This window comes from Hyphomonas sp. (assembly GCF_041398385.1).
Taxonomy (GTDB): domain Bacteria; phylum Pseudomonadota; class Alphaproteobacteria; order Caulobacterales; family Hyphomonadaceae; genus Hyphomonas.
Genome location: NZ_JAWKUW010000001.1, coordinates 1 through 225,858, shown reverse-complemented (window position 1 = coordinate 225,858; position 225,858 = coordinate 1). Strand labels below are relative to the sequence as shown.

Here is a 225,858-nt window from a genome sequence, read left to right as displayed (position 1 = left end):
TCAGATGGGCCATTCCGGCGCAAAAGAAAACCCCCGGAGCCGCGAAGGCGCCGGGGGCGGAAAGTCTGAGAGATAGAGACGAGGCTTACTGGTAGACCCCGCCGATACACTTACCGACATCCGAGAGCGCATGCTCGCCGATGCAGAAAGGAACTTCGTACTGCTGGTTCGCCGCCGCAACACATTGTTGCAGATTGAGGTTCGCCATGTTCAGGCAGCCCTTGGTTTCCCGCTCGCTCATGGCAGTGGAAATCTGGTTGGGCGTGGCGGCTTCGGAGCCGAGAACACGGTAGGCGGCGAGGGTGGCGATCTGGTCGGCAATCGGTTCCTTGCCGAATTTCACGCGCTTGCGGTTCAGGTTGAGGCCCGAGGTCATGGCGGCCGGGAAGCGCACGGCGCTGGCGGCAGTCGAGACGTTATCCCACAGGGACGGGGCGCCATTGGTACCGGCCTGGGCCAGCACGGTGTCGATGTCAGGGGCGTTGAAGGCGTTGATCAATGGTGCGGTCGCCGGAATGCCGGACGCCTGCGAGCTGTTCAGCTGGGTTGCCTTGACGCGGGAGTTGCCGATCTTGGCCTTGGCCCAGCCGGCGGCCTGGAGGGTGTAGGCCTGTTCTTTGACATAGGCCGCAGCGCTGTTGAGGCGGCGGCTGTCGGCTTCGGTCGCGGCGAGCGCTGCGGAAACGGCATTGTCGCCGCCGTCCAGCTTGCGGGCGTAGCGCGCATCCATGGCCATGCCGCTCATCAGGGCGTCACGGCCGTAGAAGCTTTCGATATCGCGCACGGCGGCGCGGTATTCGGGATCCTGGGAGGCGATCAGCGCGGAATAGGAAATCCACCCTTTCGACAGCTGGTCCGGATTGTGCCCGCCGAGCGAGGTCAGCGCGTGATCGATGTCACCTGCGGAGCTCAACGGCTTGGTCTTCACGTCCGTCACTTCGGACTGGTAGGTGGCATAAACGGCCGCAGAGTTGGAAATCGTATCCCCGCTCTGTGCCCAGGCTCCGGCTGCCATACCCGCAGCAGCCACGATTGCCCCGATCATTCTGATGGACTTCATGCTCGCTCATCCCTCCTCACGCGACACGCGATACTTTGTGCCTGAACTTCCCGACTTGGGGAACCTCAGCTTGCCCGCTTCTTGCATTACAAATACAGCAAGGGTCAGCCGACCCCCGAAGAATGCCTAAGGAATCTCACCGGGTTATTAAGATGTTCCCCGAAAAGCAGCGGCAGAGATTACGTTTTGTCCACCTTGGCTGGCTGGGGATGGTGGCTGCGGCTGGGCTCGGAACTCTCCTGTCACGAGAATCCATGCCGGCTTCGTTCGCCTGGTTGGGGTTGGCCGCCGTGCCGGGGCTTGCGGGCTTCCTGCTGCTGGGCCGCGATCGCCAGCTGAACCGATTTGCTCCATCTTTTCTGGTCATTACGTGGACTGTGTTCGCCACTTTTGCCCTCGCGCTGAGTGGCGCGGCGATCTCTCCTCTGACCGTCCTTCTGGTGATTGCCCCCCTCGTTGCGCTCAATCTGGGCCAGCTGGCCATGGCGGCCGAAGGGGCGGTGTTCGGGGCCTGTGCCTATTTCGCGTCATTGGTGCTGGTGAAGTTCGGATTTCTCCCGGCAGGAGAATCCTTTGCAGGCTTTGACACGGTGTCGCAGCTTCTCGCTTTTGCGGCCCTCGTCCTGTGCGGCCTGCTCGTCTGGTTCATGGTTCGCGAGAACCGGCGGGTCGAGATGCAGGCCGATGCGACCGCGAGGCCGATGGTTTCCGAACCGCCACGGCCGGTGGTGCCGGTGCCGCCGACCTCCGGCGTCCTGCTTCTGGACGTGACGCTGGATGGCCTCGTGCGCAGCTTCTCCGGTGACCGGATGGGCCTGACGCGCCTTGGCGCCGGCACGCTGATCCGGGACGTGTTCTCAGACGCGTTCACGCCCGCGCTGATGCAGGACCGGTCCCGGCCGACGCGTGGCGACATCGCGCTCAGCAATGGCCACCCGGTCTGCTACTCGATCACGCCTTATGCGGGCGGCACCTATATCCTCCTTTCTGACCGGAGCGGCATGGTCGAACGCGACGCCGAAGCCGCGGCGGTGCTCGAGGAGTCCCGCCAGCAGCTGAAACAGCGCACCGCCTTCTTTGCCTCCCTCGGCCACGACCTGAAGACGCCCCTTAACGCCATCATCGGCTATGCCGACATGATGCGCCACGGCGTCCGCGGCCCGATGCCGGAGCCGTACAGGGACTACCCTGAGATCATCCACGAAAGCGGCCAGGAATTGCTGCTGATGGTCGACGACATGCTGGACCTCGCCAAGGCCGATGCCGACCGCCAGCGGCTGGAGCCGGAGCCGGTCGACCTGGCCGCGTCAGCCCAGTCTGTCATCCGCCAGCTGGAAAACCAGGCCGAGCGGGCTGGCGTGAAGCTGCGCCTGAAAGCCGGCGGAGAGGTCTGGGCCGAAGCCGACGCCCGTGCGGTCCGCCAGATCTGGCAGAACCTCGTCTCCAACGCGATCAAGTATTCCGAGCGCGGCGGCACCGTGGTGCTCGATGCCGCTGAGGAGGCGAGCGCCGCTGTGCTCAGCGTCACCGACAAGGGGGCCGGCATGAGCGAAGACGATCTGCGCGCCGCGCTGGAGCCGTTCGGCCAGGGCGGCAACGCCCGTGGCGTGCCGGGCACGGGCCTTGGCCTTGCCGTCGTGCGCCGCTTTGCCGAACTGCATGGCGGTCAGGTCACGATCGAGTCGAAGCTGGGCAAGGGCACCTGCGTCACCGTCAGCCTGCCGCTGGCCGATGCCGACGACATTGCCCCGCTGGAAGACGCCGCGCAGTAAGCGCGCGACGCGTCAGTCGTCTTTCTGGATTCGAGAGCGCGTCAGCAGCAACAGGCCCGCAAAGGCCGCAATGCCGATCAGGAACAGGGCGAGGGATGTTCCGAGATATACCGTGTCGCCGGGCTGCGCGGCGTGCTGCATCAGGCCGGCAAGGCCACCTGAAAAGGCGATGGCTGGGGCCATATAGACAAGGTCGATGCCTTTCATGTTGCCTCCCGCGCGGTGCATGGTTCACAAGGCGTTAAGCCCGCCCCGGAAACTGCAAGCGCCATGCCGGTGGGCGCGGAAGGAGACCCGATGATGACACCCCGCTTGCCGACACGGCTCTGGGTCGAGGCGCTGGTCCACCGTGCACAGGTGGCGGGCGCCGCGGGCTTTATCGTCCAGCATGGCGACGATGCGCGCGGCGACGTGCTGCTCAAGGTCGCGCGGCTCGACGGTACGGCGGCGGTCTACACGCCGACCATGAACATGGACGGCGAGCGCATCTTCCTGAACCTGCGTGTGCAGGGCATCGGGCCGGACGAGAAAGACGTGGACCGCTATGTCACCCGTGCCCGCCAGCGCGACAGCGACCTCTGGATCGTCGAGATCGAAGACCGCCACGGCCGCCATTTTCTCACCGAGGATGTGGATGAAGGCCTGTAGGTTTCAGGCAGGCGTGTGAAATCCCTGCAAAACATTATCGCCCGGTAAGCCAGCGTTAACCCTCCGCGGGCAGCTTCGAATCACGAATCATGAACGAGGCTGTGCGGGGCCATGCTGTTTTTGTTGAATGACCAGATCGCAGACGTTGCGATCCCTGAGATCCACCTGTCGAAGCGCTGGAAAGTGCTGGGCTGCGGCGACCCGTCGGCCATGCGCGCCCGCGAGGCGCTGGACTTCGTCGCTCGCGTCGTGGCCGAGCACGTCAAGGAAGACGTGAAGCTGGAAGAGTGCCTGGTCGAAGACCTCGCCGCCCTGATCATCGCCAAGACGGGCGCCAATGCGGCCCTGTTCCCGGTGACCGACGGGCGCGTCGGCGAAGCGCGCCTCACCATCCTGCCGGAAACCATCCTTGCCAGCCTGCGCGAGAAGCACGTCCAGGGCGGCCAGGCCCCGGATCTGAAAGACATCTGGCCGCTGGCGGCCTGACCTGCCGGGCCTGACACCGGGCCTTCTATCCGCGGTCCAAATCGGCTAGGGGCTCGGCCGAACACGAAACGAGCCTATTCAAGATGTCCCATGCCGCAGAAGCCGCCCGCCGGCGGACCTTCGCCATCATTTCGCACCCTGACGCCGGCAAGACGACGCTGACGGAAAACCTGCTGCTGGCCGGCGGGGCCATCCGTGCGGCCGGCGAGGTGGCCGCGCGCGGCGAAGCCCGGCGCACGACCTCCGACTGGATGAAGATCGAGCGGGACCGCGGCATCTCGGTTTCGGCCTCGGTCATGACGTTCGAGTTCGACAATCTCGTCTTCAACCTGCTCGACACGCCGGGTCACGAAGACTTCTCCGAAGACACCTACCGCACGCTGACCGCGGCCGACTGCGCGGTCATGGTTCTGGACGCCGCAAAAGGCATCGAACCGCAAACGCTGAAACTGTTTGAAGTTTGTCGCCTGCGTGACATCCCGATCGTCACCTTTATCAACAAGATGGACCGCGAGGCGCTGGAGCCCATCGCCCTGCTGGACGAGGTGCAGGACCGCCTGCAGCTGGATACCGCGCCGCTCTACTGGCCCGCCGCCAGCGGCCAGCGCTTCTCCGGGATGGTGGACCTGACCCATAACCAGTTCATCCAGTTCGTGCGCCGCCCCGGCGAGCCAGTGAAGATCGGCGACGCCCCGCGCATCGCAGCGGATGAAGCAACGCTGAAAGCCAGCCTCGACGAGAGCGTCTTCGCCGAATTCGCCGAGGGCAGGGACATGGCCACGGGCCTCCTGCCGGAGTTCGACAGGGACGCCTTCCTTGGCGGGCACATGACGCCGGTCGTGTTCGGCTCGGCGCTGCGCCACTTCGGCGTCGCGGAACTGCTCCGTACCCTGCATGACTTTGCGCCGCCGCCGCGCGACCAGAAGGCCGAGAAGAAGGGCGAGCCCGTCACCATCCACGCCGGCGACAATGCGGTGTCCGGCTTCGTCTTCAAGATCCAGGCGAACATGGACCCGAACCACCGTGACCGTGTGGCCTTCCTGCGCCTCTGCTCCGGCGAGTTTCGGCGCGGCATGCGCCTGAAGACCGCCGGCGGCAAGCAGCTGAACATTCACAACCCGATGATGTTCCTGGCGCAGGACCGCGAGATTGCGGAGACCGCCTATGCGGGTGACGTGATCGGCGTGCCGAACCACGGCCAGCTGCGCGTCGGCGACAGCCTGTCTGAGAATGGCGACATCAAATTTGCCGGCATCCCGAACTTTGCGCCGGAACTGTTGCGCCGGGCCCGCGTGAAAGACCCGATGAAGGCGAAGCACCTGCGCAAGGCGCTCGAAAGCCTCGCGGAAGAGGGCGTGACCCAGCTGTTCAAGCCGGTCATCGGTTCCGACATGATCGTCGGCGCCGTCGGCCAGCTGCAGTTCGAAGTGATGATCGAGCGGGTGGCGGCGGAATACAATCTCGAAGTCGTGTTCGAACCGGCGCCTTACAACGTCGCGCGCTGGCTCTCCTGCGACGATCCGAAAGTGCTGGAAGCCTTCCTCGACAAGAACAAGTCCGCGTCAGGCACGGACCTCGACGATGCGCCGGTCTATCTCGCCAAGAATACGTGGGATGTCGGCTACGCCCAGGAAAAGAACCCGGACATCCGTTTCACCGCGACGAAAGAACGGGCGCTTTAGTTGCCGCTGCTGGTGCCGGGCTTGGTTGCCGGGTAGCGCGGCGTCGCGCCGGAGCGGACAACGGTCCGCGTATAGGTCCGCGTCACGACCGGTGCAGGATCGTAGGACACGACCGGCTGAGCCCCAAGCGGCGGCAGCGGTGCACTGTCCGGGCCGCCATCCAGATCGCCCGACGGCAGGACGATCCGGGTCGCATATTTGTTCTCATGGCGCGCGGAAATGCCGGACGTCGCCAGCATGTTGCGCTCGACCCGGCCACCGCCGCGCTTCAGTTCACAGCGTGCCGCCGCTTCACCGGAGACTTCGACGAAGCTCCACGCAAAGCATTGTCCGTCTGCGGCGCAGCTCGACTGGCAGGCGCTGGCCGATCCGGTGCGAAGGACCGAATAAGTGGCCCCGAAGCGGTAGATGCCTTGCTCCTGGCCCGGAACGGCAGGGCGCTCGACCGGCTTTTCCGGCTTCGCGCTCGGGCTGTCGGCAAGTGCCGGGGCGGCGATAAGGGCGAGGGCGGCAAAGGCGGCAAGGCGCATGTCGGCAGTCTCCGGAATCTGGCGGAAACCATAGGCAGCGCCCGTTAACGAAGCGTTTGCCTAGGTGGCGAGCGCGTCGCGCTTTTCCTCGATTTCCAGCCATTCCATTTCGGCCGCGTCGAGTGCCTCGCGGGCGGCGCCGATGCGTTCGGATTTCTTCTGGAACCCCGCCGCATCGCGCGCATAGAGGCCGGGGTCGGAAAGTTCCGTCTCCAGCGCCACGATTTCGGCCTGCAGTTTCGGGATCAGGGCGTCCAGTTCCTTCTGGCGGTGCTCGTCCTTGAACGAAAGCTTGGTCTGCACCTTCGGCCGCGGCGCATCCTTCTTCGGCTCGGCCTTCTCCGCCTTCGGAGCATCGCCGGATTTCCGGCGCAGGCCCTTCAGCTGTTCCTGCGCGTCGCTCCAGCCGCCGGCCGTCTGGATCCACTGGCCATCGCCGATGGGGCAGAGACAACTCGTCACCGTCGCATCGAGGAAGGCACGGTCATGGCTGACCAAGATCAGCGTGCCCTCATAGGCGAGCAGCATGTCCTCCAGCAGTTCCAGCGTCTGCATGTCGAGGTCGTTGGTCGGCTCGTCCATCACCAGCAGGTTTGACGTCTGCGCGAGGCCGATGGCGAGCGCGAGACGGTTGCGCTCCCCGCCCGACAGCGCGCCGACCGGCTGGCGCAACTGTTCCGGCTTGAACAGGAAATCCTTTGCATAGGCCGCGACATGCCGCTGGCGCCCCTGCACCATGATCGAATCCCCGCCCATCGGGGCCAGCGCTTCCCAGATCGTGTCCTTCGGATTGAGGCTCTGGCGCGTCTGGTCCTGATAGGTCACCTGCAGCGTCTTCGAATGCTTCACGCTGCCGGCATCCGGTTCGATCTGTCCAAGGAGCAGTTTTACCAGCGTCGTCTTGCCCGCGCCATTCGGCCCGATAATGCCGATCCGGTCGCCGCGCAGGATGCGGAGCGACAGGTCTTTCACCAGCACCAGCGGCCCGTCAGGGCCGTCATAGGTCTTGGTCAGGCCGAACGTCTCGACCACTTTCTTGCTCATCGAGTCTCCGGCATCGACACTGAGGTCGGCCGTGTTCTTGCGGTCGTTGAGGGCAGAGCGCATCTGCTGGTGCTGCACGCGCATGTCTTTCAGGCGCGCAAGCCGCCCCTGGTTGCGCTTGCGCCGCGCCGTCACGCCGCGGGCCAGCCAGTGCTGTTCGTCCTTGAGCTGAGTTTCCATCCGCTTGAGGGCGCGCGCGTCATCTTCTTCCACCCGCTCGGCCCATTCATCGAACTTCACATAGCCTTCGGGGCTTTTCAGCACGATGCCCTGACGCAGCCAAAGTGTGTTCGTGGACACGGACTCAAGAAACCGCCGGTCGTGGCTGACGACGAGGACGACGCCGTGAAACGCCTTCAGGCGCTCTTCAAGGAACTCGATCATCGGCACGTCGAGATGGTTGGTCGGCTCGTCCAGCAGGAGGACGTCCGGATCCTGCGCGAAGGCCCTGGCCAGCGCCGCGCGGCGCAGCTGCCCGCCCGACAGCGTCGCCGGGTCTGCCGCCGGGTCCACCCCGAACGCCATCAACTCGGCCTCCGCCATATAGACGCCGTCCAGCCTTTCGGACGCGTAATCAAGCACGCTCGCATAACCGGCGAGGTCCGGCTCCTGCGCCACGCTCGCATAGGTGATGCCCGGCTGGCGCCACACTTCGCCCGTATCGGCCTCGACCACTTCGGAAATGATCTTCATCAGCGTCGACTTGCCCGCGCCGTTCCGCCCGACCAGCGCCACGCGCTCGCCCTTCGACAGCGAGAAGTTGACCCCCGTGAACAGGGGCTTGCCCCCGAAAGCGAGGCGGACATCAGTCAGGGTTATCAGGGGCGGCGCAGCCATGGCGGCGATGTAGCGTGCGGCGGCGGCCGGCGCTAGGGGGCGAGTGCCGCGATTTCGCTGGCGCTGAGCAGCCGCCACGTGCCTTCGGCGAGGTCGCCAAGACCAAGCGGTCCGAACCGGGCACGGTGCAGCGTTTCGACATGATTGCCCGCCGCGGCGAACATGCGGCGCACCTGATGGTAGCGGCCTTCGGTAATGGTCAGGCGGGCGGTGCGTTCGCCGGTCACGTCGAGGCGGGCGGGCAATAGCGGCTTGTCTTCCCCGCGCAGCACCAGCGTGCCGCTGGCGAACAGCTCGGCTTCATGCCCTTCCAGGGGCCGGGCGAGCGTCGCCTCATAGGTCTTTTCGATCTCCGACTTTGGCGAGATCAGCCGGTGCAGAAGTTTCCCATCGTCCGTAAACAGAAGGAGCCCGGACGTGTCGGCATCCAGCCGCCCGATGGAGGAGAGGGCCGGATCACGCTTCAGGAAGCGCGGCGGCAGGAGTTCGTAGACGAGCCGGCCCTGGTCCGAGCGCGAACAGGTAAAGCCCGCCGGCTTGTTCATCATCAGGACCATGCCGGGCGGCGGGTCCAGCGGTTCGCCGTCGAAGCGGAGATCGTCGCCCTCGCCGGTCACGCGGCCGCGGCGGATGGCGGCCTCCACCTCCTTCCGGCTGCCGTAGCCGAGGCCTGCAAGGTATTTCGCGAGCTGGCGGTCCGCCTTCATCTTTTCCGCTTCGGCTTCTCGGCGCGGATGATCTTGTAACCGCCATCATCCTCCAGCATTTCATGCGCCTTGAAACATTCGCTCAGCACCGTCTCGTAAGGCAGGTGCCGGTTGGCGACGAGCCAAAGCGTGCCGCCGGTCTTCAGCGCATCGGCCGCGGCGCGGATGAAATTCTGCCCCAGCGAGGCCGCATCGGCCCGGCCGGTATGGAAGGGCGGGTTCATCACGATGAAGTCATATTCCGCCTTCGGAGCATCGTGCGTCGCATCGGCCCAGTGCTGGGTCCAGTTGTCATGGCCTTCAAGGTTCAGGCGCTGGCAGGCGAGCGCACGGAATTCGGCCTCATAGAGCTCCATGGACTCGACATGCGGGCAATTGCTGAGCACTTCCCGCGCAAGGAAACCTTGCCCTGCGCCGAAATCGGCCCCGCGTCCGCGGATCCATTCCGGCACGCTGTCGGCCAGCAGTTCACTGCCCGCATCGATCCGGTCCCAGCTGAAGAGGCCCGGCCGGCTCCAGAGGCCGTCTTCGGTCTCCTGCGGCGCATCGAACGCGATCCACTCTTCCGCCAGCTGAGCGTTCCAGCCTTCGGTCTTCACCGCCCAGAACGCCCGGCATTTGTGCTTTGACAGCGCCTGCGTCACGCCTGCCAGTTCGGCGAGGATCTTCTCGCCCGTCTTGGCGCCCAGCGTATTGGGCAGCGAGGCGATGACCACGCCGCCCATCGGCGCATCGCGCAGGGCGCGGGCGAACAGGGCGCGCATCTCGTCCCGCTGGCGCGGCGGCAGGATGATGGTCAGCGCGGCGGGTGCAAAATCCTCCGTCTCCGGCGGCAACACATCGAACCCGGCCGACTTCAGCGCGTCATGGTCCGGCTTGAAACTGTTATGGCAGGTCAGCCGGTCCTTCGGCAGGGTCAGCAGGAAAGGCGCGGGCTCTGCCCTGAGGCACAGCACAGCCCCCGATGCGGGCATCAGGTCATGCTCGTCCAGCGCGAGCGAAAGCGTATCGAAAACAACGGGGTCAAACATCCGCGCTCTCTACGCGCGCGTGCGGCGCGGCGCAATCTGCCTGTTGCTGTCAGGGCTGGTAGCGGTCCGGCGTGGCGCGGTTGGCATATTGCTGGCCGGCCGCGATGGAGAAGGCCTGGCTGAGGCCGCGATAGAAGGCAATGCGCTGTTCGGCCGCCTCGCTCACCTGCGCGCCCTCGGCCGCGCCGATCAGGCTTTCCGGCGTTTTCCCGACGTGGGCGAGTTCCATCATGTCCGACCAGAGGTCGGCAGGCAGGCCGCCGCCGGTGACTTTCTTCATCGGCGTGTCGTCGTCATTGCCGACCCAGATGCCGCCGACATAGGCCGACGTGAAGCCGATGAACCACGCATCGCGCCAGTCCTGGCTGGTGCCGGTCTTGCCGGCCACGGTCCAGTTCCTGATCTTCGCCCGCCCGCCCGTGCCGATCTCGGAATTCACGACGCGCGAGAGCATGCCGTTCATGTCCTTGTCGAGTTCTTCCGAATACACACGATCGCGGTCATAGGTCGGGCGGGTATAGAGTACGGTGCCGCGGGAATCCTCGATCTTTTCGATCAGGTAGGGGTCGAGCCTGAGGCCGCCGGACTGGAACGTGCCGAAGGCGCGCGTCAGCTCCCACAGGGTCACTTCCTGGCTGCCGAGCGCAATGGACGGGAAGGGCTGCAGCTTGGTCGTAATGCCGAAGCGCCGGGCGGTCTCGATCACCCGTTCCTCGCTGGTCAGCTGCGCGAGTTCCGCGGCGACCGTATTGATCGAGCGGGTCAGCGCCTCGCTCATCGTCATCGGCCCCAGGAACTGGCCGGTATAGTTTTCCGGCTTCCACTTGTCGATCGTGATGGGTGCATCGTCGAACACGTCATAGGGCGTATAGCCGTCTTCCAGCGCCGTGGCGTACACGAACGGCTTGAAGCTGGAGCCCGGCTGGCGCTTTGCCTGCGTCACCCGGTTGAATTCGGAACTTGTATAGTCGACGCCGCCGACCAGCACGACGACGCGGCCGTCCTTGTCGATCACCAGGGCGGACACCTGGCTCGCGCCTTCGGCGGCGCCATCCTTTGCCATGCGCTCGGCCAGCTGTTTCTGGATCTTTTCCTGAAGGCCCGTGTCGATGGAGACGGTCACCACAAGGTCGCCCGGAATGCGCGGCAGCATGGCTTTCACCCGCTCGGTTGCCGCATCCAGCGCATAGCCGAGCTGCGGATCGTAGGTGGGCGGATCGATGATCGTAATGGCTTCGGCCTTGGCCTCTTCGGCTTCGGACGGGCGGATGAAGCCGAGGCTGACCATCTCTTTCAGCACATAGGCCTGGCGGGTTTTCGCGCCTTCGAGGTTTTCGCGAAGGTTCAGCTTCGACGGCGCCTTGGGCAGGGCGGCCAGCAGCGCGGCCTCCGCCACGGTCAGCTTGGCCGGCTCCTTGCCGAAATAATAGCGCGCCGCCGCGTCGATGCCGTAGAGGCCCGCCCCGAAATAGACGCGGTTCAGGTAGAGCGACAGGATTTCGTCCTTGCTCAGCTTCGTTTCCAGCTCGCGGGCGAGTTTCACTTCCTGCGCCTTGCGCTTCACCGTCTGGCGGCTGTCGAGGACGAGGTTCTTGATCAGCTGCTGCGTTAGCGTCGAGGCGCCGGACACGGTTTCGCCTGCACGCAGGTTTGACCACGCCGCCCGCGCCATGGCGGCGTCGTCGGCCCCGTCATGCTCGTAGAAGCGCTTGTCTTCCGCCGCGATGAAGGCCTGCGGCACATGCGGGGGCAGGGCGTCGACACTGGTGGCCCGGCCATAGCGGGGCCCGCGCACGTCCAGCGTGTTGCCGTCGCGGTCGATGAATTCGATGGCCGGCTCGCGCTTCACGCTCCAGAGTTCGGCGACTTCGGGAAGTTTAGGCATGCCGGCATACAGCGAGCGCCACTTCCAGAAGGCCCAGCCGCCTGCACCGAGCAACAGCACCAGGACCGCGAGGAGGCCATAGCGTACCACCCGGCCATGGCGGGACAGGAACCCGCCGCCGGGCACAGTAATCACTCGCTGGGCCTGGGGTTTTTCACCCTTCTGCGCCATGTCAGCCTGCCATTCGGATGTCGATTCCGTCACAGTAAATGCAGAAGGATTACGGCAGGGTGAAGGCGGATGCTGCCCGCGATGGGAACGGGCGCCGTCGTGCCCGGCCCGAATTTCCCCTTCCAATTCAGAGGGGCCCCGGAAAATCCGGGCGCCTGACCCGACGTCATACGGGGAGGCCCGTAGTGCCTGTGGAATTTTTCTGGTTTCAATGAGGGTGCAAACTGCGCCCTCGGGCGGTCCGGTGGCGCCATTCAGGTGGACGGAGAGCCATGTCAGGGACGGAAACGAAGAAGCGGCCGGCAGCGGCCAAAGTCGAACATTTCGATGTACTGGTCGCAGGTGCGGGCATTTCCGGCGTTGGCGCGGCCTATCATCTGCGGGACCAGGCGCCTGACAAGAGTTTTGTCGTGCTGGAAAAGCTGGAAAGCTTCGGCGGCACCTGGCTCTGGCACAAATATCCGGGCGTACGCTCGGACTCCGATCTCTACACGTTCGGATACCGCTTCAAGCCGTGGACCGGCGTGCCCATCGCGACGGCGCAGGAAATCCTCGACTACATGGAAGAGGTGATCGACGACAACGATCTCGGCCCCTACATTCGCTACGGCCACAAGATCCTGTCGGCCGAATGGTCGTCCGACGACAGCCTGTGGACCGTCACCGCCCAGAAGCTCGACACCGGCGAGGAGATCTACTTCACCTGCAACTTCCTCTGGATGTGCCAGGGCTACTACAATTACGAAAATCCCTACACGCCCGAATGGCCCGACATGGACAAGTTCAAGGGCGAAATCATCCACCCGCAGATCTGGCCCGAAGATGCCGACATGAAGGGCAAGCGGGTCATCTGCATCGGCTCCGGCGCGACAACGGCGACCGTGGTGCCTGCCATTGCCGGCGATGCCGAGCACGTCACGGTGCTGCAGCGCTCGCCCACCTGGTTCATCCCTGGACGGAACGAAAACGAACTGGTCGTCGAACTGGAAAAGATCGGTATCGACTGGGACACGATCCACCGCGTCGCGCGGCAGAAAGTCCTGTTCGACCAGCACGATTTCACCCGCCGCTGCATCGAGGAGACCGAAGCCGTCGAACAGGAACTGCTGGAAGGCGTCAAGATGTTCCTCGGCGAGCAGTACCCGATCGAAAAGCACTTTACCCCGCGCTACCGCCCGTGGCGCCAGCGCATCGCCTTCGTGCCGGATGGAGACCTCTTCCAGGGCATTGCCAGCGGCAAGGCCGATGTGGTGACCGACGAGATCGAGCGCTTCACCGAGAACGGCATCCTCACCAAGTCCGGCGAGGAGCTGAAGGCCGACGTGATCATCACCGCGACGGGCTTCAACCTCTCCGTATTGGGAGACATTCCGTTCACGGTGGATGGCAAGCCGGTCGATTTCTCGAAGACCGTGACCTATCGGGGCATGATGTTCACCGGCGTGCCCAACATGGCCTGGGTGTTCGGCTATTTCCGCGCGTCCTGGACGCTGCGGGTCGACATCATGGCCGACTTCATCATCCGCATGCTCAAGCATATGGACGAGAAGGGCGTCACGCAGGTGCGCGTGCAGTTGCGCGAGGAAGACAAGGACATGGAAATCCTGCCCTGGATCGACCCGGAGAACTTCAACCCCGGCTACCTCATGCGCAATATGCACATGTTGCCCAAGCGCGGCTCCAATTATGAATGGCAGCACACGCAGGATTACTGGCGCGAAAAGGACGAGATGCCGAAGATCGATCTCGACGGCGAACAGTTCGCCTATGCCGGCAAGAAAGCCAAGGCGAAACAGAAGGTCGACGCCTGATCGCGAGAGCGGGCTGGCCTTTCAACCGTCTCCAGTCTAGCGTCCCTTCCGGAGACAACCGGGAGGGACGTTTCATGTTGAGCCGGGTATTCGCCGCCACCGTCATTCTCGCCACCGCCTGTGCAAGCGCTGAAGCACAACGCGCCCAGCCGACCCTCGATCTTGCCACAGCGCAGACGATCGTCACGGCCTGCGTCGCCCATGCCGCCGCGCACGATTATGGCGTCGCTGTCGCGGTGTTTGACCAGCACGGCAATCTCAAGGCCTTTGCCCACATGGACACCGCTGATGCTGCGGTGCGGGACGTGGCGCAATGGAAGGGCAAGTCTGCCGCCACTTACGGGTTTACAACAGCGGAAACGGCGAAGTGGGGCGGCAATGCTCCCAATCTCGCCGTCTGGCGCGGCGGGCTGCCCATCCGGCTCGAATCCGGGGAACTGATTGGCGGCGTCGGCGTCTCCGGCGCCCCATCGGAATTCGATGAGGAATGCGGAAATACCGGCATCGCCGCTGCGGGACTGCCAAAGGCGGAAATTGTCGAATAGGGTCTTTCAACGGAGGCTTGGATGAAAGCGATTCGCATCGCCATGGCGGGCATGCTCGCCATCCTGACGGCGGGGATGTCATGGGCCGAGACTGCAGCGCCCGACACTTGCGGCGCGCCCCTGTCAGAGCACATTGCCACGACGATTCAGCAGATCCGGGCGCGGGAGGTTACCCTGGAAAGCGCTTTGCCGGTCCTTGACGGCGCGGCGGCGCAATGCCCCGGCAACGCTTTTGCCCTGCATTATGCGGCAATGGCACATTACACACAGGCCAATGAGCTGAACACGGCTCAGGCGGGCGGCGCGGCGATCTATACGGAGGTGACAAAGGCCTTCGGCTACAGCCAGGCCTACTGGGCGCTGGAAGACCGGAACCAGACCTACCCGGTCGATCTGACCTGGCGTATTGAAAATGTCGGCATTCCGACTGAGGAGCCGACCAATCTGCGCAAGGATCTGACGACGTCGCTCCTGAATTTCTACGCCTTTGCGCAAGTCGCCCATCCCTTCATTTCCGGCACGGAGCCACCTACGGCGTGCACCGACAATGTCTTCTGGGACATATTGGCCGCACGCGGATGGTTCACGGAGCATCCGGAAGGCGGGACCGTCGCCTTGTCTCTGGCCGAGCGAATGGCCGCGCCGTGTCCCCTGAAGAACAAGGGCGGCGGCATGGAACTGTTGCAGGATCCCTTGCTCAACCTGCGGCTGGACTATGCAGAGGATATTGCCGCGACGGACGAGGCCCGCACACGCGAACTGATCGCCGCGATCAAGACCTATCGCGATGCCGCGCTGAAGCCCGGCGAAACCGAGAATTATTACTGGCACGATTATGACGCCTCGAAGCTGTCGCGCATCGAGGCGATGCTGCCTGCCATCGTCAGTATACCAACGGGCAAGGAAGACCCGCTTGTGTCTGCCGGCCCATTGCCGGTGGAGGAATGGTTCCTCGAAACCTCGCCGTTGACACAGGTGAACGAGTCCATCGGGCAGACCTACAATGCCTATGTGTCGGCGAATGGCAGCACGGGGTTCGTCTCGGCGATGGGCAAGATGTATGCGCTCACCAGGTCCGCCCCGGATCCGGCCGCCGCGCGCCAGATACTCTACCAGGTCTCCGCCTTGTATGACGATGGCAGATGGCGTTCGGCGGACACAAAGGAGGCCGACATCCTCGACGTCGCCTACAAATGGCTGAAGGACTACAAGGACGAGTGACGCTGTAGTGGCCCTTCAGGTCTTCCGCTTTGCGTTTGCCGCCCTCGGCCTTGCGGCAATCCTCATCGGCGTGATGATGTTCCTGATGGGGCCGGCCGCGACGGGCCATGTGTTTGCCTCCATGCTCGATGCCGTGGCGGCAACCGGGACAGACCTGCCGGGCCTCTCCGAAGCGAATACCGACAGCGAGCTGCGCTTCTATTCCGTGTTCTGGCTGGTCTATGGCCTCGTCGTCCTGCGCGTCTCGGGCCGCCTGCCTGAAGCGCTGCCGCAGGCGCGGATGCTGCTCGCGCTTTTTTCGATTGGCGGCATCGGCCGCGTCCTCTCTGTCGCAACGGCAGGGATACCCCACCCCCTGTTTCTTGTGCTTATGTGGGTGGAACTTGTTTTACCGGCGGTCCTGCTTGGCGTGTCCTTTCTTGGCGGCGCGGCCGCGGGGAGGGAAGAGAATGGAATTTGATGACGTCCTTCGGGGCCGCCGCAGCATTCGCGGCTTCCAGAAGAAACCGGTGCCGAAGGCGCTGATCCGCGAAATCCTGGAAATCGCCATGCGGGCGCCGACTTCGCTGAATTCCCAGCCGTGGAATTTCTATGTCGTCGGCGGCGAGGTGCTGGACCGGATCCGCAAGGGCAATGTCGAGCGCAATCTCGCCGGCGTGCCGGACAGCCGCGAATTCCGCATGGGCCCGGCCTATGAGGGCGTCCACCGCGAGCGCCAGATCGGCATTGCGATCCAACTGTTCGAAGCCATGGGCATCGAGCGCCACGACAAGGAAGCGCGGATGGACTGGGTGCTGCGCGGTTTCCGCCAGTTCGATGCGCCGGTCTCCATCGTCATCACCTATGACAAGGCGTTGCAAGGCGGCGACATCGCCCCCTTCGATTGCGGCGGCGTCGTCAACGCCATCGTCAACACGGCCTGGAACCGGGGCCTCGGCTGTGTCATCAACAGCCAGGGCATCATGCAGAGCCCGGTCGTGCGCGAGGAAGCCGGCATTCCGGATGACCAGGTCATCCAGACCTGCGTCGCCATGGGCTGGCCGGATGACAGTTTCCCGGCAAACGCCGTGGTCTCCACCCGCAAATCCGTGGACGAAGCCGCTGTGTTCCGGGGCTTCGACGACTAGACAGGCCCGGCCTTACCGGGCGGCAAAAGGGAGGGTGCGATGCTGAAGGTCTACGGCCTGAAAGTTTCCTATTTCACAGGCAAGCTCGAGGCGTATCTCCGATACAAGGAGATCCCCTACGAATTCTGCCCGATGACCGCGCGGCAGTTCATGCGGGACATTCCGGCGAAGACCGGCGCCATGCAGATGCCGGCGGCCGAACTGCCGGATGGCCGCTGGATGACCGATACCAGTCCGATGATCGACTGGTTCGAGACGCAGTATCCCGATCCGCCCATCCTGCCGGAAGATCCGGGGCAGGCCTTCGTCTGCCGCCTGATAGAAGACTATGCCGACGAATGGCTCTGGCGCCCGGCCATGCACTACAGGTGGAGCTATCCGCTGAGTTCGAAACTGCTGGCGCGCCAGATATCGGATGTCATGGGCGCTGAGATCAAAGCGCCCGGCTGGCTCAAGCGGCGCCGCACGGAACAGCGTCAGAAGCATAATTTCGTGGATCGCGACGGCGTCACGCCCGCGACCCGCGCGCATGTCGAAAGCAGCTATCTGCGGCTTCTCCAGATCCTCGAAACCGTTTTCGCCAGCCGGCCCTTCCTGTTTGGCGACCGGCCGACGCTGGCCGACATCGGCCTGATGGGGCCGCTCCTCCGTCATTTCTCGATGGATCCGGCGCCCGGCGTGATCATGCGCGAAACCGCACCGGGGGTCATGGAATGGGTCTACCGGATGTGGAATGCCCGCGCCTCCCGCATGAGCGGTGGCCTCGTGTCCGGAATTCCGGACGATTTGCGCCCACTGCTTCGTGAGATCGGCGAGGCCCATCTCGAAGCCCTCAACGCCAATGCCGCCGCCTGGCAGACGGGGCAGACCCGCCACGATGCACGCATTCAGGACACGGACTATCATGACATTCAGACGTCGCAATACCGTGTCTGGTGCCTGGAAGTCCTGCAGGCTCGCCATGCGGCGCTTGACGACCTGACCCGTGCGTCGTTGAGGCCACTGCTCGAGGCAGAAAACGTCCTCGAGCCGCTGCTGCGTCTCAGCGGTGTGGAGAGCGGATACGCCGCCGGCAAGGAGGCGCCCTTCGGCCGCTCTTTGCCCGTCTTCGAGGACATACGGAGCTGAAGGCACCCGGCGCGCAATGTCGCGGCGGGATCGGGCTTTCAAGCCCGGCCGCGACGTGAAATGATGCGGCATCGCAATACTGGCGGCGCCGCTCATGTCTCTCCGATGTCTCCCCTTGTGCCTGAGGCGGCTCGCGGCCGGCCTCGTCCTGCTGGCAGCGGCCTGCGCGCACCAGCCGGCGGGCGTTTCCGTCGCCACGCTGAACGACTGCGACGCCTCCGGGGCGACCGCTCTGCCGCCGGAAAGCGTGTCCCTCGCCGTGGCGTGTCCCGTCGCTCCTGGCGCTGAGACCGGTGCGGCCGCCATGCGGGCCGCCCTCAGCCATGTGGCCGCGCACGGGCTTGACCCGGCCCCCTATGAGGCGCTGGCCGATGCCGGGGGCGTTCGCGACGCCTGGCTGCTGGCCGCGACGCATTTGCGTCATGGCGTGCTCGATCCCGACACGCTTGCGCCGCGCACTGCGCCGGACCTGACACTCGCCCCGCTGCTGACCGGCATCGCGCTCACCGGCGATACGGACGCGTTCACCGCCGCCCTCGACCGCGCCGCGCCGACGCGCAGCGAGTATGCGGCGCTCCGGGCGGAACTGTCCCGCCAGCGGGCCCTCTCGACCCTGCTGCCATCGCCGGAAGACCGGGCCGCCGCAGAAACCCGCATCGCCACGTTGCGCATCAATCTGGAGCGCCTGCGCTGGCTGCCGTCGGATTATGGCGAGCGGTATGTGCTGGCCAATATTCCGGCCTTTGAAGTGTCCGCCGTCTCTGCCGACGGCGCGGTGGAGCGTCACTCCGCCATCTTCGGAAAGCTGTCGACCCAGACGCCGGAATTCTCTGACCAGATCGAATATGTCATCTTTAATCCGTGGTGGGAGGTTCCGCCCAGTATCGCCCGGCGGGACAAGCTGCCCCAGTTCCGTGCGAGCCCCGGCGATGTGACGCGTCTCGGCTATCGGGTCTACGATCATGACGGCAACGCCATCGATCCCTCGACCATCGACTGGGCCACCGTTCCGGCCTCGCCCTTTCCCTACCAGATCCGGCAGGCGCCCGGCGCCGCCAATGCGCTGGGGCAGGTCAAGATCATGTTTCCGAACCCGGACAATGTGTATCTCCACGACACGCCGGAAAAGGCTCTGTTCGACAAGGAGGTGCGCGCCTTTTCCTCCGGCTGTATCCGCGTGAAGGATCCGCTGGGCCTTGCCGAATGGGTGCTGAACGACATGCCGGACTGGGACCGCACCGCCATCGACGCCGCCGTCGCCACGGGCAAGGAAACCCGCGTCGATCTCGACACGACCATCCCGGTCCACGTCGTCTACCTCACCGCCTCGCCGGGCGCTGATGGCGAAATCGTCTATTCCGCCGATGTCTATGAGCGCGATGCGGCTGTGCTGGACGCGTTGAATGCGGCGGCCATCGCGCCGCCATCAGGCACGTAAGTCCGCGGCCAACGTGTCCGGTTCTTCATTTGGTTGTGCCGCGGGCATCTGTTAGGGCTGGCCGCCCGCGCAATAACGAATGCCCTTCCATGACTGACCGACACCTAACCGACGCCGAAATCCTCAGCAAGGTTCCAGCGGCGACGGCCGGGTTCTGGATCGTCAAGATCCTCGCCACCACGCTCGGCGAAGTCGGCGGCAATCTTGTCAGCATGAACATGGGCCTCGGCTATCTCACCGCGACGCTGATCCTTGCCAGCCTGTTCGTGGCGCTCGCCGCGATCCAGATCTTCGCCCGCCGCTTCCATGCCAGCCTCTACTGGCTCACCATTGTCGCCTCGACCACGGCGGGCACGACACTGGCGGACTATTCGACCCGGTCGATCGGCCTCGGCTATACAGGCGGCTCGATCCTGCTGCTGTCGCTGGTGATCGCCTCGCTGGTTGTCTGGCGCATTGCGCTGGGTCGGGTCTCTGCTGACCAGATCGCCGACCGGCGCACCGAACTCTTCTACTGGATCACCATCACCTTCTCGCAGACGCTGGGCACGGCGCTCGGCGACTGGTTCGCGGATACGGCGGGCCTTGGCTACTGGGGCTCGGCCATGGTGATCAGCGCGATGCTGCTGGTCGTGCTCGGCCTGCAGATGAAGCGGATGGTCAATGGGGTCTGGCTGTTCTGGGCAGCGTTCGTACTGACCCGCCCGCTGGGCGCCGTGCTCGGCAACTTCCTGGACAAGCCCGACCATGGCGGCCTCGCGCTCGACCGGCCCCTGATCGTGGGCACGCTGAGCGTGCTGATGGTCCTTGCCCTGATCGTCAATCCTCATCGCGCCGGGCACCACAGGTCAGACGCGTCAGCCTGACCTAAGCCATCCCCGGCCGCCACGCGTCCCTGATGTGACGCGGCACCTGCCACGGCGCCACCGCCACGATGTCATAGCGCCAGCCGAGATCGGCGAGGTCCGGGTGGCGGGCCATCCAGAATTCCGAGGCGCGGTCGATGCGTTGCCAGTTTCGCTGCGTCACCGAGTCCGCAGCGAGGTCCAGCGACGCGCGGTGCTTCACCTCCACGAAGGCGACGACGCCGCCGCGCCGGGCGATCAGGTCCACTTCGCCCAGCGGCGTCTTCACGCGCCGCTCCAGGATGCGATAGCCCTTCAGTTGCAGGAACAGGGCGGCGGCCCGTTCGCCTTTGCGCCCGCGTTTTTCCGCGGCCTGTCTCTTGCCCTCAGCCATCGGCCTTCAGTTGCAGTGCGCGCTGGTAGACGTCCCGCTTCGGCAGGCCCAACGCTTCGGCCACGGCATTCGCCGCTGCCTTGGTCGGCTGCCCGGCGAGGGCATCGCGCAGGGCCGCGTCCAGCTGTTCCGGTGTCACTTCCGTCTCGCCCGGCGGGCCGACCAGCACGACGATCTCACCCCTCGGTCCGCCCTCGCGGTCATAATGCGCGGCAAGGTCCGCCAGCGTGCCCCGTCGCGTCTCCTCGAACAGCTTGGTCAGCTCGCGCGCCACGGCCGCATCCCGCGCGCCGCCCAGCACGGCGGCAAGATCCGCCAGCGCTTCGGCCAGCCGCGGCCCGCTCTCATAGAAGATCAGCGTCGCCGGCACGCCCTTCAGCGCCTCCACGGCACCACGCCGCGCGCCCGATTTCGGCGGCAGGAAGCCCGCAAACAGGAACCGGTCGCTCGGCAAGCCGCTCGCCACCAGCCCCGCCAGCATGGCCGAGGCCCCCGGCACAGGGAACACGCGATGGCCTGCCTCCAGCGCTTCATGCGCCAGTTTCCAGCCAGGATCGGACACCAGCGGCGTGCCCGCATCGGAGATGAGCGCAATCCGCGCCCCCTCCGCCAGCTTCCGCATCAGCTCCGGCCTTCGTTCGGCCCCATTGTGGTCATGGTAGGGGCTGAGGCGCACCTTAAGGCCGTAAGCAGACATCAGCTTGCCCGCCACGCGCGTGTCCTCGGCCAGAACCTCGTCGGCCGCGGACAGTACGTCCAGCGCGCGCAGGGTGATGTCCCTGAGGTTGCCGATCGGCGTGGAGACGACATACAGGCCCGGAGACAGTGCCTGCGGCGGTTGCCCGCCGGGGCGGGCCCCCGTAGAGTCGCCCCAGCCGGGAATCGCCTCAGCGTCAGATGGATCAGGAGATGACATTGCTGCAACCATTGCTCAGGACGATCAAAGCGCCAAGCCTCCTTCTGGCATCGTTTCTGTTCGCCACGGCCTGTGCCACCGCGCCCGCCCGTCCGCCAGTCCAGATCGGCACCGGCAGCCCGCGGGTCGAGCCCGTTCCGGGCGGCCAGGCCGGCACCGGCGACGATGTGGACATCGGCATGGCCGATATCGGCGAGCCTGAGCAGAACGACCACACCGTCCGCGGCGATGGCGGCCTGACGCCTGCCTTCATGGCCGGCCGCGACATCAAGCGCGCCGCCGTGCTGCTGCCATTCTCTCACCCGAATGCCCAGGTGCGTGCCGAAGCCGAGAGCATGCTGGCCGGCATCGAGCTGGCCCTCTTCGAATATGCCGGCGACGATTTCATGATCATCCCGATGGACACGGCCGGCAAGCAGTCGGTCGCCGAGGCCCGTCTCGACGAGGCCATCAAGGACAAGGCGGACGTGGTTCTGGGCCCGCTGTTCGGCGCGAACGTCAAAGCCATCCGCGAGCGTGCACTGGACAAGAAAGTGCCCGTCATCGCCTTCTCGAACGACCGCAGCGCAGCGGGCGGCGGGGCCTATCTCGCCTCCATCTCGCCGGAAGAAGAGATGAGCCGCATTGTGCAATATGCCGCCTCCAAGGGCGTGCGCAGCTTTGTCTTCCTCGGGCCGGACACAGCCTATGGCCGCGAGATCGAAACGGCCCTGCGCTCTGAATCCTTCCGTAATGGCGGCGTGGTGCTGACTTCGGCTTTCTATGGCGAGGAGAGCAATGCCACGGCCGAGGCGCGCTCGGTCTCCGGCGTGCTGAAATCCGAAATCGCCCGCAACAGCCGCCAGAAGATCGGTGTCATCATTCCGGAGCGCGGCGTGAAGCTGCTCTCGGTCGCGCCGCTGCTGCCCTATAACGGGGTGGACCTCAACAAGGTCATGCTGATCGGCACAAGCCTCTGGGACGATTCCGCCATCTGGCGCGAACCGGCCCTCGAAGGCGCCGTCTATGCCCGCACCGATCCGGACAACCTCACTGACTTCACTGACACCTACCGCAGGATCTATGGCAAGGCCCCGACGGACCTGGCCGCCCAGGCCTATGATGCCGCCGCGCTCACCGTGCGCCTCGCCTCGGAAAACAACCTGAAATACAACGGCGTCACCGATCCGGACGGCTTCTTCGGCGTCAACGGCCTGTTCCGCTTCCGCCTCGACGGCACCACCGAACGTGGCCTCGCGGTCATGCAGATCCTGCCCACAGGTGCAGTGGTTATTGAACATGGCATCAGCCAGTTCCCCTCCGGGCCGAGCTGATTTTAGGGAAATTCGGGGTATGACGGGCTGCATCCCTCCCTTGCGCTGCCGTAAGGTCCGCACCACATGACGCCCCAGACCGGGGACTCAGAGTGACGGCGAGCATCAGATGAGCAAGCGCGACTATTATGAGGTGCTGGGCGTTCCGCGCGACGCGGACGAGAAGGCGTTGAAATCCGCCTACCGTAAACTGGCCATGAAGTACCATCCGGACCAGAATCCGGGAAACAAGGAAGCTGAAGACAGCTTCAAGGAAGTCGGCGAGGCCTATGCCGTGCTGTCGGATGCCGACAAGCGCGCGGCCTATGACCGTTTCGGCCACCGGGCCTTTGAAAGCGGCATGGGTGGCGGGGGCGGCGGCAACCCGTTCGGTGCCGGCAATCCCGAAGACATTTTCCAGGACCTGTTCAGCCAGGTGTTCGGTGCTGGCGGCTTTGGCGGGGGCGGACGCCGCCGCGGCGGCCCCCAGCGCGGGGCGGACCTGCGCTACGATCTCGAAATCACGCTTGCCGAGGCCTTCTCCGGCAAGGACGAAACCATCCACGTGCCTCAGGCCGTGCCGTGCAAGACCTGCGACGGGTCCGGCGCTGCGCCCGGCACCGAGCCTGAGACCTGCGACACCTGCGCCGGCCAGGGCCGCGTGCGCTCGCAGCAGGGCTTCTTCACCATGGAACGCACCTGTCCGCATTGCGGCGGCAAGGGCAAGCGCATCAAGAAGCCGTGCAAGGATTGCGGCGGGGCCGGCCAGGTCCGCGAGGAACGCAAGCTGCAGGTGAAGATCCCGGCAGGCGTCGAAAGCGGCATGCGCATCCGCCTTGCCGGTGAGGGCGAAGCCGGAACCGCCGGCGGCGGCAAGGGCGACCTCTACATCTTCGTCGATGTCGTCGAGCACGACATCTTCGAGCGCGACGGGCCGAACCTCTACTGCCGCGCACCGGTGCCGATGACCACGGCGGCGCTCGGCGGCGAAATCGAAATCCCGACCATCGATGGCGGCCGCGCCCGCGTCGTCGTGCCGGAAGGCGCCCAGACCGGCCGCAAGCTGCGCCTGCGCGGCAAGGGCATGCCGTCAGTCCGCCAGTCCGGCCAGACCGGAGACCTCTATGTCGAGATGTTCGTCGAAACGCCGCAGAACCTGACGGCCCGCCAGAAGGAAATCCTGCGCGAATTCTGCGATTGTTCCCATGCGGACTGCCACCCCGAAAGCGAAGGCTTCCTCGGCCGCATCAAGCGCTTCTGGAACGGCGACCACGACGACAAGCACCCGAACTAGGCACAGATCGCCACGCGACCATTTGGCGTCTGTCTCCTGCGGCCGGAGCGCTGAAAACTCCGGCATGAGGGGGAGGGGCCCGTCCATGCCAGAGCTTCTGTTCGTAAAATCCTTCCATCTTGCCGGTTTTCTCGGCTGTCTGCTGGCGAGCCTCAGCAAGAACCTCCTGCTGCGCCGCCCGGTGATCGAAGGCGCCGCGCTGTCGCGCCTTGTCATGCTGGACAGGGTCTCGGGCCTTTCCTCCGTGATTATTCTCGCCACCGGCATCTGGATGGCCGGCTGGATCGCAAAACCGACGGACTATTACCTTGCGAGTCCGTTGTTCTGGGGCAAGGTGATCCTGTTCACGCTGGCCTCTGCCGCCGTGCTCACCACCAAGCCGCTCCTGAAACGCGCCCGCGCCGACGGCCGCCTCCTGACCGCGCCCCGCACGCGCCTGCTGCTGGCCTTCGACTTCAGCTCCATCCTTGTCATCGCCACGCTCGGCATCTGGCTCGCCCGCTCATTCAGTCAGTAGGGGGAAGGACGCACCCCTTATCCCCCTCTCGCGTCATGCCCGACGGCTGGAAGCCGTCCGGGCACCCATCTCTGGAAGACCCCCCACGCACGTCATCCTCCGCTGAAGACACAGCAGATGACGTGAACTGTTGAAGCGTTCAGGGATGGCCCCCCTGACCGCTGCGCGGCCGGGCGTGACGACCACTTTATCCGGCCAGCGGGATCACACGCCTATCTTCAACTCATCCAACGCACAGGGGCCGGGCCGGTACCGTTCGGTTTGTGCGGGGGAGGAATGGAGAGATGGGCGCGGGCTCCGGGGTAACGGCCGGGGACCGCGTCTAGGAAAGCTGGTCCGGCGGAGGAAGTGGAAACACGACCGACAAAGACCGATGACCTCCCCGGCAGATCCGGTTTCGGCTGGGCTGTCCGACCTCGGCCCTGCAAGACGGCCGATGCGATGAGGCGCGCTGGCGGCGATCCGAAATCTCCATCTCCGGCGCGGCGGGCGGTAACGCTCCAATCCGTAGCCTATATTCTTACTCTGGCGGAGCGCAACGGCGCCCGCCGCGCCTCGGCCCTTTATCCCCGGATGGCTCCCAGCCAGTCCGGCTTCAAGTGCAGGCTGTCTCTTATCCTCCCCCGTGCAACGGGGGAGGTGGCGCCGAAGGCGTCGGAGGGGGCCCTTGCCGCGAGTCCGAATTCCCCCCTCCGTCCACTCCGTGGACACCCCCCCGCTCGCGGGGGAGGATAAGGGCGAGGTGAGGGGCTGCGGCATGGGCGCGCGATGACGCGGGGGGACGCTTTGCCTTGCTCCCCGCACGGGCCTAAAGTCTGTGCGGAGAAGCGGAGGCACAGAAATGCAGTTCGACTACAGCCCGAAGACGAAAGACTATATCGCCCGCGTCACGGCCTTCATGGAGGCGCATGTCTATCCTGCCGTGCCGGCCTATGAAGCGGCGCACGAAAAGGACCGCTGGGGCATCAACCCGGTGCTGGAAGACCTCAAGAAGAAGGCAAAGGCCGACGGACTCTGGAACCTGTTTCTGCCGCCGAACCCGGACCATGACACCGACGACTATCGCGGCGCCGGCCTCCTCAATTCCGAATACGCGCCCTTGTCGGAAATCATGGGCCGCGTCGGTTTCGGCTCCGAAGTCTTCAACTGTTCCGCGCCCGACACCGGCAATATGGAAGTGCTGCATCGCTATGGCAGCGACCTGCAGAAGGAAAAATGGCTCCGTCCCCTGATGAATGGCGAGATCCGCTCCGCCTTCCTGATGACCGAGCCGCTGGTGGCGTCTTCCGATGCCACGAACATCGAGACCTCCATCACCCGCGACGGCGACGACTATGTCATCAATGGCCGCAAGTGGTGGTCGTCCGGCGTTGGTGATCCGCGCTGCAAGGTCGCCATCGTGATGGGCAAGACGGACCCTTCCGCCGAGCGTCACCGCCAGCAGAGCCAGATCCTCGTGCCGCTTGATGCGCCGGGCGTAAAAATCCTCCGTATGCTGCCTGTGTTCGGATACGATGACAGCCCGCATGGCCATGCCGAAGTGCTGCTGGAAAATGTGCGCGTGCCGAAGGAAAACCTGATCCTCGGCGAGGGTCGCGGCTTCGAGATCGCGCAGGGCCGCCTTGGCCCCGGCCGCATCCATCACTGCATGCGCACCATCGGCGCCGCGGAAGTCGCGCTGGAAAAAATGACCCGGCGCCTCCTGACCCGTCAGGCCTTCGGCAAGCCGGTCTACCAGCACACGATCTGGGAACAGCGCATCGGCGAGGCCCGGCTCGAAATCGAGATGTGCCGGCTGCTCACACTGAAGGCCGCCTACATGATGGACACGGTCGGCAACAAGGCGGCCGCCAACGAGATCGCCATGATCAAGGTGGCCGCGCCCCGCATGGCGCTCAAGATTATCGACGATGCCATCCAGGCCCATGGCGGCGGCGGCGTGACGGCGGATTTCGGCCTTGCAGAACGCTATGCCGGCATCCGCACCCTGCGCCTCGCCGACGGCCCGGACGAGGTGCACCTGCGCGCCATCGCCCGCAATGAAGTGAAGAAGTATCGGGACAATCCCGATTACCCGACCCACGATTCCAGTGCGGGCATCCAGTGGGACGAAGGCTGATCGTCAGAACGGAACGTTCGGGTCGTCCTCGCCGACGCCGCCGGGGGCGAGGCTGAGAAAATCGAACACGGCCGGGTCATGCAGATGGCTCGGCCGCACCGTCGCCAGCGCATGCGCCATCACCTGCCGCACGCCGGGCTTTTTCCGCTCCCAGTCGGTCAGCAACTGCTTCATCGCCACCCGCTGCAGCCCGTCCTGGCTGCCGCACAGATTGCACGGGATGATGGGGAAGTTCATCGCCGCGGCAAACTTCTCAAGATCGTCCTCGGCAGCGGTAATCAGCGGGCGGAGCACCATGACATCGCCCTCATCGTTCAGAAGCTTCGGCGGCATCGCTGCGATCCGCCCGCCATGGATGAGGTTCATCATGAACGTCTCCAGCGCATCGTCGCGGTGATGGCCCAGCACGATGGCCTCGCAGCCTTCCTCCCGCGCCACGCGGTAAAGGATGCCCCGGCGCAGGCGCGAGCACATGGAGCAATAAGTCCGCCCCTCCGGCACCTTGTCGGTCACGATGGAATAGGTGTCTTCGGTGATGATCCTGTAATCGACGCCCACCTTGTCCAGCCATTCCGGCAGGATGTGTTTCGGAAAGCCCGGCTGCCCCTGGTCGAGGTTGCAGGCGATGAGGTCTACCGGCAGCGCGCCCTGGTATTGCAGGTCCATCAGTACGGCGAGGAGGCCGTAGCTGTCCTTGCCGCCCGAAAGGCAGACCAGCCATTTCGGCCGGGGCTTCGCGCCGCTCTCCACGGCCCGCCGGTGGACCATGCCATAGGTGTCGATCGCCTGCAGCGCCCCGCGCACGAGGCGCTTGCGCAGTTTCTTGAAGGTCACGGATTGCGGCGCATCCGCAAACAGGGACAGGGCAAGGGGCGGGGACGTATCGGCCATGGAACGGCGTATAATCCGCCCGCGCCCCGTTTGTCTTCCCCTTCGAGCGGCTGAAATCAGCTGAGGAACGGGATCCGGAACATCCGCTTGAAGTTCCACCACCTGCGCAGGCGCTTGTTGTTGGGCGCATCATTGCCGTCACGGGGAATGAGGATGTCGTTCATCTTCGGCTGGTAGCGCCGGATCAGGTCTTCCTCGACCCGGGCGCGGTCGGCCGGCTTCTTGATGACGAGGACGTGCCGTTCCGTCGCCCCGCGTTTCCACCAGGCCTCCCACCATCGTTCATGGCCGATCAGGCGCGAGCGGAAATTCGCTGCCTTGCCGATGTAGAGCGGGAACAGGAAGAAGGCGAAGCGGCGCTGCACGAAGATGTAGATCCCGCCTTCATCCGGCAGGGCCTTGCGCGTCAGGGTAATCTTGAACCGGTACGGCCGTCCGGATTCGCCCCACCAGGTGTGCCAGCCAAACAGGAAGATCATGCGTTGCTCCGTCTTTGACGGAAAGCTGGGCCGAGACGGTTAATGGCCGGTTAACCAATTGTGGCGGCCCTGACCGGGGCGAAGCTCCTGCGGTGGCAAGGCGCCGGGCCAAGGCGGGCCAGCGCCTCGGCATGCGCCGCTGTGCCATAGCCCTTGTGCTGGCCGAGGCCATAGCCCGGATGGGCCGCATCCAGCTCCAGCATCAGCGCGTCGCGTACCGTCTTGGCGAGGATCGAGGCGGCAGAAATCGCCGGTTCCGTCAGGTCGCCCTTGACGATTGCGCGGGCCTCGCAGGCGAGCCGGCCGGGCAGGGCATTGCCGTCGATCAGCGCCAGAGACGGCGCGTGCTGAAGGCCCTCCACCGCCCGGCGCATGGCGAGGAAGGTCGCCTCTCGGATGTTCAGCCGGTCGATTTCCTCGACGCTTGCATGCGCCACACACCAGGCCAGCGCCCGCTCGCGGATGAGGGGCGCCAGCGCCTCGCGCTTCGCCTCGCTCAGCCTCTTGGAATCGGTCAGGCCGTTGATGGGCCGCGCCGGATCGAGGATCACGGCCGCCGCCGTCACGGGTCCGGCCCATGGTCCGCGCCCGGCTTCATCGACGCCGCAGACAAGCTGGTGAGTTCGAGACATGACGCCACCGAACCGCGAGTCGGGCTTGCGCTCCACCGCCGGGCGCGGTTCAGTTGGGGGAATCGGCAGCTGCGCTGGGGACATCCATGACCGAACTCCTGTCTTCGCCCGCCTTCTGGGGCAGCCTTGCGACCCTCACCTTCCTCGAAATCGTGCTGGGCATCGACAACCTCCTCTTCGTCTCCATCGCGACGGGAAAGCTGGAAGGCCGCCAGAAGGTGACAGCCACGCGCGTCGGCGTGTGGGGCGCGATGGTGCTGCGCATCGGCATGCTCGGCCTGATCTTCTGGATCCTCCAGCTCGACAAGAGCGCGCTGTTCCACCTGCCGCATGTCCTGGCCGTCGCCTTCTCGGGCGGCAGCGAGGAGGCGATGCACCATATCGAGGAAGTGACGCTGAAAGACCTGATCCTGTTCGCCGGGGGCCTGTTCCTCCTGTGGAAAGGCACGCAGGAAATCCACTCTGCCGTTGAAGGCACCCATCATGAAGAGACGGTCGCCGCCGGCAGCTTCACCAGCGTCATCATCCAGCTCTTTGTCATCAACATCGTCTTCTCGCTCGACAGCGTGATCACCGCCGTCGGCATGACCGACGACATTGTCGTCATGATCACCGCCGTGATCCTGTCCACCTTCGTGATGGCCGTCGCCGCGGACCCGCTGGCGAAGTTCATCGCAGACCATCCGACCACAAAGATGCTGGCGCTCGCCTTCATCCTGCTGGTCGGCGTCGCCCTTGTCGCGGACGGGCTCGGCTTCCATATCCCGCGGGGCTATCTCTACTTCGCCATCGCCTTCTCGCTGGGCGTTGAACTGCTCAACATACGGGCCCGGAATTCGGCGCCCAAAGGACACTGACCATGAGCGACGCCTACCGCATCATCATGCACGAAACCGGCGGCACCGACGTGCTGACGGTGGAAGACTTCAACCCCCGCGGTCCCGGCCCCGGCGAGGCGCTGGTGAAACAGGCGGCCTCCGGTCTCAATTTCATCGACACCTATTTCCGCACCGGCCTTTATCCCGTGAAGCTGCCTTTCGTGCAGGGCTCCGAAGGCGCCGGCACGGTGGAAGCCGTCGGCGAGGGCGTCACCCATGTTCAGCCCGGCGACCGCGTCGCCTATCTCGGCAGCGGCACCTACGCCACGCACTTCACCGGGCCGGCCGCCAGCATGGTGAAACTGCCGGACGGCATCTCCGAGGAAGAAGGCGCCGCCGTGCTGCTGAAAGGCCTCACCGCCTGGATGCTGCTGTTCGAGATCCGCCCCATCACAGATCGCGACACCGTCCTCATCTGGGCGCCCGTCGGCGGCGTCGGCAGCGTGCTTACGCCCTGGGCCGCGAGCCTTGGCGCCCGCGTCATTGCCGTGACGTCCACCGAGGAGAAGGCCGAAAAGGCGAAAGCCCTGGGCGCCTCCGATGTCGTGGTCGGCTATGACGACGTTGCCAAAAAGGTGCGCGCGCTGACCGGCGGCACAGGTGTCGATGTCGCGCTCGACAGCGTGGGCAAGCGCAGCTTCGAGGCGTCGCTTTCGAGCCTCAGGAAGCGCGGCTGGATGATCTCCTACGGCAATGCGTCCGGCGCGCCGGACCCGATGCCGCCGGGACGTCTCGCGGCCGGCGGCTCGCTCATCCTCACCCGCGCGACGCTCTTCAACTATATCGACACGCCGGAAGACCTTGCCCGCGGCGCCCGTCACCTCTTCGCCGCCATGGACCGGGGCACTTTCGGCGCCGACATCGGCCAGCGCTTCTCAATCAAGGACGCCGCCAAGGCCCACGCCGCCCTCGAAAGCGGCACCACCAGCGGCGCCACCATCCTGGTGCCCTGATCCCTCAGCAGCCGGACGTCCTGATCACGCGCCGCTCTGCATCAATGTGAATCTCCGCGCCGGGGCGGCGCCTGCCTGCGATCATGCGACGGGTGAGGCGTTCATAATGCTGGATGAACTCATCCACCCAGCCGCGCCGCGCCTCCGGCATCGCTTCGCCGCGCGCCTCCCACAGGGCTTGTTCCTGCTGCAGGCGCCAGCCGCGCACGCAGTCGAAGCCTGGCGCCACGATATGCAGGAACCCGTCCGCCATGCTCCACAGCGCCGCATAGTCCGTACCCAGAGCCTCTTCCTGCGCCCGCCGCCAGTCTCCGCCAAGGTCTGACGCTTCCACAGCGTTCAGGGGCGCGGAGGCCGCTGCATCCGGATCGGCCTCGACGCCCATCAGCCAACCCTCGATCACGATGGCGGCCGGCTTGCCATGAAAGCTGCGCCAGGCCGGTTCCGGCCGCCGGTCGTCGGCCAGCTTGTCGAACACCGGCAACAGCGTGCTGGCGCCTGCGTCCGCCATCCGCAGTGTTTCGACCGTGTCGTGCAGGAGCGCCAGATCATGCGTCCCCGGCGGGCCGCGCGTCAGGAACAGCGGGCTGACCTTGCGGGCCAGCATGTCCCGCTCAAGATGCGTCAGGTAGAAATCGTCGATGCTCGCGCCCGCGACCGGCAGGGCCAGCGCGGCGATCGCCTCCGCCACCGCTGTCGACTTGCCCGCCCCCTGCGGCCCGGACAGGAACAGCAGCGGCACATGCCCCTCGGGTGCAGCGTCAATCGCCCCTTCGATCCAGCGGAGAACATGGCGGGCGATCTCGTTCATCGCCGCGCGGCCTAGTCAGTGACCGGCAGGTCCAGCAGCAGGGCCGGGTCGATATAGAAATCGCCGCCGCGGTCGTCGGCCTGCGGATTGCGCCACTTCACCGCCCAGTGCAGGTGCGGCCCGGTCGTGCGGCCCGTATTGCCGGACTTCGCCAGCACGTCGCCGCGCGCGACCGTATCGCCGACGCTTACATCCACTTCCGAGAGGTGCATGAACACGGAGGTCACGCCGTGCCCATGGTCGAGGAACACCGCGCCGCCTTCATAATAAAGGTCCGGATCGGCGAGGATCACCGTTCCGGCGGCCGGCGCAACGACCGGCGTGCCCACGGGCGCCGCCATGTCATAGCCCTGATGCACCGAGACCGACTCGCATGGCTCGCCCGTCACCTTGCTGACGCCGATATATTTCCGTGTCGGGCCGAAGGGCGAGGAGGCGGGCACATCCGCCGGCTTGATGAAGCCGGTGAGCGCGCCGGGGCCGTCATTGAACTTTGCAAAGGCGTCCTGCTTCTGCACCCAGGAACGCGCGGCATGGGCCTTCTGTTCCTCCGTGCGCGCGTCGACCTTGTCGCAATCGAAGCCCTCGATGACGCGGTAATCATCCTTGCGTGCCGCGATCGTGAGGTCGCCATAGGCGCCGCTGTCCGACGACCAGCCGATCACCGCGGGCGTGTCCGTGCGCAGGCCGAACTGGGCGGTGCCGGAGGCGTCAGTGGTCAGCGCGCGTCCGGCGACCGTGAACACCGTGCCTGGTGCGCCGCGGCAGATGAGGAATCCGCCCTGCATCAGCGCGCCGTCACAGCTTTCCTCGATGACGGGTGCCGGGATGAGTTCCGTCTCAGCGCCGGCCGGGCCCGCAGCGCAGGCGCCGGTGCAGAACACCACCATCAGGACGAGATCGCGCATCATCCCTTCGCGGGAATCATGCGCGAGGAGGCCGCCTCGGCGTCCCAATAGGCTTCCTGCCGGTCCACGCTCCAGTAGCGCAGCGCCTGGATCGGGATTTTCCGCCCGGTGACCGCGCAGGTGACGTAATCACCCGGAACGACGACTTCGATGTCGGCATCGTGATAGCGAAGGCGGGCTTCGCCGGCGGGGCGGCTGGATCGTGTAAGCATGGAGAAAACCATGCCTGAAACGGGCGGCGAAGAAAAGAGCAGGGTGCAGAAAGTTTCCGCTTTGTTCCGCAGAACAAATGTGGTACATGATGCTCAGAAATGGCAATCGGGGGCCTTGCCAAAAACACCCCCATAGTGGACCTAAGGAGACGACTCATGGCCAAACCCGCGTTGCAACTCGTGGACAAGGAATCCGGCGTGGACAAGCAGAAGGCTCTCGAAACGGCGCTCAGCAATATTGAACGGTCCTTTGGCAAGGGTTCGGTCATGCGCCTTGGCGACAAGAGGGCCATGGACATCGAAGCCGTTTCCACGGGCTCGCTCGGGCTGGACATTGCGCTCGGCATCGGCGGCCTGCCCAAGGGCCGCATCATCGAGATTTACGGCCCGGAAAGCTCGGGCAAGACGACCCTGTCGCTGCATTCCGTGGCCGAGGCGCAGAAGAATGGCGGCGTGTGCGCCTTTATCGACGCCGAGCATGCGCTGGACCCGGTCTACGCCGCCAAGCTGGGCGTAGACCTCGACGACCTCCTGATTTCCCAGCCGGACACCGGCGAACAGGCGCTTGAGATCGCCGATACGCTGGTGCGCTCCGGCGCGGTCGACCTGCTCGTCATCGACTCGGTGGCGGCCCTCACGCCGCGCGCTGAACTCGAAGGCGAGATGGGCGATTCGCTGCCCGGCCTGCAGGCTCGCCTGATGAGCCAGGCACTGCGCAAGCTGACGGGCTCGATTTCCAAGTCGAAGTGCATGGTCATCTTCATCAACCAGATCCGCATGAAGATCGGTGTGATGTTCGGCAACCCGGAAACCACGACCGGCGGCAATGCGCTGAAATTCTATGCGTCCGTCCGTCTCGACATCCGCCGTATCGGCGCGATCAAGGAGCGGGACGAGGTGATCGGCAACCAGACCCGCGTCAAAGTGGTGAAGAACAAGGTTGCTCCGCCGTTCCGGCAGGTCGAATTCGACATCCTTTACGGCGAAGGCATCTCCAAAACCGGCGAGCTGATCGATCTTGGCGTCAAGGCCAATATCGTCGAGAAGTCCGGCTCCTGGTATTCCTACAATGGTGAGCGCATCGGCCAGGGCCGGGAAAAGGCGCGCCAGTTCCTGAAGGAAAACCCGGCCGTCGCGGACGAGATCGAGGATGCGGTCCGCCGCAATGCCGGTCTCCTGGCCGAGGAATTGCTGTCGGCCGGCATGGAGTCCGAAGGTTCCGACGAAGAGGACACCCCCGACGCCGCTGAGGGCTGATCGGGTCTGACCGGCCTTTCCTGTCCGCCATCCCATCGGGACGGCGTTTCCTCCGGGCCGGTTCCCTCACTCTCATCCGGCAAACTGACCCCTTTGTGGTGCGCCATCTTGGCGTGCCGCAAAGGGGCCTTTATATCGCGCGTGTGGGCCCGGCGCCGGATTCGGCGGTCCGGGACAGACTTTTTATGGCAAGGACCCTGCCCATGACCGGCGTGAACCAGATCCGCGAAGCTTTCCTGTCCTATTTCGAAAAGCAGGGGCATGTGCGCCGGGCGTCCGCGCCGCTCGTGCCGCAGAACGATCCGACCCTTCTCTTCGTCAATGCCGGCATGGTGCCGTTCAAGAACATCTTTACCGGCAGCGAGACCGCTTTCGCCCCGCGCGCGGCTTCCTCGCAGAAATGCGTGCGTGCCGGCGGCAAGCACAACGACCTCGACAATGTCGGCTACACGGCCCGCCACCACACCTTCTTCGAGATGCTGGGGAACTTCTCCTTCGGCGACTATTTCAAGGACGACGCCATTGCCTTCGCCTGGGAGATGGTGACCAGGGAATTCGCCCTCGACCCGAAGCGTCTCCTGGTCACGGTGTACGCCGAGGATGACGAGGCCGCCGCCATCTGGAAAAAGGTCGCCGGTTTCGACGATTCCAAAATCATCCGCATCGCCACCTCGGACAATTTCTGGTCCATGGGCGACACCGGCCCCTGCGGCCCGTGTTCTGAAATCTTTTTCGACCATGGCGACAGGATCCCCGGCGGCCCCCCCGGCAGCCCGGACGAGGACGGCGACCGGTTCATCGAGATCTGGAACCTCGTCTTCATGCAGTTCGACCAGCAGCAGGACGGCTCCCGCAAGAACCTGCCCAAGCCGTCCATCGACACCGGCATGGGGCTGGAGCGGATCGCGGCCGTGCTTCAGCATGTCCACAACAATTACGAGATTGACCTCTTCAAGGGCCTGATCGAAGCCGAAGAGTCCGTGTACGGCGCAAAGGCTGCCGGCGACAAACTTGCTTCGTTCCGCGTCATCGCCGACCATCTGCGCACGTCTGCCTTCCTTATCGCCGATGGCGTGCTGCCGTCGAACGAAGGGCGCGGCTACGTCCTGCGCCGTATCATGCGCCGCGCCATGCGCCATGGCCACCTGCTCGGCGCGCGCGAGCCCTTGATGCACAAGCTGACGCCGGCCCTGATCGCCGAGATGGGCAAGGCCTATCCGGAGCTTGGCCGCGCCAAGGCCGCCATCGAGGCGGCCCTCGAACAGGAGGAGGCCCGCTTCCAGCGCACGCTCGGCAACGGCCTCACCCTCCTCGAAAAGGAAACCGAAGGCCTGAAGACCGGCGACGCGCTGCCCGGCGCCACGGCCTTCAAGCTCTACGACACCTATGGCTTCCCGCTGGACCTGACGCAGGACATCCTGCGCGCCCGCGGCATGACGGTCGATACGGCCGGCTTCGATGCCGCCATGGACGTGCAGCGCGAAGGCAGCCGCGCCGCCGGCTTCGCCTCGGGTGATCAGGCCCCGGAGGAAATCTGGTTCCGCGTGCGCGACAAGTCCGGCGCGACGAAATTCACCGGCTATGCCGGCACCGAAGGTGAGGGAAAGCTGGTCGCCATCGCCGCGGGCGGCGCCATGACCGACACGCTGCAGCCGGGCCCCGCCGAAATCGTGCTCGACACGACGCCATTCTATGCCGAATCCGGCGGCCAGGCCGGCGACCATGGCGAGATCGTGTTCGAGGGCGGCGCCCGCTTCATCGTGCGCGACGTGCAGAAGCGCGCCGGCGACGTCCACGTCCATATCGGCGAGCTGGTGTCCGGCGCGGCAAAGATCGGCGCGAAGGGCGAGGCGCATGTCGACGCCGTCCGCCGCAAGCAGATCATGGCCAACCATTCCGCCACCCACCTGATGCACGCCGCGCTCCGCAAGGTGCTCGGCGAGCATGTCACGCAGAAGGGCTCTCTCGTCGAGGCCGCCCGTCTGCGTTTCGACTTCTCGCATGGCGGCCCGCTCACGCCGGCGGAAATCGAGGCCATCGAGGACGAGGTCAACGCCCAGATCCGTGCCAACCTGCCGACCGGCGTCCAGGTCACCTCGCCCGACAAGGCGATCGAGGCCGGCGCGCTCGCTCTCTTCGGCGAGAAATATGGCGATGAAGTCCGTGTGCTGTCGATGGGCACGGGCGATGCCCGGCGTTATTCGGTCGAGCTTTGCGGCGGCATCCATGTCGAGCGTGCGGGCGACATCGCGGTTTTCGTGATTACGTCCGAGGGCGGCGTATCGGCCGGCGTGCGCCGGATCGAGGCGGCCACGGGCGCCGAGGCGCTCGCCTATCTCAAGGGCCGTGCCCAGATCGCCGCCGACATTGCCGACAGCCTGAAAGTGCCGCTGAAAGATCTGCCCAAGCGCGTCGCGACGCTGGGTGAGGAAAAGCGCTCGCTGGAGCGTGACCTTGCCGACGCCAAGCGCAAGCTTGCCATGGGCGGCGGTGGCAGTGCCCCGGCCGGCCCGGAAGACATCAATGGCGTGAAGCTGCTCGCCCGTGTCGCCGAAGGCGTCGGCGGCAAGGATCTGCGCGCCCTCGTCGATGAGGCCAAGGCCCAGATCGGCTCAGGCATCGTAGCCTTTGTCGGCATTGCCGACGGCAAGGCGGGCGTCGCAGTCGGCGTGACCAAAGACCTGACGGGGAAATTCTCCGCCGTCGATCTCGTCAAGGCGGCGAGTGCCGCGCTCGGCGGCCAGGGCGGCGGCGGCCGGCCCGACATGGCCATGGCCGGCGGCCCGGATGCCGACAAGGCAGACGAGGCGCTGGACGCCGTGCGGGCGATCCTGAAGGGCTGATCGCTTTCCAATTGCAGGTGGGTTCCCCCCGCATCGCTGCGTGCTAGTCTCCCCCGGGACAAGGGAGGACGAAGCCGATGGAAAATCAGACAGCAGGCGATGCGCCGCCGGCCGTGCAGCTTTTCAGCGGCCAGCGGCAATACGAGGCGTTCGCGCGAATCCGGGAGTTCACGCCCGTCGCGCCGATGGCGCCGTCGTCGCATCCTTTCCAGTTCGGCGAGGGGCCCGCAATCGAGCTGCCGGAAACCTATATGCACGAGGGCGTGGCGAAGCCGCTTCGCGGCCTCATCGAAGACACCGACACGTCCGCTCTGCTCGTCCTGAAGGATGGCATTGTGCGGTATGAAGAATACCTGCTCACCGGCGGGCGGGGCGTGCAGTGGATTTCGATGTCCGTCGCCAAGAGCTTCATTTCGGCCCTCATTGGCATTGCCAGGGCGGAGGGAAAGCTCGGGAGCCTCGAAGATCCGATCAGCGACCATGTGCCCGCCCTGAAGGGCAGCGGGTATGACGGCGTGTCCATCCGTCATGTGCTGCAGATGTCGTCAGGCGTGCGCTGGCGGGAAGACTATGGCGACCCGAATTCGGAGATCAGCCGCATGAGCGCCGCGCTCGCGCCGGGCGGCTCGCTCGATGCCTTCATGACGACGATGGTGCGGGAGTTCGAGCCGGGCACGGTCTGCCAGTACAGCTCGGCCGACACGCAGGCGCTCGGCATGCTGATCCGGGCCGTGACGGGCACAAGCATTGCTGCCTACATGCAGGAAAAGCTGTGCGAACCGCTCGGCATGGAGGCGCCGTCCTTCTGGATCGTCGACGGCCAGGGCGCGGAAATGGCGTTTGCCGGCATTCTGATGACGGCCCGTGACTTCGCGAAGATCGGGGAGCTGTACCGGCATGGCGGGGCCTGGCAGGGCGCGCAGATCGTGCCGGCGGACTATGTTGCCGACTCGGTGAAGCTCGCCGCACCGCACCTTGCGCCCGGCCGGCCGCTGGTCGGCGGGTATCCGTTCGGGCTCGGCTATGGCTACCAGTGGTGGCTGCCGGATGGCGACCAGGGCGATTTCAGCGCCATCGGCGTCTACAACCAGTATGTCTATGTCGACCCGTCCCGGGGCGTGGTCATTGTGAAGCTGTCCGCAAATCCGGCCTATGGCACGTCGCACGACGACGCCGACAACAAGGATGTCGAGACGGTTTCCGCGCTGCGTGCCATCGCGCGCGTGTTCGATTGAGTCTTGCTGGTCGCTTGCTGGCGCGCAATCATTCATTGCCGAAAATCGATCGACCGGATCCGGCGAAGCCTTCGCTTGCGCTTCAGGCATTCTCAAATTGAAATCGATCCGCCGGATCGATTTCTGCCGCTGCGCGTCACCATTTGAGAATGGTCGGAGTGAGAGGATTCGAACCTCCGGCCCCTGCCTCCCGAAGACAGTGCTCTACCAGGCTGAGCTACACTCCGCGCCGAAGAAGGCGGTGTGTACTGGCCCCTGAGGAATTTGCAAGGGGGCAAAAGCGGGCTGCAGCCACACTTCGCACAGGCTCAGGCGCCGATGGGCAGTTCGGGCTCCGGTACGCCCGGTGCCCATGGGGCGTATTTTGCCATGATCGCACGGAATCGCGGGCTTTCGAGGTGGCCGCTCAGCCAGGCTTTCAGGGGGGCGGGTGCGGTCTCGTCCCAGAACCCGGCATCCGTCGCCGCAAATTGCCGCACGAAGGGAAAGATCGCCATGTCGGCCAGGCTCACCTGCGGCCCCATAAGCTGGCCGCCATTGCCGGCGATCCGGCCGGAGAGGTCGTCAAGGATCGCCATGCCCTCCGCCCGCCAGGTCTCCCGGTCGATGCCGTCGGCAGCGTAGCGATCCGGGTATTTGTAGCGGTCGAGTGCGCGCTTGAAGGGGCCGTCATTGCGCTGGATCAGCGCGTCCATCCCTGCGGCATCCGGCGCCAGCCAGCCTTCCGGATCGTTCTGCCCCAGCGCCCAGTGCATGATGTCGAGGCTTTCGTCGATCACCTCGCCGCCGTCCAGTACCAGAACGGGCACCGTGCCCTTGGGGCTCGCGGCCAGCATCTCGGCCGGCTTGTCGCGCAGCACCACTTCGCGGATCCGCACCGTCTGGCGGGCAGCGGACATGCCGAGCCGGGCGCGCATCGCATAGGGGCATCTGCGGAAGGAATAGAGGATCGGCGTTGCCGTCATGCCTCTTCGCGGCGGTGCGCGGCAGCCTCAGGGCCCATATGAGCCTCGCCGCGGGCCTTCGCCAGATTGATCTGCTTCTGGCGCTCGGCAAAGCGGCGCTTCTGCTCGGCCGTCATTTCATCGATACAATGCGGGCAGGAGACGCCGGGCACATAGGCATTGCCCAGCTTGTCTTCCTCGGTGATCGGCCGCTTGCAGGCATGGCACATGTCATAGGTGCCGGGCGACAGGTCGTGCTTCACGCTGACGCGCTCATCGAACACGAAACATTCGCCGTGCCACAGGCTCTGCTCCTGCGGGATCACTTCCAGGTATTTCAGGATGCCGCCCTTGAGGTGGAACACGTCGTCGATGCCTTCGGCCTTCACGAAGCTCGTCGCCTTTTCGCAGCGGATGCCGCCCGTGCAGAACATGGCGACCTTCGGCGTCCGGCCCTCGGCGTTCAGCTTCGCGCGGAAGTCGCGGAACCAGTCAGGAAACTCGCGGAAGCTCTTGGTTTCCGGGTCGATCGCGCCTTCGAACGTGCCGATGGCGAACTCATAATCATTGCGCGTATCGATCAGAACCGTGTCCGGATCGCTGATCAGCGCGTTCCAGTCCTCAGGCTCGATATAGGTGCCGACCAGCGCGTTCGGGTCCGTACCGGGCACACCCATCGTCACGATCTCGCGCTTCAGGCGAACCTTGAGGCGCAGGAACGGATTTTCCTCCGCTTCGGAGAATTTCGCTTCCAGCGTCTCTGCGCCCGGCAAGGCGCGCAGCGCGGCAAGGGCGGTTTCGATGCCTTCGGGGCTGGCCGCGATGGTGCCGTTGATGCCCTCGGCCGCCAGAAGCACGGTGCCGCGCACACCGGCGGCCTCCAGCGTCTCGGCGAGGCAGGGCCGGGCCGCTTCGAAGCCCGGAAAGTCGAAGAATTTGTAGAAGGCGGCAATGCGGATCGTCATGGCGCTGGCTTATGCCAGACGCGGCGGGCCGATGCCAGATATCAGGTGAGATGGCCCCGTCTCAGGGCTTCGCCGCGTCGAGGATGGCCGGCAACAGCACGCCCTTCTCGAAATCGTCCATTGGCGTCGCCAGCTGGCGCAGCATCATGCCGTTCAGCATGTAGATCATGCGCTCGGCCCTCAGGCGCGGATTGCTGAGGCCCCGCACGCGGTATTCGCCTTCAAACAGCTTGAAATATTCCTCCGCCCAGTTTTCGAGGGCCGGGCGCAGGGTTTCGTGCCGTGTCGCATGCAGGAACAGTTCATAGCGGGCGATTTCCCCCACCCGGCCATATTCCAGCCGATTGGCCAGGAACGCGGCCGCCAGGTGCCAGATCAGGTCGCCCTGTCCTGGCCCCACCTGGCAGTGCAGGGCGACGGTCGCTTCCACCTGCCGGTCCATGAAGCTTTTGAGTGCGGCGCTGATCATGTCCCCGGTGGACTCGAAATAGTACCGCACGGTACCGTGGCTCGCGCCGGCTTCCCTGGCGACGGCCCGGTGGGTCACGCCCTTGGCGCCTTCCCGGGCCAGCAGGCGCACCACCGCCTCGATCAGCGCCTTGCGCCGGTCTTCACTGCGGGCCTGGACAGGGGTGCGGAACTCTTTGGTCATCACAATGCCGTGAAGTCTATGCAGAATTTCGGAAAAACAAACTTCTCCGTTTGGAGAAATTTGTTAGAGTAGCGCTATCAGTCAGGCTGGGTGGCCGGTAGGCTGCCGTGGATAGCGCGGGACCGCAAGGCAGTTTGCCATGGCAGGGCGGACTGCGGGAATGCTGTGGCCCGCGCTGCCACGGGTTTCCAGAAGCCTTATATCGGAAATATTACGTATCGCCTCCATCGTCCGGGAGCCTTAAGCTCCGACGCAGGAGGGGCGCAATGGGTCAGGAAATCGGACACCAGAGCTTCAGCGCGCAGGAACGCGCCGCCTTCCGCGCGCGCCTCCGCGACGAGACCAATACGCTGAAGCACTGGTTCGACGAGCGCGCCTTCGATTTTGCCGAGGGCTTTACCGTCGGCCTGGAACTCGAAGCCTGGCTGATCGACCGGGACAATCTGCCCGCTCCGCGCAATGCCGAATTCCTCACGGCTGTCGCCGATCCGGACGTGGTGGAGGAGCTGTCCAAGTTCAATTTCGAGATCAACACGCCGCCGCGCGCGCTGGGTCCGGGCGCCTTCGCCGGAACAGAAGCCGACCTCACCGCGGTCTGGAACCGCTGCGCCGCCACCGGCTCGGACATGGGCCTCAGGCCGGTCGCAGTCGGCATCCTGCCGACCGTGCGGGACGAAATGCTCCAGCCCGACTGGATGAGCGACACCAACCGCTATCATGCGCTCAACACCGAACTGTTCGCCCGCCGCAAGGGTGAGCCGCTGCACATCTCCATCTCGGGACAGGACACGCTCGACTATCGCTGCGACCATGTCATGCTGGAGGCGGCCTGTACGTCGTTGCAGGCGCACCTCAAGATCAATCAGGAAGACGCGCCGCGTTTCTACAATGCCGGCATCCTCGCGGCCGGGCCGCTGGTGGCGGCGAGCGCCAATTCGCCGTTTCTCTATGGCCGCTCGCTCTGGCAGGAAACGCGCATTCCGGCCTTCGAACAGGCGACCGCCCTTGACGGCTTTCGCGATGTGGATGGCGGCAATGTCTTCCGGGTTACGCTCGGCACCGGCTATGTGCGCCACAGCTTCCTCGAACTCTTCCTCGAAAACCTCAGCTATGAAGACCTGCTGCCAGCCCTGTCGGACAACACCGCGCGCCTGCCGCACCTGCGGTTGCAGAACGGGACGATCTGGCGCTGGGTGCGCCCGATCCTCGGTTTTGACGGCGCCGGCACGCCGCACCTCCGCATAGAGCACCGCGTCATGCCGGCCGGGCCCAGCCTGCCTGACATGGTGGCCAATCTGGCGCTGTGCCAGGGCCTGATGCTGGCGCTCGGCAAGGCGGACATTCCGCCCGAAACGCTGACCCCCTTCGCGGATGCGCGGGCGAACCTCTACGCGTGCGCCGAACACGGCCTCAATGCCCGCGTGCGCTGGGAGGGCCGCGAGGTCGACGTGCAGGCGCTCCTGCTGGACGAGCTGCTGCCGCGCGCCCGTCAGGCGCTTGCGGAGGAAGGCGTCGATGCGGCCGAGCTTCAGGCCTGCTTCACCGAAACGCTTGTTCCGCGCCTGCGCACCGGGCGCACGGGTGCGGCGTGGCAGCACAGCTTCGTCGATTGCAACGGAATGAACCTTCAGGCACTGACAGAGCGTTATGTGGAGCTGCAGGCCTCCGGTGCGCCTGTCCACACCTGGACCGTCTGACCCGTATGAAACTTCCCCTCGACCGATACGACCGCTTGCCGGAGGCGCTGGCCGGCATATCCGCGCGCGAGATCCGCAGCGTGTTCCCCAATCCGTCGCTGGTTTTCATCGCGGGTGAAGATCCCCAGCCGCTGTTCATCTCCACCCTGCTGCACGGCAATGAGCTGACGAGTTTCAGCGTGCTGCAGCACCTTGAGCGGGCCTGCCGACAGAGCCCGCCGCCGCGCAGCCTCATCATCTTCGTCGGCAATGTCGGCGCGACCGAGGCGGGCGTGCGCCATCTCGACGATACGCCGGACTTCAACCGGATCTGGGCCAACGGCCATTCCCCCTGGCACGAACTGGCCGGCGACGTAATGGCCGAGGCGCGTGGCGCGGGCCTCTTCGCCAGCATCGACATCCACAACAACACCGGCGACAATCCGCTCTATGGCTGCGTCAACGCCCTGCGTCCGGCAGACCTGCAGCTGGCGGCCATGTTCGCACCGGTCGGCGTCTATTATCTCAACCCGCCGACGACGCAGTCGATCGCCTTTTCCCGCATCTGTCCGGCGATCACGGTCGAATGCGGAAAAACGGGGAATACGGACGGTATCGATGCGGCGATCCGGCTGGTGGAAGGCGCGATGCGCCTCAAGGCCTTCGATCCCGCGCCGCCGGGGCCGGATGCGCTGAAGGTCTATCATACGGTCGGCCGCGTCCTTATTCCGGAGAATGTCTCATTCGGCTTCGGCGAGGCGGGCGTGCAGCTCGTCCTGAGGGAAGACCTTGAGGCAAAGAATTTTCGGCCCATGCCGGCGGGCGCCGATTGGGCGGATACGGAGCTTTCGGGCATGCCGCTCAGCGTCGTCGACGAGCACGGCAACGATCTGACCGACGAATTCTTCTGCCGCGACGGCCGCGCGCTGAAGCTGGTGCAGGATGTCGTGCCATCGATGATCACACGCAACAAGGAAGTCATCCGCCAGGACTGCCTCGGCTACCTGATGCGGCCGATCTGAGCGACCGCCCGTTCAGTCGCCTTCGCACACGGCGTATTGGGCCGAGCAGGTCATGGCGCACTTTACGAGCGACCGTTCAGCGGCCGTCGGTGCCCGGCCCTCCGCCTCGACGGCGTCACCCATCCGATTGAGGGCGTCGAGCCCGGCACAGGAGCAGTCGCATGATCCGGCGGGGGCGCCGAGACCCGCCTTGATGGAAGAGAAGTCAGGCTCGCGGTCCTCTTCGCTGGCGCGCTTCGCTTCCTGCGTGATCGCGGCGGCCGCGCCTGACAGATCCGGCGGCAGACGCTTGGCGAGATCGGATTCAAGGTCCGCCCACGGATCGGCGGGCATGGTCGCACCCGTGTCGTTCATGCGGGCCATCGGGGCGGAAATGGCGAACCGTTCCCGGCCGGAATACTTGACGTCCAGCGTCGGCTGCGATTGCTGCATCTGGGACGGCGTCAGCGAATAGGGATCGACAAAATCCGCTTCATAGCTGGCAATCAGCAGCCGCGGCGTGAAGCTGTGAATGGTCACACGTCCGGATGGGCGGAACTCCCGCTGCGGTCCGGGCAGGGAATCTTTCGGCCCCATCGCGTAGAGGCGAGAGCCGTCTGCGCCGGTCGTATAGATGTCCACACCTTCGAGCGTGCCGGTAAATCCATAGTCGATACGGGGCATGCGGATATACACGTCGTCTCCGGCTTCGATGGTATGGTTTCCGGAAAGATAGGCGGACTGCACGGCCGCGCTGACGTCGCCGATGCTGCCGCCTGCGGTGAGGATCTGGTCCATGATGCCGCCGGACCCGCTGGTCCCGAACGCGGCATCCACGGCCTGCGGGGCAAGGCCGAGATGGATATTCATCTCGGAGTCCGTGCGGTCGATCTGCATGGCGAACGCTGCGTTCCCGGTCAGTTGGTCGCCTGCCGCCAGGACGCGTTCCTGAACGGCGTCCTCCCGGCCGTCCGGCCCGGGATCGCCCGTCGTGCCCTTGCGCGGTGCGGCGGCCGTCTCCTTCTGCCGGGTTCCGGCGGTCGCCTGCAAGGTGATCGTCACCGGCCTTGTCCGTTCCGCGGGATTGGCGGCATTCGTGACAATGAAGATGGCGGGATCCTTCGGGTCGGTCACGAGGCCGGGCCAGAGGCCGGCATAGACCTTGGCCTTCGGATCCCAGTCCTGCCGGATCCTTCGCGTCAGGATCTGCCCATTATCGGTTCCCACCCACACCTGGTCGGTCTCCGCTTCCACGGCGGTGTCGATGTGCAGGTCGAAGGCAAGCGCCGCGTCCGCGCCGGCGGGCACCACCTGAACGCAGATGCCGGCCATTTCGGGTAGCTTGACGGTCTTGGTGTCCGAATTCTGGCCCGGCCTGAATGGCAGGGTCACGCAGTCGCCGAAGAACATTTTAAGCCACGCGGCCCGCGATATGTTCTGCTCGGAATGGCGGTGCTCCCAATAGCCGGCAAGCGTCGTCAGGAAGCGCGCATAGGTCTCGTCGAGGCGCCCGCCGAACGCTGTCGGATTGACCAGCGATTCCTTCAGCCAGCGGAGCTCCTCCCAGGGTTTATCGCCCTTGTTCTCCGTCGCCAGGAGTTTGGCAAGGTAAGAGAAGTCCGCCTTTTCGGTGCCCGGTCCGGGCAGGCCCGCTTCCGTCCCCGCTTTTCGGCGCGCCCAGACCTCCGCAAGGTAGCGCCAGAAGGAACTGGTGCGATAGCCCGCAAACGGGTTGGACGTCTCATCGTCACTCTCGGCCGGCAGCGGCTCGCTATAGAGGCGCCCGCCAAACTGTTTCTGCTGGCTGACGTCCGGAATGAAGAGACGGTTGGGGGCTATGCTGGTGCGTGCCGGATAGGTCTCGAACAGGTAGAGTGCGATGGCCTCTGCCGTGCCTTCGCTGATCCAGTTTCCCGCCGGATTGGGCTCGATCGCCGGATTGTCGTCGAACAGGTATTTGGTCCGGTCCTGCACCGCGTGGAAAAGCTCATGAGCGCCGGTGATATAGGCGGCGGGCAGGATGAGTTTCTCATCCTTCGACAGCGCCAGCCTCCGGTCGATGGTGATGACGTCATAGGTGCCGGTCGTGAATGTCCAGCCTGTATTATTCGTCAGCCCCCGAATGTCGCCCAATGCGAGGGCAATCTCGTCGAGATAGATGCGGTAGCAGGCCTTGCATGTCTCTGTCTTGATCACTTCCAGCGCGGGCGCCGGAAAGCCCATGTCCTGCATCTGGCGTGCAGCATAAGAGAGGAAAGCTTCCAGCTTCCGGACTTCCGAGTCCCCCGGCAGGCTGTCTTCGTCGTCCGACGTGAAGAGTCCCGAATCGCCCTTGTAGACGTCAATTTGTGTCGTCGGCCATTTTTCGGCGTGCGCCTGCAGGACAGGACCGAACAGCGCAAGAAGGGCGACCAGAATGGCCCGCATCCGCAGAAACTCCACTTTGGCCCGAATGGTCAGGCTGGCGCCGGCCTTGTCAAGCAATTCACGAGGAAAGGGCGCTAGTCCGCCAACACCCGCGGCAGCTTGAACGTCACCGTTTCCTTCGCCGTCTCCACGCTGTCCAGCGTCACATCGAAGCGCTCGCAGCAGGCATCGATGACGCCCTGGACGAGGTCTTCCGGCGCGCTCGCCCCGGCCGTGAGGCCCACCGTCGTGACGCCTTCGAACCAGGCCCAGTCGATGTTTTCAGCCGCGGCGATGAGTTCGGACCGCTTCGCTCCGGCGCGCAAGGCCACTTCCACCAGCCGCTTGGAATTGGAGCTTGTCTCCGCCCCGATCACCAGCACCAGGTCAGCCCCGGCGCCGATCACCTTCACGGCCTCCTGCCGGTTGGTGGTGGCGTAACAGATGTCTTCCTTGTGCGGCGTCGAGATGCCGGGAAAGCGCGCCTGCAGCGCCGCCACGATGTCGGCCGTATCGTCCACGCTGAGGGTGGTTTGCGTCACGAAGGCGAGATTGGCGGGGTTGGCCGGCTCGAACGCCATGGCGTCCTCCACCGTTTCGATCAGCGTGATCCGCCCTTCCGGCAGCTGGCCCATCGTGCCGATCACTTCCGGGTGGCCCTCATGCCCGATCAGCACGATTTCCTTGCCCTCGCGGTCATGCCGCTCGGCCTCGACATGCACCTTGGAGACCAGCGGGCAGGTGGCGTCGACATAGATCATGTTGCGCCGCTGGGCCTCCGCCGGCACCGATTTCGGCACGCCATGGGCCGAAAAGATCACCGGACGGTCCTCCGGGCAGTCTTCCAGCTCCTCGACGAACACCGCCCCCAGCGCCTCCAGGCGCGAGACGACATGGGCATTGTGCACGATTTCGTGGCGCACATAGACCGGGGCGCCCCATTTCTTCAGGGCTTCTTCGACGATCTGGATGGCGCGGTCGACCCCGGCGCAGAAGCCGCGGGGCGTCGCCAGCCTTATGGTCAGGGGGCGCCTTTCCGTCATTTCATCTCGTCTCCGGTTGCCATGCCCGCCCACCTGCCTTAGCGGCGTTGCACAGGGGCGCGTAGCCCTTTAACACAGGCCGGGCAACCAAGAGATGGACCCGGCTGGCCACCCGGCCAAGAAGGACACTGAGACGCATGCGCATTTTCGTACCGATCCTCGCCCTGGCGCTGCTGGCCGGCTGTTCCAGCACGAAAAAGATCGCTGACACGTTTGATACACGCCAGAACGCCGGTGCGTGCCCGGCTGCCGGCTCTCTGTATGACGCCGCGCGCATCGTCCAGTTCGATGGCGCCGGCGACGTCTATTCCGACATCGCCTATACCGGCGAGATCATCGATGTGCGCACCTTCTGCCGCTACACCGGCGACAACCCGCTCGAGGCCGAGCTGGAGCTGGAATTCGCCTTCGGCAAGGGCCCGGCCGCCACCGGCCCGTCCCACGACTTCACCTATTGGGTCGCCGTCACGCGCCGCAGCGGCAAGGTGCTGGCCAAGGAACACTACACCGTCCGGGCCGACTTCCGGAATGGGGCCCTTCTTGACGGCAAGACCGAGAAGCTTAACCGCATCCGCATCCCGCGCGCCGATGAAACCATTGCCGGGTCCAACTTCGAGATCGTCGTCGGGTTCGACCTGACGGACGACCAGCTCGCCTTCAACCGAGAGGGCAAGCGTTTCCGGATGAATGCCGGGCAATAGACCATGGCTAGCCTGACGAGAGACCTGTCGGCGGCCGCAAGTGCCGCCTTTGAGGCATTGGGCCTTGAGGCGCGCTGGGGCGAGGTCCGCCGCTCCGACAAGCCGGAATTCGCCGATTTCCAGTGCAATGGCGCCATGGGCGCGGCCAAGGGCGCGGGCAGGATCCCGCGCGATGTTGCCGCTGAGGTCGCCGCCGCGCTGAAGGCGCACCCGATGGTGCTGTCGGCCGAGGTCGCCGGGCCGGGCTTCATCAATATCCGCGTCTCCGACGAGGCCCTGTCAGGCCGCGCCGAGGCGATCCGTGCCGAAGCCATGGCCGGGGCCGAACCGGCGGCGGACCCGCAGGTCACCGTGATCGATTTCGGCGGCCCGAACGTCGCCAAGCCCATGCATGTCGGCCACCTGCGCTCGGCCGTGATCGGCGACACGCTGGTGCGCATCCTCCGCTTCCTCGGCGACACCGTGACGGGCGACACCCATCTCGGCGACTGGGGCCTGCAGATGGGCCATCTCGTCACCGAACTGCAGGACGAACAGCCGGACCTCATCTATTTCGACGCCTCATACACCGGCCCATACCCGGACGAGCCGCCGGTCACCATCGACGATCTTGCCCGCATGTATCCGGCGGCCAGCGCCAAGGCGAAGGACGACCCGGCGCGCCTTGAGCGCAGCCAGAAGGCTGTCGCCGAACTTCAGGCCGGCCGGGCAGGGTATCGCAAGCTGCTGCGCGACTTCATCGATGTGTCGGTCGCCGCGCTGAAAGTCGACTATGAATTCCTCAACGTGCATTTCGACCTGTGGAAGGGCGAAAGCGATGTCGACCATCTGATCCCGGAACTCGTCCAGCGCTTCCGCGATGCCGGCCTTGCCGTGGAAGACGACGGCGCCACCATCGTCCGCATCGAACGCGACAGCGACAAGAAGGACATGCCGCCGATCATGCTGATCAACAGCCGCGGCGGCACTGGTTATCACACGACTGATCTTGCCACGATCCTCGACCGGATGGACACGCTCCATCCGACCCCGGAGCGTATGCTGTACGTGGTGGACCAGCGCCAGGCGCTGCACTTCGAACAGGTCTTCCGCGCCGCCGGCATGGTTGGCCTGATTGAAGAAGACAAGCTCGAACATATCGGCTTCGGCACGGTCAACGGCCCGGACGGCAAACCTTTCAAGACCCGCGAGGGCGGCGTGCTGCGGCTCGCCGATCTCAACGCCATGGCTTTTGCCGAGGCCGAAAAGAAGATCATCGAAGCTGGCAAACTGCCGGAAGACATGAGCAATGCGGAGCGCGACGGGGTTGCTGCAAACGTCGCGCTGGCGGCGCTGCGTTTCTCGGACCTGATGAATACGCGGACCACGAACTATGTCTTCGACATCGATAAATTCACGAGCTTCGAAGGCAAGACCGGGCCATATCTTCTGTATGCTGCCGTGCGTGTGAAATCGCTCCTCCGCCGCGCCGCCGAAGACGGAAATGAGGCGGGCGCCATTGTCATCGCCCACGATGCCGAACGCGCGCTGGTGCTGCAGCTCGACCAGTTTGCCGCGGCCTGCCTTCAGGCCCGCGAGAAGCGGATGCCGCACGTTCTGTGCGAACATCTCTACAATCTCGCTCAGGCTTTCAGTGCCTTCTATGCGGCGCTACCGATTGCTGCCGAAAGCGACGCCGCCACCCGCGCCAGCCGCCTCGGCCTCGCCTCGGCCGTCCTCAAACAGCTCGGCACCGGTCTCGACCTCCTCGGCATCCGCGTGCCGGAGCGGATGTAGGGTTCTCCTTCCGCCGCGCTTCCGGTCTTCATCCTCCACCGCTTGCGGGGGAGGTGGCCGCGAAGCGGACGGAGGGGACTATCCCCGCATTCTCCACCCCATCCTGCTACAACCATTGCCGCAAAAATAAATCCATCCAACACCTCCGTGTCCGGACGTATGATGCAGGCCATGTCGCTGCTGCATCCACCTCCCGGCTTTCCGGCTCTGCTGGTTCCCATCTGGCCCCTGATCTGGGTCCAGGTGTTGCTCCTGCGCGCTCAGATGCGGGCGAAGTACGGCAAGGGCGTCCAGTATCACTGGAGCGTCACGCCCTGCGGCCGGGTCTGGCTCACGTCGATCGACTGGATTCCCGGTCAGGCCGCACAGGCATGGCTGGCGCCTGCGCATCCAAACGCCCGCATCGCTGCCGCGCTGGATGGACGCTGGGCGACCGCGAAGCCCCTCTCCCTTGCAAGCGCAAGGGAGAGGGGACGCGCAGGTTCCGCGAGCGCTGTACGTGCGGCAATGCCTGCGCCTCTCATCCCCAACCCCGTCTCCCCGAGGAGAAGGGGCTTGCCCGTGCCGGACTCCTAGGCCGAAACCGCTCCCGAAAACCCATCCCGCTCCCAAAGCGCCTTCACGGGCGTCGCAGGCGCAGGCGGATTTTGAGTTGCCTCAAGTCCGCCGTCTTCCCACCTGAGACAATGCACACGCATTTCAGGAATGGAGGACACCCATCATGGCCCAGAAGAAAGCCAAGGCGATTGCGGGCCCGGCATCCCAGGCGAAAGACGGGGTCGAGTGGGAACTCGCCTCACAATGGGCGAAAGGCTGGAAATTCCTGAAATGGTCGGTGACGGCGCTGATCGTCATCGCCTTCTTCGTCGTGATCGGGCAGGGCTTCCTCTATTACCGCATGTTCGATGACGTGCATCCCGGTCTCGGCTACGCCTATATCGTCATCCTCGCCCTGATCCTTGGCATTCTCGTCGGGCGGCCATTGATCTCGTTCCTCGCTATGCCAGTGGCTGCGCGCCCGCCCGCCATCGTGATCGATCCGAAGAATCCGGACCCGAAAGCGCTTGCCGAACGCCTGAAATACGACCTGAAATACCTGAAGATGCTGGACGCCAATCCGCTGGTCGCCGAGGAACGTCCCGCCATCGCCGAAGGCATCGCCAGGGGCCGCGCCCTGCTCGACCGGGCGGGCCGGGCAACAAATGCCGACGCCCTGATGATCTCGGCAGACCTCGAAGCCTTCGAGAAGGAGCATATCGAGGCGCTCCTGAAGCCGCTCGACAAGCAGGTGGAGTCCCTCATCCACGCGGAAGCCGTCGGCGTCGGCGTCGCCACCGCCGTCTCGATGAACGGTACGGTGGATGCCTTCATCGTCCTCTGGCGCAATGCCAATCTCGTCGCGCGCATTTCCCGCATCTATTTCGGCCGCCCACACCTGATGGGCAGCCTCCGCATCCTGCGCGATGTCGCCGCCATCGTCGTCGTCAGCCGCGCCCTTGAGGATGTGACCGACATTACCGGAGACGTCATCGGCGGCCTCCTCGGCCGGATGGGCGGCCTCGTCGCCGGCCCTCTGATGGATGGCGGCATCAATGCGATGATGACCCTCAAGCTCGGTTATCTCGCCAAGCGCCGCTGCCGCAGCTTCAAGGGCTGGTCGGCCGGGCAGGCGAAGGCCATCTCCGAAGAGGCGCTGGAAGGCGTGAAGAAGGAATCGGGCTCGGTCGTGACGGACCTCCTGAAAGCCTGTGGCGGGCTCACCTCCCATGCGGCCCGGGCAACCGAGAAGGCACTTGCCGGCTCGAAAAGCGCCTGGGGCCTTGTGCAAAGCTGGTTCGGCGGCGGCAAACCGGCCGGCGCCTAGATTTGACCGCGCGCTGTGCAGGAGTAGAGAGGCGGCATGATGAAACGAATCCTGTCCGCCTGTCTGGCGCTCTTCGCCGTCCTCGGCCTCTGGCTCGGCCTCGCTGTCTGGCGCACCTCGGCCAGCACCAAAGTGCCGGTCATCCGCAGCGGCCAGGACCTCGCCCTCCCGGCGGCCGAAAACCCGCTCCGGGTCATGATCTGGAACATCGGATATTCGGGCCTTGGCGAGGAATCGGATTTCCAGGCTGATGGCGGCAAGATGCTCCAGCCGCCCTCCGTCGCGACGGTCCGCAAGAACCTTGCGGGTATTCAGGATGTCCTGCGAAGCGCCGATGCCGATTTTGTCCTGATGCAGGAAGTCGCCGCGCCGGGATTTCTCACCCGCGGCGTCAACGTTCTGGGCGGGGTCCGGGCGGCCCTGCCGGACTATGCGATGACCTTTTCCTCGGACATCCGCACCTTCCTGTTCCCGCGCCCGATCTCCCTGAAACACGGTATGGCGACCTTCCGCCGGGTCGGCGCCAGTGAAACTAATATTCATCGTCTCACCGATGAGCCCGGCGCGATTTCAGGCTTCATCCGGCGCCGTTATCATGTCCAGGCAACCGAATTTTCCGCGGGCGGGCAGGACTGGGTGATCATCGACGTTCACCTTTCCGCCTTCGATGAGGGCGCGAGTACGCGTCTTACCCAGCTCCGCGAAGTACTGGATATTGCGGAAGCCTATTATGCCGACGGAAAGGCGGTCGTGATGGGCGGGGACTGGAACATGCGCCTCGCTGCCACGGACTTTCCCTATACCAGCGACGAATCCGCCCTGTTCTGGGTGCATGACTTCCCGGCGGACCAGTTGGCCGATGGCTGGCAGCTGGTTTTTGACCCGGCGGTTCCGACGACCCGTACTAATGAGCAGCCTTTCAGCGAAGGCGTAAACTACCGCACCATCATCGACGGGCTGGTCGTCTCGCCGAATGTAAATGTCGTCGCGGCCAAGGGAATCGAGCTGCATTTCAAATACACAGACCACCAGCCGGTCGTGTTCACGCTCGAACATAAATAGGCATCTGCCACCAGATTATGCAGCCTGTGGATATGCGGCTGGCGCGCGGAGGACGGCGCTTGCTGGCGTCCGGAATCCACGCTAGCAGGGGGGCAGTTCAAGTTCCTCCCGGGAGAGAGCGGGTATCGAGCCCCGCCGCCGAAGGCGCAACCGCCCCGGAAACGCTCAGGCAAAAGGGCCGGGAGAGAACCAACACGCTGGAAAGAGGCGGGCCTTGCGGTGCCGCCTCGCCGAAGGAGCAAGCCCGGAGTTCGCGGGCGGAATCTCTCAGGCGCCGAGACAGCGGGGGCGACGTTTTCGCAGGCCGGGCCTGCTGACGTCTCCTGTGACGAGGGCGCCAATGGCCGAAATGAGCACCGAAGAGCTGAAGCGGACCCCGCTTTACGACCTGCATGTGGACTGCGGGGCGAAGCTGGTGCCGTTCGCCGGCTATGAAATGCCGGTCCAGTTCCCCATGGGCGTGATGGAGGAGCACAACTGGACGCGCCAGCATGCCGGCCTGTTCGACGTCTCCCACATGGGTCCGTGCTTCCTGTCGCTGGAAGAAGGCATCGGCGGGGGCGATGAGGCCCATGCGAAGATCGCGGCCATGGTCGAGGAACTGGTGCCGAGCGACATTGCCGGCCTGAAACAGGGCCAGGCGCGCCTGACGGTGCTGCTGAACGAAGAGGGCGGCATCCTCGACGACCTGATCATCACCCGTCCCATCGGCGACGAAGCCCAGGGCAGCCTCTACATCGTCGTCAACGGCGCCATGAAGGCGCAGGACTGGGCGATCTTCGAAAAGGCGCTCGCCGGCCGCGCCGTGCTGACCCGCGCCGACGACCGCATCCTGTTCGCCCTGCAGGGCCCGGAGGCGTGCGACGTGATGAAGGACTTCTTCCCCGGCTGCGAAGACCTCTCCTTCATGCACCACATGCCCTTCGAGCTGAACGGCACGCGCTGCATCGTCTCGCGCTGCGGATACACCGGCGAGGATGGCTTCGAAGTGCTGGTGAAGCCTGAGGCCGGCATTCCGCTGGTGCAGGAAATGATGACCGACGAACGGGTGAAGCCCATCGGCCTCGGCGCGCGCGATTCGCTGCGCCTTGAAGCCGGGCTGTGCCTCTATGGCCATGACCTGGACCCCACGGTCTCCCCGATCGAGGCGGATCTCGGCTGGGTCATCCAGAAGAAGCGCCGCGATGCCGGCAACTTCCCCGGTGCTGCGCGCATCCTGAAAGAGCGCAGCGAGGGCCCGGCCCGCAAGCGCGTCGGCATCAAGCCGCTGGAGCGCGCACCGGCCCGCGAAGGCACCGAGATTTTCATCGGCGACGAGAAAGTGGGCATCGTCACCTCCGGCGGCTTCGGCCCCAGCGTCGAACATCCGGTTGCAATGGGCTACGTCGCCACCGCACACGCCGCCACCGGCACCGAGGTTCAGCTGATGGTGCGCGGCAAGGCGCGCCCGGCCGTCATCGCCGACCTTCCCTTCGTCCCCCACAATTACAAGCGCTAGGAGCCAGACCCATGACCCGCTACACGCAGCCCACGACCTTCTTCACCAAGGACCATGAATGGGTGACGGTCCATAACGACCTCGCCACGGTTGGCATCACGCACTATGCCGAAAACGCCCTCGGCGACATCGTGTTCGTGGAACTGCCGGACGTCGGCAAGGAATTCGCGCCGGGCGACGACATGGCCGTCGTGGAGAGCGTGAAAGCCGCTTCCGACGTCTATGCCCCGATCAGCGGCAAAGTGGTCGAAGTGAACAAGACGCTGACCGACAAGCCGGAAACTGTGAACGAGTCGCCGACCGAAAAAGGCTGGTTCTGCGTCCTCGAAATCAAGGATGGCGGCGAGATTGCCGGCCTGATGGATGAAGCTGCCTACAAGGCCTATTGCGAAACCCTCTGAGGCCACGCCCTCACTGACGGAGTACGGGAATGCGATATCTCCCCCTGACTGCAGACGACCGCGCGGAGATGCTGAAAACCATCGGCGCGAAATCGGTCGATGATTTCTACGCGGATGTACCGGAGGCCGTGCGCCTGCACGGCAAGATCCACGGCTTGCCGGACCATCAGGGGGAACTCGCCGTCGAGCGGCACCTGTCGAAACTGGCGGCGAAGAACCGCGCGGCCTCGTCTGGCCCGTTCTTCGTCGGCGCCGGTGCCTACAAGCACCATGTGCCGGCCAGCGTGGACATGATCATCCAGCGCTCCGAATTCCTGACGACCTACACGCCCTACCAGCCGGAAATCGCACAGGGCACGCTTCAGACCTTGTTCGAATTCCAGACCCAGGTGGCCGCGCTGACCGCCATGGATGTGGCCAACGCCTCCATGTATGACGGCTCGACCGCCTGTGCCGAGGCCGCGGTCATGGCCGCCCGCGCGACGCGCCGGAAGAAGGTGATCCTCTCCGGCGGCCTGCACCCGCACTATGCCGCCGCGACGAAAATGATGTGCGAGGCGCAGGGCCTCGAAGTCGTCCAGCTGCCGACGGCGGTGGACGGGGAACTGGACCTCGCCAGCGCTGTGGACGACGCCACCGCCTGTGTCATCGGCCAGTCCCCGAACATTTTCGGCACGGTGACGGATCTTTCGCCCGTGGCCGAGGCCGCGCACGGCAAGGGCGCACTGCTGGTGTCTGTGTTCACCGAAGCGGTTTCGCTCGGCCTCGTCACGCCGCCCGGCGAAATGGGCGCGGACATTGCCGTCGGAGAAGGCCAGTCCATCGGCAACGGCCTGAACTTTGGCGGACCCTATGTCGGCCTATTTGCCTGCCGCGAAAAGCTGGTGCGCCAGATGCCGGGGCGCCTCTGCGGCGAGACGGTCGACGCCGACGGCAAGCGCGGTTTCGTGCTGACGCTGTCGACCCGCGAACAGCATATCCGCCGCGACAAGGCGACCTCGAACATCTGCACCAATTCCGGCCTCTGCGCGCTGGCCTTCACGGCGCACATGACGCTGCTGGGCGGTAAGGGGCTCGAACAGCTCGCCGTGCTGAACCATGAAGCGGCCTGCGACCTCGCCGATGCGCTGGCCGCCGTGCCGGGCGTCGAGATCCTGACGCCACGCTTCTTCAATGAGTTCGCCTTCCGCACACCGATGAGTGCCGAAGCCGTGCTCGCCATGCTGGACGAAGCCGGCATTGTCGGCGGCGTCCGCGCCAGCCGCCTGTTCCCGGGCGACCATCTCGGCGACGTCATCCTCTGCGCCGCCACCGAGTGCACGACGGCCGAAGATATCGCCGCCTACGCCGCCGCGCTGAAGGAGATCATCTGATGACCATGAACAATCAAGGCCGTCCCACTTCTCCGGAGTCTGTCGTCATGTCTTCCATCGAAACCGTGTCCGGTTCGCGCGGCCTGTTGCAGCATGAAGGCTTGCTGTTCGAGATCGGTACGCCGGACACGACCGGCGTGGACCTGCCTGCGCCGAAGGGCACGAAGATCCGGCTCGGCGGTGCGGTGCGCAAGGTGCCGACCGGCCTGCCGGGCCTGTCGGAGCCGCAGGCGGTGCGCCACTATATGCGTCTTTCCCAGAAGAACTACGCCATCGACCTTGGCCTGTTCCCGCTGGGCAGCTGCACGATGAAGCACAATCCGCGCCTCAATGAGAAGATGGCGCGCCTGGCGGGCTTCGGCGACATCCACCCGCTGCAGCCGCAGGCAACCGTTCAGGGCGCGCTGGAACTGATCGACGAGCTGGCCACCTGGCTGAAAGTACTCACCAACATGCCTGCCGTGGCGATGAGCCCGAAGGCCGGCGCGCATGGCGAATTCTGCGGCATGATGGCGATCCGCCAGGCGCTGATCGCGCGCGGCGAGGGTGAGACGCGCAAGCGCGTCCTCGTGCCCGCCTCCGCTCACGGAACGAACCCGGCGACCGCCGTCCAGTGCGGCTTCATCGTCGACGAGATCAAGGCGAACAAGCGCGGCCGCGTCGACATGGACGATCTGAAGTCGAAGCTTGAGAAGACCGACGACATCGCCGGCATCATGCTGACCAATCCGAACACGTGCGGCCTGTTCGAGACGGACATCCGTGAGATCGCCGAGCTGATCCATGCGGCAGGCGGCTACTTCTATTGCGACGGCGCGAACTTCAACGCCATTGTCGGCCGCGTGCGTCCGGGCGACCTCGGCATCGATGCCATGCACATCAATCTTCACAAGACCTTCTCCACCCCGCATGGCGGCGGCGGACCGGGCTCCGGCCCGACCGTGCTGTCCGAAGCGCTGGCGCCTTATGCGCCGGTGCCGTTCGTGGTGAAGGACGAAGACGGCGTGTTCCGCCTGGTCGAGGACATTGACGGTGAGGCGAGCGAGAGCTTCGGCCGCATGGTCGCCTTCCATGGCCAGATGGGCATGTTCGTCCGGGCGCTGACCTATATTCTCAGCCATGGGGCCGATGGCCTGAAGCAGGCTTCGGAAGATGCCGTGCTGAATGCGAACTATATCCAGGCACGCCTCAAGAAGACGATGAGCCCGGCCTTCGACGGCTATTGCATGCACGAGGCGCTGTTCTCGGATGCGTTCACGGCAGAGGGCATCGAGACCATCGACATCGCCAAGGCGCTGATAGACGAGGGCTACCACCCGATGACCATGTACTTCCCGCTGGTGGTGCACGGGGCGATGCTGATCGAGCCGACGGAGTCCGAGTCGAAAGCAGAACTCGACCGTTTCTGCGATTCGCTGGAATCGATTGCCCGGCGTGCGGCGCAGGGTGATGAAACGCTCAAGGGTGCGCCTTATCTCGCTCCGATGCGGCGCCTTGATGAGACAAGGGCCGCCCGTAGGCCGGTGCTGAAATGGGAACCGCCAGCGCCCGAGACAATCGCGGCGGAGTAGGCGGCTCAGGCCGGCTCCAGCAGGTCTCGCTTCTGGTAGAATATCTGCTCCCGCATCTTCGAGAAGAAGCGGATGGCCGGGCGTTCGAGGAAGCGATAGGTCAGCGCCGCCGTCACAAGGCTGGAGGCCAGGCAGGCCACAATGAAGGCCACATTGTCCAGCGGCCCTTCATGGCCGAGACGGAAGACCGGTGCCAGCGCGTCGATCTTTCCCAGGAGGTCGAAAATCCGCCGCATCGCGCTCATCACGATCATGTGGATGAGGTAAAGCGAGAAAGACCAATCGCCGAGGCGCACCATTCGGCGCAATATGCCTTCAAAGAAAGGTTGTGTGCGGAGCAGCAGCGCCGGCGCACCCTGGCCGAGCAGCCAACCGAACCAAAGGACGATCAGCATGGCGATGCCGCCGACAATGGTCGACAGCAGCGTCGCATCGCGCCGCAGCGCGTCTGGGCTCGCCTCGTGCAGGCCGAACATCTGGTAAACGCCGAGGGCGGCGAGCAATCCTGCCGCCGCCGGGATGAGCCAGGCGATCCGGCCGCGCGCTTCCAGGCTCGCAACGCCGTAGATCAGGACCGCACAGGGCAGGCCGAACCAGAGAACCCGCCCCCATTTGAGCGTGAACTCCGTCTCCATTCCCTGATAACAGAGCGCGACCGCCAGCCACAAACTGGCGCCCAGTGTCACGACGCCGGCGCGCCACACAAGGCCTGACGTCACCGCCAGACCGGCCGCAGCGCCCAGGATGAATTCCATGGTCATGGGATAGAAGATCAGGTCGCGATAGGTGCCGGCATAGGGAACGGCATAGCCGACGAGTGTGCCCGCGATGATGGTCAGGCCCCAGACGCCGATAAGGGCTGGCAGCCATTTGCGGGGCAACAGCATCAGCAGGGTGAAGGCGATGTAGAAGTACATCTCGTGCACGAGCGTCCAGCCGACGCCCAGCACCGGGAATGCCGGTTGCGGCTGAAGCAGAAATGATCTCACAAGGTAGGAAACAGCCGGCACCCCTTGCGATGCCATGCCGAAGCCTTCGGTCCCGTGCGCGGCGAAGATGTAGACAGTCATGAACCCGGCGAATGCCCACCAGACGGGAAAGATCCGCGTGGCGCGCGCGAACAGGAAATCTGCCGCCGGCTTCACCCCATGGCGCATGCCGTCGGTGACATAGACCATGATGAAGCCCGAAATCACGAAGAACAGGTCGACCCCGGCATAGCCATTGGTCAGCGCGCCACCCGTCAGGGTCTGTTCGGTTGCGCCGTTGCCGGCAATGCCGAGTCCTTCCAGCGACCGGATATGGAAGAGCACAACCAGCAGTGCCGCGAGGCCCCGGAGCACCTGGATGGACCGCAATTTCATTCTACGCCTCGCTGTCCGGGCCCCCGGTTACTGCTCGCAGACACAGGGTGTAGCAATCGCGCAACGAGCTTGCCAGACTTTCGACACATCTTGTTGATTTCACTGGCAGCAATATTGCTGAGATCCCATATCCGAACACATGCCGGAAACAGAGACAAGAATGCCTCCTGTAGAGCCTCAGGCCGCGATCCGGCCGATCCACGCGATCCGTGGCCACGTCCATATTGCCTTCCGCCAAGTGCTGGCACTTATCGGCCTGTTTATGATCCTGATTGCGATTCCCATCGGTTTTGCGACACCGTTCATTCCGGTCGGCCTGCCAATCGCCATCATGGGTGTGGTGCTTCTCGGCCGCAATGCGGGCTGGGGACGGCGCTGGATGGAGCGGGTCATGGCCCGGCATCCGCATGTGGAACGGTTTGCGCCGCACTGGCTCATGAGGCTGGTATTTGGGCGCGAAAAGACGACCGTTTCCCAAAACGACGCAAAATAGGCCAGTTATCGATTTTTGCAGGTGGTGTTCACCAATCCTGCAGGCTTTCGGCATATGATAATCCGGTTCGATAGGGCGGAGTGGGTCAGGCAGTGACGTCACGGCAAACGGCAGAGCGGGATTATGACGTGAAGGTCGTACATCCGCGCGATCTAGCGCCGGCTGAGGCCGACGCGTGGACTCGCCTGTGCGACGCGCATGAAGACTATGACTCGCCGCTGGTGCGCCCGGCCTTCGCCCAGATTGCAGGCGCCGGGCGCGACGACGCCCGCGTCGCCCTGATTTCCGATGCAGCCGGGCTCGCCTGCGCCTTTGCTTTCTATATCCGGCCATTCGGCCGCGCCTGGCCGATCGGCGCGCCGTTTCACGACTACACCGCGCTCGTCATGCGGCAGGATGCTGTGCTGTCCATCAAGAATATTCTGGTGCTTGCCGGGGTCAGTGCGCTGACAACGCCGACGCTGCTCGATCCGTGGGACCGGTTTGCCGACTGCCGGCGCCAGGCGCTTGAAACGCAAGTGGTGCGGCTCGCAGGCCGCAAGCCCTCGGAATATCTGGAGCTGCAGCGGCAAGCCTTTCCCAAGCGGTTCAAGAATTTCCGGCGGCTCGACAGCCGGATGAAGCGCGATGGGCATGAATTGAAGCTGAAGTGGGGATCGCTCGATCCGGCTGCGGCGGAACAGCTTTATGCCGTTAAGTCTGCGCAGTTCGTCAGTTCGGGCTTTGTTGACCTGACAAAGGCTTCTCGGTCGCGGCCGATCCTGGACGCGGTGGCCGCTTCGCCGCACGGGTTCCAGATTTCGCTCTGGTCCGGCGAGAGGGTGGTGAGTGGCCATTTCGGCATCCGTCTGGGGCCGGTTTTCCATCCTTGGATCGCAGCTTACGATCCGGACTTTTCGGAATACTCGCCCGGCAACCTGATGCTGATGCGCGCGATTGCGGCCATGCCCGAAATGGGGCTGGAGGTTTACGATCTCGCCGAAGGTCACGATCACTATAAAAAGTACTACACCAATACCTGCCGCAAGGTCTGGTCCGTGGAAGAGACCGCGCCCGGCGCGTCCGGCGCACTGGTCCATGCCGGCCATCTTGCCTGGGCGCTGGCCGGTGGTGCAAGCGGCCGGGGGCCGGTCAGCCGGCTGCGCCGCCGCCTCGATCAGTCGGACATGTGTGAGTCGCGTTTGTCGCTCAGGCTGGCCGATCTTGCCACAGCACTGAAGCGGCGGCGGGGCGTAGACGGCCCGGTCCCACACGAAAGTGCTATGGCTGACGTGTAATTCCGGCTCCGAAACTTGATGACGGGCGCAATTCGCGCTCTATGGTCAGGTTCGAAAAGGGTAATGCCGGGGCTGTAAAACATGAAACCTTGGAACTGGGCAGCGATTGCCGCAGGTGCACTTCTTCTGACCGCTTGCGGCGGCGAGGGTAAAGGACCGACCGTGTTCTCGTCGGAGGAGCCGTTCCCGGCAAATCCCTATCCCTCCACCTACGCGCCATATCCGAATGCGCCGGTTCTGATCACCAATGCGACCATTCTCGACGGAGAAGGCGCCCGGATCGAGAAAGGCAGCCTGTTGATCCGGAACGGTGAGATTGCCGCGATCGGGACTGACCTCGAAGCGCCTGACGGGGCGACCGTCATTGATGCCGGGGGCCGCTGGGTCACACCCGGCATCGTCGACAATCACAGCCACCTTGGCGCCTATCCTTCGCCCGGCGTGTCCGCGCATCAGGACGGCAATGAAGTGTCCGCGCCGGTGACGGCGGAGGTCTGGGTCGAGCACAGCGTCTGGCCACAGGATCCCGGCTTCAGCCGCGCGCTTGCCGGCGGCGTGACCGCGCTTCAGATCCTGCCCGGAAGCGCAAACCTGTTCGGCGGACGCGGCGTGACGCTGAAGAACGTACCGGCCCGCACGGTACAAGGCATGAAGTTCCCGAATGCTCCGTACACGCTTAAAATGGCGTGTGGCGAAAACCCGAAACGGGTTTACGGCTACGGCAAGGGTGGCTTCCCCGGTGGCGCTCCTTTTTCACGCATGGGCAACATGGCTGGCTATCGCCAGGCTTGGATCCGCGCGGCGGAGTACAAGAAGAAGTGGGACAAGTTCAGCGCCGAAGGCGGCGAGCCGCCGTCACGTGATCTCGAACTCGACACATTGGCCGGCGTCCTCTCCGGCGAAATCCTCGTTCACATGCATTGCTATCGTGCCGACGAGATGGCGCAGATCATGGATATGTCGAAGGAGTTTGGCTACAAGGTCACCGCGTTTCACCATGCGGTCGAGAGCTACAAGATCGCGGACAAGCTGGCCGACTATGGCGCCTGTTCCTCGATGTGGGCCGACTGGTGGGGCTTCAAGATGGAAGCTTATGACGGCATCCCCGAAAACATCGCCATGGTCCAGAAGGCCGGCGCCTGCGCCATCGTGCATTCCGACAGCGATGTCGGCATCCAGCGCCTGAACCAGGAAGCCGCCAAGGCCTGGGCTGACGGCCGCAAGGTCGGTATCGACGTGCCGATTGAGGAGGCGTGGAAATGGCTCTCGCTCAATCCGGCCCGGTCGCTCGGCATTGACGGTAAGACCGGCTCCCTCCGGCCGGGCAAGATGGCCGATGTGGTCATCTGGTCGGGCAATCCGTTCAGCATCTACACCAAGGCCGACCAGGTCTATATCGATGGCGCGCTCATGTATGACCGGAACGATGCGGCCTACCGGCCGGTGACGGATTTTGAACTCGGTCAACCTGGCGAAGGAGACATAAAATGATCCGCAAGCTGATCGCATCTTCTGCGCTGGCAGCGTGCCTTGTCGCCGGCGTTTCGGCGGAAACCTTTGTTGTGTCGGGAAAGAATGTCTGGACCGGTACCGATGTCGGCACGATTGCGGATGGCGTCGTCGTCATTCGAGATGGAAAAGTCGTGGCGGTTGGCGGGCCGGACACGCCGGTGCCGGAGGGCGCCCCGGTCACTGAGGCCGAATGGGTGACGCCGGGTCTGATTTCCGCCTTTTCCCGCACAGGCATTGTCGAAGTGGATGCTGAGGATTCCACCAATGATGTCTCGGCGGCCCTCTCACCCTTTTCGGTTTCGCTGAATGCCGCAGACGGGTTCAATCCCGACGACACGGCCGTCGACGTGACCCGGCTCGGCGGCGTCACCCGCATTGCCGTGGCGCCCGCGCCTTCTACCAACCTGTTCGCGGGACAGGGGTTCCTCGCCGACACCAGCGGCGCGCAGGAGTCTGACGTCCGTGAGCGGGCATTCGTCTACGTCGCTATGGGCGAAGGCGGCGCCGGCCTTGCGGGCGGGTCGCGTCCGGCGTCCTGGGCGCAGCTGCGCGCGGCGCTCGATGATGCGCGGGCTTATCCGGGGCGCTATGCCGGCGGCGGCGAGGGTGATGTCCTGACGCGCCGGGACGCGGCAGCTCTGGCGCCTGCTGCGAAGGGCCAGCAGCTCATTCTCGTATCGGCGAGCAGCGCAGCTGACCTCAACGCGCTTATGGATCTTGCGGAAGATAACCGTACACTGAAGTTTGCCGTGCTTGGCGGCGACGAGGCCTGGCGGGTTGCCGGGCGCCTCGCGTCGCTGAAGATCCCTGTAATCCTCGATGCGTTTTCAAACTTGCCCTCAAGCTTCGAGCGGCTCGCCGCAACACAGGAAAATGCCGCGCGCCTTGTGGCCGCGGGCGTGCCGGTCGCGATCGTCAATCTGGATAACGACTCGCATCTTGCGCGCCTGATGACGCAGATTGCGGGCAACGCTGTCGCGAACGGGCTCGACTGGGACGAAGCGATGAAGTCTCTGACGGTGGTGCCGGCGAAGATCTACGGTCTTGCGGGGTATGGCGTGCTGGCGCCCGGTGCATACGCGGATGTCGTTGCCTGGGATGGCGACCCGCTGGAAGTCACGACCAATGTGGAGGCCGTCTTCATTGATGGCGAGCCGCAAGGCCTGACCAGCCGGCAGACCGAACTGCGCGACCGCTATCTGTCGCTCGACGAAACAGATCGCCCGCGTGCCTATTCGCGCCCGTAAGGGTTAGCTGCGGGAAACAGCGCCCTTGTTCAGCTGCTCGACCAGTTCGGAGGTGACCGTGCCGGTCACTTCCAGCTTGTTCGCAGACTGATAATTGCGGATAGCCTGGGCGGTTGCGGAACTCATGATTCCGTCGGCTGAGCCAGCCTTGAAACCAAGAGCGTTCAGCGCGTTCTGGATCGCCTGTACCTGTAGAGGATTGCCTGTGTTCCACGGCTGGGCGCCGAAGCGGCCATTGGCAAGCGCATTGGCAGGGGCTGCACGCCACTCGTCGGCGCGTGCCTTGGCCTGCGCCGCGGCTTCCGGGGAAACCTTTGCCGCAAGCTCAGCGACTTTTGCCGGCGCGCCGCCATCGCCATTCTTCTTGGCGACTTCGAACCAGAACAGGGCATCCACCATACTGGGGCTGATGCCGAGGCCCTGCTCATAGAGGATGCCGAGATTGTACTGGCTATCGACGACGCCGAATTCCGCGCCCTTGCGGAACCATTCGACGGCACCTGCGAAGGTTTGCTCGCCGCCTTCGCCTTCGGCCATGAAGACGGCAAGATCGTGCATGGCTTTCACGTTTCCGGCCGATGCGGCCTTGCCGGTCCACTCGCGGGCGAGCGTCAGGTCCTTCGGGACGCCGGTGCCTTTTTCATGCAGCTTGGCCAGCGAATACTGTGCAATCGGAAGGCCTTTCTGAGCGGCCTTGCGGATATAGTCCGCACCCGACGCAAGATCGCCTGCGGCGAGCCGGTCCTGGCCAAGCTGATACTGGGCAATACCGTTGCCCGCGGCAGCCGCCGCTTCCACCGTTACGACAGGCGGGACAGGCGCATAAGCCGGCGTGCCTGCAGTTGGGGCAGGCGCCGGCTCGGGCGTTGCGGTCTCGGCGGCGACGGGTGTCGCGCTCGCGACCACCGGTTTCGGCGCTTCGGCGATGGGTTTGGGGGATGGGGCCGTCGCTGCCGGTACAGCCGGCGGCTCGGCTTTGGCTTCTGCCTTTGGAGCCTCGGCGGGCTTTTCGGGTTGGGCCGCTTCAGTCGGCAGCTCAGCGTCTGCGAGGGCATCTTCGCCAGTTGCCGGTTCGTCTGATGCGGCGGCTTCGCCAAAGAGTTCGGTTTCGAGGTCTTCGGCGGGCGCTGCCTCGGCATCTGTTTCCGGACGGGCGGCTGCCGTTTCGGCTGCCACAGTTTCTGCCGTGGCACCTGGATCGACATAGGTGCTGGCCGGCGCGCTTTGCGCCGGGGCTTCCTGCTTGCCACGCATGTAGAGGTATCCGCCAACGGCAGCGCCGGCGATCGCGACCGCGGACGCGGCGGCGAGCAGCGGAAGTTTGCTGCCGCCTCCCTGCGATGCGCGGGCCTTGCCGCCGGTCTTGCCTTCCGGAACCGCGGCAGACTTATTGTTGGATGCTGCGAGGGCCGCGCGGCGTGCGCGCGTCAGATAGTCGACCGTATCGTCATCCAGCTGTGCCGGTGCGGCGGCAATCGTGGACGGTTCTGCCTCCGGCGGAACGAAGGCTTCGAATTCCTCGTCTTCGTCGAAAATGTCGGATTCCCGGGCTTCGGTGTGGCTGTCATCCATGCCGTCGAGCGCGCCAAGCGGGTCTTCGAAATCGTCTTCCCCGCCAGGGAGGTCCGCGACATATTCGTGGAGCGTCTCTTCCGATTGCGGGAATGACAGCTTTTCGACAGCCTTGCGGATGGCGTCGAAATCATCCCGGTAGGGATCTTTCATTTCAGCAGCGGACGCATCCGCTTCGGGCTCAGGATCGGCAGCTTCCCACGATTCAAGGCCGGGTTCGAATTCCTCGTCGTCGTCGGCTTCAGCATCAGCGACGGCATATTCCTGTTCGGGGTGGTCTTTCTCGGCAATGTCCAGGTCGTCGAACGCATCGAGGAGCGCGTCGTCGCCATCGTCCTCATCTGCGTGCGCGTCAAACAGCGGTGGATTGGACGGCAGGCCAGAAACTGGCGGCAGGCTATCGTGCGCCGCCTTCTGTGCGTGAGGCGGTGTGGTGAAATCTTCGAGGCTTTCGAGACGTGCCGCCAGCGAGGCGATGGCCTTCTGGACCGGCGACAGCGAGGTGCTGGTCTGCGACTGCATCTGCTCGAGGCGATCTGATACGCTGGCCAGGGCATCTGAAAGGCGGGCGTCAGCCTTCTTGCGATGCTCGTCCACCTTGTCGGCGATCGCACGGATGGATTCGGTCTGGCGCACCTGCAGGCGGTTCGTGGCGGCGGCGACCTGGTCGCCGATCTGCTCGATGGCCGAGGCGCTGCGTGCTTCGCTGTCGGAAACGCGCTGTGTCAGGTCCTCGGCCAGGCCATCGATCCGCTCACTGACGGTGTGGCCGAGGCGTTCGATTTCGCTTCGGATGGTTTCGTGCGTGTCCTCGTCGGCGCGTTCTTCCATGTCGCGCAGGCGGGCGTCGAAGCTCGCGCCCAGACGGCTGACCTGCGAGGAGACGGTTTCCATGGCGCGGGCCTGGCGTTCCTCCGAAGCGGTCAGGCGCTTCTGGACATCGCCGAGCGTTTCCTTGACCTCGGAGACGAAGGTGCCGTCCTGGCCGGTTGCGGCCTGGGCAATTTCTTCGGCGAGTTCCATGCGGGCGGTATCGACCGTTTCGCGTACCGACGACATGAGGGTCTCGAAGCGGGCCTCGAATTCCGAACGCAGGCGGTCGGCCAGATCGGGGTCGACTTTGCTGGCAACTGTTTCGATCCGCTCGTCGAGGCTGGCGAAGGTCGACTCGAGGCTCTTGAGGGCGGTGTCGGTCGTCGTCTCGGCGCGGTTCAGGCGCTCCTGGATGCGCACGAGTGTGCTTTCCATCGAGTCGAGTGCGCCGGAGACGTCGGCTTCGACTTTGTCGAGACGCTCATCCGCCCGGTCCACGCCAGCCATGCGCTTGTGGACATTGGTTTCCAGCGTCGACATCCGCTCGGACAGGTGCTTGGCCGTACCTTCGGCGCGCAGTTCGGCCTGCTCGACCGCGCGTTCGACGCGCTTGGCCGCTTCCGAAAGCGTCGACTCCACGCGCGTTTCCATCGACTCCACGCGTTCGGAGAGATCAGCGAAGCCGCTCTCGACGCGGCCCTTGATGGCCTGCGTTTCCTGCTGGGTGAGGTCGCTTTCCTCGTACATGTGGCTGGCGAGCTTGCCGAGCGCCTGTTCCAGCGCTTTCAGCGCTTCGAGGTTCTGCTTCGGCGTCTCGTCTTCTTCCATGCGGCGCACTTTGCGCTGCAGGGCTTCGAACGTTTCCTGCAATTCGTCGATCATGCCTTCGACATGACCGGCAATCGCGGACGAGGTCTGCTCAGCCGTTTCGAGACGGGTCACAAGGCCGAGAATGGTGTGATCCATGCCGGTGATGGCAAGCGTGGAGCGGGCTTCGGTGGCCTCGATCCGCCGGGTCAGGCGGTCGAGCGTATCGCTGGCTGCCGTGGCCGTCGGCTTGCGGCGGTGCAGCGGCTCAACCACTTCATTGGGCTGGGGGGGATCGGATGCGATCAGAAGTCGATTGAGATATTCGCCGAGCGTCAGCCCTTCGGCCGTGGCGGCTTCTCTCGCGGCTTCTCTGGCGCGCTCGTCGATTCCCTTGACGCTCCACGGCCTGGTCTGGCTCATCCCCGCACTCCTGAAACCCTTTACGGCCCGCAACCGTTAACGCAGCGGGCAGATTCGTTCACTTTCTCATGCAATGATGGCAGGAGCGGTCTTAAGACAGGGTTAAAGGTAAAGATTTCCCGCAGATCCGGTAATTTTGGGTAGAGCGCGGTAAACCATGATGGCCTTCCCCGGCGGATTACAAAAATTTCTTCCGGTTTACGTTGACGTTCGCGTAAGGGCTGATCTAAGTTGACCCTATGACACACAAACACGCTTCCATCTCCGCCGCAGACTCCCGCACCTACACGATCTCCGAACTCGCCCGGGAGTTCGGGGTGACGCCGCGGGCGCTCCGCTTCTACGAAGACAAAGACATGCTGCACCCGGCACGTGACGGTATGATGCGGGTTTACTCGAACCGTGACAGGGCAAGGCTGACCATCATCGTCCGCCTGAAGCGTCTCGGCCTGCCGCTCGCGGACATCCGCGAGATTCTCGACCTTTATGCGATGAATGACGGCAAGCGCGCCCAGACCAAGATGATGCTTCAGAAGTTCCAGAAGCAGGTGAAGGAACTGGAAGTTCAGCGCGAAGACATCGACACGGCCCTGGGCGAGCTGCGCAAGGGAATCGTCTGGCTGGAAGGCCTGATCTCCCAGAACGGCCCTTCCGAAGAGGGCAAGCGCCAGGTTGCAGCCTATGACGCTGTGGCACGCCGCCAGCTTGACGAAGTCTGATCTGTAAGGCGGGTTTCCGCCAGTTTGGAAAGACCTTTCCAGAAGGGCGCGCTACGACACGTGGCAGACGCCCTTCAACGCATAGAGGAAACGCAATATGCCCCGTTATGACGCGCCAATCCGCGACATGCAGTTCATTCTCCATGATGTCCTGCAGATCCAGAACTATTCAAACCTGCCCGGCTTCGAGGAAGTTACGCCCGACCTTGTGAACGCCATCCTCGAAGAAGGTGGCAAGTTCGCCAAGGAAGTCCTGTACCCGCTCCGCGCAATCGGCGACCAGCAGGGTTGTATCCGCAATGCAGACGCAAGCGTGAAGACGCCGGACGGGTTCCCCGATGCGTACAAGCAACTGGTCGAAGGCGGCTGGCCGCTGCTTTCCGTCAGCCCCGATATGGGCGGCCAGGGCCTGCCGCACATCGTCAACATCGCGTGGACCGAGATGGTCTCTTCTTCGAACATGGCCTTCGGTATGTATCCCGGCCTGACCCACGGCGCGTATCAGGCGCTGATGGCAGGCGGATCTGAGGAGCTGAAGCAGAAGTACGGTCCGAAAATGGCCTCGGCCGAGTGGGCCGGCACCATGAACCTGACCGAGCCGCAGTGCGGCACCGATCTCGGCCTGATCAAGACCAAGGCCGTGCCCCAGCCGGATGGCACCTACAAGATCACCGGCCAGAAGATCTGGATTTCCGGCGGCGAGCAGGATCTCACCGAGAACATCATCCACCTGGTGCTCGCGCGCATCGAGGGCGGGCCGGAAGGTATCAAGGGCATCTCCCTGTTCCTGGTGCCGAAGTATCTGGTGAACGAAGACGGTTCTCTCGGCGAGCGGAACCCGGCCAGCTGCGGCGGCCTCGAAGAGAAAATGGGCATCCATGGCAACGCGACCTGCGTCATGAATTATGACGGCGCGACCGGCTACCTCGTCGGCGAGGAGCACAAGGGTATGCGCACCATGTTCGTGATGATGAACGAAGCGCGCCTCGGCGTCGGCCTGCAGGGCCTGTCGCAGGCCGAAGCCGCCTACCAGAACGCCGTCGATTTCGCGAAGGACCGCCTGCAGGGCCGCTCCCTCACCGGCGCTCAGGCTGAAGAGAAGCCAGCGGACCCGATCATCGTGCATCCGGACGTGCGGCGCATGCTGCTCGACCAGAAGGCATTTATCGAGGGCGGCCGCGCCTTCGCCTACTGGACCGCGTTCCAGGCAGACCTCGAACACAAATCGCCCGATGAAAAGGTCCGCGAAAAGGCGGCGGACTACATGGCGCTGCTGACTCCGGTGGTGAAGGCCTATCTCACTCACAAGGGCTATGAGTGCGCCAATGCCGGGCTCCAGCTGCATGGCGGTTCAGGCTTTACCCGCGAATGGGGCCTCGAACAGATCGTGCGCGATTGCCGGATCACGACGATCTATGAAGGCACGAATGGCGTTCAGGCGCTCGACCTCGTGGGCCGGAAGCTCGCCGCGAATGGCGGCCGGGCGGTCTTCTCCTTCTTTGCGGACATTGACGATTTCGTCGCGACGCACGAAGGCAATGAAGACCTCAAGCCGTTCCTCGACGGACTGCAGTCGATCAAGGCCGAGCTTCAGGAGGCCACGATGTGGCTGATGCAGAACGGCATGTCGGACTTCAACAATGCCGGCGCATCCAGCCATGACTACCTGCACCTGTTCGGCCTGACGGCGCTTGCCTTCATGTGGGCTCGGATGGCGAAAGTCGCGCTGGAGAAGAAGGGCAGCGACCCCTTCTATGAAACGAAGCTGAAGACCGGCCGCTACTTCATCGACCGGATGTTGCCGGACGGGGCGGCTCACCTTGCCAAGGTGAAGACGGGCGCTGCCTCCATGATGGCGCTCGAGGCAGAGGCCTTCTGAGGCGGAATATTTCTTTTCCGCCATGTCTCGGGGCCGTCGCAGCGCTGTGATACACAGTCTGCGGCGGCCTGAAGCAAAATTCTCCCCGTTCCGGCCGGGTCTGACGCATGGGAAGGACTGGGAAAATTACCTCGGCGTCGCTAGATGTTGACGTGAACGTAAGCGGCAACTGCCGCGTCAGATTTCCGGAGATGCCAATGCTCTATTCCAGCCCGCTGAACGTGCCGAAACCCGTCTGGCGACAGGAGGAAGACCTCGACATCTTTTCCGATGCGGTCGGCCAGTTCTTCGAGAAGGAATGCGCCCCGCAGGTGCCTGAATGGCGCAAGGCCGGCATCGTGCCGCGTGAGATCTGGACGAAGGCCGGCGAGATGGGCCTCCTCGGCGCCTCGGTGCCGGAGGAATATGGCGGCGCCGGCGGCGATTTCCGCCATGAAGCCATCATCATCGAGCAGCAGCAGTGGAAGGGCATCGATGGCTTCGGCATCACGCTGCACAACGCCATCATCGCACCCTACATCACGGCCTATGGCACCGAGGAGCAGAAGCGCCGCTGGCTGCCGAAGATCTGCTCGGGCGAAATCGTCACCGCCATCGCCATGACCGAGCCGGGTGCCGGCTCCGATCTCCAGAACATCAAGACCACGGCGAAGAAGGATGGCAACGGCTACATCATCAACGGCTCCAAGACCTTCATCTCCAACGGCCAGACGGCAAACCTGATCCTGGTCTGTGCGAAGACGGACCCGACCAAGGGCGCCAAGGGCATTTCCATCATCGCAGTCGAGACCGAGGATGCCGATGGCTTCGAGCGCGGGCGCAACCTTGAAAAGGTCGGCCAGCACGCCGCCGACACGTCCGAGCTCTTCTTCAATGACGTGAAAGTGCCGGCCTCGAACCTGCTGGGCGATGAAGAAGGCAAGGGCTTCGTCCAGCTGATGCAGAAGCTGCCGCAGGAACGCCACGTCATCGGCCTGCAGGGCGTCGGCATGATCGAACGCGCCATCCACGAGACCGTGGAATATGTCAAAGGCCGCAAGGCGTTCGGCGGTACGATCTTCGATTTCCAGAACACGCAGTTCAAGCTCGCCGAGGCCAAGACCGAGGCAACCGTCGCCAAGGTGTTCGTCAATCATTGCACGGAGCTTCTCATGAAGGGCGAGCTCGACGCGGCGACGGCCTCGATGTCCAAGTACTGGGTCAGCGACCTGCAGTGCAAGATCGTCGACGAATGCCTGCAACTGCATGGCGGCTTCGGCTACATGGATGAATACCCCATCGCCCAGATGTATGCCGACGCCCGCGTCCAGCGCATCTATGGCGGCGCCAATGAAGTGATGAAAATGCTGATCGCAAGGACGCTCTGAGGCCCATGCCTGACAGTCACCTCATGTACGAAGTTTTCGGCAAGCCGAGCCCGTCCTCGACGTCGCTTGGCTTCGAACTGATTTCTCTCGACATGAAGGCGATGACGACACGCGTGCGCTTCGACGGCAAGCCGGAATTCTGCAATCCGGCGGGCGTCATCCAGGGCGGCTATCTCGTTGCCATGATGGACGACACGATCGGCATGCTGGCGGGCATGAAAGCCGGCAGGGCGAAACTTCCGTCTACGGTGGACCTGCACACTCATTTCCTGCGTCCTGTCCGCAAGGGCGCCATCGAAGTCGCGGCGCGCCTGCGCAATGTCGGCCGCGCGATCATTTTTGCGGAAGCCGAACTCTATGACTCGCGGGGCAAGGAAGCTGCCCGCGCCAGCGCGAGCCTCACCCTCAACCCGGTCCTCAAGCCGGCCACCTGACACAGTTTGAAAGGGAGTCTCTCCAATGACTGAAGCCTATATCTACGACGCGGTCCGCACCCCGCGCGGCAAGGGCAAAACTTCCGGTGCGCTTCACGAAATCACGGCACTCAGCCTGGCCACCCAGGTTCTGCAGGCCGTCCGTGAGCGCAACGATCTCGACACGTCGAAAGTCGACGACGTCGTCCTCGGCTGCGTCTCGCCGGTCGGCGAGCAGGGCGCGGACATCGCCCGCGTCGCGGTGCTGAACGCCGACTATGCCGAAACCACGGCCGGCGTTCAGGTCGACCGCTTCTGTGCCTCCGGCCTTGAGGCCTGCAACATGGCCGCCGCAAAGGTCATGACCGGCGAGGCCGACATGGCCATCGGCGGCGGTGTCGAATCCATGAGCCGCGTGCCCATGGGCGCCTCTGGCGGCGCCTGGTCTACCGACCCGCAGGTTGCCCTGAAGACTTACTTCGCCCCGCAGGGCGTCGGCGCCGACACGATCGCGACGAAATACGGCTTCTCCCGCGACGACGTCGATGCCTTCGCCGTCGAAAGCCAGAAGCGCGCCGCGCGCGCCTGGAAGGAAGGCCGCTTCGGCAAGTCCATCGTTCCGGTGAAAGACCAGATGGGCGGCATCATCCTCGACCATGACGAGCATATGCGTCCGGATGCGGACATGCAGTCGCTGGCCGGCCTGCAGCCGTCCTTCGCCGGCCTGGGCGCCATGGGCTTCGATGAAATCCTCAAGATGCGCTATCCGGAAGTCGAAAAGATCAACCACGTCCACCATGCCGGCAACTCGTCGGGCATCGTGGATGGCGCTTCGGCGGTTCTCTTCGGCTCGAAGGAAATGGGTGAAGCCCTCGGCCTGAAACCGCGCGCCCGCGTGAAGGCCATGGCCTCCATCGGCTCCGAGCCCGGCATCATGCTGACCGGCCCGACCTATGTGTCTCAGAAGGCGCTGAAAAAGGCTGGCATGAACCCGGGCGACATCGACATCTACGAGCTGAACGAAGCCTTCGCTTCGGTCGTGCTGCTGATGATGAAGATGCTCGATATCCCGCATGAAAAGATGAACGTGAACGGCGGCGCCATCGCCATGGGCCATCCGCTCGGCGCAACCGGCGGCATGATCCTCGGCACCGTGCTCGACGAGCTTGAGCGGTCGGACAAGGAAACCGGCCTCATCACGCTCTGCGTCGGCGCCGGCATGGGCACCGCCACGATCATCGAGCGGGTCTGATGAGCGCAGAGGCGTTCCAGAAAGGCCTGCCCATTGGCATCGCCCTCGGCATCTCGATCGGAGTGGCCCTGGGCGTCGCTGTTGGGAACATGGGCCTGATGGGCGCCGGCCTTGCTGTCGGCATTGGTCTCGCGCCGATGTTCGGCGCGGCCATGCTGAAGAAAGAAACTCGGAACAAAGACGAAAAAGACGGGAACTGAGGTTCCCAAAGGGATAACAAGATGAAACTCGAAACATTTGGTTGGACTGTTGATGGCGACGGCATCGCGCACGCGGTGTTCGATGTGCCGGGCCGCAGCATGAATACGCTGACGGCCAAGGCTATCGCCGACATCATCGCCATCACGAAGGAAGTTGCCACCAACGACGCCATCAAGGGCCTCGTCCTGTCGTCCGGCAAGCCGAGCGGCTTCTGCGCGGGGGCAGACCTTGGCGAGATGAACGAAAGTGCCGGGAGTGGTGGCAAGCCGGAAAAGGACATGAGCGAAGCGGAACTGAAAGCCGCCCAGTTCGAACGTGGCTTCTCGCTGAACCGCACGCTGCGCCAGCTCGAAACCTGCGGCAAGCCGGTGGCTGTGGCGCTCAATGGCCTTGCCCTTGGCGGCGGACTCGAAGTGGCGCTCGCCTGCCATTATCGCGTGGCCGCGAACGACAATCCAAAACTGCAATTCGGCCTGCCGGAAGCCAAGATCGGCCTGTTGCCGGGCGCCGGCGGCACGCAGCGCCTGCCGCGCCTGATTGGCGTGCAGGCCGCCCTGCCGCTGATCCTGCAGGGCGAAAGCTTCACGGCAGACCAGGCGCTGTCGATGGGTGTTGTCCAGGAACTTGCTCCGTCCTCGGAGACCGAGGCGAAGGCGACAGCCTGGGTGAAGGCCAATCCGACGGCGAAGGCGCCGTGGGACGAAAAGGGCTTCAAGGTGCCGGGCGGCGTGCCGCACAAGTCTCCGGGCGCCGGGCAAGTTGCGACCATGGCGAACGCCATGCTGCACGCCAAGACCTATGGCAACTATCCGGCCCAGAAGAACATCCTGTCGTGCGTATACGAAGGGATCCAGGTGCCGATCGATGCAGGTCTGCGTATCGAAACGCGTTACTTCATCAACACCCAGCAGCGCCCGGAAGCGAAAGCCATGATCCGCTCGCTGTTCCTGTCGATGCAGGAGCTGGGCAAGGGCGCCAACCGCCCGGCCGGCTACGACAAGACCGAGTTCAAGAAAATCGCCGTCATCGGCGCGGGCCTGATGGGCGCCGGCATTGCCTATGTCCAGGCCAAGGCGGGTATCCCGACGGTTCTCGTCGATGTCTCGAAAGAGAACGCCGAGAAGGGCAAGGACTATTCTCGCCGGCTCGTCGAGAAAGACGTGTCCCGCGGCAAGTCCACCAAGGAGAAGGGCGATGCGCTGCTCGACCTGATCACCACGACGGATTCCTATGACGACGTCAAAGGCGCCGACCTCGTGATTGAGGCCGTGTTCGAGAATGTGGAACTTAAGGCGAAGATCACGGAGATGGCCGAGGCTGTCCTCGACGAGAACGCCGTGTTCGGCTCGAACACCTCGACGCTGCCGATCACCGGCCTCGCAAAGGCATCGAAGCGGCCTGAGAACTTCATCGGCATTCACTTCTTCTCGCCGGTGGAGCGCATGGGCCTTGTGGAGATCATCTCCGGCAAGGAAACCAGCGAGGCGACGCTCGCCAAGGCCATCGATTATGTGCTGGCCATCCGCAAGACGCCGATCTCGGTGAACGACAGCCGCGGCTTCTACACCTCGCGCTGCTTCGGCACCTATACGCGCGAAGGCATGGAAATGCTGGCCGAAGGCATAAAGCCGGCCATCATCGAGAATGTCGGGCGTCAGTGCGGCATGCCGATGGGCGCGCTGGAAGTCTCCGACTCGGTCGGCCTCGACACGGCTCTGAAAGTGACCCGAGCCACGGCGGAAGCCGCCGGTGTGGACCTGCAGGGCGACGAGCGCACGCAGTTCCTCGCCTGGCTGGTTGAAGACCAGGGCCGCGTTGGCCGAAAGGCTGGCAAGGGCTTCTACGACTATAACGAGAAGGGCAAGCCGGAACGTCTCTGGCCCGACATCAACAAGATGATCGAGGTCAAGGTCGACGAGTGCCCGCCGGACATGAAGAAGGAGCTGACCAACCGCTTCCTCATCCGCCAGGCCATCGAAGTGGCCCGCTGCTTCGAGGAAGGCGTGATCACCGACGCGCGCGATGCCGACATCGGTTCCATCCTCGCCTGGGGCTTCGCACCGTTCACGGGCGGCTGCTGCTCCTATGTCGACCTGATCTGGGGCATCGGCCCATTCGTGGAAGAGGCCGACCGCCTCGCCAAGAAGTATGGCGACCGCTTCGCGCCGCCCCAGCTCCTGCGCGACATGGCGGCCAAAGGCGAAGGCTTCTACGACCGCTTCCCGCCAGCCGGATCGAAGTCGAAGGTCGCTGCGTAAGCAGCAATCGCCAGACATAAGAAAAGGCCGGAGCGATGCTCCGGCCTTTTTGTTTGGGGACGGATCGTCCTATTTCTTGGCGCGCGACCACCAACCGGTGCGGCGGGGTGCAGACGCTTCCTCTGCTTTGGCGGGTTCCGGCTCTGCGGGGGCGTCCGCCGTTTCCGCCATGGCGGGCTCAGGCTCCGCCACCGGCGCTTCAACGGCCTTGACCGGCTCGGCAGACGTCTCGGCTTCAGCGGGCGCCTCAGCCTGGGGCTCGGGCTCCGCAACAGCTTCTGCCACCGGCTCCACGTCCACGTCGGCCTTCTTGGCACGCGACCGGCGGGCACGCTTCGGCTTCGCCGGTTTCTCTTCCGCATCGGAGTCCGATGCCTCCGGGCTGGCGTCTGCGTCGGCAGTCTCCGGCTCGGCGTCAGCTTCCGTCATTTCGGGAGCGGGTGCCTCAGTCTCCATCGGCTCAGCGTCAGCGACGGCTTCGTCCGCCATTTCCGATGCGGCCGCGTCTTCGTCGCCCTCGACGGAGGCGTCACCCTCGGCGCCCGCCTCTGTATTGCGGCGGCGGCGGCGGCCACCCCGGCGGCCACGGCGGCGGCGCTTGCGAGGCGCATCGGTTGCCTCGGCGGCGGTGTCTTCGCCGTCGCTTTCGTCGTCATCGGACGCGTCATCAGCGTCATCTGAGTCAACGCTGTCACCCTCCAGGGCAACAATTGGGGCATCGCCATCGACCACTTCCATGCCGGTTTCGCGGTCGCCCTTGTTGCGGCGGCGGCCACCCCGACGGCGGCGCTTTCGGCGGCCTTCGCGCTTTTCGCCGGCCTCTTCGCTGTCGGCGGCGGCTTCATCAGCCTCCTCGTCCAGAACCTCGTCCTCGATCTCGTCGTCATCCTCGTCGGTGACGACCGGTTTGGACGGCTTCTGCAGTGACCGCGGCGGCTTGCGCTTCTTCGGCCGGGCATTCTGGTCACGCTCGGCATCAATGGTGAAGTCGCCCGGCAGCATGTCTTCCGACGAGTGAATCGACACGGCAAAGCCGGCAATCCGTTCAATCTCGATCAGCGCCTCGCGCTTGTTGTTGAGAATGTAGAGCGCCACATCTGTCGGCGCCTTTACAGAAATGGACTTCAGCGCCCCGGTCGAGGCGCGTGCCTCGATCGCCCGGATCAGCTGCAGCGCAGCCGACGGGATCGAGCGGCGCCGTCCGGTGCCGTCGCAGGACGGGCAGGGATCGGAGGTTGCCTGCAGCACACCCTGGCGGCGGCGCTGCCGCGAAATTTCCATCAGGCCGAACTGGGAAATCCGGCCATGCTGGACGCGCGCGCGGTCCACCTTCAGGCATTCCTTCAGCTTCTTCTCGACCGCCCGGTTGTTCTTGCTCTCATCCATGTCGATAAAGTCGATCACGATGAGGCCGGCGAGGTCGCGCAGGCGCATCTGGCGGCAGGCTTCCTCGGCCGCTTCCAGATTGGTGCGGACGGCCGTCTGTTCGATATTCCGCTCGCGGGTGGCCTTGCCCGAGTTCACGTCAATCGCAACAAGTGCTTCAGTCTGGTTGATCACCAGATAGCCGCCGGATTTCAGCTGCACGACGGGTGAATAGATGGAATCGAGCTGGTCCTCGACCGCTTCGGCGACGAACAGCGGGTCTTCCTCCTTCCACTGCTGCACTTTCTTGGACTGGCTCGGCATGATCAGCTTGGCGAGGTCTTTCGCCTCGCGATAGGCCGCATCGCCCTGCACCCAGACTTCCTCGATCTCCTTGTCGAACATGTCGCGCATCGCCCGGTGGACGAGGCCGCCTTCGGCATTGATCAGCATGGGCGCCTCGGAAGCGAGCGTCTTCTCGACGATTGTCTCCCAGAGCTTGGAGAGGTATTCATAGTCGCGCTTGATTTCGGCCTTGGTGCGCTTGGCGCCGGCCGTGCGCACGATCAGGCCCATGCCTTCCGGCACGTCGAGCTCCGACACGATGGATTTCAGGCGTTTGCGGTCTGCCGAATTGACGATCTTGCGGGAAATACCGCCGCCGCGCGGCGTGTTGGGCATCAGCACCGAATAGCGGCCTGCCAGTGACAGGTACGTCGTCAGCGCCGCGCCCTTGGAGCCGCGCTCCTCCTTGACGACCTGGACCAGCATCACCTGGCGCCGGCGGATCACTTCCTGGATCTTGTAGCGCTTGGAAATCGGCGTGCGGGTCGTCTTCTTGGCGTTGCGGCGCGCCGGTTTGGCCCGGCGGGACGTCTCTTCCGTGCCGGCGTCGTCTTCATCGTCGCCGTTGGCCTCTGCGTCGCCGTTCTCATCATCTGAGGAGGCTTCGACGTCCGCCTCGTCCTCATCCTCGTCATGATCGTGATCTTCGCCGGCGACCTGGCCTTCCAGTTCGGCACTCACGCCGTGGGGCGTGTAGGGACCGTCATCGTCGTCCTCAATCGCTGCAGCAGCCTCTTCGGCGGCTTCGCGCAGGAGGGCTTCCCGGTCTTCCGCCGGCAGCTGGTAGTAATCCGGGTGGATTTCGCTGAAGGCAAGGAAGCCGTGGCGGTTCCCGCCATATTCCACGAATGCCGCCTGCAGCGACGGCTCAACGCGCGTCACTTTAGCGAGGTAGATGTTGCCGCGGAGTTGTTCGTTACCGGTTGTTTCGAAGTCGAAGTCGTCGACCTGTCCACTGTTGACGATCGCCACACGGGTCTCTTCCGGGTGGGCGGCGTCGATCAGCATGAGTTTGCTCATGTAGGAGAACCTTTTGATCCGGCAGCGGGGCCGCGGGCGAGATCCGCCTCAGGCAGCCAGGCTGGCCGGTCTGTGTTTGAAGGATATGGGCGCTGACACGACCGGTTCCATACCGCCGATGCGGCATGTTTCTCTCGGCAATGCGGGCAGTACCCAAGGACATTATGCTTTGCTTTCCGGAGCGCGGCGCCCGCCGACCATGTCTGGTGAGCCGGGATCGCTGGCGCGTCATTAGGAAACTTGCGTTGCAGCGCGGTCATCCGGCTGCGGAACGGATAGTGCACAATTTCGGCCGCCAAGGAAAGGTGCAAATTCGGCCTGCAACTGCTGATGTTCGTTTCCATCGGTCAATCCAGCATTAATGTTCGCCTTGTTAGGGAGTCATACTAGAAACCGTCCTGATTTCCCGGTGATGGAGAGAAACTCAACGATATGTTGAAATTCCGGCTACTCCTTCTTGTTTTTGCGGCAATTTTTGCTGCGGCGCCGGTTCTGGCCGAAGTCAGCGACGTGCGCGTCGTGGGCGACGGCGCCCCGACCCGAATCACGGTCTGGACCGATACGCCCCAGGATGCGCGGGCATTTCTGTCGGAACAGGCGGCCGGGCGCACGATTGTGCTGCCCCTGAAGGGGATTTCGACGGCAAAAGCGGGCACCGGCACCGGCGGGGTCGTGAACTGGTCGCTGATGGGGTCGGAACTCAGCTTCCTGCTCGACCGGCCGCTCATGGTCGCGCGGGTGCTGACCCTGCCGCCCTCCGGCAGCGAGCGGGAGCATCGGGTGATCATCGACCTCGAAACCGTGTCCGCCGCGCGGTTCGCCAGTGTCGCAAAGCGCGACCGGCTGCAGCTCGCGAAGGCGCTGGCGACACCGGATGACAAGGTGAGGGACCGGCCCGGCCTTCTGCCGGACCTGTTCCGAGGCACGTCGCCTACGCCGCGGCGCGGGAAATACGTGATCGTGGTCGACGCCGGCCATGGCGGAAAGGATCCCGGCACGCAGGCCGCGAGCGGCGTGAAGGAGAAGGACATCGTCCTGAAAGCCGCGCTGGAGCTTCAGCGCCTGCTGGCGGCGGACCCTCGCTATGAGGTGCGCCTGACGCGCGATACAGACAAGTTCATCGAGCTCGAAGACCGCGTGACTCTCGCCCGCGACTGGGGGGCAAGCCTGTTCATCTCCCTGCACGCCGACGCTGCTGGCAAGACGACGGTTTCCGGGGCTTCCGTCTATACGATCTCGGCGCAGGGCGAGACCCGGATAGACCGGGAATCCAACAAGAATGACTGGCGCATCCCGATGGAAGACGGCACGCCGGAGCGGATCAGCGGGATCCTCGAAGACCTCGTGAAGCGCGAGACGAAAACCCATTCGGCTGATTTCGCCGAATTCCTGCTGCCGGAACTGCGCGAGGCGGGGCCGGTCCTTCGCGACACGCACAAGAATGCCGGTTTCTATGTGCTGCTGGCGCCGGATGTGCCGGCGGTTCTGCTGGAACTCGGCTTCCTGACCAATGCCGAAGATGCGCGCCGCCTCGACTCCACGTCCGGGCGCAAAAAGTCGATGCAGGCTGTAAAGCGCGGCATCGATCGTTTCTTCGACCGCCAGGAACGGCTGATGGCCGACACGTCGGGCTGAAGCCTGCCGGAATCGGCTTGCCCGGCTCTGGCCTTGTTGCGACAGTGACCGGATGAGACCAAGCGGGATTCTGCCGGCATTCTTTCTAGCACTGTCCTGCGCGGCGTGCGCGTCCCAGCCGATGGCGCGGGTGACGCAGGCCATCGCGCCCTTTGCGCCGCCGGCGGAGGCGCGGGCCTATGGCGACTATCTGATCGCCCGGTATGCGGCGATGACCAACGACCCCCAGGGCGCGGCGGCCCACTATGCCGATGCGATGACGAGTGCACCGCATGTCAAGGGGCTGGCCGAGCGGGCGGTGTTTTCGGCGCTACTTGCGGGCGACTACAAGGATGCGGTGAAGCTCGCCCGTCGCTCGGAAGCGGCAGGCGACGAATCGACATTGGTGCGCTTTACGCTCGGCGTGGAATCGCTGGCGCGCGGCCGGGATGAGGACGCCGCGCATTATCTCGCCGAGGAAGGGTTCGGCACTTTCAACCGCTCCATAGCCCGCGGAATGACGGCCTGGCGGATGCAACGGTCCGAGGGCACCGGAGCGGCTGTGGCCTATCTCAACAGTGTGATGACGGGCGATCCGCGCCTCGACAGCACGTCGCTTTACATGACCGGCCTGCTGCATCTGTCGGAAGGCGAGGACGAGGATGCGCTTGCCACTTTTGAGGCGCTCTGGGCATCCGGGGCGCGTCTCGCCGTTGGTCTCGATGCGCATGCGCGGCTGCTTGCCGCCCGAGGAGATCGCGCCCGCGCTGACGAATTGCTCCTGAAATTCCGGGATGAAGTCGGGTCCAACGCGGCGCTTGAGCGGCTGCGGGCGGAGATCGAATCCGGCGCCGTGATCGAGGTCCATCGTCCAACCGTGAAGGAGGGTGCGGCGCTCGCCATCTACATTCCGGCTGCCGCGCTTTCGACGCGGACGCAGGATGATCTGTCGAGCGTCTATTTTGTGCTGGCCCTGGCGCTCGATCCGGACCTTCAGGAAGCTCGCACCCTGTGGGCATCGGCACTTGAAAAGACCGGACGGCGGGAAGAAGCGCTGGCGATCCTGTCTCAGGTGCCGCGGCCGTCGCCCTTCTATGCAACGGCGCGTGGACAGATGGCCTGGTTGCTGCGCCGCGATGGCCGGACAGAAGATGCGCTCAGCGTCGCCGGGCAGGCGCTCGCCGAAGCGCCGGACCGCAGCTTGCTGGTGCAGCTCGCGGACCTTTTCCGGTCCGTCGGCCGCAATGGCGAGGCCGAGCACATCCTCACAGACGTGATTGAAAGCGACGCAGATGAAGGGCGGAAGGACTGGCGGCTGCTCTATGCCCGCGGTGCTGTCCGAGAACAGCTTGGGCGGTGGCCCGAGGCGGAAACCGATCTCAAAGCCGCGCTGGAGCTTCAGCCGGAAAGCGCCTCTGTTCTGAACTATCTCGGCTATTCCTATATCGATCGCGGCATCCGGCTTGAAGAAGGCATGGAGCTGATCCGCAAGGCGCTCGCGCTTGAACCGAATTCCGGCTTCATCACCGACAGTCTCGGCTGGGCTTATTTCCAGCTTGGACGCTATGAAATGGCCACGCGCTATCTCGAGCGCGCCGTTGAACTTGAGCCCGGTGATGCGACGCTCAACGATCATCTCGGGGATGCCTACTGGAATGTCGGCAGGAAGCTCGAGGCGAAATTCCAATGGGAACAGGCGTTGAAGCTTGACGTGGATGACAGCGACCGGGAGCGGATCGAAGTGAAGCTGCTGAAGGGTCCGGATGCTCCGCCGGTCGTGCAGGCGGGGGCAGAGCAGGACCCGCTGCCGCAGAGGCCCTGAACGACATGACCACCGGCAAGCTCAGGGCGTGGGCCTCCGCAAAGGTGAACCTGTTTCTGCATGTCGGGCCGGTGCAGCCCAACGGCCGCCATCCGCTCGACTCTCTTGTCGTGTTTGCCGGGCCGGAAGCGGCCGACATGCTGGAAGTGGTCCCGGCAGACGCGCTCAGCCTCGCGCTTTCCGGGCCCGGCGCAGCAGGGCTGGACGCGGGGGCCGACAATCTCGTGATCAGGGCTGCCGAAGCATTGCGCGCGGCAGCGGGCATCCGGTCCGGCGCCGCCATATCGCTCGACAAGCACTTGCCGGTTGCAGGTGGGATCGGAGGCGGCTCGGCCGATGCGGCAACCGCCCTGCGCCTGCTCACCGAGCTCTGGAAGCTTGACCCATCGCATGCGGTTTCGGTGGCGCCGTCGCTTGGCGGCGACGTTCCGGTGGCCCTTCATGGTCATCCTGCGCTGATGCAGGGTGAAGGCGAACGAGTCCTGCCGGTCTCTGTCCTGCCGGTGCTTCCGGCCTTGTTGGTCAATCCGGGCATCGCGTGCCCGACGGGGCCCGTCTTCCGGGCATACGACGCGGCCGGGGGCGGCGCTGCGTTTCAAGTGCACCAGGGCGTACCTGAGTTCGCGGACGCCGACGGTCTCGTCCGCTGGCTCGAAGACCAGCGCAATGATCTGGAAGCGCCGGCGGTTGGGCTTGTTCCTGAAATTCAGGGAGTTCTCGATGAACTCCGACGGCTGGAAGGCGCCCGACTTGTCCGCATGAGTGGATCGGGCGCGACCTGCTTCGTCCTGTTCGAAAGCGGCAATGCCGCCAAGGCGGCTGAAGCAGAAGTTCACCGGAGGCATCCCGGCTGGTGGGCGCGGGCGACACGGCTCGGGAGTGGCGAGTGAGTCCGCATCTCGTCATTCTGATCCGGCTGATCGGCCCGGTGCTGTTGAGTGCTGCGCTCTGTGCGCTCGTCATGCGCTTCGGGATCAAGGACGCGCCGGATGGTGGACGTAAGACGCAAGCTGCGCCTGTGCCGAATGCAGGCGGCGTCGCGATCCTCCTGACGACCGTTCTCTCCTGCTGGATCGCCGCTCGGTCCGGATTCATGTCAGATAGATGGACGGCGGACGGGGCTGGCCTCATCCTTGCCGCGTCGATGCTGGCAGGCGTCATCGGCCTCGTCGACGATATGTTCGGCATGGCCGCGAAGGTGAAGCTGGGCCTGCTCCTGCTGGTCTCCGGCGGGCTCGCCGCCTTCGGCCCTCAGCTTCAGGTTCCCGGCCTGCCGGCGCTGCTTGCGATGACAGGCGTCGGCTTGTGGATCCTCATCACCATCAACGCGGTCAATTTCATGGATGGGTCGAATGGGCTCGCGCTCGGGTCATCCGCCATCATGCTTCTGGGGGCAGCCGACATCCTGACCGCACAGCCAGGCACACTGTGGGCCTTCGCACGCGATCCGGATACGGCGTTTGTCGCGGGGACGGCGGCGCTGGCCATTTTCGGCTTTCTCGCCTGGAACCTGCCGGGCCGGCTCTATGCCGGAGATTCTGGCGCGCTGGGGATCGGGGCCTTGTTTGGGGGCGTCAGCACCGTGGTCGCCCAGGTCACAACGGTGTGGACCGCGGCCATTCTCTTCCTGCCATTCCTGGTCGATGTGATGCTGACCATCTTCTGGCGGGCAAGCCGCGGACGGTCCGTCATGACAGCGCATCGGGAACATGCCTATCAGCTGTTCCTTCGGGCCGGATGGAATCATTTGCCGGTCGCGATGATCTGGTGGGCGCTGAGCATGGGCTGCTGGGTTGCCGCAGCGCATACGCCGGATCACCTGGCACCATGGGTGTTCCAGGGGCTTGCAGTGGCGGGGAGCGGCCTGTGGCTTGTGCAGCGCCTGACACTCGGCCGGCGCCTGATAGCCGAGGGGCGCTAGTAGGCGCGGCTTACGCAGAAATCGGCGAGTTCTTCGAGGGCTTCGCGATAGGGCGACGCAGGCAGGCAGCGCAGCGCGCCTTTGGCGAGTGCCGCATAGGCTTCGGCTTCCTGGACAGTCGCTTCAGCCGCACCGGTGGCCCGGATCAGGTGAACGGCATGGGCAAGGTCTGCGTCTTCCTGACGTGCCGGATCCATCACGCGGTCCCAGAAGGCGCGGTCTTCATCGGAGCCGCGGCGCTTTGCGATGATGACGGGGAGGGTGATCTTGCACTCGCGGAAATCGTCGCCGACGGATTTGCCGATGACCGACGTGGTGCCGCCATAGTCCAGCACATCGTCGATGATCTGGAAGGCAAGGCCGAGATTCTTGCCATAGGTCGCGAAAGCGCTGGCATGACTGTCACCGCCGGCCGACAGGGCGCCGGTTTCGGCAGCTGCTTCGAACAGGGCGCCGGTCTTGGCCTCGATGATGGCGAGGTATTCTTCGGTCGGCAGTTCGCGCTGGCTCATTGCCGCCAGCTGGCGGACTTCGCCTTCCGCAATCGTGGTCGCCGCGGTGGCCAGCCGGTCGAGGATAGACAGGTTCCGCGTTTCGACCAGAAGGTTGAAAGCGCGGGAGAAAAGAAAGTCGCCGACGAGGATGGAGGCTTTCTCGCCCCAGATGGCCTTGGCGGCGGGTTTGCCACGGCGCAGGTCGCTCTCGTCTACGACGTCATCGTGGAGGAGGGTCGCAGTATGGATAAATTCCACCGCGGCAGCCAGGACGTGGGTGGCATGTGTGGGCTTGCCCACGGCATGGGCCGCCATCAGCGTGAGCATAGGGCGCAGGCGCTTGCCACCGGCCGACACGATATAGCCGGACAGATCGGGGATAACCGCCACCGGGCTGGCCGCACGGGCAGCGAGGATATCCTCGACGGCCTGCATATCCGCGGACACGAGGGCTTGCATGCGGTCGAACACAGAGCCGGACGCAGCCTTGCCTTTCGGTTTCGGGGACAGAGTCAAACGGGGCTCCACGGGAAATGCCGGATCGGTGAGGAATTAGGCTTAAGCGACCTGTGTGGCAAGAACGACGTGGCACCGGGCCGCAGTCACATCTGCAGGAGGCAGGCTGTGAACGGAAATGCTGGCGGACTCAGGCGATTGCGGGATAGAATGACGGTATGAGACTGATTTTATCCGCCCTCGCGCTCGGACTGGTGGCAGCCTGCGCCAGCACGGCACCATACGGCCCTGCGTCGAAGCCCGGCGCCATGGGTTATGACACGATGCAGATCGAAAACGACCGGTACCGGGTGTCCTACACAGACAAGGATCCGGCGAAGGCACACGACCGCGCCCTGCTGCGCGCGGCTGAGGTGACGCTGGAGGCCGGCAAGGACTGGTTTGAGGTCACAAATGCCTATGCCGACAACAGCGCCAGCGCGGGTAGCGGCTCGCGCACGTCGGTCAGCATCGGCGGTTCGAGCGGCTCCTATGGTCGCTCCAGCGTCGGCGTAGGTGTCGGAATCGGCTTCCCGCTCGGCGGGTCCGGCAGCACGGGCGCCGTCACGCAGGTGTTGGAGATCGTCACCGGAACCGGCGAGAAGCCTGACCGGCCGACCGCCTATGATGCCCGGTCGGTCGACATCAATCTCAGGAGCGCAGCCGTTTCCTGATGGAAGAAGTCTTCAGGACGAACGACCCGATCAAGCTGAGCTTTGTGGAACACCTGCTGCAGGAAGCTGGGATCGAGTATTTCGTGGCCGACCGCCACATCTCCGCTGTCGAGGGCAATATCGGCGCCTTCCCGCGCCGGGTGATGGTGCCGGAAGCGGACCGGGCGCGGGCCGAAACCGTGCTTGCCGAGGTCGAGCGGGGATGGTGACGGAAGACACGGTCTATCAGGGCCGGGTCCACCTGGTTCAGCCCGAGACCGGCTTCCGGGCGGGGACAGATTCCCTGCTGCTGGCCGCGGCTTTACCGGTCAGGGACGGGGATAGAGAAGCGCTGGAACTCGGCTGCGGATGCGGTGGGGCGCTGCTGCCGGCCGCGTACAGGCTGAACCAAAATGTGATCACAGGAGTCGATATAGATGACTCAATGGTGCGTCTGGCAGCGGCAGGCGTGACCCGGAATGGCTTTGAATCCCGGGTTTCGGTCCATCAGGGCGAAGCGTCGGCCTGGGTGCGCGATCATGAGAACCGGTTTGACCTCGCCTTCTCCAACCCGCCCTATTTTGAGCCGGGCCGGATTTCGGCCCCCGGCGAAGGCAAGGCGCAGGCCTATCTTGAATCCCTCGACCTTGCCGGCTGGATCAAGGCAATGGTGTTTGCGGCGAGGCCTCGGGCGCCGGTCATCATGATTCACCGGGCCGCCGAGCTTGCCCGTATCCTGACCGGCTTCGACCGCCAGACCGGTGAGATCACCGTGCTGCCCGTCGCGTCAAAGCCCGGCGAAGAAGCGCGGCGCGTTCTGGTGCGAGGGCGCAAGGGGCTGAAGCGCGGGCCGGTGCGCCTGCTGGCCCCTCTGGTGACGCATCTTGAGGACGGTTCGGCCAGTCCCGCCCTCGAGGCGGTGCGCCGGGGCGAGGGAATCGACTGGTAGGCCGGTTTGTCGCTTGCGGGCGATCAATTCAGCCCCCATGTCAGTCCTGTAAGGAGGAGGGGGCAGAAAGGAGCAAACCGTGTTTGGCGTGCTTTATTGGGCTTCCCTCGCGATCGGCCTGTTCATCGCGGCCATGGGGTTTCCCGGCTTCTACAATATGGTGACCGGCCGCAGCAGCGGCTCGATGGACCATAACGGCTGGTAGCACGGCTTGCGCGCGGCGAGGCTGGGCGGTACGTCGGCTGGGAGATTTCCCAACGGACGAGTGACATGCCCGCACCCAAGGCCAATTCCAAACCGAAATCCTTTCAGGACATCATCCTGACGCTCCAGAATTACTGGGCGGCACAGGGCTGCGCGATCCTGCAGCCCTATGACATGGAAGTCGGCGCCGGCACGCTGCATCCGGCGACCGTGCTGCGGGCGCTCGGGCCGAAGGAATGGCGGGCGGCCTATGTGCAGCCCTCGCGCCGGCCGAAGGATGGCCGCTATGGCGAAAACCCGAACCGGCTTGGCCATTATTACCAGTATCAGGTGATCCTGAAGCCGAACCCGGCCGACCTGCAGGATCTCTATCTCGAAAGCCTCTACCGCATCGGCATCGACCCGACCGTGCACGACATCCGCTTTGTCGAAGACGACTGGGAGAACCCGACCGTCGGCGCCTGGGGCCTCGGCTGGGAAGTCTGGTGCGACGGGATGGAAGTCAGCCAGTACACCTATTTCCAGCAGGTCGGCGGGCTCGATGTGCGCCCGGTTTCCGGCGAGCTGACCTACGGCCTTGAGCGCCTCGCCATGTACGTGTTCGGCGTCGACAATGTCTACGACCTTCCCTTCAATGATCCGCAGTCGGAAGTTCCGCTGACCTATGGCGACGTGTTCCTCGAGAACGAGCGCCAGCAGTCGGCCTTCAATTTCGAATTCTCCGATGTGGAGATGCTGAAGCGCTGGTTTGCCGATTGCGAAAACCAGTCCAATGCCCTGCGCGCGGCGGGCAAGCCGTTGCCGGCCTATGACTATGCGCTGAAAGCCTCGCACACGTTCAACCTGATCGATGCCCGCGGCGCGATCAGCCCGACCGAGCGGCAGGCCTATATCGCCCGCGTGCGCGATCTTGCGCGTGGCGCGGCCGAGCAGTGGGCCGAGCAGGAAGCGGCGCGGGCCGGGTGATGAAGGCTGCGGCGCTTGCTCTTTCTCTGGCAGGACTTGCCGCCTGTGGCGGCGCGCCCGAGCCGGAAGCAGGCCGCCCGCCGCTTTATAAATATGACAGTATGCGGAAGGCCGTCTCTGACGCGCGTGGAACGCTGCCGGTCTTCTGGGAAGCCTTCGATAGCGGGAATGAGGCCAGTTCGGATTTCGCGCTCAATGTGACGACCCGGTCGCGGCGCTACACCGAGGAACCTGTCTGGCTGGTCGATCTGAAGCTGATGCCCGGCGACCTGTACGCGGGAACCATTCCTGACGATCATGAGATCAAGGATGGCCTGAAACCTGGCGAGATGATTGCCTTCGCGCCCGAGGATATTGTCGACTGGCGGTTCCGGAAGGATGGCAAATTCTACGGTGCCTATACGACCCGCGCGATGCTGGATTTGGCGCCTGGCGCCAGAACCGATAATATCCGGGCCATGTTCCACGACTCTCCGGTGCCCTGAGCCCCGGACGGGTCTCATCGGCGGAGGCGCCTCAATGTCAGAACAACCCGAAATCGGCGGGCGCGAGCCGGTCGCTGTCGATGTGGAAGCAGGCAAGATGTACTGGTGGTGCGCCTGCGGGCGCTCGAAGAGCCAGCCTTTTTGCGATGGCAGCCACAAGGGAACGGAGTTCGTGCCGGTCGGCTGGGAAGCGCCGAAAACGGGTACGGTCTGGTTCTGCGCCTGCAAGCGCACGGGCAAGAGCCCGCTGTGCGACGGATCCCATCACGCGCTCTGAGAATCCCGGATTGCCGCCCGGCCCGGAACCTCCCACAATCGGGTCATCGTTTCGGGATGAGGTGATCATGAAATACCGCAATGTGTCTGCCTGTGCAGGCATGTCGTTTCTCGCTGTGGCGCTTGCGGCCTGTTCGGGCGGTGAGGGTGGCGGCTCTGACGAAGCCCCGAAGATCGAGCCGTTCCTGTGGGCCGAAAAGCCGGCCTATTGCGCCTTCCTGCCGTCAGGCACGAAATTCAATGTGGCGGACCGCTCGACCTGGGAATTCGTGTTCGTCACCCAGCCGGAACCCGGCGACGACCTGGCCGCTGCGCCGGCCCTGATGCAGCTGGACGGGCGTCAGGTGCGCCTGATGCGGAACCTGTCGGCGCCCGGATCAGGGCCGCAGACCTGGGTGTACCGCGACGAAGGCAGCATGCTGGAGATCGAGCTGAAGCTGGAATCGCCCGCCATCGAGATGGGCGGCTCGACGGGCGGGCCCCAGAACGCGACCCTCAGGGTGCGCGGGCCGGTCAGAGGGAAGGTGCAGGAAGTCCGCGGCGGCTGCGGCCTGTGACGTCTCCGTTTGATGATGAACAGATATTTATTATAAAATCAGGGTATTAGAGAAAAAATCTTTCCTGTTTGGCGACGGATCGGCCGGGTCTGGCCGTTTGATCTGGCATGGGTCCAGCGGGTTGGGCCCTCCTCAGACGACAGGAGACTTATGATGCTGAAACCCCTTCTTGCCGCCCTTCTGGTAGGTGCCATCGCCGTTCCGGCGGCTTCTGCGGGCCCGGTCGAGCGGGCCGGACGCTTCGACAAGCGCCTCACCGCCGCCGAATATCGTGGCGCATGGGCACAAGGCAGCCGCGCCGACCATGCCGAAGACCGCTTCGACCATCGTGAGGATGTCCGCGACCGCCGCGAAAGCCGGCGCGATGAAGCGGTGGATTTCGGCCCGCGCGACGTGATCGAGGACCGGATCGACCGGCGCGAAAGCCATCGTGACCGGCTGGAAAACCGCGTCGACCGCCGCCATTGACGGCTAGCCGCTTGGCCCGGAGCGGGCATCGGGGTACCCTTCGCGCGTGGAGGGAATTGTGATGTTCCGATTGGCCTGCCTGTTCCTCGTTTCCGCCTGCCTCGCACTTGCCGCCTCAGCGGGCACCAAACGTGCCCTGATCGTCGGGGTCGGCGACTATGACAATCTGCCTGACCTGCAGAAGACGCTGGGCGATGCAGACGGCTATTCGGACGTGTTCGGCGACGATCTCGGATTTGAGGTCACCCATCTCAGCGATCCCGGCACGATCGATTTCCTGGAAGCGCTGGATGGGTTCCTCCGGTCGATCGAACCGGGCGACGAGGTGGCGTTCATTTTTTCCGGTCATGGCTGGTCGGACGGGGCGGACAATTTCCTCGCCCTGAAGGATGCGCCGCTGGAATCTTCTGAATTCGCGCTGCGCCACCGGACGGTGTCCCTTTCGAACGCCGTGCTGGCGGAAATCCGCGCGCGCAAGCCGGCAATGTTGCTGGCGATTGTCGATGCCTGCCGGGACAATCCGTTCGACACCGGTACGCGCTCTGTCACGCGCGGCATGGTGCGCCAGGAGATCGTGCCGGGCACGCTGGTGGTCTATGCGGCGGGCACGCGGCAGAAGGCGCTGGACCGGTTGGGGCCGGACGATGACTCACCGTATTCTGTCTTCACGCGCAGCCTGCTGCCGCACCTGAAGAACCCGTCGGTGCCGCTGCTTCATGCTATCGACGAGACGCGCGACGAGGTCGCCGCACTTGCTTCGTCCATCGAGCATGAGCAGCGCCCGGCGGTGTATTCCGATGTCTCGCTCAGCTTCTGTTTCGCCGAGACCTGCGAGACGAAGACGACCGTCGACCAGGAAACGCAGGACTGGATCTACATCTCCAGCGCCGGCTATGTGCAGATGGATGTCTGCAAGAAATACAGCCAGCACCTCGACAAGTATCCGGACGGCAAGTTCGCCGCCGTCGCCCGGCGCAACCTGTCCAATCCGCCCTGCGCGATGCCGCGCGAAGTGCTGAAGCAGGCCGTCTGGTATGCCGATCTTGAGGGGCATACGGATGAAGTGCTTGGCCTCGATTACAGCCCGTCGGGCCGGTTCCTTGCCAGCGCGTCCGCCGACAACACCGCGCGCCTCTGGGTCGTGGGGATGGGCCCCAACCTGTTTGGCCAGTCGACCGTGTTCGAGGGCCATACCGGCCCGGTCACGTCGGTGAATTTCAGCCCGGACGAGGAATACATCGTCACCTCGTCCGAGGACGACACGGCGCGCATCTGGCGGGCGACCGGCGGCGAGGCGGTCAAGGTGCTGCGCGGCCATACGGGCGACGTGACCTATGCCGATTTCAGCCCTGAGGGTGAGCGCGTGGTGACGGCCTCCAAGGACGGGTCTGTCCGCGTCTGGGAGGTCGCGACCGGCGAGGAGGCCTTCGTGATGACCGGCCATTCCGGCGCCGTGCGCTCCGTGCATTATAGCCCGCTGGGCAACCGCATCATCACGGCTTCCGACGATGGCACGGTGCGGCTGTGGAACGCCAGTGACGGCACGCTGGTGACAACCATCGAATCCCGTTCCGAGCCTGCCGCCTATGCCGAGTCCGACGCGACGGCCGACCGCATCCTCGTCGCCTCGGCCGACGGAACCGCCCGGATCTGGCGCAGCGACGGCGACCCCGTCATACTGGAAGGCCATGAAGGCCCGCTGCACAGTGCCGTGTTCGGGAAGGATGACGGGCTTGTCGTCACCACCGCCGAAGCCGATGCGGCCCGCATCTGGGATGCCAAGACCGGGGAAATGCTGGCCAAGCTGCAGGATCTTGGCGCGGTCGGCACGTCATGGGCGGCCTTCTCGCCGGACGCGACCAAGGTGGCCGTTGGCATGAAGGGGGCAACGCTCCAGCTGTGGGAGCTGACCTTCGGTCTGGAGAACCCGGAGGAAATGGCCGAGGCGCCGACAGAACCGACGCCCTAAGTGCAGGCCCGGCGCTTGACCCGCGCGCGGGCGCCTGTAAGCCGTGCAGGCTTGCAATCCTGACTGGCTGGACTCCCCAATGGCGACGCTGCTTCTTGAACTCTTCTCCGAGGAAATCCCTGCGCGCATGCAGCAGCGGGCGGAGGACGATCTGGTCGAGGCGCTGGCCGGGCGCCTGAAGGCGGCGAACCTGCATTTCGAGGGCGCGTTCGGCGAGTCCGGGCCGCGCCGCCTGACGGTCGTGGTCTCCGGCCTTCAGTCTCACTCGGCCAATGTGCGCGAGGAGCGCAAGGGCCCGAAAGTGGGCGCGCCGGACAAGGCCATCGAAGGCTTCCTGCGCGGTGCGGGCCTGAAGGACATTTCCGAGGCACAGGTCGTGTCCGATCCGAAGAAGGGCGACTATTATGTCGCCGTGATCGAGACGCCGGGGCGCGATGCCGCCGATGTGGTGGCCGAGGCCGTGCCGGCGATCATCCGTGAATTCCACTGGCCGAAATCCATGCGCTGGGCGAGCGGAGACCTCCGTTGGGTGCGCCCGTTGCAGCGGATCACCTGCCTGCTGGATGGCAAGATCGTGCCGTTCGACGTGGACGGCATTGCCAGCAGCAATATGGTCGAAGGTCACCGCGTGCACGGTCGGGGCCCGTATGAAGTCACCGGCTGGGAAGACTATCGCAAGACGCTGGAAGGCAAGGGTCATGTGAAGCTGTCGCGCCGCGACCGGCGCGAAGTGATCCTCAAGGGCATCAAGGATGTCTGCGCCAAGGCGGGCCTCGAATGGGTCGAGGACCAGGGCCTGCTGGACGAAGTGACCGGCCTTGCCGAATGGCCGGTCGTGGTGCTGGGCGACATGGACCCGGCCTTCCTGGACCTGCCGCCGGAAGTCATCACCCTGTCGATGCGCACGCACCAGAAATACTTTGCCGTCAACGACAAGAAGACCGGCAAGCTCGCGCCGCACTTCATCGTGGTGGCGAACATCGAGGCGAGCGACGGCGGCAAGAAGATCGCCGAGGGCAATGCGCGGGTTCTGTCCGCGCGGCTCGAGGATGCGCGCTTCTTCTATGAGAACGACAAGGCGACGCCGCTGGAAGAGATGGCGAAGAAGCTGTCGACCATCGCCTTCAAGGCGGAGCTTGGCTCGCTGGGCGACAAGGTGGAGCGAGTGGCGGCGCTGGCGGAAGAGTTAGCTGAAAAAGTTGGCGCTGATCCGAAACTCGCCAGACGTGCGGCAGAACTCGCCAAGGCAGACCTCGTGTCTGAAATGGTCGGCGAGTTCCCGGAGCTGCAGGGCGTGATGGGCCGCTACTATGCGCTGGAAGCGGGCGAACCCGCAGCCGTCGCCGACGCGATCCGCGACCACTACAAGCCGCAGGGTCCGAGCGACTCCGTGCCGACCGACCCGGTGGGAATCGCCGTCCCGCTGGCCGACAAGCTCGACACGCTGGTTGGCTTCTGGGCCATCGACGAGAAACCGACCGGCTCGAAAGACCCGTTTGCGCTGCGGAGAGCGGCGTTAGGCGTGGTGCGGATTATTTTGGAGCAGCGACTCAAATTGTCATTGGATGAGCTGATCGAGTTTGCTTTCCGTGAGTTGCGTTTAAATCGACTGATTTCAACACTCGTACTTACGGAATATTCCCGTTCTGATTCTTTCGAAGGGGCAGTGAAGGTGCTGAATCGCAGCAAGACTCTTACTGAGTTGAGGGGCGACGAAGTCATCGAAGAGGTCATCGAAATACTTCGCTTGGAAGTTCAGCGAGATGCGGACATCAAGGCGAAGATTGATAACTCAGGTGTTTTGACGTTGGACCTTTCTAGGCTTGAGATCATCACAACCGGAGAAAATGCTGGTAGCAAAGAGAAGAGATACTTGCTTCAGGGAAACGACAAGCACGCGTTTTTGTTGCAGTTTCCTGATGACCTCCTCTCCTTCTTCGCTGATCGCCTGAAGCAATACCTGCGCGACCGGGGCCAGCGGCATGACCTGATCGATGCCGTGTTTGCGCTGGGCGAGGATGATCTTGTCCTGATCGTGAAGCGCGTGGAGGCGCTGGAGGCGTTCCTCAAGACCGAGGACGGGGCGAACCTGCTCGCAGGCTATCGCCGAGCCGCCAACATCCTCAAGGCCGAGGAGAAGAAGGGCGACCTGCCGGAAAACCTCGTGGTCGATGGCGCGCTGATCGATGCCGGGGCGGATTCGGAAATCAGCCTGCACCAGGCCCTCGGCCAGGTGCGCCATGCCATCGAGGAACCGCTGAAGAAAGAAGACTTCGCCGCCGTGATGACGGAGCTCGCCAAGCTCCGCGCGCCGGTCGACTATTTCTTCGAACGGGTCATGGTCAACGACCAGGACAAGGCGATCCGCGCGAATCGCCTCGCGCTGCTGGCCGATATCCGGAAGACGCTGCATCGCGTCGCCGATTTCTCGCTGATTGAAGGCTGAGCTGCGGCCAATCGGACGGGGCCTGTGCCACATCCGGACAGGATTATTGGCGGGCTCACAGGCGCGCGCGGTATGTCGCAGCGAATTTACACGGATACAACGTTGTCACGGGCCCCTTGAACGAAGGTCGGCTGGAAATTGCCGCTGCATTGCAGCATAGGGTTTGCACAGACCGCGCGGGCGGCCCGGGGAAGGCCGCGGCGCGCATTTAGAGAAAGAGGTTTTCCATGGGCGAGGCAGCATTGAAGCACGCGGACGAGACCTGGGTTTACGCATTTGGCGGCGGCACGGCCGATGGCGACGCCACGATGAAGAACCTGCTCGGCGGGAAGGGCGCAAACCTGGCCGAAATGGCCAAGCTGGGCCTGCCGGTTCCGCCGGGCTTCACCATCACCACCGCCGTGTGCACCGCTTACTACGAACTGGGCCGTGAATACCCCTCGACGCTGGCCGCGCAGGTGGATGCCGCCCTGGCTGACCTTGAGACCAAGTCCGGCAAGGGTTTCGGAGACCCGGAAAACCCGCTGCTGGTCTCCGTGCGCTCGGGCGCGCGCGCCTCGATGCCGGGCATGATGGACACGGTGCTGAACCTCGGCCTCAACGAAGCCGCCGCCGCCGGCCTCGCCGCCAAGGCGGGCGAGCGCTTTGCCTATGACAGCTATCGCCGCTTCATCCAGATGTACTCCAACGTCGTGCTCGGCATGGGCCATGACGAGTTCGAGCATATCCTGGACGAGTACAAGGATCGTCAGGGCGTCGACCTCGATACCGACATGAGCGCCGATGACTGGAAGAAGGTCATCGTGCTTTACAAGGATGCCATCGAGAAGGAACTCGGCCGTCCGTTCCCGGATGACCCGAAGGAACAGCTCTGGGGCGCCGTCTCGGCCGTGTTCGGATCGTGGATGAATGACCGCGCGATCACTTATCGCAAGCTGAACGACATCCCGTCCGAATGGGGCACGGCCGTCAACGTGCAGGCCATGGTGTTCGGCAATCTCGGTGAAACCTCCGCCACCGGCGTCGCCTTCACGCGCGACCCGTCGAATGGCGACCCGATCTTCTACGGCGAATACCTGATCAATGCGCAGGGCGAGGACGTGGTGGCGGGTATCCGCACGCCGGCCCCGATCTCGCGCGAGCGCGCCGACACGCTGGGCTCCGACGATGCCCCGCTCGAAGAGGCCATGCCGGAAGTCTATGGCCAGCTGCGCGGCGTCGCCGACACGCTGGAGCGCCATTACAAGGACATGCAGGATCTGGAGTTCACCGTCGAGGACGGCAAGCTCTACATGCTGCAGACCCGCAGCGGGAAGCGTACTGCTGCGGCCGCGCTCAAGATTGCCGTCGACATGGCGCGCGAAGGCCTGATCACCGAGAACGAAGCGATCCTGCGCCTCGATCCGGCCCAACTCGACCAGCTGCTGCACCCGACTATCGCCGAAGACGCCAAGCGCGACGTGCTGGTGACCGGCCTGCCGGCCAGCCCCGGCGCAGCGGTCGGCAAGGTCGTGTTTGACTCCGAAGAGGCCTTCCTGATGGCCGAAAAGGGTGAGGACGTGATCCTCGTCCGTGTCGAGACGAGCCCGGAAGACATCAAGGGCATGCACGCGGCCCGCGCCATCGTGACGGCGCGCGGCGGCATGACCAGCCACGCTGCCGTTGTGGCGCGCGGCATGGGCCGGCCCTGCGTCTGCGGTGCCGGTGGCCTGCAGATCGACGGCAAGACCGGCGTGTTCCGTGTCATGGGCCGCGAAGTGAAGAAGGGCGAGGTGATCACGGTGGACGGTGCCTCCGGCCAGGTGATGCTGGGCGCCGTGGATATGGTGCAGCCGGACCTGTCCGGTGATTTCGGCATGCTGATGGGCTGGGCCGACAAGGCCCGCCGCCTGAAAGTGCGCGCCAATGCCGAGACCCCGCTCGACACGCGCACGGCCGTCGAGTTTGGCGCCGAAGGCATCGGCCTCTGCCGCACCGAGCACATGTTCTTCGACGAGGAGCGCATTCCCGAAGTGCGCGCCATGATCCTGTCGAACGATGTGACGGGCCGGCGCGCCGCGCTCGACAAGCTGCTGCCGATGCAGCGCGGTGACTTCGAAGAGATCTTCCGTATCCTGGAAGACCGCCCGGCAACCATCCGCCTGCTCGACCCGCCGCTGCACGAATTCCTGCCGCATACGGATGAGGATATGGCGGAAGTTGCGAAAGCCTCCGGCGTCAGCGTCGATGAGCTGAAACGCCGCGCCGCTGACCTTCACGAAAGCAACCCGATGCTGGGCCATCGCGGCTGCCGCCTCGGTATTACATATCCGGAAATCTACGAGATGCAGGCCCGTGCCATTTTTGAGGCGGCGGTGAACGTATCGAAGGAAACCGGCCGCAAGCCGGTGCCGGAAGTGATGATCCCGCTTGTGGCAACGCAGAAGGAACTTGCGATCCTGAAGGCCGTTGTCGATGCGCAGGCAAAGGCGGTGTTCGCGGAAACGGGCGTCACGCTGGACTACACCGTCGGTACAATGATCGAACTGCCGCGCGCCGCGCTTCAGGCCGGCGAGATTGCTCAGTCGGCGGCCTTCTTCTCGTTCGGCACGAACGACCTGACACAGACGACGCTCGGCATCTCGCGTGACGATGCGGGCCGCTTCCTCAAGGCCTATGAGGACAAGGGCATCTATGAAAAGGATCCCTTCGTGACGCTGGACCAGGTGGGCGTGGGCGAACTGGTGAAGATCGCCGCCGAACGCGGCCGCAAGACCCGTCCCGGCATTAAACTCGGCATTTGCGGCGAACATGGCGGCGACCCGGCTTCGATCGCCTTCTGCCACCGCACGGGCCTGGATTATGTGTCCTGTTCACCATACCGGGTGCCGATCGCCCGTCTCGCTGCGGCACACGCGGCCCTTAAAGAGTCGCACAATTAGACATCATCGTGCCTAATACGAAAGCAAACGCCTGTGGTATTCGTGCCACAGGCGCTTTTTTGCGGTGCAGCAAAGGGGCCGGGGCGAGGCCTTAAATTTCACGAAAAATCAATACTCTCGGAAGTGAGGAAAGTGTAAACGTCACAAAACTCGCCCGCTGAGCGATCCTTGTCTCACAGATTTGTCACTCCCAAGGGTGGCTGAGTTCTTGCTACGTAGCCGTCTGAACGCATATGGGCCGATCAAGTGACGGCGCAGTGCGCGTTTTAACTAGTCTAACCAGGAAACCCCGGTTGGTTCAGAAGGGCGGAGTTATATCGCCCACGGGGTTCAGGGAGCGGTGATGTTAAGGGTTCTTAAACCACGACGGGCGACGCTGTCGCCAATGCGTGGGCTCCAAGGGAAGCTCAAGCGTTGGTGGATGGCTATGACGAACGAAGAACAGCGTGATGTGATCATCCGCGGTGCGACTGTAGCGGTCTGCGCTGTGGCGGCGACTGTAACCCTTCCGATGATCGGACAGGTGCAGGCCGATATCCGCGCTGAAGCCGATTTCCGTGACAGTGCGCAGCGTCTCGCCTCCATTGAGGATGGCGGCGCGACCGTGCGCACCGATGCAAATGCCCCGGCCGTGCTGGACAGCCCCTGGCTGCGCACCGTGGAATACACGCTGGAGCGCGATACCGATTCTTCAATGAGCCGCTATGCCATGCGCGACCGCGATGGTGCTGCGCTGGCTTCGCTCGTGTCCTTCAAGCCTGAGCACCTGAAGCGGGCCGAGTCGCTCGATGCGGAAACGCACTGCATGGCGCAGGCCGTCTATTACGAATCCGGCAACGAGCCGCTGGCCGGCCAGCTGGCCGTGGCGGAAGTCATCGCCAACCGGATGCGCGACCATCGCTATCCGGACACTGCCTGCGACGTGGTCTTCCAGGGTGCGACGCGGACGACCGGCTGCCAGTTCACCTTCACCTGTGACGGGGCGCTGAAAACTGCGCCGAGAGGCCGCAACTGGGACCGCGCGCAGAAAGTTGCCGCGCACGTCCTGATGAACCTCGCAGAGGACAAGACCGGCGGCGCGACGCACTATCACGCCACCTATGTCGATCCGATCTGGAGCGCGGGCCTCATCAAGACCGACAAGATCGGCCTGCACATCTTCTATCGCTTCCCGCGCGGCTCCGAATGGGCCAGCGTCCAGCGCGGATATGACCGCCGCGCCAGCGCGCCGGTTGTGACCGCTGCGGCAGAGACGCAGGATCTGAATGCGCTGGAATCCGCGAAGCTTGCATCCTTCGAGGCTGAGCCGACCGAGGTTGCACAGATCCAGACCGGCATGCCTGTCTCGACCGCTCCGGCGACCGTGACGACGTCGACCCGCACGATCACCAATGGTGCGCCGCGCTTCACCACGGCGCGCGAAGCCTCCTACACGGTGGCGTCGAACGATATTGTGAAGTTGGATCCCTACGCCGCAGCGCAGGCTGCCAAGGCCATGGGCGCCGCGAGCGCGATGCGCTGAGCCTTGTTGGCAGCAAAATGAAGAGCCGCCGGTGTTCCGGCGGCTTTTTTGTTTGTGGGCTGACGTGTCAGCCGCGTGGCGGAACCGATTTTTTTACCTGATTGCGGATGAGGCCCGGCATCCAGCGCGTGAGGAATTTCGCCCGTTCTGCATCCTTACCGGCCATGTAATGGATGTCGTCGCCGTGGGCGGCATCCCAGGCGCGCTCCGCGGCGAGAGAGACCGGATAGACGTTCTGTCCGGCATCCTTCAACTCGTCAGCCATTTTCGCATTCGCACCCTCCTTGGCGCCCATGTCGAGAATGGGCGTGTCGATGAACCAGGGCATCAGGCTGGTGACGCGGATGCCGAGATCGCGGAATTCTGCATCCAGCGCTTCCGTCAGCCCACGGACGGCGAACTTCGTCGCCGAATAGACGGCAAGGCGTGGCGAGCCGACGATGCCAGCGGTCGACGCTGTGTTCACGATCCGGGCGCCGGGCGTCGCCTTGAGTAATGGCAAGGCCGCCTGCACACCATTGACGACGCCTTTGACGTTGACGTCGATGACCCAGTCATTGTCTTCGCCGGAGATTTCCTCCATCCAGCCATGGCGGCCGACGCCGGCATTGTTGAAGAGGACGTCCATCTTGCCGCCGGTCGCCTCGCCGAACCCCTTGACGGCAAGGGCCCAGTCGTCGCGGCTGCGCACGTCCAGCTTTCCGGATACGGAATTGCCGGCGCCCAGCTCATCCGCGACGGCGGCGAGCCCGGCGGTGTTGACGTCATAGAGGCCGCAGAACCAACCCTTTTTCGAGAAGTACCGCGCCGTCTCCGCGCCGATGCCGGAGGCCGCTCCGGTGATGAAAATGCTTTTGCGGCCGTTCGCGCTGGCCATGGGTAGTGTCCTCCTGCGTGGGGGCTCGTGCCCCGTGCGCAGCAGTGTCAGACCACATCCATTCCGAGGTCAAGGTTCGGTGCGGAATGCGTGAGCGCGCCGGCCGAGATGAAGTCGACACCCGTCTCGGCAATTGACGCAACGGTATCCAGTGTCACGCCGCCGGAGGCCTCCAGCACGACTTTGCCGCCGGCGATGGCGACCGCCTCGCGCAGCATGTCGTTCGACATGTTGTCCAGTAGCACCGCGTGCGGCCCATGCGGCAGGGCTTCTTTCAGTTGTTCGAGGGAGTCGACCTCGACCTCGATCATGCGTAAGTGGCCAGCATAGGCCTTCGCGCGCTCAAGCGCCATGGAGACAGACCCGCAGGCGGCGATGTGGTTGTCCTTGATGAGGATGGCGTCATCGAGGCCGTAGCGGTGGGAGGTGCCGCCGCCGCAGCGCACGGCCCGCTTTTCGAGGGCGCGATGGCCAGGCGTGGTCTTCCTTGTGCAGACGATCTTTGCCTTCGTATGCGCGATGCGGTCGGCAAATGTTCGCGTCATTGTGGCGACGGCGGAGAGGCGGCCGAGGAAGTTCAGCATGGTGCGCTCGGCAATCAGGATCGACCGGGCCGGGCCTTCCAGGCGCGCGATGATGTCGCCTTTCTCCAGCCGTGAACCATCCGGCTTTTCGATCACGAGTTTCACGTCCGGATCGACCAGTTTCAACGCATAGGCGGCGACGTCGAGGCCTGCGATGACGCCAGGCTTGCGGGCGGCTATGACGACCTTCAGGGGCGTGCCGGGCGGAATGGTGGCATCCGTCGTGAGGTCTCCGGCGCGGCCCAGGTCTTCGGCAAGAGCAAGGCGCACGATCGGATCAAGGATGATATCGGGCAGCGGCGGGGGCAGGATGATCATGCGGATACTTTCTCCTCCATGGGGCGCTGAAGGAACTGGCGGTGCGGTTCTCCGGTCTCGGGGAAATCGGAGCGATAATGGCCGCCACGGCTTTCATGGCGATTGATGGCGCTGTCGACGATCAGGCTGGCCGATGTGAGTGAGCGAGCCGGACCGTGTTCCGCGCGCAGGCCCTTGATGAGGCGGGCGACGCTCGCAAGGCTTTCGGCATCGCGCACCACGCCGCACCGGGACGACATGGCTTGCCGCAGGGTCTGAAGTGCCTGGAACGGTAGTTCGTGTGGCACATGGCCGATCCCGGCACGGATGTCGGGCAGCGGCGCTTCGCGCAGGCGTTCGGCAATGCGGTGGGAGAACACGACCGCCTCGAGCAACGAATTCGAGGCGAGGCGGTTCGCGCCATGTACGCCGGTCGAGGTGCACTCACCGCACACGGACAGGCCGTCGAGAGATGATCGGCCCCAGAAGTCCGGAACGATGCCGCCCATATGATAGTGCGCTGCCGGGGCAACCGGAATCATGTCGGTACGCGGATCGATGCCAGCCGATTTGCAGGCCGCAAAGACGGTCGGGAAATGTTCGGGGAAGTGATCGCCGACGGCCTTGCGGCAGTCGAGGAAGGCGCCGCGTCCGGATTCCCGTTCCATGTGGACCGCGCGGGCGACTTCGTCGCGCGGCGCGAGTTCGCCGAGGTCGTGATAGCGGGGCATGAAGCGCGTGCCGTCGCGATTGTGCAGGGTCGCGCCTTCGCCGCGCAGGGCTTCGGTGGCGAGCGGCGCGGGATCGCGGCCGATGTCGATGGCGGTCGGGTGAAACTGGACGAATTCGAGATCGGCAAGGAGCGCACCGGCTTCCCAGGCCATGGCGATGGCATCGCCGCGTGCTTCCGGCGGATTGGTCGTGACCTGGAACAGGCCGCCGGATCCACCCGTGCAAAGCACTGTCTCACGCGCGGTCTGGACCGAAAGGCGGCCTTCCGTGTCGCGCAGGATGACGCCGGTTACGTTCATCCGGTCGTCCTGGATCAGGCCGGCGGCGCGGGCGCCTTCGATGATGGTGATGTGCGGGGCAGCATTCACCGCCGCGACGAGCGCATCCATGATTGCCTTGCCGGCAAGGTCGCCTGCGACGCGGGCGACGCGGGGATGGCTGTGCGCCGCTTCCAGAGACAGGGCGAGGGCGCCGTCGGGCGTCCGGTCAAACGGCACACCGAGCGCGAGCAGGTCGCGCACCCGCGCCGGGCCTTCCTCGGCGATGAGGCGGGCGACGACCGGGTCGACGAGGCCCGCGCCTGCTGCGATCGTGTCGGCGGCATGTTGGGCCGGGCTGTCGGACGGGTCGAGCGCTGCGGCGAGGCCGCCTTGCGCCCAGGCCGACGAGGCGGCCTGTCCGAGCGGGGCCGGCGAAATGACGATGCAGGGCCGCGGCGCGAGCTTCAGCGCGAGGAACAGGCCGGCAAGACCGGCGCCCACGATCAGGACGTCGCTGGCGGCGCTTCCTCCGGCCGTCAGGGTCTGGATCTTGCCCCCGCCCGTCAAATTATGAAATGCCGTTGCTGGCCCGCCTGAATTCGGCCGGGGCCGTGACGGCGGAAACCAGTGCGCCGAACATGCGGTCGGCCGACTCCACCGTCAGGGTGAAGTTATCGGGCACATAGATGAGGCCTTCGACCTTGCTCTCCAGCATCTCTTCGATTTCAGAGCGGATGGAGACCTGGTTGCCGAACCGGCGGGCCTTGCAGGACTGGCGCACGACCGAGCGGCCCCACATGGAGCAGACTTCGACGGCGGTCAGCTCGCAGGTGTACTGGCCCTCCTCCGGATGGGGCGAGAGGTACATGGTGCCGGTCATCAGGCACTGGCCATTGCGGTAGGGCTTTGTCTGGAAGCTCCACGTGCCGAGTACGTCGACCGGATCGGATTCGGCCTCCGCACCTGCAAGCGCGGGAGCAGACACCATCAGACCGGCCGCCAGCGCAAGCGCGGCCATACGAGCCAAGCGGGGCAACATTACGCCTCTCCTATCGTCCTCACCGCCACAGCCTAATCCGGCATGGCCTGTCCGCACAACGCCCCAGCCGCTTAAACTACCATGTCGAGTTCGAGAGGTTTGAGCCCGGTTTCAAACGCCAGCGGCTTTTCCATGCGCGGCAGGGCCAGCATGGCGTCGATGGCGGTCTTGGCGCGCACGCGCACATCTTCCGGGATGGTCACCTCATGCTCGCCTTTCACGAGGCAGTCATAGATGTTCTCCAGCGTGATCCGCTTCATGTGCGGGCAGAGATTGCACGGCCGGATGAAGTTGGTGCCGGGGTTCTCGGCGGCGACATTGTCGCTCATCGAACATTCGGTCAGCAGCACCACCTTGTGGGGGCTTTTCTCGGCCACGTAGTTGGCGAGTGCCGAGGTCGAGCCGGCGAAATCGGCGGCTTCCAGCACGTCCGGCGGGCATTCCGGGTGAGCGAGGATGACGACGCCGGGGTGTGCCTCGCGCAGGGCGTGGACATCGTCGGCGGTGAACATCTCGTGCACCTCACAGGCGCCCGGCCAGGTCATGACGCGGATCTTGGTCTGCGCAGCGACGTTCTTCGCAAGGTACTGGTCCGGCACCAGGATCACCGTGTCGGTGTTCCACTCCTTCGCGATCGCCTCCACGACCTGCGCGGCGTTGGAGCTGGTGCAGGTGATATGGCACTCGGCCTTCACGTCCGCGGACGTGTTCACATAGGTGACGACCGGATAGTCCGGGAACTTCTGCTTGATCAGGCGCACATCGGCGGCCGTGATCGAGTCGGCGAGCGAGCAGCCGGCCCGCATGTCGGGAATCAGCACGGTCTTCTGCGGCGCAAGGATCTTGGAGGTCTCGGCCATGAAGTGCACGCCGGCCTGAACGATGATATCGGCATCGACGGCAGCGGCCTCGCGGGCAAGCTGGAGGCTGTCGCCCCGGAAGTCGCCGACGAGGCGGAAAATGTCCGGCGTCATGTAGTTGTGAGCGAGGATCACGGCGTTCTTCTCGGCCTTCAGGCGGTTGATTGCCGCCACGAGGGGCGCAATCGCCGGCCATTCCATCGGCGTCACGAAGTCCTGCACGAGGGGGTAGAGATGGTCCGTCTCGGCGCGAACGGCATCGTCATAGACAAGGCCGCGAGCTTCGGCCGCATTCGGACCGCGCAGCGGGGTGGGGGTCGGGCATCCGGGACCGGAGTCGATCAGTCGGGCCATGGTTTTCCTCCTTCGTCAGAACCGAGCTACTTTTGCTCGATTTGAGTATAATGTAGGCCTGAAAGGTTGCGTTTCAAGGAGGAAGCCTTCAAACGTCCGGGATCAGGGCTCTAGTGCGACGCTCACACAAACCTTTTGCGCACTCTGAGCAAAAGGCGTTTAGCGCAGACGCAGTCAAATTGCAATCCGGCTTAATTAAGTGCGAATAGGCAGCCGGAAATCGGACGAGCGGGATTTTCAATATTTTTCAGGAGTTGGGATAGGCTGAAGGTTCGAAAGTGGGGCATTCATGAAATCCATCCTGACCGGCCTTCGGGACACCCGCGGCAGCACTGCGACGATGTGGGCGATCATGTTGCTGCCGATCTTCATGATCGTTGCGGGTGCGCTCGATTTCAACAACCGGGAAACGGCCGAACGTGAGTTGAAAGCCGTCGCCGACATCGCGGCGATTGCCGGTGTGCGCCATGGCATGACCACAGGCGCCAAAGCGTCCGAGATCCGCAGGGTTGTCAAGGATACCTTCGAAGAGAACCTGCCAGCGGCACGCAAAGGCCAGCGCATCAGGCCGATCGTAAACGTTAAAGTCAACGAGTCGGTCACCGTCTCGGCGAAATACAAGATGCCGACCTCCATGCTGGTGTTGGCCGGCATCAGCAAGCTGGATGTCAATGTGAAGTCGAAAGCTGTGTATCAGGCGCCCGCGAAGGTCGAGGCAGTCCTGGTGCTTGACAATTCCTGGTCGATGGAAGGCGCCCGCATGGATGCGCTCCGCTCGGCCGCAAACTCCTTTGTGTCCACCATCGTGACCAATAATGACGATACGGTCCGCGTCGGCATCGTGCCGTTCAGCAACTTCGTGAATGTTGGCCTGTCGAACAAGACCGCCAGCTGGATCAATGTGCCCTCAAGCTATTCCGGGCCCGGCTGGGCCTGCACGGTCAACGAGCGAGCGAGCAGGAAGCAGGGCTGCACAAAGACGACCAGGACCTGCTACAATGATGGCGACGCCTATCCCTGCGATCAGTGGACCTGCCCGGCAGGCAAGTCCCTGGTCCAGTCCTGCCCGACGGTGACTTATCGCTGGTACGGATGTGTGCGATCGCGCACGCCGCCGCTGGATGTGGAAGACCGTAGCTATGTGACCGAGAAGGTTCCGGGCCATCTGACGGAAAACGGCTGGGGCTGCCCGTCGCCGATCCTGCCGCTGACCAGCAGCGTCTCCAAGCTGAATGCCGCCATTGCCGGCATGAAGGCGGAGTCGGAAACCTATATCGCCACCGGCTTGTCCTGGGGCCACCGGGTGCTGTCGGAAGGCAAGCCGTTCGATGACGGTATCAGCTATGACGAAATGAACTCGACCGAGGCGCGGAAGATCCTTGTGCTGATGTCCGATGGTGAGAACACGCGCTCGCGCAGCAACTGGGACGGCAACCACTGGGATGAGGACCGCGCGCTGGCGGATACGACGACCGTGGCCGCCTGCAACGATATCAAGAAGGACGGGATCGAGGTTTACACCATCGCATTCGGTATCACCGACACCGCCACGATCTCGATGCTGAAGTCCTGCGCGACGAATGCGGGCTATTTCTTCAATGTCGACGAATCGTCGGAACTGATCGCGGCATTCAAGGCAATCGGATCGGAGTTCCAGGACATTGCGCTGGCCGAATAGGCTCAGTCGTTGAACAGGGCGATGGCCGCTGACGACATCGCTTCGATGCCGGTGGGGATTGACCGCTCATAGTCCGGCGCGAAGGTGGACGAGTGGAGCGAGGGCAGGCTCTCGCCACTGGCTTTCGCCTCGGCATATTTTTGTGGTGCAACGCCGCCGACCCAGAACAGAAGGCTCGGGATCTTGGCATCGGTGCGTGCATAGTTCGAGAAATCCTCGCCGCCCATGACCGGTTTGCGCTCGTCGACATAGGCGTCGCCCAAAACCTTGCGGATTGCGCTCATCGCCTCTGCCGTCATGGCCGGATCGTTATAGGTGGCGGGCGTGTAGTCCGACTCCACCGTCACGTCCGGTTCCGGCGCGCCGAAGGCCTCAGCCTGACCCTTGGCGATCCGCTCGATCCCGTCCAGCAACATCTTGCGTGTCGCGTCGTCATAGGAGCGGACGGTGACCAGCAGCGTCGCTTCGTCGGGAATGATGTTGTGCTTGGCGCCCGCCTTGAAGGAGCCGACGGTGACGACGGCACTGTCGAGTGGATTGGTGTTGCGCGAGACGAGGCTTTGCAGGGCGGTGACGATGTGGGCGCCGACGAGGATCGGGTCGACCGTCGTCTGCGGATAGGCGCCGTGGCCGCCCTTGCCGTGCACGGTGATGTCGACGCTGTCGACATTGGCCATGGCCCAACCTGATGCATATGCAACAGATCCCGAGGGGACATCTGCGGCGACGTGGAGGGCGAGATTATAGTCCGGCGTCGGGAAGCGCGAGAACAGGCCGTCTTCCAGCATGGCGCGGGCGCCAAGGCCGATTTCCTCCGCCGGCTGGGCGATCATGATGAGCGTGCCTTTCCATTCGGACTTGCGCGCGACAAGGGTTCGGGCGGTGCCGAGCCAGGCGGTCATGTGCACGTCGTGGCCGCAGGCATGCATCACCGGGCTTTCGACGCCGGTCCAGGTTTCCGCGCGAACTGTAGAGGCGTAAGGCAATCCGGTCTGTTCCGGCACGGGAAGGGCGTCCATGTCGGTGCGGATCAGAACGGTCGGGCCGTCGCCATTGCGCAGCACGCCGACCACGCCATAGCCGCCGACGCCCGGCTTCACTTCTCCGATATCGTGCATGGCCTTTTCCGTGACCCAGGCTTCGCCGAGGCCGGTGGTCACTTCGAAGCCCAGTGCCTGTAGTTCCTGCGCCAGGATGTTGGAGGTCTCGGCCTCCTTGAAGGAGAGTTCCGGCGCCGAGTGGAGCTTGCGGTAAAGCTCCAAGAGGTCGGTGTCGGCGGGCGCGACTTCGCGGGCCGTGAAGCCTGCCGCAGCGGGGAGAACCGCCGCTTCTCCCGTGACCGAAGTGTTGCTGCCGGAGGTGTCATTTTTGACTTTGGAGGCCGCTTCATTTGCACCGCCGCACCCGGCAAGCACGGTTGTCAGGGCCAGGGCGGAAATCAGGGCGGGGCGCAGCATGGCAGGTCTCCGGTAAGATGCGGGAGACCCTAACAGGGATTCAGGCCGGGCCAAGACCCGAGCGGTTGTCGCCGCTAGTCGTCGTCGAGATCAGGCGGGCCGGCGTCGCCGGTCTCGCGGCGGGGGCGGGCGATCAGGTCGGCGATGTCTTCGAGTTCGATGAAGGCGTCGGCCACCCGGCGCAGGTCGTCGGAGACCATGGGCGGGCTGGAGGCGTTGGTCGAGACCACCGAGACGCGCACGCCGCGGGCCTTCACCGCTTCCACCAGCCGGCGGAAGTCGCCATTGCCGCTGAAGAGGACGATGTGATCGACATGCGCGGCGGTCTCCAGCATGTCGACGGCAAGTTCGACGTCCATGCTGCCCCGGTGGCGCTTGCGGCCGTCGCGGTCGGTGAACTCCCGGGCGGGCTTGGTCACCGTGTTGAAGCCATTATAGGACAGCCAGTCGACCAGCGGGCGGATCGGGCTGTAATCGTCGCTTTCCACGAGGGCGGTGTAGTAATTCGCCCTGAGCAGCCGCCCCCGGCCCTGGAACTCCTTGAGAAGCTTGCGGAAATCCACTTCCAGGCTGAGCGCCCGTGCCGCCGAATAGAGGTTGGCCCCGTCAATGAAGAGTGCCAGCCGTTCGTCCTTGTAAAATGCCATTTTCCTGTTCCGCGGCCGCAATCGCCCGGCCTGATAGAAGTGCTGTGAAATATGGCTCAGAAGCATATTTCCCGCTGCATTCGGGCGCAAGGGACGGGTTGCGCGGCCTTGCTGCACTGCATATAAGGGGCGGTTCAAAGGAGACCCTGAACCCATGGCCCGAGTGACCGTTGAAGACTGCATCGAGAAGGTTCCCAACCGTTTCGATCTCGTCCTGCTTGCTGCGCACCGTTCGCGCATGATCCGCGAAGGTTCGCCGATCACCGTGGACCGCGACAACGACAAGGATCCGGTCGTCTCCCTGCGCGAAATCGCGGATGAATCGGTTGACCTGAAAGTGGTCAAGGAAGCCCTCATCTCCGGCCTTCAGGACATCCGTCCGGGCGAGGAGATGGAGCGCGAAGCCGACCGTCTTGCCCTCCAGGCCGCTCCGGCCGCGACGGAAGACGATGTCATGCGGGCCTACCAGGCGGAACTCGAATCCGGGCGCGACGACCGGCTCTAGGAGGCTCAATGGACGGCAGCGCCCTTTCCACTCAGGAAAAAGGGGCTGGCGCGGCATCCCCGGCCGATGCGGCCGCGGACGAGCACCACATTCTCACGCGTGAAGAACTGATCGCGAAAGTCCGCGCCTACCATCCGCGTGTGAAGTCCGAATTGCTGGGCGCCGCCTATGACTTCGCCAAGAAGCATCATGGCGAGCAGAAGCGCGATTCCGGCGAAGCCTATTATTCCCATCCCGTGCAGGTCGCGAGCCTGCTGGCCGACATCAAGCTGGACGAAGTCACCATCGTGGCCGGCCTGCTCCACGATGTGGTGGAGGATGTCGAGGAAATCGTCATCGGCGAGATCGAGGTGCGGTTCGGCGCGGACGTCGCCGAACTGGTCGACGGCGTCACCAAGCTCGACAAGCTGTCCTTCGATTCCAAGGAAGCCGCGCAGGCCGAGAACTTCCAGAAGTTCATCCTGGCGACCACCGGCGACATGCGGGTGCTGCTGGTGAAGCTGGCCGACCGGCTGCACAACATGCGCACGCTGCGCCATCGCAAGAAGGCTGAGAGCCGCGAGCGCACCGCCCGCGAGACGATGGACATTTATGCCCCGCTGGCCCGCCGCGTCGGCCTCTACCAGCTGGCCGCCGAGATGGAAGACCTCGCCTTCGAGGAGCTGAACCCGGAAGCCCGCCGCGCGATCGAGTACAGGCAGGAAGAACTGGCGCTGGAAAATGCCGGCGACCTGGAGCGGATCCGCGCCGACCTCAAGCAATTGATGGAACTGGCCGGCATCAAGTGTCGCATCAAGGGGCGCAAGAAGGCACCTTACTCGCTGTGGCGCAAGCTGGAGCGCAAGTCGATCTCGTTCCGCGATGTGGCCGACCTGTTCGCCTTCCGCATCATTGTTCAGACTACGGAAGATTGCTACCGCGTGCTGGGCGAAGTGCACACGCTGTGGGCCTGTATTCCCGACCGGTTCCGCGATTTTATCTCGGTGCCGAAGCCGAACGGCTACCAGAGCCTGCACACGACGGTGCGCGCCTCCGGCAACCGCCGGGTGGAGCTGCAGATCCGTACCGAGGCGATGGACCAGACCGCCGAGTTCGGCGTTGCCGCGCACTGGGGCTACAAGAACAAGCAGTATGGCTTCGATATCGAATCCGCCCGCGCGGCCGGCCTCGACCCGGCGGCGAGCCTCGAAGCCCTGTCCGGCCTGTTGCAGGACGGCGCCGACGCCAAGGAATTCCTCGAACACGCCAAGCTCGAAATGTATCGCGAGCACGTGTTTACCTTCACGCCGAAAGGCAAGCTCATCATCCTGCCGGCCGGGGCGATGCCGCTGGACTTTGCCTATGCGGTGCACTCGGCCGTCGGTGATACGACGGTAGGTGTGCGGATCAATGGTGAGGTGAAGGCGCTGCGCCGGCCGCTGAAGAATGGCGACGTGGTCGACATCATCCGCAGCAAGAAGCCGGCGCCGATCCATGGCTGGGAAGGCCTTGCGATGACCGGCCGCGCCCGCTCTGCCATGCGCAAGCTGGAGCGCGAACGGGACACGGCGGATTTCCGCCGGCTTGGCGAAGGCCTGATCAATCTCGCCCTGCGCCGGGCCGGAATCGACCCGGTCGATGTGAAGATGAACCATACGGCGAACCTTGCCGGGTTCGAGACTCGCGAGGAAATGGCCGAGGCGGTCGGGCGCGGCAAGATCAGCTCGTCCGATGTGATCCAGGCGGCGTTCCCCGGCTACCGGCCGGACCCTGTGGGCGATTCGTCCAAGACCAAGCTTGATTCGAAGCATGCGCCGCTGCTGGTCGCTGGCCAGGACCTGACGCCGGGCGTGACGCTGCACCTTGGCCAGTGCTGCTGCCCGCTGCCGGGCGACCGGATCATGGGTGTGCAGGTGCCGGACAAGGGCGTCGTGGTGCATGTCGCCTCCTGTCCGAAGCTCGCCGAATATGACGACAAGCCGGAACTGTGGGTGGACCTGAAATGGACCGAACTCGCCCGCACCGAGGCGATGGCTGTGGGCCGTATCCGCATCAATGCGGCCAATGAGCGGGGCGTCCTCGCCAAGCTGTGCGCCGCCGTGGCGCAGGCGAGCGGGAACATCGTGTCGATCGCCACCGCCGACCGGCAAAAGGACTTCATCGAACTGATCATGGAAATCGAGGTTGAAGACCTCAAGCGCCTGACGCAGATACTGGCCGCACTCCGGTCGCTCGCAGTGGTCGACCGGGCCGTGCGTGACCAGGAGGGCGAAAATGACCAATGATGACGTGCTCGCGGTATTCCGCGAGGCCGGTGCGCTGCTGGAAGGGCATTTCATCCTTTCCTCAGGCCGGCGCAGCCCCGTGTTCCTGCAAAAGGCGCTCGTGTTTTCGCAGCCTGTCCAGTCGGAGAAGCTCTGCGCGGCACTGGCGAAGAAGCTGACGGCGAAATTCGGCCGGATCGACGTGGTGGCCGGGCCCGCCGTGGGCGGCATCATTCCGGGCTATGAACTTGCGCGGCAGCTGGGCGCACGAGCGATCTTTGCCGAGCGCGTGGATGGGGAGCTGCAGTTCCGCCGCGGCTTTTCGATTGCGGCGGGCGAGCGTGTGCTGATCGCCGAGGATATTGTGACGACCGGCCTCTCGTTCCGCGAGACGGTCGAGGCGCTGAAGAACTTGCCGGGCGAAGTGGTCGGCGGCGCGTGCATCATCGACCGGTCGAACGGCCGGGCCGATGTCGGCTGCGAACTTGTCTCGCTCGCGGCGGTGGATTTCCCGGATTATGACCCGAACGATCTGCCTGCGGAGCTTGCCGCCATGCCGGCGGTGAAGCCGGGATCGCGGGGGCTCGCCTGATGACAGGGCGCCTGCGCCTCGGCGTCAATATTGACCATGTGGCGACCATAAGGAACGCCCGCGGAGGCGCGCATCCCGATCCCGCCCGTGCGGCGGGCATCGCCGCGGCTGCCGGGGCGGACGGGATTACGATTCACCTGCGCGAAGACCGGCGCCACATCCACGACGGCGACCTCGACGCGATCCGCGCGGCCAGCAAGCTGCCGATCAATCTTGAAATGGCGGCCACTGAAGAGATGACCGACATCGCGTGCCGGTATCGTCCGCATGCGGCGTGCCTGGTGCCGGAAAAGCGCGAGGAGCGCACGACCGAGGGCGGCCTCGACGTCGCCGGCCTGCACAACCAGATCGCGCCGATCGTCAGCCGTCTGCTTGAGGCTGGTGCGCGCGTGTCGCTGTTTATTGAGCCGGACCCGGTTCAGATCGCGGTCGCCGAAGTGCTCGGCGCGCCGGTGGTGGAACTGCACACGGGCAAATATGCGGAGCTGTGGATCGAGGGCGGTGCTGAGGCGGCTGCCGACGAGCTGGAGCGGCTGAAACTTGCGGCTGCCGAGGCGCGCAAGCGCGGGATCGAACCGCATGCCGGCCATGGCCTGACCTTCGAAAATGTCGGCCCCGTCGCCGCCATTCCCGAGCTCGCCGAACTCAATATCGGCCACTTCCTGATTGGCGAGGCCATCTTCATCGGGCTCGACGCTTCGATCCGCGAAATGCGGCGCCTGATGGATGAGGCGCGCAAATGATCATCGGTATCGGGAACGATCTCTGCAACATCGAGCGGATCGAGCAGACGCTCGCCCGCTTCGGCGAGCGGTTCGAGAACCGTGTCTTCACGGAGACGGAGATTGCGCTTGCCCGCCGGCGCCGCCGCACGGCCGAGACTTATGCCAAGCGCTTTGCCGCCAAGGAAGCCTGCGCCAAGGCCCTCGGCACGGGCGTGCCACGGCGCGGCGTGCATTGGAAGGATCTTGGCGTCGTCAACCTGCCGACCGGGAAGCCGACGCTGGCGCTGACTGGCGGGGCGGCCCATCGCCTCGCGACGCTGACGCCGGCGGGACATGAGGTGATGATCCATCTGACGATCACGGACGATCATCCCTGGGCCGAGGCGCAGGTCATCATCGAAGCCATCCCGGTGGGCCTCGGATGAAGCCCGCCCGTCCCAAACGGACACGCCTGCGCGACAAGGCGAAGTCCGCGACGCCGACGCTCAGCGATGAGCGGCTGAAGGCTGTGCAGGACGCGATCGGCCATAAATTCAAGGAGACGGGCCTGCTCGTCCGTGCGCTGACGCATCCGAGCGCCGTCGGCAATGGCGACGCAGTGCGGGACTCCAACCAGCGCCTCGAATTCCTGGGCGACAGGGTGTTGAATCTCGTGATTGCCGAACGCCTGATCGAGCGGCGCAAGACTGAGAGCGAGGGCGATCTTGCCCCGCGCCTCAACCGCCTTGTGAAGAAAGGCGCCTGCGCCGAAGCGGTACGGCACCTGAAGCTGCAGGAGTTCATCCTGCTCTCCGATGGCGAGATCGCCTCGGGCGGGCGCGAGCGGGAGTCGACCCTCGGCGATGCGTGCGAAGCGGTCATCGGTGCGATCTACCAGGATGGTGGCCTCAGTGCCGCGCGGAAATTCATCGAAAAAGGCTGGGCGCCGCAATTCGCCTCGGCCCCGGCCGAGACCAAAGACCCGAAGACCCTGCTGCAGGAATGGGCGCAGGGTCATGGCCTTCCGTTGCCGGACTATAATGTGCTGAGCCGGTCCGGACCGGACCATGAACCCATGTACGAAATCGAGGCCAGCGTCAGCGGCCGGGGCGCCGCCGTGGCGACCGGCCCGTCGAAGCGCGAAGCCGAACGCAGCGCAGCGGCGTTGCTCCTCAAATCACTCGCAGGAACGCCATGAGCGACACAGACATCACCCATGCCGGCTTTTGCGCCATTATCGGCGCGCCGAATGCCGGCAAATCCACGCTGACCAATGCCCTCGTCGGCGCCAAGGTCGCCATCGTGACGCACAAGGTGCAGACAACGCGCTTCCCTGTGCGCGGGGTCATGCAGACCGGCCACACGCAGGTCGTTCTGGTCGACACGCCGGGGATTTTCGCCGCCAAGCGCCGGCTGGACCGGGCGATGGTCAAGGCGGCATGGAGCGGGGCGGAAGATGCCGATGCCGTCGTGCATCTTGTCGACGCTTCCGCCTGGGTGTCGGACCGGGCCGGCAAGGTAACGGCGGCGCAGAAGCACTCCATCGAAGACGACCGCCGCGTGATCGAGCAAATCAAGGCGAGCGGGCGCAAGGCGCTGCTGGCGCTCAACAAGATCGACCTCTTCCCGCATGATCAGGTTTTGCCGGTGATTGCCGAGCTGAATGCGGCGGACGTCTACGAGGAGGTCTTCATGATCTCCGCTGAGAATGGCGACGGCGTCGAGCAGCTGGAAAAAGCCATCGCGGCGCGGATGCCGGAGGGCCCGGCGCTGTATCCGCCGGACCAGGTGGCCGACCTTCCAATGCGCCTGCTGGCGGCGGAAGTGACGCGCGAGAAGCTGATGCTGCGCCTCCACCAGGAACTGCCTTACCAGCTGATGGTGGAAACCGAGAGCTGGGAAGAACGCAAGGACGGCTCCGTCCGTGTGCAGCAGGTCATCATTGTTGGCCGCGAGAACCACAAATCCATGGTGCTCGGCAAGGGCGGCGCGTCGATCAAGGAAATCGGACGTCTGGCGCGCGAAGAACTTTCCGAAATGCTGGAGCGAAAGGTGCACCTTTTCCTGTTCGTGAAGGTGGATGAACGCTGGCAGGAACGGCGGGAGAGCTATCAGGGGCTCGGCCTGGAGTTTGACGTTTGAACTCAGCCCGCACTTTCATGCTTCGACTTCGCTCAGCATGAGCGCTACGATGGTGCGGTACGGAAAAGGGCTCATCCTGAGCGAAGTCGAAGGATGACGGGCGCGGGATAGGGATGAACTGGTCCGATGACGGAATTATCCTTGGAGGGCGCCGCTTCGGCGAAGGCGGCCTTATCCTGGATGTCCTGACGCGGACGAAGGGGCGCCGTTCCGGCCTTGTCTATGGCGGTAATTCCCGCAGACGGCGCGCCCAGTATGAAGCGGGCAATTCGGTATCCCTGTCATGGACCGGGCGGCTGGAAGACCAGCTCGGCCGGTTCGATGTGGCCGAAGCCAGCAGGGAACGCGCCTCCCATGTGCTCGACGACCCGAAGGCGCTGGCCGGCATCTCAGCCGTCACGGCCATCCTGCGCATGTCGCTGGACGAAGGGGATGTCGCTGGCTCTGCCATGTTCGAGGCGACGGAAGTGCTACTCGACCAGATCGAGGCGCGGGACGTCTGGCCGGCGCTCTATGTACGCTGGGAGCTTGGCCTGCTGGGCGCGCTCGGCTTCGGGCTTGATCTCGACGAATGCGCAATCAGCGGGGCGAATGACGGCCTGACACATGTGTCCCCGCGCACAGGCCGGGCCGTGCGCGGCTCCGATGCCGAAGACTATGTCGCGCGCCTGTTGCGCCTGCCGGCCTTCCTGATCGAGCCGTCCGCGCCGGTGGGAGAGGATGATGTGGCCGATGGCCTGAAGCTGACCGGCCACTTCCTGGAAGCGCGCGTTTTCCACGCGATGAACCGCGGCATGCCGCAGGAGCGGGAGCGGCTGATCAAGAGGTTGGTGGGGTAGGCCCTCACCTCCCACGCCCTTCGGGCGCGGGTCCCTCCTCTCCCAGAGGGAGAGGGATTATCCGCACTCCGCGTCGCTACCCCTCTCCCTCTGGGAGAGGAGGGGCCCGCCGCCGGAGGCGGTGGGAGGTGAGGGAGTTTCAAGCCTTCGCGCTGGGCCGTTCGCCTACCTTTGCATACCAGGCCGCGTAGTTCTTCATCTCCGGATTGATCGGCTGGCCGACGGCCGTGCCGAAGGTCTGGAAACAGAAGAGCAGCACATCCGCGAGGCTGAATGTGTCACCGCCGACGAAGGGCTGGCTGGCGAGCCGCTGGTCGAGGAAGGCGATCTTGTCCTGCGCGCAGGCTTTCAGGCCTTCGGCGGCCTCCGGAAGGCAGCGCATCCGGTCCTTGAACATCGGCAGGCCTTGCGAAAAGCGGAAGCCGTTGGCCATGGGCTCGAGAATGTTGAGATCCACCCAGCGGGCCCAGCGCCGGTTCTGCGCGCGTGCCTCAGGGGTCGAGCCCATCATGGGGTCGCCGGGGAATTTTTCGTCGAGATATTCGCAGATGGCGGTGATCTCTGTGACGACCGAGCCATCGTCCAGTACGAGGCAGGGCGATTGGCCGGCGGGATTGGTGCCGAGATAGGGCGCCTCACGGTTCTCGCCTTTGACGATATCGATTTCCTCCATCGGAATCCGGATACCGCGTTCGGCCATGAACATGCGCACGACATGCGGATTCGGGCCGATGGAATGGATGAGTTTCATGCGGGCCTCCCGGGCGTCTTTTTTTGGAACCTTAATTTCCTTCGGCTGTTGCGCAAGTGCACTGGCATTCACAACCGGTTCAGGCTACCCCCGCGAAGGTGACGGCAGGGGTAGCCGGGCGTTTGTTCTCAAGGAGGCTGATGCCAATGAAATTCAAGATGATTGCGGGCGCTGCACTGCTGGCTGCTTCGCTGACCGGTTGTATCGCTGTGAGCGATGTCAGCGATTCTGACGCCGTGCGCGACAACACCGATCTGGCCGTGCGTGTGTGCGGCGGGGAAGCCAACGTCAAGGAAGTGTCCGACGAAGGCTACAAGTGCAAGACGGACGTCGAGTAATCACTCGCAGGCGCGGCCGGAGCCCATGTCCATATGGAAATGGTCCTTGTGCGCCGCGTTGTAATCCGGGCCGAGCGTGACCGAAAAGAGATCGCAGGCCCCTGAGTGGAGGCGGTGAAGGAAGCGGTCTTCCTTCCCGCCTTTTCCCCAGAAAGATTTGACATCGATGAGGCGGCCGTCCTTGAGGCGGAAGCCAGAAATGTCGATGGCGTTTGCGGCCGCGTGCTCGGAAAGCCGGCCGGATCCTGCAATGTTGCGGCAGGAAAAGCTGCCATAGGTCTCGATCCGGGCGATGGGCGAGCCGAGCAGCTCCATGGCGGCCGGGCGGGCGACATGCCGCTCCCAGACATAGAGGGCCGCCGTCTCTGCGCAGGTCATGCGCAGGGTGGCGGAATAGGGCGTCAGGCTCTGGTCAAGGGTCAGGCCGTTGTAAAGGCCGCACTTTTCGCCCTTGGGCGAGTCTTCGAGGAGCGTGTAGCGCACGCCGGCCTCGTCCAGGGCGCGGAAGCAGACGTCCGGGTGTTTCTTCGCCCTTGTCAGCTTGTGCCAGGTGCCAAGGCCCGGCCGCTCGGTCAGATCGACCGGCGCGAACGGGTTATGCCGGGGCGGCGCCATCCACAGGAACAGCGCCACGCACAGCGCCGGCACCGTGATCAACAGCAGCCAGGCCCGGAACTCTGTCATCTGCAGCTCACCTCTTTGGGGTTCCTTAACCAAACGGCGATTTCTGTTAACGTCAGCGTGTCGACGAGTCGAAACCGATTCTGCTCGTGGACCTGCACCAGAATGTGGCAAGAAGTGTAAGGGGCCAGAATGTCCGACCTCAAGGATGGTATGCCAGACGACCGGATCATAAACGAACCCATGAGCGAGGCGCTGTCGAAGCGTTACCTCGCCTATGCGCTCTCAACGATCACGGCCCGGGCCCTGCCGGATGTGCGCGACGGGTTGAAGCCTGTTCAGCGGCGCATCCTCTACGGCATGCGCGAGCTGAAGCTGAACCCCGAGGGCGGCTATCGCAAGTGCGCCAAGATCGTCGGCGACGTGATGGGTAATTTGCACCCGCACGGCGACTCCTCGATCTATGACACACTGGTGCGCCTCGCCCAGGATTTCACCGTCCGTTATCCGCTGGTCGACGGTCAGGGCAATTTCGGCAATATCGACGGCGATACCGCCGCTGCGATGCGTTACACGGAAAGCCGGATGACGCATGCCGCCCAGCTGCTGCTGGAAGGCCTCGACGAAAACGCCGTCGATTTCCGCGCCACCTATGACGAGAACGACGAAGAGCCGGTGGTCCTTCCCGCGGGCTTCCCGAACCTTCTGGCGAATGGCGCGACCGGCATCGCCGTCGGCATGGCGACCTCGATCCCGCCGCATAATGCGGCCGAGCTGATCGACGCGGCACGCCTGCTGATCGAAAAGCCGAAGGCAACGACGGCCGAGCTTATGGATTTCGTGAAGGGGCCGGACTTCCCGACCGGCGGCGTCATCGTCGAGCCTTACGAATCCATGCTGGACGCCTATGAGACCGGCCGCGGCAGCTTCCGCATGCGGGCGCGCTGGAATGTCGAGGATACGGGCCGGGGCACGTACCAGATCATCGTGACGGAGATACCTTACCAGGTGCAGAAGTCGCGCCTGATCGAGAAGCTCAGTGAGCTGATCGAAGCGAAGAAGGTGCCGCTGCTGGACGATGTGCGCGATGAATCGGCTGAGGATGTGCGCCTCGTGCTGGTGCCGCGCGCCAAGACGGTCGAGCCGGACGTGCTGATGGAAAGCCTGTTCAAGCTGTGCGATCTTGAAACGCGCTTCAGCCTCAACATGAACGTGCTGCACAAGGGCGCGCCGCAGGTCATGGGCCTGAAGGACGTGTTGCAGGCCTATCTGGATCACCGCCGCGAGGTCGTGGTGCGCCGGGCGGAACACCGTCTCGAAAAGATCGAGAAGCGCCTGCACCTGCTCGAAGGCTACCTGATTGCCTATCTCAATATCGATGAAGTGATCCGCATCATCCGGACTGAGGACGAGCCGAAGCCGGTCCTGATGGATCGGTTCAAGCTCACCGACACCCAGGCCGAAGCGATCCTCAATCTCCGCCTGCGCGCACTGCGCAAGCTGGAGGAAATGGAAATCCGCGGCGAGCACAAGCAACTGCTGGAAGAGCGCGAGGAGCTGAAGCTGCTCATCGGCTCGACGCGCCGCCAGTGGACGAAGGTGTCGAAGGAACTGAAAACCGCGCGCGATGCGTTCGATCCGGATACGGAACTCGGCCGCCGCCGTGCGAGCTTCTCGGACGTCAAGGAAGTCGACCTTGCCGCCGCGCTCGAAGCCTCCAAGCCGAAGGAGCCGCTGACTGTGGTCCTCTCCCGTCAGGGCTGGATCCGCGGCATGAAGGGCCATGGCCTCGACACCGACTCCGTCAAGTTCAAGGATGGCGACGAACTCTACCTCATCGAAGAAGTGATGAGTACGGACAAGATCATCCTGATGTCTTCGGACGGCCGGGCCTTCACGCTGAACGCCGACAGCCTGCCGGGCGGGCGCGGCCATGGCGAACCGATCCGCCTGTCGATCCAGCTGGAAGACAGTGTCGATATCGTCGACATGTTCCGCTTCGAAGGTGAGCGCAAGCGCGTGATGGCCTCGTCAACCGGCTATGGTTTCGTGGTTCAGGAAAGCGAACTTGAATCGAACCGCAAGGCGGGCAAGCAGGCCGTGAACGCCGGCGATGGCGAGCTTGTCTGCTGTCCGGAAGTCGAAGGCGACATGATCGCGGTTGTGGGCACCAACAAGAAGATGCTGATCTTCCCGCTGTCCGACCTGCCGGAAATGGCGCGCGGCAAAGGCAACAAGCTGCAGTCCTACAGCGGCAAGGCGCAGCTGCGCGACCTCATCACCTTCGACAAGCGCGACGGCCTGATCGTCATGACCGGCGGGCGCCACCGTGCCTTCCCGGAATGGAAAGGCTGGAAAGGCCAGCGCGCCCAGGCCGGCAAGGTCGTGCCCAAGGGCTTCCCGCGCGGCGGTACGTTTACGGGCTAGAGCCGCTCCAGTACGCTGGTCATCAGCGGGCCGATTTCTTCGTGGAGGACAAGGTCCGCATACGTATCGTGGTCGGTGTCTTCGCGGTTGACGATGGCGACCGCAGCGCCGGCGCGCTTGGCCATGATGGGCAGCTCGGCGGCCGGGTAGACGACCAGCGATGAGCCGAGCACGAGGAACAGGTCGCAGGTGACGGCTTCCTCCATGGCGCGGTTCATTTCGTCTTCCGGCATGGCCTGGCCGAAGGAAATCGTCGCCGTCTTCACAAGACCGGTGCAGAAAATGCAGGTGATGTCCTCATCCGCTTCCCAGCGGTGGCGCAGGTCTTCGAGTTCATAGCGCTTTCCGCACTTAAGGCATTTGGCATAGCTCGCATTGCCGTGCACTTCGATCACCTGCTTGTCCGGCACGCCGGAGGCCTGGTGGAGGTTGTCGACATTCTGCGTGACCACCGACGAGACCTTGCCGCGCTCAACCAGTCTTGCCACCGCATAGTGCCCGGCATTCGGCTCGGCGCCGGTCCACCCGGCTGTCTTGTTGAAGACGCGTGTCCAGGCTTCCCGGCGCTTGTCGCGGGAGTTCACGAAATCCTGGAAGTAGATCGGCTGCATCTTGCTCCACACGCCGCCGGGACTGCGGAAATCCGGAATGCCGCTTTCTGTGGAAATGCCCGCCCCGGTAAACACCACGATCCGGTTGGCATGGGAAATCAGGCTGGCAAGGGCATCGGCGGCTTGGGACATGGATCGATGCTACACAATTTGAGCGCAGGCGCCAGAGCATGAGGCGGGATCAACCGTGCGCTGATGACGCAGCATGACCCTCGACGGGTTGACCGAAGGCGAGAATGGCGAGGGCGAGGATTGCGCAGGCGCCGAAAAACAGGGCGAGATGCGGCTTCCGGGCGTCCCGCCACGCGCCGACGGCGGCAATGGTACACTGGATCGCATAGTAAAATGCGAAGGCCTTTGAGGCGTAGGTGATGATCTCGAAAATATGCGCAACCCAGGTCAGGCCAAGGCCGATCAGGACCAGCAGAAGGTAAGCTGCCCGGGAGGAAATGCGCCCGCGCGACTGCTCCGCCACCAGGCCTCCCGCGCCGCTTGTATCCGCGATCGCCGCACTGAACTGGGCGCTGAGCGCGGCGACCACGAGGAGGGCCGGCAGGACGGCCGACATGACTTTCATCATGTCCACGATAGCCGTTTCCGTCAGCGGAATAGTCTTCGTATCGAAAAGATAGGTCAGCAGCACGACGTAGACCATGTAGATCGCCGTCGAGATCCATTGCGCATAGCGCATGGAGCGGATCCGGACCGCCGGCTTGTATTCTTCGGCGAGATAGCGCGAGGTTTCGAAGCCCTGGATCGTGATGATCAGGCCGAAGGCGAGGGTGATGCCGCTCCAGCCGGTTTCAGGCGACGGCATGGCAACCAGGTCTCCCTGGCCGGCCTGCCGGGCGAAGTAGATGATCAGGCCGGCGATGAGGCTGGCGATGATGGCCAGCTTGAGCGTGACGGCCGTCTGCTCCATCCGCTCCATGGCGCTGAAGCCACGCAGCCAGCCGACCATCAGGATCAGCAGAAGCACCGCGCTCGTCAGCGACTTCGCGGCGACCGGCGAATTGATGGGCGTCAGCTTGACGCCGAAGGCACCGAACAGGTTGAGGTAGTAGGCGACGGAAATACAGTAGGCGAAGGCGAGGGCCCAGCCCGAGAAAGTCTCAAGCGCAAGCTCGATCCGTCCGCGGTCGTTCGTGTGGTCGATATTGCGGATGTTGAACCGGATCGCCGCCCCGAACGCATAGGCGCCGAGGCAGAGCAGCAGCATGACCAGAGGCGCGTATCGCCCATAGGAATGAGAGAGAATCGGGCCGAGGACCAGGAAGCCGCTGCCGATGATCGAGGCGAGGGGTGTGACCGTGGCGCGCCAGATCCTGGCATCCCGCACCTTCGGCCATGACAGCAACAGGAGGATTCCAAGCGCCGTAACGCCGATGACAATGTCCTGTAGCACGTCTGGGCTCGCTCCCGGCTGATCCAGTCACAGGATAGCGCGATTTGACCGTCTGTCGCGTCAGACAACTGTGCCGAAGAGGTGGCCGATCAAGCCTGTCAGGAGCATCGCCGCGACGCCCCAGAAAACCACGCGGAAGACTGCGCGCCGCTTGCTGGCACCGCCGGCGCGGGCCGACAGGGCGCCGAGGATGGTCAGGCTGAGCAGCGAGACGACCGCGACGACGGGTGTGATGAGGTGCGCCGGCGCAAAAATTGCGGCGAGCAGCGGAAGGACAGCGCCGATGGCAAAGCTGGCGGCCGAGCTGAGGGCGGCCTGGATCGGCCGCGCAGCCGCGATTTCCGTCATGCCGAGTTCATCGCGGGCATGGGCGCCGAGGGCGTCATGTTCGGTCAGCTGGCGGGCGACTTCTAGCGCCGTTTCCGGCTTCAGGCCGCGGTCGCGATAGATCGCGGCGAGTTCTTCCAGTTCAGCTTCCGGATGCGCTTTCAACGCGGCCTTTTCGATTTCGATGTCGGCTTTTTCGACATCCGCCTGCGACGAGACAGAGACGAATTCGCCTGCCGCCATCGACATCGAGCCTGCGACCAGGCCCGCAAGGCCGGCGGTCAGGATCGCGGCAGGCGTTGCGTCGGCCGATGCGACGCCGATCACCAGGCTGGCGGTCGACAGAATGCCGTCATTGGCGCCCAGAACGGCGGCCCGCAGCCAGCCGATCCGGTGCATATTGTGGTGTTCCTGATGGATATAATCGGGAAACCCGGAAGCGTTCTGATCGTTCATCGCCGCTTTCCGTGCGCACAGCTGGAGGCGAGGTCAAGACCGGAGATTGCCGCAGGGCGCGGTTTTCCTTGCGCATCGCTCTCATGGCCGTTAGGCCTTTGGTGTTTCAGGCATTCCGGAGACTCAGTCATGAACCCTGTCCTCGTCCTGCTCGGCGTGATCGTCCTGATCGCCGGTTTCATCATCCTGCTTTACAATGGTCTGGTCATGAAGCGGCAGCGGGTCAACCAGGCCTTTGCCGATGTCGATGTGCAGCTGAAGCAGCGGCAGAATCTGATCCCGAACCTCGTTGAAACGGTCAAAGGCTATGCAAAGCATGAGCAGGAGACCTTCCAGCAGGTGATCGCGGCGCGCAATGCCGCCCAGAATGCCCACACCGCCGCCGAGATGAGCCAGGCGGAAGGCGCGCTGACCGGCGCGCTGGGCAAGCTGTTCGCGCTGGCCGAGGCCTATCCGGACCTGAAGGCCAACACGAACTTCATCCAGCTTCAGGACGAGTTGTCTTCGATTGAGGACAAGCTGGCCGCGGCGCGCCGCTTCTACAACTCGGCCGTGCAGGACTACAACACGTCGCGCGAACAATTCCCCGGCTCGATCATTGCCGGCATGTTCAATTTCGAGGGCCGCGATTTCTTCGACGTCGGCGTCGAAGGCCGCGAAGCGCTCAGCACGCCGCCGGAAGTCAAGTTCTAGACTTGTCCGGAGTGTGATACCTCTCTGGGAACTCAGGGAGGTGTCCATGAACAGATCCATAAGTCTTGCGGCGGCCCTTGCGGTCGCCGCTTGTGCATCCGGCGGCGGTGGCGGCTGGAGCGCGTCGAGCTGGAACGGGCTCGCGCCGCAGAATGTCTATGGCGGCGGCTACCAGTTCTTTGCGGCGCCGGCCGAAGGGCAGGGCTTCAAGCTGAAATTCACGGTCAAGACCGATGGGAATTTCGGCATCGCCAGCGGCGGCGCGCCGGGCGATGCGGACCTGGAAGAAGCCGCGAAGGCGGCGGCGCCGGAAGGCTGCACGTTCGTGTCGGTCGCGCGGACGCCGGATGGCGGCGCAGTTGCGGATTATGATTGCGACTGAGCCTGCGCATGCGACGCCCGTGAAGGCGCTTTGGGGTAGGTCAGGTTTTCGGGAGGGTTTTTGCGCGTCAGGTTTCGGGAAGCGGCAAACCCCTTCTCCTCGGGCTTGCGAGGGATGGCGACCGCATTGCGTTGGCCCGCGCAAGGGTTGGGGCGAGGGGCCGCGACGTGTCCCAAAGGGCAATGCCTGCCGCAACGCCTCTACCCCTCATCCCCACCCCCTTCTCGCCAAGGAGAAGGGGCTTCGCGGTCGCCCAGCGTCCATCCAGCGCGGCAGCGATGCGGGCGTTTGGATGCGCAGGCGCCAGCCATGCCGGTGCGGCCTGACCGGGAATCCAGTCGATGCTGGTGAGCCAGACCCGGCCGCAGGGCGTGACGCTCCAGTGATACTGGACGCCCTTGCCGTACTTCGCCCGCATCTGAGCGCGCAGGAGCAGCACCTGGACCCAGATCAGGGGCCAGATGGGAACCAGCAACGCCGGAAAGCCGGGAGGTGGATGCAGCAGCGACATGGCCCGCATCATACGTCCGGCCACGGAGGTGTTGGATGGATTTATTTTTCCGCCAATCGCTGCAACAGGTTTGGGCTGTCAGGTGGTGGATGGAACATCCCTTTGGCGCGCGCCCATGACCAGCAGCCAGAGGCAGGTGCCGATCTCTCCAATTGAGGATGGAATCGAGGCAAGGTCTGAAACCAGCGTCTGCGAATAGCCCGGCGCAAGAAGCGGGCCAAAGAAGTTCAGCATGTAACCGAAGCATCCCAGCATCAGGAAGATGCCGAGCAGGCGCGGCAGGACACGTGAGCGGAAGATCAGGTATCCCAGCGGCAGGAGCCACGCGCCCCAGAACAGGGTCGCGACGAATATGCCGTTATTGTAGTCGTAGAGATGCTGCATGACCGTGGCGGGGCCGTCGGTCGCCGCGATCAGATCGTTCTCACCACTGACGATGTCGAGAATGCTGACCTTGTGAATGAGATTGGTCATCGTGATCGGCACGCTGGTGACGGCGAGCACCACCATCAGCTTCGCAGCGAGGGGGCCGTGACGGTGCAGCAGCTTGTAGAAGAGGACCGGCAGCACAAGAAAGGCGAGGTAGCAGACGAATGCCGCCACAATGCTCCACCGGAACAGCGGCATCGCATTCGCGATGGCCTCGAAGGTGGCCGCGGCATCGCCCTGCACAACGAGGCGCGAAGGCGCATAGCCCAGCGTGAAAATACCGGTGATCACGACGATCAGGTAAACCGCGCCGGTCAGTCGGCCCATGGATGCATAGCTCATTCGGAAACGTCCGCGCGCGGCCACCGCAGGGCGGTCCAGATGATGGTGAGGGTGACGACGATCTCGAACGCCACGACCATCTGGTAGAAGGGCCGCGCGCCGATGAAGGTCATGATCTCGATCAGCGTGTAGGCAAGGCCGAAGGCAACGTTGCTCCAGCGGCTGATCACCGGGGGCAGGAGGGACGACAGGAAGATCATCAGCGCGGGGATCGCCAGAATCAGCGCGACGCAGATCAGCACCAGATCGGTCGCCTCGCCCAGCGGGCCGATGCGGCCGGCGGCCATGCTTTCCACTGTGCCCGGCAGGTACATGCTGAAATAGTCATTGTAGATGTAGAGCGACATCAGCGAGGCCCAGAGCAGGGACAGCATGACAGGCGCAGACGGCCTGGAATCCTTCAGGGGTGGCTTGTGCATGTTGGGCGAGACCTTCTCGAATATCGATAAATTCGATTTTTTAGTAACACCGGACCGAAAGCCTGTCAAAAGGCTTTCAATGGGTGCCGCATCGCACCTGTTCCGGACCACTCAGCGGGTGGATTGCGCCGCGAACCAGGGCACCAGTTTCTCCAGCGCCTCTTCGATCTCGGGCGTTGAGAGGGCGAAAGAGAAGCGGACGAAGCGGTTGCCTTCGACCGGGTCGAAATCGACGCCGGGGGCGGTGGCGACGCCGGTGTCTTCCAAGAGCTTCAGGCAGAAGGCGAGGCTGTCATTGGTGAAGCGCGAAACGTCCGCATAGAGATAGAAGGCTCCGTCGGGCGGCGCGATGCGGGCGAGGCCGAGTTTCGGCAGGGTCTCGAGCAGAAGTTCGCGGTTCTTGCGGTAGACCTCGACATGGCCATCCAGTTCCTCGCGCGAGTCCATGGCGATGAGCCCGGCATGCTGGGCGAGCGAGGGCGCGGTGAGGAAGAGGTTGCCGATATAGGCGCCAGTGCGTTTGACGCCCTCGTCCGGCGAGACCAGCCAGCCGAGCCGCCAGGCGGCCATCGAGAAATACTTGGAGAAGCTGTTGACGATGTAGGCGCCGCGATCGAACTCCAGCATGGAGTGGATTTCGGGGCCGTAGGTGAGGCCGTGATAGATCTCGTCGGAGATGATGCGGATGCCTTTGGCCTTCGCGACGGCGGCAATGGCGGCGAGTTCCCCGGCCGGGATGATCGTGCCGGTCGGGTTGGCGGGACTGGCGATAATGACGCCCTGGGGGGCGGGATCCAGCGCGTCGAGGGCGGCGGCGGAAAGCTGGAAGCGCACGTCTTCGCCGCAGGGAATTTCCACCGGCTCGAAATTCAGGGCACGGACCGTGTTGCGATAGGCGACATAGCCCGGCCGGGCCATGGCGATGCGGTCGCCGGGCGCAAAGGCGGTGGCAAGCGCCAGCACCAGCGCGGGCGAGGCGCCGCAGGTCAGCACGATGCGCGAAGGGGAGACGTCGACGCCGTAGGACTCCTTGTAATGTCGCGAAATCCGTTCCTTCAGCGGACGGCTTTCCCAATAGCCCATGGCGTCGCTGTCGAGGATTTCATGGGCGCGGGCGATGGCGGCCTGCGGCGCGCCGGTGGAGGGCTGGCCGAACTCCATGTGCAGGATGCGCCGGCCTTCGGCCTTCAGCTCGTGCGCGCGCACGCTGAGCGAGATCGCGCGGAAGGGGTCGATGTCCTGTCCCATTCTAGCGGGCCGTGAGCGCTGGCAGCCAGGTGGCAAGCGACGGCACGAGGGCGACGAGCACGATCAGCAGGATCTGTAGGCCGATGAACGGCATCGCCCCGCGCCAGATCTGCAGCGTGCTGACTTCCGGTGGCGCCGCGCCGCGCAGGTAGAACAGGGCAAAGCCGAAGGGTGGCGTGAGGAAGCTGGTCTGCAGGTTCAGCGCCATCAGGATGGCGAGCCAGACCGGATCGAAGCCTAGCAGGATCAGCGGCGGGGCCACCAGCGGCACGACAACGAACACGATCTCGATGAAGTCGAGAAAGAAGCCCAGCACGAACATGACGATCATGGTCATGATCAGGGCGCCCCATTTGCCGCCGGGCATGGCGTGCAGGATGTCCTTCACGATGTCGTCGCCGCCGAAGCCGCGGAAAACGAGGCTGAACAGCGAGGCGCCGATCAGGATGAGGAACACCATGCTCGTAATGTTGGTCGCGCTCTTGAGCGCCGGAAGCAGCTGGCGCGCGCGGCGGAGGACCAGCAGGCCCGCTGCGAGGGCGCCGAAGAAGGCGAGGCTGGCAAGGCCGGTGACGACGATGCCGGCCATGTTGAGCGCGCCGATCTGTTCGACGCCGAGGCGCAAATCCATCGAATTGCGCAGGACGATCACGAGGATCAGGCTGGCGAGGCCCGCGAGGATGACCGGCGCGAGGTGGCTGCCAGCCTCGCGCGCAAGGCGAAGGCCTGCAAGCATGACCGCGCCGGCCGCGCCGATGGCGGCAGCTTCGGTGGGCGGCGCGACGCCGCCGAGGATGGCGCCGAGGACGGCAAAGATGAGGGCGAGCGGCGCGCCGAGGCCGAACGCGATTTCGCTGGCGGTGAGCGGCGCAGTATCTTCCGGCACGGTGACGGCCGGGCATTGCTGCGGCGCGGTGAAGGCCTTGAACGCGATCCAGGCGAGATAGAGGCCGACGAGAAGCAGGCCGGGGATCAGCGCACCCGCGAACAGGTCGCCTACCGAAACGACCAGCGGGCGGCCGCCGGATGAGAGGCTTGCCTGGCTCGCGGCATTCGAGACGGCATCGGCCAGAAGGATGAGGACGATGGAGGGCGGGATGATCTGGCCGAGCGTGCCGGAAGCGGCGATGGTGCCGGTGGCGAGGCGCGGGTCATAGCCCTGCTTCAGCATGGAGGGCAGGGCGATCAGCGTCATGGTGATGACGGTGGCGCCGACAATACCGGTGGAGGCAGCGAGGAGCGCGCCGACCAGCACGACGGCAAAGCCAAGGCCACCATTCAGCTTGCCGAGCAGGCGGCTGGCAATATGCAGCAGGTCTTCCGCGACGCGGGACCGTTCGAGGATCACCCCCATCAGCACGAACAGCGGCACGGCCAGCAGCGTGTTGTTCTGCATGATCGAGCCGCCCTGGATACGGCTCGGCAGGGAGCGCAGCAGCGGCTCCGGGAAGACGCCGAGGCCGATGCCGATGAGGGCATAGATGAGCGCGACACCGCCAAGGGTCAGCGCCACGGGATAGCCTGCGAGCAGCGCGCCGACAGCGGTCGCGAACATCATCAGGGCAAGGATGACCTCAAGCTCCATGAGCGCCCTCCGTCGCCGCGGGGGCGGCGCGTTCCTCCATCCGGCCGGTAAGGCGGAGGGCCGCCTTCAGCGCTTCGGAGAGGCCCTGCGCCAGCATCAGCACGGCAAAGACCGGCACCAGCGTCTTGAAGAGGTAAAGGAACGGCAGGCCGTCGGACTCGCGGGAGCCTTCGAACAGGGACCAGGTGCGGATGAGGCCCTGCTCGCCGGTCATAAGAATGCGGATCATGATGGGGAAGAGGAAGAAATAGATGCCCGCCAGTTCGACCCAGTTGCGTCCCGCCGCGCCGAAGCGCGGGCGCAGGATGTCGACGCGCACATGGTCGTCATCGCGCAGGGCCGCCGCCGCGCCCAGCATGAACATGGCGGCGAAGGCATAGATCACGAGTTCGTTGAGCCAGGTGAATGACACGCCGAACGCATAGCGAAGCGTGACGACCAGAAGCTGGAAGAAGACGAGCAGCAGCGCGCTGGCGATGGCCGCGCCGCCGGCAAGGCCGGTCACGCGGTCGATCAGGGCACTGACGCGCTTTGAAATGGCCTCGGCCGCGCCCGGCAGGACCAGCGTGACGAGAGGCAGCAGGAACAGGGGCAGGGCCGCGATGCCGAGCCATCTGAGTACTGTGCCGATCTGGAGGAAGAGGGCCGGGTCCATGGGCGTCTGGGCGCTTATTTGTTCGCCGCGCGGGCGGCGTAGTACGGACCGTCCGACCAGTTGGACCAGGCGCGCATCTTCTTCAGGCCCGCCTCGAAACTCTCATAGATCCGCTTCTCGATCCCGTCCTTGCCGGAGGCGGCGCGCACGTCCCAGGCGGCTTCGGCCATGGCCTTCACCACGTCCGGCGGGAAGCTGCGCATCTGCACGCCATGCTCGCGGGTGAGCAGGTCGAGGTGGACGGCGTTCTGGTAAGTGAATTCGCCGAGCGAGGTGTGGTTCACGCTTTCGCAGGCCGCCTTGATGATAGCCTGTTCGCCGGGCGTCAGGCCTTCCCAGACGCGGAGGTTCACGCCCACGGCAAGGCTGGCGCCGGGCTCGTGGAAGCCGGGGCCGTAATAGTAGGGCGCCTCGCGGTAGAAGCCGAGTGCAAAGTCATTCCATGGGCCAACCCACTCGGTCGCGTCGATCGCGCCGGTCTGCAGGGCCTGGTAGATCTCGCCGCCGGGCAGGGCGATGGCCGCCCCGCCGAGGGCGCGCAGCACATCGCCGCCCTGGCCGGGAATGCGCATCTTGAGGCCGACGAAATCGTCGAGGCTCTTGATCTCTTTCCGGAACCAGCCGCCCATCTGGTGGCCGGTGTTCGCCGCCTGGATCGACTTGATGCCGAACTGGCCGGAAAGCTCGTCCCACAGGCTTTGCCCGCCGCCGGCATCGATCCAGCCCATGATTTCCTGCGCGGTCATGCCGAAGGGCACGGCGGTGAAGAAGGGATAGGCCGGGGACTTGGCCGTCCAGTAATATTCGGCGCCGTGGTACATGTCGGCCGAGCCATTGGCGACGGCATCGAAGGATTCGAACGGCGGCACGAGTTCGCCCGCCGCGAAGACTTTGACCTCCATGGCGCCGTCGGACATGTCGCTGATGCGCTGGGCAACGCGTTCGGCCGCTTCACCGAGGCCGGGCAGGCCCTTCGGCCAGGTCGTGACCATGTTGAGCCGCCGCCGGTTGCGGCTGATGGCGGGCGCACCGAAGGCCGGCGCGGATGAGGGATTGGCAAAGGCCGCAGCGGCACCGCCGAGGCCGAGGACGCCCGCCCCGACGAGGTTGCGTCTGTTGATCATGCGTTTCCTTCCCCAAAACCCTTGCCGGGCCCCGTCAGCCTCTTGCGGGCCTATTCATCGTCGCCGAGCAGCCGCCAGCGGTCTCCATCAAGCACTTCCAGCGGCTTGTAGCGCCGCTTGTAATCCATTTTCGGGCTGCCCTTGACCCAGTAGCCCAGATAGACGTGCGGCAGGCCGAGATCCTGCGCATGGCGGATATGGTCGAGGATCAGGAAGTGGCCGAGGCTGCGTTCCTCCATCGACGGATCGAAGAAGGTGTAGACCATCGAAAACCCGTCGCGCAGGATATCCGTGATCGAGCAGCCGATCAGCGGCGCGTCGACTCCGGACCCGTCGCGGTATTCGAAGATCCGGCTCTGCACCGGGCTGCCGCCGACCATGGCGGAATAGTCGCGATAGGACATGTCCGACATGCCGCCGCCATCGTGGCGCGTCTTCACATAGGCCTTCAGCAGGGTGTACTGCTCGCGGGTTGCCGACGGCTCGACCTCGTGGCGCACGATGCCGGCATTGCGCTGAAGCACGCGCCGGTCGTTGCGGGAGGCGACGAAGTCCCGTGTCGGCACGCGCACGCTGCGGCAGGCATTGCAGCGCGGGCAGGCCGGGCGGTAGGCGATGGTCTGGCTGCGGCGGAAACCCGCCTGGCTCAGCATGTTGTGGACGAGATCTGATTCGGTGATCGCGAGATTGGTGAAGGCCTTGCGTTCACGCCGGTTCGGCAGATACGGGCACGGGCTGGGGTTCGTCACGTAGAACCGCAACGACCGCTCCAGTCCGGGAGGAAGTATCTTCGAGTCCGTGAATTTCATTGCGGTGACTCTACACTCACAAATCAAACCGCCAAGGGGCGAAGATCGTAAACACCGCCCAAAGTATGAAGACCAGCGGCCCGCCGAACCTCATGAAATCGCCGAAGCGATAGTGGCCGGGGCCCATGACAAGCATATTGGTCTGATAGGCGATAGGCGTGGCGAAGCTGCAATTGGCGCCATAGATCACGGCCAGCAGGAAGGGCAGCGGATCGTCCATGTTCAGCTCATGCGCGGCCGACAGGGCGATCGGCGAGAACAGGATGGCGGTGGCCGCGTTCGACAGGAGGTTGGTCAGCAGGGCGACCGCCAGGAACAGGGCCGAGAGCACGGCGAGCGTGCCGAAGGGCGAGGCGAGATTGACCACGGCATGGGCCAGCATCTGGGCGGCGCCGGTCTTCTCCAGCGCCATGCCCATGGCGAGGGCCGCGCCGATGACGAGGAAGATACGCAGATCCAGCGACCGGCTGGCCTGCCGGTAGTTGAGGCAGCCGATCACCAGCATGGCGACCGCCGCCAGTACTGAGGCATGCAGGATCGACACGATGCCCGAGGCCGCCGCGACGACCAGCGACACCGCGATCAACCGGGCGGCAAGCGCCTTGGTGGTCAGCGGGATTTCGGTCTGCGACCATTCGAGCAGGATGAGGTCGCGGCTCTGGCGCAGTTCGAGGAAGGCATCGACCGGGCCGATCATCAGCAGAGTGTCGCCGGATTCGAGCCGGATCTCGCCGAGCTTGGTGCGGATCATCCGGCTGCGCCGCTGGATGCCGAGCGTGACGGCGCGGGTGAGGCGGCGGAAGCCCAGCATCTCGACCGTGCGGCCGACCATGCGCGAGCCGGGCGCGACGACGGCTTCGGTGAGGGCGAGACGGTCCGGCCGGCCGCCCTCGTCCACGTCGCCGCCGGCAGACTGCCAGACCTGCTGCAGGAAATCCGGCTGGCGGGCGAGCACGTTCTGGATGGCGGCGCGGGTGGCGGCGACGATGACGAGGTCGCCGGGCTTCAGGGTCAGGTCTTCATAGGGCGGCAGGAAGGCGCGCTCGCCGCGCTGGATCATGCGGACCGTCATGTCCGGCAGGTCGAGGAACATGCCCGCGACCGGCTTCTTGCCCTGCAGGAAGTGGCCTTGCGTTACCTCGATCTGGGCGAGGAACTGTTTGGATGAGGTCGGGGCGACTTCTTCGGTGAGGCCCTCGCGGGCGGGCAGGAAGAAGCGCGAAAAGAGAATGAGATAGATCGCGCCCGCGCCGGCGAGGATGAGGCCCATCGGGGTCTGGTCGAAGAAGCCGAGTGTGCGGCCCTCGATCCGGGCATAGGCTTCGGCTGCGAGCAGGTTGGTCGAGGTGCCGATCAGCGTGGTCATGCCGGCGAAGATCGAGATGAAGCTGAGCGGCATCATCAGCTTCGAGGCCGGCGTCTTCATCCGCTGGGCGATGGAACTCATCACCGGCAGGAACATGATGACGATAGGCGTGTTGTTGACGAAGGCACTGATCACGAACACCGCCGCGAAGGCGAAGACGAGGGTGGCGATGGGGCGCCGGTCATAGCCGGAGAGGAGGGCCTTGGTCGGGCCTTCCAGCGCCCCGGTCTGGAACAGGCCTTGCCCCACTACCAGCAGGGCCATGATCGTGATGAGCGCCGGATTGCCGAAGCCCGAGAGCAGATCCTGCGCGCTGATCGGCACGCCGTCGGCCCCGTGGGCGCCGGGCAGGGTGAAGAGGACCAGCAGGGCCGCGATCACGCAGACGGAGATGAGTTCCATCGACCAGCGGTCGGCCATGTAGAAGCCGATCGCACCGCACACGACGGCGAGGCTTGCCCACATGGGCCAGTCTGAAAAGAACTCAAAGAGCATTATGGCTCCGGGTTTTCCAAATGGGTCCGGTCCCCCCGGAGGCCGGAGGGCGTTACCCCTCAGTCTGGACAAGTATGCTGACCCGGCGGTTAACGGGCAAGTGGGGCTGGCCCGGGACCAGTGGTCGCGTATCCGCAAGCCCCGTTACAGCCTTGACCCGTGCCGGAGCAATTCCTGCAGCCTCGAAAATTCGGCGGGCCTCATTGGCGCGGTCGGCTGAAAGTTCCCAGTTCGTGTATTGGGCAGCCATGCTCGGAAAGGCGTCGGTGTGCCCCTCGATGGAGAGGAAACCCTCAGTGCCGGCGAGAGCGGCGCCGGTTTCGGCGGCAAGGGCGAGGCCGGTTTCGGTGAAATGGCCGCTGGCGCGGTCGAACAGGGGGCGTTCGGCCGTATCGACGAGGTCGAGGCGCACGCCGTCCGGCTCGCGGGTCAGCATGATGCTGGATCCGGCCGCCAGCAGGGACGGGTTCTGGCTGAGCGCGCTGAACAGGCGGTCGGCCTCGGACGGGCCTGCTTCTGCTGCAGCGCCTGCAGCTTCATTGTCTTTCGGCTGGAAGTAATTGGCGATTTCGGCCCGCGATTCCGGCGACACGCCGCTGACCAGCCACAACAGGAGGAAGAACGCCATGAGGGCGGTCAGGAAGTCCGCATAGGCGAGCTTCCACGTCCCGGTCTTGCGAACGGGCGCGCTGGGCATTCTGCCCGCGCCTGGGCGTGTGTAGGTGGCATAAGCCATACGCTCGCTCATCCAATCCTTCTGAGTGGTTTGCCGGTTCTAACAGGTCTTGGTGAAGGCCGGTTCTAGGGCCACTCATGAAATTCCATGAAATTTCATGGTTCTTGGCCGCTCAGCGGGTGGCAGGCGCCGGGTAGAGATAGTCGGTATAGAGGCCGGACACGCCGGTCTGCAGCAGGGCCTCTGCGGCGGCAGGATCGTTCACCGTGTGCATCAGCACAGGCGTTCCGGCGCCGGTGATCGCGCGGATGTCGGCTTCGGCAAGGCTGCCGGCCGGGACCGTCAGGGCGAAGAGGTCGTGCGTCGCGGCGAATTCGGCAAGTTCGCCGGCGCTGAGGCGGGACCGGTAGGCGGTGAAGATGATCTGGCTGAACCCCAGATCGCGCACCGGGCCGTATTCCTCAGGTGTGTATATCTGGGGGATAAAGCGGTCACGAAATTGACCGTTCGTCTCGGAAAGTCTCGCCAGACCCTCCAGATTTCGCTCCTTGATGTCTGTCACGATCCGGACGTCGGGGTGTGCTTCCATCCAGGCGGAGAGGTCTGCCACGGTCATCGGGGTCAGGCCGCGATGCATCCGGCGGCGGGCAAAGGCGGCTTCGGTTTTGGCCTGCGTGAAGGGGTCAAGGTCAAGGACGGCCGGCGCGCGGCGGACGGCGCCGAACCAAAGGAGGTGCGCCTCCTGCCAGTCATGGATCAGGACCAGCCCGCCATCGCGCGTCCAGTTGAAATCGGCCTCGATGAGCTGGAAGCCCGCCTCGCCGGAACGGTCGAAGGCTTCGCGCGAATTGGAATAGGTTCCTTCCGGCAGCCCGCCGCCGGCATGGGCGATGAGGATGGCGCCGCTCAGAGGATGGAAGTCTGCCGCCGTCCGCGGCACCGGCCAGAACAGGTAGGCGCCGAGGGCGCCGGCCACCATGGCGGCGAGGAGGATGGGGCGATATTTCACGGGGGGCAACGTGGCACAAATTGGTTAAGCCCCGGCTGACAGGGGCTGGCCCCGGCGCACGGCATGTGCAAGTTCAGCGGAACACGGAAAGGAAGCACTCATGGCGCGCACGGCATTTCTCGGACTGGGGGTGATGGGGTTCCACATGGCGGGGCATCTTGCCGCGAAGGGCCATGAGACCGTCGTCTGGAACCGCACGGCCGAGAAATCGAAACTCTGGGCGAGCCAGCACAAGGGCGAGATCGCGAAGGATCCGGCCTCGGCGGCCTTCGGGGCTGAGCATGTCCTCCTGTGCCTTGGTGACGATCCGGACGTGGCGGACGTCTTTGCCGCGCTGGAGCCGAGCCTCGGCGCCGGAATGATCGTGGTGGACCACACGACCGCCTCGGCCGGCCTCGCGCGCGACCTTTATGACCGCTGCAAGGCGAAGGGCGCGCATTTCCTCGATGCGCCGATTTCGGGCGGGGAGGCCGGCGCGAAGAATGGCGCACTGACCATCATGTGCGGCGGCGACGAAAGCACGTTTGCCACGGCACAGCCCGTCATGTCCGCCTACGGAAAGAAGATGACGCTGATCGGCGGCGCAGGCGCCGGCCAGCTTGCCAAGAGCGTCAACCAGATCTGCATTGCCGGCATCGTGCAGGGACTTGCCGAGGGGCTGCACTTCGCCGAGCAGGCGGGGCTCGACCCGGCCAAGGTGATCGAGGCGATCAGCGGCGGCGCAGCCCAGAGCTGGCAGATGGAAAACCGCTGGAAAACCATGGTGGAGGGACACTACACCCACGGCTTCGCGGTCGACTGGATGCGCAAGGACCTGCGCATCACGCTGGAGGCGGCGCGGGAGAATGGCGCGAGCCTTCCCATGACGGCGACGGTGGACCAGTACTATGCCGATGTGCAGGCCATGGGCGGCAATCGCTGGGACACGTCGAGCCTGCTGGCGCGCCTGAAGCGGTGAGGCGTCTCGACATTCACCTGCGATCGGACGAAGGTTTCGACGCCGTATTGCGGGCGGTGAAGGCGTCCGAACCAGTGGATTATTATATTCTCGATACGGAGCTGGAAAACCGCAAGCTGATCTCGGTCTTCGTGCGCGAGGGTGCCGGACAGGGGCTTATGGACAGCGTCCAGGCGGCCCTTGAAGGCAATACCGGATGGCGGATCAGCGTGCTGCCGATTGAGGCGACGGCGCCGAAACTCGAAGAGGACGACCAGGCCCGCAAGGACGAGGACCAGCAGCCGGGGACGGCCACCCGCGAGGAAATCTATTCCGACGTCGTGACCGGGGCGAAGTTCGACCAGAATTTCTTCATCATGGTCCTGCTTTCCACCATCGTGGCAACCATCGGCCTGAACTCAGACGGCGTGGCGGCGGTGATCGGCGCCATGGTGATCGCGCCGCTGCTAGGCCCTGTGCTCGGCTTTTCGATGGGGGCGGCGCTGGGCGACTTCGATCTCCTGCGGCGCGCGTCGCTGACGCTTGCCGCCGGGATCGGCACGACACTCGTCTTTTCGCTGCTCCTGTCCTTCGTTCTGCCGATCGATCTTGAAAGCCACGAACTCATGTCGCGGGCGGAAGTGCGGCTGGATGGGCTCGCGCTCGCCATGGCGGCCGGCGGGGCGGCCGCCCTGTCGCTGACGCGCAGCGAGGCTTCGGCACTGGTCGGCGTCATGGTCGCCGCGGCGCTGTTGCCGCCCGGCGCCGCCGTCGGCCTGTTCATCGGCGCGGGCGAGTGGCCGCTGGCCCTGAGGGCCGGTCTCCTGCTGAGCCTCAACGTGGCGGCGCTCATCCTGTCGGCGCTGATCGCTTTCCGCCTCAGGAAGATAAGGCCACGCAACTGGATCGAGCAGCGGCATGCCGACCGTGCCATACTGATCAATGCGGCCCTTTCGGCGTTCTTCCTGGTCGTCGCGGTTTTCCTGATTCTCTATCTCGATCTTGGGGCGAAGGTCTCGCTCGGCTAGAGTGGGTGAGGGAGGACGCCATGGCGAAAGCAGAAAACAAGACCAAACCGACCAGCGAAACACCAGAAGCCTTCGTCGCGACAGTGGACCCTCCCGTGCGCAGGAGCGATGCGGAAGTCCTGCTGAAATGGTTTGCCGATGTGACGGGCCTCAAGCCGAAAATGTGGGGGCCAAGCCTCATCGGTTATGGCCGCTATCACTACAAGTATGAGACCGGGCGTGAGGGCGACTTTTTCCTGACCGGTTTCTCGCCGCGCAAGGCGAACCTCGTCTTCTATGTGATGCCCGGATACCAGTATGACTCGATGAAGGACAAGCTGGCGCGTCTCGGCAAATACAAGACCGGCAAGTCATGCCTCTATGTCAACAAGCTGGCGGACATCGACATGGAAGTCCTGCGCGAGATCATCGAGGAAGGCCTCGCCTATATGCGCAAGAATTACGAGACGTTTGACGAATAGGCGCGCATGTTCCGCTCACGGATCGCCACGGACGAGGATATTCCCGCCATCATGGCCGTGATGGAGGCAGCCATCTCCGAGAATATGAAGCCCTTTCTGTCGGCAGAGGAGATCGTCGCAGCGCGCGAGACGATGGGCCTTGACCGCAGCCTGATCCGTGACGGCACGTACTTCCTGATCGTTGCGGAGGATGGGCGCATTGCCGGCTGTGGCGGCTGGGGCAAGCGGCGCACGCTGTACGGTGGCGACCAGGCGGGCTGGCGCGACGATTCCCTGTCTGACCCGGCCATCGATGCGGCGCGCATCCGGGCGATGTACACGCATCCGGATTTTGTGCGTCAGGGTGTTGGCGCGATGCTTCTGGAGCTTGGCGAGGCGGCGGCACGCGGCGCCGGATTCCGCGCGATCGAACTCGGCTCCACCATTGCCGGCGAGGCGCTCTACCGTGCGAAGGGGTATACAGAGTTTCACCGCGAGACGATGACCGGTGCCAATGGGCTGGCAAAAACCGTCATCCATATGCGCAAGACGCTCTGAGAGGCGGGCCGACATGTCATTGGCCGGGATGGCCGGGTTTACATATCGTCAGGAGGCCGTACCCTTGATGACGAATCCACCGGGGCGCCCGCGATTGCGGCGAAGCCCTTGAAATCCACCCTCCCGAAGCGATTGGAACTTTTATGACCGAGGTCAAGAACGGCGACACCGTACACATCCACTATACCGGCACGCTGGACGACGGCACCGTCTTCGACAGCTCACAGGGCCGCGATCCGCTGGCCTTCCAGGTCGGCGCAGGCCAGATCATTCCCGGCCTCGATGCGGCCATTCCCGGCATGGCCGTCGGCGACAAGAAAACCGTCAACGTGCCGTGCGACGAGGCCTATGGCCAGGTCAATCCCGGCATGCGCCAGGATGTGCCGCGTGCGGAGATTCCGCCGGAGATCCCGACAGACGTCGGCACCCGCCTTCAGATGCAGGGGCAGAATGGTGAAGTGATTCCGGTCGTCATCGTCGCGGCCACCGAGGCGGCGATCACGCTGGATGCGAACCATCCGCTGGCCGGCAAGGATCTGACCTTCGCGATCGAGCTTGTCTCGATCCAGTCCGCGGCCTGATGACTGCACGGACAGCCACGCCGAAAATCAAGCAGCGCCGGGGCCCTCAGGCTCCGGCGCTTTTCATTGCATCGGCAGGTCCATGAAGCTCAGCGAGCGTTCCATGACGACTGTGCCGAGGTGTTCGCCGTAGAGGCGCAGGGCGTATTCGAACATTGGCGTGCCCATCTCGCCATAGGTGACGCCGCAATTGCCGGAGGCGCTGAGGCCGGCCTTCAGCATCAGGCCGCCCAGAACGCCGGTCGCTTCGCTTTTCTTTTCCTGAAGGGCCAGCAGCATCAGCTGCTTCATCTGCGCAACGTCCTCTTCGGAGGAATTGCGGATCATGCAGTTCGCGACCTGCTCGGAACGGGATTCGGCCATGGCAGGCGCGGCGGTGAGGAACACGGCAGCAGTGCCGAGGCAAAGGGTGCGGATCATCGGGGCTCTCCTGACAGGGGCTGAGGCCGCCAGAGCTAGGCGGCGAACATGTCAGGAATGCGATGGGATCAAGGCCGCCGCAGCGGCCCCGATGAAGATTGCGACAGGAAAGCGTGGCTTACTCGGCCGCGACCTGGGCCGGATTGAAGTCTTCCTTCCAGGCGGCCATTTCGGCGCGGTTGTCATGGTCCCACGGATGGAAGCCGGGCTTGAACCAGGACAGCCAGATTTTCCAGCCCTTGCCGAACAGGGACGGCTTCTTCCAGAGGAAGGCGTTGACCGCGCGCTGGGCCTCTTTCGTTTCATAGCCGTCGGCCTCGAGCAGTTTGACCGCATAGCCGGCGATGTTGTGGGTGAAGTGGCCGGTGATGATCAGCATGGAGAGGCTGCGGCGGAAGTAGCGCTTGAACGGCGGCCAGTCTTTCGTCACTTCGAGGAAGACGTCATAGGCAACGGCCTTGTGCTCGGTCTCTTCCATGGCGTGCCAGCGCCACAGGCGCTCCAGCGCCGGGTCCGTCTTGCTGAAGAGGCGGCCATAATCGGTGTGCATCTCCATCATCAGGTCGGCCATCATGGCGGTGAAATGCTCAAGGCAAATCGTGCCGATCAGCATGCGGAACGGGCCGCCATCGCGGGAGAAGGCAACCTTTTCGCGGATCGCGGCTTCGATCTCGTGCACCGGGTATTTCTGGCGGTCGATCTTGTTGTTCAGCAGGTGATGTTCGCGCGAATGGATGGCTTCCTGGGTGACAAAGTCCTTCACGTCCTGCGCCAGCTTGCCGGAGACCTCGTTCCGGTAGGCCTTTACCGAGTCCATGAACATGCGCTCGCCATCCGGGAAGGTCAGCGACAGGGCATTGAACACGGCCGTGGCGACCGGGTCGCCATCGAGCCAGGGGCCGTTGTCTGCAGCGGACATGTCGAAATGGAGATCGCGGGGGAGAATGGTGACGTCTTCGGGGGTGCGCTTGTTTGTCATGGGATTTCGTGCCTTGTGGGAGCTGGACGGTTACGATTTCAGAAGAGTTAGATAATACTACTGACAAAAATGTCAATAAGAAATAAACAAACACCCCGAATCCGCCGCTCGCCCGAGGAATCGCGCGCGAATATCCTGTCGGCTGCCGAGGCGCTGCTGCTGGAGCACGGGCCGCAATCCCTGCGGCTGGCGGACGTGGCGAAGGCGGCCGGCGTCGCCAATGCGACGGTGCTGCACCATTTCGGCTCCATCGGCGCCGTTCACACCGCCCTGATGGAGCGGATGATCGCGGACCTGGTCGACAGCCTCATGGCCATCGACATCCCGGCTGACGCACCGGTGGAGGCCCGCGCCGTGGGCCTGAAAACGCTGTTCGACGCGCTGGAAACACCCGGCGCCGCGCGCCTCGCGGCCTGGCTGGAACTGACGGACGAGACCAGCCGCCTGACCGTCGTGCGCGAGGCGGTGCAGGAAGTGGCGCAGAAGAAGATCGCCAGCGCCGGCGTACCGGAAGACCTCGCCGAAGACATGATCCTGCTCAGCGTCACGCTGGCGTTGGGCGTCGGCCTGTTCGGCCCGTCACTGGGCCGCCTGATCGGCAAGCCGGAGCGCCGGGCAAGGGAACTGACGCTTCAGATGCTGCTCGCGAATTTCGAGCGGCTGGCGGGGTGAGGGAATCAGCAAGACTTCTGAAAGTCTTGAAGCCAGTTTGCAAAAGTCTCTTCGGTGCCTCCGAACTCGTCTCGAAATTCGTGCTCAACTGAAATCTGCACTAGGTGTAGCATTCTACGATAGCGATGACCTGCAGCCTCTAGGTGCTTAATCGTGCCACTAGCATTTTCGAATCCTTCCGGGAACTCGAGTGCGTAATCCACTTCAGTGGTGACTTGGCGATACCGACTTAGTATTTCATCGAACGATGGCTCTACGATGTGTGAATGCGGTCGTTGGCGCAGCTTCATCAAATGAAGCCAGATTTCACAGAGCACCGAACATTTTGCTTCTGATTCACTAACCATGCCGAATGTGGTGAAGTCGTACTCAAGATCGATCAGCTTGAACGCGGCTCGGATTATTTCTGGTATTTTTCTCGCGAAGTCTCTGGAATCTTTTGCCCCATAAGACTTGAATGACTCATCAGACTTCACTTCGCTTCCAATAGCCGTTGATGCGAACGTATTCGTCATTACACGCACCATAATTTCTTCAGCTTTTGCGTGTCGGGTGACGACTGTTTCAATCCAATTCTTCTTATAGATTAGTATTTCGGCGGCTTTCAGTTTACGACCGAAGCCACCTCTGAGCTGCGTGTCGTTATGATGCTCCAAGCATAGAACCACCAGATTTTCCGGAGCATTGTTGCTGGGATTTTCGTCGATATGGTGAATCTGGATCGCTTTGCTCGGGTCTCGACACACACAGCAGGTGCGGTCCGCTTCGACCAAAATCTGCGCGCTTACATTATCAGGGATTGGGGTGCGGGACTTTTTCTCCAAGGTTACCCTCTCAACGCCTCAGCCGCCTTCTCCGCAAAATACGTAACAATCCCGCTCGCGCCGGCGCGTTTGAAGCACATCAGGCTTTCCATGATTACGCGGTCGCCGTCGATCCAGCCGTTCTGGGCGGCGGCCATGATCTGGGCGTATTCGCCGGAGACCTGGTAGGCGAGCGTCGGCACGCCGAAGGTCGAGGAGACGCGGTGCACAATGTCCAGATACGGAAGACCCGGTTTCACCATCACCATGTCGGCGCCCTCGGCGAGGTCGAGCGCAACCTCGCGCAGGGCCTCTTCGGCATTGGCGGGGTCCTGCTGGTAGGTCTTCTTGTCGCCCTGCAGCGACTTTGCCGAGCCGATGGCGTCGCGATAGGGGCCGTAAAAGCCGCTCGCATATTTCGCGGCGTAGGCAAGGATCATCATGTTCGTGAAGCCCTCTTCCTCGAAGGCCGAGCGGATCGCGCCGATGCGCCCGTCCATCATGTCCGACGGGGCGACAATGTCTGCGCCTGCACCGGCATGGACGAGGGCCTGCTGCACCAGCTTCTCGGTCGTCGCGTCGTTGGGGATGGTGCCGTCCGGATCGAGCAGGCCGTCATGGCCGTGGCTGGTATAGGCGTCGAGCGCGACATCGGTGATGAGGCCGACGCCGGGGGCGGCATCCTTCATCGCCCTGATCGCGCGCGGCACCAGCCCGTCCGGGTCGAGCGCGCCGGAGCCGGTCTCGTCTTTCCCCTCGGGGCCGATATAGGGGAACAGCGCGATGGCCGGGATGCCGAGGCTTTCGGCGCGCTTCGCGGCCTTCGCTGCTTCGCTGACGCTGAGGCGGTCGATGCCAGGCAGGCTGCCGACCGGCACGCGGCCTTCGCCGTCATGCAGGAAGACGGCCCAGACGAGATCGGCCGGGGTGAGCGCATGCTCGGCCACCAGGCCGCGGATCCAGGGAGACTGGCGCAGGCGGCGCATGCGCGTGGCGGGGAAGGATTGCGGAAACTTGGTCATGCGCCTGTGAGTGCGCCAAAATGCGGCCGGTTACAACCAGCCAATCTTGCGCATCATGAAACAGCGCTGCGACACATCGAGGCTGGCCGCCTGCACGCGTTCGAGGTCCAGCATCCAGTCGGCAAGTTCCCGCCGCTGCAACTCGCGGAAGCCGAGCCGGCGATAGAATGGCCCGTTCCATGGCACATCCCGGAAGGTCGAGAGGGTCACGCGCCGCATCTTGCGCCGGCGGGCGAGCTGGAACACCTGATGGATCAGGGCGGCGCCGAGGCCCCTGCGGCCATGGTCCGGGTGGACGCTGATCTGATCGAGGTACAGCGTGCCACCGCGGCGGGACACCAGCGAGAACCCGACGGCCGGGCCATCCGCGACGTGCGCCTTGAGCACGTCACCGACTGAAATGGCCTGTTCGAACACGACCGGGGGTACATGGTCGCCCAGCGCTTCGCTGGCAATCAGGCCTGTTGGCGCAAACAGCTGCCCCGCCGCGAGATCGACTTCGATCAGCGCAGTGATATCGTCCAGCATCGCGGGCGATATGGCGTATCCGTTGGGCGGTCGTTCCATTGACTTGAACGCTTACTCAGTAGATCAGGCGTGGCAACCTGTAAGATGTTACGAGGACGATAGGCTATGAGCGCCTTGTTTTCTGATGAACAATTGATGATCCGCGACATGGCGCGGAAGTTTGCGGAAGAAGAATTGCTGCCGCATTCGGAAAAATGGGATGAAACCAGCCATTTTCCGGTCGACGTGATCAGAAGTGCGGCAGAACTCGGCTTTGCGAGTATTTACGTCAAGGAAGATGTCGGCGGTGCTGGTCTTACCAGGACTGATGCGGCGCTGATCTTCGAGCAGCTGTCCTATGGCGATGTGTCCACCGCCGCCTTCCTGTCGATCCACAACATGGCGAGCTGGATGATCGATTCGTTCGGCTCTGACGCCCAGCGCGCCGAATGGCTGCCGAAGCTCACCACGATGGAGCTGATCGCCTCCTATTGCCTGACCGAGCCGGGCGCGGGCTCCGATGCTGCGAGCCTCAAGACCAAGGCCGTGCGCGATGGCGACGACTATGTCATCACCGGCACCAAGCAGTTCATCTCCGGCGCGGGCACCTCAGACATCTACGTCCTGATGGCCCGCACCTCCGAGGATGGCGCGAAGGGTGTATCCACCTTCATCATCCCGAAGGACACGCCGGGACTCTCGTTTGGCGCGAATGAGCGCAAGATGGGCTGGAAAAGCCAGCCGACGGCGCAGGTCATCCTGGACGGCGTGCGCATGCCAGCCGCGAACCGTGTCGGCGAAGAAGGCCACGGCTTCCGCTTCGCCATGGCCGGCCTTGATGGCGGACGGCTCAACATCGCCGCCTGCGCCCTTGGCGGGGCCCAGCTCGCGCTCGACAAGGCAATCGCCTATGCGAAGGAACGCCAGCAATTCGGCAAGTCCATAGCAGACTTCCAGGCAACCCAGTTCAAGATCGCCGACATGGAGACCGAGCTGCAGGCCGCCCGCGTGATGCTGTACGAGGCCGCCGGCCGGCTGGACGGCAAGACGCCGGATGCGACGCGCTGGTGCGCGATGGCGAAGCGCTTTGTCACGGATACGGCCTTCAAGGTGGCCAATGACGCCCTGCAGATTCATGGCGGCTACGGCTATCTTGCCGATTATGGCGTTGAGCGGATCGTCCGTGACCTGAGGGTCCACCAGATCCTCGAAGGCACGAACGAGATCATGCGCGTGATCATCAGCCGGGATTTGCTGAAGGGCTGAGCCTCAGGCCGCCACTGCACATTACAAAAAATTGTGCCCCGCTGCTGGTGCAAAGACGGTTTTTTGCCGTAGTTTCCTCGCTGTGGCTGGGGATGCGCTGATCTGACCGACAGTGCAGTGTCCACGAAACGCCACGAGGGGATCCGCAATGAAGGTGGTCCGCGCAATTCTTGCTACCGCAACAATCCTGGCATCCGGCGCCTGTGCCAGTACGCCGCCCAACCATAATGACAACATGATCATCCCCGGCGAACGGGTCGGCAATGTCGAGATCGGCATGTCGCTGTCAGCGCTTCTCGCGATGAACGGCGCACCGACGAAGACGATCCCGATTCCGGATACGCGGGCGACGACCTATTATTTCCCCGGCCTAATGGTGGCGGCGGATGAGAAGGTCTACTGGATCATCGCGCGCGATCCTCGCTTCCGCACATTGGATGGTGTCGGAACCGGCTCAGAGCAGATTTATGCCCGCGCCATCTATGGCAAGCCGAAATGCGTCGTCACGCGGGGCGATGTCACCCTCTACGATTACAGCAACATGTATTTCGAAGTCGACAATGCCAGCGGCAAGGTGAAACAGATCGGCGTCCAGCGCAGCACCAACACCTGCAGCGGCTGAACCGGGCACCAAAACCAATTGAATCCGCTGGCCGGATGCGGCAGCGTGCCCGCAGCAATGCGGGAGTGTGCGGATGCGGTGGTTTGCGGGACTGATTGTTGCGGTGCTGGCGCTGGCCTGGAGCGGGCCGGCCATGGCGGAAGATGACTGGGCCAGCGCGACCGATGGCCTGACCCGCAGCGAAGGCTTCCTGCCATTCTATGCCGACGCGAAGACGGCCCGCATTCTCGCGGCCTTTCCGAAGCCGGATGAAGACGGCCTGTCGCTGCGCGCGATCGCTGCGGCGGGTCTCACCGCCGGCCTCGGCTCCAACCCCATCGGGCTCGACCGGGGCCTGTTCGATGGCGGCTCGATCATCGCGTTCCGGCGCATCGGCGGCAAGCTGATCGCGGAGCAGGAGAACTGGACTTATCGCGCCAGCGCCGACAATCCGCTGGAGCGGAAGGCCGTGCGTGAATCCTTTGCGCGGTCTTTCCTCTGGGCGGGCGATGTCATCGCCGAGAATGCTGAGGGCAATCTGCTGGTCGACCTCTCCGGATTCCTGACGCGCGATGCGCTGGATGTCCGCGCGGCGCTGCGGGGCAATCCGCAGGGCGGGAATTTCTCGCTCGCGGACGACCGCACCATGCCGGACGCTTCCGCCGCGCTTGCCTTCCCGGACAATGTCGAGTTCGACGCCTTCCTCACGCTGACCAGCGACGAGCCGAAGCGCGAAGTACGCATGACCGCCGCCGAGGGGCGCGCGTTCACACTGGTGCAGCACATCTCGCTGGTGCGCCTGCCGGATGATGGCTACACGCCGCGCGCCTTCGATCCGCGCAGCGGCACGATTGACGTGCCGTTCTACGATTTCTCCGCCCCGCTTGGCGGGCAGGTTCAGCAGGCGGTGGCGCGGCGTTTCCGGCTGGAGAAGCAGGATCCGTCCGCGGCGTTCAGCCCTGCGAAGAAACCGCTCGTCTTCTATGTCGACTCGGGTGCGCCGCCGGAAATCCGCGATGCCCTGATCGAAGGCGCGTCGTGGTGGGCCGATGCTTTCGCGGCGGCAGGGTTTCCTGACTCCTATCGCGTCGAAGTCCTGCCCGAGGGCGCGCATCCGCTGGACGTGCGCTACAATGTCATTCAGTGGACGCACCGGCAGACGCGCGGCTGGTCGTATGGCGGTGGCGTATTCGATCCGCGCACGGGCGAAATGCTGAAGGCGAATGTCATCCTCGGCAGCCAGCGCGTGCGGCAGGACCGGATGATCTTCGAGGGCCTCGCCGGCACGTCGAAGACCGGCACGGGCGCTGCGGACGATCCGGTGGAAGTCTCGCTCGCGCGCATCCGCCAGCTGGCCGCGCATGAAGTCGGCCACACGCTCGGCTTTGCCCACAATTTCGCCGCCTCCACCAATGACCGCGCTTCGGTGATGGATTATCCGGCGCCCTATATCCATGTGGCGGATGACGGCACGCTCGACTTTTCTGATGCGTATGGCGTCGGCATCGGGGCCTGGGACAAGGTCGCCGCGACCTGGCTTTATGCTCAGTATCCGGATGGGGTAGACGAATCCGCGTCAGGCGACGCCGTGCTGCGCAAAGCCTATGCCAGCGGCCTGCGGTTTGTCGACGATGCCGAGGCGCGCGGCGTCAGCACCGGCCATCCCTATGGTGCCGTCTGGGACAATGGGGCTGACCCCATCGCAGCGCTGCGCGAAGCGATGAACGTGCGCAAGGTCGCGCTGGAGCGGTTTGGCATGGACGCCATCCGCCCCGGCGATAACACGTCCCGCCTGCGTTCGGTCATCGTGCCGGTCTATCTCTTTCATCGCTACCAGGTGGATGCGGCCGCGAAATCCATTGGCGGGTATGAATTCTACTATTCCCGTTCCGGCGATGGTGGCGACGTGGCCCGTGCTGTGCCGTCTGCCCGCCAGCGCGAGGCGTTCCGGGCGCTACAGGAAACGCTTGACCCTGCTGCGCTCGACCTTTCGAACGAGACGCTGTCGCTGCTCAATCCGCCGCTGGCCTCTTTCTTCGGAAGCGGTGGCGGGGAATATCTGGACGGCGACACCGGCGCGATGTTCGATCTGCTTTCGGCCGCCGATACCGCAGCCAGCATTACCTTCGCGGCGCTGTTCGATCCGGACCGGGCGGCGCGCCTGATCGAGACGCGCCGCCGCGACGAAAACGCCATGGAGTTCGACGAGCTTATGTGGGGGACGGAAGGCAAGCTGTCGGAACGGCCGCCGACCCAGCGCCAGCAGGCCATCCAGAGACGCCTGAAAGGGCGGTTCGTCTCGGCGCTGATCGCCCTTGCGGAAAATCCGGACGCATCGCCGGATGTGCGCGGGCGGGTCGATTATTATCTCGAAGGCCTGCCGGAACGCCTGAAGCCGCGCGGACGGGAACTGAACGAATTGTCGCTCTGGTCGGATCTCAAGCGCCGGATCGAGGCGCACCTTGCCCGCCCGGCGCCGGCGGCGGCGCCGCAGCATGAGGAAATGGAGACCCCGCCCGGCAGCCCGATCGGCGCCGGGGCGGGCGAGGATTGCTGGTTCTGCGACGTGGCGTTTGACCGCTGACGCTGGGGGATGCCCTTTCCCGATGTCGGTGTCTCGCCGTATGGTGATGCCAAATTCGGCGGAGGGCCAACGCCATGCAGCACTATTCACCGCAATCGGAGCTTGAGACGCATACCGTCTCGAACCAGCCGCAGCCATTCGGGGACGTGGACCTGTTCGCGACCGACAAGGCGCTGAAAGGCGCGGTGGCTGCGGCGGGCGGCGCGGTTCATGCGCCGCATCTCTCCGACTTCGGAAAGAAGTGCGGTGCCGTCGAAACCTATGACTGGTCGCGCCAGGCGCAGGACACGCTGCCGAAACTGAAGAGTTTTGACCGCTTCGGCCACCGGCTCGATGAGGTGGAATTCCATCCGGCCTATCACAATCTCATGTCGCTGGGGCTCGACCATGGCATTGCGGCCGGGGCGTGGAATGCGGATGAGGCGGGCCACGTGCTGCACGGCGCGATGATGATCCTGATGAGCCAGGCGGATCCCGGCGTAACGTGCCCGATGTCGATGACCTATGCCTGCGTGCCGGCCTTGGCGGCTGAGCCGGATGTCGCAGCGGCGTGGGTGCCGCGCGTGAAGGCTTCGACCTATGACGGCCGCTTCCTGCTGGCGCACCAGAAGAAAGGCGCCACGCTCGGCATGGCGATGACCGAGAAACAGGGTGGCAGCGATGTCCGCGCCAACACGACCCGCGCCGTGCCGGACGGGCAGGGCGCATATATCCTGACCGGGCACAAATGGTTCTGCTCGGCGCCGATGTCTGACGCCTTCCTCACGCTGGCGTATACGGACGAAGGGCTGACCTGCTTTCTCGTGCCGCGCTGGCGGCCGGACGGCACACGCAACGGCATCCACATCATGCGCCTCAAGGACAAGATGGGCGACAAGTCCAACGCCTCGTCCGAGATCGAATATCACGGCGCGTGGGCCGAGCGGGTCGGTGAAGAAGGCCGCGGCGTGCGTACCATCATCGATATGGTGCAGCATACGCGATACGACTGCATTCTCGGCTCGACCGGCGGCATGCGCGCCGCGCTGGTGCAGGCGCTCTGGCACACGTCCCAGCGGCGGGCCTTCCAGAAAACGCTGGTGGACCAGCCTGCCATGCGCGCGGTGCTCGCCGACCTCGTCATCGAGAGCGAGGCGGCCACAGCGCTCGCCATGCGCGTCGGGGCGAGCCTCGACAAGGGTGCACACGACGAGGACGAAGCTGCCTTCATGCGGCTGGCGACGCCGCTCGCCAAATACTGGATCTGCAAGCGCCAGCCGGGCTTCGTCTATGAAGCGCTCGAATGTCATGGAGGGGCAGGCTATGTGGAGGAAGGGCCGATGCCGCGCCTCTTCCGCCAGTCGCCGCTGAACGCGATCTGGGAAGGCAGCGGAAACGTCATCGCGCTCGATGTGCTACGCGCGCTTTCCCGCGAGCCGGACAGTCTTGAAGCCGTGCAGGCGGAACTCAGGAAGCCGCTTGGCCGCCACGCCGCCTATGACAGGCATCTGGGCCGCCTGATGGCGTATTTCACGCCAGGCCATCTGCATGAAGGCACGGCGCGCGGCTTTGCCCGCGATGCCGCGCTCGCGCTGCAAGGTGCGGCGCTGCATGCCTACGCCCCCGACTTCGTGTTCGAGGCTTTCTGCGCCCAGCGCCTCGACCCGGACCGCAACGGCCTGCTTTATGGCGACGTTGCGAAAGACGTGGACCAGGCGCGGCTGGTCCAGCGGGCGATGCCGGTCGCGTAAGGGCAGGCATTTCCGGCAGCCGGCAAACCGGCTAGGATGGCGCCAACAAGACCGGCCACAGCCGGCATGCGGAGGAACGCCAGATGCATATCGAGACATTGCCCGGCGTCGGTGCCGAAATCACCGGCGTCGACCTGAAACACCTGTCGGCGGATGAGTTTGCGACCATCCGCCAGGCCTATGCCGATCATGGCGTCATCTTCTTCCGCGATCAGGATTTATCCGAAGCGGATCACATCGCCTTTGCCGAACGCTGGGCGCCGATCAATGTGAACCGCTTTTTCGCGGCGCATCCGGACCATCCCCAGATCGCACTCGTTGCGAAGGAGAAAGAACAGAAGGACAATATCGGAGGCGGTTGGCACACGGACCATTCCTATGATGTCGAGCCGGCGATGGGGTCCATACTGGTCGCGCGGGAACTGCCGGAGAGTGGCGGCGATACGATGTTCGCGTCCATGTACCGCGCCTATGAAACGCTGGATGATGCCACGAAGAAAGAGATCGAGGGGCTGAGCGCGGTGCACTCCGCAAAGCACATCTTCGGCTCCGGTGCGGGCACCTACTACAATACGACTGACGCTGGCGGAAACCGGATCGGCAATACGTCGGCGGCAGATGTCCTGGCCGACGTGACGCATCCTCTCGTGATCACGCATCCCCTGAGCGGGAAGAAAGCGCTGTATGTGAACCCGGCCTTCACCGTCAAGGTTGTTGGCAGGACGGACGAGCAATCGAAAGACCTGCTCTCGCGGCTCTATGCTCACGCGATGTCCAGGGAGTTCGCCTACCGCTTCCAGTGGCGGCCGGGATCGGTGGCGTTCTGGGACAATCGCTCCACCTGGCACTGGGCCCTGAACGACTATCACGGTCAGCGCCGCATCATGCACCGCATCACGCTGGAAGGCTGTGCGCTGAACTGAGTGCGAAAGCTCAGATAAACTCGACGCCGATCTCGCCGCCATATTCCCAGCGGCGGAAGCAGACCTTCGGCGTCTTGAACAGCTCTGTCTTCATGATGAATTGTTCCGGCAGCTCCACGCCTTCCGGAATGACGAGCCGCGCGCCGCCCGGCGACACGTCTCGGATGTCGCAGTCGACCGATTTGAACCAGCCCAGCTTGATCCGGCCCACGGCGTCTTCCGTTGGCCGGCGGCCTCCGCGACGATTCATGAGTTTGACCGGCTGTGGCTTGCTCATGGTGCCCTCCCGCTTTCCCTGCCGGCTTCAACATGCCAGAATCAGATTAACAGGCGCCGGGCGCAAAAGATGAAATTTGAGAGATTCAAGGGGCTTTGATGACAGACGATGTATCGATCCGGGTCGAAGGTGGCGTCGGCCGTATCACGCTGACACGGCCGTCCGCGCTGCATGCGCTGAACACGCCGATGTGTGCCGCGATCCTGGAGGCGCTGGGCGCATGGGCGGGCGACGCGAACGTCTACCTCGCCATGATCGACCACGAAGCCGGCACGCGCGGATTCTGCGCGGGGGGCGACATCCGCATGCTGGCGACCAGCGGCGCGGGCGACGCCAGTGAGGCGCGCCAGTTCTTCGCCACCGAATACCGGATGAATGTCGCGCTGGATGAATTCCCCAAGCCGGTTCTTGCCATCATGGATGGTGTTACCATGGGCGGCGGCGTCGGCCTTTCCGTTCACGGATCGCACCGGGTTGCGACCGAGCGCACCTTGTTCGCCATGCCGGAAACCGGCATCGGCCTCTTTCCGGATGTCGGCGGCGGCTGGTTCCTGCCGCGGCTCAGCGGAGAACTCGGCACCTGGCTCGCCATGACCGGCGACAGGCTGAAGGGCGTCGATGTTGCCGCCGCGCGCGTGGCGACGCATTTCCTGCCCTCGGAACTCGTGCCCAACCTCGTCAAGCAGATCCAGTCAGCGGACTTCTCCATTAGTGCGGCGGAGATGCTGAATGAAATCCTCCGCTCGCTGACGCATTCGATTCCGGCCGGCAGTTTCGAGGCGCACCGGGCGATCATCAATGCCTGCTTCGTATTCGACACAGCGGAAGAAATCGTCGCGGCCCTGGAAGCCGATGGCAGTGAATGGGCGCTGAAACAGGTTGAGACGCTGCGCACGAAATCGCCGGAAACCATCAAGGTGGCCCTGAGACAGCTACGCGAAGGACGCAAGCTGCGCACGTTCCGCGAGAACATGCAGATGGAGTTTCGCATCGGTTGGCGCAAGGTGCAGAGCCATGACTTCCAGGAAGGCGTGCGCGCGGTGATCGTGGACAAGGACAATGCGCCCGCCTGGTCGCCGTCGACGCTGGAAGACGTGACGGAAGACATGGTCACGAAATATTTTGAACCTTTGGGCGATAAAGACCTGACATTCGACTGAAGGCTTCGGGGGTGAGGGCATGAAGGGCATAGTTGTGCGGGCGGTTCTTGCGGGCGATGCAGGCGAGATCCGTGGGACGGACGGCAAGATATACCTGTTCGGCCTCAACCAGGTGCGCCACGGCGCCGTGCCCGTGGTCGGCCAGCAGGTGGACTTTATCGGCCTCGGCGATGAGGCGCGCGACATCCACGTCGATGCCGTGCCGCCTGAAGCGCCGCCCATGCCTGCGCCGGCCGGCATTCCCGTGCGGCCGGTCAGCCCGCAGACGATCCGCCCGCCGCTACAGCCCTCGGCCGCTTATGGCGCAGCATCGGCCGTGGAAGTGCCCGCGGGCAGCCTGTGGACGTACTTCCTGGAAGGGCTGACCACGAAATATGTCAGGTTCACCGGCCGCGCGCGCCGGGCGGAATACTGGGGCTACACCATGTTCTGGTGGATCGGCACCGTACTGGCCGCCGTGCTCGATGTAATCATCCTCGGGATAACGACGCCGTCAGGCGGCGAACCGTTCTGGTTGTTCTTCCTGTCCGTCCTCTGGCATCTTGGCACCGTCCTTCCGAATATCGCCATTGTCGTGCGGCGCCTGCACGACCTGAACATGAGCGGCTGGGTGTACCTTGCCAAGCTGGGCGACTTTTTCATCCCGTTCCTGGGCACGGGGATCATCTTCATCTTTACACTGATGGACAGCAAGCCCGAGGCGAACGAACACGGCCCCAGCCCGAAATACGACCAGCCGGAAGACTCTGCCGCCGTCTTTTCGTGAATCGAAAGTAAATTCGTTACGTGAAAGTAACGGTAAATGTATTCCTTCGAATATTAACGAAGATACTTGCAAGCGCCATCATGCTTATCAGTTTATTAGTACTGCTCGTGTAGTTCTATTCAAACTACAACGAAAGTTGAGTGGTGGTGAAAATGATGATTGCTGAAATGCAGGAAACTGCAGAACTGAGCGTGGGTGAGTCTTTCCTTCAGTCGCTCTCCCTTCTTGAACAGGCCCATCGCCGTCTTCATGACGTCGTGAAAGATGACCTTGAGCGCGGTGGCGAGCGGTCCCTGACGGGTGTTCAGGCACTGCTGCTCTATGAGATTGGAGAAGACGAAGCCCCGGCTTCCGTGCTGCGTGCCCGCGGCGCCTTTGCCGGAACCAGCCTGTCGTACAACGTCAAGAAGCTGCAGGAAGGTGGTTACCTTACCCAGACGCGTTCGGAAGACGACAAGCGCACCGTGACCCTGCGCCTGACCGAGCGTGGCAAGAAGGTCCGCAACCGCGTTGCCAAGCTGTTCGAAAAGCAGGCGACCGCCCTCGAGCCGACTGCCAGCGTTCGCCCGGACGACCTGTCGCAGCTCAACAAGACCATTTCGCGCCTTGAGCGCTTCTGGTCCGACCAGATCCGGTTCCGCCTCTAAGAGCGGACAGAAACAAAAAATATCGAAACCTCCTGGGAGCCCCCCGCCACTTCGGCGGGGGCTTTTTTTTGTTTCGGGATTTGGGGCGCGTCTCGAATTTTCCCGCTTCCGCGATCATGACTCCGCCGCTAGGTTGCGGGACATGAGGGGCATCTGGATATTCATTCTGGCGGGCGCGAGCGCAGCCGGCACGGCGCAAGCCGGGCCATGGGCGCAGCCGCCGGGGCACATCTATGTCCGCTCGCTGGTATCCGCCGAACGCCTCAACCAGGCGGATGGCTGGCGCGGCGATCTTTATGCCGAGTACGGAGCAAGGTCGCGCTGGTCGCTCAGCGGCAAGCTTGAGGCCGTTCGCTATGATGGAGAAAGCAGTGGCGACCGGGAGTCCTATCGCGTCGGGCTGCGCAGGGAGCTGTGGTCCGGTGCGTCCGGCTGGTCGATCGGGGCGGAGCTGGCAGCGCTCAACGGCAGTGCCCTTGCCGGCCTGCGCGGATGCAATGGCTGGGGTGGCGAAGCGCGCCTGTCCGCCGGGCGCAGCGGGCTCAACAAGGGGCGGCCGTACTATATCTTCGCCGATGTCGCTGCGATCTCACATGATGATGGCTGCACGCGCCAGCGGCTTGACCTCGGCTTCGGCACGGATATCGGCCGGCGCTTTTTCACCATGCAGCAGCTCTGGATCGAAAACGGAAACTACACCGCCGACTCGGTGAAGATCGACACGCAGTACGGATACCACTTCCGCGCCTTCGACCTCTCGATCGGCTATCGCCACGAGCTGGGCGGCGAGTTCAAGGAACACGCCGTGCTGGCTGGCATCACCGTGCGAAAATAAACCTGTTCCTGAAATGCATCAGGGCGCAGTCCCCGGCCCGCGTTGCGGCTCCGGCTCCTGCGCCCCTCAGGGAGGATTTTGTGGGCCAGGCTTATTCCGGCGTGTAGCCCGTCTCAACCATCAGGTAAGCGATGACGCCGGCGCGGTCGGCCGGGTTCCGGACGCCTGCGAAGGACATACGGTTGCCCGGAATGTCTTTCGCCGGGTTCTCGAGATAGGTTTCGAGCTCTTCGCCGCTCCACACGATGCCGGAATTCTTCATCGCGTCGGAATAGGCAAAGCCCTCTTTCGAGCCGGCGGTGCGGCCGAACACGCCGTGCAGGTTCGGGCCGACGAGGTTGCCGGCGCCTTCGGCCACAGTGTGGCAGGACTGGCAGAGTTTGAACGTGCGCTTGCCGCGGTTATAGTCGGCCGTGTTGTACGGGGCCGGCAGCGCGGCGAACGGGCTGTCGGTCGCTTCGGCAGCAGCCTCGACAACGGCAGGCGTTTCCGCGGGCTCGGCAGCGGCTTCCTCGGCCGGGGCAGCTTCTTCAGCCGGCGCGGCTTCAGGCGTCACTTCCGGAGCCGGTTCAGCGGCCGGCTCTGCCGGGGTTTCCACGGCCGGCTCGCTCGCGGCGGGCGCCGGGGCTGGCGTGGTTTCTTTCGGGCCGCCGCATGCCGCGAGGGCCAGGCTAAGGGCCACCATTGAGGCGGAAATCATAGAAATGCGCATAAAATCAAGGCTCCGAGCTGATGTTCGCGCGCCATTCTGGCGCGCCACGCCGTGCTTGGCAAATCGGGCATGCGTGGAGCGGCGTGGTGTGGAAACACAATTAAAAACAAGGACTTGGTATATTAGAATAAGGTGAAACCCCTAGGGGCGTCTATTCTTATGGCCTTGTAATGTTTCGATAATTGGCTTTTTGACGCAGGGCCGCGCCTTATTGCCCAGGCATGCGGGCGGCCTGCGCCTCGATCTCCACGCGCCAGCCGGGCCGGATGAGGGCAGAGACCTCGACCACCGCGCGGGCGGGCTTGTTCGGCTGTTCGGGCGTTGGGAAGAATCCCGAAATAGCCGGCCATGAAGCCCGCAAAATCGAGCCGTCCGCCCGGCACTGGCTCGCATCGGCGACCAGACCGAAAGCCTGCATTGCGGCGAAGGCACCTGAAACCCTCGCTAACCGCCCGAAATGCCCGAAATGCCCGAAATTATTGATAACTTCGCGTCGTGTCGCCCCTCCGCTTTTCATCGTGCGTCTCCCTGGCCAGATTTGAAAGGCTAGACCCCGGCAAATGCAGGTGCTTGTGGAATCGTGGGCCGGACGAGCGACAAAGCCGGTCTGCCGGGCTATTGTGCGGGGATGCCTGATTCCGTGCGCGCCCGGCCCCAGATCCGCAAACTGCCGCCCGATGTCGTCAACCGCATCGCGGCGGGCGAAGTCGTGGAGCGGCCGGCGGCAGCCGTGAAGGAGCTTGCCGAGAACGCCCTCGATGCTGGCGCGCGGCGGATCGACATTGCCATCGAGGCGGGCGGGCTGAAGCGCATCACCATCGAGGATGACGGCTGCGGCATGAGCGGAGATGACCTGCTGCTGGCGCTCGACCGTCATGCGACCTCGAAACTCGTTCCGGGGACGGATGGCCGGGTCGATCTGCTCAACATCCATACGATGGGCTTCCGGGGTGAGGCGCTGCCGTCTATCGCCTCGGTCAGCCGTATGTCGATCATCTCCCGGGCGGCGGGCGAAGAGGCCGCGGAAGTCTTCGTGGAGGCGGGCCGCATCGACGGTCCCCGGCCCGCCGCCTTTACCGGGCGCGGAGAGACCGGTACGCGGATCGAAGTGCGCGACCTGTTCCACGCGACGCCTGCGCGCCTCAAATTCATGAAGGGCGAACGGTCCGAGACCATGGCTGTCACCGATGCGGTCAAGCGGCTCGCCATGGCAAACCCGCAGGTTGCCTTCAGCCTCGAAAGCAATGGCCGCAATATCCTGCGCTATGCGGCGGAGGCCGAAGGTGACGCCGGGCGCCTGGCGCGCCTGGGTGCCATCATGGGGCGGGAGTTCCGCGAGAATGCCGTTGCGATCGACGCCGAACGCGAAGGCGTGCGCCTCACCGGCTTCGCGGGCCTGCCGACACTCAATCGCGGCAATGCCCAGATGCAATACCTGTTCGTAAACGGACGGCCCGTGAAGGACCGGCTGCTCGTCGGCGTCATCCGGGCGGCGTATCAGGATTTCCTCGCGCGTGACCGGCACCCCATGGCGGCCCTGTTTGTGGACCTCGACCCCGAATTCGTGGACGTCAACGTTCATCCGGCGAAGACCGAAGTGCGCTTCCGCGATGCCGGCAACATCCGTGGCCTGATGATCGGCGCGCTGCGCCATTCGCTGGCCGATGCCGGCCACAGGGCCTCGACCACGGTCGCGGGCTTTGCGCTTGGCAAGGCGCGGCCGGAAGGTGCGCCGACCGGCGCGCTGTTCCAGTCGGGCCCGCAGGCCTATGCGCAACGCCCCATCTATCCCGCCCCCCCTTCCCCGGTGCAGGGGGGCATGGCAGAGGCCCCCTCTGCCTACACGCCGCACCTTGCGCCGAGCGCCCGCTTCGAGCCGGAAGCGGCGCGGCCGCCGCAGGACTTTCCGCTCGGCGTCGCGCGGGCACAGCTGCACGAGACCTATATCGTCGCTCAGACGGCGGACGGTATCGTCATCGTCGACCAGCATGCTGCGCATGAACGGCTTGTCTACGAAGACATGAAGCGCCAGATGGCGGCCGGGGGCGTGCGCCGTCAGGCGCTGCTCATTCCGGATATTGTCGAACTCACAGAGGATGAAGCCGCGCGCGTGCTGGAGCGCGCTGATGAGCTTGCCGAGCTCGGCCTCGAAATTGAGGCGTTTGGGGCAGGCGCCATCTGTATCCGCGCGACCCCGGCCCTGTTCGGTGAAATGGATACGGCCGGCCTCATCCGCGACCTTGCTGATGATTTCGCCGAATATGATGCCGGCCTCGCCCTCAAGGAGAGGTTCGAGGAAGTGATGGGCAACATGGCGTGCCGCGGCTCGGTGCGGGCGGGCAGGCGGCTCAATGCCGAGGAAATGAATGCGCTGCTCCGCCAGATGGAGGCGACGCCCCATTCCGGCCAGTGCAATCATGGCCGCCCGACCTATGTCGAACTGAAACTGGCCGATGTGGAGCGCCTGTTCGGCCGGCGCGGCTAGTTGTCCGGCGCAACGACCGTGTAGATTTCAGGCGTGCAGGTGCCTTCGACGATCAGTTCGCGCTGAAAGGTCAACGCCTCGCCCACTTCAGGTAGCGCGCCCAGATATTCCCCGGGAACCCAGAATTCCCCGCCTTCTCCCATCAGGAGGGCCCCGTCCTCATCCACTTCGATGACGGTGCCGGTCACGATCGAGGTGTCATAGGAGCATGGCCCGCCGGCAATGGGGCCAGGGCCGATGTCATTGCAGGCGGTCAGGGTGGCCAGCGCGGCGGCGGCCATGGGAAGGTGGAATTTCATGATGGGTCTCCTCGCCCGCGAGATTAGCCTTGCCGCGACGGGATGCAAGCTGGCCCGATTGCCGGGCCGCAAATTCGGACTTACAAGACTCCCATGAGCAGGGCATCCAGGGCAATCAATATTGACGATCTGCGCACACTGGCGAAGGCCCGCCTGCCGCGCATGGTGTTCGACTATATCGATGGTGGCGCGGAGGATGAGATCACGCTGCGCCGGTCGGTAGATCGGTATGCGGATTATGAGCTGCAGTGGAATTCGCTGGTCGACATTTCGAAGATCGACACGTCCACCAAGGTCATGGGCAACCCCAATCCGTTGCCTTTCTTCATTTCGCCCACGGCGGCTTCGCGCCTGTTCTGGCCGAAGGAGGGTGAGCTTGCCGTGGCGCGTGCCGCGCAGAAGGCGGGCATCGCCTATTCCGCCTCCACGCTCGCGAGCCGCACGCTGGAAGACATTTCCGCCACGGCGCCGGGCGTGCCCAAATTCATCCAGATCTATGTCTGGAAGGATCGGGGCATCGTGAAGGAATTTCTCGCCAGGGCGAAAGCAGCAGGCTTTACCGGCTGTATCCTCACGGTCGACACGGCCGTCGCCGGGTATCGCGAACGCGATCCGCGCAATGGCTTCAGCATTCCGCCGAAGGTCAACTCGAAGACCGCGACGCAGGCGCTCGCCCGTCCCGGCTATCTCTGGGACATCGTGTCCGGCCCGAAAATCGGCCCCGTCAATTTCCGCAATCCCGGCGGCGGCAAGGGTGCCGGCGATGTCATGGGAACGATCAACAATCTGTTCGACCGCACCATGACCTGGAAAGACGCGGAATGGATGGCAAATGAGTGGGGCGGCGCATTCGCTGTGAAAGGCATCGCCACGAAGGAAGACGCGATCCGCGCGACGGAGCATGGCGCAACCGCCGTCTGGCTTTCCAATCATGGCGGGCGCCAGATCGACACGTCCGTGCCTGTGGTCGACCTTGTTCCGGAAGTGCGCGATGCGGTGGATTCCCATATCGAAGTCATCGCCGATGGCGGCGTGCGGCGGGGCAGCCATGTGCTGAAGCTCATCGCGCGCGGGGCCACCAGCGTGGCGATCGGCCGGGCCTACCTTTACGGCCTTGCGGCGGGTGGCGAGGCGGGTGTCGCCCGTGCCATCCAGATTCTCAAGGATGATGTCGAGCGCGGCCTGTCCCTGCTCGGCGTGCCGAAACTCTCAGACCTCGACGATACGCTGGTGCGTCTCAGACGCTGACCACACGCCCCGGATTCATGATGCCGAGCGGATCGAGTGCCTTCTTGATGGCGCGCATCGTGTCCGTCGCGGCCGGCGGGCGGATGCTCGCCAGTTCGTCCCGCTTCAGCCGGCCCACGCCATGCTCGGCGGAGATGGAGCCGTCATATTCCATCACCGTGTCATAGATGATGCGCGTCAGCGGGCCAGCCTTTTCCTTGAGGCCGGTCAGCTCCGGTGGTTCGATCACGGAGTAATGCAGGTTACCGTCGCCGACATGGCCGAAGATGACGAAACCGGCGGTCGGCAGCGCGTCTTTCACGCGCGCATTGCACGCATCCATGAAAGCGGGAATATTGCTCACCGGTACGGAAATGTCCTGGTTCAGCGAGTTGCCATAGGCACGCTTCGACATCGGGATCGTCTCGCGCACCATCCACATCGCTTTTGCCTGCGACAGGCTTTCGGCAATCACCGCATCCTGCACGAGGTCTTTCTCGAATGCAGACTCCAGTGCCGATTCCAGCGTCTTGCGCGCCATCGCCTCATCTGAAAACGACACTTCCATCAACACGCGCCAGTCGAGGTTCGAGGGCAGCGGGTCGCGCGTGCCGTCAATGTCCTTGATCACCATGTCGACGGCGTTTGCCGGGATCATCTCGAAACTGGTGATCGTGTCGCCGGCCACCTCGCGCATGTGGGCGAGCAGGGAGATCACGTCGCCGGTCGATTTCACCGTCACCCAGGCCGTTGCGCGCTGCACCTTCGGGAACAGTTTGAGCGTCGCCGCCGTGATCAGGCCCAGCGTGCCCTCGGCACCCGCAAACAGATGCTTCAGGTCATAGCCGGTATTGTTCTTGCGCAGGCCCGACAGGCCGCTCCAGATCTCGCCCGACGGCAGCACCACTTCCATGCCCAGCAGCAGGTCGCGCATCATGCCATAGCGCAGCACGTTGACGCCGCCCGCATTCGTGGAAATCAGTCCACCGATCGTTGCCGTACCCTCCGATCCCAGCGACAGCGGGAACAGGCGGTTCACCTCCTCGGCGGCGGCCTGCGCCGTCACCAGCGGCGCGCCGGCTTCCACCACCATGGAATTATTGAACACGTCGACGCTGCGCACCCGGTTCATCCGGCGCATGGAGACGCACACTTCGCCATGCGGCAGGCCGCCATCGACAAGGCCGGTATTGCCGCCCTGCGGCGTGATCGCCACGCCATGCGCAGCGCAGAGTTTCACCAGTGCCGCAGCTTCCCCGGTGCTGGACGGCATGACCAGCAGCGGCGTGTCGCCCTTCATGAAGGCGCGGAAGGAGGTCGTGTGTTCTTCCAGCTTGCCCGGATCGTCGCTCCAGCCCTTGGGGCCAAGCAGATCCTTGGCGGCGGAAAGGAATGCATCAGGAAGCTGTGTCACGGGCTTACTCCAGCCAGTTGGCGGTCATTGCACTTGCTTTTGTATTCTACGCATCTCGTCGGCCAAGGCGACATCATAATCTCGCTTTGTTGCATCCAGCGCATCAATCACGCCGTCGCGGGCCGCGGCTGGCTTGTTCTGGCTGAGCTTGGTGATGCCCTCGAACCGGCTCGGCACCAGGTCGAACGCAACGATGCCGCGCAGCAGCGCGTCCAGCTTCGCCGGCGTCATCTTGGCGAGGCGCCAGACCGGCTTCGGCAGCAGCGGCGTCTCGTGCGCCACGGAAAGATCGTCCAGCAGCTGGCGCGCTGCCGCATCGTCCACCGGCGCCGCGACGCCTTCCGCCTCCACCGAGACATAGTTCCAGGTCGGCACCTGGTCTTCCATCCCGTACCAGTCGGGCGAGACATAGGCATGTGCCCCGGTAAACACGAGCAGCGCCGGCGCGCCGCCCACAAGCGCCTCCGTCACCGGGTTGGCTTTCGACAAGTGGAAGCGCAGGCGCACCGCGTCCCCCTCCCTTCCGGCCAGCGCAGGCGTGTGCGCGGCGACCGGCCGGCCATCCCGCACAGCCGTCACCAGGGCGAAGGGATGCGCCGCAATGCGGTGCAGCAGAATGTCCGGATCGGGCTCGTGGAACAGGTGGGCAGGGTGCATGACCGCACCCTAGTCCCGGTGCGCGGCGCGGGCGAGCCGGTCATTGATCGCTTCGCCAAGGCCTTCATTCGGGATCGGGGCGACAGCGATCCGGTCATACCGGCCATCGAGGGCGCGCAGCGCCGCGAAAAGGCGCGCGGCCGCTTCGTGCAGGTCGCCAGAAGGTGACAGGTTCAGGCCCATGTGTGGGCCGGGGCCGAAGCCCAGCCAGCCCTCGCCCGGCTCCGGCGTCTCGGCGTTGAGGCGCAGGGTCGCGTCGGGGGCGTAGTGGCTTTTCAGCTGGCCGGGCGCAGTGATGCCTTCGCCCTCGCCGCCGCGCGCAATCCCGCCGAACAGGAAATTGTCGAGTACGGAGGTTTCCAGCGCCCCGGCGCGCAGCAGCTGCGGCCGCTCGCCGACGAAGGAAACGATGGTTGACTCGATGCCTTTCTCGCAGGGTCCGCCATCGAGGATCAGGTCGACCTTGCCGTCGAGGTCCGCCTTCACATGCTCGGCCCGGGTCGGGCTGACATGGCCGGACCGGTTGGCCGACGGCGCGACCAGCGGCTTGCCGAAGGCTTCGATCAGGTCGCGCGCGCCCTTGTGGGCCGGCATCCGCAGGGCAATCGTGTCGAGGCCTGCGCGCGCGAGGTCGCACACCGTCCCGCCTTCGGCCACCGGCAGCACCAGCGTCAGCGGCCCCGGCCACAGCATGGCGGCCGTGTGCGAGGCGGCGGCGGAGAACTGTGCCTCCTTCTGTGCCATTGGCAGCGAGGCGACATGCGCGATCAGCGGATTGAAACGCGGCCGGCCCTTGGCCTCGTAAAGGCGGGCCACCGCATCCGGATTGGTCGCATCGCAGGCCAGCCCGTAGACGGTTTCGGTGGGGATCGCGACAAGGCCGCCGCGCCGCAATGTGCTCACGGCGAGCTGGATCGTCTCGGGAAGAATGGGCGCGATGGCAGTCATTTGCGCCGATTAGCACCCGCGCGCGTCCGCCGGAAGCCGGGCTTTCACCTATTTTCGACGTGCCGCACCGGAAACCGTCACTGTCACCTCATCCCCCACCCAGTCCCCGCCGGGGTCTGATGCCTGGCCGAGGTTCAGCGCCTTGCGGGAGAGCACGGCCGTACCGCTGAAGGTGGCCGTGTCGCCCGTGATAGTGACCTCGAAATCGAGCGGCACGGTGACGGCGTGCTCCTTCACCAGCAGGGTCGCGTCGGCGCGATAGGCGCTGCCCGCCGTCTGGAAATTGGTGAGATGCACCTTGGCGGTCGGATAGGTCGATACGTCGAACCATTCGCTCTCGGCGAGGCTGTCATCATAGAGTTTCTTGCCCGTTGCGGCTGATCCGGGGCTCACAACGACTTCCGCCGAAGATCCTTCGAGATCGTCCGGATCGAAATAGATGCTGGCAGACCAGGCGCCGAATGTCCCGTTGAACGGGGCGCCTTCATACTGGCCTGCGAACGCGATTTCCGAGGCGTCGGAGTTTATTTCCCAATTGGACACCATGCCGTCGGCCTCGGCTTCCAGCTGCGGTGGCGGCGTGGCCCCGGCGCTTTTCAGCAGCGGGATCGCGGCGATGATGCCGAAGAAGACCAGCGCCCCGCCAAAAGCGGTCACATAGCCGCGGCCCCGGCGGGCCGGCGGCGATGCCTTGCCGAACAGGCCTGGCAACATCCGCTTCAGCACGCCTTCCTCCGCGGCGATTTCATGCTTCACTGCGCCCGCCACGTGCAGCACCAGCAGGATAATCAGAACCCAGGCGCCTTTGGAGTGCAGGAACTCCGCCACTTCATGCAGCACCCCGCCCCGCAGTCCTTCCGTAAACGGAAGGTGCGGCCAGCGCACCGTGTCGAACAGGACCGTCGGCACCGGTTTGCTTGAGGTCGATACCAGGAACCAGCCCAGAAAGGGCAACAGCAGCATCAGCGCGTACATGCCCTTGTGCACAAGGTGCGAAAGGGTTTTCTCCCGCGGTGACATCTCTTCCGGCAGCGGCGGCGGCGGATTGATGCCCCGCCACAGGATGCGCGCCACCGTCAGCACAAGGATGGAGATGCCCACCGATTTGTGCAGCTGGAAACGGCTGGCATTGTCTTCCATGTTCCAGCCCAGCCAGATCATGAAGATCAGCAGGAAGGCCAGCGCCCAGTGGAGCAGGATGGCGACGGTGGTGTAACGCGACGATGAGGCGGACATGGCTGGACTATTCCGCCATGACTTCGTTCAGTTCGGTTTCCACCGTGATCTTTACGTCGTCACCGACATATCCGGCCATGGCCGTGGACCCGAAGTCCGACCGCTTGATCACCGTCGTCGCGGAAAAGCCGATCCGGTCCATTTCCGGCGCATTGGGGAAATTGACGACGCCATTGTATTTCACGTCCAGCGTCACGGGCTTGGTCACGCCGAGGAAGGTGAGGTCTCCTGTGACCTCAGCCGTGTCGGGCCCGGTCTGGTTCACCTTCGTGGAAACAAAGGTGATCGTGGGATAGGTGTTCCCGTTCAGCAGTCGCTCGGACTGGCCAAGATCATCCTTCCAGCTGGTGAAGCCGGTGTTCGGATGGGTCACCATATAGTCGTCAGGCTCGATCGGATCGACGGATTTCGGGTCGATCGTGACGGCCACTTTCGTTTGCGACATGTCTGCGGGATCAAGGTCGAGGTCGATCGAGAAGGTCTCGAAGCCAACCGTATAATTGGTCAGGCCAAGGTGGTTCAGGGTCCAGCTGATCTCCGAGTGTCCCTTGTCCATCTTGTAGGTGCCGGCTTTGGGGTACTTCACCTCGACTGGCGCCGGGGCGGCTGCTTCCGGTTCTGCCGCGGCTTCCGCAACCGGCTCAGCAGCTGCCGGGGCTTCCGGGGCGGCGGTTGGGGCGGCTGCCGGGCTGCATGCTGCCAGGGCAAGGGCGGAAACGGAAAGAAGGACAAGGCGCATGAGCAGGCTCCGGTCTGGAAAATCGACTCGTGCAATATAGGCCGCAGTTGGCGGCGGGTCATCCCCGCGCTAAGGGGTGACGCAAATGTCAACTGACCCACTTTCGGGAGATTCTCATGCCCTACGACGCGCCCGTCGCCGATATGGCCTTCACCCTTCAGGCGGTGGCAGGCCTGCAGAAGCTGGAAGGACTGCCGGGCTTCGAGGCCTATGACGCGGACCTGATCGAGCCGATCCTGGAAGAGGCCGGCAAGCTCGCGCGTGATGTCCTCGCCCCGCTGAACCAGTCGGGCGATGCGCACGGCGCCATCCTGAACGAGACCGGCGTCACCGCCGCGCCCGGCTTTGCCGAGGCCTATGCCCAGTTCCGCGACGGCGGCTGGATGGGGCTTTCGGCGCCGGAGGAATGGGGCGGCCAGGGCCTGCCCAAGGCGCTCGCCCTCGCCGTGATGGAGATGATCCATTCCGCCAACATGGCCTTCGGCCTGTGCCCGCTGCTCAGCTTCGGCGCCATTGAGGCGCTGCTGCACCATGGCACCGATGCCCAGAAGCAGGCCTACCTGCCGGACCTCGTCTCCGGCAACTGGACCGGCACGATGAACCTGACCGAGCCGCAGGCCGGCTCGGATGTCGGCGCCCTCAAGTCAAAGGCCGTGCCCAAAGGCGACGGCTCGTTCGCCATTTCCGGCCAGAAGATCTTTATCACCTGGGGCGACCATGACATGGCGGAGAACATCATCCACCTTGTCCTCGCCCGCCTGCCGGATGCGCCGGCCGGCTCGCGCGGTGTCTCGCTTTTCATCGTCCCGAAATTCCTGCTGGGCCCAGACGGTCGCCCCGGCGCGCGCAACAGCCTGAAATGTATCGGCCTCGAAAAGAAGATGGGCATCCACGCCTCGCCGACCTGCGTCATGGAATATGACGGCGCCACCGGCTGGCTGATCGGCGAGGCCAACAAGGGCCTTGCCTGCATGTTCACGATGATGAACTCGGCCCGCCTGAATGTCGGTCTCGAAGGTGTCGCCGTGGGCGAAGCGGCTTACCAGACCGCGTTCCGGTACGCGCAGGATCGCAAGCAGGGCAAGGCCGAGGGCGTCGACGGCCCCGCGCCGATCCTGCACCATGCCGATGTGCGCCGTACACTGACCACCATGCGCGCCCGCGTCGCTGCGGCCCGCGCCATCTGCTACGCCACCGGCGTTGCGGCAGACCTTGCCGTTTCGGCGGCCGACGAGCAGGCCCGCCATGCCGCCAAGCTGCGCGAAGACGTGCTCACCCCCATCGCGAAAGCCTGGTCCACCGATATGGGCGTCGACATTGCCAGCCTCGGGGTACAGATCCATGGCGGCATGGGTTTCATGAACGAGACCCTCGCCGGCCAGCTCTACCGCGACGCCCGTATCGCGCCGATCTATGAAGGCACCAACGGCATTCAGGCCATCGACCTTGTCGGCCGCAAGCTCTCCGGCACCAATGGCGAATCCATGCGCCTCATCCTCGGCGACATCGACGCTACGATCCGCGAGGCCCGCGCCACCAACGATCCGCAGCTGGTCCAGATCGCAGACCGCCTGCGCGCCGGCGCCGACGCCCTGCGCGAGGCGAGCGACTGGATGCTCAGCGCCATGAAGGAACGCGACCAGGACAAGGCGCTCTCGGGGGCCACGGCCTACCTCGCTCTCGCTGGCGATGTTATCGGCGGCCACTTCCTGACACGCGCGGCGACTGCCGCCCGGCATGGCGACGACATGGACGCCCGCGCCCGCCATCTTGCGCTCGCCGGCTTCTTCGCCGAAACCATGCTCGCCATGGCCCCCGGCCGCGTCCCCGGCATCACCGGCGCCGGCTCCGCCTTCCTCGACAGCAGCGAGGCATTGTTCGGGGTCTGAGGTTACCGCTCCATAGCGCCCTTGCCGGCAAGGATCTTCTCGCGAAACTTCGCAATCCGAGCTACGCGGGTTGCGGATTGTTTCGCGGAATTCAGGTTGATCACATAACTCTTCTGCCGGCCCGGCGTCAGGGCGTGGAAGGCTTCGGCGAGGTCAGGATCGCTGTCCATCGCCTCGACCAGTTCGTCCGGCAGCTCCAGTTCCTGCGTCTCCTTCGGCGGGAGGATGCCCGCCTCGGCATAGCCGATGGCTTCGGCGAGGTAGGCGCGCAGGGCCGGCTCCATCCGGTCCGCCTGCGCCGCGTCCGTGAACCGGACCATTCCGGCATGGCGGGAATTCGGCCCCTGCTTTTCCAGCACGCCTTCGGGGTCTTTCATCAGCGCTGCATTGAAGAAGGTGAGCCGGAAATCGCCGCGGAACACGCCTATGATGGCAATATTCCGCTCACGGTGCATATAGGTCGGATGCGCCCATTTCACCGTTTCGGTCAGACCGGCATCAAGGCAGATGCGGCGCAGGGCGCGCAAGCCTTTCTCCCAGGTCCGCGCCGAACAGTCTGCCGTCGCAAACCGCTCGCAGCGCCCGCACCCCTTGTCGAAAAAGTCCTCAATGTCCTGGATCATCGCTCTGGGCTGCCCGAAACTGACCGCCACTTTTTGCTTCAGATATGTGGCCGCATCAACGGGCCGGTGTATTTTTTTGGTGCCTCAAACGAAAAAGGCCGCCCCGGAAGGAGGCGGCCTTTCTGTCGTCGAATGCTCTTGCGAACTATTCGGCGGCGATCGTGTCGACGGCAATCTTGCCGTTGCGGGCGTCTTTCGCCGTCGTGAAGGTCACCTTCTGGCCTTCCGACAGGATCCGCATTCCGGCGCGCTCCAGCGCGGTTGCATGGATGAAGACGTCCGTGCTGCCGTCTTCGGGCGCAATAAAGCCGTAGCCTTTTTGATCGTTGTAGAATTTTACGGTGCCACTGGTCATGGAACACTCCTGCATAAATGTGCCGCCCTGCGATATGCGGGGCCGCGGAAGTTCGAATTTTTATGTGGAGGTCTCTGAAAGAAGTGGCGGGGAAGGCCCCGGCATTCGATGCCTGATTGTCCGGCAAAAAGTCGAAAGCCTGATATAGGGGCTTTTTCCAGCATTACAAGAGCGGGCCTGCTTTGCTTGTGTGCGGAAAATGTTTCGCCCGTCAGGTTCTCGGCGGTTGCATTGCCAGCAGGAGCGCCACCGACAGGCAGGATACTGCCGCAGCAATGGCCGCCAGCGGTGCCAGACCCAAGGTGACATACGGCGCGGCAATGGCCGTTCCGATGGCGGTCGTGCCGAGGATGAACAGGATCACCAGCGCCGCGCCGCGTGCATCGTCTCCCCCGGAGGCAAGCACGGCGCGGAAGAAGCCCGGCGGCCCGCGAAAGCCGAGGCCGAGATTCACCGGCACGAACAGCGCGGCGATCATCACCGGCGCGCTGCCGCCGCTCAGTCCATAGGCCAGCAAAGCGACCAGGCCGAGCGCCGACAGTGCCGAGCCGAACAGGATCATCCGCTCGGGCCCGAACCGGTCCACCAGCCGCCCGGCAATGTTGGATCCCACGATGAAGAAAGCGATGCCGGTCACCTGCATCAGGATGAAATCGTCAAGGCTGCCGCCCAGCGCCTTCGTCATCATCGCCGGCGCGCCGAACACGAAGATCAACAGGCCGCCCAGCGTGCAGGCCTGGCTGAGCGCATAGCGCAGGAAAACGGGATTGCTCAGCAGGCGGACATAGCTGCCCTTGCCGCGCGTCGGCGGCGGGGCAGGCAGGCTCGCCCGCCTCAGATGGATCAGGCCCGCCACCAGAAGGCTGAGGACGGCGATGACATAGAAAGAACTGTTCCAGCCAAAGGCGAGCAGCCACACGCCCGCCACGGGCGCCAGCGCAGGCGTCAGCGATTCCACGCTCCCCATCAGGCCCAGCGCCCGCACCGCGCCGCGCGCGTCGAACATCGTGCGGATCATGCCCGGCGCGAACACGGCCGCCGCCGCGCCACTGAGCCCGTGAAGGAATCTGAGGCCAATCAGCGACGGCAAGGATGGCGCCAGGGCGCAGCCGAGCGACACAAGCGCATAGGCAACAAGGCTCGACACCAGCAGGCCGCGCTGGTCGATGCGCGCGCCGAGTTCCCCGAACAGGATAAGGCCGACGCACCCGCCCGCCACAAAGGCGGCCAGCACAAGCTGCGCCATCGCCGCGCTCCCGCCCGGCGTTGCGGGCAGGTCCGGCACCGCAGGCAGCACGAGGTCGGTCCCGGCAATGCCGAGGGTCGTGCCGAGGATCAGCAGCGCGAAGGCGAGGGAGGGGCTGGCGGGCGGTTTCATGGAGGCGCGCTTATTGGCGGAGTTGGCGGCCCAAGTCGAGCGATGCCGCAAATTTGGGCAGAATGGGCGGCCCGAGCCCTCCAATTCCGAGGTTTTTCGGGTCTTACCGGAGCCTTCCCGTAGCCTCTGCGTAGGATTCACCGGAGTGCCGCGGCCCCGTCAGTCCCACAGTTGCACGGCATGGAAGGGGTGGGATAAGACGGGCCCACTTAACCCGCGCGGAAGGCGAGAGGCACATGGCCTGGACCAAAACCTATGACGGCGCCGAACCGCTGCGCATCAACAAATGGCTGGCCGAGGAAGGTGTCTGCTCGCGCCGCGAGGCCGACGCGCTGATCGAGCGCGGTCTGGTCAAGGTCGATGGCGAGGCCGCGATCGCCGGCCAGAAGATCGAATCCGGCCAGATGCTGACGCTATTGCAGAAGGCGACCCGCCAGCTCGACAACAAGTTGACCGTGGTCCTCAACAAGCCGCCGGGCTATGTGTCCGGCACGCCCGAACCCGGCGAAATCCCCGCCGTGCGCCTCATCTCGAAAGACACGCTCTCCGGTAAAGCCCATGCAATTCCAGGGCGTTACAACAAGCTCGCCCCGCTTGGCCGGCTCGACAAGGACAGCCGGGGCCTCCTGATCCTGTCTGAAGATGGCGTGCTGGCAAAAGCCCTGATCGGCCCGGAGAGCACGATCGACAAGGAATATCTGGTCAAGGTGAAGGGCGACGTGACGGCCGACAAGCTCGCCCTCCTGCGCCACGGCCTTGAACTTGACGGCCGCAAGCTGAAGCCGGCCGGGGTCGAGCAGGTGAAGGCGCACGAACTGCGCTTTGTGCTGCGGGAAGGGCGCAACCGCCAGATCCGCCGCATGTGCCAGCTGGTCGAGTTGCGGGTCGTCGATCTCATTCGTGTGCGCGTCGGCGCGGTGGAACTCGCCGGCCTGCCGGAGGGCAAATGGCGCCCCCTCAGCGGACGCGAACGCGACGCGCTGTTGAAGGGCGAAGCGCCGAAGGCGCGCGCGCCGCGCCCTGAAAAATCCGAGGAAAGACAGGACAGGCGCCCTGGCCCAGCGCGCGGTGCACGCCCGGCGGCCCGGTCCGGCACCGGACGCCCGGCAGGGAAGCCCGCCGGAAAGCCATCAGGCAAACCATCGGGCAAACCGTCCGGCAAACCTGCAGCAAAAGCAGGGGCACTCAAGCCGTTCGAGAAGCGCGTCGACCCGACCAAGGGCTCAAAATTCAAGCGCACGAAGCTCGGGCCCCGCAAGCGCTCACCCGTGAAATGAAAGATCTCGTCGTCATCATGGGGGTCGCCGGAAGCGGCAAGACCACGACCGGCCGCGCCGTCGCCGAGGCAGGCGGCTGGCCCTTTATCGAGGCGGACGAGCACCATTCCGACGCGAACCGCGCCAAGATGACGGCCGGCACGCCCCTGACCGATGCCGACCGTGTCGACTGGGTCGCCTCCATGACGGCCGCCGCGAACGGGATGCCCGCCCCGCGCGTCGTGCTGGCCTGTTCGGCGCTGACGGACTTCGTTCAGACGGCGCTTCAGGCGCAGTGCACCCGCGCCGTCCACTTCATCTGGCTGGATGTGCCGAAAGACCAGCTCGCCGCCCGCATGGCCAGCCGGGAGGGCCATTTCATGCCGGTCAGCCTGCTCGAAAGCCAGCTCGCCGCACTGACCGTTCCGGCCGGTGCTGCCCGGATGGACGGCACTGTGCCCACCGATTGCCTCGTTACGGCCATCCGCGCGGCGCTGCCGCCGGCTGACCCGGCGTGACGGCTCGACGCCCCTGAGAACCGGCGTATCCTCGACAGATGGACGGCTTTACCACCAAGACCCCGAAACGCCCCGGCCTCGACTACCCGCATGGGGAGGCCGCCCCCGGCCATGGCGAGATGCTGGAAGTTGCGCCCGGCATCCAGTGGATACGCCTGTCGCTGCCGTTCTCGCTGAAGTTCATCAATGTCTGGCTGGTCGACGATGGCGACGGCTGGACCATCATCGACACCGGCATGCCGCTGAAAGAGACGCGCGATGCCTGGAAAGCCATTCTCGGGCCGCGCGTGACGCCTGAGAAGCCGCTGAAGCGCGTGATCGTCACCCATATGCATCCCGACCATGTCGGCTGCGCCGGCTGGCTCACCTTCAAGCATGGCTGCGACCTCTGGATGAGCCGTCTGGAATACGTCACCTGCCGGATGCTCGTCTCGGATACCGGCCGCGAGGCGCCCGAAGCCGGCACCAGCTTCTACCGCAAGGCCGGCTGGGATGAGGCGGCGCTCGACGACTACCGCAAGCGGTTCGGCGGCTTCGGCCGGTCTGTCTCGCAATTGCCGGACTCTTTCTTCCGCCTCAGCGATGGCGACACGTTCGAAATGGCGGGCGACACCTGGGAAGTCATCACCGGCCATGGCCACTCGCCAGAGCATGTCTGCCTGTTCTGCCCCGCGCGGAACATCCTGATTTCCGGCGACCAGCTGCTGCCGCGCATCTCGTCCAATGTCTCCGTCCACCCGACCGAGCCGGCGGCCAACCCCTTGCTCGACTGGATGTCCAGCTGTGAGAAGCTGCTCGCCCGCGTGCCGGAGGATGTGCTGGTCCTGCCGGCCCATAACGAGCCGTTCCGGGGTGCCCACAAGCGCCTGCGCCACCTGATCGACGGACATGAAGTGGCCCTGACCCGCCTCAAACAGCGCCTCAGCGACGGTCCGATGCGTGTGCTCGACACGTTCACCGCCATTTTCGGACGCAAGATCGACCTCGACGAGCAGGGTATGGCGACGGGCGAGGCGATCGCCCACCTCAACTGCCTGATCTATCGCGGTGAGGTGACGGCCGCGCCGGGCCCCGATGGCGTCACCCTGTACAGCCTGACGGCGTAACAAGGCTTTTACAGCCCGTAACAGTTTTTGCGCTTCGCATTGCCGACCGGTTTCGTCTAAGAAAGGCCCCTGTTGGATCGAAAGAGCGAGGCCTCGATGGCAGGTGATGGCGAAACGGCCGCGCACACGACAGAGGATGCGCCGCAGACTTTCGGCGACAAGGTCAAGCAGGAACTGAAGGAATGGGGCGCCACGCTGGCCGTGTTCGTCCCGTTGTTCCTGCTGTTCTCGGGCCTCGTCTATGAACAGCGCGTGATCCCGTCCGAAAGCATGGTGCCCACGCTGCAGGTGGGCGACCGCGTCGCCGTGGCGAAGTTCGCCTATGGCTATGACCGTTATTCGCTCCCCTTCAGCATGGGCCGCTACATCCCGCTGCCCAAGGGGCGCATCTTTGCCCGCGCGCCGAGCCGGGGCGACATTGTCGTGTTCGAGCACCCCCATGCCGGCAAGGTCATGATCAAGCGGGTTGTCGGCCTGCCCGGTGACCAGATCCAGATGATCGGGGGCCAGTTCATCCTCAACGGCAAGCCGATCGAAGCGGAGTATGAGCGCACGGTGCGCTATGTTCCGCACCGCACCAACTGGATCGTCACCGCCCATGAATGGCGCGAAACGGCGCTTGAGGACGGCAAGAGCTGGGACACCTACCGGCAGGAGCAGGGTGATCGCGGCGACGATACGGTCCTGTTCGTGGTGCCCGCCGGCCACCTCTTCATGATGGGCGACAATCGCGACAACTCCCTCGACAGCCGCTTCCTGTCCGGCCATTGCCCGCCGGTCGACGGCGTCGTCTCGGAGGCGGGCTGCCCGTTGTCGGTGGATCCGAAGGATGCCTCCATCGGCTTCGTTCCGATGGATCACCTGATGGGCCGGGCCGACACAGTCCTCATGACCTTCCACAAGTGCAAGCTGCTGGACGGCGCCGAGTGCCGCAAACGGGTCTGGAAAGGACTCTGAAGAGAATCCTTACGAGAAACTCGCGTTTCAGGCTGATCCGTTTGCGATTGCTCAGCCATATTCAGATACTGTTGCCCAATGGATGTGGGATGCTGGAAACCTGACCAACTGGGGCCTTCGGAATGGGACCAGCTCGACAGGCTCTGGCGCAGGGACAAGGCGCGCAACGACCCGATGTTTGCGCCTGTCCTTGCGCGGGAGCTCGCGCGCGTGCGCGACGACACCTGCATCATCCTCGCAGAGCGCGCTGGCGAAATCCGCGCCTTCTGGTCCCTGCACAGGCGGCCGGGCGGCTGGGCCCAGCCGATAAGCGGGCCTTTCTCCGACTGGCATGGCGCGGTCCGGTCGCCGGACGAAAAGATCTGCCAGATGGAATTGCTGAAGCATGCCGGGATAGGCGGCATGACCGCCCACGCGCTGTTTCCCGATGCCTGCCATCCGGTGCGCGAGGGGCTCGAGCGGACCGGCGCCTGGGTGACCGACCTTTCGGCCGGCATCGAGGCCTTCGAGACCGAACAGAAACGCCTCTTTCCAAAACACGTAAAGCGCATGGCATCGAAGCGCGCCAAGCTGGAGAAGGCCACGGGTGAGATCGAATTCCGCTTCGACGATCCTGACCCGGCGGCATTCGACTGGCTGATCGGGCGCAAGCAGCAGCAATATCGCGCCACGGGTCTGCATAATGTGCTCGGCTCCGATTGGGCGTCAAAATATATCCGGCGCCTGAGGGGGCTGGAGCATGACAGGTTCCGCTGCCACCTGTCGACGCTGCGGGCAGGCGGTCGGGTGATCGCAGCCGAGTTCAATATGGCGTCAGACACGGTGCTGCATGGCTGGCTGACGGCTTATGATGTTGAATTTTCAGGTGCTTCGCCGGGGCTGCTGCTGTTGCAGGACGTCCTGCGGGCGATGCCCTCGCGTGGCCTGGTGCGATATGATTGCGGGCCCGGCTCCGGTCACTATAAGCACTATTTCAGCAATCTGAGCCTGCCGCTGGACCGGGGCGTGCTGCGAACCGGCCCTCGGGCCCCGGCCATGGCCCTGGCGGGCACGGGCTGGCGGCATCTGGAAGGAACCATGCCGGGCGGGATCGGCGAGGTCATGGCGAGGTCGCGCCGCCGGTTCGACCAGATCCTGCTCAGCGAAACCAGACTGGCAGGACGTATTGGCGGCGTCCTCGATGCATTGCGCCGGTTCGGCAACTGAATCTCGCCTTGCCCGTCCAAGCCAACCCCGTTAGTGCCAATGGCTGAACCGGGGCTGCAGAGCCTGCAGTTGCATGAGACCGACGAACTCCACGGCGATGGCAGATACGACTTCGACAGCATCCCGGCGCGGGCCGATCGTGATTTCCCGCCATGGCAAGCCCCAGCTTGACCGGACGGCTGGGCCACGGCTCGACTGGCGCCAGTACAAGGACTGGTGGGCCCGCTACGAGCTGAGCCCCCTGCGCGACGATGAGGTCGCGCCTCAGGCCCTGATGGATACCGTGCGCGATGCCGACATCGTCATGGCGTCCGGCCGCATCCGCGCGCAGGAAACCGCCGCCCGTGCCGCGCCGCACATGCAGGCCGCATATGATGATGTTTTCAATGAAGCGCCACTGCCGCCGCCGACCATTCCGGGCGTGCGCTACCTGCCCAAGACGTGGAACATCCTGGCGCGTGCCGCCTGGATGAACGGCCATGCGCTCGACGGGGAAAGCGTCGTCCAGGCCCGGCTGCGGGCGATGGAGGCCGCGCAGAAACTGCACGAGGCGTCCGTCGACGCGAAGGTCTACCTGGCCGCACATGGCTGGTTCAATCGCATGCTGAGGCCGGAGCTGAAAAAGCTCGGCTGGAAATGCGTCCATGATGGCGGCGATTCCTACTGGAGTTACCGGATCTACGAATACCGGTGAATCCGGCCCGGAAATCGAACCGGAAAAACTTGTGATGGGGCAGGCAGCGCTTTAGTGTCGCCCGAATGCTCCACTGAGAGGCGACATGGCAGACCCGAAGGAAAAACCCGTCGACAAGATGAGCTTCGAAGAGGCGCTGGCCGAACTCGAAGGCATCGTCCGCCAGCTTGAAGCCGGCGAGGTCGAACTCGAGAAATCCATCGCGATCTATGAGCGTGGCGCAAAGCTGAAGGCACATTGCGAGTCGCGGCTGAAATCGGCCGAGCTGAAGGTTGAACAGATCGTACAGGGCGCCGGCGGCGTCACGACCGAACCTGCAAGCTTCGACTAGGCACCAGCATGGGGGAGGTGATCGACTTCGACCTGCGCCTGAAAGTAGTTGCCGACAAGGTAACGGTGGCGCTCGACCAGCTGATCCCCCCGGCCTCCGGCCCGGAAGCCAACCTGATGCGCGCCATGCGCCATGCGGCACTCGCCAATGGCAAGCGGATGCGGCCCTTCTTCCTGCTGGAAACCGGCGCCATGTTCGAAGCGCCGGAGAAGTCGCTGCTGAGGGCTGCGGCCGCGCTGGAATGCGTGCACTGTTATTCGCTGGTGCATGACGATCTGCCCTGCATGGACGACGATGATTTCCGCCGCGGCCAGCCGACCGTGCACAAGGCATTCGACGAGGCGACGGCCGTTTTGGCCGGCGATGCGCTGCTGACCCTTGCCTTCAAGATTCTCGCCTCGGACGAAACCCATACCGATGCCGGTGTCCGGGTCATGCTGATCGAGCGGCTGGCGGATGCCTCGGGTGCCCGCGGCATGGTCGGCGGCCAGATGATCGACATGCTGGAAAGCGACAGCCCGCGCGACCTCAACACGATCACGCGCATGCAGCGGCTGAAGACCGGCGCGCTGATTTCCTATGCGACTGAAGCTGCAGCGATCATTGGGCGTGCGCGCGAGGCCGAGCGCCATGCGCTGGCCGGTTTCTCCAACGACCTGGGGCTTGCCTACCAGATTGCCGACGACCTGCTGGATGCGACCGGCGAAGAGGATCGCGTCGGCAAGCCCCTGCAAAAGGATGCGGACGCCGGAAAGGCGAATTTCGTCACCGTTCTGGGCGTTGACGGGGCCCGCCAGAGGGTGCGGTTGCTGGCCGCACAAGCCAAGGAACACCTCGCAATTTTTCGCGAAAAAGCCAATATACTGCTGCAATCGGTCGATTTTGTTCTGGATCGAACGCATTAGACAGTAAGAATCTGTCGTTTCAGAGGGTCCGCCAGAATAGATGACCGACGCCATTCCCAACCGCCTGCTCGACGCGATCGACTCGCCGGCCGACCTGAAAGGCCGGTCGCGGGCGGAGCTGAAGCAGATTGCGGATGAAGTGCGCAATGAAGTCATCGACGTCGTCTCGGTGACCGGCGGGCATCTCGGCTCCGGCCTCGGCGTGGTCGAGCTGACCGTCGCCATCCATGCCGTGTTCGATACGCCGAAGGACAAGCTGGTCTGGGATGTCGGCCACCAGTGCTATCCGCACAAGATTCTCACCGGCCGCCGCGACCGCATGCGCACCCTGCGCCAGGGGGGAGGGCTTTCCGGATTCACCAAGCGGTCGGAAAGCGAATACGACCCCTTCGGCGCCGCCCACGCCTCCACCTCAATCTCCGCCGCCCACGGCTTCGCCAAGGCGCGCGACCTCCAGCATGAAAACAGCCATGTCATTGCGGTGATCGGCGACGGGTCGATGTCGGCCGGCATGGCCTATGAGGCGATGAACAATGCGGGCGCCGACAAGTCGCGCCTTATCGTGATCCTCAACGACAATGACATGTCCATCGCCCCGCCGGTCGGCGCGATGAGCAACCACCTCTCGCAGCTCGTGTCCTCCCGGCCGTATCGCGGCCTGCGCCGGATCGCGAAAAAGGTCGTCGCCCCGATCGGGCTCGAAAGCCCGGCCCGGCGCGCGGAAGAATACCTGCGCGGCTTCGCCATGGGCGGCACGCTGTTCGAGGAACTCGGCTTTTATTACATCGGCCCGGTCGATGGCCATGATCTCGACGTGCTCATCCCGATCCTTGAGAATGTGAAGGCGATGCGGGAAGGGCCCATCCTGATCCACGCCGTCACGCAGAAGGGTAAGGGCTATGCCCCGGCCGAGAACTCGGCGGACAAATATCACGGTGTCTCGAAATTCTCGGTCATCACAGGCGAGCAGGCCAAGCCGAAACCGTCCGCGCCGGCATACCAGAAAGTGTTTGGACAGACGCTGGCAAAGCTCGCCGAGACGGACGACAAGATCTGCGCCATCACGGCCGCCATGCCCTCCGGTACGTCTACAGACATCTTCGCTGCGAAATTCCCCGACCGTCATTTCGACGTCGGTATCGCGGAACAGCATGCCGTTACGTTCGCTGCCGGCCTTGCCGCAGATGGCATGAAGCCGTTTTGCGCGATCTACTCGACCTTCCTGCAGCGGGGCTATGACAGCGTCGTCCACGACGTTGCCATCCAGAAACTGCCGGTGCGCTTTGCGATCGACCGGGCTGGCCTTGTCGGTGCGGACGGCGCAACCCACGCGGGCAGCTTCGATGTCGGGTATCTCGGTGCGCTGCCGGGCATGGTGTGCATGGCCGCCGGCGACGAAGCCGAGCTTGCCCGCATGGTGCTGACCTCGCTCGAGATCGACGACCGGCCGAGCGCCTTCCGCTATCCCCGTGGCGAAGGCGTCGGCGTGGAAATTCCGGATGTGCTGAACCCGCTGGAGATTGGCAAGGGACGCATCATCCGCGAAGGCACGGCGGTTGCCATCCTGTCCTACGGCACGCGCCTTCAGGAAGCGATGAAGGCGGCTGACATGCTCGCTGCGCAGGGCCTTTCGGCGACTGTTGCCGATGCGCGCTTTGCCAAGCCTCTGGATGAAGACCTCGTCGCCCGCCTCGCGCGCGATCATGAAGTGCTGATCACGGTAGAAGAAGGTGCGATGGGCGGCTTCGGCAGTTTCGCACTGGAATACCTTGCCCGCTCCGGCGCGCTCGACCGTGGACTGAAGATCCGTCCGATGACCCTGCCGGATGTCTTCCAGGACCAGGACACGCCCTATGCCATGTATGAGGCCGCCGGCCTCAATGCGCGCCACATCGCGGCCCGTGCGATCGAAGCACTCGGCCGCGGCGACATCGCCGAGATCGAGCGGACCACCAGGGCCTGACCGGGTGCCTAACTGAAATGCAATTTGCTGCGCGCGGCAAAGCCCGCTTAGGTCCATCCATGCCAGTTATCCGAACCAGTCTTGCGGTGTTCGCACTTGCGCTCGCTGTCGCCTGCGCCTCCGCGCCTCCGCCCGGACCGCCCTTTGCGGAGCGGCTCGCCGCGGCGAAAGCCGAAAGCAATCCTTACGCTATGGACGCCGTCCTGTCGGAACTGGTCGCCGATACATCGCTGGCAACGGCAGACCGGGCCGAAGCCCTGTATGAACGCGGCAGCCTGCGCCGGCTCGATGGCGACAACCGCCGCGGAGCGGTTGCCGACTTCGAGGACATGCTGGCCCTCGCACCGGACCATCCGAAGGCGGAGCAGGCAAGGATTGAGCTCGGCCAGGCGAAGCAGGATGCCGATGCGCTGGAAGTCCGCATCCAGTACCTGCTGACACTGTCGCAATGGTTCGACGCCAGCTGGGCGCTTGGCGAGCGGGACGTGCCGGCAAACCGGTTCCGTGCGTCCGGCCTCAATCCGAACCAGACGCAGACGCGAAAGCTCCAGGATGCGGGATTCCTTTGCGGCGAGGCAGGTGAGGGCGGCCCGGTCCAGACTCTGGGAGACCCGCGCCCCTGGCTGGAAGACATGACCTGGTGCGCGCCGCCTGCGGCAGACTGACAAGGTCACATAAAATCCTTATTCCGGCCCTGCCGTTGCGCGTCTTGAGCAGCTATCACTGCGATCACTGACAACCTGTCCTGATGGAGTCCTGCCCATGATTCGACTGAGCTTTGCCGCCGCTGCTTCCGCACTTGTCCTGGTGGCCTGTGCCTCTGCGCCTGTGGAAGATGCTGCCCCGGCAGCTGCCGCCAGCGCGGCCGCGATTTCGCCATTCGACCTTGCAATGCAATCGGTCGAAACCCTGGTCGACGCCGGCAATACTCAGACCGCGATCGACCGGCTGACCCAGCTGACCGGTGATCCGTCGCTCAGCCGTGAGCAGATTGCGGAAGTCCTGTTCCGCCGGGGAGAACTGCGCCTGTCGGAAACCGGGTTCGACACGATGGGCGCTGTCGAGGACTTTGAAGAAGTCGTCGACGATTACAGTGACACCGAATGGTACACGGCCGCCGTGCCGATGCTCGACACGGCGCGCGGCAAGGCGACATCGCTGAACGCCCTTCTGGCCCAGCCGGAGACGACGCGCGCCCAGAAGTTCAACATCCTGATGGACCTTGGCCAGCACGACGAGGCCATGGACCTGATGCAGGCGGCCGACCTGACGCCGGAGAACGACACGCTGCTGGCGATGTATCAGATCGGTTATCTCTGCGAGGGTGACGAACTCACCGGCCGCGCTTATGATGTGACCGAGCCGGACGGCACGTTCCATCAGTTGCGTTTCTGCGACCTCGGAAAGTAAGTCTCCCGGCCTCATGGGGGATTTATGCAGGCCATCGAGTACCGCCGCCGCGCGTCGATCCAGGAAAAGGGCGAAACGCTGTGGCGGGCTCTGCCTGACCGCCTCGAATACTATGCGCCGGACGGGACGCTGCGCGGCACCGTTCCTTATGACAAGGTGCGCAAAGTGCGCCTCGCCTTCGCGCCGGGCCGGCTGCAGACCCAGCGATACTTGATGGAACTCACCGGCACGCGTTCGCAGGTGGTCCTGTCCAACATGCATTTCAAAGGCTTCGGGGATTTCGAGGACCGCTCCGAGCCATTCTTTGCCTTGGTGCGCGAAGTGGTCGCCGGCGTCGACCGGGCAAGTCCGGCAGCTGTTTTCCGCGCTGGTGAGAAGCCAGCCTACTATTTCCTGATGCTCGCATTCCTGATGGCGGTGTTCGGTCTTCTTGGCCTGATCGTCGTTACCCTGCCGCTCGTTCCCGGCAATGTCGGCCTGTCGGTGATCGTAAAGGCGGGCATCATCCTGTTCAGCCTGCCGCTCCTGTTTTCATGGATCATCCATGCCCGCCCACGCAGGTTCGATCCGGAGACAGGACTCGAAAAAGTGATTGTCGCGCGGTGACGCGACGTCAATTGCGGTCTGCCGCAAATTCGCGTGATGCGGGGGTGGTTTCCGCTTCAAACCCGTGCACATGCATGATTGTGTACCGGCAGAGAAACTTCAGAGGAAACCCATGACGTCAGACCTATTGCCCCCGAACTGGCCCGCAATGTCGATTGCCCAGGCGAATGCCCTGCTTGGCGGGCCGGGCTCCCCGGTCGAGGTGGAGGACGGGGTCGTGCTGGGCATTCCGCAGAAGCTCTACAAAAACGCACCGCCGACCGTTCACGCGATCCTGCAACTGGCCGCAGCAGGTTTTGCAGACCGGGACTACATCATCTACCAGGACGAGCGCGTGACCTATACGGCCATGCTGCGCGCCGTGGAGCACTTCGCCGCTGCCCTGCGCGATAGCTACGGCATCACCAAGGGCGACCGCGTTGCGATCATTATGCGGAACTATCCGCAATGGCCGGTGGCGTTCTATGCGGCGCTCAGCCTCGGCGCGATTGCGACGCCGATGAATTCCTGGTGGACAGGGGAAGAGCTGCACTACGGCCTCTCCTTCGCCGACGTGAAAGCTGCCGTGGTTGACCCGCAGATTTACGAGCGCATCCGCAGCCAGTTCGAAACCCTGCCTGATCTTGAGCATGTCATCATCGCGCGCGATCCGGAAACATCCGAAGAGCATAACGATCCCCGTGTGACCGCGATGGAATCGGCAATCGGCAAGGCCAACAGCTGGGCGGACCTGCCTGCCATTGGCATGCCTGATGTTGCGGTCGGGCCCGATGACGACGCCACCATCATGTATACCTCCGGCACGACCGGAAAGCCGAAAGGCGCGCTGGCGACCCACCGGGCGATCGTCGCCAACATGTTCAATTCGCTGACCTGTTCGGCCCGCATGTTCCTGCGCAAGGGCGAGCCGGTGCCGGAGCCTGACCCAGCGGTGCAGCGCGCGACGCTTATGTCGATCCCTTTCTTCCACGCGACCGGCGCATTTGCCGTCCTCGTGCCCACGGCCCTGCGCGGCGACAAGATCGTGTCCATGTACAAGTGGGATCCGGGCGAGGCCCTGCCGATCATCGAGCGGGAAAAGATCACCTCGATCGGCGGCGTGCCGGCGATCGCCTGGCAGCTGCTGGAGCATCCCGACCGTGATAAATACGATCTCTCTTCCATCGAAGTGATTTCGTATGGTGGTGCGCCGTCGGCACCCGAACTCGTGTCGACGATCAAAAAGCGCTTTCCGGCGGCCGCGCCCGGCAATGGCTGGGGCATGACGGAAACCTGCGCGACCGTTACGCTGAACATCGGTGAGGACTATGTGAACCGGCCATCGAGTGCCGGGGCGCCGCCCGCCGCAGTCGAACTGAAGATCTGTGATCCCGAAGGCAATGCGTTGCCCGTCGGCGAGGTGGGCGAGCTCTGGTGCAAGAGCCCGTCGAACTGCCGCCTCTACTGGAATCGTCCGGACGCCACCGCCGAGACCTTCCGCAATGGCTGGGTCGTGACCGGTGACCTTGCCCGCCTCGACGAGGAAGGTTTCCTATACCTGGTCGACCGGGCGAAGGACATGCTGATCCGTGGCGGCGAGAACGTCTACTGTATCGAAGTCGAGAGCGCGCTTTATGACCACCCGGCCGTGATGGATGCCGCGGTTGTCGGCATTCCGCACAAGGTGCTCGGCGAAGAAGTCGGCGCCGTGGTTCAGCTGAAGCCAGGCATGACTGCAACGGAGGCGGAACTTCGCGCGCATGTTGCCGACCAGCTGGCCGCCTTCAAGGTGCCGGTCGAAATCCAGTTCCAGGCAGACCCCTTGCCGCGCAACGCCAATGGCAAGATCCTGAAGCCGGAACTCAGGAGCCGCTTCACGCCGAGGGGATAAGTGCGATGTCAGTGATGAAACGGAAGATCGGGGACAGGGACGTCTACCCGGTCGGCCTCGGCTGCATGAACATAACGCATGCCTACGGGCCGCCCCTGGATGAGACCGCGGCGAAGGCGCTGCTCGTCCGCGCGGTGGACCTTGGGTGCGATTTTCTCGACACGGCGACGATCTATGGGTTTGGCCGCAGCGAAGAGCTGATCGGTGAGGCGCTGAGGCATCGTCGCGGAGAGTTTCTGCTGGCCAGCAAATGCGTGCTGGGCTTCAGGGATGGCCAGCGCACGCTGGATGCCCGGCCGGAAGCGATCCGGGCGGCCTGCGAGGCGAGCCTGAAACGGCTGCAGACCGATACGATCGATCTTTATTACATGCACCGGCCCGATGCGAATGTGCCCATCGAAGACTCCGTCGGCGCGCTCGCGGAACTCGTTGCCGAAGGCAAGATCCGCATGATCGGCCTGTCGGAAATGGGGGAGGCACACCTGCGCCGGGCCCATGCTGTCCATCCGATCGCAGCGATGCAGTCGGAGTATTCCCTCTGGGTACGGAATCCGGAGATTGCCGTGAAGGCGGCGTGTGAGGAGCTGGGCGTGGCGCTGGTTGCATTCTCTCCCGTCGGGCGCGGCTTCCTGGCCGATCCGCCGGTCGACCCGGCAAGCTTCCATGATGCGGACCTGCGCCGGTCCATGTTCCCGCGCTTCCTGCCGGAAAACTATGCGCGCAACCTGCCCTTGCTGGATGAGGCGCGGGCGTGCGCACAGGAAGCCGGATGCAGCGTGGCCCAGCTGGCGCTCGCCTGGACGCTGGCGAAGGGCAAGAATGTGATCCCGATTCCGGGTACGACCAATCTTTCCCACCTTGAAGACAACCATGCGGCTGGGGCCATTACCCTCCCTGCGGAAATGGTTGCCCGGCTGGACCGGCACTTCCTTCCGGAAAAGGCGGTGGGGCCGCGCTACACGCCGATGGGGCAGGCGGTTGTTTCAACCGAGATGTACGATTTCGAGGGCCGTGCATGAGTGAAGGTGCTGAAAAGCCGTCCCGTCCGGTCGCGCTCGAAGATAGAGGCAAGAGTACTGACGGGCGGCGTTATGCTCCCTCGACTGCGCGGAACCGGGAACCGATCCGAGATGTCTTTGCGGCTGAGGGATTGGTGGACGGGCGAGCGCTGGAGATCGCCTCCGGTACCGGCGAGCATGGCGCGTTCCTGACGGACGCCTTTGAAGGACTGGTCTGGACCTATTCCGACATTGATGCCGAGGGCCGCGTGAGCCAGGCTGCCTGGAAAGCTGCAGCCGGGCATGGCCGCCTGATGGGGCCCCTGACAATTGATGTGTCTACGGATGAATGGGCGTGGACGGAGCCCGGCGCCTGGGATCTGCTCGTCTGCATCAACATGACCCATATTTCGCCTTTTAACGCGACGACGGGCCTGTTGCGCGGTGCCGGGCGCTTGCTGCGTCCCGGCGGGCACCTGTTCCTCTACGGGCCGTATGCGCGCAATGGCGAGATCGCTCCGTCGAATGCGGCGTTCAGCGAGAATCTGAAGTCACGCCATCCGGACTGGGGCGTGCGGGATCTGGACCGCGAGATTGTGCCGCTCGCAGAGGCTGCGGGGCTTGCTCTCGCGAACGTCGTCGCGATGCCCGCGAACAATCTCAGCGTGATCTTCAGGCGTCAGGATTACTGACCACCACCGAAACGCTCGGTCCATTCCGCAATCTGCGCATCCTCGATTTTCTGGAACAAGACGTCCGGCGGCGCGATCGCATGGCCGCGCGGAATGGCATCCAGAAGGGCGGCAAAATCCTCGCCCGTCGATCCACCTGGCATCTTGCGGTTCGCCTCCGGAATACCGAGGGCGTCGAGGATCTTTGACGCTGCTTCCGGAATGATCGGCTGTGCAATGATGCCGAAAATGGCAGCGAGGTTGATCCCCGCACGCACGCCGACAGCGGCGGCGTCGACGTCCGTCTTGTACTTCACCCAGGGCTCGGCCTTAGTGAGATATTCATTCCCAGCTGCCCAGATCGCGCGGGTTTCGGCAGCCGCCTTGCGGAACTCCATGGCCTCATAGAATTCCACGAGACGCGGCAGGCGCTCGGCGAGTTCATTGGCCATCCACGCTTCCGCCTCGCCCGGCGCTCCCGTTTCCGGCACCTTGCCGTCGAATTTCGAGGCGCAGTATTTCGTGATGCGGTTCACGAAATTGCCGAGCACATTGGCGAGGTCTGAATTCACCGCTGCCTGGAAGCCTTCCCAGGTGAAGGCCGCATCGGAGCCTTCCGGCGCGTTGGCAATCAGGTACCAGCGCCAGTAATCTGCAGGCAGAAGGTCCAGCGCCTGGTCCATGAACACGCCGCGCTTGTTGGACGTGGAGAACTTGCCGCCATACCAGGTGACCCAGTTGAAGGCCTTGAGCTTGTCGACCGTCTTCCACGGCTCGCCGCAGCCGAGCAGTGTGACGGGGAAGCTGACCGTGTGGAAGGCGACATTGTCCTTGCCCATGAACTGGACGTATTCGACGTCGTCGGCGCCCTTGTCGGTTTTCCAGAGCGACTCCCAGTCATTGCCGTTGGCCTTTGCCCATTCCTGCGTCGCGGAAATGTATCCGATCGGCGCATCGAACCAGACATAGAAGACCTTGTTTTCGAAGCCGGGGCGGGGATTGCCGTCGGCGTCGGTCACCTTGACCCCCCAGCTGAGGTCGCGGGTGATCGAACGGGCAATGAGGCCCTCGTCGAGCCATTTGTTGGCAATGGAAACGGCGAGCTGGGGCCAGTTCGCGCCCTTCTTTTTCACCCAGGCGCGGATGTCGTCCTGCATCTGGGTCTGGAGGAGGTAGAGGTGATTGGTGTCGCGGATCTCGATGTTCCGGCTGCCGGAAACGGCCGAGTACGGATTGATCAGTTCCACCGGGTCCAGCAGTGTCCCACAGTTGTCGCACTGGTCGCCGCGAGCCTTCTCGAAGCCGCAATGCGGGCACGTGCCTTCGACATAGCGGTCAGGCAGGAAGCGGCCATCGTCGACGGAGTAGACCTGCTTGGAGGTGCGTTCCTCGATCAGGCCCTGCTTTTCGAGGCCCTGTGCCAGATGTTGTGTCAGGGCGTGGTTTTCCGGCCGTGAGGTGCGCCCGAACCAGTCGAACGAAAGGCTAAAGCCTTCGCCGGCCTTGCGCTGGATCTCGTATTGCTCGTCGCAATAGGCCTGCACGCTCATGCCCGCAGCCTGCGCGGCGAGTTCAGCCGGAGTGCCATGCTCGTCCGTGGCGCAGATATAGGTCACCTCATGACCCAGAAGTCGCATGACCCGCGAATAGACATCGGCCGGCAGCATCGAGCCGGCAAGGTTGCCGAGATGCTTGATGCCGTTGATGTACGGCAGGGCAGAAGTGACGAGGATGCGCCGGGGTTGCGTCATGGGTGTGTTTTCTTTCCCGTTGGGCGGATTCGGACCGTGATTCGGGCGGGCGGCCCGATGAAGAGCCCGTCTTTTAGCGCGCTATGCCGGAAAAGAAAGAATCAGCTGTCGTATTTGATCGAGGAACGGCGGGGATATTGCAGTCCCGCCCCGCCCGGCCCGGCCTTTGCCGCTGCTGAAAGAAAAACCCCGGACTGGCGGGGCCGGTCCGGGGAGTTGCCGGCCCGTGACTCGCGGTGACAGAGCCAGGGCCGATAGGGAGGCAATCGGAAGATCAGAGGCCGTAAACCGGCTTCACTTTCAATTTGACGTCCGCGCGCCGGGCCATCGGATCGACCAGCCCGGATTTGGCGCTGGCGGCAATCGTGACCGGCTCGTAAGAGGTCTGGACCCGCGGGGCGGAGATGCCGTTCGAGGCAAGCGCTTCCAGCACGGAAGCGGCGCGGGCTTCTGACAGGACGGCCAGTTCTGCGTCAGACCCGGTCTCTTCCGAAACGACAGACACATCGATCCGCGTAACGGCACATCCGGAGAGATTGTCGCTCGCCGCGTTCAGTGCGCGGATGGAGTATGAGGAAAGCATGGATTCATGCGCTGAAAAATAGACCGACAGCTTCAGGTCGTCGCAGGAAGGCTTGCGCGCGACATAGACCGGCTCTGTCGGCGGGGGCGGAGGCGTATCCGAAACTGCAGGCAGTCCGGCGGCGGCAGCCAGGCCAAGACCGATCGCGGCAAACAATGCGGTTTTCATGGTCATACTCCTTCTCGTCTTTCTCTTGGGCACCCAAGGTTCCAATTGGCCGGTTGAGGTCCGGCTCTTCAGGTCAGGGGAAGGGATAGTGCCGCTTTGGGGCTGAAATGTGCGCCTCGTAAGATGAATGAGGCAGGCTCGGGGAAATTGAATGGAATCTGGTTTCGCGGCGCGTGACGAAATGAATTCAATGCGTTGTGGCCGATATTCGCCTGTGACGTGTGCGATCGGTCCGGCAGGGCAGGGTAAATGGGGCCGGAAAGGGGCGCCGCCGCAGCGATGCGCGCGCCGGGTGGTCTGGCCGCTTGCATCCTCTGAGGCTTGCCAGTAGTGACGGGGCTCTGGGAGCCGGCTTAGCTCAGCTGGTAGAGCGTCTGATTTGTAATCAGAGGGTCGCGGGTTCGAGTCCTGCAGCCGGCACCATAGGAAACAAGGACTTAGGGTCGCTGTTGATCCAGCCTCCTTTGTGCTCGGAAGCACCAGGGAAGCGCTTGGGCCAGTTTACACGTCCGATACACACTCTTAACTTCATGAAATAGATGGGAGGCGGTGGTGTCAGAAGGTCCATTGAGTGATTATCGTTCTCTCGCAATTCGCGTGCTCAGAAACGCAGATTCCAATCAGAAAGAAGCACTAAGGGTTTGGTCTGAACAACTCCTGGCTCTTCAGCGTTCAGATTTGGAGGTGCTGACGAAAGCGAAGGAAGCGCTGAAGCTTACTGCTGGTAGCAAGGTTGTAATCCCGGTCCTGAAAATCATTGCCAAAGAACTGAAACTCGACAAATTCGACGTGTCGAAAATTCGGCTATCATCCTCAAAAGATATTCTAAATTCGATCCGGAGTTTTTGGAGGGATCGGAGTCTGGCAGCGAAGCTCGGTCTGGGTGCGAGCACCGTTGCGTTGGCAATATTTGGTACCAAAGGAGCGGGTATTGCTGCGCTTGGAACCGCAATCGGTGTTCCGCTCTGGGTAGTGTTTGGTGCTGGCGCCACTTTCATTGGCGTTCTGTACGAAGAGATAACTGGCAAAAAACCGGACGTGACCACCACATACACGGTCATAGATGCGAAGGATAAGGGTGGCGCAGGTATTGCTGGCCGAATTAGTCGGGCGATAAAATCCATTCGCCCCCAGTGAGGCTAAAATCTTTGCAAAGGCACTCTTAGAACTTCTTGGCGACGAACTGAGACAAATTCAGCGATGCACTCCGCTTGCCCTTCAGACCCCTTTGCAAATAGAAACGAAGGCGCATCTCGAAAGTCGCTTTGTTTGACATCCAGAGCGGCCAATGCGTCAATATTTGCCTTAAGGCGTAGCCTTTTCGACCCGCGGATTTTCTGAAAGATGAAAGTCATGGAGCTATTGCGGGTCTGAACGTCCAACAGCTGGCATTGTCAGCGGAACCGGGGTTGAGGAGGTGAATTCGGAAGCTTAGCTTCGGAAAATGACCAAATCGCCATTTCGCTACTTCAAGACGTCACCTGAAATCATCCAGCTCGCGGTCATGATGTATGTCCGCTTCCCGCTGTCTTTGCGGAACGTCGAAGACCTGCTTCACGAGCGCGGTATCGATATTTGCCACGAAACGGTCCGCCACTGGGTCGATCGGTTCGGTACTTATTTTGCACACAAGATCCGGAGGCGGCGTTCGGAAGCTATGCGGCAGAGTCCGCAATGGCGATGGCACTTGGACGAGGTGTTTGTGAAGATCCGTGGTCAGACTCACTACCTTTGGCGCGCGGTTGATCATGAGGGAGAGGTGCTCGAGTCGTATGTAACAAAGACTCGGGACAAGGCTTCCGCATTGAAATTACTGAAGAAAGCCATGAAGCGGTACGGAAATCCACATGTTGTTGTGACGGACAAATGTCCATCATATCGGGCGGCCATGAAAGTGATCGGGAGCGAGAGGCGTCAGGAGACCGGCCGGCACCTGAACAATCGCGCCGAAAACTCACACCTGCCGTTTCGCCGACAAGAGCGGGCGATGTCCCGCTTCCGTCGCATGCGAAGTCTCCAGAAGTTCGTTTCAGTTCACTCGTCAGTGTACAATCACTTCAACTTCGAAAGGCACATCAACACCAGAATCCGGTTCAAACAGAAACGAGACGCCGCGCTTCGTGAATGGCGTGAGCTTCTCGTTGCATAGCACCTGCTCGTCCGCGAATTACGGAGACTGGTTCGAGTTAGTCTGACAGCACCCTTCTGGGGAAGCCAATACTCGTCGGCGCTCCTGAACGACCTGCTTAGAACTTGGCGTGCCGCTGAAGGAAAAGGCGAAGAAGCGGTTTGCTTCAGAGCATCCCTCAGAAAACGGTATCTGTGGTTCGAAGGCTGCTGACCGGAGCTATCAGCTTGGGTTCAGTGATGCTCCGGGTCAGCAGTGGCTTTGATATTATATCAGTTCATTGAATAAAAACCTGAGCCTTCACAGGCATCACGCGTGTCCCATAGCGTTGTTGGGTCAAGGAATATGACTTCGAGATGGGGCGCCAATGCAGCGGTCCAAGGCGATCCAAGGGAGGAATAAAATTATGTCGAGATCAGGAAACCTGTCAGCTGTGTCAATGCTTGCCATGGCTTGTGTGCTGTCCGGTGGTGTCGCGGCAGCTCAGGGGACGAGCGAGACCTCATCGACTGAAGCGGTCGATCAGGTCCGAAGTGAAGAAGGTGTAACGGACGCAGTCGCTGACGATGAGGTCGTGCTGGAAAGGGTGAAGGTAACTGGAAGCCTTATCCCGAGGTCGACGTTTGAATTGCCGTCACCGGTTACTGTTGTTGATGCGGAAGAACTGGCCAAAAGCTCGCCTTCGACGCTTGCTGCTGCGCTCAATAATCTACCTGCTCTTGTGGCAGATAGTGGGCCAACTGCTTCATCTGGTACGTTGCGTTCGGCAGGGCAAAACTTTTTGAACTTGCGAGGGTTAGGCAACGACCGAACTCTGACCCTTGTCAACGGGCGCCGCTTCCCGGGCTCGACGCCTGGCGGACAAGTAGATACCAACATGATCCCACAAGGTTTGGTTGAGCGTGTTGAGGTTGTCACTGGTGGGGCTTCTGCGGCTTATGGTTCTGACGCTGTGGCTGGCGTCATCAACTTCATACTTGATACGGATTATGAAGGCGCGAAGGTTTCCGGAAGTGTCGGTATTACCGAAGAGGGTGACGGGTTAGAACAACGTATCTCCGGAACGTATGGCAAAGCGCTTGGGGAAAATGTCAATTTTATCATCAGTGGTGAATACTACGATGCTGATGGAATCGACGGCGATGCCCGTGATCACCGCACACAAGGCCGGTTTCAGGTTAGTAATCCAAATGGGGATGGTACCGCCGCGAACCCTGATAGGATTGTCATTGGACAAGCGCGTATTGCAGACGGCAGCCTGGGCGGCCTCATTACGTCGTCAGGTCGTGGGGCTTCCGCATTTACCCAGTCACTAGTTGGCCTGCAGTTTAATCCAGATGGCACGACATCGGTGTTTGATACCGGAACTTTTTCAAACGGCGCTTTCCAGAATGGCGGCGATGGTGTCAATCTGGGTCTGTATGCCCCCATTTCGCGTCCGCTATCGCGCGCCACTGTTTACTCAGGGTTGGAGTTTAAGCCTACCGAGAACATGACTCTGTTCGTAAACGGTGGTTATTCGGCCTATGAGTCCAGCAATACGCTTATTCCGTTCCACGCGGGCCGCGACGGCGCGACGATAAGTGCAAGCAATGCGTTCTTGCCTTCTGTTATTGCATCTCAGATGACTAGCCGAGACACATTTCGCCTCGGACGTTACGATTCAGAGTTCGATATGGAGCTCCAGGCCGAGGGCCAAAACAAGAGGCTAGAGCTTGGCTTCGAATATGAGGCGGGTGACTATTATCTCGTTGTCTCTGGTCAGTATGGAGATAATGCCGAGAAAGCCCGGATCCTAAACAACGTGATCCCCAGTTATTACGCTCAGGGAATCGATTCAAGATTGGTCAACGGCCAAGCTGTTTGTGCAGATACGTCCAATGGTTGTGTTGCGATCAATCCTTTTGGCATTGGGTCGTATACTCAGGAGATGATCGACTTTTTCACCGACACGTCGGCGGCGGATACTGACGTTGAGTCGACGGTCGCGACGGTCTTGTTCAGCGGCCCGTTGATTGACGGCATTGGTGCCGGACCTTGGGACTTTGCGGTTGGCGCCAGTACTCGCTCAGAGAAAGTCGAAGTAACAGTCGACGAAAAGAGCGAGCAGAGCCTTTACTCGACGAATAACCTAAAAGCATGGAGTGGTGAGCGCACCGTCAGCGAAATCTTTGCTGAGTTGAATATGCCGCTTATCAAAGATGAGGTGGGTGCTGAGCTTTTGGAAGTAAACGTCGCGGGGCGCCATACTGACTATGAATTCACGGACGCGGTTGATACGTGGAAGGTGGGGATAAACTACCGACCATTCTCTGACCTTCGTTTGCGGGGATCAGTCTCTCGCGATATTCGAGCAGGCGGACTGGGAGAATTGTTTACACGTGGACAGTCTGGCACTTCTCGGACGCTGTTTTTCGATACTGTCACGGACCCGGTCAATCCTCCCGCATACCAAATTTTGACGACGCAGTCTGGCAACCCGGACCTGCGTCCGGAAATTGCTGATTCTGTCGTCATCGGATTTGTGTACACTCCTTCGTGGGCCCCGAGCCTTAATGTTAGCCTTGATTGGTTCGATATTCAGATTGAGGACGCCATTTCCACGTTGAGCGGACAGTTGCTTATAGATCAGTGTGCGGACGGATTTACCGAAGCGTGCGATAAAATTATTCGTAACGACACCGGAACCATTATTGAGCTTTTAAACTCCAACTTCAATCTGGATCAACTGACGCTAAAAGGGTTGGATGTCGACGTGCGGTACGTCGTGGATGTCGGACCTGGTAGTCTTCGGTTGCGAACGCTCCTTAGCCGAATGGATGAGCAAGTCGAGACTGACGCAATATCGGGTGCGGTTGTAAATCGTATCGGTGAAGTGCCAACCCCAGAGTGGCGCGCTCTCGTTTCCATGAACTATGATTTGGAAGAGTGGAATTTTTTCCTTCAAGGCCGGTATCGAGGAGAAAGCCAGCTGGAGCCGACATTCGGTCCGGGAGATGCGGAGTATAATGATGTTCCGTCATCGGTGTATTTGGACGGTCAAATCGGTTATGACATTGGCAATAACATGAACATGTACTTGAATGTGCAGAATGTATTGAACAAAGAGCCCGTGTTCTCTCCTGAGTCCACAAACCTTTTTTACAGTTCTTCAAATCAAAGTGCTTTCGACCAGGTTGGGCGGACGTTCCGTGTTGGTTTCAGAGCAACGTTCTGATCCCGGATGAATGCCAACGCCAGAGGTGTACTATGATACTCAAAATTAGTCTTGAACCAGTGGGATCCTCCTTCACGGTGAAGGCCGCTCTAATGGCTCTGGCGTTGGCTGCCTGTACACCTGCTCAGTCGCCGGCGGGTTCATTGAGTGGCCAAAGCTATAACGCGAATGTGGAAGACGATCTCGAGAGCCCGTCAGTTATCGCGGCGAAGGGAGTGAAGGCAGCAGAAGCGTTCCCCGGTCTCGCCAGCCTGTGCGATCTCGAAATGGTCTTTCAGAATGTCAACGTCCCTAGGTCCGCGACTGAACAGCGATCCAATGGTGAAAGAACAGAGAGCGAAGGCGAACGGCGCTCAAGGGGAGAAAGAGAGACACTGCCTCCGATGCAGGTGTTCGACAATCTGTATTTCGTGGGCAATGCAGGTGTATCTGCCTGGCTTGTTGGAACACCTGAAGATGGTTTCGTTCTGTTCGACGCTCTCACTTCGAATGAGGCAGCCGAGCAAGACATCATAGGCGGTATGAAATCGCTCGGCCTCGATCCGGCAGACATCAAGCGCTTCATCATTTCCCATGGTCACGGCGACCATTATGGCGGCCACCGCTACCTGGTACAAGCGCTCGGATTACCGGTTGAAATGAGCGCGCCGGATTGGGAACTCTCCAGCAGACTGGGCATCCATCCCAGATTTGGGCCTGCTCCGGAGGACGGCCTCACAGTAGAAGATGGCGAGCAGATCATTCTCGGCAACACGACAATCAATCTCTACGTCACATCTGCTCACACGCCCGGGACGATCTCGCCGATTATGACAGTGTTCGATAATGGGGAACCCCACCGCGCTATTCTCTGGGGCGGGACGGGCTTGAATTTCGGACCCGACCCGCGGCAGTTACGTGACTATGCGGCATCGGCCAGCCGGCTTCGCGAGCTGTCTAAGGAGCAGGGGGTTGACATATTCTTGTCAAACCATCCAGCCAGAGACGGCTCCGACAAGTCTATGCGAGACCTGATCAATCGGGGGGAGGGAGATCCACACCCCTTTGTAATGGGAGAAGCGGCGCTAGCGGTTTTTGATGTTCTCGAGAGCTGCGCCAAGGCTCAAGCGGTGCGCATCGAAACGGGGCAGTATGTTGAGCCGGAATAACGAACCCCTATTGGGCCGCATACGAATTACCACTGCAAGTCTGATCGTTTTTCTCGGTGTCGCCGGATGTAGCCATGATGCGCCGGAAACCAAGGTGGCAAATCAAGGCCAGTCCGGTCTCGATCGACCGTTTGCTATTGGCACGCCTGCTGAGATTCCTATGCGGATCGCAGAAATTGCGCCTCACTTCCATCTGGTGACAGGCCGAGGTGGTAACAGTCTCATTTTCGACGCAGGAGATTCATTGGTCCTGGTTGATACAAAGCTGATGTATCCGGCTGCCTGGCAGGAGTTGAAGTCACTTGGGCAGCAGGCAACCGGCGGCGACCGCTTCGATTGGGTCTTCATGACCCATCATCATGCGGATCATTCGGGCGGAAACGCTTTTGCTCAGGCCGACGGGGCAACAGTGATTGCGCAGACAAATACCTCAGAAACGCTTGAGCGCTACATCGCCAAGATTGCCCCGATGAACCCATCGAAAGCTGATGTGGTCTTTGATGCCGTTTATGAGCTCGATGTCGCCGGTCATCCTGTCAGAGCCTATTACTGGGGACCTGCACATACCAACGGGGATATTGCAGTACATTTTCCTGACGCCGGCGTGATCGCTGCCGGGGACCTGGTCTTCGGTTCAGGTACTTTTGCAGTGGATGCCATCGATGGCCGCGGAAGCCTGATCGGAGCGCTCGAAAGGGTTGATGATATTTTGTCGCTGGAATTCGAAATTCTGGTGCCGGGCCACGGCGAATACATCATGACGCGGGATGAAGTGGTGCTTTACCGTGAGCGGCTCTCCCTGCTGGTCGATCGCGGACGAGCTGCCGTGCGCCGCGGCGTGCCGGTCGACGGTTTGCGTGACGCGCTGGAAGGCCATGAACTCGGGTTCCGTCTGGCAGGGCATTTCTGGATGGACCCAAGATATGTTGCGCCAATTCATGCCGAACTGGTGGCACTCGAAGCGGAGCAAGAAACACCGTGAGAACTGCAAACCTTCTTGTTCTGACAACTTTAGCCGCTGCCGTTCCGACTGCGTTCGCAGATGAGGAGGCCGCGACCTCGAATGCTTTTGAGATAGAGGCTGCCTATACGGGCGCAGTCTGGTCCAACAAAGGGGGGCTGGCAGACGGCGAGCGGTATCTGGACAATCTTGGGCTATCGGTAACCGCAGATCTTGAGCGACTGACGGGGTGGCGCGGTGCAACGAGCCATGCAAGCATCCTCTACAATAATGGAAGTTCCTTGTCCGAGCTGACTGGCGATAGCCTCGTGGTGAGCAACATTGAAGCCGGCGTAGAAGCGCTGCGCCTTTACGAGGCCTGGATCGAGGCACCAGTTTCGCCTTCTTCTACGCTCAAGGTTGGGCTTTACGATTTGAACTCTGAGTTTGATGTTCTCGAGTCATCTGCACTCTTCATCGGAAGCGCACATGGAATTGGAATGGACATAGCCCAGACCGGGGAGAATGGTCCGTCAATCTTTCCGATCACAGGTTTCGCTGCGCGTCTCGATTTCAATGTGTCTGAGAATCTGACATTTCGTGTTGCAGTCCTGGAGGGGGTTCCTGGTGATCCTGATGACCCTGCTTCCACCGTCATCGATTTTGATGGAGATGAAGGTACTCTCCTTGTTGGAGAGTTCGCTCTGGATACTGACAGGTCGCGGGTCCTATTGGGTGCATGGGGGTATAGCGAAGAGTTTGATAGGTTTGATGGCCGGGGCACTGCGCCAAGTAGTGGCATCTATTTGCGCGGTGAACGTCTTTTGTCAGAGCAGGATTTTGGCGATGTCCGCGGTTTCGCACGCCTTGGTCTCGCAACGGGAGACGTTAATCCGTACAACGCCTTGGTTTCAGGAGGGCTGACGCTTGAGACGGCAGAATCTGGCAGCCTTGGGATTGCCGTTGCTTATGCGGGTGTATCCGACCGCTACAGGGGTGCAAACATTAGCAGCGCCGCAGGGGAAACGGTTATTGAACTCACCTATGCGTACGCATTAACCGACTGGCTCGAACTTCAGCCGAATCTTCAGTTCATCTCAAATCCATCGGCAGATCGAAGTATTGATGATGCCCTTGCTGTCGGACTTCGATTTACTGTCAGCCCGAAATTTTCTCCCTTTGGCGGCTAGTCCGGCACAAATGACTTGAGGTCTATGATGAAGCGATTCCGCCGCATTTTATTCTGGGCTCACCTTTCAGCTGGTGACCCAGCCCCCTGAATTCCGGCCATGATTGGTAATCTTTGTCCTGGCTGCAACCGGTGTCCTGCTGACTTATGAGCGCCAGATCATTGCTGCCGCAGAAGCCGCACTCGTGACAGATATCGAAGGCGATCGCCTAACTGCAGATCAATTGGTGGTGCTGGCTCAGGAGATCGGCGGCGAGTCTGCGACTGTGCGAATTCCGGCAAGCACCAATGATCCTGTAAAGGTACTTGCAGCCGGAGAGCAAACGCTGCTGCATCCTGTCACGGGCAGCACCCTTCTGGTGGGCCCGACCAGTGCCGCGAAGGTGTTTGAAACAATTACGCTGGTGCACCGATGGCTGGCGCCCACAAGCGCAGCGCACCCCTTGGGAAAGTCAGTCACAAATATCGCGACCCTCCTCTTTATCTTCCTGGCAATGAGCGGATTGTATCTTTGGACGACGCCTGTTTTCCGCTGGGCCATTCTCAAGTCGAAGCTGAAGCTCAATCTCCGCCCACCAACGGCAAAGGCGCGGGACTATAACTGGCACCACGTATTTGGATTCTGGATGTTTGTCCCAATTCTGGTCATGTCCGTGACCGGTACCGTGATCGCCTATGCTTGGGCGAATGCGCTTGTATTCGCAGCTTTTGGTGAAGCCCCACAAAGTCTACGGGCTCCGCGCGTTGAGCGTGCTGGGGTTCAACTGATGGAAGTTCCTGTCGACGCGGTTTCATTGCAGCGCAGACTGGAAGAGGCCGCCACCCGCGTTGCCAACTGGAACACCATCACACTTCCGGCTTACGCGAACCTGGCCGAACCGACGCCCTATGACATCGATTACGGCAACGGTGCGCAACCGCATCGCAGGTTGCGGGTCGTCGTTTCACCGCAAGGTGGGGTGATTGAACAAACCGAGACGTTCAGGGAGCGTTCGGCAGGTACGCGCGCAAGGCTCATTATCCGCTTCCTGCACACCGGTGAAGTTCTTGGACTGATTGGGCAGACTCTGGCGGGGCTTGGGTCGCTTGCCACCTTGGTCTGCCCCCACGAAAGTGGTCCATTATTTGAGTTAGTTCCGGCTTCAGATATGGAGCTGAGACATGGGCAAGAGATCAACGCCTGAAGAGATCATAGCGAAGCTGCGGGAGGTGGAGGTCCGCCTCGCGCGGGGTGAGACGACGGGTCAGGCCGTGCGTTCGATCGGGGTGACGGAACAGACATACTATCGGTGGCGCAAGGAGTATGGCGGGCTGCAGGTTGGCCAGGCCAAACGGCTGAAGGAGATCGAGAAGGAGAATGCGCGGCTGCGTCGCGCCATTTCTGATCTGACCCTCGACAACCAGATCCTGCAGGAAGTCATCAAAGGGAAAGTTCTGAGCCTTTCACGCAAGCGCGAGGCGGTCGATCATGTGGTGGAGACACTCGGCGCAACCGAGCGCCGGGCCTGCTGCGTGATCGGCCAGCACCGTTCCACCCAGCGCAAGCCGCGTGTGCCACGCCAGGACGAGGATGTGCTGACAGCGGCCATCATCGCCCTGGCTGAACGGTTCGGCCGGTATGGCTACCGCCGGATCACGGCCCTGCTGAGACGGGATGGCTGGCATGTGAACGAGAAGCGGGTGTATCGCATCTGGCGGCGTGAAGGGCTGAAAGTGCCAATGAAACAACCAAAGAGGCCGTCTCTGGCTGAATGACGGCTCCTGCATCCGGCTGAGGCCGATGCACAGGGCCATGTCTGGTCCTATGACTTCGTTCAGGACCGCACGCATGGCAAGGTGTTCCGCATGCTGTGTGTGATTGATGAGTTCACTCGCGAATGCCTCGCCATTCGTGTCGAACGCAAGCTCAACTCCGCGATGTCCTAGACACGCTGGGCGAACTGTTCGTGCATCATGGCCCGCCGGAGCATATCCGTTCCGACAATGGCCCCGAGTTCATCGCCACGGCCCTGCGCGGTGGCTTGGCCGGATCGGCGTGAAGACGCTCTATATCGAACCCGGTTCGCCTTGGGAGAATGGATACTGCGAGAGCTTCAGCTCCAAGCTCAGAGACGAGTTGTTGGCAGGGAAATCTTCTATGATCTCAGGGAGGCGAAAGTCCTGATCGAGACCTGGCGGTGGCATTACAACACCGCGCGTCCGCACTCTTCTCTGGGCTACCGACCGCCCGCGCCACAAGCCATCTTGCCCGCGGCGTTCATACCGCCTTACTGTGGGGAGGTAGCGGCATGAACGCCGCTACGTGGAAACCGCCGGGCTAATAAATCTGGTGGACCACTCCGGTGGGGCAGACCAGCGATTTATAGCGATGAGAGCTTTGGCCCCGTGGTTGGTATCCTCAGGGCCAAGGACGAGGCCGACGCCATAAGGCTGGCCAATGACACGCAGTACGGTCTCTCGGCTGCGGTCTTCACGCGGGACACGGCGCGCGGTCTTCGGGTTGCGCGACAGATCAGGTCCGGCATGTGCCACATCAACGGCCCCACCGTGCATGACGAAGCCCAGATGCCCTTCGGCGGTGTAGGGGCTTCCGGCTATGGCCGCTTCGGCGGCAAGGCCGGCGTCAATGAGTTCACGGAACTGCGCTGGATCACAATCGAGACCCAGCCGGGCCATTACCCCATCTAGATAAGAGGAGACGATCATGTCGACCAAGAGCAAAGCTGCTCCTGCCAAGGAGCGTGCCGAAGAAGATACCGTTGCGTTTGATGTTAGCGACGGGATCGCCTGGGTCCGGTTCAACCGCCCCGAGAAGCGCAACTGCATGAGCCCCAAGCTCAATCGCCAGATGATGCGCGTCCTCGATGAGCTTGAGTATCGCGAGGATGTCGGTGTTCTCGTCCTGACTGGTGAAGGCACGGCCTGGACCGCAGGCATGGACCTGAAGGAATACTTCCGAGAGAACGAAGCCAAGGGCCTCGGCGCGGTGCGTCAGGCGCAGCGGGAGTCCTATGGCTGGTGGCGCCGGCTGCGCTGGTATCACAAACCAACCATCGCCATGGTCAATGGCTGGTGTTTTGGCGGCGGCTACGGCCCTCTCTTCGCATGCGATCTTGCCTTCGCTGCCGAGGACGCACAGTTCGGCCTGTCCGAGATCAACTGGGGCATCCTGCCGGGCGGCGGGGCGACCAAGGTGGTTTCTGAGCTGATGCCCATGCGCAAGGCGATGTATCACGCCATGATGGGCGAGAACATTGACGGCAAGACAGCTGTCGAATGGGGGCTCGTGAATGAGGCACTGCCTGCTGATCAGCTTCGTTCGCGTGTTGAAGCCGTCGCGAAGGTCCTGCTCGAGAAGAACCCGGTTGCCCTAAAGGCGACCAAGGATGCGGTGCGCCGGGTCAAGGAGATGACCTACGACAACGCCGAGGACTTTCTCGTGCGGGCGCAGGAGGCGGCCAACTCCTTCGACAATGATGGCCGGAAGGAAGGCATCAAGCAGTTCATCGACGACAAGACCTACAAGCCAGGTCTCGGTGCGTACGATAAGTCAAAAAAAGGCTGAGCTATGCCTGCTGATGCCAATAAGGCGGCGGCCGGCGATATCGGCCGGCTGTTGCGCCCCAGATCGATTGCAATTGTCGGTGCATCTGAAAAACCCGGGGCACTTGGCAACTCGGTTCTTCTGAATCTGGAGAGACTTGGGTTCGACGGTGAGCTACATCTGGTCAACCCCAAGCGCGAGGAGATCGCGGGCCGCCGTTGTGTTAAATCAGTGGAGGATTTGCCTCTGGGGATCGACGCTGCAGTCCTCGCCATACCGAGAGCGTTCGTACTCGACGCAATCAGGGGGCTGGCGGAACGCGGCTGCGGCTCGGTGGTCATCTTCTCCGCCGGGTTTGCTGAGGCCGGCGATGCAGGGCTGGAAGAACAGCGTCAGATCGGCGAGATCGCCTTGAAGGCCGGTATGATTGTCGAAGGGCCGAACTGTCTCGGCTGTGTGAACTTCATCGATCAGATTGCGCTCACCTTTGTCGAAGCGCCTACTCCGAAACTCGGTGCCAGGAGGAAAGGAATTGCGATCGTCTCCCAGAGCGGTGCCATGGCTGCGGTTCTGGGAAGCAATCTGACTGACCGGGATATTGGCCTGTCGTATTCGGTATCGACTGGAAACGAAGCTGCCTCCGGGGTCGAGGATTTTGTTGAGTACATGATTGCTGACAAAAACACGTCGGTGATCGCGATGATCGTCGAGCAGTTCCGCAACCCTGCGCGTTTTCTAGAGCTTGCCGCCAAGGCCCGCAGGGCCAAGAAGCCCATCGTTCTGCTTCACCCTGGCAAGTCAACAGCCGCTGCAGAATCAGCCGCAACCCATACGGGGGCCATGGCAGGTGATTACAGCGTGATGCGCACAAAGGTCGAGCGTGCTGGCGTCATCGTCGCGGATACGCTGGAAGAACTCGGCGACATTGCTGAAATCGCCGCGCGCTGTAGGCAGCTGCCGAGTGGTGGATGCGTGGTGCTGACCGAGTCCGGCGCGTTCAAGGCGCTGACGCTTGATCTGGCTGAAGAGATTGGCCTCGACCTACCCAAGTTGACCGACGCGAATGCTCCGGAACTGCGCGCTGCGATGCCGGAATTTGTCGCCGTTTCGAATCCGGTTGACATGACTGCGCAGGCGTTGGTTGACCCTGATATGTACAGACGGGTGCTTTCAGCTGCCGTTGGAGACAAACGGTTCGGTTCAGTCGTTCTCGCTATTATCCAGACGGACCACTCGACCACTGACAAGAAGTTTCCGCCCATCATCGACGCGCTTGGTGAACTGAAATCTTCAAAGCCGATCATTGTGACCGGGATCGACGAAGGCGGGGTCGTTCGCAAAGCCTACGTCAAAGGCGTCAGGCGAAAGGGCTCGGCCTACTTTCCGACGTCAGATCGCGCCATGCGCGCCATTGCGAAGCTTTCAGCGTATTCTGGTCAAGACTTTAGCGAATCCAGGCGGAAACCTCTCAAGGCCAGAAAGGCCCTGGTCGCGGGCGTCGTACCGGAGTTCCGTGCCAAGGAGATACTGGGTCCACTCGGCGTGCCATTTCCAAAATCGAAGTTGGCCAGATCAAAGCATGAAGCGATTGAGGCGGCTAAAGCGCTCGGATATCCAGTCGTCCTTAAAGCGCAATCAGCGGAGCTTTCGCACAAAAGCGACGCCGGCGGAGTCATGGTCGGATTGCAGTCAGCTGATGAAATTGCGTCCGCCTGGGACAAAATGCAGTCGAGCGTCACCAGCTACAAACCCGGCCTCGAACTGGATGGCATTCTCGTCGAGTCCATGGGCGACCGCGGTGTCGAGCTTATCATTGGCGCAAAGAGCGAACCAGGTTGGGGCCCCGTCATCCTCGCCGGCTTTGGTGGCGTGCAGGCCGAGCTCTATCAGGATGTCTGTTTGCTTTCGCCCGACTTGACCGAGGCTGCGATCATTGGCCAACTTAGACAGCTAAAAGGCGCAAGGCTTCTTACGGGGTTCCGCGGATCAGCTCCCGTCGATCTGGAGGCCGTGGCTGAGATCATCTCTACGATTGGACGGCTGATGATCGGAGAACCAGATATTCGGGAAATCGATCTCAATCCGGTCGTCGCCTACCCGAAAGGTAAAGGCGCTGTCGCGCTAGATGCATTGATGCTGATTGCGAGGGAATAGCTTATGTCTTCGGCATTGTATCGGACGTTATACTCGCTGCTTGCGTGCCTTGCAGCCTTCTGCCTGACCGCGTGCGTATATGGCACTGCGAAGCCCCGTGTGATGTCAAACATTGAGTATGGTCCCGGCGCGCGCAACCAGATGGATATTTACTTGCCGGCCAATCCCAAAGGTGCCCCGGTGGTGATCTTCGTCCACGGTGGCCGATGGATGCGCAATGACAAGAGCCAGGTCGAGCTCTATGATCGTATCAGGAAATTCAACGACGCTGGGTTCGTGCTGGTATCCTTCAATTACACCTACGCAACCGAAAAGATCTGGCCGGCTCAGCTTGATGACACTCTATCAGTGATCGCCTTCGTCCGTGCACAGGCGGAGTCCATCGGATATGATGCGGATCGGATTGCGCTGTACGGACAGTCGTCCGGAGCGCATCTCGCTTTGATGGCAGCTCTGAAACTGGCCGAGACACCCGGTGACGGCGTCGACGCCGTTGTATCCTGGTACGCACCATCGGATCTTTACAATATAGCGGCTGACCGTGCGGGTGACGATGTGCCTGACCGAGATCCGGCCGTGTCGGGGCTTGCGCCGGAGGATGTCCTCCTCGGAGTTTCTACCACTGAAAATAAAGCCGCTGCTGACGCGGCCAGTCCCGTCCCTTATCTGCTGTCTATGGCCAACGGCGCGAAGCTACCTCCACTTCTGATCGTTCACGGGGACGCCGACACTGTAGTCTCGCCGCTTCAGAGCGAACGCCTCTACCAGGCTTGGCGGGCCTATAGCGGAGATGGCGGCGCGAAACTCAGATACGTGAAGGGCGGAGGACACGGCGGCGCGCGCTTTGAGAACGAACCTTCCATAGCGATTGCATTTCTTAAGGCACATCTGGAAAAACCGGACTGATCGACGCTTTTCAGAAAACGTCATAAGTGCCTATGATATTGCATGTGACATCACGGCCTGGGTTACCAGCGGGGCTTCAGAGCGGCAATCCGATGTAGTTTTCAGCGAGGGCGGTTTGCGCAGCGCGGGAGCTGGCAATGTAGTCTAGCTCTGCGACCTGCATGCGCCGACCGAACGCGTCGCCATCCGGAAAGCGGTGCATCAGCGTCGTCAGCGACCAGGAGAAGCGTTCCGATTTCCAGACCCGTGCGAGGGCCGTCTTTGAATAGGACGCAATGCCTTCCTCGGTGCCTTGCTTGAAGAACTGGATCAGCGCCCGCGATAGGTAGGCGACATCTGAGGAGGCGAGGTTCAGCCCCTTGGCGCCCGTCGGCGGCACGATGTGTGCCGCGTCTCCGGCCAGGAACAGGCTGCCGAGCTGCATCGGCTCGAATACGAAACTGCGCAGGGGCGCGATGGATTTCTCCAGCGCCGGGCCGCGTGTGATGCTGGCGCCTGCCTCTGGCCCAAGGCGCATGGCGAGTTCGTCCCAAAGACGATCATCCGGCCAGTCTTCGATCCTGTCAGTCAGGGGGACCTGCACATAGTAGCGCGATCGGGACTTCGAGCGCATGGAGCCGAGCGCAAAGCCGCGGTCGTGGTTGGCGTAGATCAGCTCTTCGTTGCAGGGGGGCACATCGGCTAGGATCCCAAGCCAGCCGAACGGGTAGATCCGCTCAAACGTCCTGCCGACGCTTTCAGGGATCGCCTTGCGGGACGGACCGTGAAAGCCGTCACATCCGGCAATGAACCTTGCGTCGAGGCGGTACTCGGCACCGTCCTTTTTGTATGTCAGGTATGGCGCGTCACTTTCAATGTTGTGGAGAGTGACATCACTGGCCTCGTAGACAACCTCGATGCCGCGCTCGGCGCAGGCGTCCATCAGATCGCGCGTTACTTCTGTCTGACCATACACCATGACGGTCTTGCCCGTCAGCTCGGCGATATCGATGCGGATAAGGCGCTCGCCGTCTGCAAGGTAAAAGCCATGATGTGGAAGGCCTTTTTTGTGCATGCGGGCGCCAAGGCCAAGTTCGTCCATAAGATCGACGGTGATCTGCTCCAGGACCCCCGCACGTATCCGGGAGAGCACATACTCAGCCGACTGGCGCTCGAGAATAACGACGTCAATACCGGCCTTGCGTAGCAGATGTCCAAGCATCAGGCCTGCCGGACCGGCGCCGATGATGGCAACATCGGACTTCATCACTTCATGCCCTGTTCGAGCCGGTAGAGCACTTCGTAGCAGGGCAGCACCTGGGCGACGGAACTGTTGGGCTCGCGGCCTTCACGGATCGCGGCGATGAATTCCCGGTCCTGTAGCTCGATGCCATTGATAGACACATCGACGCCGGAGACATCGACAGGCTCTTCGCGGCCCGTGACGAGATCGTCATAGCGGGCGATGTAGGTGCCATTGTCGCAGATGTAGCGGAAGAAGGTTCCGAGCGGCCCGTCATTGTTGAAGCTGAGGGAAAGTGTACAGATCTTGCCAGTCTCGGTTTTGAGCTGGATCGACATGTCCATGGCGATGCCGAGATCTGGGTGATGCGGACCTTCAATGGCCTGCGCGACCATGACTTTCTCACCGGTTTGATATTGGAACAGATCGACAGTGTGCGCGGCATGGTGCCAGAGCAGGTGATCGGTCCAGCTGCGCGGCTCGCCCTTGGCATTGGTATTGGTTCGGCGGAAGAAATAGGTCTGCACATCCATCTGCTGGATCGCGAGTTCGCCGGCCTTGATCCTGTTGTGAACCCACTGGTGGGACGGGTTGAACCGGCGCGTGTGGCCGACCATGCAGACAAGGCCTGTCTCGCGCTGCTTGGCCATCACAGCCTGTGCATCGGCCCAATTGTCGGCGAGTGGGATTTCCACCTCGACATGCTTGCCAGCGTCCATGCAGGCGATCGCCTGGGAAGCGTGCATCTGAGTCGGGGTGCAGAGTATGACAGCGTCGACATCGCTGCGGGCGAGGGAGTCCTCGAGATCTTCGGTCACATGACCGATGCCGTATTTGTCGGCAATCGCTTGGGTCTTTTCGAGGGTGCGTCCGACCAGACTGGTGACTTCAACCCCCTCGATCTTTGCAAGGGCATCGAGATGCTTTTCTCCGAACGCGCCGGCGCCGACGAGAGCGATCCTCATATCTCATTCTCCAAAACGATGTGCCCGACAGCCGTATTCGACGCAGGCACGTGATAGTGACGGTGAAGCTCGCGAACCCGGCCTTGGAGCGCGCCGCGCATGATCAGCCACATGACCATCTCGATGCCTTCCGAGCCTGTCTCGCGCAGGTATTCGATGTGAGGAATGTGGCGCAGGCGCTGTGGATCGGCCGTCAGGTCGTCGAGGAAGCGCTGGTCCCACTCCTGATTGATTAGACCGGCGCGTGGCCCCTGGATCTGATGGCTCATGCCGCCTGTGCCCCAGATCTGGACGTTGAGGTCTTCCGGGTAGCTTTCCACTGCGCGCGCGATCGCCTCACCGAGTTTCCAGCAGCGATTGCCGGAAGGCACGGGGTAGGTCACGACATTGACGGCAAGCGGCACCACTTTGACTGGCCAGTCCTCGGGTTGTCCGAACATGGCTGAGAGCGGGACCGTCAGGCCATGATCGACGTCCATCTGGTTGATGATCGTCATGTCGAAATCATCAAGGATGAGGCTCTCGGCGACATGCCAGGCAAAGTCGGGATCGTTCTTCACCACAGGTACAGGTCGCGGGCCCCAGCCTTCATCGGCGGGCTTGAACTCCTCCGCGCACCCGATCGCGAAGGTCGGGATGAGGTTCATGTCGAAGGCGGAGGCGTGGTCGTTATAGACAAGGATCACGACGTCCGGCCTGTTCTCCGGCCGTGCGATCCAGTCCTTCGTCCAGTCATAGCCGGCAAAGATCGGTTTGAAGTAGTCCTCATTGGTCTTGCCCTGGTCGATGGCGACGCCCATCAATGGCACGTGGCTCGACGCAATGCCCGCGGTCAGTCTGGCCATGTCAGTTGCCCTCCTTGATCGAGCGCAGGCCATTGGGCGAGCGCCCGCCGGCCATCATCATGGCCTTGTACTCATCAACGCTCATGCCGGTCATGGTGGAGACGGCCTGCACGAAGGAGAGGCCATCGGTGGAGAAAATCTTGGCGAGGTAGTAGATGTTGCCGCCGAGATCGAGCAGGCGGTTATAGTCGCGCGCAAGTACGGCTTCCTTCTGCTCGTCGGTCATCTTCCAGTCGGCGAGATAGGCCTTTTCGTCGGCCAGCCAGCGCTTGCGGTTTTCCGGCTTCATCAGGCTCATGGCGAACTGGTTCAGCCAGTAGCCCTGCCGCGCGCGCTTTGCGGTATAGACCCGCGTACCCGGAATGTCGTCAAATTCTGAGAGGTAGTCCTCGACCCTGTTACCCATTTGCAGCCATCCTTTCTATGATGCGGCGGGCATGAGCGCCGCCTGAATCGATGGAGAGCGTGCGAAGCGCCATGTCTGGATTTTCGGCGATGGAACGTTGCTGGCGCTCCAGGACTTCAATATCTTCGTTGAATATCCGGTTTTGTCCGGCCTTGATCCTTGCCGTGACGCCTGCATCGTTGATGTCAAAATTACGCGCCATGCCCCAGAAATAGTGGCAGCTGGTCTCGGTCTCTGGCGTCATCGAATCGATGACAAAGCCGCGCACGCCGCTGTCATGGCTTTCCAGCGTGTCGCCTGCCTCGACGGGTGACACGCCGACATCGATAATGACCGAGCACGGATCGAGGAACTGGCAGATCTGCCAGCGATCGACCTTGCCATTCTGCTTTAGCGCTTCGCGCCAGAAAGGCGGGGGATCAATGTTCGGCATCCACCGCGACAAGAAGACCTGGTCGCCTTCCACGCGGGTTTCCAACGGCGCTTCCATCAGCTCCTTCTGGCCGATCGAGCCCATATGGACATAGGTCTCGTGCGTGAGATCCATGAGGTTGTCGATGAACAGGCGGTAGTCGCAACCGACCCGCATATAGCCGCCGTCGAACACCCAGCCTTCGGTCGAGCAGGGCCAGAAATCCGGCACAAGCGCAGGGTCTGCTTTAGCGGCTTCGCCGATCCATACCCACACAAAGCGATGGTGCTCAGTGACCGGATAAACAGGTGTTGTCAGCTTCTCGTTCACGCGCTCGTTCGTTAGGGGCATTTCGCAGGGCTTGCCCTCGGGCGTCACCACAAGTCCGTGATACTTGCAGCGCAGATTGTCGCCCTCGCGAATGCCCATGGACAGGGGCAGGAGCCTGTGCGGGCAGGCGTCGCGCAGGGCAACGACGCTGCCGTCGAGTTTGCGATAAAGCACGATCGGCTCGCCGCAGATCTTGCGGGAGATCGGCGCGTTGGCGACTTCGCCGTCCCAGGCGGCGACATACCATTTGTTGCGGATGAAGCTCACCGGCCCATCTCCTTGAGCCGCTTGTCGAGGCGGGGATAAACCCGCCGCGCATTGCCCTCATAGATCGCGTGGCGGTCTTCATCGGAGAGGCCCAGCGCGTCGACATAGCGCTTGGTGTCGTCGAAATACTGACCGGTCTCGGGATCGATACCGCGCACCGCCCCGACCATTTCCGAACCGAACAGGATGTTTTTCTTGTCGATGACTCGGAAGAGAAGGTCGATGCCGGGCTGGTGATATACGCAGGTGTCGAAATAGACATTCTGCATGACGTGGCCGTCGAGTGCTGGCTGGTTCAGCATGTCAGCAAGCCCGCGATAGCGTCCCCAGTGATAGGGCACCGCGCCGCCGCCGTGTGGAATGATGAAGCGCAAATCCGGGAAGTCCTTGAACAGGTTGCCCTGAATGAACTGCATGAAGGCATTGGTGTCGGCGGCGATGTAGTAACTGCCCGTAGCGTGGAAGGCCGGGTTGCAGGATCCGGAGACGTGGATCATCGCCGGGACATCCAGTTCGACCATCGCTTCATAGAAAGGGTACCAGAACCGATCGGTGAGGGGGGGCGCCGTCCAGTGTCCGCCGGATGGATCCGGATTGAAATTGCAGCCCACGAAGCCGAGCTCATTCACGCAGCGGCGCAGCTCTTCAATCGAGGCCGTCATGTCCGTCTTCGGCGTCTGTGGCAGCATGCAGACCCCGACAAAAGTATCGGCATAGAGATCAACCACCCGGGCGACCAGGTCATTGCAGGCGCGCGACCAGTTGATGGCCGTTCGCTCATCCCCGACATGCGGCTCCATGGTGGAGGCGCGTGGTGAGAAGATCGTCAGATCCGCACCGCGCTCTCGGATGAGCTTCAACTGGTTGGCCTCGATCCCGGCGCGGATCTCGTCATCGGAGATGTCAGGGCGGGTCGGTTCCGGCAGCGACCGGTCCTTCAGGCGTGCCTTCTGCGCTTCCCGGTAATCGAGATGCTTCTGCGGTGCGATGGTATGGTGACCGTGACAATCAATGATCAGCGTCATGCACATTCCAGGACTTGGACCGCCGAAGCGGTGTTGGAGATCGGAATGTGATAGTTCCGGTGCACCTCGCTCACATTCGTTTGTCCGAGAATGCCGCGCGCCACAATCCAGTTGAGAATTTCCACACCCTGGGTGCCGGAGAGTTCGACCAGTTCGCGGGTGGAATAGCCAGTGATGCGCTCCGGATCGCCGATCAGCGAGTTGAGGCAGAGCGCATCGAATTCCGGGTTCATGAAGCCGGCGCGTTCGCCGTCCAGCTGATGCGAGAGCCCCCCCGTCGCCACGACGAGGACGTTCAAGTCGCGGTCATGAGCGCGGATGGCGTCACCAATAGCCTTGCCGAACTTGTAGCAGCGCGCTGCCGACGGCAGCGGATGCTGCACGGTATTGACCCCTATCGGAACGATACTTACGGGCGGGGACTGGTCGGGCCAGAAAAGTTGGAGCGGAATGGTGATCGCGTGGTCGATCAGCATTTCCTGGCATGTGGTCACGTCGAATTCCGCCTCGACGACGTGGTTAATGATTGCCCAGGACAAATCGGGATCGCCCCTGACCGGCTCGATGACGGGAATTCCCCAGCCTTCATCTCCAGATGTGTAGGTGCTTGCTGCGCCAATCGAGAAGGTCGGCATCTTGTCGAGGAAAAAGTTCAGTCCGTGATCATTCGACACGACAACGACGACGTCTGGCTTCTGTCGAACGAGCCATTCCCTTACCTTCAGAAAGCCGTCGAAGAACGGTTTCCAGTAAGGATCGAGTTGCAGGCCCTTTGCAATGGCCCCTCCAATAGCGGGTACATGCGAAGTCGAGGCGCTTCCGACGATCTTAGCCATTTTTGCCTTCCTTGGCGTTGACTCTTTCATTGTGGATGGAATAGGCGCTCAGCCTGGCTCGGAACTCGTCAGCAGTGACCCCAGTTTGCTGGGCGCCGAGGTCCTGAACATTCAGCCCGAATATTCCGGCAAACTTGGCCAGATAGTATACGTTGCCGCCCGCTGAGATTAGTTGCAGCACGTTGCGCGCCCGGACAGCTGCCCGTTGCTCATCATTGAGTCCGAAACGTTCGCAGTAGGCGTCTTCATCGGCCAGAAATGCTGCTCGATTGCGCGCTTCATTGAAGGAAAAGCACATACGATTGAGGGCATATCCTTTCTGGGCAAGATCGCCGTTGAAAAGACGAGTCCCAGGTATCGCTGGTTCAGACATTGGCTTCTCCTCTTTGGGGGACTCAGAAGGTTCCGATTGTCGGCTATTCTTAAGTGTCCGATCGCTTCGAAGCTTCGTCAGCCTGGCTTCGAACGGTTTGGTCGTGTCGTCGAAGCCGATCTCACCAAGGTCGCGCTGCCACTGGATGGTCCCGCGCGTCAGGAGAGGTTCTATGCCAAGGCTCTCTAGCGTTGCGCAGACATCTTCCATCTCTGCAGCGCGGCGGTGCCCGTGCACCAGCATGCGTTCAAGATTGTAATACGCGCGCTCAGCCCAGTCTTCGCCTAGCGAGGCCAGCACGTCTTCGGTGACGCCGGCTGCGTCAGCTGCAAGAAGACACTCCGCTGTCAGGGCTTCGATTCCCTTGATCATGACGGACCGCACCATCTTGATGGCAGAGGCCTGGCCGATCCTGTCGCCAACAGCGCGAATGTTTGAAAAGCCGATTTCAGTCAGCAAGGCAGCGGCCTCGTCTGCTCGGGGGCCGCTCAGGAGAAGCGGAACCGTGAGGGCCTTCGGCTGGACCGGCGCCATGATCGCGACATCGACATACCGTCCGCCTGCGGCCGCAATCGCTTCGCTCGCAGCTTGCTTGCGCTGGGGCGCGACGGAGTTCATGTCGAGAAAGAGCGTGCCGGGTGAGAGGTGTTGCGCGGCGTTCTGGGCAGCATGGAGGGCCTGATCGGCGGTCACCAGACTGAGCACGGTTGCCCCGCCAGATGTTGCTTCGGCGCAGGTCTCGCAGGCCCGGACTCCATGCTGCTCGAACTCCGTCAGTTTGGCGGTGCGCAGCATCGGATCTTCAGTTTTGATGTCGAAGCCGCGTGCAACAGCCCGCCAGCCCGGCGCGGCCGTAAAAATCTGTGCAGCTTCGCCAAATCCGATGAAGGCAACGTCCCTGATCATGCCAACATCCAGCCATGCAGCGACAGGTAGCGCCAATCAGAACTGATTAACAACTATAAGCTCAGGCGAACTCTTATGCATTGGCGCACGTTGTGCGGAGCGTATCGAGAAAGCTCTGCTGGAGTGCGGTCGGTCGCCAGCCTTCGCGATATGTGATCCCGATGCGCCGGGTTAGGCTGCCCGGCGCAGAGGCAACGATCTTCAGCCAACCGGCCTCCAGTTCGACTGCCACCTGATCCGGGGACAGGATAGTCAGGCAGTCCGTGCCGATGAGGATCTGCCGAATAGCTATTACCGAGCCGCACTCGATCTGCACGCGCGGAGAAGGGAGTTCTGCGTCCGAGAACATGGCTTCCCAGCTTTCTCGAAGTGGGACGCCGCGGCCCGGAATACACCAGTCGAATTTCGCAAGGTCTTCCAGTTCCGGCGGTCCGTTCCCGGCGGGCAGGGGGTGGTTTTTACGCGCCAGGATAACGGGGTGGTCATCAAATAGTGGTACCTGTATCAGGTCCGGTCCGGGCGGCGGATCGCGCAAGGCGCCAATCAGAAAATCGAGCTCGCCATCGCGTAGCGGTTCAATCAGTTCGATATGACTACCCTCAGCTACTCTCACTTGTGCGCTGGGGATCCGGGACTGGAATTTGACAATCGCGGTTGGCAAAACACGGGCTCGGCACAGCGGCATTGCGCCGATGCTGACTCTCCCTTGGGCGATTCCATGCAGGGATTTGAGTTCATCGGCGGCGGCGGCAAGTTCGGACTGAGCCAGTTTGTAGCGGCGCGCGATCATCCGGCCTGAGCGGGTCAGTTCGATGGCTCGTCCGCGACGCTCCACCAGCGTCTGGCCGAGCGCGATCTCCAGATCTGATACCGCCCGATGCAGCGATGCACGCGCCAGGCCGGTTTCCGCACTTGCCTCGGCATAGGACCCGGTGCGCGCTAGCGCTGTGAAAGCGCGTAGTTGCGCCTGCGATACGCGGCTGGACCTGATGAAGCCCAGCGCACATGTGACGCGCGGATAAAGCAGGACTGCGGCTGTGGTGGGTTTCATGCCATCGTGTTGGCGTTCGAACAGCTTGTGCCCGATCTGGTCCTCAAGCCGAGACAGACCCTGGGTGAGAGCTGGTTGGGTAATGTTTACCGCCCGCGAGGCGGCGAGCAGGGTGCCGAGCTCGAAGGTTTTTGCGAATGCCCGTAAATGGCGGAGATTGAACGATGAGTTGTCCATTTTAGTCTTGTTAGCACAAGCTTATACCTTTTCAGAAGTCCGAATGCAGTCGCCGCTCTGATCACGGCATAAGGTCTGTCGTCAGTTTGTTATCGGGAGGTCAGACAATGGGCGGCGTTGTGGTTCAGAAAATCGAGCGCGCGGCTGCGGAAGTGGTTGACGGCCTCGGCGCGGCCGGTGTCGCCACGGTGCACGAAGCCCAGGGCCGTAAGGGTCTTCTCGCCAGCTATATTCGCCCGATCTATGCAGGTGCGCGGATCGCCGGCTCAGCCGTGACCATTTCGTCCCCGCCTGGCGACAACTGGATGGTGCATGTTGCGATTGAGCAGCTTCAGTCAGGTGACATTCTCGTCCTTTCCCCGACCAGCCCGTGCGAGGATGGCTATTTCGGCGACCTGCTGGCAACTTCGGCCATGGCGCGCAATTGCCGAGGGCTTGTGATCGATGCCGGCGTGCGTGATGTGCGCGACCTTAAAGAGATGGGTTTTCCGGTCTGGTCCAAGGCAGTGTTTGCACAAGGCACCGTGAAGAACACGATAGGCTCGGTGAATGTGCCGGTTGTGTGTGCGGGCGCGCATATCGAGCCCGGCGATGTAATCGTGGCAGACGATGATGGCGTGTGTGTCGTCAAGCGCGCTGAAGCGGCGGAAGTGCTCGCCAAGGCCAGCGAGCGCGAAGCAAAGGAAGAAGAAAAGCGTCAGCGCCTTCGCGCGGGTGAACTCGGTCTCGACATCTACGAAATGCGCCCACGACTTGCGGCGATGGGGCTGAAGTATCTTTGAGACATGGAACAGCTGCAGGAGGCAGACTTGCAAGACAAATCAATGACCTATTCGACTGTTGACCGGGTCAATCACTGGCTGGTCGCGGTGGTGGTCATCGGGCTCCTTGCTGCCGGCTGGACATTGTATCTGGACGTTCTTGACCGAGAAGCTGCCAGGAATTTGCGGGATATGCACAAGGCCATCGGCGTTTGTGTGCTGGCGTTTGGTATCTGGCGAGTGGGCTACCGTCTGGTGTGTGGGTTTCCGGAGCGTGTTGGTGCGGCTCCATCCTGGCAGGCCATATCTGCAAGAATTGCGCACTACATCCTGCTGGCCGGCATCCTTGTGATGCCGATTTCCGGTCTTGCACGCGGCTATTTTGCCGGGCGTGGCACTGATGTCTTCGGGCTCTTTTCGATTCCTGGAGCTGCGTTCGAGAATGAAGCGTTGAGCAATCTCGGCTCTGCGACACATTTCATTGCTGGCCTGCTCATGACCCTGGTTCTGGCCCTGCATATCCTCGCCGCCCTCAAGCACCACTTTGTCGATCGCGACACTACACTCGTCCGAATGCTGAGCGGTTCAACGTCGAGGGGGCGCAGGTGACGTCAAAGGGTATTCGCTGCATGTGGATGCGAGGCGGCACATCCAAGGGCGGGTTTTTCCTCGCTGAAGACCTTCCATCGAATGCCGAGGAACGAAATGCATTGCTTGTCCGGATTATGGGGCATGGCGATGCGCGCCAGATCGATGGCATGGGCGGGGCTCATCCGCTAACCAGCAAGATAGCGGTCGTGTCACGTTCAGCGCGCGAAGGCTGCGATGTCGACTACCTGTTCCTGCAGCTGCAGCCCGATACCGGCGCCATCTCGGACAGTCAGAATTGCGGCAACATGCTTTCAGCGGTTGGCCCCTTCGCGATCGAACGAGGCTTATTGACGGCTGAGGACGGCCAGACGAGCGTGCGTGTCTATATGGTCAACTCCGAGTCCCGGGCTGATCTTTTGGTCCAGACGCCGGGCCGGCTGGTGACCTATGAAGGCAATGCCCGGATCGACGGCGTTCCCGGTAGCCATGCGCCGGTCATCCAGAACTATTACGGTACGGCCGGTGCCCAGTGCGGCGCACTGCTGCCAACTGGAAACCAGGTCGACGTGATCGACGGTACGGAAGTCACTCTCATCGACAATGGTATGCCCAGCGTGATCCTGCGCGCACGCGACTTCGGCTTAGCGGGCACTGAAACGCCTGCCGAGATAGAGGCCATGACCGAGTTGAAAGCGCGGATCGAGTCCATCCGCCTGAAGGCCGGCGAAATGATGAGGCTTGGCGATGTCACCGAACAAACGATCCCGAAAATGTGCCTCATCAGCCCGCCGCGCAACGGCGGCATCATTAATACACGTACCTTCATTCCCCACCGCGTGCATGAAACGGTCGGAGTGCTGGCCGCAGCCTCCGACGCCGCAGCCTGCATGTTGCCAGACAGCGTCGCGAAGGGCATCGCCGCATTCAACAACGTCAATCCTTGCCGGGTCGATGTCGAGCATCCCACTGGCGCGCTGACGGTCGAGCTTGAATGGGGCGGTGAATCAGTGGTGCGAACCGGCCTCCTGCGCACGGCACGGAAGCTAATGGATGGAGTGGTTTTTCCATGACACGGATCAGAAGCTGGCATGAGGCCCCCTCGAAGCCGCGCTACACGCCGCCGCCGGGCGCGGTGGATGCGCATTGCCACGTGTTCGGTCCGCAGGCTGAATTTCCCTTCAGCGCGAAGGCAAAGTACTTGCCGCAGGATGCCGGCCCTGAAACGTTATTCGCCCTGCGCAATCATCTCGGCTTTTCGCGCAATGTGATCGTCCAGGCGAGCTGCCACGGCACTGACAATCGGGCAACGTTGAATGCGATTGCGAAGTCAGAGGATAGTGCGCGCGGCGTGGCCGTCGTGGATCCTGAGATCAGCGACAGCGAACTCGACGCGCTGCACAAAGGCGGCATTCGTGGCGTGCGGTTCAATTTCCTGAAACGCCTGGTCGATGATGCGCCTAAGGACAAGTTTCTGGAAATCGCGAAACGTATCGAGCGCCTCGGCTGGCATGTCGTAGTCTATTTTGAGGCCGATCTGCTCGATGAGCTCATCCCCTTTATGGAAGCGATTCCAACGACGATTGTTATCGACCATATGGGCAGGCCAGATGTGAGCGCGGGGCCGGAGGGGGCCGAGATACTTGCCTTCAGGAACTTCCTCCGTGGCCACCCCAATGTATGGACCAAGGTGAGTTGCGCCGAACGTCTTTCAGCTCAGGGCGCGCCCTTTGACGACTTTGTGGAAAGCGCTGCTCCGCTGGTCGAGGAGTTCGAAGACCGGGTACTGTGGGGAACCGACTGGCCACACCCCAACATGCAGGATGCCATCCCCGATGATGGGGCGCTCGTTGACCTGATCCCGCGTCTGGCCGCGACCGAACGCCTTCGGCGCAAGCTGCTAATTGACAATCCGATGAAGCTGTATTGGCCCGAAGAGGTGGGGGGGGAAGGATGATTGAATATGTGTTTCAACAGACCCGGCAGGATGAGGACAACAGAAACCGGCGGCTGCAGTTGCGTTTGTTTCTGACGGGTTTCGCAATAAGCGCTTTGATCTTGGCTGGAATGGTCTTGATCGTTTAGTGACCGTGTCAGGCGACGCACCGCGCCGTTCAATGGCAGATCCGCTATTGCGCGTTTCGGCGCATGAGCTGAATGACCCGCTTCAATCTCGCATTCTTGGCAATGCCGCATCGGAAATTCTCGAAGAGCTTTTCCTGAAAGAATTGAATGTCCGAACCGGCAACAGGGTTTACCGTCCCCATTTTGAAGACGCGATTCTGGCTCGCCAGCGCTGCCAGCTGCTCGCGCTCGGCGGCTTCTTCCTCAAGGCGGCGATGATAGATCCGGCTATTGTATTCCGACATACGGGCCTGCAGAGCGTTGAGCGTATCGGCCCGCTGCTGCTGATACGCGAAATAGTCATTCGCAGCGGCCTGGACGGAGCTTAGCGCCCCCTGAATCGCATTGAGCCGCCCGGTAATGTCGACCGGTTCGCTACTTGCCCATGCGCGGGGCGCATACATCGCCTCGCCATTGAGGCTGGCAGCCGTTTAGGGGCGCCGGGGGATAGACAGCCGGCCAGCGCCAGGCCGGCTCAGGCCGGGGCAGCGCTTTCACCCAGCGGATCCGGCGAAGGGGCTTGGTCTCAGGATTTCGCCAATGAAGATCATTCATGTCAGGTCCTCCACTCGGGCTCGCGGCAGGCTTAATCAAAAACCCGGTTCGCGTGGCCTGACTAAACCAGCCTCATAGATCGTCTCCTATGGGGGGGCAATTGAATCCGCAGCGAGTTTCAGTCATCAGTTCCAAAACTGTCACAATGACTGCTTTGCATGCCTGCAGCCAGTTTGGAGGCTGTCGCTTCAGACCATTTGTCCTTGTCGTTGAAGAAACACAGGGCAAAGGGAAGGGTCAGTTCGCTGGATTTTCGTGCATTTGTTCATCGGCGAAGGGGGGGGAGGTAGGTCGTGAACGGGGTATCCCCGGCTTGATTTTTCAGTCGAACCGGCAATTCTGAGCGGCGAAGCACCATTCCAGGGGGGTATTAATGCGCGCTGCAATGCGTTTTCTGTTGGCGCTGATATTCGGAGTGAGTCTCGCTGGGGGCGGACTTGCGCAGACACTGTCGAGCGCAACGGTGTGCGACGCGAGCGACCCCCGGGATTGTGAGACGGTTAGCCTGTCTGATGAGTTTCTGGAGCACGACTACAACGTATTCTGGCAATCGGCTTGGGGCGGCGGATTTGGTTACAAGAACGACCTCTACCGGTTGACTGAACTTCGCGACGAAGCCGGTGCGACAATCGCCAAAGCGAAGAAAGGTGAAGGCTTGATGATCCTGTCGCGGACGGCTTACGCACGAGTGCCCGACAAGACGCCCGGCGCGGCCCAGCTGTTCTTGACACGGAAAGGGTCTAAGCCGGTCAAGGTGCAATTCAAGGAAATCTTGTATGCCTACGGAACGCCGTTCGGTGTTGTTTCGACGCAATCTGGTAACAAGAAGGAACGCCCGGACTCTCGGCGGCTCAACGGCACAATCCAGGCGATCACAGAGAATGGCCAACTCGGTGCGGTATACGAAAATGTGCTCGATATTGTGGATTACGGCGACTTTACCGTGCTTGTTTACCGACAAAAAGGTGGCGTCCAGATATTCGACAAGCACCTCTCGCCGCTGTCGCCTGTGCTGACGGATGCTTGGCTGTTTCAAACCAACTATGCTGACAGCGAGGGATATGGATACGAAGCCTACGAATCCCGCCGTGCCATCTATGGAATGAAGGTGTTTGACGGAGGCGGGGACCGGAAGAAAGCCCTGTTTCGCCTGATCCCGAAAGATAAGGGTGCTGCGCTTCCGGAAAACCTTTTGGGCGTGACCCCGATTTCCTATGCGGGCTGGGGGGAATCCGACTGCCTCGACCCGGAACAGAAGCAATGCGTGATGCGCGTGCGCAGCTTCATCGCGGTTTGGGCCCGTCCGGACGGCGAACCGGAAGTCTCACTCGTCGATGCCCGAGCCGAAACGTGGGAACCCATTCGCTACAAATCCTTCGACTGGTATGAAGGTCTGAACTTCAAAGGACTGATTGCCGAACAGTTCGACGGCCAGTTCCGGATCATAACACCCGTGACAAAGGGCGATGGCTCGGTCGAGTTTGTTTACTTGCCAGAGGTCTATCCCAATGCGCTCGATGCGCAGATCGGCGCAAAGCGGCAGGAGTATATCAAAGCGGCCGAAATCTACGCCAAGGCGCAGGCTGATTATGAATATCAGAAAGCGCGCTACGAAGCTTACGAGAAACGCCTCGCCGAAAAGCGCGCGGCTGAGGAAAGCAAAACCGCAGAAATCGTCTCGGCCGAGGAGATCATCAATTCAGGTGATCACAACCGGATCTGTGCTGAAGCGTCGAACGCTTTGCGTTACTATACGCGAGAGATGCTCGTGTCTGCCTGCGTTGCCGGAGGAGGCATGTTCGCGGATGTGCCTGTAGATAAGCAGGATTTTTGGAGCGCGATGATGGCAGGCCTTCGCTCCGCGAACCAGGCCTTGGCTGCCGCCAACAGCCGAACTTACAATGGCGGGTTCAGTGCAACCTATTCTGGTGGTTACGCGCCCGCTTCGGATAATGGGGACTTCAACCGGTCTATGCAATCGATCGACAATGCATTGAACCGGATTGCCGATCCAAACTGGAACGGAGCGGCTGCTGCATCATGGTAGCGAGACGTTGCCGCCTTTCAGTTGTCTCAGCGTTCCCTGCCTTGCCGGCAGGGGGCACCAGGGCCCTTGTTTTGGATTTTCGGGACGCATTCGGCGGCGGGACTTAGACAAAAGCCATTCGCTTTGGCGATTTAAACGCCTCGATCCAAGTACGGACAAATGCAAGAGTGGAGTCTGCCTCGCGTGTTACTTGGGCAGGCGCTGCAATGTGTTAACGTGTTACAAATTTTTTTGCAGGCAATTCGTCTAATGCGCCCCTGCGCGCGAAATGGGACTCCCTCAAAAGTGGCTTTTGCATAAACTAAGACGTTACGATTGGTCTGATCGCGTTCGAGCGAGCCGGGAAGATCTGCCTTCGGGTCTGCATGCCATGTGCTCTCCACAAATTTGGTCGGCATATCTCCGATCGACGTATGACCGCTTGCGGCGAGATTGTGCCTGACCATACAGCCTGCCTGAACGACCGGATTGGATCGTCTCGGTCGTTCAGCATTCCGGTGGCGACTTGGTGAAGCTGGCCCCTTTTGGCCGATGATGCAGACTTGGTGACTGGCGGCAATGTGCCTGTGACGGGTCTGTCCGGCATGCCAGGCAGACGGAGTGCATCCGTCATGATTTACTTGTGCGCACTGTACGACCTGGAACTGACAATCAGGACCCGCGTCTCGGTTCGGGGCCGTTGGACAATGCTGGTCAGGAGAGCATGCCGCCATCGACGCGGACCACCTGACCGGTCACGTAAGCCGCCTTGGGGGATGCTAGCCAGGCGACGGCATCGGCAACGTCCTGTTCTCTCGCCCATCGCCCCTCAAGGGGGATCAGATGTTTCATGCTGTCCATCACTTGCTTTCTGTCGACACCCGTCGCAAACGCCGCATCCCACATGCCTCCATCGACAGGGCCGGGTGCGACCGCATTTACTCGAACGCCATAACGCCCGAGTTCGATCGAGGCGTTGCGCGTGAATGCATTCACGGCGCCTTTGGAGGCGGCGTAAGCCGTCTGACCGATCGTTCCGCCGTAGGCCGAGATCGAGCTGACATTAACCACTGAGCCGCGCGCCTCGATCAGGGCGGGCGTTAACGCATGCGTTAGCATCATGAGGTTTCGGACATTGACAGTCAGAATGGTATCAACGGCTTTCGCGGTCAGGCGCCTGACCGGCTCTTGCGCGATCGTTCCAGCATTGTTGATCAGGACATCAATCGTCGGTGAGATTTCCAAGGCAGCCTTTGCGACGTATTCCCAACTATCCAGCTTTGAAAAGTCCGCTGAAACGAATACGGTTCCAGACGGCAGGCTGCCTGCAAGTGCGCGCAGGCGCTCTTCGTTGCGCGCCACCAGAATGACGCGCGCGCCATCCTCTGCAAGGGTGCGTGCAATAGCGGCGCCGATGCCGCGGCTTGCACCCGTTACAATTGCGGTCTTGCCGCTGAAATCATAGGTCATAAGAAACTCTCTGTCGTTCGATGAACCGCTTGGTGGTCCTCAGCCGATCTCGTAGAGTGTGTAGACGGGGTTGAAGCCCGACTGCTCGCCGATGCCGACAGCGATGACGTTGTTGAGCCATGCGTATTGATCGTTCCCACATTCGAACCTGGCGATCGTCACAAGCGAGTAGCTTCCCGGCTCAAGCGTCTCGCCGCGTGCCAGCTGCGCCATCGCGCCCGCGGCGCCGATGAAGCGCCCCTGATAGGTGAGGTAGATCAGCGCGCCTTCATCGGCTTGCAGGGTCAAGCGCACATCGATCATCATGGTCCCGTCCGCCCGGAAGCGAACCCAGTCGGCACCGCCCGGTAGAACCTTTCCCTTGCACCGAGCGCCGTCGAACGTACCGCCTTCGATCAGCGCGATGGTTCGCTGGCCCTCCGGCGTCCTGCCAATCTGTGCTGCGCGGGCGGAGTCGACACTGAGGCGCAGTGTCATGAGGTGCTTGTGCGGAAGGGATGAAACAGATGCGCTCATGGCTCACTCCGCCGCCATGTACGCATCCAGCGTCCTGTGGAAGTGTCGGATACGGCTTTCCTGGTAGGTCGCAAGCGTCGCGCCTGGTTTGCGGCTGGTGCGTATGCCTTTCTGGATGCGCATGAGATTGTCGGTATCCTGATCAACGACCATTGCTGCCGAACCCATTGCTTCCACGGTCGACCACGGCTCTTCCTCAGTCAGCCAGACAATATCGGGCGGGATGGGGTGCGATCCGTCCTCGCTCTTAGGGAAGAGGAAGAAGATCTCCATGATCGACCGCTCCGGATCGTCTTGGTAAGGGCGGAAACGATAGCCTGCTGCAAGGCCCACACCGCCGAACTGAACGAAGTTGGGGAACACGGAGTACTGGATCAGGTCCAGAGCGACCGCATCGGCGATGCCCGATACATCGCGACCTGATGACCGGGAGATCTTCCTGCGGGCGATGTCTGCGAAACGAGCGCGCGGTGACTGGCCATCTACGACGGGCTCGGAGGATTTATAGAAAGGTGTGTCGCGCTCCATCAGCGTGCGCGTTTTTTCCTGGTCAAAGCCTTCGCCGAGCGAAGGGCTGGGCACACCCTGCGCGCTGATCATCCGGTTGATGTGACGCACGCCGGGCCAAGTGTCATACTGGGTATTGCTATCGCCATAATAGGGCAGAGATTGCGGGTGCGCGAAGGGCACGTGATAGGCCTCGACGAAGGCTTCCGCGCAGAGTTTCCAGTTACATGGCATTATCTTGGCGACATGGATCGCCTTGTAACGGTTCTCGAGGTCAAATTCCTTGAAGTGATCCGGAAGGATTTCGAGATAAGAGAGAAGGTCTTCGCAGTTACGGTCGAAATTGATGAAGACAAAGCCGCCCCAGGTATCGACACGCGCTTCTGGCAGGCTGAACTCTTCCCATTTGATGTGCTTGAAATCCCAAGCGCCAGGCACCTCTTTTAGCGTGCCGTCGAGCGCCCAGGTGAAGCCATGGAAGGGGCAGCGGAATTGCTTCACGCAGCCGCCTTCCTTGCGCAGTATAGTGCCTCGGTGGAGACAGGAGTTCACATAAGCGCGAATGTCCTTCGGCCCAGTTCCGGTGCGCACGACGATCAGCGAATCGTGAACAATGTTGTAAACGACGTGAGAGCCGACATTCGGGATGTCTTCGAGGCGGCAGGCCCATTGCCAAGTCTTGCGCCAGACCTTCTCGACTTCCCGATCATGATATTCCTTAGAGAAATAGCGCTCAACCGGAATATCGGCGTTGCCCATGTCGGCATACGACTCTTCGCGCATATGCTTGGGCGGTGCGATCCGGTCGGTCTCGTAAATGTCCTGAAGCGATGGTTTCGGACGGCCCGCCGGGCCGGTCGTCCTTTGGTTGCCAGGATCGCTCACGTTTCCATCCGTCATGCGTGTTACCTCCCTTGCCCTGTGGTCTGCATACGTTTAACATTTAGAAACAGACTGGTTTGTATGTTTAATTGAGTCAATCAGGATTTTACCGATGACCGAAGCCGCGCATAAAGAAAGACCAACGCAGGAACAACGCACGGACGCCATGCGCGCGCGCCTGCTGGAGGCAACGCTCGACATCATCTCTGAGGAAGGCTGGGCGCAGACCAGCACACAGAAGATCTGCAAACGCGCAGGCGTTTCACGCGGCGCGCAGACCCATCACTTTCCGACCCGAGACAGCCTCCTGATCGCCGCCGTGCGTGAAATTGTGGGGCGATACCAGCGTGACATCGATGCCGTGGCGGATAACCAGGCCCGCCGCAACCATCGACTGGAGGCTGTATTCGATTTCCTCTGGGAAGCCTGTTTCGAAGGTAATCTTCTCAAATGCTGGATGGAAGTCATGGTAGCCGCCCGCACCGATGAGGCTTTGCGCCCCGCTGTTCGGGAAACCGATGCGAAGGCATTAAAGTCCATGTGCTCCATAGGCGATAAATCCCAGGCAAAATCGAGCAAGGCGCAGGTCAGCTCTGCCGATCTCATCGAACTTACGGTCTATCTCCTGCGCGGGATGGTCGTGCAGGCTGGTGTTCATCCTAATCAGAAAGCAAGGCAGAGACTGTTCGAAGTTTGGAAGCGATTGGTTCTCTGAACAACCCGATTGATACTTCTTCTTCAACGTCGTTATCGCGCTTCTTGAGACATTCGCAGATCCTCTGCCAACGACGCTTTTCGGCGACTTCCAGCCGGTCGATCCCAATTCACGGGACGACTGGATTGGGCGCAAAAGCAGACGACATGCGTCGGTTAAGTTCTAGTCTTTGATCCACAGGCAGATTCCCTGTGTACGAACCCGAGAATGATCGCCGTTTTCAAGAAAGTGCGCTGGCATGTTAGCGGCCATTATCCCGACAGGCGGCTGATCTGAAGTCTGTCCATCTGCGTAAAGGTCAGGCAGCCAAGGAACAGCCTCCATGTCAAAGCACCGTTATTCTCTGTGCGCCCGCTTCGCATTTCTGATGATCGGCATCAGCGCGTGCGCAACAACTCCGGCAGGGGATGAGCCTTGGATTGATTTTGCATCGCTACATCCTCGGCCAGCTTTAAATCAGGCTCTGTATTGCTCACCCGATATCTGCTCAGCCACAAATCAGTATGCGGGTGCACCGCAGTTTGACCTCTCTGCTGAGGCTCTCGCCGAAAGGCTTGTCCTGCTGGAGCCGCAATCCAGCACGAGGATATGCCCAAACGGCGATATTCAGGTCCGCTATGTAGCACTCACCCCCACTTTGAAATTTCGCGACGATGTCGATTTACTGATCCGCTCCCTGGACGATGGCAGAAGCGAACTCGCCGCCTATTCCCGGTCCCGGATTGGCCTTTATGATTTCGGAGCAAACAATGCACGCCTTCAGAAGCTGTTCACGCGGTTGCGGACGCTAGAAGGCAAACCATCGTGACGACCGATTGGGTTACCTCGCCAAAAGCCGAAAACGGGATGCGACATTTTCGAATGGTGGAGCTGGGAAGGGCTGCAATTCGTGGCTGATAGGGTCAAACCCATTCGCGTTGCAATTGTTGGTGCCGGGATGACCGGTATCACCTGCGCTGTGCTACTCCGAGACCTGGGGCACGAGGTGACGATCTTTGAGAAAAGCAGAGGCATCGGCGGTAGACTGGCAACGCGAAGGGTGGGTGAAGGCTTGAGCTTCGATCATGGTGCGCCGTGCTTTACCGTTTACTCGCAGGCGTTCAGAGAATTCTTGAACGAGAGAAGTCCTGAGAGCCTATTCCCATGGGTGCCGGCATCAGGCGCGTCGCGCCCCCAAACGAACCCATACATGGTTTCAGAGCCCGGCATGAACGGTTTCCTGAAGCATGCGGCAACAGGGCTTGATATCCGACTGGGCCGTGAGGTCCTTTCCATATCTGATCATGCGCTGGGTTGGCATCTCAACACAGGCGCACCCTCTGAAGGAGAAGCATGGGATATCGTCATTGTGACGGCACCAGCCCCCCAGGCCGCAAGGCTGCTATCATTTTCAAAGCGGCTGCGTCCCGAATTCAATGCCATAAGCATGGCGCCTTGCTGGGCACTCATGCTGGCGTTTTCCTCGCCCGCTCGAACGCCTTTCGATGTCCTGGTACCGGATACGGATGATCTTGCATGGATTGGTCGTAATTCGAGCAAGCCAGGTCGCGATCCTAGGTTTGATACCTGGGTGGCGCATGCAAGTGCAGAATGGAGTCAAGCGCATCTTGAATGTGAAGGGGAACAGGTGCTGGAACTTCTGCAGGAACAGGTTCTGGCCGAGATTGACCAATCCGATTCTTCGACTGTTTTCGCCGGTGCGCATCGCTGGCGTTATGCGACAACGGAAAAGGCGCTTGGCGTTCCATTTTTGAGCGACGAAACAGGGCGTGCATTCTTTGCAGGGGATGGGTGCCTTGGGCCGAGCGTGGAAGCCGCATTCGAAAGTGGTAAAAGACTTGCCCGACACATTGCCGGACATGTGGAGGAGTAATGTGCGCAAGCAGGACGTGCAGGAAAAAACTGTCCCGTCTGCAACAGGCGATTTGTCTGGCGCAAGAAATGGGAAAAGTCTGGCCAGAGGTGAAGTATGGTTCCGAGCGTTGCCGGATGAACCGAAAGGATGGTGTCGGGCGTCATTCTTAGGGGCCGCCCTGTGACCCTTAATCGTGCATTCAGGAGGCACCGAGTGATTTCCTTTGCGTTGAGGACAGAATGCGGCCGGGCAATCGTCAGGCACGATCCTAGCCGTGACAGTGAACCCGCCAGTTGCGCAGGTGATTGTGTCGCCGGGACAGACAAAGGCTTCAAAACGTTCGGTGAAAGTCATGTTCGCCCCTTACCGTGTCCAGAAGATGTGGACTTCATCGAAGCCAGTCTGGAAGACGAGGATCTCGCCATTCAGCGCCATGTCGCGGGCAAACGCCTGCCAGTCGATGTAGTATTCGAGGGAGGAGGGGATTTCGGTGCCGGACTCGCGGGTCAGCTCCTCGGCAAAATCTGCAGCGGAGCGGTATTCTCCTGCATAGTCCTCGAAGGCCGCGATCGCCGCATCGAGGTCATTGCCGAAATAGCCGTAGACCTTCCCGCCAAGGCGGCCATGCTCACCGATGAATTCGGCCAGCGCACATACGGTTTCGAAGGAAGCGTATTCCGACAGGCTCGCACCTTCGAAGCCCTCATGGTCATGGATCGCCCACTCCTCGGCACCGGGCACCGGCGATGCAGCCAGCATGGCGCGCGCCTTGTCCGTGATCTCGTCAGGTGTTGTCGCATCGATCCAGCGCCCATGCAGGCAGCCATTATTGTAGGCTGCAAGGCAGGCCACATAGATGCGGGGTGTGTTTTCGGGCGGGGGTGCGGAAGTTGTTCCAAGGGGCGCAGGGGTTGCGGTTTCGTGGGCCAAGTCGGGTCTCCTTCTTCTGCCGCGTCCTGCCCGCGATAGGCGGGGGTGGGCGGCGGAAAAGGCCGGCAGGCCGGGCGGACAAGCGGCACGCGCAGGGCGGGAAGGTAGGGGACCTCAATACGCCAAAGATTACCTCAATCCGTCGCCTTGCGCGGGCGGCGCGCCCGGCCAGACGTGCCGTCCGCCCAACCCCGCCGGACGAGGTTTCATCGAGGCCTTGGGGGAGATGCGGGCCTGGAGCAAAAAGAGCAGTCCTGGTCCGGCGCATCTTGTCGTGCATAGGTCGGCTGGGGCTGTCCCAGGCTTGATCCGAGCGGTCCTTGCCACAAATGACGGCTGCAATGTCCCGGAGCGAAAGACCTGCCGACTGGCAGCCATAGCCGACGCGTGCATTCCGCGGGACAAGAGCGCTTCGGCTCTAATTGGCGGGTTCCTGAACGGATCGGTCACCGCATCATGATGGGCCCGCTATCGGGGCGGGCGGACGCGGGCTTTACCTTCTCGTCGTGCCGACCGGCTCAAAACACTGGCGTATGAACGATCGCTTCGACGGTCGCCAGAAGACACTCGCCTTCGGGGCCTGGCCGCCCGTCGTAAAGGAGAGGGCGTAAGGCAAAGCGGTGGATGTCATGCCCGTCCCCGAAGCCGGAATACCGACGCCTTGTACAATTGATGGCTTGGATGGCTTGCAAGTGGATTTGAATATTGTTGGCGATGTCCAACTGTCGATAGCGGACTCATTCTGATGCATGCTCCTCGACGTCTTCGCTGCGGATGAGCGTTTCCGGTCCGGGGCGCCGGCGAAAAATTGACTGGGCAATGGCTTCGATTCGACCACGATTGCGGCGCGCGGCGGACAACAAATCGGTGCTGTTCCAACTCTTGGCCGAGAAATGATCTTCGAGCGCTTCAGCGCTGATTGAGCAAAGATGTGCCCCCTGAAAGGCGCGCCCCTCGAAGGAGATGATATCGCGTCGGGGATCGTGCCGAAGTTCAGGCGCGCTGAAACTCAGCGCAAGCGCCTGATCGAGTGCTGCGCGCCAGTTCGGGCCTTCAGAAGCTGCCTCGCTTAAGGCGTCATATACGGCTTGAGGCCGCGTTTCTGCCAGTGCGTGAATGAGCGCGCGCGCCTGCGCCAGATCCTTGTTGGCTTTTGCTGCTCCGGGGCGCCGCTTTTGCGAGACAATGAGTTTGTGAATGGCAAACCGTTCAGGGGAAGGGATCTGAACGAGCAGGCCCTCCATGTAGAGAGCGACCGCCGGGATAGGATCTCGCAGCAGGAAGTTCAGATAGTGGAGGCGCTGAGCCCAGACACCCATCGAATCCAAGCGAGCGGGTGTTACATCATCTGAAAAGGCAGGCGTCAGAAAATCAATGGAATAAGATCCGTCCGGCAGTGTCCAGCTCGTCGGCTTTCTGGGATCGAGGGCGTTGCGTGGTGAGAAGCCGAGGGCCTTCAATGTTTCGGCAACGTCAGGGTCTGCAACATCTTCGATTGCGACTGACAGCTTTTCGAAGCACGCGATATCCAGGTCTTCTGTTTGAGCAAGCCAACCAGGGTCTGCGGCTTGAGACATCAGATCAATTCCCAGTATGGCTGGGTAGCAGCGAAAGGCATGAGTGCCGACCAAAGTGCCCCCCAGTCGGAAGACGCCGGATGCGCTGAGCGCCCGAAGGATTGACCCTGTCTGACGATCCAGCGTCGGCAATCCGGCTGCCCGCAATTGTGCGACCTGTCTTGACGCGTTGGCTTTGAAATCTGCCTGATCACTGGAACTCGCGCGCCAGTCTTCTATGCGCGCGCGCAAACTGTCTGAATCCGGGCCAAGATAGCGTTGCCGGGGAGGGGCTCCAGGCGCAACACGCTGATTGACATACCAATATGTCTTCCCGCTGCGTTCCCGGGTAAAGGGGGCACCCGAGAACTCGAACGCCGGCCGGTTCAGGTGCGACTGGACCAGGTTTGCATAGGTTGACTGGACTGTGGCCGGATAGAGGAGCATTCCCGTGCACTACACAAATAATTCGTGTAGTGCAACATGCAACAACACGCCCACGCGCGTCAGGGCTACCGTTTTGAACAAACTCAAATCGTTCCGGACGCGCGGCGGAGCCGTTCTCAAAGTTCCAAACACATCGATCGCAAACATCTGGGACGACCGCCGGGAGGATGCGTGCGTGTGCCAGGGAAACCCCGCCCAGTCGGCGATTGCGCCATGCGCTGCCGAGAACATGTTCGACTTTCTATCTTCCCGCAGCCGGGCTCTCTCTCGAACAGTATGCCCTCGACGAGACTGGCAATCCGAAGACCCTCATGCCGCGTTGCAGCGTCCCGTACGAAAGCGCCGGACTGCTTGGATGATATTTGGCCGGGCCCCGCATTGCGGAGAATATCAAGCATAATCTCCGCAAAAAATGCGGATATTGCGCTTGTCGTTGCGGAGAGTATGGCGTGTCTGTCCATGCGCTTGATGCCTAGCCGGACTTCTGCTGGGACGAGCGCGCTGTTTCCACCCCGCTGGCCAACGTCAGCCGGAGGCAGGGGCGCTTGATCGGCCCGATGGAGGGGCTGGAGGAGGGGCGCGCGCCGGATATTTGCGACTTGCCTCACACGCCAATCTGTTTCTGGAGCCGACACAGTGGCTGGACGCAGCCTCGCCGGACATGAGTGCAGGTATGTCGTTTACGCCGCTTTTGGACTCTTCGGTGACTGAACCAGGAGCTTGCGATGGCCGCTCCCTACGAGTGCAATGCGCCGGTCTCGCGCCCGGCACATTTCGTCCTTCATCGACCGGCTTGGGCCTGCCCTGGCTTTGTCCGTGCGGTCCGTTGCGTAGACGACTGCAGCGGTGCCGCGCAGCGACAGGCCTGCCGCATGGGAGTCGAAAGCAATTAGAGCATTGCGCAGAATGAGCGCGCCCCGGCTCCAGGTGACAGGTTCCTGCACTGAGCTATCACCGTAGATGCGGTGGGCTTCCTTCAGGATACGGTATTTCTGCTCAAGGCTCTCTCCGCCGTCGATCAGGAACCGCATCCTAAAAGGCTCTTTGGCGAACAGGGACACTCCGGTAGAGCGCACCTGCTCGCATCCGCAGCAAACCTTAGACGGCATCCTGGCGTATGCCCTTTTCAGGCTCTCGCTTGCCAAGACCTGACAGGACAAGCCGGCAAGCCTGATGGGGCGTTTTCAAAATCTTCCCGATCGGTAAGATATGAAGCTGGATCGCCTTCTTCTTGCCCAAAACTTCCCGATCGGTAAGAATTAGTCTTGTGGAAGCAACTTTCGCGCATTATCTTCCCGATCGGTAAGAGTGTGAAATGATGATCGGTGATGCAAGAGAATTTGGAGAGATGATCGCCAGGGCCCGCAAAGCCTTGGGAATTACCCAGCGCGATCTGGCGCTGGCAATCAATTCGGGCGAACGCTTCATTGTCGACCTTGAAGCCGGCAAGCCAACCGCTCAGCTCGGTAAAGCCCTGGCCGCTGCTAAGGCTGTCGGTATACGTCTTGATGATGTCGGCAATCGGCGGGATAGGCCATGACGTCTCCCATGCTGCCCGTCTTCTACGAAAGTGTTCCGGTCGGGGAAGTCCTCTCCCGGGAGAACGGTCCCGCCTTCCGGTATCGCGAAGACTGGACGGTTTCGCAGGGTGCTTTTCCGGTTTCACTCAGCATGCCGATTAACAAGGCGGAATCGGGTGCTGAACGGGTCATACCCTGGCTGATGAATCTCCTTCCGGAAGGCGAACCGCTCCGGGCTATGTCGCGTGCGCTCGGGATCGCTGCCGAGGACGTCGTCGGAATGATCATGGCGTCAGGGCGCGACATTGCGGGTGCGCTCTCATTCCGTGCGCCGGCCGAAGAGCCGGGGTATCTTTCGATTGACGATTCCTGTTCGCTGGAGCGCATCATCAACGAATTGCCGGCCCGCCCTTTCCTGGCCGGAAACGAGGGCGTCGCTATGAGCCTCGCTGGCGCTCAGGACAAATTGCCCGTGCATTTTTCAGATGGCGTGCTTTCAGTTCCGCTCAACGGTGCAGCCTCGACACATATCTTGAAACCCGACAATCCGCGATTGCCTGGCAGCGTCCAGAACGAGGCCTTGTGCATGGTGCTCGCCCGCCGGTGCGGCTTGCCGACGGCAGAGATAACGACTGGCATAGCCGGGGCACGGAGCTTTGTTTTGGTAACCCGCTATGATCGCCTTGTCGAGAGCGGTAAGGTTCTCCGTCAGCATCAGGAGGATTTCTGCCAGGCTCTTGGCCGCGGTCCCGCCGAAAAGTACCAGCGCAGTCAAACAGGCAGGCAGGGGCCCTCTATCCCTGACATGTTCGCGGTCATCCGTGACAATATGACGGCCCGGGACACGAACCGCTTCCTCGATGCCGTGATCTTCAATATTGCGATTGGCAATGTTGATTCCCACGCCAAGAACTATTCCATCCTGCTGCATCCGGATCGCACGGAGCTAGCGCCGCTCTACGACCTGATGTCGGGGCTCGCCTGGGACGGCATTACCGAAAATCATGCTCAGGACATCGGCGGTCAACGCCGGGGCCGGCATGTTCAGGGGCGGCATTGGCGCCGCATGGCGGAAGCATCCGGTGTGTCGGCAACGGCCACCCTTCGCCGGGTTTCAGCCATTTCGGAAAAAATCCTGGCAGAATTGACTGCGGCACATGATGAAGTTGCTGCCATGCCGGCAGGCGAAGGCGTTTTGCTGGATGAGTTCGTCCGGCATATCGCGGAGCGTGCAGAGCTTGTCGCGAGAAACCTCCGGCAAGGTGACGAGGTTGATCAGGCTGAAGAAGAAACACCGGACCCAGGCGCGCGTTACGATACGCACTAGGTAAGCTGCGCGAGACCAGGCACCCATCCTGTCACATATGGGGTGACGCGCTTGGGATCGGTGGTCCGGCCTTGACGCTAAGATCCAGCGGCAATGTTGAAACGGTGAAGCCGGGGCTGCCGTCTTCAGAGGAGCCTGTTGCTCCGCCCCCGGAAGAAGATCCCCTCCCGGATTCGGAAGGCATGGCTCCGGCTGCCGCGGAAACCTCTCCGCCTGTACCCGGCGAAAGCGCGTCCCATGCACCTGCTGACACATGGGAGGCGCCTGGCGAGGTCCCGCCTGATGGGCAAGAGCCACCTCAGGATTAGTTGCGGCAAGAGCTGGCCCCAAGGTAGATGTCTGCCCCGGCTTGGGGCAGCATCAATGGGCGCCGGAATTGGCGGCGAAAAGCAAGTGCGTCCGGTCGTCAAAGGGCTCTGCCATACGCATGAATGCATAGCTCACTGGCGCGCAACTGGCGCGCAACTGGCGCGCAAATACCGGGTTTTGGTGTCTTTTCTTGGCATTTCGCGACCGCGCAAGAGTGCTAGTGCGCTGTAATCATTGAAATAGTATTTTGGCGATTTTTCCTTTCCCATTTTTGTAATCAGAGGGTCGCGGGTTCGAGTCCTGCAGCCGGCACCAGCAAAAACAAGGATTTACTGTGGTTCTTGTTCCCCAGATCACCCGAAGAAGCGCTCTGGGGTTCCAGGTTGGAAAGGTGTGAACTTTCTCGGCTTGAGGCTCAGGCGGGCAGCATTCGCGGAGATCCGCGACTTCGGTTCCACAGCGCAAAGTGTCGCCGTCCGGCGCAGCGCATGTGAGATGCGGTCCCCGACCTGCCATTCATTGAAGGTGGGGCCCGCTCACTCACCGGCCTCCATTTCAACGATCTGCATCAACAGGACCCCTTCGGCAACGGACTGGTCAGCGACGGCATTCAGGTCGACGACTGTCCCGTCGAAGGGCGCGCTGAGCCTATGCTCCATCTTCATGGCTTCCAGCGTCAGGAGGGCCTGTCCCTTCTGAACCGTGTCGCCTTCAGAAACGGCGACCGATACGATACGGCCCGGCATGGGAGAGGTGATCGCGCCGCTTCCCAGGGCCGTGTCTCCCTGGGCGTCGTGGCGGGCCGGCGCAGCGTGGAAGGGCCAGCCCTGCTGCACCAGAACCATCTGTCCGGCTCCAGAATACATATGGGTCCCCTGGGGCAGTTTTGCGGGCTTCAGATCTGTCAGTCTGACCTCTCCGTCGATCAGGATCTGTGCCTCCAGATCAGCGGGTGCGCCAGCCCTAAAACCGCGCAGCTGGTTCCACGGCGAAGCGCTCGAGGCTGTGGCCTGATCCGCAAGTTTCCGGGCTGCAGCCGAGACTGCGGCGTCTGCCAGTTCCGGCGGCGTCACGAGGTCATCGAGATGGGACTCGATGAAGCCGGTCGTGACGTCGAATTCGGCAAATGCGTCGTTGCGCAACAGCCTGGACAGGAAGCCCGCATTGTTGTGCACCGGCCAGGTCGAGACGCCATCGCAGGCCTCGGCAAGGGCGATCCTTGCCGCGTCGCGATTGGCACCATGCGTGACCAGCTTCGCGATCATCGGATCGTAGAAAGGCGTCACACCATCGCCCCGTGCAATGCCCGTTTCGAGCCGGACTGGCGCATCGGGCAGTGCCAGAATCTCCAGCTCGCCCGTTGAAGGCAGGAAGCCGGTTGCCGGGTTTTCCGCATAGAGGCGCGCCTCCATGGCCGAGCCGTTGATCTCCAGTGCGTCCTGCGTCTTCGGCAGTCGTTCTCCGGACGCGACCCTGAGCTGCCACTCGACCAGGTCTTCGCCGGTGATCATTTCCGTGACCGGGTGTTCGACCTGCAGCCTTGTGTTCATTTCCATGAACCAGATGCGATCAGCGTTCAGACCGGCTGACCCATCGGCAATGAACTCCACCGTGCCCGCGCCGACATAGTTGACGGCCTCAGCGGCCCTGACGGCTGCCGAGCAGACCGCTTCGCGGGTTGCGGCGTCCATGCCGGGCGCCGGAGCCTCTTCGATGACTTTCTGATGCCGCCGCTGTAGCGTGCAGTCGCGTTCGAACAGGTGGACGATGTTGCCGTGGCTGTCTCCGAAGATCTGGACCTCGATGTGGCGCGGATCGGTGATCCACTTTTCCAGAAGGACGCGATCATCGCCGAAAGAGGCCTTGGCTTCGCGCTGGCAAGAAGCGAGTGCGTCGGCAAAGTCCCGCGCCTTGTCGACCTTGCGCATGCCTTTGCCGCCGCCGCCCGCGACGGCCTTGATCAGGACCGGGTAGCCGATCTTGTCGGCTTCGGCCCCAAGGCGGTCGGGCGACTGGTCCTCGCCGAGATAACCCGGCGTTGTCGGTACGCCGGCCTTCTGCATCAGCGCCTTCGCGGCATCCTTCAGCCCCATGGCCCGGATACTGTCAGGGGACGGACTAACCCAGATGATTCCAGCCCCGATGACTGCTTCCGCAAAGCTGGTATTTTCCGACAGGAAGCCATAGCCGGGGTGGACGGCCTCGGCGCCAGCGGTTATCGCCGCCTCGATGATCCGGGCACCTACAAGGTAGCTTTCAGCGGCCGGTGACGGGCCGATATGCAGCGCTTCGTCTGCAAGACGCACGTGCAGCGCAGACGCGTCGGCGTCGGAATAGACGGCCCCCATTGGTCTTCGCCCAGGTGTGATCCAACGGTCCGCCCAGCTCGTCGATTCCCAACGTCCCGTGGCAGTTGGAGTCGAGGCTGCCTATGCGTTCGCGCGCAAGCGAGCTTAAGGGGCAACTGGAGGGAAGGCTTCTGCATAGACCGCCTCGGCCCAGACAGCTTCCTCAAGCGTCAGAGCAGCAAACTCATTCTCTCGCGCGCGCTGGGACAAGGTGCCGTTGTTTTGCTTGAGAAATCGAAACAACAGATCGAGGCGGGCATCAGGAAGAGCCAGCCTTTGTTCTATGCGTGTCTTGAACTGGTCGTAGCGTTCAAGGAACAGCAGCTCTTCCGGAAGGTCCCTTTCGATCGTCTGGGCGACGCATTCGAACAGGAACTGGACGTGCGGTGTCGCGTCGAAGTAGCGGTAGAAATCAGCCGTCTCATTCAGGACTTCGACATTATGGGTCTCCGTTTCCCGCCACCGAATGAAGGGCAGGATACGTTCTGAATGGGAGCGGAGTGTATCCCGGTATTCGATGATGCGTGACAGAAACGCACTCGATACAGGGAAGACGAGTCCGGGCGGATTGAATCCTGAG

Annotated in this window: 209 protein-coding genes, 2 tRNA genes, 7 pseudogenes and 1 riboswitch (1 of these 219 only partly in view); of the genes and pseudogenes, 132 read left to right on the top strand and 86 right to left on the bottom strand. The window is 63.0% G+C overall.

Going from position 1 to position 225,858, the window contains the following annotated elements:
• Together R3C13_RS01090 and R3C13_RS01085 are read right to left on the bottom strand one after the other, a co-directional pair.
• A protein-coding gene (locus tag R3C13_RS01090) for a SufE family protein (protein ID WP_371308942.1) crosses the window boundary here: on the bottom strand, positions 1–13 show its 5' portion. The gene continues 425 nt to the left of window position 1, outside the view; the window shows 13 of its 438 coding nt (coding positions 1–13); its start codon is at positions 11–13; its stop codon lies beyond the left edge, outside the window.
• A 72-nt stretch (positions 14–85) separates the two neighbouring features.
• A complete protein-coding gene (locus R3C13_RS01085) occupies positions 86–1,060 on the bottom strand; it encodes a hypothetical protein (RefSeq protein WP_371308941.1) in 975 nt (324 codons plus the stop codon).
• Between the two features lie 254 nt (positions 1,061–1,314).
• On the opposite strand from R3C13_RS01085, the gene R3C13_RS01080 reads away from it, so the two are divergent.
• Positions 1,315–2,832 (top strand): ATP-binding protein, encoded by a 1,518-nt coding sequence (locus R3C13_RS01080; RefSeq protein ID WP_371308940.1) that lies wholly within the window; start codon positions 1,315–1,317, stop codon positions 2,830–2,832.
• A gap of 12 nt (positions 2,833–2,844) precedes the next feature.
• Here the strand turns inward: R3C13_RS01080 and R3C13_RS01075 are convergent, their stop codons facing one another.
• Positions 2,845–3,039, bottom strand: a complete 195-nt coding sequence (locus R3C13_RS01075; RefSeq protein ID WP_371308939.1) for a hypothetical protein — start codon at positions 3,037–3,039, stop codon at positions 2,845–2,847.
• 93 nt (positions 3,040–3,132) lie between these two features.
• Here R3C13_RS01075 and R3C13_RS01070 point away from each other — a divergent pair, with 93 nt between their 5' ends.
• The 3 genes from R3C13_RS01070 to R3C13_RS01060 all read left to right on the top strand — a co-directional run bounded on the left by R3C13_RS01070 (position 3,133) and on the right by R3C13_RS01060 (position 5,648).
• Positions 3,133–3,480 carry a DUF1491 family protein gene (locus tag R3C13_RS01070; protein ID WP_371308938.1) on the top strand — a complete coding sequence of 116 codons (348 nt, stop codon included), beginning with the start codon at positions 3,133–3,135 and terminating at the stop codon, positions 3,478–3,480.
• 111 nt (positions 3,481–3,591) lie between these two features.
• A complete protein-coding gene (locus tag R3C13_RS01065; RefSeq protein WP_371308937.1) occupies positions 3,592–3,966 on the top strand; it encodes a hypothetical protein in 375 nt (124 codons plus the stop codon).
• A gap of 83 nt (positions 3,967–4,049) precedes the next feature.
• Entirely contained in the window at positions 4,050–5,648 is a 1,599-nt protein-coding gene (locus R3C13_RS01060) for a peptide chain release factor 3 (RefSeq protein ID WP_371308936.1), read from the top strand.
• Here R3C13_RS01060 and R3C13_RS01055 read toward each other — a convergent pair.
• Genes R3C13_RS01055 through R3C13_RS01035 form a run of 5 tightly spaced genes read right to left on the bottom strand, consistent with a single transcriptional unit; the run spans position 5,645 to position 11,853 of the window.
• Positions 5,645–6,178: a PAN domain-containing protein gene (locus tag R3C13_RS01055; protein ID WP_371308935.1), complete on the bottom strand. Its 534-nt coding sequence runs from the start codon at positions 6,176–6,178 to the stop codon at positions 5,645–5,647. The two genes, R3C13_RS01060 and R3C13_RS01055, sit on opposite strands and share 4 nt — an antisense overlap.
• 60 nt (positions 6,179–6,238) lie before the next feature.
• Positions 6,239–8,059: an ABC-F family ATP-binding cassette domain-containing protein gene (locus tag R3C13_RS01050; RefSeq protein ID WP_371308934.1), complete on the bottom strand. Its 1,821-nt coding sequence runs from the start codon at positions 8,057–8,059 to the stop codon at positions 6,239–6,241.
• A 32-nt stretch (positions 8,060–8,091) separates the two neighbouring features.
• Entirely contained in the window at positions 8,092–8,766 is a 675-nt protein-coding gene (locus R3C13_RS01045; protein ID WP_371308933.1) for a pseudouridine synthase, read from the bottom strand.
• Complete coding sequence (locus tag R3C13_RS01040) at positions 8,763–9,797, bottom strand: class I SAM-dependent methyltransferase (protein WP_371308932.1); 1,035 nt, start codon at positions 9,795–9,797, stop codon at positions 8,763–8,765. The genes R3C13_RS01045 and R3C13_RS01040 overlap by 4 nt, the downstream gene beginning before the upstream one ends.
• A gap of 49 nt (positions 9,798–9,846) precedes the next feature.
• Complete coding sequence (locus tag R3C13_RS01035) at positions 9,847–11,853, bottom strand: transglycosylase domain-containing protein (RefSeq protein WP_371308931.1); 2,007 nt, start codon at positions 11,851–11,853, stop codon at positions 9,847–9,849.
• A gap of 272 nt (positions 11,854–12,125) precedes the next feature.
• Here R3C13_RS01035 and R3C13_RS01030 point away from each other — a divergent pair, with 272 nt between their 5' ends.
• The 8 genes from R3C13_RS01030 to R3C13_RS00995 all read left to right on the top strand — a co-directional run bounded on the left by R3C13_RS01030 (position 12,126) and on the right by R3C13_RS00995 (position 19,989).
• Positions 12,126–13,664 (top strand): flavin-containing monooxygenase, encoded by a 1,539-nt coding sequence (locus R3C13_RS01030; RefSeq protein ID WP_371308930.1) that lies wholly within the window; start codon positions 12,126–12,128, stop codon positions 13,662–13,664.
• Between the two features lie 74 nt (positions 13,665–13,738).
• Positions 13,739–14,209 (top strand): heme-binding protein, encoded by a 471-nt coding sequence (locus tag R3C13_RS01025; protein WP_371308929.1) that lies wholly within the window; start codon positions 13,739–13,741, stop codon positions 14,207–14,209.
• A 21-nt stretch (positions 14,210–14,230) separates the two neighbouring features.
• The gene (locus R3C13_RS01020) at positions 14,231–15,430 is read left to right on the top strand and encodes a hypothetical protein (protein WP_371308928.1); all 1,200 of its coding nucleotides are present in this window, start codon (positions 14,231–14,233) and stop codon (positions 15,428–15,430) included.
• A 7-nt stretch (positions 15,431–15,437) separates the two neighbouring features.
• The gene (locus R3C13_RS01015) at positions 15,438–15,890 is read left to right on the top strand and encodes a DUF4345 domain-containing protein (protein WP_371308927.1); all 453 of its coding nucleotides are present in this window, start codon (positions 15,438–15,440) and stop codon (positions 15,888–15,890) included.
• Positions 15,880–16,557, top strand: coding sequence for a nitroreductase (locus R3C13_RS01010; RefSeq protein ID WP_371308926.1), 678 nt, complete (start codon positions 15,880–15,882; stop codon positions 16,555–16,557). Before R3C13_RS01015 ends, R3C13_RS01010 begins: the two co-directional genes overlap by 11 nt.
• Positions 16,558–16,596: 39 nt before the next feature.
• Complete coding sequence (locus R3C13_RS01005) at positions 16,597–17,685, top strand: glutathione S-transferase family protein (protein ID WP_371308925.1); 1,089 nt, start codon at positions 16,597–16,599, stop codon at positions 17,683–17,685.
• Positions 17,686–17,779: 94 nt separating this feature from the next.
• Complete coding sequence (locus R3C13_RS01000) at positions 17,780–19,123, top strand: murein L,D-transpeptidase (RefSeq protein WP_371308924.1); 1,344 nt, start codon at positions 17,780–17,782, stop codon at positions 19,121–19,123.
• A gap of 89 nt (positions 19,124–19,212) precedes the next feature.
• Entirely contained in the window at positions 19,213–19,989 is a 777-nt protein-coding gene (locus tag R3C13_RS00995) for a hypothetical protein (RefSeq protein ID WP_371308923.1), read from the top strand.
• Between the two features lies 1 nt (position 19,990).
• Here the strand turns inward: R3C13_RS00995 and R3C13_RS00990 are convergent, their stop codons facing one another.
• Positions 19,991–20,362, bottom strand: coding sequence for a YraN family protein (locus tag R3C13_RS00990; RefSeq protein ID WP_371308922.1), 372 nt, complete (start codon positions 20,360–20,362; stop codon positions 19,991–19,993).
• Entirely contained in the window at positions 20,355–21,278 is a 924-nt protein-coding gene (gene rsmI, locus R3C13_RS00985) for a 16S rRNA (cytidine(1402)-2'-O)-methyltransferase (protein WP_371308921.1), read from the bottom strand. Before rsmI ends, R3C13_RS00990 begins: the two co-directional genes overlap by 8 nt.
• On the opposite strand from rsmI, the gene R3C13_RS00980 reads away from it, so the two are divergent.
• From R3C13_RS00980 to R3C13_RS00965, 4 genes are all read left to right on the top strand, one after another.
• Positions 21,272–22,591, top strand: coding sequence for a penicillin-binding protein activator (locus tag R3C13_RS00980; protein ID WP_371308920.1), 1,320 nt, complete (start codon positions 21,272–21,274; stop codon positions 22,589–22,591). The genes rsmI and R3C13_RS00980 overlap by 7 nt on opposite strands.
• Before the next feature lie 109 nt (positions 22,592–22,700).
• The gene (gene dnaJ, locus R3C13_RS00975) at positions 22,701–23,864 is read left to right on the top strand and encodes a molecular chaperone DnaJ (protein ID WP_371308919.1); all 1,164 of its coding nucleotides are present in this window, start codon (positions 22,701–22,703) and stop codon (positions 23,862–23,864) included.
• 85 nt (positions 23,865–23,949) lie between these two features.
• Positions 23,950–24,381 (top strand): DUF2214 family protein, encoded by a 432-nt coding sequence (locus R3C13_RS00970; protein WP_371308918.1) that lies wholly within the window; start codon positions 23,950–23,952, stop codon positions 24,379–24,381.
• Between the two features lie 841 nt (positions 24,382–25,222).
• Positions 25,223–26,500, top strand: a complete 1,278-nt coding sequence (locus R3C13_RS00965; protein ID WP_371308917.1) for an acyl-CoA dehydrogenase family protein — start codon at positions 25,223–25,225, stop codon at positions 26,498–26,500.
• 3 nt (positions 26,501–26,503) lie between these two features.
• Here the strand turns inward: R3C13_RS00965 and ttcA are convergent, their stop codons facing one another.
• From ttcA to rnhB, 3 genes are read right to left on the bottom strand one after another with little or no spacing between them, the layout of a single operon-like run.
• A complete protein-coding gene (gene ttcA / locus R3C13_RS00960; protein ID WP_371308916.1) occupies positions 26,504–27,391 on the bottom strand; it encodes a tRNA 2-thiocytidine(32) synthetase TtcA in 888 nt (295 codons plus the stop codon).
• Between the two features lie 56 nt (positions 27,392–27,447).
• Entirely contained in the window at positions 27,448–27,870 is a 423-nt protein-coding gene (locus tag R3C13_RS00955) for a GIY-YIG nuclease family protein (protein WP_371308915.1), read from the bottom strand.
• 50 nt (positions 27,871–27,920) lie between these two features.
• Entirely contained in the window at positions 27,921–28,502 is a 582-nt protein-coding gene (rnhB, locus tag R3C13_RS00950) for a ribonuclease HII (protein WP_371308914.1), read from the bottom strand.
• An 86-nt stretch (positions 28,503–28,588) separates the two neighbouring features.
• Between rnhB and R3C13_RS00945 the strand changes: the two genes are divergently transcribed.
• Together R3C13_RS00945 and R3C13_RS00940 are read left to right on the top strand one after the other, a co-directional pair.
• Complete coding sequence (locus tag R3C13_RS00945; RefSeq protein WP_371308913.1) at positions 28,589–29,359, top strand: TerC family protein; 771 nt, start codon at positions 28,589–28,591, stop codon at positions 29,357–29,359.
• 2 nt (positions 29,360–29,361) lie between these two features.
• Positions 29,362–30,333 (top strand): quinone oxidoreductase, encoded by a 972-nt coding sequence (locus R3C13_RS00940; RefSeq protein WP_371308912.1) that lies wholly within the window; start codon positions 29,362–29,364, stop codon positions 30,331–30,333.
• 4 nt (positions 30,334–30,337) lie between these two features.
• Here R3C13_RS00940 and R3C13_RS00935 read toward each other — a convergent pair whose 3' ends face one another.
• Genes R3C13_RS00935 through R3C13_RS00925 form a run of 3 tightly spaced genes read right to left on the bottom strand, consistent with a single transcriptional unit; the run spans position 30,338 to position 32,264 of the window.
• A complete protein-coding gene (locus R3C13_RS00935) occupies positions 30,338–31,144 on the bottom strand; it encodes a hypothetical protein (RefSeq protein WP_371308911.1) in 807 nt (268 codons plus the stop codon).
• Between the two features lie 11 nt (positions 31,145–31,155).
• The gene (locus R3C13_RS00930; protein WP_371308910.1) at positions 31,156–32,052 is read right to left on the bottom strand and encodes a M23 family metallopeptidase; all 897 of its coding nucleotides are present in this window, start codon (positions 32,050–32,052) and stop codon (positions 31,156–31,158) included.
• A complete protein-coding gene (locus R3C13_RS00925) occupies positions 32,052–32,264 on the bottom strand; it encodes a DUF2093 domain-containing protein (protein WP_371308909.1) in 213 nt (70 codons plus the stop codon). Before R3C13_RS00925 ends, R3C13_RS00930 begins: the two co-directional genes overlap by 1 nt.
• Before the next feature lie 156 nt (positions 32,265–32,420).
• Here R3C13_RS00925 and recA point away from each other — a divergent pair, with 156 nt between their 5' ends.
• The 3 genes from recA to R3C13_RS00910 all read left to right on the top strand — a co-directional run bounded on the left by recA (position 32,421) and on the right by R3C13_RS00910 (position 37,599).
• On the top strand, positions 32,421–33,521 hold the full coding sequence (gene recA / locus R3C13_RS00920) for a recombinase RecA (protein ID WP_371308908.1): 1,101 nt from the start codon (positions 32,421–32,423) through the stop codon (positions 33,519–33,521).
• Positions 33,522–33,724: 203 nt separating this feature from the next.
• Entirely contained in the window at positions 33,725–36,364 is a 2,640-nt protein-coding gene (gene alaS / locus R3C13_RS00915; protein WP_371309630.1) for an alanine--tRNA ligase, read from the top strand.
• Positions 36,365–36,441: 77 nt separating this feature from the next.
• On the top strand, positions 36,442–37,599 hold the full coding sequence (locus tag R3C13_RS00910; RefSeq protein ID WP_371308907.1) for a serine hydrolase domain-containing protein: 1,158 nt from the start codon (positions 36,442–36,444) through the stop codon (positions 37,597–37,599).
• A 150-nt stretch (positions 37,600–37,749) separates the two neighbouring features.
• Here R3C13_RS00910 and R3C13_RS00905 read toward each other — a convergent pair.
• From R3C13_RS00905 to R3C13_RS00890, 4 genes are all read right to left on the bottom strand, one after another.
• Positions 37,750–37,826 (bottom strand) — tRNA-Pro (locus R3C13_RS00905).
• 81 nt (positions 37,827–37,907) lie between these two features.
• A complete protein-coding gene (locus R3C13_RS00900) occupies positions 37,908–38,564 on the bottom strand; it encodes a glutathione S-transferase (RefSeq protein WP_371308906.1) in 657 nt (218 codons plus the stop codon).
• Positions 38,561–39,508 (bottom strand): rhodanese-related sulfurtransferase, encoded by a 948-nt coding sequence (locus tag R3C13_RS00895; protein ID WP_371308905.1) that lies wholly within the window; start codon positions 39,506–39,508, stop codon positions 38,561–38,563. Before R3C13_RS00895 ends, R3C13_RS00900 begins: the two co-directional genes overlap by 4 nt.
• A 61-nt stretch (positions 39,509–39,569) precedes the next feature.
• Positions 39,570–40,160, bottom strand: a complete 591-nt coding sequence (locus tag R3C13_RS00890) for a TetR/AcrR family transcriptional regulator (RefSeq protein WP_371308904.1) — start codon at positions 40,158–40,160, stop codon at positions 39,570–39,572.
• Between the two features lie 266 nt (positions 40,161–40,426).
• Between R3C13_RS00890 and R3C13_RS00885 the strand changes: the two genes are divergently transcribed.
• Positions 40,427–41,857: a glutamate--cysteine ligase gene (locus tag R3C13_RS00885; RefSeq protein ID WP_371308903.1), complete on the top strand. Its 1,431-nt coding sequence runs from the start codon at positions 40,427–40,429 to the stop codon at positions 41,855–41,857.
• Positions 41,858–41,862: 5 nt separating this feature from the next.
• The gene (locus tag R3C13_RS00880) at positions 41,863–42,858 is read left to right on the top strand and encodes a succinylglutamate desuccinylase/aspartoacylase family protein (RefSeq protein ID WP_371308902.1); all 996 of its coding nucleotides are present in this window, start codon (positions 41,863–41,865) and stop codon (positions 42,856–42,858) included.
• A 12-nt stretch (positions 42,859–42,870) separates the two neighbouring features.
• Here R3C13_RS00880 and R3C13_RS00875 read toward each other — a convergent pair whose 3' ends face one another.
• Positions 42,871–45,264, bottom strand: coding sequence for a hypothetical protein (locus R3C13_RS00875; RefSeq protein ID WP_371308901.1), 2,394 nt, complete (start codon positions 45,262–45,264; stop codon positions 42,871–42,873).
• A 74-nt stretch (positions 45,265–45,338) separates the two neighbouring features.
• The gene (ispH, locus tag R3C13_RS00870; RefSeq protein ID WP_371308900.1) at positions 45,339–46,286 is read right to left on the bottom strand and encodes a 4-hydroxy-3-methylbut-2-enyl diphosphate reductase; all 948 of its coding nucleotides are present in this window, start codon (positions 46,284–46,286) and stop codon (positions 45,339–45,341) included.
• 137 nt (positions 46,287–46,423) lie between these two features.
• On the opposite strand from ispH, the gene R3C13_RS00865 reads away from it, so the two are divergent.
• From R3C13_RS00865 to gcvPB, 8 genes are all read left to right on the top strand, one after another.
• A complete protein-coding gene (locus tag R3C13_RS00865; RefSeq protein WP_371308899.1) occupies positions 46,424–46,987 on the top strand; it encodes a hypothetical protein in 564 nt (187 codons plus the stop codon).
• Positions 46,988–46,990: 3 nt separating this feature from the next.
• Positions 46,991–48,763 (top strand): arginine--tRNA ligase, encoded by a 1,773-nt coding sequence (argS, locus tag R3C13_RS00860; protein WP_371308898.1) that lies wholly within the window; start codon positions 46,991–46,993, stop codon positions 48,761–48,763.
• 721 nt (positions 48,764–49,484) lie between these two features.
• A complete protein-coding gene (locus R3C13_RS00855; RefSeq protein ID WP_371308897.1) occupies positions 49,485–50,627 on the top strand; it encodes a YcjF family protein in 1,143 nt (380 codons plus the stop codon).
• A gap of 36 nt (positions 50,628–50,663) precedes the next feature.
• The gene (locus R3C13_RS00850) at positions 50,664–51,689 is read left to right on the top strand and encodes an endonuclease/exonuclease/phosphatase family protein (protein ID WP_371308896.1); all 1,026 of its coding nucleotides are present in this window, start codon (positions 50,664–50,666) and stop codon (positions 51,687–51,689) included.
• 99 nt (positions 51,690–51,788) lie between these two features.
• Positions 51,789–51,880, top strand: a riboswitch (glycine riboswitch).
• A 149-nt stretch (positions 51,881–52,029) separates the two neighbouring features.
• The gene (gene gcvT, locus R3C13_RS00845) at positions 52,030–53,187 is read left to right on the top strand and encodes a glycine cleavage system aminomethyltransferase GcvT (RefSeq protein WP_371308895.1); all 1,158 of its coding nucleotides are present in this window, start codon (positions 52,030–52,032) and stop codon (positions 53,185–53,187) included.
• Positions 53,188–53,198: 11 nt separating this feature from the next.
• Positions 53,199–53,588, top strand: coding sequence for a glycine cleavage system protein GcvH (gene gcvH / locus R3C13_RS00840; protein ID WP_371308894.1), 390 nt, complete (start codon positions 53,199–53,201; stop codon positions 53,586–53,588).
• Between the two features lie 29 nt (positions 53,589–53,617).
• Positions 53,618–54,961, top strand: a complete 1,344-nt coding sequence (gene gcvPA / locus R3C13_RS00835; RefSeq protein ID WP_371308893.1) for an aminomethyl-transferring glycine dehydrogenase subunit GcvPA — start codon at positions 53,618–53,620, stop codon at positions 54,959–54,961.
• Positions 54,961–56,532, top strand: coding sequence for an aminomethyl-transferring glycine dehydrogenase subunit GcvPB (gene gcvPB, locus R3C13_RS00830; protein WP_371308892.1), 1,572 nt, complete (start codon positions 54,961–54,963; stop codon positions 56,530–56,532). Before gcvPA ends, gcvPB begins: the two co-directional genes overlap by 1 nt.
• A gap of 5 nt (positions 56,533–56,537) precedes the next feature.
• On the opposite strand, the gene R3C13_RS00825 is transcribed toward gcvPB, so the two are convergent.
• The gene (locus tag R3C13_RS00825; RefSeq protein WP_371308891.1) at positions 56,538–57,896 is read right to left on the bottom strand and encodes an acyltransferase family protein; all 1,359 of its coding nucleotides are present in this window, start codon (positions 57,894–57,896) and stop codon (positions 56,538–56,540) included.
• 160 nt (positions 57,897–58,056) lie between these two features.
• On the opposite strand from R3C13_RS00825, the gene R3C13_RS00820 reads away from it, so the two are divergent.
• The 4 genes from R3C13_RS00820 to R3C13_RS00805 all read left to right on the top strand — a co-directional run bounded on the left by R3C13_RS00820 (position 58,057) and on the right by R3C13_RS00805 (position 62,425).
• The gene (locus tag R3C13_RS00820; protein WP_371308890.1) at positions 58,057–58,389 is read left to right on the top strand and encodes a hypothetical protein; all 333 of its coding nucleotides are present in this window, start codon (positions 58,057–58,059) and stop codon (positions 58,387–58,389) included.
• Between the two features lie 92 nt (positions 58,390–58,481).
• The gene (locus R3C13_RS00815; protein ID WP_371308889.1) at positions 58,482–59,666 is read left to right on the top strand and encodes a GNAT family N-acetyltransferase; all 1,185 of its coding nucleotides are present in this window, start codon (positions 58,482–58,484) and stop codon (positions 59,664–59,666) included.
• An 81-nt stretch (positions 59,667–59,747) separates the two neighbouring features.
• Positions 59,748–61,157: an amidohydrolase gene (locus R3C13_RS00810; RefSeq protein ID WP_371308888.1), complete on the top strand. Its 1,410-nt coding sequence runs from the start codon at positions 59,748–59,750 to the stop codon at positions 61,155–61,157.
• Positions 61,154–62,425, top strand: a complete 1,272-nt coding sequence (locus R3C13_RS00805; RefSeq protein WP_371308887.1) for an amidohydrolase family protein — start codon at positions 61,154–61,156, stop codon at positions 62,423–62,425. The genes R3C13_RS00810 and R3C13_RS00805 overlap by 4 nt, the downstream gene beginning before the upstream one ends.
• Before the next feature lie 3 nt (positions 62,426–62,428).
• Here the strand turns inward: R3C13_RS00805 and R3C13_RS00800 are convergent, their stop codons facing one another.
• Positions 62,429–66,040: a peptidoglycan-binding protein gene (locus R3C13_RS00800; protein WP_371308886.1), complete on the bottom strand. Its 3,612-nt coding sequence runs from the start codon at positions 66,038–66,040 to the stop codon at positions 62,429–62,431.
• A gap of 239 nt (positions 66,041–66,279) precedes the next feature.
• On the opposite strand from R3C13_RS00800, the gene R3C13_RS00795 reads away from it, so the two are divergent.
• From R3C13_RS00795 to R3C13_RS00765, 7 genes are all read left to right on the top strand, one after another.
• Complete coding sequence (locus R3C13_RS00795) at positions 66,280–66,759, top strand: MerR family DNA-binding transcriptional regulator (RefSeq protein WP_371308885.1); 480 nt, start codon at positions 66,280–66,282, stop codon at positions 66,757–66,759.
• 97 nt (positions 66,760–66,856) lie between these two features.
• Complete coding sequence (locus tag R3C13_RS00790; protein WP_371308884.1) at positions 66,857–68,638, top strand: acyl-CoA dehydrogenase C-terminal domain-containing protein; 1,782 nt, start codon at positions 66,857–66,859, stop codon at positions 68,636–68,638.
• Positions 68,639–68,835: 197 nt separating this feature from the next.
• Positions 68,836–70,005, top strand: a complete 1,170-nt coding sequence (locus R3C13_RS00785; protein ID WP_371308883.1) for an acyl-CoA dehydrogenase family protein — start codon at positions 68,836–68,838, stop codon at positions 70,003–70,005.
• Between the two features lie 5 nt (positions 70,006–70,010).
• Positions 70,011–70,439 (top strand): PaaI family thioesterase, encoded by a 429-nt coding sequence (locus R3C13_RS00780; RefSeq protein ID WP_371308882.1) that lies wholly within the window; start codon positions 70,011–70,013, stop codon positions 70,437–70,439.
• A gap of 25 nt (positions 70,440–70,464) precedes the next feature.
• On the top strand, positions 70,465–71,670 hold the full coding sequence (locus tag R3C13_RS00775) for an acetyl-CoA C-acetyltransferase (protein WP_371308881.1): 1,206 nt from the start codon (positions 70,465–70,467) through the stop codon (positions 71,668–71,670).
• Positions 71,670–71,870: a hypothetical protein gene (locus R3C13_RS00770; RefSeq protein WP_371308880.1), complete on the top strand. Its 201-nt coding sequence runs from the start codon at positions 71,670–71,672 to the stop codon at positions 71,868–71,870. Before R3C13_RS00775 ends, R3C13_RS00770 begins: the two co-directional genes overlap by 1 nt.
• A 21-nt stretch (positions 71,871–71,891) precedes the next feature.
• The gene (locus R3C13_RS00765) at positions 71,892–74,129 is read left to right on the top strand and encodes a 3-hydroxyacyl-CoA dehydrogenase NAD-binding domain-containing protein (RefSeq protein WP_371308879.1); all 2,238 of its coding nucleotides are present in this window, start codon (positions 71,892–71,894) and stop codon (positions 74,127–74,129) included.
• A gap of 69 nt (positions 74,130–74,198) precedes the next feature.
• Here R3C13_RS00765 and R3C13_RS00760 read toward each other — a convergent pair whose 3' ends face one another.
• A complete protein-coding gene (locus R3C13_RS00760; protein ID WP_371308878.1) occupies positions 74,199–76,859 on the bottom strand; it encodes a ribonuclease E/G in 2,661 nt (886 codons plus the stop codon).
• A 432-nt stretch (positions 76,860–77,291) separates the two neighbouring features.
• Between R3C13_RS00760 and R3C13_RS00755 the strand changes: the two genes are divergently transcribed.
• The 4 genes from R3C13_RS00755 to R3C13_RS00740 all read left to right on the top strand — a co-directional run bounded on the left by R3C13_RS00755 (position 77,292) and on the right by R3C13_RS00740 (position 82,216).
• Complete coding sequence (locus R3C13_RS00755; RefSeq protein ID WP_371308877.1) at positions 77,292–78,494, top strand: N-acetylmuramoyl-L-alanine amidase; 1,203 nt, start codon at positions 77,292–77,294, stop codon at positions 78,492–78,494.
• 130 nt (positions 78,495–78,624) lie between these two features.
• Positions 78,625–80,295, top strand: a complete 1,671-nt coding sequence (locus R3C13_RS00750; RefSeq protein WP_371308876.1) for a tetratricopeptide repeat protein — start codon at positions 78,625–78,627, stop codon at positions 80,293–80,295.
• A 5-nt stretch (positions 80,296–80,300) separates the two neighbouring features.
• Positions 80,301–81,185, top strand: coding sequence for a 4-(cytidine 5'-diphospho)-2-C-methyl-D-erythritol kinase (locus R3C13_RS00745; protein ID WP_371308875.1), 885 nt, complete (start codon positions 80,301–80,303; stop codon positions 81,183–81,185).
• Positions 81,182–82,216, top strand: coding sequence for a glycosyltransferase family 4 protein (locus tag R3C13_RS00740; protein WP_371308874.1), 1,035 nt, complete (start codon positions 81,182–81,184; stop codon positions 82,214–82,216). Before R3C13_RS00745 ends, R3C13_RS00740 begins: the two co-directional genes overlap by 4 nt.
• On the opposite strand, the gene R3C13_RS00735 is transcribed toward R3C13_RS00740, so the two are convergent.
• Positions 82,213–83,226 (bottom strand): polyprenyl synthetase family protein, encoded by a 1,014-nt coding sequence (locus R3C13_RS00735; protein ID WP_371308873.1) that lies wholly within the window; start codon positions 83,224–83,226, stop codon positions 82,213–82,215. The genes R3C13_RS00740 and R3C13_RS00735 overlap by 4 nt on opposite strands.
• A 158-nt stretch (positions 83,227–83,384) precedes the next feature.
• Between R3C13_RS00735 and R3C13_RS00730 the strand changes: the two genes are divergently transcribed.
• The 13 genes from R3C13_RS00730 (at position 83,385) to R3C13_RS00670 (ending at position 96,621) form a co-directional block, all read left to right on the top strand.
• Positions 83,385–83,879, top strand: a complete 495-nt coding sequence (locus R3C13_RS00730; RefSeq protein ID WP_371308872.1) for a hypothetical protein — start codon at positions 83,385–83,387, stop codon at positions 83,877–83,879.
• Entirely contained in the window at positions 83,879–84,088 is a 210-nt protein-coding gene (locus R3C13_RS00725) for a DUF2007 domain-containing protein (RefSeq protein WP_371308871.1), read from the top strand. Before R3C13_RS00730 ends, R3C13_RS00725 begins: the two co-directional genes overlap by 1 nt.
• A complete protein-coding gene (locus tag R3C13_RS00720) occupies positions 84,082–84,807 on the top strand; it encodes a tRNA1(Val) (adenine(37)-N6)-methyltransferase (protein WP_371308870.1) in 726 nt (241 codons plus the stop codon). The genes R3C13_RS00725 and R3C13_RS00720 overlap by 7 nt, the downstream gene beginning before the upstream one ends.
• A 79-nt stretch (positions 84,808–84,886) precedes the next feature.
• Positions 84,887–85,012, top strand: coding sequence for a hypothetical protein (locus R3C13_RS00715; protein WP_371308869.1), 126 nt, complete (start codon positions 84,887–84,889; stop codon positions 85,010–85,012).
• 65 nt (positions 85,013–85,077) lie between these two features.
• Positions 85,078–85,977, top strand: a complete 900-nt coding sequence (locus R3C13_RS00710; RefSeq protein ID WP_371308868.1) for a glycine--tRNA ligase subunit alpha — start codon at positions 85,078–85,080, stop codon at positions 85,975–85,977.
• Positions 85,977–86,462 carry a DUF2314 domain-containing protein gene (locus R3C13_RS00705; protein WP_371309629.1) on the top strand — a complete coding sequence of 162 codons (486 nt, stop codon included), beginning with the start codon at positions 85,977–85,979 and terminating at the stop codon, positions 86,460–86,462. The genes R3C13_RS00710 and R3C13_RS00705 overlap by 1 nt, the downstream gene beginning before the upstream one ends.
• Before the next feature lie 34 nt (positions 86,463–86,496).
• Positions 86,497–86,739 carry a CDGSH iron-sulfur domain-containing protein gene (locus R3C13_RS00700; protein ID WP_371308867.1) on the top strand — a complete coding sequence of 81 codons (243 nt, stop codon included), beginning with the start codon at positions 86,497–86,499 and terminating at the stop codon, positions 86,737–86,739.
• A gap of 67 nt (positions 86,740–86,806) precedes the next feature.
• Positions 86,807–87,295, top strand: a complete 489-nt coding sequence (locus R3C13_RS00695; RefSeq protein WP_371308866.1) for a hypothetical protein — start codon at positions 86,807–86,809, stop codon at positions 87,293–87,295.
• A gap of 153 nt (positions 87,296–87,448) precedes the next feature.
• Positions 87,449–87,763, top strand: a complete 315-nt coding sequence (locus R3C13_RS00690) for a hypothetical protein (protein WP_371308865.1) — start codon at positions 87,449–87,451, stop codon at positions 87,761–87,763.
• Between the two features lie 61 nt (positions 87,764–87,824).
• Positions 87,825–89,732: a caspase family protein gene (locus tag R3C13_RS00685; protein ID WP_371308864.1), complete on the top strand. Its 1,908-nt coding sequence runs from the start codon at positions 87,825–87,827 to the stop codon at positions 89,730–89,732.
• 79 nt (positions 89,733–89,811) lie between these two features.
• Positions 89,812–92,178, top strand: a complete 2,367-nt coding sequence (gene glyS, locus R3C13_RS00680) for a glycine--tRNA ligase subunit beta (protein WP_371308863.1) — start codon at positions 89,812–89,814, stop codon at positions 92,176–92,178.
• Between the two features lie 227 nt (positions 92,179–92,405).
• The gene (gene ppdK / locus R3C13_RS00675) at positions 92,406–95,099 is read left to right on the top strand and encodes a pyruvate, phosphate dikinase (RefSeq protein WP_371308862.1); all 2,694 of its coding nucleotides are present in this window, start codon (positions 92,406–92,408) and stop codon (positions 95,097–95,099) included.
• A 427-nt stretch (positions 95,100–95,526) separates the two neighbouring features.
• On the top strand, positions 95,527–96,621 hold the full coding sequence (locus R3C13_RS00670) for a cell wall hydrolase (protein ID WP_371308861.1): 1,095 nt from the start codon (positions 95,527–95,529) through the stop codon (positions 96,619–96,621).
• A gap of 67 nt (positions 96,622–96,688) precedes the next feature.
• Here R3C13_RS00670 and R3C13_RS00665 read toward each other — a convergent pair whose 3' ends face one another.
• From R3C13_RS00665 to nadA, 5 genes are all read right to left on the bottom strand, one after another.
• Positions 96,689–97,498, bottom strand: coding sequence for an SDR family oxidoreductase (locus tag R3C13_RS00665; protein ID WP_371308860.1), 810 nt, complete (start codon positions 97,496–97,498; stop codon positions 96,689–96,691).
• Positions 97,499–97,545: 47 nt separating this feature from the next.
• Complete coding sequence (gene nadC / locus R3C13_RS00660; RefSeq protein WP_371308859.1) at positions 97,546–98,400, bottom strand: carboxylating nicotinate-nucleotide diphosphorylase; 855 nt, start codon at positions 98,398–98,400, stop codon at positions 97,546–97,548.
• Entirely contained in the window at positions 98,397–99,938 is a 1,542-nt protein-coding gene (locus R3C13_RS00655) for an L-aspartate oxidase (RefSeq protein ID WP_371308858.1), read from the bottom strand. Before R3C13_RS00655 ends, nadC begins: the two co-directional genes overlap by 4 nt.
• Before the next feature lies 1 nt (position 99,939).
• Positions 99,940–100,410 (bottom strand): hypothetical protein, encoded by a 471-nt coding sequence (locus R3C13_RS00650; protein WP_371308857.1) that lies wholly within the window; start codon positions 100,408–100,410, stop codon positions 99,940–99,942.
• Between the two features lie 71 nt (positions 100,411–100,481).
• Complete coding sequence (gene nadA, locus R3C13_RS00645; RefSeq protein WP_371308856.1) at positions 100,482–101,624, bottom strand: quinolinate synthase NadA; 1,143 nt, start codon at positions 101,622–101,624, stop codon at positions 100,482–100,484.
• Positions 101,625–101,913: 289 nt separating this feature from the next.
• Here nadA and R3C13_RS00640 point away from each other — a divergent pair, with 289 nt between their 5' ends.
• Entirely contained in the window at positions 101,914–103,302 is a 1,389-nt protein-coding gene (locus R3C13_RS00640) for a VWA domain-containing protein (RefSeq protein ID WP_371308855.1), read from the top strand.
• Between the two features lie 2 nt (positions 103,303–103,304).
• Here R3C13_RS00640 and R3C13_RS00635 read toward each other — a convergent pair whose 3' ends face one another.
• Positions 103,305–104,759, bottom strand: coding sequence for a M20 family metallopeptidase (locus R3C13_RS00635; RefSeq protein WP_371308854.1), 1,455 nt, complete (start codon positions 104,757–104,759; stop codon positions 103,305–103,307).
• Between the two features lie 74 nt (positions 104,760–104,833).
• On the bottom strand, positions 104,834–105,406 hold the full coding sequence (locus tag R3C13_RS00630) for an NYN domain-containing protein (protein WP_371308853.1): 573 nt from the start codon (positions 105,404–105,406) through the stop codon (positions 104,834–104,836).
• A gap of 154 nt (positions 105,407–105,560) precedes the next feature.
• Between R3C13_RS00630 and rpoZ the strand changes: the two genes are divergently transcribed.
• The 8 genes from rpoZ (at position 105,561) to recO (ending at position 112,431) form a co-directional block, all read left to right on the top strand.
• Positions 105,561–105,911 carry a DNA-directed RNA polymerase subunit omega gene (rpoZ, locus tag R3C13_RS00625; protein WP_371308852.1) on the top strand — a complete coding sequence of 117 codons (351 nt, stop codon included), beginning with the start codon at positions 105,561–105,563 and terminating at the stop codon, positions 105,909–105,911.
• Positions 105,912–105,919: 8 nt separating this feature from the next.
• Positions 105,920–108,175, top strand: coding sequence for a bifunctional (p)ppGpp synthetase/guanosine-3',5'-bis(diphosphate) 3'-pyrophosphohydrolase (locus tag R3C13_RS00620; protein WP_371308851.1), 2,256 nt, complete (start codon positions 105,920–105,922; stop codon positions 108,173–108,175).
• The gene (gene pyrE / locus R3C13_RS00615) at positions 108,165–108,746 is read left to right on the top strand and encodes an orotate phosphoribosyltransferase (protein WP_371308850.1); all 582 of its coding nucleotides are present in this window, start codon (positions 108,165–108,167) and stop codon (positions 108,744–108,746) included. The genes R3C13_RS00620 and pyrE overlap by 11 nt, the downstream gene beginning before the upstream one ends.
• Positions 108,746–109,489: a pyridoxine 5'-phosphate synthase gene (locus R3C13_RS00610; RefSeq protein WP_371308849.1), complete on the top strand. Its 744-nt coding sequence runs from the start codon at positions 108,746–108,748 to the stop codon at positions 109,487–109,489. Before pyrE ends, R3C13_RS00610 begins: the two co-directional genes overlap by 1 nt.
• A complete protein-coding gene (acpS, locus tag R3C13_RS00605; protein ID WP_371308848.1) occupies positions 109,486–109,896 on the top strand; it encodes a holo-ACP synthase in 411 nt (136 codons plus the stop codon). The genes R3C13_RS00610 and acpS overlap by 4 nt, the downstream gene beginning before the upstream one ends.
• Positions 109,893–110,648, top strand: coding sequence for a ribonuclease III (gene rnc / locus R3C13_RS00600; protein WP_371308847.1), 756 nt, complete (start codon positions 109,893–109,895; stop codon positions 110,646–110,648). Before acpS ends, rnc begins: the two co-directional genes overlap by 4 nt.
• The gene (gene era / locus R3C13_RS00595; RefSeq protein WP_371308846.1) at positions 110,645–111,592 is read left to right on the top strand and encodes a GTPase Era; all 948 of its coding nucleotides are present in this window, start codon (positions 110,645–110,647) and stop codon (positions 111,590–111,592) included. Before rnc ends, era begins: the two co-directional genes overlap by 4 nt.
• Positions 111,593–111,705: 113 nt before the next feature.
• Positions 111,706–112,431, top strand: a complete 726-nt coding sequence (gene recO / locus R3C13_RS00590) for a DNA repair protein RecO (RefSeq protein ID WP_371308845.1) — start codon at positions 111,706–111,708, stop codon at positions 112,429–112,431.
• A gap of 139 nt (positions 112,432–112,570) precedes the next feature.
• Here the strand turns inward: recO and R3C13_RS00585 are convergent, their stop codons facing one another.
• Positions 112,571–113,182, bottom strand: a complete 612-nt coding sequence (locus R3C13_RS00585; protein WP_371308844.1) for a glutathione S-transferase family protein — start codon at positions 113,180–113,182, stop codon at positions 112,571–112,573.
• A gap of 146 nt (positions 113,183–113,328) precedes the next feature.
• Here R3C13_RS00585 and R3C13_RS00580 point away from each other — a divergent pair, with 146 nt between their 5' ends.
• A complete protein-coding gene (locus R3C13_RS00580) occupies positions 113,329–113,520 on the top strand; it encodes a hypothetical protein (RefSeq protein WP_371308843.1) in 192 nt (63 codons plus the stop codon).
• Here R3C13_RS00580 and R3C13_RS00575 read toward each other — a convergent pair whose 3' ends face one another.
• The gene (locus R3C13_RS00575; protein WP_371308842.1) at positions 113,521–114,204 is read right to left on the bottom strand and encodes an extensin family protein; all 684 of its coding nucleotides are present in this window, start codon (positions 114,202–114,204) and stop codon (positions 113,521–113,523) included.
• Positions 114,205–114,333: 129 nt separating this feature from the next.
• Between R3C13_RS00575 and parC the strand changes: the two genes are divergently transcribed.
• Positions 114,334–116,568 carry a DNA topoisomerase IV subunit A gene (gene parC / locus R3C13_RS00570; protein WP_371308841.1) on the top strand — a complete coding sequence of 745 codons (2,235 nt, stop codon included), beginning with the start codon at positions 114,334–114,336 and terminating at the stop codon, positions 116,566–116,568.
• On the opposite strand, the gene R3C13_RS00565 is transcribed toward parC, so the two are convergent.
• The 3 genes from R3C13_RS00565 to R3C13_RS00555 are packed head-to-tail and all read right to left on the bottom strand — an operon-like array spanning position 116,565 to position 119,367.
• A complete protein-coding gene (locus R3C13_RS00565; protein ID WP_371308840.1) occupies positions 116,565–117,311 on the bottom strand; it encodes an NAD-dependent deacetylase in 747 nt (248 codons plus the stop codon). The two genes, parC and R3C13_RS00565, sit on opposite strands and share 4 nt — an antisense overlap.
• A gap of 49 nt (positions 117,312–117,360) precedes the next feature.
• Entirely contained in the window at positions 117,361–118,584 is a 1,224-nt protein-coding gene (locus R3C13_RS00560) for a hypothetical protein (RefSeq protein WP_371308839.1), read from the bottom strand.
• Between the two features lie 60 nt (positions 118,585–118,644).
• Entirely contained in the window at positions 118,645–119,367 is a 723-nt protein-coding gene (locus tag R3C13_RS00555; protein ID WP_371308838.1) for a VIT family protein, read from the bottom strand.
• Between the two features lie 129 nt (positions 119,368–119,496).
• On the opposite strand from R3C13_RS00555, the gene R3C13_RS00550 reads away from it, so the two are divergent.
• Positions 119,497–120,060: a LemA family protein gene (locus R3C13_RS00550; RefSeq protein ID WP_371308837.1), complete on the top strand. Its 564-nt coding sequence runs from the start codon at positions 119,497–119,499 to the stop codon at positions 120,058–120,060.
• A 46-nt stretch (positions 120,061–120,106) separates the two neighbouring features.
• Positions 120,107–120,442, top strand: coding sequence for a hypothetical protein (locus R3C13_RS00545; protein ID WP_371308836.1), 336 nt, complete (start codon positions 120,107–120,109; stop codon positions 120,440–120,442).
• Positions 120,443–120,509: 67 nt separating this feature from the next.
• On the opposite strand, the gene R3C13_RS00540 is transcribed toward R3C13_RS00545, so the two are convergent.
• The 11 genes from R3C13_RS00540 to R3C13_RS00490 all read right to left on the bottom strand — a co-directional run bounded on the left by R3C13_RS00540 (position 120,510) and on the right by R3C13_RS00490 (position 131,110).
• On the bottom strand, positions 120,510–120,953 hold the full coding sequence (locus R3C13_RS00540) for a hypothetical protein (RefSeq protein ID WP_371308835.1): 444 nt from the start codon (positions 120,951–120,953) through the stop codon (positions 120,510–120,512).
• A gap of 78 nt (positions 120,954–121,031) precedes the next feature.
• The gene (locus R3C13_RS00535) at positions 121,032–121,724 is read right to left on the bottom strand and encodes a DUF4386 domain-containing protein (protein ID WP_371308834.1); all 693 of its coding nucleotides are present in this window, start codon (positions 121,722–121,724) and stop codon (positions 121,032–121,034) included.
• Positions 121,721–122,143, bottom strand: a complete 423-nt coding sequence (locus tag R3C13_RS00530) for a DUF6326 family protein (protein WP_371308833.1) — start codon at positions 122,141–122,143, stop codon at positions 121,721–121,723. The genes R3C13_RS00535 and R3C13_RS00530 overlap by 4 nt, the downstream gene beginning before the upstream one ends.
• A gap of 111 nt (positions 122,144–122,254) precedes the next feature.
• On the bottom strand, positions 122,255–123,391 hold the full coding sequence (locus R3C13_RS00525) for a pyridoxal phosphate-dependent aminotransferase (RefSeq protein WP_371308832.1): 1,137 nt from the start codon (positions 123,389–123,391) through the stop codon (positions 122,255–122,257).
• Between the two features lies 1 nt (position 123,392).
• Complete coding sequence (locus R3C13_RS00520; RefSeq protein WP_371308831.1) at positions 123,393–124,976, bottom strand: TRAP transporter large permease subunit; 1,584 nt, start codon at positions 124,974–124,976, stop codon at positions 123,393–123,395.
• A complete protein-coding gene (locus R3C13_RS00515; protein ID WP_371308830.1) occupies positions 124,966–125,631 on the bottom strand; it encodes a TRAP transporter small permease subunit in 666 nt (221 codons plus the stop codon). Before R3C13_RS00515 ends, R3C13_RS00520 begins: the two co-directional genes overlap by 11 nt.
• 14 nt (positions 125,632–125,645) lie before the next feature.
• The gene (locus R3C13_RS00510; protein ID WP_371308829.1) at positions 125,646–126,755 is read right to left on the bottom strand and encodes a TRAP transporter substrate-binding protein; all 1,110 of its coding nucleotides are present in this window, start codon (positions 126,753–126,755) and stop codon (positions 125,646–125,648) included.
• Between the two features lie 50 nt (positions 126,756–126,805).
• Complete coding sequence (locus R3C13_RS00505) at positions 126,806–127,564, bottom strand: arginyltransferase (protein ID WP_371308828.1); 759 nt, start codon at positions 127,562–127,564, stop codon at positions 126,806–126,808.
• A 16-nt stretch (positions 127,565–127,580) separates the two neighbouring features.
• Positions 127,581–129,425: an SLC13 family permease gene (locus R3C13_RS00500; protein ID WP_371308827.1), complete on the bottom strand. Its 1,845-nt coding sequence runs from the start codon at positions 129,423–129,425 to the stop codon at positions 127,581–127,583.
• A 52-nt stretch (positions 129,426–129,477) separates the two neighbouring features.
• Positions 129,478–130,122 (bottom strand): flagellar motor protein MotB, encoded by a 645-nt coding sequence (locus tag R3C13_RS00495; RefSeq protein WP_371308826.1) that lies wholly within the window; start codon positions 130,120–130,122, stop codon positions 129,478–129,480.
• 151 nt (positions 130,123–130,273) lie between these two features.
• Complete coding sequence (locus tag R3C13_RS00490; RefSeq protein ID WP_371308825.1) at positions 130,274–131,110, bottom strand: glycerophosphodiester phosphodiesterase family protein; 837 nt, start codon at positions 131,108–131,110, stop codon at positions 130,274–130,276.
• A 100-nt stretch (positions 131,111–131,210) separates the two neighbouring features.
• On the opposite strand from R3C13_RS00490, the gene R3C13_RS00485 reads away from it, so the two are divergent.
• The 5 genes from R3C13_RS00485 (at position 131,211) to R3C13_RS00465 (ending at position 134,654) form a co-directional block, all read left to right on the top strand.
• Entirely contained in the window at positions 131,211–132,068 is an 858-nt protein-coding gene (locus R3C13_RS00485) for an NAD(P)-dependent oxidoreductase (RefSeq protein ID WP_371308824.1), read from the top strand.
• Between the two features lie 74 nt (positions 132,069–132,142).
• Positions 132,143–133,075, top strand: a complete 933-nt coding sequence (locus R3C13_RS00480) for a TIGR00341 family protein (protein WP_371308823.1) — start codon at positions 132,143–132,145, stop codon at positions 133,073–133,075.
• 20 nt (positions 133,076–133,095) lie between these two features.
• Positions 133,096–133,536, top strand: a complete 441-nt coding sequence (locus R3C13_RS00475; protein WP_371308822.1) for a DUF1801 domain-containing protein — start codon at positions 133,096–133,098, stop codon at positions 133,534–133,536.
• Positions 133,537–133,542: 6 nt separating this feature from the next.
• On the top strand, positions 133,543–134,073 hold the full coding sequence (locus tag R3C13_RS00470; protein WP_371308821.1) for a GNAT family N-acetyltransferase: 531 nt from the start codon (positions 133,543–133,545) through the stop codon (positions 134,071–134,073).
• 143 nt (positions 134,074–134,216) lie between these two features.
• Positions 134,217–134,654: a peptidylprolyl isomerase gene (locus R3C13_RS00465; protein WP_371308820.1), complete on the top strand. Its 438-nt coding sequence runs from the start codon at positions 134,217–134,219 to the stop codon at positions 134,652–134,654.
• Between the two features lie 63 nt (positions 134,655–134,717).
• Here R3C13_RS00465 and R3C13_RS00460 read toward each other — a convergent pair whose 3' ends face one another.
• Positions 134,718–135,074, bottom strand: a complete 357-nt coding sequence (locus R3C13_RS00460; RefSeq protein WP_371308819.1) for a hypothetical protein — start codon at positions 135,072–135,074, stop codon at positions 134,718–134,720.
• A 118-nt stretch (positions 135,075–135,192) separates the two neighbouring features.
• Positions 135,193–136,053, bottom strand: a complete 861-nt coding sequence (locus tag R3C13_RS00455) for a metal-dependent hydrolase (protein ID WP_371308818.1) — start codon at positions 136,051–136,053, stop codon at positions 135,193–135,195.
• A gap of 69 nt (positions 136,054–136,122) precedes the next feature.
• Here R3C13_RS00455 and R3C13_RS00450 point away from each other — a divergent pair, with 69 nt between their 5' ends.
• Positions 136,123–136,725: a TetR/AcrR family transcriptional regulator gene (locus R3C13_RS00450; protein ID WP_371308817.1), complete on the top strand. Its 603-nt coding sequence runs from the start codon at positions 136,123–136,125 to the stop codon at positions 136,723–136,725.
• Between the two features lie 5 nt (positions 136,726–136,730).
• Here R3C13_RS00450 and R3C13_RS00445 read toward each other — a convergent pair whose 3' ends face one another.
• From R3C13_RS00445 to R3C13_RS00435, 3 genes are read right to left on the bottom strand one after another with little or no spacing between them, the layout of a single operon-like run.
• Entirely contained in the window at positions 136,731–137,549 is an 819-nt protein-coding gene (locus R3C13_RS00445; RefSeq protein WP_371308816.1) for an HNH endonuclease signature motif containing protein, read from the bottom strand.
• Positions 137,550–137,551: 2 nt separating this feature from the next.
• Positions 137,552–138,550, bottom strand: coding sequence for a porphobilinogen synthase (hemB, locus tag R3C13_RS00440; protein WP_371308815.1), 999 nt, complete (start codon positions 138,548–138,550; stop codon positions 137,552–137,554).
• 30 nt (positions 138,551–138,580) lie between these two features.
• Positions 138,581–139,117, bottom strand: a complete 537-nt coding sequence (locus R3C13_RS00435) for a GNAT family N-acetyltransferase (RefSeq protein ID WP_371308814.1) — start codon at positions 139,115–139,117, stop codon at positions 138,581–138,583.
• 66 nt (positions 139,118–139,183) lie between these two features.
• Here R3C13_RS00435 and R3C13_RS00430 point away from each other — a divergent pair, with 66 nt between their 5' ends.
• The 5 genes from R3C13_RS00430 to R3C13_RS00410 all read left to right on the top strand — a co-directional run bounded on the left by R3C13_RS00430 (position 139,184) and on the right by R3C13_RS00410 (position 146,161).
• Positions 139,184–140,323, top strand: a complete 1,140-nt coding sequence (locus tag R3C13_RS00430) for an acyl-CoA dehydrogenase family protein (RefSeq protein WP_371308813.1) — start codon at positions 139,184–139,186, stop codon at positions 140,321–140,323.
• 235 nt (positions 140,324–140,558) lie between these two features.
• Positions 140,559–140,945 (top strand): hypothetical protein, encoded by a 387-nt coding sequence (locus R3C13_RS00425; protein WP_371308812.1) that lies wholly within the window; start codon positions 140,559–140,561, stop codon positions 140,943–140,945.
• Positions 140,946–141,018: 73 nt separating this feature from the next.
• Positions 141,019–143,508 (top strand): zinc-dependent metalloprotease, encoded by a 2,490-nt coding sequence (locus R3C13_RS00420; RefSeq protein ID WP_371308811.1) that lies wholly within the window; start codon positions 141,019–141,021, stop codon positions 143,506–143,508.
• Positions 143,509–143,582: 74 nt separating this feature from the next.
• Positions 143,583–145,238, top strand: coding sequence for an acyl-CoA dehydrogenase family protein (locus R3C13_RS00415; RefSeq protein ID WP_371308810.1), 1,656 nt, complete (start codon positions 143,583–143,585; stop codon positions 145,236–145,238).
• A gap of 83 nt (positions 145,239–145,321) precedes the next feature.
• The gene (locus R3C13_RS00410; protein WP_371308809.1) at positions 145,322–146,161 is read left to right on the top strand and encodes a TauD/TfdA dioxygenase family protein; all 840 of its coding nucleotides are present in this window, start codon (positions 145,322–145,324) and stop codon (positions 146,159–146,161) included.
• Between the two features lie 10 nt (positions 146,162–146,171).
• Here R3C13_RS00410 and R3C13_RS00405 read toward each other — a convergent pair whose 3' ends face one another.
• A complete protein-coding gene (locus R3C13_RS00405) occupies positions 146,172–146,438 on the bottom strand; it encodes a hypothetical protein (RefSeq protein WP_371308808.1) in 267 nt (88 codons plus the stop codon).
• A 98-nt stretch (positions 146,439–146,536) separates the two neighbouring features.
• On the opposite strand from R3C13_RS00405, the gene R3C13_RS00400 reads away from it, so the two are divergent.
• The 4 genes from R3C13_RS00400 (at position 146,537) to R3C13_RS00385 (ending at position 149,846) form a co-directional block, all read left to right on the top strand.
• Positions 146,537–147,598, top strand: coding sequence for an enoyl-CoA hydratase/isomerase family protein (locus R3C13_RS00400; RefSeq protein WP_371308807.1), 1,062 nt, complete (start codon positions 146,537–146,539; stop codon positions 147,596–147,598).
• 19 nt (positions 147,599–147,617) lie between these two features.
• Positions 147,618–148,364, top strand: a complete 747-nt coding sequence (locus tag R3C13_RS00395) for a DUF805 domain-containing protein (RefSeq protein ID WP_371308806.1) — start codon at positions 147,618–147,620, stop codon at positions 148,362–148,364.
• A 152-nt stretch (positions 148,365–148,516) separates the two neighbouring features.
• A complete protein-coding gene (locus R3C13_RS00390; protein ID WP_371308805.1) occupies positions 148,517–149,011 on the top strand; it encodes a MarR family winged helix-turn-helix transcriptional regulator in 495 nt (164 codons plus the stop codon).
• 142 nt (positions 149,012–149,153) lie between these two features.
• Entirely contained in the window at positions 149,154–149,846 is a 693-nt protein-coding gene (locus tag R3C13_RS00385; RefSeq protein ID WP_371308804.1) for a hypothetical protein, read from the top strand.
• Positions 149,847–149,937: 91 nt separating this feature from the next.
• On the opposite strand, the gene R3C13_RS00380 is transcribed toward R3C13_RS00385, so the two are convergent.
• Both R3C13_RS00380 and R3C13_RS00375 read right to left on the bottom strand, forming a co-directional pair.
• Positions 149,938–150,531 carry a cytochrome c family protein gene (locus R3C13_RS00380; protein WP_371308803.1) on the bottom strand — a complete coding sequence of 198 codons (594 nt, stop codon included), beginning with the start codon at positions 150,529–150,531 and terminating at the stop codon, positions 149,938–149,940.
• A 235-nt stretch (positions 150,532–150,766) separates the two neighbouring features.
• Positions 150,767–150,935: pseudogene (locus R3C13_RS00375) on the bottom strand (Rid family hydrolase); the annotation flags it as partial.
• Positions 150,936–151,186: 251 nt separating this feature from the next.
• Between R3C13_RS00375 and mutL the strand changes: the two are divergent.
• Positions 151,187–153,043, top strand: a complete 1,857-nt coding sequence (gene mutL, locus R3C13_RS00370; protein ID WP_371308802.1) for a DNA mismatch repair endonuclease MutL — start codon at positions 151,187–151,189, stop codon at positions 153,041–153,043.
• Here mutL and R3C13_RS00365 read toward each other — a convergent pair.
• Positions 153,040–153,342 carry a hypothetical protein gene (locus tag R3C13_RS00365; protein ID WP_371308801.1) on the bottom strand — a complete coding sequence of 101 codons (303 nt, stop codon included), beginning with the start codon at positions 153,340–153,342 and terminating at the stop codon, positions 153,040–153,042. The two genes, mutL and R3C13_RS00365, sit on opposite strands and share 4 nt — an antisense overlap.
• 93 nt (positions 153,343–153,435) lie before the next feature.
• On the opposite strand from R3C13_RS00365, the gene R3C13_RS00360 reads away from it, so the two are divergent.
• Positions 153,436–154,590, top strand: coding sequence for an alpha-hydroxy acid oxidase (locus R3C13_RS00360; protein ID WP_371308800.1), 1,155 nt, complete (start codon positions 153,436–153,438; stop codon positions 154,588–154,590).
• Here the strand turns inward: R3C13_RS00360 and R3C13_RS00355 are convergent.
• From R3C13_RS00355 to R3C13_RS00335, 5 genes are read right to left on the bottom strand one after another with little or no spacing between them, the layout of a single operon-like run.
• The gene (locus R3C13_RS00355; protein ID WP_371308799.1) at positions 154,580–155,983 is read right to left on the bottom strand and encodes an FAD-binding oxidoreductase; all 1,404 of its coding nucleotides are present in this window, start codon (positions 155,981–155,983) and stop codon (positions 154,580–154,582) included. The two genes, R3C13_RS00360 and R3C13_RS00355, sit on opposite strands and share 11 nt — an antisense overlap.
• Before the next feature lie 24 nt (positions 155,984–156,007).
• The gene (locus R3C13_RS00350; protein ID WP_371308798.1) at positions 156,008–156,640 is read right to left on the bottom strand and encodes an FMN-binding negative transcriptional regulator; all 633 of its coding nucleotides are present in this window, start codon (positions 156,638–156,640) and stop codon (positions 156,008–156,010) included.
• Between the two features lie 9 nt (positions 156,641–156,649).
• Positions 156,650–157,588, bottom strand: coding sequence for an L-threonylcarbamoyladenylate synthase (locus tag R3C13_RS00345; RefSeq protein WP_371308797.1), 939 nt, complete (start codon positions 157,586–157,588; stop codon positions 156,650–156,652).
• Between the two features lie 48 nt (positions 157,589–157,636).
• Entirely contained in the window at positions 157,637–158,824 is a 1,188-nt protein-coding gene (locus tag R3C13_RS00340; RefSeq protein WP_371308796.1) for a cytochrome b/b6 domain-containing protein, read from the bottom strand.
• A 7-nt stretch (positions 158,825–158,831) separates the two neighbouring features.
• On the bottom strand, positions 158,832–159,563 hold the full coding sequence (locus R3C13_RS00335) for a YceI family protein (RefSeq protein WP_371308795.1): 732 nt from the start codon (positions 159,561–159,563) through the stop codon (positions 158,832–158,834).
• Positions 159,564–159,679: 116 nt separating this feature from the next.
• Here R3C13_RS00335 and R3C13_RS00330 point away from each other — a divergent pair, with 116 nt between their 5' ends.
• A complete protein-coding gene (locus R3C13_RS00330) occupies positions 159,680–161,452 on the top strand; it encodes an acyl-CoA dehydrogenase (protein WP_371308794.1) in 1,773 nt (590 codons plus the stop codon).
• A gap of 2 nt (positions 161,453–161,454) precedes the next feature.
• Here the strand turns inward: R3C13_RS00330 and R3C13_RS00325 are convergent, their stop codons facing one another.
• The 3 genes from R3C13_RS00325 to R3C13_RS00315 all read right to left on the bottom strand — a co-directional run bounded on the left by R3C13_RS00325 (position 161,455) and on the right by R3C13_RS00315 (position 163,808).
• Complete coding sequence (locus tag R3C13_RS00325; protein WP_371308793.1) at positions 161,455–162,075, bottom strand: YdeI family protein; 621 nt, start codon at positions 162,073–162,075, stop codon at positions 161,455–161,457.
• Positions 162,076–162,220: 145 nt separating this feature from the next.
• Positions 162,221–162,430: a cold-shock protein gene (locus tag R3C13_RS00320; protein WP_371308792.1), complete on the bottom strand. Its 210-nt coding sequence runs from the start codon at positions 162,428–162,430 to the stop codon at positions 162,221–162,223.
• A gap of 211 nt (positions 162,431–162,641) precedes the next feature.
• Positions 162,642–163,808, bottom strand: coding sequence for an MFS transporter (locus tag R3C13_RS00315; RefSeq protein ID WP_371308791.1), 1,167 nt, complete (start codon positions 163,806–163,808; stop codon positions 162,642–162,644).
• Positions 163,809–164,044: 236 nt separating this feature from the next.
• Here R3C13_RS00315 and R3C13_RS00310 point away from each other — a divergent pair, with 236 nt between their 5' ends.
• The 15 genes from R3C13_RS00310 to R3C13_RS00240 all read left to right on the top strand — a co-directional run bounded on the left by R3C13_RS00310 (position 164,045) and on the right by R3C13_RS00240 (position 178,320).
• Positions 164,045–165,085 (top strand): pseudouridine synthase, encoded by a 1,041-nt coding sequence (locus R3C13_RS00310; RefSeq protein WP_371308790.1) that lies wholly within the window; start codon positions 164,045–164,047, stop codon positions 165,083–165,085.
• The gene (locus R3C13_RS00305) at positions 165,082–165,582 is read left to right on the top strand and encodes a gluconokinase (protein ID WP_371308789.1); all 501 of its coding nucleotides are present in this window, start codon (positions 165,082–165,084) and stop codon (positions 165,580–165,582) included. The genes R3C13_RS00310 and R3C13_RS00305 overlap by 4 nt, the downstream gene beginning before the upstream one ends.
• 38 nt (positions 165,583–165,620) lie before the next feature.
• Positions 165,621–166,688 carry an MBL fold metallo-hydrolase gene (locus tag R3C13_RS00300; RefSeq protein ID WP_371308788.1) on the top strand — a complete coding sequence of 356 codons (1,068 nt, stop codon included), beginning with the start codon at positions 165,621–165,623 and terminating at the stop codon, positions 166,686–166,688.
• Between the two features lie 72 nt (positions 166,689–166,760).
• Entirely contained in the window at positions 166,761–167,645 is an 885-nt protein-coding gene (lepB, locus tag R3C13_RS00295; protein WP_371308787.1) for a signal peptidase I, read from the top strand.
• Between the two features lie 78 nt (positions 167,646–167,723).
• Complete coding sequence (locus R3C13_RS00290; protein ID WP_371308786.1) at positions 167,724–168,851, top strand: GNAT family N-acetyltransferase; 1,128 nt, start codon at positions 167,724–167,726, stop codon at positions 168,849–168,851.
• A 73-nt stretch (positions 168,852–168,924) separates the two neighbouring features.
• The gene (locus R3C13_RS00285) at positions 168,925–169,545 is read left to right on the top strand and encodes a histidine phosphatase family protein (protein ID WP_371308785.1); all 621 of its coding nucleotides are present in this window, start codon (positions 168,925–168,927) and stop codon (positions 169,543–169,545) included.
• A gap of 85 nt (positions 169,546–169,630) precedes the next feature.
• Complete coding sequence (locus tag R3C13_RS00280; protein WP_371308784.1) at positions 169,631–169,876, top strand: exodeoxyribonuclease VII small subunit; 246 nt, start codon at positions 169,631–169,633, stop codon at positions 169,874–169,876.
• Positions 169,877–169,884: 8 nt separating this feature from the next.
• Positions 169,885–170,781 (top strand): polyprenyl synthetase family protein, encoded by an 897-nt coding sequence (locus R3C13_RS00275; RefSeq protein ID WP_371308783.1) that lies wholly within the window; start codon positions 169,885–169,887, stop codon positions 170,779–170,781.
• A 40-nt stretch (positions 170,782–170,821) separates the two neighbouring features.
• Positions 170,822–172,744 (top strand): 1-deoxy-D-xylulose-5-phosphate synthase, encoded by a 1,923-nt coding sequence (gene dxs, locus R3C13_RS00270; protein WP_371308782.1) that lies wholly within the window; start codon positions 170,822–170,824, stop codon positions 172,742–172,744.
• Between the two features lie 59 nt (positions 172,745–172,803).
• A complete protein-coding gene (locus R3C13_RS00265) occupies positions 172,804–173,409 on the top strand; it encodes a hypothetical protein (protein WP_371308781.1) in 606 nt (201 codons plus the stop codon).
• 97 nt (positions 173,410–173,506) lie between these two features.
• Entirely contained in the window at positions 173,507–174,154 is a 648-nt protein-coding gene (locus R3C13_RS00260) for a hypothetical protein (protein WP_371308780.1), read from the top strand.
• Between the two features lie 24 nt (positions 174,155–174,178).
• Positions 174,179–174,760, top strand: coding sequence for a hypothetical protein (locus R3C13_RS00255; protein WP_371308779.1), 582 nt, complete (start codon positions 174,179–174,181; stop codon positions 174,758–174,760).
• 112 nt (positions 174,761–174,872) lie between these two features.
• A complete protein-coding gene (locus R3C13_RS00250; RefSeq protein ID WP_371308778.1) occupies positions 174,873–176,630 on the top strand; it encodes a class I adenylate-forming enzyme family protein in 1,758 nt (585 codons plus the stop codon).
• Between the two features lie 5 nt (positions 176,631–176,635).
• Entirely contained in the window at positions 176,636–177,649 is a 1,014-nt protein-coding gene (locus R3C13_RS00245) for an aldo/keto reductase (RefSeq protein ID WP_371308777.1), read from the top strand.
• Entirely contained in the window at positions 177,646–178,320 is a 675-nt protein-coding gene (locus tag R3C13_RS00240) for a DUF938 domain-containing protein (RefSeq protein ID WP_371308776.1), read from the top strand. Before R3C13_RS00245 ends, R3C13_RS00240 begins: the two co-directional genes overlap by 4 nt.
• Here the strand turns inward: R3C13_RS00240 and metG are convergent.
• Positions 178,314–180,050 carry a methionine--tRNA ligase gene (metG, locus tag R3C13_RS00235; protein ID WP_371308775.1) on the bottom strand — a complete coding sequence of 579 codons (1,737 nt, stop codon included), beginning with the start codon at positions 180,048–180,050 and terminating at the stop codon, positions 178,314–178,316. The genes R3C13_RS00240 and metG overlap by 7 nt on opposite strands.
• Positions 180,051–180,324: 274 nt before the next feature.
• A complete protein-coding gene (locus tag R3C13_RS00230) occupies positions 180,325–180,801 on the bottom strand; it encodes a hypothetical protein (protein ID WP_371308774.1) in 477 nt (158 codons plus the stop codon).
• Between the two features lie 347 nt (positions 180,802–181,148).
• Here R3C13_RS00230 and R3C13_RS00225 point away from each other — a divergent pair.
• From R3C13_RS00225 to R3C13_RS00165, 13 genes and pseudogenes are all read left to right on the top strand, one after another.
• A tRNA-Thr gene (locus R3C13_RS00225) sits at positions 181,149–181,224 on the top strand.
• A 144-nt stretch (positions 181,225–181,368) separates the two neighbouring features.
• Positions 181,369–181,938, top strand: a complete 570-nt coding sequence (locus R3C13_RS00220) for a hypothetical protein (protein WP_371308773.1) — start codon at positions 181,369–181,371, stop codon at positions 181,936–181,938.
• Positions 181,939–182,245: 307 nt separating this feature from the next.
• On the top strand, positions 182,246–182,950 hold the full coding sequence (locus tag R3C13_RS00215; RefSeq protein ID WP_371308772.1) for an IS6 family transposase: 705 nt from the start codon (positions 182,246–182,248) through the stop codon (positions 182,948–182,950).
• Positions 182,951–183,296: 346 nt separating this feature from the next.
• Positions 183,297–186,146: a TonB-dependent receptor plug domain-containing protein gene (locus tag R3C13_RS00210; protein ID WP_371308771.1), complete on the top strand. Its 2,850-nt coding sequence runs from the start codon at positions 183,297–183,299 to the stop codon at positions 186,144–186,146.
• Positions 186,147–186,178: 32 nt separating this feature from the next.
• Complete coding sequence (locus R3C13_RS00205; RefSeq protein WP_371308770.1) at positions 186,179–187,294, top strand: MBL fold metallo-hydrolase; 1,116 nt, start codon at positions 186,179–186,181, stop codon at positions 187,292–187,294.
• The gene (locus R3C13_RS00200; RefSeq protein ID WP_371308769.1) at positions 187,278–188,276 is read left to right on the top strand and encodes an MBL fold metallo-hydrolase; all 999 of its coding nucleotides are present in this window, start codon (positions 187,278–187,280) and stop codon (positions 188,274–188,276) included. The genes R3C13_RS00205 and R3C13_RS00200 overlap by 17 nt, the downstream gene beginning before the upstream one ends.
• Complete coding sequence (locus R3C13_RS00195; protein ID WP_371308768.1) at positions 188,273–189,424, top strand: carbohydrate porin; 1,152 nt, start codon at positions 188,273–188,275, stop codon at positions 189,422–189,424. Before R3C13_RS00200 ends, R3C13_RS00195 begins: the two co-directional genes overlap by 4 nt.
• Before the next feature lie 103 nt (positions 189,425–189,527).
• Complete coding sequence (locus R3C13_RS00190) at positions 189,528–190,607, top strand: PepSY-associated TM helix domain-containing protein (RefSeq protein WP_371308767.1); 1,080 nt, start codon at positions 189,528–189,530, stop codon at positions 190,605–190,607.
• Positions 190,585–191,715, top strand: a pseudogene (locus R3C13_RS00185) (IS3 family transposase). Before R3C13_RS00190 ends, R3C13_RS00185 begins: the two are co-directional and overlap by 23 nt.
• Positions 191,716–191,781: 66 nt before the next feature.
• Positions 191,782–192,111, top strand: a pseudogene (locus R3C13_RS00180) (aldehyde dehydrogenase family protein); the annotation flags it as partial.
• Positions 192,112–192,127: 16 nt separating this feature from the next.
• Positions 192,128–192,988, top strand: coding sequence for a p-hydroxycinnamoyl CoA hydratase/lyase (locus R3C13_RS00175; RefSeq protein ID WP_371308766.1), 861 nt, complete (start codon positions 192,128–192,130; stop codon positions 192,986–192,988).
• Between the two features lie 3 nt (positions 192,989–192,991).
• Positions 192,992–195,121, top strand: a complete 2,130-nt coding sequence (locus tag R3C13_RS00170; RefSeq protein ID WP_371308765.1) for an acetate--CoA ligase family protein — start codon at positions 192,992–192,994, stop codon at positions 195,119–195,121.
• A 102-nt stretch (positions 195,122–195,223) separates the two neighbouring features.
• Complete coding sequence (locus R3C13_RS00165) at positions 195,224–196,027, top strand: alpha/beta fold hydrolase (protein WP_371308764.1); 804 nt, start codon at positions 195,224–195,226, stop codon at positions 196,025–196,027.
• Positions 196,028–196,103: 76 nt separating this feature from the next.
• On the opposite strand, the gene pobA is transcribed toward R3C13_RS00165, so the two are convergent.
• The 9 genes from pobA to R3C13_RS00120 form a co-directional block, all read right to left on the bottom strand.
• Positions 196,104–197,273, bottom strand: a complete 1,170-nt coding sequence (gene pobA, locus R3C13_RS00160; RefSeq protein ID WP_371308763.1) for a 4-hydroxybenzoate 3-monooxygenase — start codon at positions 197,271–197,273, stop codon at positions 196,104–196,106.
• Entirely contained in the window at positions 197,273–198,214 is a 942-nt protein-coding gene (locus R3C13_RS00155) for a Gfo/Idh/MocA family oxidoreductase (protein WP_371308762.1), read from the bottom strand. The genes pobA and R3C13_RS00155 overlap by 1 nt, the downstream gene beginning before the upstream one ends.
• Positions 198,211–199,059, bottom strand: coding sequence for a class III extradiol dioxygenase subunit beta (locus R3C13_RS00150; protein WP_371308761.1), 849 nt, complete (start codon positions 199,057–199,059; stop codon positions 198,211–198,213). Before R3C13_RS00150 ends, R3C13_RS00155 begins: the two co-directional genes overlap by 4 nt.
• Position 199,060: 1 nt before the next feature.
• A complete protein-coding gene (gene ligA / locus R3C13_RS00145; protein ID WP_371308760.1) occupies positions 199,061–199,465 on the bottom strand; it encodes a protocatechuate 4,5-dioxygenase subunit alpha in 405 nt (134 codons plus the stop codon).
• Positions 199,458–200,474 (bottom strand): Rieske 2Fe-2S domain-containing protein, encoded by a 1,017-nt coding sequence (locus R3C13_RS00140; protein WP_371308759.1) that lies wholly within the window; start codon positions 200,472–200,474, stop codon positions 199,458–199,460. The genes ligA and R3C13_RS00140 overlap by 8 nt, the downstream gene beginning before the upstream one ends.
• Complete coding sequence (locus tag R3C13_RS00135; RefSeq protein WP_371308758.1) at positions 200,471–201,499, bottom strand: amidohydrolase family protein; 1,029 nt, start codon at positions 201,497–201,499, stop codon at positions 200,471–200,473. The genes R3C13_RS00140 and R3C13_RS00135 overlap by 4 nt, the downstream gene beginning before the upstream one ends.
• Positions 201,496–202,335, bottom strand: a complete 840-nt coding sequence (locus R3C13_RS00130; protein WP_371308757.1) for a class III extradiol dioxygenase family protein — start codon at positions 202,333–202,335, stop codon at positions 201,496–201,498. The genes R3C13_RS00135 and R3C13_RS00130 overlap by 4 nt, the downstream gene beginning before the upstream one ends.
• Positions 202,328–203,614 carry a protocatechuate 4,5-dioxygenase subunit alpha gene (locus tag R3C13_RS00125; RefSeq protein ID WP_371308756.1) on the bottom strand — a complete coding sequence of 429 codons (1,287 nt, stop codon included), beginning with the start codon at positions 203,612–203,614 and terminating at the stop codon, positions 202,328–202,330. Before R3C13_RS00125 ends, R3C13_RS00130 begins: the two co-directional genes overlap by 8 nt.
• A gap of 73 nt (positions 203,615–203,687) precedes the next feature.
• Positions 203,688–204,842 (bottom strand): LysR family transcriptional regulator, encoded by a 1,155-nt coding sequence (locus R3C13_RS00120; RefSeq protein WP_371308755.1) that lies wholly within the window; start codon positions 204,840–204,842, stop codon positions 203,688–203,690.
• Between the two features lie 107 nt (positions 204,843–204,949).
• On the opposite strand from R3C13_RS00120, the gene R3C13_RS00115 reads away from it, so the two are divergent.
• The 4 genes from R3C13_RS00115 to R3C13_RS00100 are packed head-to-tail and all read left to right on the top strand — an operon-like array spanning position 204,950 to position 208,148.
• The gene (locus R3C13_RS00115) at positions 204,950–205,624 is read left to right on the top strand and encodes a 4-carboxy-4-hydroxy-2-oxoadipate aldolase/oxaloacetate decarboxylase (RefSeq protein WP_371308754.1); all 675 of its coding nucleotides are present in this window, start codon (positions 204,950–204,952) and stop codon (positions 205,622–205,624) included.
• Between the two features lie 3 nt (positions 205,625–205,627).
• Positions 205,628–206,212, top strand: coding sequence for a cytochrome b (locus R3C13_RS00110; RefSeq protein WP_371308753.1), 585 nt, complete (start codon positions 205,628–205,630; stop codon positions 206,210–206,212).
• 20 nt (positions 206,213–206,232) lie between these two features.
• On the top strand, positions 206,233–207,264 hold the full coding sequence (locus R3C13_RS00105) for a 4-oxalomesaconate tautomerase (protein ID WP_371309628.1): 1,032 nt from the start codon (positions 206,233–206,235) through the stop codon (positions 207,262–207,264).
• The gene (locus R3C13_RS00100; protein WP_371308752.1) at positions 207,261–208,148 is read left to right on the top strand and encodes an amidohydrolase family protein; all 888 of its coding nucleotides are present in this window, start codon (positions 207,261–207,263) and stop codon (positions 208,146–208,148) included. The genes R3C13_RS00105 and R3C13_RS00100 overlap by 4 nt, the downstream gene beginning before the upstream one ends.
• Before the next feature lie 172 nt (positions 208,149–208,320).
• Here the strand turns inward: R3C13_RS00100 and R3C13_RS00095 are convergent, their stop codons facing one another.
• On the bottom strand, positions 208,321–208,719 hold the full coding sequence (locus tag R3C13_RS00095; protein WP_371308751.1) for a hypothetical protein: 399 nt from the start codon (positions 208,717–208,719) through the stop codon (positions 208,321–208,323).
• A 524-nt stretch (positions 208,720–209,243) separates the two neighbouring features.
• Here R3C13_RS00095 and R3C13_RS00090 point away from each other — a divergent pair.
• Positions 209,244–210,917, top strand: a complete 1,674-nt coding sequence (locus R3C13_RS00090; RefSeq protein ID WP_371308750.1) for a hypothetical protein — start codon at positions 209,244–209,246, stop codon at positions 210,915–210,917.
• Positions 210,918–211,610: 693 nt separating this feature from the next.
• On the opposite strand, the gene R3C13_RS00085 is transcribed toward R3C13_RS00090, so the two are convergent.
• The 3 genes from R3C13_RS00085 to R3C13_RS00075 are packed head-to-tail and all read right to left on the bottom strand — an operon-like array spanning position 211,611 to position 214,289.
• A complete protein-coding gene (locus tag R3C13_RS00085) occupies positions 211,611–212,366 on the bottom strand; it encodes an SDR family NAD(P)-dependent oxidoreductase (protein ID WP_371308749.1) in 756 nt (251 codons plus the stop codon).
• 39 nt (positions 212,367–212,405) lie between these two features.
• Positions 212,406–212,882 carry a DUF3237 domain-containing protein gene (locus tag R3C13_RS00080; protein ID WP_371308748.1) on the bottom strand — a complete coding sequence of 159 codons (477 nt, stop codon included), beginning with the start codon at positions 212,880–212,882 and terminating at the stop codon, positions 212,406–212,408.
• A 3-nt stretch (positions 212,883–212,885) separates the two neighbouring features.
• The gene (locus tag R3C13_RS00075) at positions 212,886–214,289 is read right to left on the bottom strand and encodes an SRPBCC family protein (protein WP_371308747.1); all 1,404 of its coding nucleotides are present in this window, start codon (positions 214,287–214,289) and stop codon (positions 212,886–212,888) included.
• A gap of 94 nt (positions 214,290–214,383) precedes the next feature.
• On the opposite strand from R3C13_RS00075, the gene R3C13_RS00070 reads away from it, so the two are divergent.
• The 5 genes and pseudogenes from R3C13_RS00070 to R3C13_RS00050 form a co-directional block, all read left to right on the top strand.
• On the top strand, positions 214,384–214,986 hold the full coding sequence (locus R3C13_RS00070) for a TetR/AcrR family transcriptional regulator (protein WP_371308746.1): 603 nt from the start codon (positions 214,384–214,386) through the stop codon (positions 214,984–214,986).
• A gap of 322 nt (positions 214,987–215,308) precedes the next feature.
• Entirely contained in the window at positions 215,309–215,794 is a 486-nt protein-coding gene (locus R3C13_RS00065) for a DUF1499 domain-containing protein (RefSeq protein WP_371308745.1), read from the top strand.
• An 81-nt stretch (positions 215,795–215,875) separates the two neighbouring features.
• A pseudogene (locus tag R3C13_RS00060) lies at positions 215,876–216,094 on the top strand (FAD-dependent oxidoreductase); the annotation flags it as partial.
• A 99-nt stretch (positions 216,095–216,193) separates the two neighbouring features.
• Positions 216,194–216,859, top strand: a complete 666-nt coding sequence (locus tag R3C13_RS00055; protein ID WP_371309627.1) for an NAD(P)/FAD-dependent oxidoreductase — start codon at positions 216,194–216,196, stop codon at positions 216,857–216,859.
• Positions 216,860–216,904: 45 nt separating this feature from the next.
• A pseudogene (locus tag R3C13_RS00050) lies at positions 216,905–216,952 on the top strand (hypothetical protein); the annotation flags it as partial.
• Positions 216,953–217,204: 252 nt separating this feature from the next.
• Here the strand turns inward: R3C13_RS00050 and R3C13_RS00045 are convergent.
• Positions 217,205–217,771 carry an antirestriction protein ArdA gene (locus R3C13_RS00045; RefSeq protein ID WP_371308744.1) on the bottom strand — a complete coding sequence of 189 codons (567 nt, stop codon included), beginning with the start codon at positions 217,769–217,771 and terminating at the stop codon, positions 217,205–217,207.
• A 470-nt stretch (positions 217,772–218,241) separates the two neighbouring features.
• Between R3C13_RS00045 and R3C13_RS00040 the strand changes: the two genes are divergently transcribed.
• Entirely contained in the window at positions 218,242–218,382 is a 141-nt protein-coding gene (locus tag R3C13_RS00040; protein ID WP_371309626.1) for an Arm DNA-binding domain-containing protein, read from the top strand.
• A 126-nt stretch (positions 218,383–218,508) separates the two neighbouring features.
• Here R3C13_RS00040 and R3C13_RS00035 read toward each other — a convergent pair whose 3' ends face one another.
• Positions 218,509–219,774 (bottom strand): GSU2403 family nucleotidyltransferase fold protein, encoded by a 1,266-nt coding sequence (locus R3C13_RS00035; protein ID WP_371308743.1) that lies wholly within the window; start codon positions 219,772–219,774, stop codon positions 218,509–218,511.
• 488 nt (positions 219,775–220,262) lie between these two features.
• Between R3C13_RS00035 and R3C13_RS00030 the strand changes: the two are divergent.
• A pseudogene (locus R3C13_RS00030) lies at positions 220,263–220,439 on the top strand (hypothetical protein); the annotation flags it as partial.
• Between the two features lie 15 nt (positions 220,440–220,454).
• Here the strand turns inward: R3C13_RS00030 and R3C13_RS00025 are convergent.
• On the bottom strand, positions 220,455–220,805 hold the full coding sequence (locus R3C13_RS00025) for a hypothetical protein (protein ID WP_371308742.1): 351 nt from the start codon (positions 220,803–220,805) through the stop codon (positions 220,455–220,457).
• Positions 220,806–221,089: 284 nt separating this feature from the next.
• On the opposite strand from R3C13_RS00025, the gene R3C13_RS00020 reads away from it, so the two are divergent.
• Together R3C13_RS00020 and R3C13_RS00015 are read left to right on the top strand one after the other, a co-directional pair.
• Positions 221,090–221,314, top strand: coding sequence for a helix-turn-helix domain-containing protein (locus tag R3C13_RS00020; RefSeq protein ID WP_371308741.1), 225 nt, complete (start codon positions 221,090–221,092; stop codon positions 221,312–221,314).
• Positions 221,315–221,322: 8 nt separating this feature from the next.
• Positions 221,323–222,621, top strand: coding sequence for a type II toxin-antitoxin system HipA family toxin (locus tag R3C13_RS00015; protein WP_371308740.1), 1,299 nt, complete (start codon positions 221,323–221,325; stop codon positions 222,619–222,621).
• 845 nt (positions 222,622–223,466) lie between these two features.
• On the opposite strand, the gene R3C13_RS00010 is transcribed toward R3C13_RS00015, so the two are convergent.
• Together R3C13_RS00010 and R3C13_RS00005 are read right to left on the bottom strand one after the other, a co-directional pair.
• Positions 223,467–225,278 carry a biotin carboxylase N-terminal domain-containing protein gene (locus R3C13_RS00010; RefSeq protein WP_371308739.1) on the bottom strand — a complete coding sequence of 604 codons (1,812 nt, stop codon included), beginning with the start codon at positions 225,276–225,278 and terminating at the stop codon, positions 223,467–223,469.
• Positions 225,279–225,383: 105 nt separating this feature from the next.
• Positions 225,384–225,858: pseudogene (locus tag R3C13_RS00005) on the bottom strand (cell filamentation protein Fic); the annotation flags it as partial.

Excerpts from the sequence above, each read along its gene's own strand:
- R3C13_RS01085 (WP_371308941.1), bottom strand. The coding sequence starts at position 1,060 with ATGAAGTCCATCAGAATGATCGGGGCAATCGTGGCTGCTGCGGGTATG.
- R3C13_RS01080 (WP_371308940.1), top strand. The coding sequence starts at position 1,315 with ATGCCGGCTTCGTTCGCCTGGTTGGGGTTGGCCGCCGTGCCGGGGCTT.
- R3C13_RS01075 (WP_371308939.1), bottom strand. The coding sequence starts at position 3,039 with ATGAAAGGCATCGACCTTGTCTATATGGCCCCAGCCATCGCCTTTTCA.
- R3C13_RS01070 (WP_371308938.1), top strand. The coding sequence starts at position 3,133 with ATGACACCCCGCTTGCCGACACGGCTCTGGGTCGAGGCGCTGGTCCAC.
- R3C13_RS01065 (WP_371308937.1), top strand. The coding sequence starts at position 3,592 with ATGCTGTTTTTGTTGAATGACCAGATCGCAGACGTTGCGATCCCTGAG.
- R3C13_RS01060 (WP_371308936.1), top strand. The coding sequence starts at position 4,050 with ATGTCCCATGCCGCAGAAGCCGCCCGCCGGCGGACCTTCGCCATCATT.
- R3C13_RS01055 (WP_371308935.1), bottom strand. The coding sequence starts at position 6,178 with ATGCGCCTTGCCGCCTTTGCCGCCCTCGCCCTTATCGCCGCCCCGGCA.
- R3C13_RS01050 (WP_371308934.1), bottom strand. The coding sequence starts at position 8,059 with ATGGCTGCGCCGCCCCTGATAACCCTGACTGATGTCCGCCTCGCTTTC.
- R3C13_RS01045 (WP_371308933.1), bottom strand. The coding sequence starts at position 8,766 with ATGAAGGCGGACCGCCAGCTCGCGAAATACCTTGCAGGCCTCGGCTAC.
- R3C13_RS01040 (WP_371308932.1), bottom strand. The coding sequence starts at position 9,797 with ATGTTTGACCCCGTTGTTTTCGATACGCTTTCGCTCGCGCTGGACGAG.
- R3C13_RS01035 (WP_371308931.1), bottom strand. The coding sequence starts at position 11,853 with ATGGCGCAGAAGGGTGAAAAACCCCAGGCCCAGCGAGTGATTACTGTG.
- R3C13_RS01030 (WP_371308930.1), top strand. The coding sequence starts at position 12,126 with ATGTCAGGGACGGAAACGAAGAAGCGGCCGGCAGCGGCCAAAGTCGAA.
- R3C13_RS01025 (WP_371308929.1), top strand. The coding sequence starts at position 13,739 with ATGTTGAGCCGGGTATTCGCCGCCACCGTCATTCTCGCCACCGCCTGT.
- R3C13_RS01020 (WP_371308928.1), top strand. The coding sequence starts at position 14,231 with ATGAAAGCGATTCGCATCGCCATGGCGGGCATGCTCGCCATCCTGACG.
- R3C13_RS01010 (WP_371308926.1), top strand. The coding sequence starts at position 15,880 with ATGGAATTTGATGACGTCCTTCGGGGCCGCCGCAGCATTCGCGGCTTC.
- R3C13_RS01005 (WP_371308925.1), top strand. The coding sequence starts at position 16,597 with ATGCTGAAGGTCTACGGCCTGAAAGTTTCCTATTTCACAGGCAAGCTC.
- R3C13_RS01000 (WP_371308924.1), top strand. The coding sequence starts at position 17,780 with ATGTCTCTCCGATGTCTCCCCTTGTGCCTGAGGCGGCTCGCGGCCGGC.
- R3C13_RS00995 (WP_371308923.1), top strand. The coding sequence starts at position 19,213 with ATGACTGACCGACACCTAACCGACGCCGAAATCCTCAGCAAGGTTCCA.
- R3C13_RS00990 (WP_371308922.1), bottom strand. The coding sequence starts at position 20,362 with ATGGCTGAGGGCAAGAGACAGGCCGCGGAAAAACGCGGGCGCAAAGGC.
- R3C13_RS00980 (WP_371308920.1), top strand. The coding sequence starts at position 21,272 with ATGACATTGCTGCAACCATTGCTCAGGACGATCAAAGCGCCAAGCCTC.
- rsmI (WP_371308921.1), bottom strand. The coding sequence starts at position 21,278 with ATGTCATCTCCTGATCCATCTGACGCTGAGGCGATTCCCGGCTGGGGC.
- dnaJ (WP_371308919.1), top strand. The coding sequence starts at position 22,701 with ATGAGCAAGCGCGACTATTATGAGGTGCTGGGCGTTCCGCGCGACGCG.
- R3C13_RS00970 (WP_371308918.1), top strand. The coding sequence starts at position 23,950 with ATGCCAGAGCTTCTGTTCGTAAAATCCTTCCATCTTGCCGGTTTTCTC.
- R3C13_RS00965 (WP_371308917.1), top strand. The coding sequence starts at position 25,223 with ATGCAGTTCGACTACAGCCCGAAGACGAAAGACTATATCGCCCGCGTC.
- ttcA (WP_371308916.1), bottom strand. The coding sequence starts at position 27,391 with ATGGCCGATACGTCCCCGCCCCTTGCCCTGTCCCTGTTTGCGGATGCG.
- R3C13_RS00955 (WP_371308915.1), bottom strand. The coding sequence starts at position 27,870 with ATGATCTTCCTGTTTGGCTGGCACACCTGGTGGGGCGAATCCGGACGG.
- rnhB (WP_371308914.1), bottom strand. The coding sequence starts at position 28,502 with ATGTCTCGAACTCACCAGCTTGTCTGCGGCGTCGATGAAGCCGGGCGC.
- R3C13_RS00945 (WP_371308913.1), top strand. The coding sequence starts at position 28,589 with ATGACCGAACTCCTGTCTTCGCCCGCCTTCTGGGGCAGCCTTGCGACC.
- R3C13_RS00940 (WP_371308912.1), top strand. The coding sequence starts at position 29,362 with ATGAGCGACGCCTACCGCATCATCATGCACGAAACCGGCGGCACCGAC.
- R3C13_RS00935 (WP_371308911.1), bottom strand. The coding sequence starts at position 31,144 with ATGAACGAGATCGCCCGCCATGTTCTCCGCTGGATCGAAGGGGCGATT.
- R3C13_RS00930 (WP_371308910.1), bottom strand. The coding sequence starts at position 32,052 with ATGCGCGATCTCGTCCTGATGGTGGTGTTCTGCACCGGCGCCTGCGCT.
- R3C13_RS00925 (WP_371308909.1), bottom strand. The coding sequence starts at position 32,264 with ATGCTTACACGATCCAGCCGCCCCGCCGGCGAAGCCCGCCTTCGCTAT.
- recA (WP_371308908.1), top strand. The coding sequence starts at position 32,421 with ATGGCCAAACCCGCGTTGCAACTCGTGGACAAGGAATCCGGCGTGGAC.
- alaS (WP_371309630.1), top strand. The coding sequence starts at position 33,725 with ATGACCGGCGTGAACCAGATCCGCGAAGCTTTCCTGTCCTATTTCGAA.
- R3C13_RS00910 (WP_371308907.1), top strand. The coding sequence starts at position 36,442 with ATGGAAAATCAGACAGCAGGCGATGCGCCGCCGGCCGTGCAGCTTTTC.
- R3C13_RS00900 (WP_371308906.1), bottom strand. The coding sequence starts at position 38,564 with ATGACGGCAACGCCGATCCTCTATTCCTTCCGCAGATGCCCCTATGCG.
- R3C13_RS00895 (WP_371308905.1), bottom strand. The coding sequence starts at position 39,508 with ATGACGATCCGCATTGCCGCCTTCTACAAATTCTTCGACTTTCCGGGC.
- R3C13_RS00890 (WP_371308904.1), bottom strand. The coding sequence starts at position 40,160 with ATGACCAAAGAGTTCCGCACCCCTGTCCAGGCCCGCAGTGAAGACCGG.
- R3C13_RS00885 (WP_371308903.1), top strand. The coding sequence starts at position 40,427 with ATGGGTCAGGAAATCGGACACCAGAGCTTCAGCGCGCAGGAACGCGCC.
- R3C13_RS00880 (WP_371308902.1), top strand. The coding sequence starts at position 41,863 with ATGAAACTTCCCCTCGACCGATACGACCGCTTGCCGGAGGCGCTGGCC.
- R3C13_RS00875 (WP_371308901.1), bottom strand. The coding sequence starts at position 45,264 with ATGCGGGCCATTCTGGTCGCCCTTCTTGCGCTGTTCGGTCCTGTCCTG.
- ispH (WP_371308900.1), bottom strand. The coding sequence starts at position 46,286 with ATGACGGAAAGGCGCCCCCTGACCATAAGGCTGGCGACGCCCCGCGGC.
- R3C13_RS00865 (WP_371308899.1), top strand. The coding sequence starts at position 46,424 with ATGCGCATTTTCGTACCGATCCTCGCCCTGGCGCTGCTGGCCGGCTGT.
- argS (WP_371308898.1), top strand. The coding sequence starts at position 46,991 with ATGGCTAGCCTGACGAGAGACCTGTCGGCGGCCGCAAGTGCCGCCTTT.
- R3C13_RS00855 (WP_371308897.1), top strand. The coding sequence starts at position 49,485 with ATGGCCCAGAAGAAAGCCAAGGCGATTGCGGGCCCGGCATCCCAGGCG.
- R3C13_RS00850 (WP_371308896.1), top strand. The coding sequence starts at position 50,664 with ATGATGAAACGAATCCTGTCCGCCTGTCTGGCGCTCTTCGCCGTCCTC.
- gcvT (WP_371308895.1), top strand. The coding sequence starts at position 52,030 with ATGGCCGAAATGAGCACCGAAGAGCTGAAGCGGACCCCGCTTTACGAC.
- gcvH (WP_371308894.1), top strand. The coding sequence starts at position 53,199 with ATGACCCGCTACACGCAGCCCACGACCTTCTTCACCAAGGACCATGAA.
- gcvPA (WP_371308893.1), top strand. The coding sequence starts at position 53,618 with ATGCGATATCTCCCCCTGACTGCAGACGACCGCGCGGAGATGCTGAAA.
- gcvPB (WP_371308892.1), top strand. The coding sequence starts at position 54,961 with ATGACCATGAACAATCAAGGCCGTCCCACTTCTCCGGAGTCTGTCGTC.
- R3C13_RS00825 (WP_371308891.1), bottom strand. The coding sequence starts at position 57,896 with ATGAAATTGCGGTCCATCCAGGTGCTCCGGGGCCTCGCGGCACTGCTG.
- R3C13_RS00820 (WP_371308890.1), top strand. The coding sequence starts at position 58,057 with ATGCCTCCTGTAGAGCCTCAGGCCGCGATCCGGCCGATCCACGCGATC.
- R3C13_RS00810 (WP_371308888.1), top strand. The coding sequence starts at position 59,748 with ATGAAACCTTGGAACTGGGCAGCGATTGCCGCAGGTGCACTTCTTCTG.
- R3C13_RS00805 (WP_371308887.1), top strand. The coding sequence starts at position 61,154 with ATGATCCGCAAGCTGATCGCATCTTCTGCGCTGGCAGCGTGCCTTGTC.
- R3C13_RS00800 (WP_371308886.1), bottom strand. The coding sequence starts at position 66,040 with ATGAGCCAGACCAGGCCGTGGAGCGTCAAGGGAATCGACGAGCGCGCC.
- R3C13_RS00795 (WP_371308885.1), top strand. The coding sequence starts at position 66,280 with ATGACACACAAACACGCTTCCATCTCCGCCGCAGACTCCCGCACCTAC.
- R3C13_RS00790 (WP_371308884.1), top strand. The coding sequence starts at position 66,857 with ATGCCCCGTTATGACGCGCCAATCCGCGACATGCAGTTCATTCTCCAT.
- R3C13_RS00785 (WP_371308883.1), top strand. The coding sequence starts at position 68,836 with ATGCTCTATTCCAGCCCGCTGAACGTGCCGAAACCCGTCTGGCGACAG.
- R3C13_RS00780 (WP_371308882.1), top strand. The coding sequence starts at position 70,011 with ATGCCTGACAGTCACCTCATGTACGAAGTTTTCGGCAAGCCGAGCCCG.
- R3C13_RS00775 (WP_371308881.1), top strand. The coding sequence starts at position 70,465 with ATGACTGAAGCCTATATCTACGACGCGGTCCGCACCCCGCGCGGCAAG.
- R3C13_RS00770 (WP_371308880.1), top strand. The coding sequence starts at position 71,670 with ATGAGCGCAGAGGCGTTCCAGAAAGGCCTGCCCATTGGCATCGCCCTC.
- R3C13_RS00765 (WP_371308879.1), top strand. The coding sequence starts at position 71,892 with ATGAAACTCGAAACATTTGGTTGGACTGTTGATGGCGACGGCATCGCG.
- R3C13_RS00760 (WP_371308878.1), bottom strand. The coding sequence starts at position 76,859 with ATGAGCAAACTCATGCTGATCGACGCCGCCCACCCGGAAGAGACCCGT.
- R3C13_RS00755 (WP_371308877.1), top strand. The coding sequence starts at position 77,292 with ATGTTGAAATTCCGGCTACTCCTTCTTGTTTTTGCGGCAATTTTTGCT.
- R3C13_RS00745 (WP_371308875.1), top strand. The coding sequence starts at position 80,301 with ATGACCACCGGCAAGCTCAGGGCGTGGGCCTCCGCAAAGGTGAACCTG.
- R3C13_RS00730 (WP_371308872.1), top strand. The coding sequence starts at position 83,385 with ATGAGACTGATTTTATCCGCCCTCGCGCTCGGACTGGTGGCAGCCTGC.
- R3C13_RS00725 (WP_371308871.1), top strand. The coding sequence starts at position 83,879 with ATGGAAGAAGTCTTCAGGACGAACGACCCGATCAAGCTGAGCTTTGTG.
- R3C13_RS00720 (WP_371308870.1), top strand. The coding sequence starts at position 84,082 with ATGGTGACGGAAGACACGGTCTATCAGGGCCGGGTCCACCTGGTTCAG.
- R3C13_RS00710 (WP_371308868.1), top strand. The coding sequence starts at position 85,078 with ATGCCCGCACCCAAGGCCAATTCCAAACCGAAATCCTTTCAGGACATC.
- R3C13_RS00705 (WP_371309629.1), top strand. The coding sequence starts at position 85,977 with ATGAAGGCTGCGGCGCTTGCTCTTTCTCTGGCAGGACTTGCCGCCTGT.
- R3C13_RS00700 (WP_371308867.1), top strand. The coding sequence starts at position 86,497 with ATGTCAGAACAACCCGAAATCGGCGGGCGCGAGCCGGTCGCTGTCGAT.
- R3C13_RS00695 (WP_371308866.1), top strand. The coding sequence starts at position 86,807 with ATGAAATACCGCAATGTGTCTGCCTGTGCAGGCATGTCGTTTCTCGCT.
- R3C13_RS00690 (WP_371308865.1), top strand. The coding sequence starts at position 87,449 with ATGCTGAAACCCCTTCTTGCCGCCCTTCTGGTAGGTGCCATCGCCGTT.
- R3C13_RS00685 (WP_371308864.1), top strand. The coding sequence starts at position 87,825 with ATGTTCCGATTGGCCTGCCTGTTCCTCGTTTCCGCCTGCCTCGCACTT.
- glyS (WP_371308863.1), top strand. The coding sequence starts at position 89,812 with ATGGCGACGCTGCTTCTTGAACTCTTCTCCGAGGAAATCCCTGCGCGC.
- ppdK (WP_371308862.1), top strand. The coding sequence starts at position 92,406 with ATGGGCGAGGCAGCATTGAAGCACGCGGACGAGACCTGGGTTTACGCA.
- R3C13_RS00670 (WP_371308861.1), top strand. The coding sequence starts at position 95,527 with ATGACGAACGAAGAACAGCGTGATGTGATCATCCGCGGTGCGACTGTA.
- R3C13_RS00665 (WP_371308860.1), bottom strand. The coding sequence starts at position 97,498 with ATGGCCAGCGCGAACGGCCGCAAAAGCATTTTCATCACCGGAGCGGCC.
- nadC (WP_371308859.1), bottom strand. The coding sequence starts at position 98,400 with ATGATCATCCTGCCCCCGCCGCTGCCCGATATCATCCTTGATCCGATC.
- R3C13_RS00650 (WP_371308857.1), bottom strand. The coding sequence starts at position 100,410 with ATGTTGCCCCGCTTGGCTCGTATGGCCGCGCTTGCGCTGGCGGCCGGT.
- nadA (WP_371308856.1), bottom strand. The coding sequence starts at position 101,624 with ATGGCCCGACTGATCGACTCCGGTCCCGGATGCCCGACCCCCACCCCG.
- R3C13_RS00640 (WP_371308855.1), top strand. The coding sequence starts at position 101,914 with ATGAAATCCATCCTGACCGGCCTTCGGGACACCCGCGGCAGCACTGCG.
- R3C13_RS00635 (WP_371308854.1), bottom strand. The coding sequence starts at position 104,759 with ATGCTGCGCCCCGCCCTGATTTCCGCCCTGGCCCTGACAACCGTGCTT.
- R3C13_RS00630 (WP_371308853.1), bottom strand. The coding sequence starts at position 105,406 with ATGGCATTTTACAAGGACGAACGGCTGGCACTCTTCATTGACGGGGCC.
- rpoZ (WP_371308852.1), top strand. The coding sequence starts at position 105,561 with ATGGCCCGAGTGACCGTTGAAGACTGCATCGAGAAGGTTCCCAACCGT.
- R3C13_RS00620 (WP_371308851.1), top strand. The coding sequence starts at position 105,920 with ATGGACGGCAGCGCCCTTTCCACTCAGGAAAAAGGGGCTGGCGCGGCA.
- pyrE (WP_371308850.1), top strand. The coding sequence starts at position 108,165 with ATGACCAATGATGACGTGCTCGCGGTATTCCGCGAGGCCGGTGCGCTG.
- R3C13_RS00610 (WP_371308849.1), top strand. The coding sequence starts at position 108,746 with ATGACAGGGCGCCTGCGCCTCGGCGTCAATATTGACCATGTGGCGACC.
- acpS (WP_371308848.1), top strand. The coding sequence starts at position 109,486 with ATGATCATCGGTATCGGGAACGATCTCTGCAACATCGAGCGGATCGAG.
- rnc (WP_371308847.1), top strand. The coding sequence starts at position 109,893 with ATGAAGCCCGCCCGTCCCAAACGGACACGCCTGCGCGACAAGGCGAAG.
- era (WP_371308846.1), top strand. The coding sequence starts at position 110,645 with ATGAGCGACACAGACATCACCCATGCCGGCTTTTGCGCCATTATCGGC.
- recO (WP_371308845.1), top strand. The coding sequence starts at position 111,706 with ATGAACTGGTCCGATGACGGAATTATCCTTGGAGGGCGCCGCTTCGGC.
- R3C13_RS00585 (WP_371308844.1), bottom strand. The coding sequence starts at position 113,182 with ATGAAACTCATCCATTCCATCGGCCCGAATCCGCATGTCGTGCGCATG.
- R3C13_RS00580 (WP_371308843.1), top strand. The coding sequence starts at position 113,329 with ATGAAATTCAAGATGATTGCGGGCGCTGCACTGCTGGCTGCTTCGCTG.
- R3C13_RS00575 (WP_371308842.1), bottom strand. The coding sequence starts at position 114,204 with ATGACAGAGTTCCGGGCCTGGCTGCTGTTGATCACGGTGCCGGCGCTG.
- parC (WP_371308841.1), top strand. The coding sequence starts at position 114,334 with ATGTCCGACCTCAAGGATGGTATGCCAGACGACCGGATCATAAACGAA.
- R3C13_RS00565 (WP_371308840.1), bottom strand. The coding sequence starts at position 117,311 with ATGTCCCAAGCCGCCGATGCCCTTGCCAGCCTGATTTCCCATGCCAAC.
- R3C13_RS00555 (WP_371308838.1), bottom strand. The coding sequence starts at position 119,367 with ATGAACGATCAGAACGCTTCCGGGTTTCCCGATTATATCCATCAGGAA.
- R3C13_RS00550 (WP_371308837.1), top strand. The coding sequence starts at position 119,497 with ATGAACCCTGTCCTCGTCCTGCTCGGCGTGATCGTCCTGATCGCCGGT.
- R3C13_RS00545 (WP_371308836.1), top strand. The coding sequence starts at position 120,107 with ATGAACAGATCCATAAGTCTTGCGGCGGCCCTTGCGGTCGCCGCTTGT.
- R3C13_RS00540 (WP_371308835.1), bottom strand. The coding sequence starts at position 120,953 with ATGTCGCTGCTGCATCCACCTCCCGGCTTTCCGGCGTTGCTGGTTCCC.
- R3C13_RS00535 (WP_371308834.1), bottom strand. The coding sequence starts at position 121,724 with ATGAGCTATGCATCCATGGGCCGACTGACCGGCGCGGTTTACCTGATC.
- R3C13_RS00530 (WP_371308833.1), bottom strand. The coding sequence starts at position 122,143 with ATGCACAAGCCACCCCTGAAGGATTCCAGGCCGTCTGCGCCTGTCATG.
- R3C13_RS00525 (WP_371308832.1), bottom strand. The coding sequence starts at position 123,391 with ATGGGACAGGACATCGACCCCTTCCGCGCGATCTCGCTCAGCGTGCGC.
- R3C13_RS00520 (WP_371308831.1), bottom strand. The coding sequence starts at position 124,976 with ATGGAGCTTGAGGTCATCCTTGCCCTGATGATGTTCGCGACCGCTGTC.
- R3C13_RS00515 (WP_371308830.1), bottom strand. The coding sequence starts at position 125,631 with ATGGACCCGGCCCTCTTCCTCCAGATCGGCACAGTACTCAGATGGCTC.
- R3C13_RS00510 (WP_371308829.1), bottom strand. The coding sequence starts at position 126,755 with ATGATCAACAGACGCAACCTCGTCGGGGCGGGCGTCCTCGGCCTCGGC.
- R3C13_RS00505 (WP_371308828.1), bottom strand. The coding sequence starts at position 127,564 with ATGAAATTCACGGACTCGAAGATACTTCCTCCCGGACTGGAGCGGTCG.
- R3C13_RS00500 (WP_371308827.1), bottom strand. The coding sequence starts at position 129,425 with ATGCTCTTTGAGTTCTTTTCAGACTGGCCCATGTGGGCAAGCCTCGCC.
- R3C13_RS00495 (WP_371308826.1), bottom strand. The coding sequence starts at position 130,122 with ATGCCCAGCGCGCCCGTTCGCAAGACCGGGACGTGGAAGCTCGCCTAT.
- R3C13_RS00485 (WP_371308824.1), top strand. The coding sequence starts at position 131,211 with ATGGCGCGCACGGCATTTCTCGGACTGGGGGTGATGGGGTTCCACATG.
- R3C13_RS00475 (WP_371308822.1), top strand. The coding sequence starts at position 133,096 with ATGGCGAAAGCAGAAAACAAGACCAAACCGACCAGCGAAACACCAGAA.
- R3C13_RS00470 (WP_371308821.1), top strand. The coding sequence starts at position 133,543 with ATGTTCCGCTCACGGATCGCCACGGACGAGGATATTCCCGCCATCATG.
- R3C13_RS00465 (WP_371308820.1), top strand. The coding sequence starts at position 134,217 with ATGACCGAGGTCAAGAACGGCGACACCGTACACATCCACTATACCGGC.
- R3C13_RS00460 (WP_371308819.1), bottom strand. The coding sequence starts at position 135,074 with ATGATCCGCACCCTTTGCCTCGGCACTGCTGCCGTGTTCCTCACCGCC.
- R3C13_RS00455 (WP_371308818.1), bottom strand. The coding sequence starts at position 136,053 with ATGACAAACAAGCGCACCCCCGAAGACGTCACCATTCTCCCCCGCGAT.
- R3C13_RS00450 (WP_371308817.1), top strand. The coding sequence starts at position 136,123 with ATGTCAATAAGAAATAAACAAACACCCCGAATCCGCCGCTCGCCCGAG.
- hemB (WP_371308815.1), bottom strand. The coding sequence starts at position 138,550 with ATGACCAAGTTTCCGCAATCCTTCCCCGCCACGCGCATGCGCCGCCTG.
- R3C13_RS00435 (WP_371308814.1), bottom strand. The coding sequence starts at position 139,117 with ATGGAACGACCGCCCAACGGATACGCCATATCGCCCGCGATGCTGGAC.
- R3C13_RS00430 (WP_371308813.1), top strand. The coding sequence starts at position 139,184 with ATGAGCGCCTTGTTTTCTGATGAACAATTGATGATCCGCGACATGGCG.
- R3C13_RS00425 (WP_371308812.1), top strand. The coding sequence starts at position 140,559 with ATGATCATCCCCGGCGAACGGGTCGGCAATGTCGAGATCGGCATGTCG.
- R3C13_RS00420 (WP_371308811.1), top strand. The coding sequence starts at position 141,019 with ATGCGGTGGTTTGCGGGACTGATTGTTGCGGTGCTGGCGCTGGCCTGG.
- R3C13_RS00415 (WP_371308810.1), top strand. The coding sequence starts at position 143,583 with ATGCAGCACTATTCACCGCAATCGGAGCTTGAGACGCATACCGTCTCG.
- R3C13_RS00410 (WP_371308809.1), top strand. The coding sequence starts at position 145,322 with ATGCATATCGAGACATTGCCCGGCGTCGGTGCCGAAATCACCGGCGTC.
- R3C13_RS00405 (WP_371308808.1), bottom strand. The coding sequence starts at position 146,438 with ATGAGCAAGCCACAGCCGGTCAAACTCATGAATCGTCGCGGAGGCCGC.
- R3C13_RS00400 (WP_371308807.1), top strand. The coding sequence starts at position 146,537 with ATGACAGACGATGTATCGATCCGGGTCGAAGGTGGCGTCGGCCGTATC.
- R3C13_RS00395 (WP_371308806.1), top strand. The coding sequence starts at position 147,618 with ATGAAGGGCATAGTTGTGCGGGCGGTTCTTGCGGGCGATGCAGGCGAG.
- R3C13_RS00390 (WP_371308805.1), top strand. The coding sequence starts at position 148,517 with ATGATGATTGCTGAAATGCAGGAAACTGCAGAACTGAGCGTGGGTGAG.
- R3C13_RS00385 (WP_371308804.1), top strand. The coding sequence starts at position 149,154 with ATGAGGGGCATCTGGATATTCATTCTGGCGGGCGCGAGCGCAGCCGGC.
- R3C13_RS00380 (WP_371308803.1), bottom strand. The coding sequence starts at position 150,531 with ATGGTGGCCCTTAGCCTGGCCCTCGCGGCATGCGGCGGCCCGAAAGAA.
- mutL (WP_371308802.1), top strand. The coding sequence starts at position 151,187 with ATGCCTGATTCCGTGCGCGCCCGGCCCCAGATCCGCAAACTGCCGCCC.
- R3C13_RS00365 (WP_371308801.1), bottom strand. The coding sequence starts at position 153,342 with ATGAAATTCCACCTTCCCATGGCCGCCGCCGCGCTGGCCACCCTGACC.
- R3C13_RS00360 (WP_371308800.1), top strand. The coding sequence starts at position 153,436 with ATGAGCAGGGCATCCAGGGCAATCAATATTGACGATCTGCGCACACTG.
- R3C13_RS00350 (WP_371308798.1), bottom strand. The coding sequence starts at position 156,640 with ATGCACCCTGCCCACCTGTTCCACGAGCCCGATCCGGACATTCTGCTG.
- R3C13_RS00345 (WP_371308797.1), bottom strand. The coding sequence starts at position 157,588 with ATGACTGCCATCGCGCCCATTCTTCCCGAGACGATCCAGCTCGCCGTG.
- R3C13_RS00340 (WP_371308796.1), bottom strand. The coding sequence starts at position 158,824 with ATGTCCGCCTCATCGTCGCGTTACACCACCGTCGCCATCCTGCTCCAC.
- R3C13_RS00335 (WP_371308795.1), bottom strand. The coding sequence starts at position 159,563 with ATGCGCCTTGTCCTTCTTTCCGTTTCCGCCCTTGCCCTGGCAGCATGC.
- R3C13_RS00330 (WP_371308794.1), top strand. The coding sequence starts at position 159,680 with ATGCCCTACGACGCGCCCGTCGCCGATATGGCCTTCACCCTTCAGGCG.
- R3C13_RS00325 (WP_371308793.1), bottom strand. The coding sequence starts at position 162,075 with ATGATCCAGGACATTGAGGACTTTTTCGACAAGGGGTGCGGGCGCTGC.
- R3C13_RS00320 (WP_371308792.1), bottom strand. The coding sequence starts at position 162,430 with ATGACCAGTGGCACCGTAAAATTCTACAACGATCAAAAAGGCTACGGC.
- R3C13_RS00315 (WP_371308791.1), bottom strand. The coding sequence starts at position 163,808 with ATGAAACCGCCCGCCAGCCCCTCCCTCGCCTTCGCGCTGCTGATCCTC.
- R3C13_RS00310 (WP_371308790.1), top strand. The coding sequence starts at position 164,045 with ATGGCCTGGACCAAAACCTATGACGGCGCCGAACCGCTGCGCATCAAC.
- R3C13_RS00305 (WP_371308789.1), top strand. The coding sequence starts at position 165,082 with ATGAAAGATCTCGTCGTCATCATGGGGGTCGCCGGAAGCGGCAAGACC.
- R3C13_RS00300 (WP_371308788.1), top strand. The coding sequence starts at position 165,621 with ATGGACGGCTTTACCACCAAGACCCCGAAACGCCCCGGCCTCGACTAC.
- R3C13_RS00290 (WP_371308786.1), top strand. The coding sequence starts at position 167,724 with ATGGATGTGGGATGCTGGAAACCTGACCAACTGGGGCCTTCGGAATGG.
- R3C13_RS00285 (WP_371308785.1), top strand. The coding sequence starts at position 168,925 with ATGAGACCGACGAACTCCACGGCGATGGCAGATACGACTTCGACAGCA.
- R3C13_RS00280 (WP_371308784.1), top strand. The coding sequence starts at position 169,631 with ATGGCAGACCCGAAGGAAAAACCCGTCGACAAGATGAGCTTCGAAGAG.
- R3C13_RS00275 (WP_371308783.1), top strand. The coding sequence starts at position 169,885 with ATGGGGGAGGTGATCGACTTCGACCTGCGCCTGAAAGTAGTTGCCGAC.
- dxs (WP_371308782.1), top strand. The coding sequence starts at position 170,822 with ATGACCGACGCCATTCCCAACCGCCTGCTCGACGCGATCGACTCGCCG.
- R3C13_RS00265 (WP_371308781.1), top strand. The coding sequence starts at position 172,804 with ATGCCAGTTATCCGAACCAGTCTTGCGGTGTTCGCACTTGCGCTCGCT.
- R3C13_RS00260 (WP_371308780.1), top strand. The coding sequence starts at position 173,507 with ATGATTCGACTGAGCTTTGCCGCCGCTGCTTCCGCACTTGTCCTGGTG.
- R3C13_RS00255 (WP_371308779.1), top strand. The coding sequence starts at position 174,179 with ATGCAGGCCATCGAGTACCGCCGCCGCGCGTCGATCCAGGAAAAGGGC.
- R3C13_RS00250 (WP_371308778.1), top strand. The coding sequence starts at position 174,873 with ATGACGTCAGACCTATTGCCCCCGAACTGGCCCGCAATGTCGATTGCC.
- R3C13_RS00245 (WP_371308777.1), top strand. The coding sequence starts at position 176,636 with ATGTCAGTGATGAAACGGAAGATCGGGGACAGGGACGTCTACCCGGTC.
- R3C13_RS00240 (WP_371308776.1), top strand. The coding sequence starts at position 177,646 with ATGAGTGAAGGTGCTGAAAAGCCGTCCCGTCCGGTCGCGCTCGAAGAT.
- metG (WP_371308775.1), bottom strand. The coding sequence starts at position 180,050 with ATGACGCAACCCCGGCGCATCCTCGTCACTTCTGCCCTGCCGTACATC.
- R3C13_RS00230 (WP_371308774.1), bottom strand. The coding sequence starts at position 180,801 with ATGAAAACCGCATTGTTTGCCGCGATCGGTCTTGGCCTGGCTGCCGCC.
- R3C13_RS00215 (WP_371308772.1), top strand. The coding sequence starts at position 182,246 with ATGACCAAATCGCCATTTCGCTACTTCAAGACGTCACCTGAAATCATC.
- R3C13_RS00210 (WP_371308771.1), top strand. The coding sequence starts at position 183,297 with ATGCAGCGGTCCAAGGCGATCCAAGGGAGGAATAAAATTATGTCGAGA.
- R3C13_RS00205 (WP_371308770.1), top strand. The coding sequence starts at position 186,179 with ATGATACTCAAAATTAGTCTTGAACCAGTGGGATCCTCCTTCACGGTG.
- R3C13_RS00200 (WP_371308769.1), top strand. The coding sequence starts at position 187,278 with ATGTTGAGCCGGAATAACGAACCCCTATTGGGCCGCATACGAATTACC.
- R3C13_RS00175 (WP_371308766.1), top strand. The coding sequence starts at position 192,128 with ATGTCGACCAAGAGCAAAGCTGCTCCTGCCAAGGAGCGTGCCGAAGAA.
- R3C13_RS00170 (WP_371308765.1), top strand. The coding sequence starts at position 192,992 with ATGCCTGCTGATGCCAATAAGGCGGCGGCCGGCGATATCGGCCGGCTG.
- R3C13_RS00165 (WP_371308764.1), top strand. The coding sequence starts at position 195,224 with ATGTCAAACATTGAGTATGGTCCCGGCGCGCGCAACCAGATGGATATT.
- pobA (WP_371308763.1), bottom strand. The coding sequence starts at position 197,273 with ATGAAGTCCGATGTTGCCATCATCGGCGCCGGTCCGGCAGGCCTGATG.
- R3C13_RS00155 (WP_371308762.1), bottom strand. The coding sequence starts at position 198,214 with ATGAGGATCGCTCTCGTCGGCGCCGGCGCGTTCGGAGAAAAGCATCTC.
- R3C13_RS00150 (WP_371308761.1), bottom strand. The coding sequence starts at position 199,059 with ATGGCCAGACTGACCGCGGGCATTGCGTCGAGCCACGTGCCATTGATG.
- ligA (WP_371308760.1), bottom strand. The coding sequence starts at position 199,465 with ATGGGTAACAGGGTCGAGGACTACCTCTCAGAATTTGACGACATTCCG.
- R3C13_RS00135 (WP_371308758.1), bottom strand. The coding sequence starts at position 201,499 with ATGACGCTGATCATTGATTGTCACGGTCACCATACCATCGCACCGCAG.
- R3C13_RS00130 (WP_371308757.1), bottom strand. The coding sequence starts at position 202,335 with ATGGCTAAGATCGTCGGAAGCGCCTCGACTTCGCATGTACCCGCTATT.
- R3C13_RS00125 (WP_371308756.1), bottom strand. The coding sequence starts at position 203,614 with ATGATCAGGGACGTTGCCTTCATCGGATTTGGCGAAGCTGCACAGATT.
- R3C13_RS00120 (WP_371308755.1), bottom strand. The coding sequence starts at position 204,842 with ATGGACAACTCATCGTTCAATCTCCGCCATTTACGGGCATTCGCAAAA.
- R3C13_RS00115 (WP_371308754.1), top strand. The coding sequence starts at position 204,950 with ATGGGCGGCGTTGTGGTTCAGAAAATCGAGCGCGCGGCTGCGGAAGTG.
- R3C13_RS00110 (WP_371308753.1), top strand. The coding sequence starts at position 205,628 with ATGGAACAGCTGCAGGAGGCAGACTTGCAAGACAAATCAATGACCTAT.
- R3C13_RS00105 (WP_371309628.1), top strand. The coding sequence starts at position 206,233 with ATGTGGATGCGAGGCGGCACATCCAAGGGCGGGTTTTTCCTCGCTGAA.
- R3C13_RS00100 (WP_371308752.1), top strand. The coding sequence starts at position 207,261 with ATGACACGGATCAGAAGCTGGCATGAGGCCCCCTCGAAGCCGCGCTAC.
- R3C13_RS00095 (WP_371308751.1), bottom strand. The coding sequence starts at position 208,719 with ATGTATGCGCCCCGCGCATGGGCAAGTAGCGAACCGGTCGACATTACC.
- R3C13_RS00090 (WP_371308750.1), top strand. The coding sequence starts at position 209,244 with ATGCGCGCTGCAATGCGTTTTCTGTTGGCGCTGATATTCGGAGTGAGT.
- R3C13_RS00085 (WP_371308749.1), bottom strand. The coding sequence starts at position 212,366 with ATGACCTATGATTTCAGCGGCAAGACCGCAATTGTAACGGGTGCAAGC.
- R3C13_RS00080 (WP_371308748.1), bottom strand. The coding sequence starts at position 212,882 with ATGAGCGCATCTGTTTCATCCCTTCCGCACAAGCACCTCATGACACTG.
- R3C13_RS00075 (WP_371308747.1), bottom strand. The coding sequence starts at position 214,289 with ATGACGGATGGAAACGTGAGCGATCCTGGCAACCAAAGGACGACCGGC.
- R3C13_RS00070 (WP_371308746.1), top strand. The coding sequence starts at position 214,384 with ATGACCGAAGCCGCGCATAAAGAAAGACCAACGCAGGAACAACGCACG.
- R3C13_RS00065 (WP_371308745.1), top strand. The coding sequence starts at position 215,309 with ATGTCAAAGCACCGTTATTCTCTGTGCGCCCGCTTCGCATTTCTGATG.
- R3C13_RS00055 (WP_371309627.1), top strand. The coding sequence starts at position 216,194 with ATGAACGGTTTCCTGAAGCATGCGGCAACAGGGCTTGATATCCGACTG.
- R3C13_RS00035 (WP_371308743.1), bottom strand. The coding sequence starts at position 219,774 with ATGCTCCTCTATCCGGCCACAGTCCAGTCAACCTATGCAAACCTGGTC.
- R3C13_RS00025 (WP_371308742.1), bottom strand. The coding sequence starts at position 220,805 with ATGCGGTTCCTGATCGACGGCGGAGAGAGCCTTGAGCAGAAATACCGT.
- R3C13_RS00020 (WP_371308741.1), top strand. The coding sequence starts at position 221,090 with ATGATGATCGGTGATGCAAGAGAATTTGGAGAGATGATCGCCAGGGCC.
- R3C13_RS00015 (WP_371308740.1), top strand. The coding sequence starts at position 221,323 with ATGCTGCCCGTCTTCTACGAAAGTGTTCCGGTCGGGGAAGTCCTCTCC.
- R3C13_RS00010 (WP_371308739.1), bottom strand. The coding sequence starts at position 225,278 with ATGGGGGCCGTCTATTCCGACGCCGACGCGTCTGCGCTGCACGTGCGT.